The 230686-nt window shown below is 72.9% G+C and carries 203 protein-coding genes and 4 tRNA genes (2 of these 207 only partly in view); 152 read left to right on the top strand and 55 right to left on the bottom strand.

The window, feature by feature from the left end; all coding sequences use genetic code 11:
* From ABD948_RS11365 to ABD948_RS11335, 7 genes are all read left to right on the top strand, one after another.
* On the top strand, positions 1-947 hold the 3' portion of the coding sequence (locus tag ABD948_RS11365; protein WP_345265797.1) for a thiamine ABC transporter substrate-binding protein. Its footprint begins 181 nt before the window's first position; the window shows 947 of its 1128 coding nt (coding positions 182-1128); its start codon lies off the left edge, out of view; the stop codon is at positions 945-947.
* 19 nt (positions 948-966) lie between these two features.
* Positions 967-2610 carry an ABC transporter permease gene (locus tag ABD948_RS11360; RefSeq protein WP_345265795.1) on the top strand — a complete coding sequence of 548 codons (1644 nt, stop codon included), beginning with the start codon at positions 967-969 and terminating at the stop codon, positions 2608-2610.
* A complete protein-coding gene (locus tag ABD948_RS11355) occupies positions 2610-3596 on the top strand; it encodes an ABC transporter ATP-binding protein (RefSeq protein ID WP_345265793.1) in 987 nt (328 codons plus the stop codon). Before ABD948_RS11360 ends, ABD948_RS11355 begins: the two co-directional genes overlap by 1 nt.
* Before the next feature lie 96 nt (positions 3597-3692).
* Positions 3693-4736, top strand: a complete 1044-nt coding sequence (locus ABD948_RS11350; protein WP_345265791.1) for a phosphatase PAP2 family protein — start codon at positions 3693-3695, stop codon at positions 4734-4736.
* Positions 4737-5023: 287 nt separating this feature from the next.
* Positions 5024-6403: a C40 family peptidase gene (locus ABD948_RS11345; RefSeq protein ID WP_345265790.1), complete on the top strand. Its 1380-nt coding sequence runs from the start codon at positions 5024-5026 to the stop codon at positions 6401-6403.
* Between the two features lie 87 nt (positions 6404-6490).
* Positions 6491-8542 carry an acyl-CoA dehydrogenase family protein gene (locus ABD948_RS11340; protein WP_345265789.1) on the top strand — a complete coding sequence of 684 codons (2052 nt, stop codon included), beginning with the start codon at positions 6491-6493 and terminating at the stop codon, positions 8540-8542.
* 14 nt (positions 8543-8556) lie between these two features.
* Positions 8557-9219 carry a class I SAM-dependent methyltransferase gene (locus tag ABD948_RS11335; RefSeq protein ID WP_345265786.1) on the top strand — a complete coding sequence of 221 codons (663 nt, stop codon included), beginning with the start codon at positions 8557-8559 and terminating at the stop codon, positions 9217-9219.
* Positions 9220-9400: 181 nt separating this feature from the next.
* Here the strand turns inward: ABD948_RS11335 and ABD948_RS11330 are convergent, their stop codons facing one another.
* The gene (locus ABD948_RS11330) at positions 9401-9895 is read right to left on the bottom strand and encodes an inorganic diphosphatase (protein ID WP_345266795.1); all 495 of its coding nucleotides are present in this window, start codon (positions 9893-9895) and stop codon (positions 9401-9403) included.
* A 188-nt stretch (positions 9896-10083) separates the two neighbouring features.
* Between ABD948_RS11330 and dacB the strand changes: the two genes are divergently transcribed.
* From dacB to folE, 7 genes are all read left to right on the top strand, one after another.
* Positions 10084-11532: a D-alanyl-D-alanine carboxypeptidase/D-alanyl-D-alanine endopeptidase gene (dacB, locus tag ABD948_RS11325; RefSeq protein ID WP_345265784.1), complete on the top strand. Its 1449-nt coding sequence runs from the start codon at positions 10084-10086 to the stop codon at positions 11530-11532.
* A gap of 52 nt (positions 11533-11584) precedes the next feature.
* Entirely contained in the window at positions 11585-12664 is a 1080-nt protein-coding gene (locus tag ABD948_RS11320; protein WP_345265782.1) for a zinc-dependent metalloprotease, read from the top strand.
* A gap of 16 nt (positions 12665-12680) precedes the next feature.
* Positions 12681-13685, top strand: a complete 1005-nt coding sequence (tilS, locus tag ABD948_RS11315; protein WP_345265780.1) for a tRNA lysidine(34) synthetase TilS — start codon at positions 12681-12683, stop codon at positions 13683-13685.
* 5 nt (positions 13686-13690) lie between these two features.
* Complete coding sequence (gene hpt, locus ABD948_RS11310) at positions 13691-14245, top strand: hypoxanthine phosphoribosyltransferase (protein WP_345265778.1); 555 nt, start codon at positions 13691-13693, stop codon at positions 14243-14245.
* Between the two features lie 6 nt (positions 14246-14251).
* The gene (locus ABD948_RS11305; RefSeq protein WP_345265776.1) at positions 14252-15049 is read left to right on the top strand and encodes a class I SAM-dependent methyltransferase; all 798 of its coding nucleotides are present in this window, start codon (positions 14252-14254) and stop codon (positions 15047-15049) included.
* A 167-nt stretch (positions 15050-15216) separates the two neighbouring features.
* A complete protein-coding gene (ftsH, locus tag ABD948_RS11300; RefSeq protein WP_345265774.1) occupies positions 15217-17343 on the top strand; it encodes an ATP-dependent zinc metalloprotease FtsH in 2127 nt (708 codons plus the stop codon).
* Positions 17344-17401: 58 nt separating this feature from the next.
* Positions 17402-18016 (top strand): GTP cyclohydrolase I FolE, encoded by a 615-nt coding sequence (gene folE, locus ABD948_RS11295; protein ID WP_345265772.1) that lies wholly within the window; start codon positions 17402-17404, stop codon positions 18014-18016.
* A 5-nt stretch (positions 18017-18021) separates the two neighbouring features.
* Here folE and ABD948_RS11290 read toward each other — a convergent pair whose 3' ends face one another.
* Both ABD948_RS11290 and ABD948_RS11285 read right to left on the bottom strand, forming a co-directional pair.
* Positions 18022-18894: a hypothetical protein gene (locus tag ABD948_RS11290; RefSeq protein ID WP_345265770.1), complete on the bottom strand. Its 873-nt coding sequence runs from the start codon at positions 18892-18894 to the stop codon at positions 18022-18024.
* Positions 18895-19041: 147 nt separating this feature from the next.
* A complete protein-coding gene (locus ABD948_RS11285; protein WP_345265768.1) occupies positions 19042-19926 on the bottom strand; it encodes a sulfotransferase in 885 nt (294 codons plus the stop codon).
* A gap of 106 nt (positions 19927-20032) precedes the next feature.
* Between ABD948_RS11285 and ABD948_RS11280 the strand changes: the two genes are divergently transcribed.
* A complete protein-coding gene (locus ABD948_RS11280; RefSeq protein ID WP_345265766.1) occupies positions 20033-20902 on the top strand; it encodes a class I SAM-dependent methyltransferase in 870 nt (289 codons plus the stop codon).
* A 10-nt stretch (positions 20903-20912) separates the two neighbouring features.
* Positions 20913-21653, top strand: coding sequence for a class I SAM-dependent methyltransferase (locus ABD948_RS11275; RefSeq protein ID WP_345265764.1), 741 nt, complete (start codon positions 20913-20915; stop codon positions 21651-21653).
* Between the two features lie 28 nt (positions 21654-21681).
* On the opposite strand, the gene ABD948_RS11270 is transcribed toward ABD948_RS11275, so the two are convergent.
* Positions 21682-22071: a hypothetical protein gene (locus tag ABD948_RS11270; RefSeq protein WP_345265762.1), complete on the bottom strand. Its 390-nt coding sequence runs from the start codon at positions 22069-22071 to the stop codon at positions 21682-21684.
* 9 nt (positions 22072-22080) lie between these two features.
* A complete protein-coding gene (locus ABD948_RS11265; RefSeq protein WP_345265760.1) occupies positions 22081-23631 on the bottom strand; it encodes a glycosyltransferase family 61 protein in 1551 nt (516 codons plus the stop codon).
* Between the two features lie 82 nt (positions 23632-23713).
* On the opposite strand from ABD948_RS11265, the gene folP reads away from it, so the two are divergent.
* The 6 genes from folP (at position 23714) to ABD948_RS11235 (ending at position 28009) form a co-directional block, all read left to right on the top strand.
* Entirely contained in the window at positions 23714-24547 is an 834-nt protein-coding gene (gene folP, locus ABD948_RS11260; RefSeq protein ID WP_486348261.1) for a dihydropteroate synthase, read from the top strand.
* The gene (gene folB / locus ABD948_RS11255; protein ID WP_345265758.1) at positions 24544-24918 is read left to right on the top strand and encodes a dihydroneopterin aldolase; all 375 of its coding nucleotides are present in this window, start codon (positions 24544-24546) and stop codon (positions 24916-24918) included. The genes folP and folB overlap by 4 nt, the downstream gene beginning before the upstream one ends.
* Positions 24911-25480, top strand: coding sequence for a 2-amino-4-hydroxy-6-hydroxymethyldihydropteridine diphosphokinase (gene folK, locus ABD948_RS11250; protein ID WP_345265756.1), 570 nt, complete (start codon positions 24911-24913; stop codon positions 25478-25480). Before folB ends, folK begins: the two co-directional genes overlap by 8 nt.
* Positions 25477-25986 (top strand): DUF3180 domain-containing protein, encoded by a 510-nt coding sequence (locus ABD948_RS11245; RefSeq protein WP_345265754.1) that lies wholly within the window; start codon positions 25477-25479, stop codon positions 25984-25986. Before folK ends, ABD948_RS11245 begins: the two co-directional genes overlap by 4 nt.
* Before the next feature lie 226 nt (positions 25987-26212).
* Positions 26213-26854, top strand: coding sequence for a hypothetical protein (locus ABD948_RS11240; protein WP_345265752.1), 642 nt, complete (start codon positions 26213-26215; stop codon positions 26852-26854).
* Positions 26855-26917: 63 nt separating this feature from the next.
* Positions 26918-28009, top strand: coding sequence for a GNAT family N-acetyltransferase (locus ABD948_RS11235; RefSeq protein WP_345265750.1), 1092 nt, complete (start codon positions 26918-26920; stop codon positions 28007-28009).
* Between the two features lie 109 nt (positions 28010-28118).
* On the opposite strand, the gene ABD948_RS11230 is transcribed toward ABD948_RS11235, so the two are convergent.
* Positions 28119-29135 (bottom strand): ABC transporter ATP-binding protein, encoded by a 1017-nt coding sequence (locus ABD948_RS11230; protein ID WP_425576568.1) that lies wholly within the window; start codon positions 29133-29135, stop codon positions 28119-28121.
* A gap of 3 nt (positions 29136-29138) precedes the next feature.
* On the opposite strand from ABD948_RS11230, the gene ABD948_RS11225 reads away from it, so the two are divergent.
* The 3 genes from ABD948_RS11225 to ABD948_RS11215 all read left to right on the top strand — a co-directional run bounded on the left by ABD948_RS11225 (position 29139) and on the right by ABD948_RS11215 (position 31742).
* Positions 29139-29864: an ABC transporter permease gene (locus tag ABD948_RS11225; protein WP_345265748.1), complete on the top strand. Its 726-nt coding sequence runs from the start codon at positions 29139-29141 to the stop codon at positions 29862-29864.
* The gene (locus tag ABD948_RS11220) at positions 29861-30643 is read left to right on the top strand and encodes an ABC transporter permease (RefSeq protein WP_345265746.1); all 783 of its coding nucleotides are present in this window, start codon (positions 29861-29863) and stop codon (positions 30641-30643) included. Before ABD948_RS11225 ends, ABD948_RS11220 begins: the two co-directional genes overlap by 4 nt.
* Before the next feature lie 106 nt (positions 30644-30749).
* Positions 30750-31742, top strand: a complete 993-nt coding sequence (locus ABD948_RS11215) for a glycine betaine ABC transporter substrate-binding protein (protein ID WP_345265744.1) — start codon at positions 30750-30752, stop codon at positions 31740-31742.
* Positions 31743-31881: 139 nt separating this feature from the next.
* On the opposite strand, the gene ABD948_RS11210 is transcribed toward ABD948_RS11215, so the two are convergent.
* Positions 31882-33009, bottom strand: coding sequence for a glycosyltransferase family 2 protein (locus tag ABD948_RS11210; RefSeq protein ID WP_345265742.1), 1128 nt, complete (start codon positions 33007-33009; stop codon positions 31882-31884).
* 34 nt (positions 33010-33043) lie between these two features.
* Here ABD948_RS11210 and ABD948_RS11205 point away from each other — a divergent pair, with 34 nt between their 5' ends.
* The 11 genes from ABD948_RS11205 to ABD948_RS11155 all read left to right on the top strand — a co-directional run bounded on the left by ABD948_RS11205 (position 33044) and on the right by ABD948_RS11155 (position 46158).
* Positions 33044-34186: a sulfotransferase family protein gene (locus ABD948_RS11205; RefSeq protein WP_345265740.1), complete on the top strand. Its 1143-nt coding sequence runs from the start codon at positions 33044-33046 to the stop codon at positions 34184-34186.
* Positions 34183-35094, top strand: coding sequence for a hypothetical protein (locus tag ABD948_RS11200; protein ID WP_345265738.1), 912 nt, complete (start codon positions 34183-34185; stop codon positions 35092-35094). Before ABD948_RS11205 ends, ABD948_RS11200 begins: the two co-directional genes overlap by 4 nt.
* Positions 35095-35512: 418 nt before the next feature.
* A complete protein-coding gene (locus ABD948_RS11195) occupies positions 35513-36481 on the top strand; it encodes a Rossmann-like and DUF2520 domain-containing protein (protein WP_345265736.1) in 969 nt (322 codons plus the stop codon).
* Positions 36478-37419 (top strand): pantoate--beta-alanine ligase, encoded by a 942-nt coding sequence (gene panC / locus ABD948_RS11190; RefSeq protein ID WP_345265734.1) that lies wholly within the window; start codon positions 36478-36480, stop codon positions 37417-37419. Before ABD948_RS11195 ends, panC begins: the two co-directional genes overlap by 4 nt.
* Complete coding sequence (gene panD, locus ABD948_RS11185) at positions 37419-37835, top strand: aspartate 1-decarboxylase (RefSeq protein WP_345265732.1); 417 nt, start codon at positions 37419-37421, stop codon at positions 37833-37835. The genes panC and panD overlap by 1 nt, the downstream gene beginning before the upstream one ends.
* Positions 37836-37892: 57 nt before the next feature.
* Complete coding sequence (locus tag ABD948_RS11180; RefSeq protein WP_345265730.1) at positions 37893-39602, top strand: L-aspartate oxidase; 1710 nt, start codon at positions 37893-37895, stop codon at positions 39600-39602.
* On the top strand, positions 39599-40501 hold the full coding sequence (gene nadC / locus ABD948_RS11175) for a carboxylating nicotinate-nucleotide diphosphorylase (protein ID WP_345265728.1): 903 nt from the start codon (positions 39599-39601) through the stop codon (positions 40499-40501). The genes ABD948_RS11180 and nadC overlap by 4 nt, the downstream gene beginning before the upstream one ends.
* A 2-nt stretch (positions 40502-40503) precedes the next feature.
* The gene (locus ABD948_RS11170; RefSeq protein WP_425576567.1) at positions 40504-41301 is read left to right on the top strand and encodes a type III pantothenate kinase; all 798 of its coding nucleotides are present in this window, start codon (positions 40504-40506) and stop codon (positions 41299-41301) included.
* Between the two features lie 239 nt (positions 41302-41540).
* A complete protein-coding gene (locus ABD948_RS11165) occupies positions 41541-41882 on the top strand; it encodes a histone-like nucleoid-structuring protein Lsr2 (RefSeq protein ID WP_345265726.1) in 342 nt (113 codons plus the stop codon).
* Between the two features lie 217 nt (positions 41883-42099).
* Positions 42100-44709 (top strand): ATP-dependent Clp protease ATP-binding subunit, encoded by a 2610-nt coding sequence (locus ABD948_RS11160; protein ID WP_345265724.1) that lies wholly within the window; start codon positions 42100-42102, stop codon positions 44707-44709.
* A gap of 279 nt (positions 44710-44988) precedes the next feature.
* Positions 44989-46158, top strand: coding sequence for a glycosyltransferase family 2 protein (locus ABD948_RS11155; protein WP_345265722.1), 1170 nt, complete (start codon positions 44989-44991; stop codon positions 46156-46158).
* Here ABD948_RS11155 and ABD948_RS11150 read toward each other — a convergent pair.
* The gene (locus ABD948_RS11150; protein ID WP_345265720.1) at positions 46143-47042 is read right to left on the bottom strand and encodes an HhH-GPD family protein; all 900 of its coding nucleotides are present in this window, start codon (positions 47040-47042) and stop codon (positions 46143-46145) included. The genes ABD948_RS11155 and ABD948_RS11150 overlap by 16 nt on opposite strands.
* A 79-nt stretch (positions 47043-47121) precedes the next feature.
* Between ABD948_RS11150 and ABD948_RS11145 the strand changes: the two genes are divergently transcribed.
* Positions 47122-48006 (top strand): hypothetical protein, encoded by an 885-nt coding sequence (locus ABD948_RS11145; protein ID WP_345265718.1) that lies wholly within the window; start codon positions 47122-47124, stop codon positions 48004-48006.
* A gap of 293 nt (positions 48007-48299) precedes the next feature.
* Here ABD948_RS11145 and disA read toward each other — a convergent pair whose 3' ends face one another.
* A complete protein-coding gene (gene disA / locus ABD948_RS11140) occupies positions 48300-49385 on the bottom strand; it encodes a DNA integrity scanning diadenylate cyclase DisA (protein WP_345265716.1) in 1086 nt (361 codons plus the stop codon).
* Positions 49386-49502: 117 nt separating this feature from the next.
* Positions 49503-50966, bottom strand: a complete 1464-nt coding sequence (gene radA / locus ABD948_RS11135) for a DNA repair protein RadA (RefSeq protein WP_345265715.1) — start codon at positions 50964-50966, stop codon at positions 49503-49505.
* Between the two features lie 119 nt (positions 50967-51085).
* On the opposite strand from radA, the gene ABD948_RS11130 reads away from it, so the two are divergent.
* On the top strand, positions 51086-52105 hold the full coding sequence (locus ABD948_RS11130; protein WP_345265713.1) for a LacI family DNA-binding transcriptional regulator: 1020 nt from the start codon (positions 51086-51088) through the stop codon (positions 52103-52105).
* A gap of 11 nt (positions 52106-52116) precedes the next feature.
* On the opposite strand, the gene ABD948_RS11125 is transcribed toward ABD948_RS11130, so the two are convergent.
* The 4 genes from ABD948_RS11125 to ABD948_RS11110 all read right to left on the bottom strand — a co-directional run bounded on the left by ABD948_RS11125 (position 52117) and on the right by ABD948_RS11110 (position 54730).
* Positions 52117-52857 carry a class I SAM-dependent methyltransferase gene (locus ABD948_RS11125; protein ID WP_345265711.1) on the bottom strand — a complete coding sequence of 247 codons (741 nt, stop codon included), beginning with the start codon at positions 52855-52857 and terminating at the stop codon, positions 52117-52119.
* 10 nt (positions 52858-52867) lie between these two features.
* Positions 52868-53506 carry a VOC family protein gene (locus ABD948_RS11120; protein ID WP_345265709.1) on the bottom strand — a complete coding sequence of 213 codons (639 nt, stop codon included), beginning with the start codon at positions 53504-53506 and terminating at the stop codon, positions 52868-52870.
* 101 nt (positions 53507-53607) lie between these two features.
* Positions 53608-53835 carry a hypothetical protein gene (locus tag ABD948_RS11115; protein ID WP_345265707.1) on the bottom strand — a complete coding sequence of 76 codons (228 nt, stop codon included), beginning with the start codon at positions 53833-53835 and terminating at the stop codon, positions 53608-53610.
* Positions 53836-53917: 82 nt separating this feature from the next.
* Positions 53918-54730: a DUF3109 family protein gene (locus ABD948_RS11110; RefSeq protein ID WP_345265705.1), complete on the bottom strand. Its 813-nt coding sequence runs from the start codon at positions 54728-54730 to the stop codon at positions 53918-53920.
* Between the two features lie 71 nt (positions 54731-54801).
* Here ABD948_RS11110 and ABD948_RS11105 point away from each other — a divergent pair, with 71 nt between their 5' ends.
* The 10 genes from ABD948_RS11105 (at position 54802) to ABD948_RS11060 (ending at position 63198) form a co-directional block, all read left to right on the top strand.
* A complete protein-coding gene (locus ABD948_RS11105; RefSeq protein WP_345265703.1) occupies positions 54802-55752 on the top strand; it encodes a Ppx/GppA family phosphatase in 951 nt (316 codons plus the stop codon).
* Between the two features lie 13 nt (positions 55753-55765).
* Complete coding sequence (locus ABD948_RS11100) at positions 55766-56611, top strand: sugar phosphate isomerase/epimerase family protein (RefSeq protein WP_345265701.1); 846 nt, start codon at positions 55766-55768, stop codon at positions 56609-56611.
* A gap of 10 nt (positions 56612-56621) precedes the next feature.
* Positions 56622-57557 carry a proline dehydrogenase family protein gene (locus tag ABD948_RS11095; protein ID WP_425576565.1) on the top strand — a complete coding sequence of 312 codons (936 nt, stop codon included), beginning with the start codon at positions 56622-56624 and terminating at the stop codon, positions 57555-57557.
* 6 nt (positions 57558-57563) lie between these two features.
* Positions 57564-58370, top strand: a complete 807-nt coding sequence (gene proC / locus ABD948_RS11090) for a pyrroline-5-carboxylate reductase (RefSeq protein WP_345265699.1) — start codon at positions 57564-57566, stop codon at positions 58368-58370.
* Between the two features lie 10 nt (positions 58371-58380).
* Positions 58381-58968, top strand: coding sequence for a hypothetical protein (locus ABD948_RS11085; RefSeq protein ID WP_345265697.1), 588 nt, complete (start codon positions 58381-58383; stop codon positions 58966-58968).
* A 5-nt stretch (positions 58969-58973) separates the two neighbouring features.
* Positions 58974-60173, top strand: coding sequence for an acetoin utilization protein AcuC (locus ABD948_RS11080; protein WP_345265695.1), 1200 nt, complete (start codon positions 58974-58976; stop codon positions 60171-60173).
* 172 nt (positions 60174-60345) lie between these two features.
* Positions 60346-60558 carry a helix-turn-helix domain-containing protein gene (locus tag ABD948_RS11075; RefSeq protein WP_345265693.1) on the top strand — a complete coding sequence of 71 codons (213 nt, stop codon included), beginning with the start codon at positions 60346-60348 and terminating at the stop codon, positions 60556-60558.
* Positions 60559-60706: 148 nt separating this feature from the next.
* On the top strand, positions 60707-60808 hold the full coding sequence (locus ABD948_RS11070; protein ID WP_008356322.1) for a 30S ribosomal protein bS22: 102 nt from the start codon (positions 60707-60709) through the stop codon (positions 60806-60808).
* A gap of 49 nt (positions 60809-60857) precedes the next feature.
* Entirely contained in the window at positions 60858-61988 is a 1131-nt protein-coding gene (locus tag ABD948_RS11065) for an NAD-dependent epimerase/dehydratase family protein (protein WP_345265691.1), read from the top strand.
* Positions 61981-63198: a lysophospholipid acyltransferase family protein gene (locus ABD948_RS11060; protein WP_345265689.1), complete on the top strand. Its 1218-nt coding sequence runs from the start codon at positions 61981-61983 to the stop codon at positions 63196-63198. Before ABD948_RS11065 ends, ABD948_RS11060 begins: the two co-directional genes overlap by 8 nt.
* Before the next feature lie 82 nt (positions 63199-63280).
* Here ABD948_RS11060 and ABD948_RS11055 read toward each other — a convergent pair whose 3' ends face one another.
* From ABD948_RS11055 to ABD948_RS11045, 3 genes are all read right to left on the bottom strand, one after another.
* Complete coding sequence (locus ABD948_RS11055) at positions 63281-64450, bottom strand: DUF5667 domain-containing protein (RefSeq protein ID WP_345265687.1); 1170 nt, start codon at positions 64448-64450, stop codon at positions 63281-63283.
* Positions 64451-64583: 133 nt separating this feature from the next.
* Positions 64584-65390 carry a sigma-70 family RNA polymerase sigma factor gene (locus tag ABD948_RS11050; RefSeq protein ID WP_345265685.1) on the bottom strand — a complete coding sequence of 269 codons (807 nt, stop codon included), beginning with the start codon at positions 65388-65390 and terminating at the stop codon, positions 64584-64586.
* Between the two features lie 129 nt (positions 65391-65519).
* Complete coding sequence (locus ABD948_RS11045) at positions 65520-66407, bottom strand: HAD family hydrolase (RefSeq protein ID WP_345265683.1); 888 nt, start codon at positions 66405-66407, stop codon at positions 65520-65522.
* A gap of 93 nt (positions 66408-66500) precedes the next feature.
* On the opposite strand from ABD948_RS11045, the gene ABD948_RS11040 reads away from it, so the two are divergent.
* From ABD948_RS11040 to hemB, 7 genes are all read left to right on the top strand, one after another.
* Positions 66501-68129 carry a class I adenylate-forming enzyme family protein gene (locus ABD948_RS11040; RefSeq protein WP_345265681.1) on the top strand — a complete coding sequence of 543 codons (1629 nt, stop codon included), beginning with the start codon at positions 66501-66503 and terminating at the stop codon, positions 68127-68129.
* Positions 68126-68401, top strand: coding sequence for a glutaredoxin family protein (locus ABD948_RS11035; protein ID WP_345265679.1), 276 nt, complete (start codon positions 68126-68128; stop codon positions 68399-68401). Before ABD948_RS11040 ends, ABD948_RS11035 begins: the two co-directional genes overlap by 4 nt.
* Before the next feature lie 184 nt (positions 68402-68585).
* On the top strand, positions 68586-69278 hold the full coding sequence (locus ABD948_RS11030) for a redox-sensing transcriptional repressor Rex (protein WP_345265677.1): 693 nt from the start codon (positions 68586-68588) through the stop codon (positions 69276-69278).
* Entirely contained in the window at positions 69275-70585 is a 1311-nt protein-coding gene (locus ABD948_RS11025; protein ID WP_345265675.1) for a glutamyl-tRNA reductase, read from the top strand. The genes ABD948_RS11030 and ABD948_RS11025 overlap by 4 nt, the downstream gene beginning before the upstream one ends.
* 77 nt (positions 70586-70662) lie before the next feature.
* On the top strand, positions 70663-71550 hold the full coding sequence (hemC, locus tag ABD948_RS11020; protein WP_425576592.1) for a hydroxymethylbilane synthase: 888 nt from the start codon (positions 70663-70665) through the stop codon (positions 71548-71550).
* A 134-nt stretch (positions 71551-71684) separates the two neighbouring features.
* Complete coding sequence (locus ABD948_RS11015; protein ID WP_345265673.1) at positions 71685-73382, top strand: bifunctional uroporphyrinogen-III C-methyltransferase/uroporphyrinogen-III synthase; 1698 nt, start codon at positions 71685-71687, stop codon at positions 73380-73382.
* Positions 73383-73421: 39 nt separating this feature from the next.
* A complete protein-coding gene (gene hemB / locus ABD948_RS11010; RefSeq protein ID WP_345265671.1) occupies positions 73422-74384 on the top strand; it encodes a porphobilinogen synthase in 963 nt (320 codons plus the stop codon).
* 1122 nt (positions 74385-75506) lie between these two features.
* Here the strand turns inward: hemB and ABD948_RS11005 are convergent.
* The gene (locus ABD948_RS11005) at positions 75507-76745 is read right to left on the bottom strand and encodes a lytic transglycosylase domain-containing protein (RefSeq protein ID WP_345265669.1); all 1239 of its coding nucleotides are present in this window, start codon (positions 76743-76745) and stop codon (positions 75507-75509) included.
* A 261-nt stretch (positions 76746-77006) separates the two neighbouring features.
* On the opposite strand from ABD948_RS11005, the gene hemL reads away from it, so the two are divergent.
* From hemL to ccsB, 6 genes are read left to right on the top strand one after another with little or no spacing between them, the layout of a single operon-like run.
* Complete coding sequence (gene hemL / locus ABD948_RS11000; protein WP_345265667.1) at positions 77007-78338, top strand: glutamate-1-semialdehyde 2,1-aminomutase; 1332 nt, start codon at positions 77007-77009, stop codon at positions 78336-78338.
* Positions 78335-79063: a histidine phosphatase family protein gene (locus tag ABD948_RS10995; RefSeq protein WP_345265665.1), complete on the top strand. Its 729-nt coding sequence runs from the start codon at positions 78335-78337 to the stop codon at positions 79061-79063. The genes hemL and ABD948_RS10995 overlap by 4 nt, the downstream gene beginning before the upstream one ends.
* 44 nt (positions 79064-79107) lie before the next feature.
* Entirely contained in the window at positions 79108-79641 is a 534-nt protein-coding gene (locus ABD948_RS10990; RefSeq protein ID WP_345265663.1) for a TlpA family protein disulfide reductase, read from the top strand.
* Positions 79634-80395, top strand: coding sequence for a cytochrome c biogenesis CcdA family protein (locus ABD948_RS10985; protein WP_345265661.1), 762 nt, complete (start codon positions 79634-79636; stop codon positions 80393-80395). The genes ABD948_RS10990 and ABD948_RS10985 overlap by 8 nt, the downstream gene beginning before the upstream one ends.
* Before the next feature lie 15 nt (positions 80396-80410).
* The gene (gene resB / locus ABD948_RS10980) at positions 80411-82081 is read left to right on the top strand and encodes a cytochrome c biogenesis protein ResB (protein ID WP_345265659.1); all 1671 of its coding nucleotides are present in this window, start codon (positions 80411-80413) and stop codon (positions 82079-82081) included.
* The gene (gene ccsB, locus ABD948_RS10975; RefSeq protein WP_345265657.1) at positions 82078-83142 is read left to right on the top strand and encodes a c-type cytochrome biogenesis protein CcsB; all 1065 of its coding nucleotides are present in this window, start codon (positions 82078-82080) and stop codon (positions 83140-83142) included. The genes resB and ccsB overlap by 4 nt, the downstream gene beginning before the upstream one ends.
* 9 nt (positions 83143-83151) lie before the next feature.
* Here ccsB and ABD948_RS10970 read toward each other — a convergent pair whose 3' ends face one another.
* Positions 83152-84093 carry a helix-turn-helix transcriptional regulator gene (locus ABD948_RS10970; protein WP_345265655.1) on the bottom strand — a complete coding sequence of 314 codons (942 nt, stop codon included), beginning with the start codon at positions 84091-84093 and terminating at the stop codon, positions 83152-83154.
* Positions 84094-84309: 216 nt separating this feature from the next.
* Between ABD948_RS10970 and ABD948_RS10965 the strand changes: the two genes are divergently transcribed.
* From ABD948_RS10965 to ABD948_RS10955, 3 genes are read left to right on the top strand one after another with little or no spacing between them, the layout of a single operon-like run.
* Complete coding sequence (locus ABD948_RS10965; protein WP_345265653.1) at positions 84310-84843, top strand: 2,4'-dihydroxyacetophenone dioxygenase family protein; 534 nt, start codon at positions 84310-84312, stop codon at positions 84841-84843.
* An 11-nt stretch (positions 84844-84854) separates the two neighbouring features.
* Positions 84855-86174, top strand: a complete 1320-nt coding sequence (locus tag ABD948_RS10960; RefSeq protein ID WP_345265651.1) for an MFS transporter — start codon at positions 84855-84857, stop codon at positions 86172-86174.
* A complete protein-coding gene (locus ABD948_RS10955) occupies positions 86171-87301 on the top strand; it encodes an alcohol dehydrogenase catalytic domain-containing protein (RefSeq protein ID WP_345265649.1) in 1131 nt (376 codons plus the stop codon). The genes ABD948_RS10960 and ABD948_RS10955 overlap by 4 nt, the downstream gene beginning before the upstream one ends.
* A 300-nt stretch (positions 87302-87601) precedes the next feature.
* Here the strand turns inward: ABD948_RS10955 and ABD948_RS10950 are convergent, their stop codons facing one another.
* Together ABD948_RS10950 and ABD948_RS10945 are read right to left on the bottom strand one after the other, a co-directional pair.
* Complete coding sequence (locus tag ABD948_RS10950; protein WP_345265647.1) at positions 87602-88693, bottom strand: UvrD-helicase domain-containing protein; 1092 nt, start codon at positions 88691-88693, stop codon at positions 87602-87604.
* Positions 88686-90311, bottom strand: a complete 1626-nt coding sequence (locus ABD948_RS10945) for an ATP-dependent nuclease (RefSeq protein WP_345265645.1) — start codon at positions 90309-90311, stop codon at positions 88686-88688. Before ABD948_RS10945 ends, ABD948_RS10950 begins: the two co-directional genes overlap by 8 nt.
* Positions 90312-90981: 670 nt before the next feature.
* Here ABD948_RS10945 and ABD948_RS10940 point away from each other — a divergent pair.
* The 3 genes from ABD948_RS10940 (at position 90982) to ABD948_RS10930 (ending at position 95766) form a co-directional block, all read left to right on the top strand.
* Positions 90982-93426, top strand: coding sequence for a CHAT domain-containing protein (locus ABD948_RS10940; RefSeq protein ID WP_345265642.1), 2445 nt, complete (start codon positions 90982-90984; stop codon positions 93424-93426).
* A gap of 295 nt (positions 93427-93721) precedes the next feature.
* Positions 93722-94579, top strand: a complete 858-nt coding sequence (locus tag ABD948_RS10935) for a hypothetical protein (protein ID WP_345265640.1) — start codon at positions 93722-93724, stop codon at positions 94577-94579.
* Positions 94576-95766 (top strand): ImmA/IrrE family metallo-endopeptidase, encoded by a 1191-nt coding sequence (locus tag ABD948_RS10930; RefSeq protein WP_345265638.1) that lies wholly within the window; start codon positions 94576-94578, stop codon positions 95764-95766. Before ABD948_RS10935 ends, ABD948_RS10930 begins: the two co-directional genes overlap by 4 nt.
* A 322-nt stretch (positions 95767-96088) precedes the next feature.
* Here the strand turns inward: ABD948_RS10930 and ABD948_RS10925 are convergent, their stop codons facing one another.
* Positions 96089-96310: a hypothetical protein gene (locus tag ABD948_RS10925; RefSeq protein ID WP_345265636.1), complete on the bottom strand. Its 222-nt coding sequence runs from the start codon at positions 96308-96310 to the stop codon at positions 96089-96091.
* Between the two features lie 66 nt (positions 96311-96376).
* Between ABD948_RS10925 and ABD948_RS10920 the strand changes: the two genes are divergently transcribed.
* Positions 96377-96637, top strand: a complete 261-nt coding sequence (locus ABD948_RS10920; RefSeq protein ID WP_345265634.1) for a DUF4229 domain-containing protein — start codon at positions 96377-96379, stop codon at positions 96635-96637.
* A 31-nt stretch (positions 96638-96668) separates the two neighbouring features.
* Here the strand turns inward: ABD948_RS10920 and ABD948_RS10915 are convergent, their stop codons facing one another.
* Complete coding sequence (locus tag ABD948_RS10915; protein ID WP_345265632.1) at positions 96669-96806, bottom strand: hypothetical protein; 138 nt, start codon at positions 96804-96806, stop codon at positions 96669-96671.
* A gap of 36 nt (positions 96807-96842) precedes the next feature.
* Positions 96843-97718, bottom strand: coding sequence for a 1,4-dihydroxy-2-naphthoate polyprenyltransferase (locus ABD948_RS10910; RefSeq protein WP_345265630.1), 876 nt, complete (start codon positions 97716-97718; stop codon positions 96843-96845).
* Positions 97719-97763: 45 nt separating this feature from the next.
* Between ABD948_RS10910 and ABD948_RS10905 the strand changes: the two genes are divergently transcribed.
* The 5 genes from ABD948_RS10905 (at position 97764) to nhaA (ending at position 105547) form a co-directional block, all read left to right on the top strand.
* On the top strand, positions 97764-98765 hold the full coding sequence (locus ABD948_RS10905) for an AMP-binding protein (RefSeq protein ID WP_345265628.1): 1002 nt from the start codon (positions 97764-97766) through the stop codon (positions 98763-98765).
* 11 nt (positions 98766-98776) lie between these two features.
* The gene (locus tag ABD948_RS10900) at positions 98777-99718 is read left to right on the top strand and encodes an o-succinylbenzoate synthase (protein WP_345266783.1); all 942 of its coding nucleotides are present in this window, start codon (positions 98777-98779) and stop codon (positions 99716-99718) included.
* On the top strand, positions 99715-101307 hold the full coding sequence (gene menD / locus ABD948_RS10895; RefSeq protein WP_345265626.1) for a 2-succinyl-5-enolpyruvyl-6-hydroxy-3-cyclohexene-1-carboxylic-acid synthase: 1593 nt from the start codon (positions 99715-99717) through the stop codon (positions 101305-101307). The genes ABD948_RS10900 and menD overlap by 4 nt, the downstream gene beginning before the upstream one ends.
* A 299-nt stretch (positions 101308-101606) precedes the next feature.
* Positions 101607-103475: a Na+/H+ antiporter gene (locus tag ABD948_RS10890; protein WP_345265624.1), complete on the top strand. Its 1869-nt coding sequence runs from the start codon at positions 101607-101609 to the stop codon at positions 103473-103475.
* Between the two features lie 200 nt (positions 103476-103675).
* Positions 103676-105547 (top strand): Na+/H+ antiporter NhaA, encoded by a 1872-nt coding sequence (gene nhaA, locus ABD948_RS10885; protein ID WP_345265622.1) that lies wholly within the window; start codon positions 103676-103678, stop codon positions 105545-105547.
* A 248-nt stretch (positions 105548-105795) separates the two neighbouring features.
* On the opposite strand, the gene ABD948_RS10880 is transcribed toward nhaA, so the two are convergent.
* Positions 105796-106683 carry an NAD(P)H-binding protein gene (locus tag ABD948_RS10880; RefSeq protein WP_345265620.1) on the bottom strand — a complete coding sequence of 296 codons (888 nt, stop codon included), beginning with the start codon at positions 106681-106683 and terminating at the stop codon, positions 105796-105798.
* Positions 106680-107882 carry a cytochrome P450 gene (locus ABD948_RS10875; RefSeq protein WP_345265618.1) on the bottom strand — a complete coding sequence of 401 codons (1203 nt, stop codon included), beginning with the start codon at positions 107880-107882 and terminating at the stop codon, positions 106680-106682. The genes ABD948_RS10880 and ABD948_RS10875 overlap by 4 nt, the downstream gene beginning before the upstream one ends.
* A gap of 21 nt (positions 107883-107903) precedes the next feature.
* Here ABD948_RS10875 and ABD948_RS10870 point away from each other — a divergent pair, with 21 nt between their 5' ends.
* Positions 107904-108548 carry an MBL fold metallo-hydrolase gene (locus ABD948_RS10870; protein ID WP_345265616.1) on the top strand — a complete coding sequence of 215 codons (645 nt, stop codon included), beginning with the start codon at positions 107904-107906 and terminating at the stop codon, positions 108546-108548.
* 42 nt (positions 108549-108590) lie between these two features.
* On the opposite strand, the gene ABD948_RS10865 is transcribed toward ABD948_RS10870, so the two are convergent.
* Positions 108591-109835: an isochorismate synthase gene (locus tag ABD948_RS10865; RefSeq protein WP_345265614.1), complete on the bottom strand. Its 1245-nt coding sequence runs from the start codon at positions 109833-109835 to the stop codon at positions 108591-108593.
* A gap of 390 nt (positions 109836-110225) precedes the next feature.
* Positions 110226-111116, bottom strand: coding sequence for a L,D-transpeptidase family protein (locus ABD948_RS10860; RefSeq protein ID WP_345265613.1), 891 nt, complete (start codon positions 111114-111116; stop codon positions 110226-110228).
* 92 nt (positions 111117-111208) lie between these two features.
* On the opposite strand from ABD948_RS10860, the gene ABD948_RS10855 reads away from it, so the two are divergent.
* From ABD948_RS10855 to ABD948_RS10780, 16 genes are all read left to right on the top strand, one after another.
* Positions 111209-111901 (top strand): demethylmenaquinone methyltransferase, encoded by a 693-nt coding sequence (locus ABD948_RS10855; RefSeq protein ID WP_345265611.1) that lies wholly within the window; start codon positions 111209-111211, stop codon positions 111899-111901.
* Between the two features lie 251 nt (positions 111902-112152).
* Entirely contained in the window at positions 112153-112512 is a 360-nt protein-coding gene (locus ABD948_RS10850) for an NADH-quinone oxidoreductase subunit A (RefSeq protein ID WP_345265609.1), read from the top strand.
* A gap of 91 nt (positions 112513-112603) precedes the next feature.
* Positions 112604-113158 carry a NuoB/complex I 20 kDa subunit family protein gene (locus tag ABD948_RS10845; protein ID WP_345265607.1) on the top strand — a complete coding sequence of 185 codons (555 nt, stop codon included), beginning with the start codon at positions 112604-112606 and terminating at the stop codon, positions 113156-113158.
* The gene (locus tag ABD948_RS10840) at positions 113155-113880 is read left to right on the top strand and encodes an NADH-quinone oxidoreductase subunit C (protein WP_345265605.1); all 726 of its coding nucleotides are present in this window, start codon (positions 113155-113157) and stop codon (positions 113878-113880) included. The genes ABD948_RS10845 and ABD948_RS10840 overlap by 4 nt, the downstream gene beginning before the upstream one ends.
* Entirely contained in the window at positions 113880-115220 is a 1341-nt protein-coding gene (locus ABD948_RS10835) for an NADH-quinone oxidoreductase subunit D (RefSeq protein WP_345265603.1), read from the top strand. The genes ABD948_RS10840 and ABD948_RS10835 overlap by 1 nt, the downstream gene beginning before the upstream one ends.
* 95 nt (positions 115221-115315) lie before the next feature.
* Complete coding sequence (nuoE, locus tag ABD948_RS10830; RefSeq protein ID WP_345266781.1) at positions 115316-116086, top strand: NADH-quinone oxidoreductase subunit NuoE; 771 nt, start codon at positions 115316-115318, stop codon at positions 116084-116086.
* Positions 116083-117399: an NADH-quinone oxidoreductase subunit NuoF gene (gene nuoF, locus ABD948_RS10825; RefSeq protein ID WP_345265601.1), complete on the top strand. Its 1317-nt coding sequence runs from the start codon at positions 116083-116085 to the stop codon at positions 117397-117399. The genes nuoE and nuoF overlap by 4 nt, the downstream gene beginning before the upstream one ends.
* On the top strand, positions 117396-119873 hold the full coding sequence (locus ABD948_RS10820; protein WP_345265598.1) for an NADH-quinone oxidoreductase subunit G: 2478 nt from the start codon (positions 117396-117398) through the stop codon (positions 119871-119873). The genes nuoF and ABD948_RS10820 overlap by 4 nt, the downstream gene beginning before the upstream one ends.
* Positions 119873-121189: an NADH-quinone oxidoreductase subunit NuoH gene (gene nuoH / locus ABD948_RS10815; RefSeq protein WP_345265597.1), complete on the top strand. Its 1317-nt coding sequence runs from the start codon at positions 119873-119875 to the stop codon at positions 121187-121189. Before ABD948_RS10820 ends, nuoH begins: the two co-directional genes overlap by 1 nt.
* Positions 121182-121766 carry an NADH-quinone oxidoreductase subunit NuoI gene (gene nuoI, locus ABD948_RS10810; protein WP_345265594.1) on the top strand — a complete coding sequence of 195 codons (585 nt, stop codon included), beginning with the start codon at positions 121182-121184 and terminating at the stop codon, positions 121764-121766. Before nuoH ends, nuoI begins: the two co-directional genes overlap by 8 nt.
* Entirely contained in the window at positions 121766-122623 is an 858-nt protein-coding gene (locus ABD948_RS10805; protein WP_345265592.1) for an NADH-quinone oxidoreductase subunit J, read from the top strand. Before nuoI ends, ABD948_RS10805 begins: the two co-directional genes overlap by 1 nt.
* Entirely contained in the window at positions 122620-122916 is a 297-nt protein-coding gene (gene nuoK / locus ABD948_RS10800; RefSeq protein WP_345265590.1) for an NADH-quinone oxidoreductase subunit NuoK, read from the top strand. Before ABD948_RS10805 ends, nuoK begins: the two co-directional genes overlap by 4 nt.
* Before the next feature lie 55 nt (positions 122917-122971).
* Positions 122972-124876 carry an NADH-quinone oxidoreductase subunit L gene (gene nuoL / locus ABD948_RS10795; RefSeq protein WP_425576590.1) on the top strand — a complete coding sequence of 635 codons (1905 nt, stop codon included), beginning with the start codon at positions 122972-122974 and terminating at the stop codon, positions 124874-124876.
* Positions 124873-126420, top strand: coding sequence for an NADH-quinone oxidoreductase subunit M (locus tag ABD948_RS10790; RefSeq protein ID WP_345265587.1), 1548 nt, complete (start codon positions 124873-124875; stop codon positions 126418-126420). The genes nuoL and ABD948_RS10790 overlap by 4 nt, the downstream gene beginning before the upstream one ends.
* Positions 126421-126423: 3 nt before the next feature.
* Complete coding sequence (gene nuoN / locus ABD948_RS10785) at positions 126424-128028, top strand: NADH-quinone oxidoreductase subunit NuoN (protein WP_345265585.1); 1605 nt, start codon at positions 126424-126426, stop codon at positions 128026-128028.
* 86 nt (positions 128029-128114) lie between these two features.
* The gene (locus tag ABD948_RS10780) at positions 128115-129044 is read left to right on the top strand and encodes a polyprenyl synthetase family protein (protein ID WP_345266777.1); all 930 of its coding nucleotides are present in this window, start codon (positions 128115-128117) and stop codon (positions 129042-129044) included.
* A gap of 23 nt (positions 129045-129067) precedes the next feature.
* On the opposite strand, the gene rarD is transcribed toward ABD948_RS10780, so the two are convergent.
* A complete protein-coding gene (rarD, locus tag ABD948_RS10775) occupies positions 129068-129979 on the bottom strand; it encodes an EamA family transporter RarD (RefSeq protein WP_345265583.1) in 912 nt (303 codons plus the stop codon).
* 158 nt (positions 129980-130137) lie between these two features.
* On the opposite strand from rarD, the gene ABD948_RS10770 reads away from it, so the two are divergent.
* Positions 130138-130557: a hypothetical protein gene (locus ABD948_RS10770; protein WP_345265582.1), complete on the top strand. Its 420-nt coding sequence runs from the start codon at positions 130138-130140 to the stop codon at positions 130555-130557.
* A gap of 381 nt (positions 130558-130938) precedes the next feature.
* On the opposite strand, the gene ABD948_RS10765 is transcribed toward ABD948_RS10770, so the two are convergent.
* On the bottom strand, positions 130939-132024 hold the full coding sequence (locus tag ABD948_RS10765; RefSeq protein WP_425576589.1) for a 2-oxoacid:ferredoxin oxidoreductase subunit beta: 1086 nt from the start codon (positions 132022-132024) through the stop codon (positions 130939-130941).
* 55 nt (positions 132025-132079) lie between these two features.
* Positions 132080-134020 (bottom strand): 2-oxoacid:acceptor oxidoreductase subunit alpha, encoded by a 1941-nt coding sequence (locus ABD948_RS10760; protein ID WP_345265580.1) that lies wholly within the window; start codon positions 134018-134020, stop codon positions 132080-132082.
* Between the two features lie 316 nt (positions 134021-134336).
* Between ABD948_RS10760 and ABD948_RS10755 the strand changes: the two genes are divergently transcribed.
* The 4 genes from ABD948_RS10755 to ABD948_RS10740 are packed head-to-tail and all read left to right on the top strand — an operon-like array spanning position 134337 to position 138117.
* Positions 134337-135377 (top strand): sulfate ABC transporter substrate-binding protein, encoded by a 1041-nt coding sequence (locus tag ABD948_RS10755; RefSeq protein WP_345265578.1) that lies wholly within the window; start codon positions 134337-134339, stop codon positions 135375-135377.
* A gap of 2 nt (positions 135378-135379) precedes the next feature.
* Entirely contained in the window at positions 135380-136270 is an 891-nt protein-coding gene (gene cysT / locus ABD948_RS10750) for a sulfate ABC transporter permease subunit CysT (RefSeq protein WP_345265576.1), read from the top strand.
* Entirely contained in the window at positions 136263-137075 is an 813-nt protein-coding gene (locus tag ABD948_RS10745; protein ID WP_345265574.1) for a sulfate ABC transporter permease, read from the top strand. The genes cysT and ABD948_RS10745 overlap by 8 nt, the downstream gene beginning before the upstream one ends.
* 43 nt (positions 137076-137118) lie before the next feature.
* Positions 137119-138117, top strand: coding sequence for a sulfate/molybdate ABC transporter ATP-binding protein (locus ABD948_RS10740; protein ID WP_345265572.1), 999 nt, complete (start codon positions 137119-137121; stop codon positions 138115-138117).
* Positions 138118-138219: 102 nt separating this feature from the next.
* On the opposite strand, the gene ABD948_RS10735 is transcribed toward ABD948_RS10740, so the two are convergent.
* Positions 138220-138726: an SRPBCC family protein gene (locus tag ABD948_RS10735; RefSeq protein ID WP_345265570.1), complete on the bottom strand. Its 507-nt coding sequence runs from the start codon at positions 138724-138726 to the stop codon at positions 138220-138222.
* A 36-nt stretch (positions 138727-138762) separates the two neighbouring features.
* Here ABD948_RS10735 and ABD948_RS10730 point away from each other — a divergent pair, with 36 nt between their 5' ends.
* A complete protein-coding gene (locus ABD948_RS10730) occupies positions 138763-139914 on the top strand; it encodes a geranylgeranyl reductase family protein (protein ID WP_345265568.1) in 1152 nt (383 codons plus the stop codon).
* Positions 139915-140051: 137 nt separating this feature from the next.
* Here ABD948_RS10730 and ABD948_RS10725 read toward each other — a convergent pair whose 3' ends face one another.
* Positions 140052-140543, bottom strand: coding sequence for a YajQ family cyclic di-GMP-binding protein (locus ABD948_RS10725; protein ID WP_345265566.1), 492 nt, complete (start codon positions 140541-140543; stop codon positions 140052-140054).
* A gap of 109 nt (positions 140544-140652) precedes the next feature.
* Here ABD948_RS10725 and ABD948_RS10720 point away from each other — a divergent pair.
* Together ABD948_RS10720 and ABD948_RS10715 are read left to right on the top strand one after the other, a co-directional pair.
* Positions 140653-140734 (top strand) — tRNA-Tyr (locus tag ABD948_RS10720).
* A 146-nt stretch (positions 140735-140880) separates the two neighbouring features.
* A complete protein-coding gene (locus ABD948_RS10715; protein ID WP_345265564.1) occupies positions 140881-141633 on the top strand; it encodes a hypothetical protein in 753 nt (250 codons plus the stop codon).
* 116 nt (positions 141634-141749) lie between these two features.
* On the opposite strand, the gene ABD948_RS10710 is transcribed toward ABD948_RS10715, so the two are convergent.
* Together ABD948_RS10710 and ABD948_RS10705 are read right to left on the bottom strand one after the other, a co-directional pair.
* Entirely contained in the window at positions 141750-142733 is a 984-nt protein-coding gene (locus ABD948_RS10710; RefSeq protein WP_345265562.1) for a metallophosphoesterase, read from the bottom strand.
* Positions 142730-143197, bottom strand: a complete 468-nt coding sequence (locus ABD948_RS10705) for a nitroreductase family deazaflavin-dependent oxidoreductase (RefSeq protein WP_345265560.1) — start codon at positions 143195-143197, stop codon at positions 142730-142732. The genes ABD948_RS10710 and ABD948_RS10705 overlap by 4 nt, the downstream gene beginning before the upstream one ends.
* A gap of 78 nt (positions 143198-143275) precedes the next feature.
* Here ABD948_RS10705 and mptB point away from each other — a divergent pair, with 78 nt between their 5' ends.
* Complete coding sequence (gene mptB / locus ABD948_RS10700) at positions 143276-144814, top strand: polyprenol phosphomannose-dependent alpha 1,6 mannosyltransferase MptB (protein WP_345265558.1); 1539 nt, start codon at positions 143276-143278, stop codon at positions 144812-144814.
* Here mptB and ABD948_RS10695 read toward each other — a convergent pair.
* The 3 genes from ABD948_RS10695 to ABD948_RS10685 form a co-directional block, all read right to left on the bottom strand.
* A complete protein-coding gene (locus ABD948_RS10695; protein ID WP_345265556.1) occupies positions 144737-145879 on the bottom strand; it encodes a glycosyltransferase in 1143 nt (380 codons plus the stop codon). The genes mptB and ABD948_RS10695 overlap by 78 nt on opposite strands.
* A gap of 61 nt (positions 145880-145940) precedes the next feature.
* Entirely contained in the window at positions 145941-147137 is a 1197-nt protein-coding gene (locus tag ABD948_RS10690; protein WP_345265554.1) for a fumarylacetoacetate hydrolase family protein, read from the bottom strand.
* Positions 147134-147868, bottom strand: a complete 735-nt coding sequence (locus tag ABD948_RS10685; RefSeq protein ID WP_345265552.1) for a hypothetical protein — start codon at positions 147866-147868, stop codon at positions 147134-147136. The genes ABD948_RS10690 and ABD948_RS10685 overlap by 4 nt, the downstream gene beginning before the upstream one ends.
* Positions 147869-147931: 63 nt before the next feature.
* Here ABD948_RS10685 and ABD948_RS10680 point away from each other — a divergent pair, with 63 nt between their 5' ends.
* The 11 genes from ABD948_RS10680 to ABD948_RS10630 all read left to right on the top strand — a co-directional run bounded on the left by ABD948_RS10680 (position 147932) and on the right by ABD948_RS10630 (position 157086).
* Positions 147932-149113 (top strand): homogentisate 1,2-dioxygenase, encoded by a 1182-nt coding sequence (locus tag ABD948_RS10680; protein WP_345265550.1) that lies wholly within the window; start codon positions 147932-147934, stop codon positions 149111-149113.
* A 75-nt stretch (positions 149114-149188) separates the two neighbouring features.
* Positions 149189-151594, top strand: coding sequence for an FdhF/YdeP family oxidoreductase (locus tag ABD948_RS10675; protein WP_345265548.1), 2406 nt, complete (start codon positions 149189-149191; stop codon positions 151592-151594).
* Positions 151595-151656: 62 nt separating this feature from the next.
* The gene (locus ABD948_RS10670; protein ID WP_345265546.1) at positions 151657-152652 is read left to right on the top strand and encodes a pirin family protein; all 996 of its coding nucleotides are present in this window, start codon (positions 151657-151659) and stop codon (positions 152650-152652) included.
* Positions 152649-153224: a DNA-3-methyladenine glycosylase I gene (locus tag ABD948_RS10665; RefSeq protein WP_345265544.1), complete on the top strand. Its 576-nt coding sequence runs from the start codon at positions 152649-152651 to the stop codon at positions 153222-153224. The genes ABD948_RS10670 and ABD948_RS10665 overlap by 4 nt, the downstream gene beginning before the upstream one ends.
* Before the next feature lie 67 nt (positions 153225-153291).
* The gene (locus ABD948_RS10660; protein ID WP_345265542.1) at positions 153292-154707 is read left to right on the top strand and encodes an amidase; all 1416 of its coding nucleotides are present in this window, start codon (positions 153292-153294) and stop codon (positions 154705-154707) included.
* An 84-nt stretch (positions 154708-154791) separates the two neighbouring features.
* A tRNA-Thr gene (locus tag ABD948_RS10655) sits at positions 154792-154864 on the top strand.
* Between the two features lie 21 nt (positions 154865-154885).
* Positions 154886-154959, top strand: a tRNA-Met gene (locus tag ABD948_RS10650).
* 61 nt (positions 154960-155020) lie between these two features.
* Positions 155021-155191 (top strand): 50S ribosomal protein L33, encoded by a 171-nt coding sequence (gene rpmG, locus ABD948_RS10645; RefSeq protein WP_170259177.1) that lies wholly within the window; start codon positions 155021-155023, stop codon positions 155189-155191.
* Between the two features lie 80 nt (positions 155192-155271).
* Complete coding sequence (locus tag ABD948_RS10640) at positions 155272-155676, top strand: FAS1-like dehydratase domain-containing protein (protein ID WP_345265536.1); 405 nt, start codon at positions 155272-155274, stop codon at positions 155674-155676.
* Positions 155673-156068, top strand: a complete 396-nt coding sequence (locus tag ABD948_RS10635; protein WP_345265534.1) for a MaoC/PaaZ C-terminal domain-containing protein — start codon at positions 155673-155675, stop codon at positions 156066-156068. Before ABD948_RS10640 ends, ABD948_RS10635 begins: the two co-directional genes overlap by 4 nt.
* Positions 156061-157086 (top strand): UDP-N-acetylmuramate dehydrogenase, encoded by a 1026-nt coding sequence (locus ABD948_RS10630; RefSeq protein ID WP_345265532.1) that lies wholly within the window; start codon positions 156061-156063, stop codon positions 157084-157086. Before ABD948_RS10635 ends, ABD948_RS10630 begins: the two co-directional genes overlap by 8 nt.
* An 11-nt stretch (positions 157087-157097) precedes the next feature.
* On the opposite strand, the gene ABD948_RS10625 is transcribed toward ABD948_RS10630, so the two are convergent.
* Genes ABD948_RS10625 through ABD948_RS10615 form a run of 3 tightly spaced genes read right to left on the bottom strand, consistent with a single transcriptional unit; the run spans position 157098 to position 160043 of the window.
* Complete coding sequence (locus tag ABD948_RS10625) at positions 157098-157661, bottom strand: DUF4190 domain-containing protein (RefSeq protein ID WP_345265530.1); 564 nt, start codon at positions 157659-157661, stop codon at positions 157098-157100.
* 28 nt (positions 157662-157689) lie between these two features.
* On the bottom strand, positions 157690-158754 hold the full coding sequence (locus ABD948_RS10620) for an adenosine deaminase (RefSeq protein WP_345266774.1): 1065 nt from the start codon (positions 158752-158754) through the stop codon (positions 157690-157692).
* Complete coding sequence (locus tag ABD948_RS10615) at positions 158751-160043, bottom strand: aspartate aminotransferase type Ic (RefSeq protein ID WP_345265528.1); 1293 nt, start codon at positions 160041-160043, stop codon at positions 158751-158753. Before ABD948_RS10615 ends, ABD948_RS10620 begins: the two co-directional genes overlap by 4 nt.
* Before the next feature lie 193 nt (positions 160044-160236).
* Between ABD948_RS10615 and ABD948_RS10610 the strand changes: the two genes are divergently transcribed.
* From ABD948_RS10610 to ABD948_RS10510, 21 genes are all read left to right on the top strand, one after another.
* A tRNA-Trp gene (locus tag ABD948_RS10610) sits at positions 160237-160309 on the top strand.
* A gap of 99 nt (positions 160310-160408) precedes the next feature.
* The gene (gene secE, locus ABD948_RS10605; protein WP_345265526.1) at positions 160409-160654 is read left to right on the top strand and encodes a preprotein translocase subunit SecE; all 246 of its coding nucleotides are present in this window, start codon (positions 160409-160411) and stop codon (positions 160652-160654) included.
* Positions 160655-160736: 82 nt separating this feature from the next.
* The gene (gene nusG / locus ABD948_RS10600; protein WP_345265524.1) at positions 160737-161804 is read left to right on the top strand and encodes a transcription termination/antitermination protein NusG; all 1068 of its coding nucleotides are present in this window, start codon (positions 160737-160739) and stop codon (positions 161802-161804) included.
* Between the two features lie 184 nt (positions 161805-161988).
* Complete coding sequence (gene rplK, locus ABD948_RS10595) at positions 161989-162417, top strand: 50S ribosomal protein L11 (RefSeq protein ID WP_345265522.1); 429 nt, start codon at positions 161989-161991, stop codon at positions 162415-162417.
* A gap of 83 nt (positions 162418-162500) precedes the next feature.
* Complete coding sequence (gene rplA, locus ABD948_RS10590) at positions 162501-163217, top strand: 50S ribosomal protein L1 (protein WP_345265520.1); 717 nt, start codon at positions 162501-162503, stop codon at positions 163215-163217.
* A 173-nt stretch (positions 163218-163390) separates the two neighbouring features.
* A complete protein-coding gene (locus ABD948_RS10585; RefSeq protein ID WP_345265518.1) occupies positions 163391-165196 on the top strand; it encodes an RCC1 domain-containing protein in 1806 nt (601 codons plus the stop codon).
* Between the two features lie 331 nt (positions 165197-165527).
* Positions 165528-166181 carry a 50S ribosomal protein L10 gene (rplJ, locus tag ABD948_RS10580; protein ID WP_345265516.1) on the top strand — a complete coding sequence of 218 codons (654 nt, stop codon included), beginning with the start codon at positions 165528-165530 and terminating at the stop codon, positions 166179-166181.
* A gap of 81 nt (positions 166182-166262) precedes the next feature.
* On the top strand, positions 166263-166652 hold the full coding sequence (gene rplL, locus ABD948_RS10575) for a 50S ribosomal protein L7/L12 (protein WP_345265514.1): 390 nt from the start codon (positions 166263-166265) through the stop codon (positions 166650-166652).
* Between the two features lie 368 nt (positions 166653-167020).
* Positions 167021-167968: an ABC transporter ATP-binding protein gene (locus ABD948_RS10570; protein WP_345265512.1), complete on the top strand. Its 948-nt coding sequence runs from the start codon at positions 167021-167023 to the stop codon at positions 167966-167968.
* A 124-nt stretch (positions 167969-168092) separates the two neighbouring features.
* Positions 168093-168854 carry an MlaE family ABC transporter permease gene (locus ABD948_RS10565; RefSeq protein WP_425576560.1) on the top strand — a complete coding sequence of 254 codons (762 nt, stop codon included), beginning with the start codon at positions 168093-168095 and terminating at the stop codon, positions 168852-168854.
* A 4-nt stretch (positions 168855-168858) separates the two neighbouring features.
* Complete coding sequence (locus tag ABD948_RS10560; protein WP_345265508.1) at positions 168859-169686, top strand: MlaE family ABC transporter permease; 828 nt, start codon at positions 168859-168861, stop codon at positions 169684-169686.
* Positions 169683-170966 (top strand): MCE family protein, encoded by a 1284-nt coding sequence (locus ABD948_RS10555; RefSeq protein WP_345265506.1) that lies wholly within the window; start codon positions 169683-169685, stop codon positions 170964-170966. The genes ABD948_RS10560 and ABD948_RS10555 overlap by 4 nt, the downstream gene beginning before the upstream one ends.
* The gene (locus ABD948_RS10550; RefSeq protein WP_345265504.1) at positions 170966-172003 is read left to right on the top strand and encodes an MCE family protein; all 1038 of its coding nucleotides are present in this window, start codon (positions 170966-170968) and stop codon (positions 172001-172003) included. The genes ABD948_RS10555 and ABD948_RS10550 overlap by 1 nt, the downstream gene beginning before the upstream one ends.
* Positions 172000-172977 (top strand): MCE family protein, encoded by a 978-nt coding sequence (locus ABD948_RS10545; protein WP_345265502.1) that lies wholly within the window; start codon positions 172000-172002, stop codon positions 172975-172977. Before ABD948_RS10550 ends, ABD948_RS10545 begins: the two co-directional genes overlap by 4 nt.
* On the top strand, positions 172977-174179 hold the full coding sequence (locus ABD948_RS10540) for an MCE family protein (protein ID WP_345265500.1): 1203 nt from the start codon (positions 172977-172979) through the stop codon (positions 174177-174179). Before ABD948_RS10545 ends, ABD948_RS10540 begins: the two co-directional genes overlap by 1 nt.
* Complete coding sequence (locus ABD948_RS10535; RefSeq protein ID WP_345265498.1) at positions 174176-175729, top strand: MCE family protein; 1554 nt, start codon at positions 174176-174178, stop codon at positions 175727-175729. Before ABD948_RS10540 ends, ABD948_RS10535 begins: the two co-directional genes overlap by 4 nt.
* Positions 175726-177099, top strand: a complete 1374-nt coding sequence (locus tag ABD948_RS10530) for an MCE family protein (RefSeq protein WP_345265496.1) — start codon at positions 175726-175728, stop codon at positions 177097-177099. Before ABD948_RS10535 ends, ABD948_RS10530 begins: the two co-directional genes overlap by 4 nt.
* Positions 177096-177908: a hypothetical protein gene (locus tag ABD948_RS10525; protein ID WP_345265494.1), complete on the top strand. Its 813-nt coding sequence runs from the start codon at positions 177096-177098 to the stop codon at positions 177906-177908. The genes ABD948_RS10530 and ABD948_RS10525 overlap by 4 nt, the downstream gene beginning before the upstream one ends.
* Positions 177905-178762, top strand: a complete 858-nt coding sequence (locus ABD948_RS10520) for a J domain-containing protein (RefSeq protein WP_345265492.1) — start codon at positions 177905-177907, stop codon at positions 178760-178762. Before ABD948_RS10525 ends, ABD948_RS10520 begins: the two co-directional genes overlap by 4 nt.
* A 270-nt stretch (positions 178763-179032) precedes the next feature.
* Positions 179033-182536, top strand: a complete 3504-nt coding sequence (gene rpoB / locus ABD948_RS10515; RefSeq protein ID WP_345265490.1) for a DNA-directed RNA polymerase subunit beta — start codon at positions 179033-179035, stop codon at positions 182534-182536.
* 87 nt (positions 182537-182623) lie between these two features.
* Positions 182624-186505: a DNA-directed RNA polymerase subunit beta' gene (locus tag ABD948_RS10510; protein WP_345265488.1), complete on the top strand. Its 3882-nt coding sequence runs from the start codon at positions 182624-182626 to the stop codon at positions 186503-186505.
* Positions 186506-186545: 40 nt separating this feature from the next.
* Here the strand turns inward: ABD948_RS10510 and ABD948_RS10505 are convergent, their stop codons facing one another.
* Positions 186546-188675: an ATP-binding protein gene (locus ABD948_RS10505; protein WP_345265486.1), complete on the bottom strand. Its 2130-nt coding sequence runs from the start codon at positions 188673-188675 to the stop codon at positions 186546-186548.
* Between the two features lie 113 nt (positions 188676-188788).
* On the opposite strand from ABD948_RS10505, the gene ABD948_RS10500 reads away from it, so the two are divergent.
* From ABD948_RS10500 to ABD948_RS10490, 3 genes are read left to right on the top strand one after another with little or no spacing between them, the layout of a single operon-like run.
* Positions 188789-190051: a geranylgeranyl reductase family protein gene (locus ABD948_RS10500; RefSeq protein ID WP_345265484.1), complete on the top strand. Its 1263-nt coding sequence runs from the start codon at positions 188789-188791 to the stop codon at positions 190049-190051.
* A 17-nt stretch (positions 190052-190068) separates the two neighbouring features.
* Positions 190069-190848: a lysophospholipid acyltransferase family protein gene (locus ABD948_RS10495; RefSeq protein ID WP_345265482.1), complete on the top strand. Its 780-nt coding sequence runs from the start codon at positions 190069-190071 to the stop codon at positions 190846-190848.
* Complete coding sequence (locus ABD948_RS10490) at positions 190845-191717, top strand: NUDIX hydrolase (RefSeq protein ID WP_345265480.1); 873 nt, start codon at positions 190845-190847, stop codon at positions 191715-191717. Before ABD948_RS10495 ends, ABD948_RS10490 begins: the two co-directional genes overlap by 4 nt.
* 123 nt (positions 191718-191840) lie before the next feature.
* Here the strand turns inward: ABD948_RS10490 and ABD948_RS10485 are convergent, their stop codons facing one another.
* The 4 genes from ABD948_RS10485 to ABD948_RS10470 all read right to left on the bottom strand — a co-directional run bounded on the left by ABD948_RS10485 (position 191841) and on the right by ABD948_RS10470 (position 197912).
* A complete protein-coding gene (locus ABD948_RS10485) occupies positions 191841-193010 on the bottom strand; it encodes a hypothetical protein (protein ID WP_345265478.1) in 1170 nt (389 codons plus the stop codon).
* Between the two features lie 107 nt (positions 193011-193117).
* Positions 193118-193573, bottom strand: a complete 456-nt coding sequence (locus ABD948_RS10480; RefSeq protein ID WP_345265476.1) for a hypothetical protein — start codon at positions 193571-193573, stop codon at positions 193118-193120.
* Between the two features lie 443 nt (positions 193574-194016).
* Positions 194017-195678 carry a hypothetical protein gene (locus ABD948_RS10475; protein WP_345265474.1) on the bottom strand — a complete coding sequence of 554 codons (1662 nt, stop codon included), beginning with the start codon at positions 195676-195678 and terminating at the stop codon, positions 194017-194019.
* On the bottom strand, positions 195675-197912 hold the full coding sequence (locus ABD948_RS10470; RefSeq protein ID WP_345265472.1) for a GspE/PulE/PilB domain-containing protein: 2238 nt from the start codon (positions 197910-197912) through the stop codon (positions 195675-195677). Before ABD948_RS10470 ends, ABD948_RS10475 begins: the two co-directional genes overlap by 4 nt.
* A 519-nt stretch (positions 197913-198431) precedes the next feature.
* On the opposite strand from ABD948_RS10470, the gene ABD948_RS10465 reads away from it, so the two are divergent.
* The 5 genes from ABD948_RS10465 (at position 198432) to ABD948_RS10445 (ending at position 206090) form a co-directional block, all read left to right on the top strand.
* Complete coding sequence (locus ABD948_RS10465; RefSeq protein ID WP_345265470.1) at positions 198432-199790, top strand: hydroxyacid-oxoacid transhydrogenase; 1359 nt, start codon at positions 198432-198434, stop codon at positions 199788-199790.
* A gap of 70 nt (positions 199791-199860) precedes the next feature.
* The gene (locus tag ABD948_RS10460) at positions 199861-202710 is read left to right on the top strand and encodes an FAD-binding and (Fe-S)-binding domain-containing protein (RefSeq protein WP_345265468.1); all 2850 of its coding nucleotides are present in this window, start codon (positions 199861-199863) and stop codon (positions 202708-202710) included.
* 79 nt (positions 202711-202789) lie between these two features.
* Positions 202790-204013, top strand: a complete 1224-nt coding sequence (locus ABD948_RS10455) for a class I SAM-dependent methyltransferase (protein WP_345265466.1) — start codon at positions 202790-202792, stop codon at positions 204011-204013.
* Positions 204010-205074, top strand: a complete 1065-nt coding sequence (locus ABD948_RS10450) for a hypothetical protein (protein WP_345265464.1) — start codon at positions 204010-204012, stop codon at positions 205072-205074. The genes ABD948_RS10455 and ABD948_RS10450 overlap by 4 nt, the downstream gene beginning before the upstream one ends.
* Before the next feature lie 5 nt (positions 205075-205079).
* A complete protein-coding gene (locus ABD948_RS10445; protein ID WP_345265462.1) occupies positions 205080-206090 on the top strand; it encodes a DNA topoisomerase IB in 1011 nt (336 codons plus the stop codon).
* Between the two features lie 104 nt (positions 206091-206194).
* On the opposite strand, the gene serC is transcribed toward ABD948_RS10445, so the two are convergent.
* Positions 206195-207319, bottom strand: coding sequence for a phosphoserine transaminase (gene serC, locus ABD948_RS10440; protein WP_345265460.1), 1125 nt, complete (start codon positions 207317-207319; stop codon positions 206195-206197).
* A gap of 153 nt (positions 207320-207472) precedes the next feature.
* Between serC and ABD948_RS10435 the strand changes: the two genes are divergently transcribed.
* Both ABD948_RS10435 and ABD948_RS10430 read left to right on the top strand, forming a co-directional pair.
* Positions 207473-207982: a GNAT family N-acetyltransferase gene (locus ABD948_RS10435; RefSeq protein WP_345265458.1), complete on the top strand. Its 510-nt coding sequence runs from the start codon at positions 207473-207475 to the stop codon at positions 207980-207982.
* A gap of 95 nt (positions 207983-208077) precedes the next feature.
* Positions 208078-208890, top strand: coding sequence for a VldE C-terminal domain-containing protein (locus tag ABD948_RS10430; RefSeq protein ID WP_345265456.1), 813 nt, complete (start codon positions 208078-208080; stop codon positions 208888-208890).
* A 21-nt stretch (positions 208891-208911) separates the two neighbouring features.
* Here ABD948_RS10430 and ABD948_RS10425 read toward each other — a convergent pair whose 3' ends face one another.
* Entirely contained in the window at positions 208912-210015 is a 1104-nt protein-coding gene (locus ABD948_RS10425) for a citrate synthase 2 (RefSeq protein ID WP_345265454.1), read from the bottom strand.
* Positions 210016-210130: 115 nt separating this feature from the next.
* On the opposite strand from ABD948_RS10425, the gene pdxH reads away from it, so the two are divergent.
* The 7 genes from pdxH (at position 210131) to ABD948_RS10390 (ending at position 219680) form a co-directional block, all read left to right on the top strand.
* Positions 210131-210793, top strand: a complete 663-nt coding sequence (pdxH, locus tag ABD948_RS10420) for a pyridoxamine 5'-phosphate oxidase (protein ID WP_345265452.1) — start codon at positions 210131-210133, stop codon at positions 210791-210793.
* A 4-nt stretch (positions 210794-210797) separates the two neighbouring features.
* Positions 210798-212627, top strand: coding sequence for a CapA family protein (locus ABD948_RS10415; RefSeq protein ID WP_345265450.1), 1830 nt, complete (start codon positions 210798-210800; stop codon positions 212625-212627).
* A gap of 263 nt (positions 212628-212890) precedes the next feature.
* Positions 212891-213478 carry a TetR/AcrR family transcriptional regulator gene (locus ABD948_RS10410; RefSeq protein ID WP_345265448.1) on the top strand — a complete coding sequence of 196 codons (588 nt, stop codon included), beginning with the start codon at positions 212891-212893 and terminating at the stop codon, positions 213476-213478.
* A complete protein-coding gene (locus ABD948_RS10405) occupies positions 213478-215211 on the top strand; it encodes an ABC transporter ATP-binding protein (RefSeq protein WP_345265446.1) in 1734 nt (577 codons plus the stop codon). Before ABD948_RS10410 ends, ABD948_RS10405 begins: the two co-directional genes overlap by 1 nt.
* Entirely contained in the window at positions 215208-217184 is a 1977-nt protein-coding gene (locus ABD948_RS10400; protein ID WP_345265444.1) for an ABC transporter ATP-binding protein, read from the top strand. The genes ABD948_RS10405 and ABD948_RS10400 overlap by 4 nt, the downstream gene beginning before the upstream one ends.
* 328 nt (positions 217185-217512) lie before the next feature.
* Positions 217513-219225: an MDR family MFS transporter gene (locus ABD948_RS10395; RefSeq protein WP_345265442.1), complete on the top strand. Its 1713-nt coding sequence runs from the start codon at positions 217513-217515 to the stop codon at positions 219223-219225.
* Positions 219222-219680, top strand: coding sequence for a MarR family winged helix-turn-helix transcriptional regulator (locus tag ABD948_RS10390; RefSeq protein ID WP_345265440.1), 459 nt, complete (start codon positions 219222-219224; stop codon positions 219678-219680). Before ABD948_RS10395 ends, ABD948_RS10390 begins: the two co-directional genes overlap by 4 nt.
* Before the next feature lie 43 nt (positions 219681-219723).
* Here the strand turns inward: ABD948_RS10390 and ABD948_RS10385 are convergent, their stop codons facing one another.
* The 3 genes from ABD948_RS10385 to ABD948_RS10375 are packed head-to-tail and all read right to left on the bottom strand — an operon-like array spanning position 219724 to position 223500.
* On the bottom strand, positions 219724-221367 hold the full coding sequence (locus ABD948_RS10385) for a glycoside hydrolase family 13 protein (protein ID WP_345265438.1): 1644 nt from the start codon (positions 221365-221367) through the stop codon (positions 219724-219726).
* 49 nt (positions 221368-221416) lie between these two features.
* Complete coding sequence (locus ABD948_RS10380; protein ID WP_345265436.1) at positions 221417-222157, bottom strand: hypothetical protein; 741 nt, start codon at positions 222155-222157, stop codon at positions 221417-221419.
* The gene (locus ABD948_RS10375) at positions 222154-223500 is read right to left on the bottom strand and encodes a cryptochrome/photolyase family protein (protein WP_345265434.1); all 1347 of its coding nucleotides are present in this window, start codon (positions 223498-223500) and stop codon (positions 222154-222156) included. Before ABD948_RS10375 ends, ABD948_RS10380 begins: the two co-directional genes overlap by 4 nt.
* A 57-nt stretch (positions 223501-223557) precedes the next feature.
* Here ABD948_RS10375 and ABD948_RS10370 point away from each other — a divergent pair, with 57 nt between their 5' ends.
* Positions 223558-224244: an iron-dependent transcriptional repressor DtxR gene (locus ABD948_RS10370; RefSeq protein ID WP_345265432.1), complete on the top strand. Its 687-nt coding sequence runs from the start codon at positions 223558-223560 to the stop codon at positions 224242-224244.
* Between the two features lie 19 nt (positions 224245-224263).
* Positions 224264-224656: a DUF3592 domain-containing protein gene (locus ABD948_RS10365; protein ID WP_345265430.1), complete on the top strand. Its 393-nt coding sequence runs from the start codon at positions 224264-224266 to the stop codon at positions 224654-224656.
* On the opposite strand, the gene ABD948_RS10360 is transcribed toward ABD948_RS10365, so the two are convergent.
* The 4 genes from ABD948_RS10360 to ABD948_RS10345 are packed head-to-tail and all read right to left on the bottom strand — an operon-like array spanning position 224638 to position 228458.
* Positions 224638-225531 (bottom strand): NAD-dependent protein deacetylase, encoded by an 894-nt coding sequence (locus ABD948_RS10360; protein WP_345265428.1) that lies wholly within the window; start codon positions 225529-225531, stop codon positions 224638-224640. The genes ABD948_RS10365 and ABD948_RS10360 overlap by 19 nt on opposite strands.
* A 16-nt stretch (positions 225532-225547) precedes the next feature.
* Positions 225548-225817 (bottom strand): DUF2277 domain-containing protein, encoded by a 270-nt coding sequence (locus ABD948_RS10355; RefSeq protein ID WP_345265426.1) that lies wholly within the window; start codon positions 225815-225817, stop codon positions 225548-225550.
* Positions 225818-225847: 30 nt separating this feature from the next.
* Positions 225848-227923, bottom strand: a complete 2076-nt coding sequence (locus ABD948_RS10350; RefSeq protein ID WP_345265424.1) for a beta-propeller domain-containing protein — start codon at positions 227921-227923, stop codon at positions 225848-225850.
* Complete coding sequence (locus tag ABD948_RS10345; protein WP_345265422.1) at positions 227916-228458, bottom strand: SigE family RNA polymerase sigma factor; 543 nt, start codon at positions 228456-228458, stop codon at positions 227916-227918. The genes ABD948_RS10350 and ABD948_RS10345 overlap by 8 nt, the downstream gene beginning before the upstream one ends.
* 117 nt (positions 228459-228575) lie before the next feature.
* Here ABD948_RS10345 and ABD948_RS10340 point away from each other — a divergent pair, with 117 nt between their 5' ends.
* Both ABD948_RS10340 and ABD948_RS10335 read left to right on the top strand, forming a co-directional pair.
* On the top strand, positions 228576-229787 hold the full coding sequence (locus ABD948_RS10340; protein WP_345265420.1) for a saccharopine dehydrogenase family protein: 1212 nt from the start codon (positions 228576-228578) through the stop codon (positions 229785-229787).
* 27 nt (positions 229788-229814) lie between these two features.
* Positions 229815-230686, top strand: the 5' portion of a protein-coding gene (locus ABD948_RS10335; RefSeq protein WP_345265418.1) for a hypothetical protein. It continues 304 nt past the right edge of the window; only the first 872 of its 1176 coding nucleotides appear in the window; the start codon lies at positions 229815-229817; its stop codon lies off the right edge, out of view.

The following is a 230686-nucleotide window of genomic DNA, read 5'->3' as shown; positions in this document are numbered from 1 at the left end:
TGACCCACGACAGCTTCGCGCTGCCCGACCAGGTGGTGGCCGACTTCGAGGCCGAGACCGGCATCGAGCTCACGATCCGCCCCGGCGGTGACGCCGGCGCGCTCACCAACCGCCTGGTGCTCAGCAAGGACAACCCGCAGGGCGACGCCGTGTTCGGCATCGACAACACCTTCGCCAGCCGGGCGCTCGAGGAGGGCGTGCTGGCCGACACCGACGACGACGCCGTCGCCTGGCCGGACGGCGTCGAGCAGTACGCGCTGCCGGGCGACGACGAGCAGCGACTCGCGCCGGTCGACAACGGCAACGTGTGCGTCAACGTGGACACGAGCTGGTTCGCCGAGAACGGCATCGAGGAGCCCGAGAGCCTCGACGACCTCACCGACCCCGCCTACGAGGGCCTCTTCGTCACTCCCGGCGCCGCCACCAGCTCACCCGGCCTGGCGTTCCTGCTCTCCACGGTCGCCGAGTACGGCGAGGACTGGCCCACCTACTGGGAGGACCTCGTGGCCAACGGCGCGCAGATCACCAGCGGGTGGACCGACGCCTACCAGGGCTCCTTCACCCAGGGCGGGGGCAAGGGCCAGCGGCCGATCGTGCTCAGCTACGACTCCTCGCCGGCGTTCACCGTCGCCGAGGGGTCCGACGAGAGCAGCACGCGCGCGCTGCTGGACACCTGCTTCCAGCAGGTCGAGTACGCCGGCGTGCTCGAGGGCGCCGAGAACCCCGACGGCGCCGCGGCCGTCGTCGCGTGGCTGCAGAGCCCCGAGGTGCAGGCCGCGCTGCCGGAGAGCATGTACGTCTTCCCGGTGGTCGACGGCGTGGAGCTGCCCGCGGACTGGGCGCGCTTCGCCGAGCGGCCCACCGACCCCTACGAGGTCGACCCGGCCGAGGTGGCCGCCAACCGGGACGACTGGCTGCGCGAGTGGACCGACGTCACGACCCGGTGACGCCCGTGACCGGAGCGGCATGAGGCGGGCGCTCGCCCTGCTCGGCCTGGCGGCGCTGCCGCTGGCCGTGCTCGGCGTGTTCTTCGCGCTGCCGGTGGCGGGCATGGTGGGGCGCGGGTTCTGGCCCGACGGCGCCTTCGACCCCGGCGCGGTCGCGGAGGTGCTGGCCCGCCCGCGCGTGCACCGGGTGCTGTGGTTCACCGTCTGGACGGCGAGCGTGGCGACGGCGGCGGCGCTGCTGCTCGGGCTGCCCGCGGCCTACGCGCTGCACCGGCTGGCACTGCCCCTGCGCGGGCTGGTGCGCGGTCTGCTGCTGGTGCCCTTCGTGCTGCCCACGGTGGTGGTGGGTGTGGCGTTCCGCCAGCTGCTCGGCGAGGGCGGCCCGCTGGCCGGTCTGGGGTGGGAGGGCACGCCGGTCGCCATCGTGCTCGGGCTGGTCTTCTTCAACGTGGCGGTGGTGGTGCGCACCGTGGGCGCGGCGTGGGAGTCGCTCGACCCGCGGCCGGGCGAGGCGGCCGCGGCGCTGGGTGCCTCGCCGGCGCAGGTCTTCCGCACCGTCACCCTGCCGGCGCTGCGACCCGCACTGGCGGGTGCGGCCAGCGTGGTCTTCCTGTTCTGCGCCACCGGCTTCGGCGTCGTGCTGACCCTGGGCGGCACGCGGTACTCCTCGGTGGAGACCGAGATCTACCTGCTGACCACCAACCTGCTCGACCTGCCCGCCGCGGCGGCGCTCTCGCTGCTGCAGCTGGTGGTCGTCGTCGGACTGCTGCTGGTGGCCGCGCGCACGAGGCGCGGCAGCGAGGCCGTGGTGCGACGCCGCGCCGGTCGCGCGGCCCGGCCGGTGCGTCCGCGCTGGCGCGACGCCCCGCAGGTGCTGCTCACCGTGCTGCTGCTGGCGGCCCTCGCTGCGCCCATCGGCGCGCTGGTGGTGGGCTCGCTGCGGGTCGACGGGGCCTGGAGCCTGGCCTACTACCGCGCGCTGGGCTCGCCGTCGCAGGACGGTCTGCTGGCCGTGCCGGTGGCGACGGCGATGCTCAACTCGCTCCGCACGGCCGTCGACGCCACCTGGATGGCGCTGCTGCTCGGCGGGCTGGTCGCGCTCACCGTGACGCGGCGCTCGCGCGGTCGCGGTGAGCGGCGGGTGCGGGCCACGCTCGACGGGCTGTTCATGCTGCCGCTGGGTGTCTCCGCCGTCACCGTCGGGTTCGGGCTGCTGATCACCCTCGACAGCGGCGTGCTGGACCTGCGCGACTCGCCGCTGCTGGTGCCGATCGCCCAGGCCCTGGTGGCGCTGCCGCTGGTGGTGCGCACGCTGGTGCCGGTGCTCGCCGGCATCGACGACCGCCAGCGCCAGGCAGCGGCCTCCCTGGGTGCGGGTCCGCTGAGAGCAGTGCTCACCGTCGATCTGCCGGTGGTGTGGCGGCCGCTGCTGGCGGCCGCGGGGTTCGCCTTCGCCGTCTCCCTCGGCGAGTTCGGCGCCACCGCCTTCCTCGCCCGCGACGACGCCCCCACCATGCCCGTGGCCATCTTCCGGCTGATCGGCCACCCCGGCCTGCTCAACTACGGCATGGCGCTGGCCGCCTCGGTGCTGCTCGCCGCGGCCACGGCCGTCGTCGTGCTGGCCGTCGAGCGGCTGCGCGTGCCCGCGATGGGTGCGTTCTGATGCTCGAGGTGCGCGACCTCGCCGTCGCCTACGACGGCGTGCCCGCCGTGGAGGGCGCCAGCGTGACGGTGCCCGACGGCGGCGTGCTGGCGGTGCTCGGCCCCTCGGGCTGCGGCAAGTCCACGCTGCTGCGCGCCGTCGCCGGCCTGGAGGCTCCGAGCGCCGGCAGCATCCGGTGGGACGGCCGCGACCTGGCGCGGGTGCCGACGCACCGCCGCGGGTTCGCGCTGATGTTCCAGGACGGGCAGCTCTTCGAGCACCTCACCGTGGCCCGCAACGTGGCCTACGCGCTACGGCTACGGCGGGTGCCGGCCGCCCGCCGCGAGGCGCGGGTGGCCGAGCTGCTGGCGCTCGTGGGGTTGGAGGGCTTCGCAGGGCGGATGCCGGGCACCCTCTCCGGCGGCGAGCGGCAGCGGGTCTCGCTGGCGCGCTCGCTGGCCGCCGAACCGCGGCTGCTGCTGCTCGACGAGCCTCTCTCGGCGCTCGACGCCGGTCTGCGCGAGCGGCTCGCCGGCGACCTCGCCGCCATCCTGCGTGCCGCGGGCACCACGACGCTGCTGGTGACCCACGACCACGAGGAGGCCTTCGCGGTGGCCGACTCGCTGGTGGTCATGCGCGCGGGCCGCGTGGTGCAGCAGGGCCCCATCGCCGACGTCTGGGCGCACCCCGCCGACGCCGACACCGCCCTGTTCCTGGGCTACGCGCGGGTGCTGGAGGGCGAGGCCGCCTACCGGGTGCTCGCCGCCGGCGACCTGCCTCCGGCGCCGGCGGTCGCCCTGCGCCGCTCGGCGCTGCGGGTGACCGACGGACCCGGGCTCGAGGCCGTCGTCCGCACCGCCCGCGCCACACCCGAGCTGGGGCGGCTCGTCGTCGAGCTGGCGGGGGTGGGGGAGACGGACGCCGTGTGCCCGCCGGGTCGGCTGCCGGCACCGGGGGAGCGGGTACGGCTGACCCTGGACGCCTCGCGGCTGGCGCTGCTCGGCTGACGCGGGAGCGCTGGGGGGTGGCGCCGCGCGCCACCGGGACGAGGCTCACGCGTCGCTGAATGGGCATCGACTGGTCACGCTTATTACACTGAGGAGGTGTATCGCCGCGCCTACGTCCTCCTGGTGGCCCTGGCCGTCCTGATGGGCGGGCTGGCCGTGGCGGCGGCGATCGCCCTGGACCGGACGCTGGCCGACCCCGAGGGCAGCTTCCTCGGACCCTCCTACCTGCGGCTCCCGCTGCTGCTGCTGGGCGCTCTGCTGCTCGACCTGCTCCCGCGGGTGGTGTGGCTCTCGCGCGGGAGGCCCGGCTCGGTGCCCACGATCGTGCGCGAGCGGCTGCGCACCCACTGGACCCGTGAGCGGCTGACCCTGGTCTCCCTCGGCGTCATCTGCTTCTACATCGTCTACGTCAGCTACCGGAACCTGAAGTCGTTCCTGCCCGACCTGATCGAGACCAAGTACGACCGCGAGCTGCACCTGGTGGACCGGGTGCTGATGTTCGGCAACGACCCCTCCGACATCCTGCACTTCCTGCTGGGCACCACCTTCACCGCGCACATCCTCAGCTACATCTACCTGTGGTTCATCCCGATGGTGCCGCTGGGCGTCACGGCCTGGCTGGTGTGGTCGCGCAACCTCTCCTACGGCTACTGGTTCGTCACCTCCCAGTGCATCGCCTGGACCCTCGGCACCGCCTCGTACTACATGCTCCCCACCCTCGGGCCCGGGTTCGAGTACCCCGCGAAGTACGCCGACCTCTCGCACACGCCGACCACCGACCTGATGGAGGCCCTGGCCAGCGACCGCAACGAGGTGGTCGCCTTCGACGTGCCGGGGGCCATGCAGACCGTGGCCGGGTTCGCGAGCCTGCACACCGCCATCACGCTGCTGCTGGCGCTCACGGTGCACTTCACGATCCGCTCGCGCGCCGCCCGCTGGGCGGTGTGGGTCAACTTCGGGCTCACCATCGTGGCCACGCTGTACTTCGGCTGGCACTACATCGCCGACGACATCGCCGGCATCCTGATCGCCCTGGCCTCCTTCTACCTCGGCGGCATCGCCACGGGTCAGAAGTTCGACAAGCACGGCCTCGCCTCGCACCCGACGACGACCACCTCCAAGGTCCCCGTCGACCGCTGAGCTCGCCGCCCCCGGAGGTCTGGTTTGGGCCGGTGGGGTCGGTGGGATCGCTGCGGGCATGACCCTGGCCCGTGCGACGGCCACAGGGGCGGTGAGCGCTGGCGGCGAAAACTACATGGTTGTAGTTTGCAAGCCGACACGCCGATGGATCTGAGATTTCTGCCTCGCACTGTTTCCAGCGGGGCGAAAGCGCACTAGCGTGCAGCGTGTTGCTCGTGTGACTGACGGGGTTGATGTGGTAGCCGCGGTCCGGGTGACGACCCCCGCCCCCGCTTGCAGGAGATCCCGTGCGCTTGCCGCTCCGCCCCGTCCCGCACGCCCGCCCCCACCTGCGGCCCCACCTGCGACCCCGGCTGGCCACCGCGGCCCTGGCCTCGCTCGCGCTGGTGGCCGGGCTCTCGACCAGCGGTGCCCACCTCGCGCTCGCCGACGAGACCGTGCCCTCGCGCGAGCAGGTGCGCGCCGCCGACGAGGCGGCCGAGGGGGCCGCGCTCGACGCCGCCGCCGTCGAGCAGGCGCTCGCCGCGGCCACCGGCCGCGCCGAGGCGGCGGCCGTCGCCGCCCAGCAGGCGGCGGAGGCCTACAACGGCGCTCGCTGGCGGCTGCAGGAGGCCCGGCGCGCGGCCCGCTCCGCGGAGGCGCTGGAGCAGGAGGCGCTCGCCCGGGAACAGGCGGCCACCGACGCCTACGGCGACCAGGTGGTCGACTCCTACGAGTCCGTGCCCGAGCTCTCGGGCCTGACCGCGCTGCTGGGCAGCGAGGACGTCGGCACCGTGCTGGAGCGCAGCGACGTGCTGCGCAACGCCGGCGAGGCGATGGACTCGCGCCACGACACCTACCTCGCGGCCAGCGAGGCTGCCGGGACGGCCAGCGAGCAGGCCGACGCGGCACGTGACGACGCCGACGCCGCCGCCGCGGACGCCCGCGGGGCCCGCGACGACGCCCAGGCCGCCCAGGCCGCCGCCGCCAGCGAGGCACAGTCCGTCGCAGCCGAGAAGCAGCGGCTGCTCTCTGAGCTGGCCCGCCTGCAGGGCGTCTCGGTGCGCCTGGCCGAGCAGCGCCAGGCAGGACTCGAGCTGCGGGCGCAGGAGGCGGCCGCCGCCGAGGCCCGCGCCGAGCAGGAGGCAGCCGAGCAGGAGGCAGCCGAGGAGGCAGCGGCACAGCAGCCGGCACCTCCCGCGGAGCCGCCGGCCCCCGCGCCGTCCGACCCGGCACCCGAGCCCGACCCGGAGCCCGACCCGGAGCCGGAGCCCGACCCCGCGCCGGCGCCGGAGCCCGCACCCGACCCCGCGCCCGCCCCGAGCGGCGGCGCGTCGTCGGCGATCGAGTTCGCCCGCGCCCAGATCGGCGAGCCCTACCGCTGGGCGGCGGCAGGCCCGGACGCCTGGGACTGCTCGGGTCTGACGATGGGGGCCTGGGAGCGCGGCGGCACCAGCCTGCCGCACTACTCCGTGGCGCAGTACGAGCAGTCGACGCCGATCTCGGCCGGCGACCTGCGACCCGGCGACCTGGTGTTCTGGGGCTCCTCGAGCAGCGCCTCGTCGATCTACCACGTGGCCATCTACTCCGGCGACGGCATGATCATCCACGCCCCGCGCACCGGCCGCGACGTCGAGGAGGTCTCGATGTACTACTGGATCGCGCCCACGCACTACGCCCGCCCCTGATCCGGCCGGGGTCACGGGCCCGACCACGTGCTCTGGACCACCCGTGAAGCCCTCCCGGGCGTGGCTACTGGTGGGTACCGTGGAGGCATGGCCACCGACACCGCAGGGCCCGTCACCACTCCGTCCCCGGCCGGCACCGCGCCGTCCACGAGCTCCGGCGGCTCCGCCGGCTCGGGCTACACGCCGCCGTCCGTCGACGTCGAGGCGCTGACCGGCTACCTCGACGGCCGCTACCGCGAGGTGCGCCAGCTGGTGCGCAGCAACCTGGCGGAGTACCAGTCGGTGCTGCACGACCGCGAGACGATGGACGCCACCGCGTTCCGGGAGCGGGTCAAGGAGATCGTCCTCGACCTGGCCGCCACCGGCCAGACCGGCATGGGCTTCCCCGAGGAGTACGGCGGCGGTGGCGACATCGGCGCCTCGGTCGCGGCCTTCGAGACCCTCGCGCTCGGCGACCTCTCGGTGCTGGTCAAGGTCGGCGTCCAGTTCGGGCTCTTCGGCGGGGCGATCCTGCAGCTGGGCACCAAGCCCCATCACGACACCTACCTCGACGACCTGGTGACCGGCCGCCTGATGGGCTGCTTCGCGATGACCGAGAGCGGGCACGGCAGCAACGTGCAGGCGCTGGGCACCGTGGCCACCTACGACCTGGCCAGCCAGGAGTTCGTGATCGAGACCCGCGGCGAGCAGGCCAACAAGGACTACATCGGCAACGCTGCCGCCCACGGCGAGGTGGCCGTGGTCTTCGCGCAGCTCGAGGTCGGTGGCGAGTCGCACGGCGTCCACGCCTTCGTGGTGCCGATCCGGCGCGACGGCGAGGTGCTGCCCGGCGTGCGGATCGAGGACGACGGACCCAAGATGGGGCTGCCCGGCGTCGACAACGGACGCATCTGGTTCGACGGCGTCCGCGTGCCGCGGCAGGCGTTGCTCAACCGTTTCGCCGACGTCTCCGCGTCCGGGGTGTACGAGAGCCCGATCGACAACCCCGGCCGGCGCTTCTTCACCACTCTCGGCACGTTGGTGCAGGGGCGCGTGTGCGTGGGCGGGGCCGGCATCAACGCGAGCAAGGTGGCGATCACGATCGCCACCAAGTACGCGCTGCAGCGCCGTCAGTTCGAGGCCACCAGCGAGACCGAGGAGGAGTTGCTCCTCGACTATGGCCTGCACCAGCGCCGCCTGTTCCCGCTGCTCGCCGACACCTACGCGCTGCACTTCCTGCAGGAGCGCGTGGCCGCCGAGCTGCACGAGGTGTTCACCACCCACGACGAGTCCGAGGCGGGCGAGAAGCGCCGTCGCGAGCTGGAGAGCCTGGCCGCCGGCAGCAAGGCCGTGGGCACCTGGCACGCCACCCGCACCATCCAGGAGTGCCGCGAGGCGTGCGGCGGCGCCGGGTACCTCGCCGTCAACCGCTTCGCCGCGCTCAAGGCCGACACCGACGTCTTCACCACCTTCGAGGGCGACAATCACGTGCTCATGCAGCTCGTGGCGAAGGGCCTGCTGACCGACTACGCCAGCGGCTTCGAGGACCTCGACCAGTTCGGGATGGTCAGGTTCGTGGCCAACCTCGGCGTCGAGACCGTGCTGGAGAAGACCGGCGTGCACAAGTGGATCGAGCGGATCCGCGACGTGCTGCCCGGTGGTGACGACGGCTGGGACCCCGAGGCCGGCCTGCTCGACCCCGAGTACCAGCTGGCGATGCTGCGCTTCCGCGAGGACCACGTGATCGGTGGCGTCGCCCGCCGCCTCAAGCGCGGCATGGACGCCGGCATGAACCCCGGCGCCGTCTTCTCCCGGGTGCAGGACCACGTGATCGCCGCGGCCCGCGCCCACGTGGAGCGTGTGGTGCTGGAGACCTTCGTGGAGCGCTACCGCGCCCTGCCCGAGGGGGATCTGAAGCAGGCGATGGGGCTGCTCTGCGACCTGCACGCCCTCACCCGCATCGAGGCCGACCGGGCCTGGTTCATGGAGCACGGCCGGCTCTCCGCGATGCGCTCGAAGGCCATCAGCCGCGAGATCAACTCGCTGTGCCGCAAGATCCGCCCGATCGCCGAGGACCTCGTCGACGGGCTGGGGGTGCCCGAGGAGATGCTGCAGGTGGCCGGTCTCGAGGGCACGCGGCTGCTGCCGACGGCCGGCTAGGCCGGGCGCCCTCGATGAGGATCCCCGGGTTCGGCGGCTGGAGCGAGAACCCGCTCTGGGCGCCGATCTACGACTGGACGGTCGAGCACCCGAGGCTGGGCGGGCTCGCGTGGGCCGCCGGACTGCAGAGCGACTTGCGGCGCCTCTACGCGGCCGCCGCCGAGATCGGCGAGCAGCCCGACGGCGCCTGCGTGCTCGACGTCCCCTGTGGGGGCGGCGTGGCGCTGCGGGGTCTGCGACCCGGGCAGGACGTGCGCTACGTGGCCGCCGACATCGCGCCCGCCATGCTCGACCGCACGCGCGCCGCGGCCCGCCGGCGCGGGCTCGACCACCTCGTGCAGACGCGGGTCGCCGACGTCGGCGACCTGCCCTTCGGTGACGACGAGTTCGACCTCGTCGTCACCTTCACCGGCCTGCACTGCTTCCCCGAGCCGGCGCGCGCCGTCGTCGAGATGGTGCGGGTGCTGCGCCCCGGCGGAGTGCTCACCGGCAGCGCGCTGCTCAACGACTCCGGGCTGCAGCACGAGCCGATGCGCCGGGTGGGTCGCCTGGCCGGCCTGCTCGGCCCCGGCTGCACCGGCCCCGAAGTCGTGCACTGGCTGCAGGCGCAGGGGTGCCACGACGTGACCCTCGAGCGCTCGGGCGCCGTCGGCTACCTGCGCGCCGTCAAGGGCTGAGGAGCCCGGCTGCCCGGATGCTCGGGGCGGCCATGCCCCCGGGGGTACGCCGTGATCCCACGTGGACGTGGGAACACGGAACAGGGGGGCCAGAATTCTGGCCCGCAGGTTCCGCGATCACACGTGGACGTGGGATCGCCTCCTACCCCCCCGGGGTACCCGAAACGGTCGACGACGCGGCTCAGTAGTGGCCGTCGTTGTCCTCGAACCGCTTGAAGCTGGCGTGCACCTCGGCCTCGGCCTCGTGGCGGCCGACCCAATCGGCGCCCTCGACGGACTTGCCGGGCTCGAGGTCCTTGTAGACCTCGAAGAAGTGCTGGATCTCGAGGCGGTCGAACTTGGGCAGGTGGCTGATGTCGCGCATGTGCTCCATGCGCGGGTCGGTGGCCGGCACGCAGAGCACCTTGTCGTCGCCGCCGGCCTCGTCGGTCATCCGGAACATGCCGATCGCCCGGCACTTGATCAGGCAGCCGGGGAAGGTGCGCGACTGCAGGATCACCAGCGCGTCGAGCGGGTCGCCGTCCTGGCCGAGGGTGTTCTCGATGTAGCCGTAGTCGGCCGGGTACGCGGTGGAGGTGAAGAGCACCCGGTCCAGGCGGATGCGGCCGGACTCGTGGTCGACCTCGTACTTGTTGCGCTCCCCCTTGGGGATCTCCACCAGGACGTCGAACTCCAGCACGTGTTCCTCCAGCGTCGTCGGGCCGGACTCACGGACCGGCTGCCTGCACACCCGGTCGCCCGGGCGGGTGTCATCCTCGCGCACAATGGCCGCCAACGTGCACTTGCGAAGGGGGATGGATGGCCGGGCGTGACGCACGCCACCCTCCCACGGGTGGCCGGCCCCGTCGTCGGGGGCGCTGGGCGGTGCTCGTCCTCGCGCTCGTGCTGGTGGCCGCCGGTCTGGTCTCCTGGCGCCTGGGCTGGCTCGAGGAGCACGCGGCACCGGCGCTCGAGGCGGCCGTCGACCAGGTGGGCGAGTGGGTCGGCCTGGGTGACGACGACGCCCCGCCGCCGTCCGACGACCCCGGCTCGGTCGCCGCACCGCCCGAGCTGGCGCTGCCCCCGCTGACCCGCCCCGCCGTCGCGGCGCCCGCCGTCGAGCCGGCCGCCCTGGCGTCGAGCCGGGTGCGCGCCGCCGTGCAGCCCTGGCTGGCCGAGCGCAGCCTGGGCCGCCACGTGATCGGCGCCGTCGGCAGCCTCGAGGAGGGCCCCGCGGTGTTCGAGCAGCGCGAGGGTGCACCGACCGCCGTGCCCGCCTCGACCACCAAGGTCGTCACCACCACCGCGGCCCTGCTGGCCCTCGGGCCCGACCACACCTTCACCACCCGCGTGGTGGCCGGCGGCGGCGACCGGGTGGTGCTCGTGGGCGGCGGCGACCCGCTGCTGGCGCGCCAGCGCTCCGACGAGACGACGCCCTACCCGGCCCGCGCCGACCTGGAGACCCTGGCCCAGCGCACCGCCCGCGCCCTGCGTCGCGACGGCGTGCGCCGGGTGAGCCTCGGCTACGACGACAGCCTCTTCACCGGCCCTGCGGTCAACCCCACCTGGGAGGCCGACTACGTGCCGGACGGCGTCGTCTCGCCGATCACGGCGCTGTGGGCCGACCAGGGCCGCGACCCCGACGGCTTCGGCCGGGTGGCCGACCCCGCGCTCGACGCCGCGCAGACCTTCGCCCGCGCCCTGCAGGCGGTCGGCGTCCGCGTGGTGGGCGCCCCCGAGCGCGGAGTCGCCGGCACCGGCGGCGCCACGCTGGCCAGCGTGAGCAGTGCGCCGCTCGGTGAGATCGTGGAACGGGTGATGGACGTCAGCGACAACGAGGCCGCCGAGGTGCTGCTGCGCCACGTCGGCCTGGCCGAGGCCGGCGAGGGCTCCTCGGCTGCCGGCCAGCGCGCCGTCCGCGCGCTGCTGCAGCGCGAGGGCGTGCAGCTGCAGGGGGTGCTGCACGACGGCAGCGGACTCTCCCGGGCCAACCGGCTCGCTCCGTTCTCGCTGGTCCAGGTGCTGCGCCTCGCCGCCGCGCCCGAGCACCCCGAGCTGCGCCACGTGGCCACCGGCATGCCCGTGGCCGGCTTCACCGGCTCGCTCGACGACCGCTTCGACGGCCCGCTGCCCGACGCCCGCGGGCGCGTGCGCGCCAAGACCGGCACGCTCACGAACGTCTTCGCGCTCGCGGGCTACGCCGTGGGCCCCGACGGCGTCCCGATGGCCTTCGCGCTGATGGCCGACCGGATCGACCCCCAGGTCGAGGGGCTGGCCCAGCCCGCGCTCGACAACGCCGCCGCCGCTCTCGGCGCCTGCCGCTGCGGCGCCTGAGCGCCGACGCGGCGTCGGGGTCACCTCGCCGGGCGTCGTCTACCGTCGACCCATGAGCTCTGAGCTGGCCCGCGACACCGACCGCGACCCCGACCGCGACCCGGCCGGCGAGATGATCGACTGGGAGCTCGCGGTGCGCCTGGGCTCCAAGCTGGCGGGCGAGGGCCCCGAGGTCACCCGCGCCGAGGCCGACGCCGTCGTCGCGGAGCTGCGGATGGGTGCCGACCGCTCCACCGGGCTGGTGCGCGACTTCACCGGCCTCGAGGCCGGGCAGGGCACCGCGCCCGTGCTCGTCGTCGACCGGGCCGGGTGGGTCCAGGCCAACGCCGACGGGTTCCGGCACGCCATCGGCCCGCTGGTCGAGAAGCTGGCCGCCACCAAGCCGCCCACCGGGCTGGCCAAGGCTGTCGGCTCGCGCATCACCGGCGCGGAGGTCGGGGGGCTGCTGGGCTTCCTCGGCGGCAAGGTGCTGGGTCAGTTCGACCCTTTCCACGCCCCCGACGGCCGGCTGCTGCTGGTGGCGCCCAACATCGTGCACGTGGAGCGCGAGCTCGACGTCGACCCGCACGACTTCCGACTCTGGGTGTGCCTGCACGAGGAGACCCACCGGGTGCAGTTCACCGCCGTGCCCTGGATGCGCGAGCACATGTTCGCCCAGGTGCAGGCGATCGCCGACACCGTCGAGCCCACCTCGATGCTCGAGGACGGCCTGGGCCGGCTCGTCGAGGCCGTCAAGGGCGGCGCCCGCGGTGGCGGCCTGGTGGAGATGCTCAGCACCCCCGAGCAGCGCGAGATCATGGACGGCGTCACCGGCATGATGTCGCTGCTCGAGGGCCACGCCGACGTGGTGATGGACGGCGTCGGGCCCTCGGTGATCCCCTCGGTGGAGCACATCCGGGGCCGGTTCAACCAGCGCCGCCAGGGCGTCGGCACCCTCGACCGGCTGCTGCGCCGCCTGCTCGGCCTCGACGCCAAGATGGCGCAGTACCGCGACGGCGCCGCCTTCGTGCGGGGCGTCGTCGACAAGGTCGGCATGGCGGAGTTCAACGCCGTCTGGGAGTCGCCCGCGCACCTGCCCAGCAAGGCCGAGATCGCCGACCCCGACGCCTGGGTCGCCCGCGTGCTCGCCTGAGTCGGACGTCGAGCACGTGCCCCACGACCCGGTCTTCCGCCTCCGGCAGGCCGTCCGCGCGACCCTCGACGCCGAGCAGTCGCCTCCGGCCACCCTGCTCGTCGCCTGCTCGGGCGGCGCCGACTCCCTGGCGTTGCTGCTGGGCGTGATCGCCGAGCGAGACGGTGGCCGCGGCGAGGCCCCGGAGCTGCGCGTCGTCGGCGTGACGGTCGACCACGACCTGCAGGAGGGCTCCGCGGCGCAGGCGCAACGTGTGGTGGCCCAGATGGCGACCCTCGGCGTCGACGAGACCGTGGCCACGCGCGTGCGGGTCGAGGGCGCCGGGCAGGGCGTGGAGGCCGCGGCCCGCGAGGCGCGCTACGCCGTGCTGGAGCAGGTGGCCGAGCACGTGGGCGCCGACCTCGTGCTGCTCGGCCACACCCTCGACGACCAGGCCGAGACCGTGCTGCTCGGCCTGGCCCGCGGCTCGGGCGGCCGCAGCCTGGGCGGGATGCGCCGCGGCTTCGGGCGCTTCCGCCGGCCCCTGCTCCAGCTGCGCCGCGCCGACACGGAGGCCGCCTGCGCGCAGGCGGGCGTCGAGCCGTGGCAGGACCCCCACAACGCCGACCCGCGCTTCCTGCGCCCGCGCGTGCGCCACACCGTGCTCCCCACGCTCGAGCGCGAGCTGGGCCCCGGCGTCGCCGAGACGCTGGCGCGCACCGGCTGGCAGCTGCAGGACGACGCCGAGGCGCTCGAGGCGCTGGCCCGCGAGGCGGCCGAGCGGGTCGCCCACCCCGGGGGAGGGCTCGACGTCGTCGCGCTGGCCGCGCTGCACCGGGCGGTGCGCACCCGCGTGCTGCACGCCGCGGCGCTCGCCGCAGGCTGCCCGCCGTCGGAGCTGGGCGCCGTCCACGTGGCCGCGCTCGAGGCGCAGGTGCACAACACCACCCTCCTGCCGCGCGAGGTGCAGCTGCCCGGGCACGTGCGAGCGGTGCGGGCGGGGGACCACCTGCGGTTCGAGCGCGCGCCTGTGGCACGCTGACGCGCATGGACGCCGCCCACGTCGAGAGCGACCTCGTCAACGTGCTGTACACCGAGGCACAGATCCAGGAGCGGATCGGCGAGCTGGCCGCCGAGATCGAGCGCGACTACGAGGGCAAGGACCTGCTGATCGTCGGCGTGCTGCGCGGCGCCGTCATGGTGATGGCCGACATGGCCCGCGCCCTGTCGCGCCACGTGGAGATGGACTGGATGGCGGTCTCCTCCTACGGGTCGGGCACCAAGTCCTCCGGCGTCGTGCGGATCCTCAAGGACCTCGACTCCGACATCTCCGGGCGCCACGTGCTCGTCGTCGACGAGATCATCGACTCGGGCCTGACGCTCACCTGGCTGACCGCCAACCTCACCTCCCGCAGCCCCGCGAGCGTCGAGATCTGCACCCTGCTGCGCAAGCCCGAGGCCCAGAAGATGCCGGTGGACGTGAAGTACGTGGGCTGGGACATCCCCAACGAGTTCGTCGTCGGCTACGGCCTGGACTACCGCGAGAACTACCGCAACCTGCGCGACATCGGCACGCTCGCCCCGCACGTCTACGGCGGCTGAGCAGGCGTGGGTCGGCTCCCCGGTCGGGCCGCGCGCACCGAGCTCCGGCGCAGGGCCTCGGCGGTCCTCGCGGCGGCCCGCGGTGACGCCCCCACCCCGCGGCCGGCTGCCGTGCGGCGGGCGCCGACTGCTCCCGGACGACGCCGCTCGAACCCCCTGCGGGTCTGGTTCAAGCAGCACGAGGGACGCGTCGTCAACAAGTGGGTGCACTACCTGGACGTCTACCACCGCCACTTCGCCCCCTTCCGCGGTCGTCCCGTGACGTTGCTGGAGTTCGGGGTGAACCGCGGCGGGTCCCTGCAGATGTGGCGCGACTACCTGGGTCCGCAGGCGCGGATCATCGGGGTCGACGTCGACCCCGAGTGCGCCGCCTTCGCGGCCGAGGGCATCGAGGTGGTGATCGGCGACCAGGAGGACCGGCAGTTCCTGCGCGACCTCGTCGCGCGGATCGGACCGCTCGACATCGTCGTCGACGACGGCGGCCACACGATGCGGCAGCAGATCGCCACCTTCGAGGAGGTCTGGCCCGCCGTCGTGGACGGCGGCGTGCTGGTGGTCGAGGACCTGCACACCAGCTACTGGAACGGCTACGGCGGCGGTCTGCGGCGCGAGGGCACGTTCGTGGAGTACGTCAAGGGGCTCGTCGACCAGCTGCACGCCTGGCACTCGCGCCAGCCCGAGCCGGAGGTCGACGACTACACGCGCACGATCCGCGGCATGCACGTCTACGACAGCATCGTGGTGCTCGACAAGGGGACCGTCGATCGTCCGCGTGCGCGCCGCAGCGGCCACCGCGGGCGCTGATCGGGGAACACCCGGCGTCGCCCGTCCGTTGCCACCACGTGCCTGCGAGAATGGGCCGTGGGGGAGGGCGCGTGTAGCGTCGATCCCCAACCGAGCAGCATCCGAGCAGCACTCGTGTCAAGGCCGCCCCGCGGCCCGTGGCACACCCGCCGAGTCGAGAGAAGTCCGTGAAGCGCGTTTTCAAGGGTCCCTGGGTCTGGATCGCCGTCGCCGTCATCGGCGTGCTCCTGGCCCTGCAGTTCCTCGCCCCGGGTGGCGGGTACGACGAGGTGCCCACCTCCCAGATGGAGTCCTACATCGAGAAGGGGGAGGTCAAGGAGATCACCTTCATCGACGGTGACCAGGAGATCCAGGCCACCCTCGACGACGGCACCCGCTCGGCCGGCGACCAGGTCCGCTCGGCCTACATCATCGGCCAGGCCCCGCGGATCCTCGACCTCGTCGACGAGCAGGTCGCCGAGGGCACCATCGAGGAGTCCAACTCCGAGAACCCCCAGCCCTCCATCCTCGGCTCGCTGCTGGTCACGCTGCTCCCGATCCTGCTGATCGTCTTCCTCTTCCTGTTCCTGATGAACAACATGCAGGGCGGCGGCCGCGGCGTCATGCAGTTCGCCAAGTCCAAGGCCAAGCTGATCTCCAAGGACATGCCCAAGTCGACGTTCACCGACGTCGCGGGCTGCGAGGAGGCCATCGAGGAGCTCGGCGAGATCAAGGAGTTCCTCCAGGAGCCCGCCAAGTTCCAGGCCGTGGGTGCCAAGATCCCCAAGGGCGTGCTGCTCTACGGGCCTCCGGGCACCGGCAAGACGCTGCTGGCGCGCGCCGTCGCGGGCGAGGCCGGCGTCCCCTTCTACTCCATCTCCGGCTCCGACTTCGTCGAGATGTTCGTCGGCGTCGGTGCCTCCCGCGTGCGCGACCTGTTCGAGCAGGCTAAGGAGAACGCCCCGGCGATCGTCTTCATCGACGAGATCGACGCCGTCGGTCGTCACCGTGGCGCCGGTATGGGCGGTGGCCACGACGAGCGCGAGCAGACGCTGAACCAGCTGCTGGTCGAGATGGACGGCTTCGACGTGCGCGGCGGCGTCATCCTCATCGCCGCCACCAACCGCCCCGACGTGCTCGACCCCGCGCTGCTGCGCCCGGGCCGCTTCGACCGGCAGATCCAGGTCGACGCCCCCGACCTCTCGGGTCGCCACCAGATCCTGCAGGTGCACTCGCGCGGCAAGCCGATGGCGCCCGACATCGACCTGCTCTCGGTGGCCCGCCGCACGCCCGGCTTCACCGGCGCGGACCTGGCCAACGTGCTCAACGAGGCCGCGCTGCTCACCGCGCGCAGCAACGAGAAGCTGATCACCAACCCCTCGCTCGACGAGGCCATCGACCGCGTGATCGCCGGCCCGCAGCGCCGCACCCGCCTGATGAGCGAGAAGGAGAAGCTCATCACGGCCTACCACGAGGGCGGCCACGCGCTGGTGGCGGCGGCGATGCCCACCACCGACCCCGTGCACAAGGTGACGATCCTGCCGCGCGGCCGGGCGCTGGGCTACACGATGGTGCTGCCCGACGAGGACAAGTACTCCCAGACCCGCTCGGAGATGCTCGACAAGCTGGCCTACATGCTCGGCGGCATGGCCGCGGAGGCGCTGATCTTCCACGACGTCACCAGCGGCGCCGGCAACGACATCGACAAGGCCACCAGCCTGGCCCGCGCGATGGTCACCCAGTACGGCATGACTGAGCGCCTGGGCGCCGTCAAGCTCGGCAGCGACAACTCCGAGCCGTTCCTGGGCCGCGACATGGGCCACAGCCGCGACTACTCCGAGCAGACCGCCGCCGCGGTCGACGAGGAGGTCAAGAACCTGCTGGCCAACGCCCACCAGGAGGCCTACGACGCCCTGGAGCGCAACCGCGACGTGCTCGACGCACTCGTGCTCGAGCTGCTCGACAAGGAGACGCTCGACAAGGCCCAGATCGCGGCCGTCTTCGAGGCGCTGCGCCGCACCGACGACCGCCCCGCCTGGACGGGCTCGCCCACCCGTGCCCCCTCGCAGATCCCCCCGGTGGAGATCCCGCAGGAGATCCGCGACCGTGCGCAGGCGGCCGCCGCTGCCGCGGCCAGCAACGGCCGCGGCCACACCCCGGGTGCCCCCGGAGGCTCCGAGGAGGGCGGCGCCGTCGTCACCCCGCCGGGCCCCGGCGGCGACGTGCACGGCGACCCCGGCACCCAGCCCGGTGGGTGGACCCCGCCGCAGCCCCCGGCTCCCGGTTCCGGCGGCCCCGGCGGCCCCTCCTACTGATCCCTCCAGCAGGCCCCGGCGCCCTTCCCCTGCGCGCCACGAGCGAGATGAGCACGACATGACCGACCCCATCCGCGACCCTGCGCGCGCCCCCGAGGACGTCCCGCCCTTCGACCACGAGCGCGCCGAGGCGGCGGTCCGCGAGCTGCTCATCGCCATCGGTGAGGACCCCGAGCGCGAGGGCCTGCTCGAGACGCCCGCCCGCGTGGCCCGCGCCTACGCCGAGCTCACCGCCGGCATGCGGATGACCGCCGAGGAGGTGCTCACCACCACCTTCGACCTCGGCCACGACGAGATGGTGCTGGTGCGCGACATCGAGCTGTGGTCGATGTGCGAGCACCACCTGGTGCCCTTCACCGGCGTCGCGCACGTGGGCTACATCCCGGCCTCCACCGGCAAGATCACCGGTCTCTCGAAGCTGGCGCGGCTCGTGGACCTCTACGCCAAGCGGCCCCAGGTGCAGGAGCGGCTCACCACCCAGATCGCCGACTCGCTGATGGAGATCCTCGAGGCGCGCGGCGTGATCGTCGTCATCGAGGCCGAGCACCTGTGCATGACCATGCGCGGGGTGAAGAAGGCGGGCGCCCGCACGATCACCTCGGCCGTGCGCGGGATGCTGCACAAGCCCGCCACCCGCGCCGAGGCGATGGCGCTGATCCACGGGCGGCGCTGAGCCGGTCAGCGCGGAGGGTCTCGGTCACCTGGTGACGGAGAACCTCCGGCGGGGCAACGCCGCGAGCACGCGTGCGCACGCCCGGTCCACCCCCGAGCAGCCAGGACCCGCCCCACGGTGCCTGCGAGCCGGCAGGGCTGCAGCACCTGCGCCCACCCGACCCGCAGGGTGATGTCGCCGCCGACCAGGGCCGCCAGGTCCCGGTCGAGGTCGGCCCACCGCTGGCCCGGTGCGCCGTGGGCGAGCCGTCCGTCGAGCTCGACGACGACCTGCCGGGCCCGGTAGTCGACGTCGCGGTAGGCGGCGGACCCACACGGCCGGACCCGCCGCTGCCGGTCCGCGCCGGGGAGACCGTGGGCACGTTCCACCTGGGCGAGGTAGCGCCTCTCGAGTGCTGACCACGCTCCGACGGAGACGTCGTCGAGCACCGCCGTCAGCAGCCCTCGCCGGGCCACCCGAGACTGCGACTCCAGGTGGCGGCGCAGTCGCTCGGGGGTGGTGAGGCGGCTCTGGCACACGTCGGCCAGGGCGGCGACGGCTGCGTCGACGGTGCGAGCGGCGACGGCTACGGTCAGGGCAGCGTGCTCCACCGTCACCGTGCGGGGGCGGCGGCTGGGGTGCACGACCTGCTCGTAGGCGATGCGGCGCACGGCTCGCACGCCCAGCACCGGGTCCACCCGCCGCTGGGCGGGGAGCAGCACGTGCAGCTGCCGCCAGGTCAGCGGCCCGGTGTGGTGCACGTAGACGCCGGTGTGCACCTGCGCCCATTCGCGACGCCGCAGCCGACGTCGGACGTCGTGGTCGACCCCGCCGGACGCCAGCACCTGACGGCGGCACACGACGCCGTCCTGGTCGGCGAGCAGCTGGGCGAGGTCCACGGCGGCAGCCTGCCTGCTCGTGAGCCGTCGCGGGGAGGCCCGCTTCGCGCCTGTGGATGACGGCGGGCGGGGTGGTCGACGTCGGAGGTTCTCAGCCATCAGGTGACTGAGAACCTCCGATGACCAGGCCTGACCGACCATGCATGTTCAGTCCAGAAGGCGGGCGCTGGGCCACAGCGCTGACAGGTCCTCGATCCCGAATCGCTCCTGCACCGCGAGATAGGTCGCGCGGTAGTGCGCGACGATCTCGGCCACGACGTCGTCGGGCAGGGACTCGTGCTTGGGGGAGGGGTTGGCGCGGTCAGCGGTGTCAGTGGGTCGGTAGGTCACCCCCGCGGCGTCGCACAGACGGCGCAGCGCCTTCTCGGTGAAGAGTCGCTCCGAGAACTCGTAGTGCACGTCGGCAGCGAACACCTCGTCGAGCCGTTCGATCGTGTGCTCGTAGCGGGTGCGCGCCTCGACGGTCGGGCGGCGGTACCGCTCGCGCACCAGCTCGATCTCGGAGCGCGGGTTGCGGCGCTTGCCGCGCTGCTGGTTCATCCGCACCTGCGACCAGATGCGCTCCACAGGGTCGCGCATCACGAACAGGGCCACCGCGCGCACGCCGCGCACCGCGAACTCGTGACGGATCTGCCGGTAGCGACGCAGCGGCAGGAGTGCGTAGTTGGGGGTGACGTCGAGGGTCATCCGGATGCCGGGTCGTCGGGAGAGATCGGCGAAGTAGTCGTAGTAGACGCGCTGGTCGGCCATCATCGCGAGCCGCAGGAGGTTGTTGGGGTGGGTCGGGGTCGCGGACTCGACCGCATCGAGCTCGGCGCGCGCCCGCTCGAAGATCAGGGACCGGGTCACGGTGTGTTCAGGGGTGTCGAGGCAGTCGAAGATCGTGTACTCGGCGTCGAAGCCCGGCTCACACTCCGGCGCCTGCGCCAGGTACCGCTGCACCCACGTGGTGCCGGCCTTCTGGGCGCCGACACCGAGGAGGTGGATCGGTCTGCTGTCGGCATCGGGGCCGCTGGCGGCAGGCACGGACACGCGCTCAGCGTAGTGGTGGTGCCGGGCCGGTCGGCTCCACCCCGGGCGCCCGCGCCCGGGAGGGCCGGCCACGCTCTCTGGACGCGGTGCCGAACCTTTTCGCCCGGTGGTGCGTCGGACAGGTGACCGCCGCGCCCAGCTGCGCGCGGACGACGACGAGGAAGGCCGAGCGCCCGTGCACCTGGACGAGATCCGCAATCTCCACGAGAGGCTGCTCGGTCGCAACTACGGGTCCCTGACGGTCGAGGAGGTGGCGTGGCTACAGGAGCTGGTGGTCGAGCACCAGCCCCGACGGGTGCTGGAGCTGGGGACCGCCTCCGGTCTCACCACCGGCTTCCTGGCCCGCTTCGTGGCCGAGCAGGGCGGGAGCCGGGTCGTCACGGTCGACCACGACGACACGTTCTTCGGGGACCCGAGCAAGCCCAACGGGTTCCTGGTGGACCAGGTTTACCCGGGCGGCCCCGTGGTGGTGGAGCGACGCACCTTCACGACGTCGCCGAGCGTCGCCATGCGCAGCGTCGAGGAGACCTACGAGATGGCGTTCATCGACGCCAACCACCAGCACCCGTGGCCGACGATCGACGCGCTGTGCGTCATCCCCGCCCTGGTGGGCCCGCGCGTCCTGCTGATGGACGACCTGCGGCTGTACTTCCGGCAGGCCAAGGGCCGGGGCATCGGACCCAAGCACCTCTTCGACCAGTTCCCGGAGGCACGACGCGAGCAGGCCCCGGTCAGCGGCGGGAACGTGTTCCGGTTGCGCGTGGACGGCCTGCCCGCAGCAGAGCTGGAGCGCATCGCCGCCGACTGCCTGGCCATCCCGTGGACCCTCACCAACGTCATCGCGCCCGAGCGCCTCGACGCCGTCCGGTCGGCGCTGTCGCGGCACTACAGCGCCGGGCTCGTGGCCCACTTCGACGAGTGCACGGCCCGCTACAACGCGCCGACGGGTCGCGCCTACGCGACCCGTCGTCCCTAGAGTGCGGCGCATGCGACGCCACGACCTTCTCGCCGGGCTGCACCAGCGGCTGCGCCCCCGGACCTACCTCGAGCTCGGGGTCAGCACCGGGAGCAGCATGTCCCTCTCGCGGGCCCGGTCGATCGGCGTCGACCCGGCCTTCACGGTCAAGCGAGAGGTGCGCTGCGACCTGCAGCTGGTGCGCAGCACCAGCGACGAGTTCTTCGCACGCCCCGATCCGCTCGCGCACTTCGAGGGCGTGCCGGTGGACCTGGCCTTCGTCGACGGGATGCACCTGGCGGAGTACGCGCTGCGCGACGTGGTCAACGTGGCGCGGCACGCCCACCCCGCGACCGTGGTCGTCCTCGACGACATGCTGCCGCGCAACCACGACGAGGCCTCGCGCGACCGCCGCCGCGGGCACGGCGCGTGGGCCGGTGACGTGTTCAAGGTCCTCGACGTGCTGCGGTCGACGGCACCGGACCTCACGGTGATCGAGGTCGACACGGCGCCGACGGGCGTGGCCGTCGTGCTGGGGCTCGCCGCGGCCCACGAGGCGCTGCTGGCGGCCTACGACGACGTGCTGCCCGCGCTGCTCGGGCCGGACCCGCAGCAGGTCCCGGCGCGCGTGCTCGAGCGCTCCGACGCCCGCGACCCGGCCGGGCTGCTGGAGAGTGGGCTGTGGGGCGAGCTGGCGGCGCTCCGCGAGGCGGGCCCTGGCCTGGAGCCCGGCGCGGTGCGCGATGCCTTGCGGCGCCACCTGGGCGGCTGACTGCCGCCCGCGAGGGTGGGCGCAGCCCTCAGTTGCCGAGCGCCGACTCGGCGAAGGAGGGCAGCAGGGCGACCGGCCGGCCGGGCACGAGCACGAGCCGTGTGCGCAGCCCCTGGGGAGCGCGCCGGGGGCCGAGTCGCAACTGGAGCCGCCAGGTGCCCGCGAGTCCCCCGTCGTCGGGGAGGACGGTCACGACCCGCCGACCCTGCGGCAAGGTCTCGACCCGCGCGGGGAACCCGTGGGCCGTCTCGTCGTCGGGCGCCGCGGCGCGCAGCCGTAGGCGCGCCTGCGCGCGCTCGAAGCTGGCCTCCGGCAGCACCAGCACCACCTCGACACCCTCACGGGTGCGTCGTGCGTGGCTGAGCAGCGGGTCGACGCGGAGGGGATCCGGGCGGCTCGGGTCGGGGCGGTCGGTCACGACGGGCATTCAAGCACCGCCGAGCAGGCGGGCGAGGGTGGCGCGGTGGCGGTCCACGCCGAAGGTCCACGGCGACTGGAAGGCCTCGTAGCTCCACGCGCCCTCGGGGTGGGGCACATCGGGCTCGCTCCACAGGTAGTGCACAGGGACCCCGTGCACCGCGGCCATGAGGTGCTCGTTGCGGGCGTCGTAGGCGGTGTGCGCGAGCACGACGACCTGCTCGACGTCGCGGGCGAAGGCGAGGTTGAACATGCCGGTGCCGCCGAACCCGGCCACCACGCGCGCCTGGGCGAAGAGCGCGGCCTGCTCGGGGACCGACATGGCGCCCGGCTGGACGACGGTGAACCCGAGGCCGCGGAAGAGCTGCTCGACCTCGGCGAGGTCGTGGCAGGCGCGGTGACCGGTGGCGGCCCGGGTGACGAAGATCCGCGGGGCCGGCTCCACGGTCGTGGTCGGCAGCCCCGTACGCAGGTCGGACCACAGATCGCGGATCGCCGGGTGGGCGGAGTAGGGCTCCTTGTTGTGCCACAGGGGCGTGACCCCCACCAGGCTGTCGACGCTGACCGAGTGGTCCATCCACGCGACGTCCTCCTGCGCGATGCCGAGGGCGGCCAGCAGCGGCAGGTCGGGCCGACGCCGCCCGTGGTCGTGCTTCTCGGTGCGGCGCAGCAGCAGCTTGAGGTCGGGGTCGGCCTGCTTCGCGGCCCGCCACCCCCACAGGCGGGAGACCGCCTCGGTCATCAGGTGTCCGTAGTGGCCCGGGTTCTTGTAGTCGAGGTAGTAGTAGCTGCCCGGCAGGTGCTCGTGCACGGGCTCCGGCCGACGCGTGCGCGCGACGTGGGCGTCGACGTCGACCAGCCGCTTGTTGACGGGGACGTCCTGCAGGTGCCAGCGGTAGGTGTCGGGCAGCAGGGTGTGACTGGCCGGGTGCAGGACCACCGAGCCCTCGACCAGGTGCAACCGACCCTCGTAGCGCCGCAGGTGCGCGGCCGGGGCGGCAAGGTCGCCGTGCAGGTCGACGGAGCCGTCGTCGCCGTGGCTGGTGCTCGCCGGGTGGGGCGTGAGGACGGCTGGTCCGAACGAGGCCAGCTCCGTGACCGCGACGTCGGGGGCGCGGGCGGCCAGCACGCGATCCACGTCGGCGTCGCGGGTCTTGACCAGGTGGTGCCCCCGCTTGGTGACGGTGACCCTGCGGTCGCCGGCGCGGATGTCGGCGATGGCGCGCGCCGGTTCGGCCCAGCGGCGGCCGAGACCGCGCCCATCTCCCTGCGCCGCGAGCTCCCGCAGCCGCTCGAGCACGGCGCCGTCGTTTCCTGGCCCGCACAGCACCATCCACGTGCCGCCGTCGGCCAGGTGCAGGAAGAGGTCGCGCCACCTGGCGAGCTGACGGTCGGGGTCGCGCCAGCGCGCGTCGACGACCAGGCGGAGCTCGGGGACCCGCGCGAGCCGCTCGTGCAGGTCCCCGGCGCCCCCGTCGGTGAGGACGAGGTCGACCTCCTCGCCGAACCGGCGGCTCGCCACCGGGGCCGAGGGCGCCAGGACGACGCGCGTCGCGCTCATGCGCGGATGCTACGACGATCCGACGGTGCCGCCCGCGACACTCGCCCGGATCGACGTCGGCATCTCCCGATACCGTCGTCCCATGCTGGTCATGGGCGTCGTCAACGTCACGCCCGACTCGTTCTCCGACGGCGGCGAGCACGCCGACGCCGCCAGCGCCGTCGAGCACGGGCGCCGGCTGCTGGCCCAGGGCGCGGACCTGCTCGACATCGGCGGGGAGTCCACGCGCCCGGGGGCGACGCGGCCGCTGGTGGCGCAGGAGCTCGACCGGGTGGTGCCCGTGATCGAGGCGCTGGCCGCGGAGGGGGCGCGGGTCTCGGTCGACACCATGCGCGCCGAGGTCGCGCGGGCCGCGGTGGCGGCGGGCGCGAGCGTCGTCAACGACGTCTCCGGCGGCCTGGCCGACCCCGAGGTGCTCGAGGTGGTGGCGGCGCACCCGCACGTGACCTACGTGGCGATGCACTGGCGCGCGCACAGCGAGCGGATGCGCGACTTCGCCGTCTACGACGAGCCGGGCGGCGTCGTCGAGGCGGTGCGGGCCGAGCTGGCCGAGCGCGTGGCCGCGGCGCAGGCCGCCGGCATCGACGACGAGCGCCTGGTGCTCGACCCGGGCCTGGGTTTCGCCAAGAACGGCGATCACAACTGGCAGCTGCTGCGCGGGCTCGGCCGGGTGGCGGACCTGGGTTTCCCGCTGTTGGTCGGCGCCAGCCGCAAGAGCTTCCTCGGCGCGCTCCTGGCGGAGGGCCCGGACGGCGCCCCGCGCCCCCCGCGCGAGCGCGAGGTGGGTGGGCACGCCGTCACTGCCTGGCTGGCTGCCCGCCACCCCGGGCTGTGGGGGGTCCGGGTGCACGACGTGCGGGGCACCCGTGATGTGCTTGCCGTGATCAACCGGCTGCAGGAGGAGGACCCCGCGTGACCGACGAGCTGAGCGTGCTCGGCCTCGAGTGCTACGGGTACCACGGCGTCTTCGAGCACGAGAAGCGCGAGGGCCAGACCTTCGTCGTCGACCTCACGCTGGGCGTCGACACCTCGTCCGCGGCGGCCTCCGACGACTTGCACGACACGGTCGACTACGGAAGTCTCGCGATGTCGGTGAAGGCTGCCGTCGAGCACGACCCGGTCGACCTGATCGAGACCCTGGCGCAACGGATCGCGGACGTCTGCCTCTTGGACTCCCGTGTTGAATGGGCCCGGGTCACGGTTCACAAGCCGGATGCACCCATCGACGCGACGTTCCGGGACGTCGCGCTGACGATCACCCGAGACGCGAGGGCCGACCGTGACTGAGACCCCCAACCCGCACATCGTCGACGCCGACACGCTGACCGGCGAGATGCGTCCGATCCGCCGGGTGGTGATCGCCCTGGGCTCCAACCTGGGGGAGCGGATGGCGAGCCTGCAGGGCGCCGTCGACGCGCTCGCCGACACCCCCGACGTCTGGGTCACCGGCGTCTCCCCGGTCTACGAGACCGAGCCGGTCGACGCCCCGGAGGGCTCCGGGGCCTACCTGAACGCCGTCGTGCTGGCCGACACCACGTTGGCCGCCAACCGCCTGCTCGACCGGGCGCTGGCCATCGAGGACGCCTACGGCCGCGAGCGCACCGACGAGGTCAACAGCCCGCGCACGCTCGACGTCGACCTGATCGTGGTCGGCGACCGACGCAGCGACACCGACTCGCTGCGCCTGCCGCATCCGCGCGCCCACGAGCGCGCCTTCGTGCTCAAGCCCTGGTACGACCTCGAGCCCGACGCCGTCTTCCCCGAGCACGGCCCGATCGCCGACCTGCTCGGCAAGACCGGCCTCGAGGGCCTCACCCACCGCGAGGACCTCGCGCTCGAGATCGGGTGAGCGCAGAGCGCTCCTCCGAGCCGGAGCCCACCGGCAACCTGCGGCCCACGCCGCCGGGCAGCATCGCCGCCTGGGCCCTCGTCGGCCTGGTGGGCGGGTGGCTGCTGCACCGCGGCAGCGACCGGTTCGGCATGACGCCGCCGATCGTCTCGTGGCTCCAGCCGCTGGCGCTGTTCCTGGTGGCGCTCGTGCTGGGCGGTGCCGCGTGGGCCACCTGGCGCGCGGTGCACGTGCGCCGCGAGCGACTGCCCTCGCACCAGGCCCTCAACCGGCTGGCCCTGGCCCGCGCCTGCCTCTACGTCGGGGCCCTGGCCGCCGGTGGCTACCTGGGCTACGCGGTGAGCTGGCTGGGCGTCGACGCCCAGCTGGCCGAGCAGCGGCTGGTCCGATCGTTCGTGGCGGCCGGCTGCGGTGTCCTCGTCGTCGTCGCGGGCCACCTGCTCGAGCGGGCCTGCCGGGTCCCGAAGCGGCCCGGTGACGACACCCCTGGCGCTGCCCCCGCCTGACGCGCGGCGCGGCTCGCTGTGACGGGTGGGGTTGGTGGGCTTGGTGGGGCGAGCGACGGCATGTTACTGACCCGCGCGAGTAGTAGGACCCCTCGCCATGACCGGTCCTACTACTCGCAACGGTCAGTAACATGCGCCGCGCCGCCACCAGTTCGCTGTGACGGGTGGGACGCGTGGGACGGCGTGGCTCCCGGCCGACGACGGCGGGCGCGCCTAGCATCCGGGCATGACTTCCCCGTCGGGTCCCTCGCGCCGCCGCCCCCGTTCCTCGCGGGTGGTGGCCTCGGTGGGGCTGCTGCTCCTCGCCGCCGCGTTGGTCACCGGCGCGGCTCTCAGCGGTCTGTGGGTGCTGCTGCTGATCGCCGCCGTGCTCGCCGTCGCGCTCGGCGCCGTCGCCTGCCGCCTGGTCTACTCCGACCTCACCGACGTGCACCGCGCCACCGCCCGCGAGCGCGCCACGCTGGCCCGCGACTACCAGGACCTCGCCGCGTGCCGCGCGGTGGAGCACCGGGAGTTCGTCACCGCCATCAGCGCCCGCCTCGACGACGCCGAGGCCGTGCTCACCGAGCAGCACGCCCGGATCCTCGAGCAGGACGCCACCGTGGGGCAGCAGAAGGCCCGCATCGGCGAGCTGCGCACCTCGCTCAGCTCCGCCCGCAGCGACCTGGACCGGGCTCGCGCCCGCCTGGCCTCCACCACCGCCCGCGCCGAGCAGGCCGAGCGCGAGCGCGCCGAGGTGCAGCGTCGCCTGGCCGACGCCGACGAGCGCGCCGCCGAGGCGATCGTGCGCGTCGTCGAGCTGGAGCAGGAGCTCGACATCACGCTCGCCCAGTGGCAGGCGGGCGAGACCCACCGCAAGCACGCCTGAGTCGCCCGTCAGCACCAGCACCGCCGGGGGGCGCCCCGGCGGCGTCCGGCACAATGACCCCTCGTGATCCCCGAGGAGTCCCGTTTCGAGAGTGACCCCGAGGAGCTCGTCGAGCTCCCGCCGACGCTTCCCGACGGCTGGGAGATCGCGACGCCCGACGCCGGTGACCGCTTCACCGTCGCGCGGCTGACCCACCTGCTGCGGGCGCACGAGTCCGCCGGCCGCGGCTGGGCCGGCGCCGGCGTCGACGACGTGCTGCTCGAGGTCTCCGAGGCCTCCCTGCGCACCCGCGAGAACGTGGTCGTGCGCGACCCCGAGGGCGAGATCCAGGCCTGGGGCAGCGTGCACGACCGCGCCGGCGGCCGGATGCTGTTCGTGCACGTGGTGGCCCGCGACCTCGACGAGCGCCTGGGCCGCGCGTGCTCCGACGTCCTGGTCGAGTGGGCCGTCGGCCAGGCCCGCGCCGTCGGCGCCGCCCGCGGGCTGGAGACCCAGCAGATCGACACCGGGGCCTTCGCCGACGACGAGCGCCAGCACCGCTGGTTGGCCGCGCAGGGCTTCACGATGGTGCGCACCTGGTGGCAGATGAGCCGCCCGGTGGCCCCCGAGGAGTCCGAGCTGGTGCCCGACCCCGCCGAGTGGGACGGGCGCGACGTCACCTTCCGGCTCGTGCGCCGCACCGGCGACGGGATGCCCGAGGAGCAGGACCTGCGCGAGGTGCACGAGGTGCTCGAGAGCGCCTTCACCGACCACTTCAACTCCCACGAGGAGACCTTCGAGGAGTTCCTGCACCGGCTGCGCCTCGAGCCCGGCCACCGCTGGCACCACTGGTGGCTCGCCGAGCTGACCGACGGCCCGGAGCCCCAGCCCGTCGGCGCGCTGATCGGCGAGGTCTCGCCCAGCAGCAACGGCCCCGACAGCTCCTACGTGAGCTACATCGGCGTGCTCGAGTCCGCGCGCGGCCGCGGCGTCGCCAAGGGCCTGCTGCACACGATCATCGCCGACGCCGCCGCGCGCGGTCGCGACAGCGTCGGCCTCGAGGTCGACGCCGACTCGCCCACCGGTGCCTCCGAGCTCTACCTCGGCCTGGGCTGGGAGACGCGGTACGTCACCCAGTCCTGGCACCGCGACGTGCCGGTCGTCGAGGCCGACTGACCGATCTGCGGTGACCACGCACGCGAGAGGGTGGTCGGTCGGGCACGGGATCCCGGTACGCGCCGTCCCTCGTCCCTCGGGACGCCGCTACTCGAGCAGCGGCTGAGGCTCAGGCGTCGCGCAGCGAGGCCCGCAGCGCGCGGTGCACCCCGGCCGGCGTCAGGACGCCGACGAACTCGGCGCCGCGGCGCACGCCCACCATCGCCTTGTCCTCGCGCAGCATCGCGGCGAGCGCCTCCTCCAGCGAGGCGTCGACCGAGACCGTCGCGCCCAGCTCGCCGGCGGTGACGCCGTCCATGGGCTCGAGGTGGGCGGGGTCGATGGCGGTGACGGTGAGTCGCCGCAGGCCACGGGTGGCGCCCACGAAGTCCTCCACGAAGTCGTCGGCGGGGCGGGCGAGCAGCTCGGCCGGGGTCCCGAACTGCGCGAGGCGCCCGCCCGCGGCGAAGACGGCGACGCGGTCGCCCATCCGGACGGCCTCGTCGATGTCGTGGGTCACCATCACCACGGTCTTGCCGAGGTCGCGCTGCAGTCGCAGGAACTCGTCCTGCAGCTTGACCCGCACCACCGGGTCGACGGCGCCGAACGGCTCGTCCATCAGCAGCACCGGCGGGTTGGCGGCGAGCGCCCGGGCGACGCCGACGCGCTGGCGCTGGCCGCCCGAGAGCTGGTGGGGGTAGCGGTCGCCGTAGGTGGCGGGGTCGAGGCCGACGACGTCGAGCAGCTCCTCGGCGCGCTGGCGAGCAGTGCTCTTGGACTCGCCGTGCAGCAGCGGCACGGTCATCACGTTGGCGGTGATGCGCTGGTGCGGGAACAACCCGATCTGCTGGATCACGTAGCCGATGTCGCGGCGCAGCTTGACCGGGTCGGCGTCGGTGACGTCCTGGCCGTCGATCTCGATGCGGCCCGTCGTCGGCTCGATCAGCCGGTTGATCATCTTCAGCGTCGTCGACTTGCCGCAGCCCGAGGGCCCGACGAGCACCACCATCTCGCCGCGCGCGACGTCGAGGTCGAGCTCGTGCACGGCGACCGTGCCGTCGGGGTAGGTCTTGCCGACGCCGGTCAGCCGGATCATCGTGCTCGCCGGGGCTGCCGCGGATCCGCTCGGTGAGCCGGTACCGTCCATGCGGTGACCCTACTGCCGGCCGCTGCGCCCGTGGCGCAGGCCGCCGACGACGGGCCGAGCTGCTACAGCCGGTTCGTCAACGAGTGGTTCTGCCTCGACTACGTGCGCGACCGCCAGGACGAGATCGTCGACGCCACCGTGGAGCACCTGCTCATCACGGTCAGCGCGGTGCTGCTCGGCCTGCTCATCGCCTTCCCGCTGGCGCTGCTCGCGCGGCGCGTGACCCGCCTGGAGTCCGGCGTCGTCGGCTTCTCCACCGGCCTGTACACGATCCCCTCGCTCGCGCTGTTCCCGATCCTGGTGCCGTTCACCGGGCTCTCGGCGCTCACCGTCGTGATCGGCCTGGCGCTCTACTGCCTGACCATCCTGGTGCGCGCGCTGCTCGACGGACTGCGCGCGGTGCCGGACGACGTGCGCGAGTCGGCCACGGGGATGGGCTACGGGCCGACGCGGCTGCTGCTGCGCGTGGAGCTGCCGCTGGCCCTGCCCGTCGTCATGGGCGGCCTGCGCGTGGCCACCGTCTCCACGGTGGCGCTCACCACCGTCGGCACGCTCGTCTCCTACGGCGGGCTCGGTGACCTGATCAACCACGGCCGCCAGTACGACTTCCGCGCCGAGCTGCTCACTGCCGCCGTGCTCTGCGTGGTGCTCGCTGTGCTGCTCGACGTCGTCATCGTGCTCACCCAGCGCGTGCTGACGCCGTGGACCCGGCAGGGGGCGGGCGCATGAGGCTCTTCGCCGACACCTGGCGCTACCTCACCGACGCCGCCAGCTGGACCGGCTCCGGCGGCATCCTGGCCCGGCTGGTCGAGCAGCTGCTGCTCACCGTCACCGCGCTCGGCCTGGCGATGGCGATCGCGCTGCCGCTGGCGCTGTGGCTGGGCCACCTGGGTCGCGGCGGCTTCCTCGCCATCAACATCTCCAACGTGGGCCGCGCCGTCCCGACCTTCGCGCTGCTGGCGCTGCTGGTGACCCTGGACTGGCCGGGCTCCCAGACCTTCGGCCCCTACGGTCGCGCCGGCCTGGCCACCCTGATCGCGCTGGCGCTCTTCGCGCTGCCGCCGCTGGTCACCCAGTCCTACGTGGCGATGCGCGAGGTGCCCCCGGACGCCCGCGAGGCCGCCGACGGCATGGGCATGTCGGGCTCGCAGAAGTTCTGGCGCGTCGAGCTGCCCCTGGCGCTGCCGCTGGTGATGTCGGGCATCCGGCTGGCGCTCGTGCAGGTGTGGGCCACCGCCACCATCGCCGCGCTCGTGGCCGGCCCGGGGCTCGGTCGCATCATCACCGAGGGCTTCGCCAACGACCGCTACAGCCAGGGCATCGGCGCCGCGATCGTCGTCGCCCTCGTGGCGCTGGTGCTGGAGCTGGCTGCCGCGGCGGTGCAGCGGGCGGTGGACCCGATGCGGGGCGCCGGACAGGGTCGACCGGGCACCGCGGGTGGGGCCGGCGAGGAGACCGAGTCGCAGGATCCCGCGACGACGTCGGCGGCGGCATCTAGGCTTCCCTGATCCGCCCTCCGTCGCACCGACGGCGGGTGCGACGCCCCTGGAGAAGACGGGGTCGTCACCGGACACGCGTGGCCGCCGGTCACGGGACACAGAAGGAACGAACCCCATGAAGCAGACCCGCACGCTGCGCCGCGCCATCGCGGCCACCTTCGCGGCCACCCTGGTCACCTCCCTCGGCGCCTGCGCCGGCGACGACCTGGCCGAGGAGGACGAGACCACCACCTCCGACGAGTCCTCCGACGCCGCCTCCGAGGACGCCTCCGCGCCCGCCGGCGGCGGCGACGTCACCCTCGCCAGCCAGAGCTTCGACGAGGCGGCCCTGGTCACCGCCATGTACGCCGGCGTGCTCGAGGACGCCGGCTACACCGTGGAGACCCAGCTCGTCGACACCCGCGATATCTACATGGCCGAGTTCCCCGGCAACGTCGACATCGTCCCCGAGTACGTCTCCGGCATCGGCGACTTCCTCAACGTGCAGGCCAACGGCGAGGGCGCCGAGCCCATCACCGACTCCGACACCGACGCCTCGCTCGAGGCCATCGCCCCGCTCGCCGAGGCCGAGGGCATCACCCTCCTCGAGCCTTCCCCGGCCACCTCGCAGAACGCCTACTTCGTGAGCCAGGACTTCGCGGACTCCGAGGGCCTCAGCGCGCTCTCCGACCTCGAGGGCCAGTCCGTGGTGCTCGCGGCCGCCCCCGACTGCGAGGGCCGCGAGGACTGCGAGGCCGGGCTGAGCGACGTCTACGGCATCGACATCACCGAGCTGCTGCCCCTGGGCTACGCCTCGCCCGAGACCTACGGCGCCGTCATCGACGGCGAGGCCCAGCTGGGCCAGACCGGCACCCTCGACGGCACGCTCGAGGAGCAGGGCCTGGTGCTGCTCGAGGACGACCGCGGCATCCAGCCCGCCCAGAACCTCGTGCCCGCCGTCTCCTCGGACTTCCTGGCCGAGAACGAGGCCGTGGAGCCGCTGCTCGACGACCTGATGGCGGCGCTCGACAACGAGGTGCTCGCCGAGCTGCTGGTGCGCGTCACCGTCGACCGCGAGACCGTCGAGGACGTCGCCAACGACTTCCTCACCGAGGAGGGCCTGGTCTGACCAGCCCCGTCTCGATCACGCCTGATCGAGCCTGATCCGGTGCGACGGCGCCCGGGACCCGTGGGTCCCGGGCGCCGTTCGTCGTCAGTGGCCGGTCAGTGGCCGGTCAGTGGCCGGTCAGTGCCGGGTCAGTGCCGGGTCAGTGCTCGGTGTCGCGGACGGCGAGCGCGGCGTGCGGCACGCTGCCGGGCGCGAGCACCTCGGGCGGCACCGCCAGCACCACCCGGCCCTCGCGGTCGGTGACCCGCGGGGCCGGGCCACCGAGGTCGGCCACCCAGCTCATCACCGCGGCGGCGTCGTCGCGGCGGTCCTGCTCGACCAGCCAGCCGGTGAGTCGGTGCACCGGCGGCAGCCCGCTGTGGGTCAGCGAGCGCTCGGCCCACATCTCGGCGACGCCGGCCTGCAGGAGCCTCCACCAGTCGTCGTCGCAGCCGGGGATGGCGGTGAAGTAGCGGTGCAGGTCGCCGGCCAGCACCCGGTCGTGGAAGACCTTCGAGACCCGGTCCGACCCGTGCTCGCGCACGCTCGCCAGCGCCATCCGCTTCGTGGTCCAGCGGTCCTCGAGGTCGGCCAGCGAGGCGCGCTGCTGGGTGATCGAGGAGCCGTCGGCGCGGATGCGCCACACGTAGACGACGTCGGGCAGCACCCCGAAGCGGCGGGCGGCCAGGTAGGCGCGGGTGGTGGTGGGCTGGTCCTCGTAGCGCACGCCCTCGGGCCAGGCGAGGCCCACACCGTCGTAGAAGTCGCGGCGGAACAGCTTGTTCCAGGCGAAGACGTCGCCCAGCAGCTCTGGCTCCTGCTCGATCAGGAGAGCGGCCCGCTGTCGGTGCAACCGGCGCATCCACGGCGGCGTCACCCGCTCCTCGCCCTCCCACCGGGTGATCGAGCCGGTGACGAAGTCGCAGCCCGCGCGCCGCGCCTGGCGCAGCATCACCTCGTAGGCGGCCGGCGGCACCAGGTCGTCGGAGTCGGCGAAGGCCAGGTACTCCCCGCGGGCGTGGCGCACGCCCTCGTTGCGGGCCGCGCCCAGGCCGCGGTTCTCGGTGTGCACCACCCGCACCCGGGGGTCGCGGCGCGCGAACTCCTCGGCGATCTCGCCCGAGGCGTCGGGGGAGCCGTCGTCGACCACGACCACGTCGAGGTTCGCGTGCGTGGAGGCCAGCACGGTATCCAGGCAGCTCGCCAGGTAGCGCTCAACCCGGTAGACGGGCACCACGACGCTCACCAGCGGCGCGCGGCGCGACCTGCCCGGCAGCCACGACGTCATGCCCGCACCGTAGTGGCCGTTAGGCTCACCGACCGTGAGCAGCCCCAGCCCCGCGAGCAGCACCGGTACCGACCCCGCCGACGTCGCCCCGGAGGAGTACCCCCGCAAGGTCCTCTTCGTGGCCGGTGCCGGCCGCAGCGGCACCAGCACCATGGCCGGGCTGATGTCGATCCTCGGCCTGCACGTGCCGCAGCCCGAGGTCGAGGCCGACGCCACCAACCCCAAGGGGTTCGGGGAGCCGCGCTGGGTGGTCGACCACCACGACCGGCTGCTCAAGGAGGCGCTGGTGCAGGTGAGCGACTCGCGCCCCGACGCCTGGTTCGAGACCGGCCGGGTGGCCACCCGCGAGCCCGAGCGGATCGCCACCGCGGAGTGGCTCGACGGGCACTTCGACGTCAACCGCGAGCTCGTCGTCAAGGACCCGCGGCTGAGCTGGTTCCTCTCGCTGTGGCGGGTGGCGGCCATCCGCTGCGGCGCCACGCCCGTCTTCGCCACCATGCTGCGCCCGCCCGCGGAGGTCGTGGGCAGCAAGCAGACCTACTACGCCAACAAGCTCGGCTCGGCGCACCTGGCCGCCTCGTGGCTCAACATGCTGCTGCACACCGAGCGCGCCACCCGCGAGTCCGTGGCCGACGGCGGCCGCGTGTTCGTGCGCTACGGCGACCTGCTCGACGACTGGACCCGCGTGACGATGTCGGTGGGGGAGCGGCTGCAGCTGCAGCACGTCATGCACGCGCGCAGCGAGCAGATCCGCGACGGCCACCGCTTCGTCGACCCCTCGCTGCGCCGGATGAGCCAGAGCCTGGAGGACCTCGCCCTGCCGCGGCGTCTGCACGACCTCACCGCGCAGACGTGGGAGGAGCTCAACAAGCTCGCCGACGAGGGCGGCGACACCCCGCAGGTGCACGCCACCCTCGACCAGCTGCGCGAGGAGTACGTGGACCTCTACGCCGAGTCCGAGGCGATCTCGCGCTCCTCGGTGGTGGCCGCCGAGCAGACCACGCGCCGTCAGCTCAAGGGCGGCGGGGGTGGCGGCGGTCGTCCCGGACCCGCGCCGGCGGCGCCGTCGTCGGACGCCGGCCGCGTGGCCGACAGGATCCCGCACTCCGTGCGCGCCCTGGTGCCGCCGAAGGCCCGCCAGGCCCTGCGCCGCGCCGCGGGCCGCGAGCGCCCGTGACGGCGCACGCCGGCCGCGAGGGCATCGCCAACCTCGAGGGCCACACCGAGTTCGACATCACCTGGCCCTGGGTGCGCGGACCGCTGCGCCCCGGCACCACCGCGGTGCTGCGGGTCAAGGACGAGGCGCCCTCGCTGCCGTTCGTGCTGCCGCCGCTGCTGCGCGCCTGCGACCACGTGCTGCTGGTCGACAACGGCTCGACCGACGGCACCGCCGAGGTCGCGGCGCAGGTCGCGGAGCAGCACGCCCGCAGCGAGAAGCTGCAGGTGCGCGACTACCCGTTCGCCGTGGCGCGCGCGGGTGCGGAGCACCGCGCCGTCCACGAGCTCTCGGTGCACTCGCTCTCCTACTTCTACAACTGGTGCTTCGCGCAGGTGGGCACGCGCTACTCGTGGAAGTGGGACGGCGACATGGTGCTGACCACCGAGGGGGAGGCCTCCATCGCCGACCTCGGCTGGCAGGTCGGCGACGTGCCGTCGATCATCCGCGTGCCGCGCCACGGCCTCTACCTCGACGGTGACGCGCACGGCTACCTCGACCTCGGCCTGCGCAACGCCGAGGAGTGGGGCTTCCCGATCGGCCCGGACTTCGTCTACACCAAGGCCTTCGAGTGGGAGATCCGCACGACACCGGAGCGCTGCCGCTCCATCGGCCTGCCGCACGGCCTCTGCGTGGAGCTGAAGTACCTCGACGGCGACGAGTTCGCCCACTGGACCGATCCCGCCTCGTTCGCCACGTCGTGGCGCAACAAGCGCAAGCGGCGTGAGTGGGAGGTCTTCAACGCGCTGAAGGAGGGCCGGGTGCTGCCCGGCGTCCACGAGATCCACGCCCCGCCCGGCGTCCACATCGTCGACCACGTCACCCACGACTGGCTGCCCCGCGCCCCCCGCCCCCTCCAGGTGGGCTGACCTCCACGCCGACCCGGCGTGAATGCGCGTCAACAAGGCGCTGACCTGGCGTGAATGCGCGTCAACAAGGCGCTGACCTGGCGTGAATGCGCATGGCTGGGTCGTCGAGCCGTGCGTTGTCGGGCCGGGTCGGCGGTCGAGCCGTGCGTTGTCGGGCCGGGTCGGCGGTCGAGCTGTGCGTTCTCGCGACGGGTCGGTGCGTTGTTGACACATGTTCACGCCGGGTCGGCGAGTGGTGCGGGTCACGGAGCGGATCGGTATCCGCGGTGGAAGAAGCCGGTCTAGGCTCCTTGTTGCACCTGACACCAGGCTCCGCGAAGGCGAGGCCGACGAGCACACCGTCCGGTACCCACACCGGCCCGGCCCCGAGAACCGCGGGGGCGGGTGGTCGGAGGGACTGGAACGAAAGGTTCGCACCATGTCTCAGTCGCAGTCCCCGAGCCTGCCCGCAGGCACCCCCGCCACTCCCGGCACGCGCTTCCGCATCGGTGTCGTCGGCGCCGGTCGGGTGGGCGCCGTGCTGGCCGCCCGGCTCGAGCAGGCCGGCCACGAGGTCGCCGCCGTCGCGGGGGAGTCCGACGCCTCGCGCAGCCGGATCGCCGAGCTGCTGCCCGGCCGGACGCCGAGCAAGCCCACCGCGGTCGCCCGCGCGTGCGACCTGCTGCTGCTCACCGTGCCCGACGACATGCTGGGCAACGTCGTCAGCATGCTGGCCGCCAGCGGCGCGCTGCACGAGGGTCAGCTGGTCGTCCACACCAGCGGCCGCCACGGCCTGGCCGTGCTGTCGCCCGCCGCCGAGGCCGGCGCGCGCACGCTGGCCCTGCACCCCGCGATGACCTTCACCGGCACCGCCGTCGACCTCGAGCGCCTGGGCGGCTGCGTCTTCGGCCTGACGGCGCCCGACGCCGAGCGCGCCGTCGCCGAGCGGCTCGTGGCCGACCTGGGTGGCAGGCCGATGTGGGTGCCGGAGCAGATGCGCACGCTCTACCACGCGGGTCTGGCGCACGGCGCCAACCACCTGGTCACGCTGGTCAGCGAGGCCATGCAGCTGCTGACGGCGGCCGGCGCCACCGACCCCGCCGGCACGCTGCGCCCGCTGCTCACCGCCGCGCTCGACAACGCACTGGCCCACGGCGACGCCGCCCTCACCGGCCCGATCGTGCGCGGCGACGCCGGCACCGTGCAGGCGCACCTGGCCGACATCGCCGCCCAGGCGCCCACCACGCTGCCCTCCTACGTGGCCATGGCCCGTGCCACGCTGGGACGCGCCGTCACCGACGGTCGGGTGCTGCCGATCCGCGCCCTCAAGATCAACCAGCTGCTCGACGAGGCGCTGGCCGAGGCCGCGAGCACGCCGCCGGCCTGGAGCAGCCGGAGCACCCGGTGACGACGGCGCCCGCCGACTCCCGCACCGACACCCGGACCCGACCCGCCGTCGCCCGCACCCGGGCCGAGCTCGCCGAGCTGCTGGCGCCCGCCCGTCGGGACGGGCTCCGTGTCGGCTTCGTGCCCACGATGGGCGCGCTGCACGTGGGCCACGCCAGCCTGATGGCGCGCGCCCGCGCCGAGGTGGGCGCGCAGGCGCCGGTGGTGGTCTCGGTGTTCGTCAACCCGACCCAGTTCGCCGCCGGCGAGGACCTCGACGCCTACCCACGCACGCTGGACGCGGACCTGGAGGTCTGCGCGCGCGAGGGCGTCGACGTCGTCTACGCCCCCACCGTGCACGACGTCTATCCCGACGGCCCCGAGGGCACCGTGGTGCGGCCCGACCCCGGCCCGCTCGGCTCCGTGCTGGAAGGCGGCTCGCGGCCCACCCACTTCGGCGGCGTGCTGCTGGTGGTGGCCAAGCTCTTCGGCCTGGTGCGGCCCGACGTCGCCGTCTTCGGCCAGAAGGACTACCAGCAGCTGGTGCTGGTGCGCCGGATGGCCGCCGACCTGTGCCTGGGCGTCGAGGTCGTCGGCGCCGAGACCGTCCGCGAGCCCGACGGACTGGCGCTCTCGAGCCGCAACACCTACCTGGACGCCGAGCAGCGCCAGCAGGCGCTCGCGCTCTCCCGGGCCCTGCGCGCCGGGGTCGACGCCGCCGGCGGGGGCGCCGCCGCCGCGCTCGCGGCCGCCCGGGCCGTGCTCGACGACGCCCCGGGCGTCGAGCTCGACTACCTGGCCCTCACCACCCCCGACCTCGCCCCGCTCGACGCCGACCCGCCGCCCGGCACCGAGGCCCGGATCCTCGTGGCCGCCCGCGTGGGCACCACCCGCCTGATCGACAACCTGCCGCTCCACCTCGGAGCCGGCCCCGCCCAGACCGACGAAGGAGACCGCTGATGCTCCGCACGATGATGACCTCCAAGATCCACCGCGCCACCGTCACCCAGGCCGACCTGCACTACGTGGGCTCGGTGACCGTGGACGCCGACCTGCTCGACGCCGCCGACCTGCTGCCCGGCGAGCTGGTGCACATCGTCGACATCACCAACGGCGCCCGCCTGGAGACCTACACGATCGCCGGCGAGCGGGGCAGCGGCGTGATCGGCATCAACGGCGCAGCCGCCCGCCTGGTGCACCCCGGTGACCTGGTGATCCTGATCGCCTACGGGCAGATGACCACCGAGGAGGCTCGCGAGCACCAACCGCACGTGGTGTTCGTCGACGCGCAGAACAAGATCCTGGCCACCGGCTTCGACCCGGCCGAGACCTTCGGCGGACCGGACCTGGTGCGCGGTGACCTCACCGCGCGCTGAGAGACGCCCCGACGCCGGCACCGGCCACCCCGCCGACGTCGGGTCTAGGCTCACCGGATGCCCGACGTGAGCCTGCCCGGCCGTCTGACCGCTCCCGAGCCCGGCTGGACCACCGACGCCGACGTCGTCGTCATCGGTTCCGGCATCGCGGGCCTGACGGCGGCCCTGCGGCTGCGCGGGCACGTGGAGAAGGTCCTGGTCGTCACCAAGGACCGGCTCTCGGCGGGCTCCACCCAGTGGGCGCAGGGCGGCATCGCGGCGGCGCTCGGCCCCGGCGACACCCCCGCCGAGCACGAGCTCGACACCCTGGTGGCCGGTGCGGGCGTGTGCGACGCCGAGGCGGTGCGGGCTCTGGTGACCGAGGGGCCCGAGGCCGTGCGCGAGCTGATCGCGCTCGGCACCCGCTTCGACCACGACCCCGACGGCGAGCTCTCGCTGACCCGCGAGGGGGGCCACCACCGCGACCGCATCGCGCACGCCGGCGGCGACGCCACGGGCGCCGAGATCCAACGCGCCCTCGTGGCCGCCGTCGGCGCCGCCCCCGAGATCGAGGTCATCAAGCGCGCCCTGGCGCTCGACCTGCTGCTCGACGACGACGGCGCCGTGGCCGGCGTGACGCTGCACGTGATGGGCGAGGGGCAGCGCGACGGCGTGGGCGCGGTGCGCTGCCGCGCGGTCGTGCTCGCCTCGGGCGGGCTGGGCCAGGTGTTCAGCCAGACCACCAACCCACCGGTCAGCACCGGCGACGGCATGGCGCTCGCCCTGCGCGCCGGGGCGACGCTGCGCGACCTGGAGTTCGTGCAGTTCCACCCCACGGTCATGTACCTGGGCGCGGACTCCACCGGTCAGCAGCCGCTGATCAGCGAGGCGGTCCGCGGCGAGGGCGCCTTCCTGGTCGACTTCGAGGGCGAGCGGTTCATGCAGGGCGTGCACGAGCTGGCCGACCTGGCGCCGCGCGACGTGGTCGCCAAGGCGATCATGCGCCGGATGCTCGACACCGGCCGCCCGCACATGTGGCTCGACGCCCGCCACCTGGGCGCGGCGTTCTGGGAGCGCCGCTTCCCGACGATCCTGGCCACCGCGCGCTCGCACGGCGTCGACCCCGTCACCGCGCTGCTGCCGGTGGCGCCCGCCTGCCACTACGCCTCGGGCGGCGTGCGCACTGACCTGTGGGGCCGCTCGAGCGTGCCCGGCCTCTACGCCACCGGCGAGGCGGCCTGCTCGGGCGTGCACGGCGCCAACCGGCTGGCCTCCAACAGCCTGCTCGAGGGGCTGGTGTTCTCGCGCCGCATCGCCACCGTGCTCCCCGGCGAGCTGCGCCCGTGGGCCACCGCCCGCACCGGTGAGGAGGACCCCCGCGCCACCGGGCTGCTCAGCGGCACCGCCCGGGAGGAGCTGCAGGACACCATGACGGCGCGGGTCGGCGTGCTGCGCAACGCCGCCGGGCTCGCCGAGGCCGGGGAGCGGCTGGGCAAGCTGGCCGAGCTCGCCGTCACCGGCACCGCCCTGGTGGACCTCGCCTCGTGGGAGGCCACCAACCTGCTCACCGTCAGCACGGCGATGACGCGCGCCGCCGCGCTGCGCGAGGAGACCCGCGGCTCGCACTGGCGCGACGACCACCCCGAGCGCGACGACGCCGCCTGGGCCGGCCACCTCGACACCCGACTCGTCGACGGCGGGCTCGCCACCGAGTTCCTGCCCGCGCCGGCCACCGACGTGCCCACCGACGTGCCCACCGACGTGCCCGCCGTGGAGGAGTCCCGATGACGCTGGCCCGCACCCCGCTCGTCGACCTGCCGCCCGCGCTGGTCGCGGAGCTGACCGAGGCCGGCCTCGACCCGGCCGCCGTCCACGCCCACGTGGCGCAGGCCTTCGCCGAGGACCTGCCCACCGGCGTCGACGTCACCAGTGCCGCGGTGCCGCCGCAGGGCTCGGGCACCGGCGACTTCGTCTCGCGCGAGACCGGCGTCGTGGCTGGGCTGGCCGTGGCCGAGCTGGCGTTCCGCTACGCGCTCGGCGAGGCGCTCGAGGTGGCCCACCGGACGCCGGACGGCACCCGGGTGCGGCCCGGCGACGTCGTCCTGACCGTCACCGGGCCGTGGGCCGCGCTGCTGACCGCCGAGCGCACCGCGCTCAACTTCGCCAGCCACCTCTCCGGCGTCGCGACCGCCACCGCGCGCTGGGTCGACGCCCTCGAGGGCACCGGCGCGCGGGTGCTCGACACCCGCAAGACCCTGCCGGGCTGGCGCGCGCTGCAGAAGTACGCGGTGCGCTGCGGCGGCGGGCTCAACCACCGGTTCAGCCTCAGCGACCGCGCGATGGTCAAGGACAACCACGTGGTCGCCGCCGGCGGTGTCGTGCCCGCCTTCGAGGCGGTGCGCGCGGCCTACCCCGACCTGCGCGTCGAGGTGGAGGTGACTGACCTCGACCAGCTGCGCGCGGTGCTCGACGCCGGCTGCACCGAGGTGCTGCTCGACAACATGCCGCCCGAGACGATGCGCGAGGCGGTCGCCATCACCGCGGGGCGCGCCTCCCTGGAGGCCTCCGGCGGGCTCACCCTCGAGCGGGCCCGCGCGGTGGGCGAGACCGGTGTCGACTTCGTCTCGGTGGGCGCGCTCACGCACTCGGTCAAGGTCTTCGACCTCGGCCTCGACGTGCGGGAGTGACCGTGCCCGACGCGCCCGGACTCCTGCTGCTGGCCGCCGACATCGGCAACGCCCACACGGTGCTGGGGCTGGTGCGTGATGGCGAGGTGCTGGCCGACTGGCGCATCTCGACCGACGAGCGCCGCACCTCCGACGAGTGGGCGGTGCTGATCCGCGGCCTGCTCGCGGGCGTGCGCGAGCTCGGCACGCCCGAGGGCGTCGTCGTGTGCGCCACGGTGCCGGGGGTGCTGCACGAGTGGCGTGACATGGTGCCGCGCCACTTCCCCGAGCTGCCCACCGTGGTGGTCGAGGCCGGGGTGCGCACCGGCGTGCCGGTGCTGATGGACAACCCGCGCGAGGTCGGCAGCGACCGGATCGTGAACGCGCTCGCCGCGGCGACCCGGTACGGCGGGCCCGCGATCGTCGTCGACTTCGGCGGCACCGCGACGACGTTCGACGTCGTCGACAGCCAGGGTCGCTACGTGGGCGGGGCGATCGCGCCGGGCATCGAGATCAGCCTCGAGGCGCTCGGTCGCCGCGGCGCGCAGCTGCGCAAGGTCGAGCTGGTGCGCCCGCGCAGCGTGATCGCCAAGAACACCGTCGAGGCCCTGCAGTCCGGGCTCGTCTTCGGCGTCGCCGCGCAGGTGGAGGGCATGGTGGCGCGGATGCGCGCCGAGCTGGGGGAGCCGGGCGAGGGGCTGAGCGTCGTCGCGACCGGCTACCTCGCCGACCTGGTGGCCGGGGAGTGCGGCTGCTTCACCGACCAGGACCCCTGGTTGACGCTGCGCGGCCTCGAGATGGTCTTCCTCCGTAATAGCTGATCGCGCCGCGCGTGTATTTCGGGCGCATTTCGACGCTTTTCCTGCGGCCATGCCCGGGAAGCGATCCGAGCGTCGGGCGATGACCCCGGGTCGAATGCAGCCAGGAAAGTCTCGAATTTCGCCCCGTCCGCATTCCGACGAATCGCCGCAAAGGCCGCCGATATTGGCGCGATAAACACCTGGGTGTCATAGTCAGGGTGCATTGTTCCCGTGTTACTCCCACAGGCAGGAATTCCCCCATGGCACAGAAGGTGAACATCGTCCTCGTCGACGACCTCGACGAGAGCGAGGCCACCGAGACCGTCAGCTTCGCGCTGGACGGCACCTCCTACGAGATCGACCTCAACGACGAGCACGCCGCCGAGCTGCGCGACGCGATGGCGCTCTACGTGGGCAACGCCCGCAAGGTCGCCTCCGGCGGACGCCGCCCGCGCAAGGCCGGCGGCTCCGCGAGCTCGGCCGCCGACAACGGCCCCTCGGCCAAGGAGATCCGCGAGTGGGCCCGCAGCAACGGTCACGACGTGCCCGAGCGGGGTCGCATCCCCGCCGAGGTGCGCGAGGCCTTCGACGCCGCTCACTGAGACGCCCAGCGGACGTCGGGCGGACCCCGATCCGGAGGCCGGCCCCCTGCTGCTCCCCCCGGGCGGCAGGGGGCCGGCGTTCGCTCTCAGCGGACTCCCGGGATCGGCTGAGGGGGAACGCGTAGGCTGGCCGAGGGGTTGGACCAGGCGTCTTGCCCCGCACCCCCGTCCCCGGCAGCGGCACGCGGGGCTCCCCAAGCAGTAGGAGTGATGAGCAGTGTTCGAGCGGTTCACAGACCGAGCCCGTCGGGTGGTCGTGCTGGCCCAGGAGGAGGCCCGCATGCTCTCCCACAACTACATCGGCACCGAGCACATCCTGCTCGGGCTCATCCACGAGGGTGAGGGCGTCGCGGCCAAGGCGCTGGAGAGCCTCGACATCTCCCTGGAGGCCGTGCGCGCCCAGGTCGAGGAGATCATCGGCCAGGGTCAGCAGGCGCCGTCGGGCCACATCCCCTTCACGCCCCGCGCCAAGAAGGTGCTCGAGCTCTCGTTGCGCGAGGCGCTGCAGCTCGGCCACTCCTACATCGGCACCGAGCACATCCTGCTCGGCCTGATCCGCGAGGGCGAGGGCGTCGCCGCCCAGGTGCTGCAGAAGCTGGGCGCCGACCTCAACCGGGTCCGCCAGCAGGTCATCCAGCTGCTCTCGGGCTTCCAGGGCAAGGAGTCGACCGCCTCGGCGGCGGCCAGCGCCGGCGGTGGCGAGACGCCGTCGTCCTCGCTGGTGCTCGACCAGTTCGGTCGCAACCTCACCCAGGACGCTCGCGAGAGCAAGCTCGACCCCGTGATCGGACGCGAGAACGAGATCGAGCGCGTGATGCAGATCCTCTCGCGGCGCACGAAGAACAACCCGGTGCTGATCGGCGAGCCCGGCGTCGGCAAGACCACGATCGTCGAGGGCCTGGCCCAGGACATCGTCAAGGGCAACGTGCCCGAGACGCTCAAGGACAAGCAGATCTACACCCTCGACCTCGGCGCGCTGGTGGCCGGCAGCCGCTACCGCGGTGACTTCGAGGAGCGCCTGAAGAAAGTGCTCAAGGAGATCCGCACCCGCGGCGACATCGTGCTGTTCATCGACGAGATCCACACCCTCGTGGGTGCGGGTGCCGCCGAGGGCGCCATCGACGCCGCCAGCATCCTCAAGCCGATGCTGGCCCGCGGCGAGCTGCAGACCATCGGTGCCACCACCCTCGACGAGTACCGCAAGTACCTGGAGAAGGACGCCGCGCTGGAGCGCCGCTTCCAGCCGATCCAGGTCGCCGAGCCCTCGATCGCGCACACGATCGAGATGCTCAAGGGGCTGCGCGACCGGTACGAGGCGCACCACCGCGTCACCATCACCGACGAGGCGCTGGTCTCGGCGGCGACGCTGGCCGACCGCTACATCTCCGACCGATTCCTGCCCGACAAGGCCATCGACCTCATCGACGAGGCCGGCTCGCGGCTGCGCATCCGCCGAATGACCCAGCCCGCCGACCTGCGCGAGTACGACGACAAGATCGGCGAGGTGCGGGCCCGCAAGGAGGCCGCGATCGACGGGCAGGACTTCGAGGCCGCGGCCCGCCTGCGCGACGAGGAGAAGCAGCTGATCCTCAAGAAGGCAGAGCGCGAGAAGCAGTGGCGCGCCGGCGACATGGACGACGTCGCCGAGGTCGACGAGGAGCTGATCGCCGAGGTGCTGGCGGTCGCGACCGGCATCCCGATCGTCAAGCTCTCCGAGGAGGAGTCCACGCGGCTGCTCAACATGGAGGACGAGCTGCACAAGCGCGTCATCGGCCAGGACGAGGCCGTCAAGGCCATCTCCCGCGCCATCCGACGCACCCGCGCCGGCATGAAGGACCCCAAGCGCCCCGGTGGTTCGTTCATCTTCGCCGGCCCCTCGGGTGTGGGTAAGACCTGGCTCTCCAAGACGCTCGCCGAGTTCCTCTTCGGGGACGAGGACGCGCTGATCCAGCTCGACATGTCGGAGTTCGGCGAGAAGCACACCGTCTCGCGGCTCTTCGGCTCGCCCCCGGGCTACGTGGGCTACGAGGAGGGCGGTCAGCTCACCGAGAAGGTGCGGCGCAAGCCGTTCTCGGTGGTGCTTTTCGACGAGGTCGAGAAGGCGCACCCGGACATCTTCAACAGCCTGCTGCAGATCCTCGAGGAGGGTCGCCTCACCGACAGCCAGGGCCGGGTGGTCGACTTCAAGAACACCGTCATCATCATGACCACCAACCTCGGCACGCGTGACATCGCCAAGGGCCTGAACCTGGGCTTCCAGCAGACCGGCGACGCCAGCTCCTACGACCGGATGAAGAGCAAGGTCTCCGAGGAGCTCAAGCAGCACTTCCGGCCCGAGTTCCTCAACCGTGTCGACGAGATCATCGTCTTCCCGCCGCTGACCCAGGAGCAGATCGTCTCCATGGTCGACAACATGATCGCGGCCGTCGAGCTGCGGCTGCGCGACCGCGACATGGCGCTCGAGCTGACCCAGCCGGCCAAGAACCTGTTGGCCGAGCGGGGCTTCGACCCCGTGCTCGGTGCGCGGCCCCTGCGCCGCACGGTGCAGCGCGAGATCGAGGACGTGATGGCCGAGAAGATGCTCTTCGGCGAGATCGGTCCCGGTCAGCTGGTGCTGGTCGACGTCGAGGGTGAGGGCCCCACGGCCACGTTCACCTTCAAGGGCCAGAAGGTCGGCGCCCTGCCCGACCTGCCGCCCTTCGAGACCGCCGACCTCGGCGGCGGCGACGCCTCCGAGGAGACCGACGGCCCGCGGGACGTTCCCAAGACCGGCGGCACCGACGCCGGTGGCGCCGAGGCCGGTGGCACCGGCACCGTCGCCGGCTGAGGCTCGCCCCACCGCTCCACCTCCCGACCCCCGTCGCCCTCGTGGTGGCGGGGGTCGGGTGCGTCTGGGGAGGTGCGGGGTGGCCTGGGGGGCGATCCCACGTCCACGTGGGATCGCGGAACAGGGGGGCCGGAATCCTGGCCCGCCGGTTCCGCGAAAGGCCCTCCGGTCGGTCACTCCTGAGGCCGGTGGGGCGCGTGGGATCCACGCGCGACCGGCGGGTGATGCCCGCCTCGCCCGCCCCGCCGGCGCGCCGACCCATCCCCTAGGGTCCTGCGCATGCTGTTCACGGCGAGCACGGTCAAGGACTCACCGGCGGGGCTGACGGAGTTCGTGACCCGCAACCTGGCCGGCGGCGTCGACCACTGCCTGCTCTTCGTCGACGACGCCGACCCGGCGGTCCTCGAGACCTTCGCCAGCCACCCGCACGTGACGGCGGTGCCCACGGGGCCGGCGTGGTGGCACGGCAAGCGCCCCAAGCAGCTCAACGTGCGCCAGCGCATCAACGCCAACGTGGCGCGCGCCCTGGCGGCGCCCCTGGCCGGCGCCGACTGGATCTTCCACATCGACGGCGACGAGGCCCTCGTGCTCGACCGGGGCGTCGTCGACGCGCTGCCCCCCGAGATCGAGGTCGTGCGCGCCGCGCCGCTGGAGGCCGTGAGCCGGGTGAAGTGGCCCGGTCGCAAGGTCACCCACTTCAAGCGGATGCTCGAGCACGAGGAGCTCACCCTGCTGCAGGTGCTGGGTCTGATCGAGGAGCCGCTCAACGGGCACTACTTCCACGGTCACTGCGAGGGCAAGTGCGGGATGCGGCCCACGCTGCGGCGCTGGCACGCGCTGCACGACGTGCACGACCACGAGCAGGAGCTCGTGCCCGCCGGCGACGACGGCAAGGGCGACTGGGCGCGGCTGCTGCACTACGAGTCGTGGTCGGGGGAGGAGTTCGTGCGCAAGTGGATGAACATCCTCGCCTCGGGCTCGAAGGTGAGCTTCCGCCCGGTGCGCGAGCCCACCGCCGTCGCGCTGCGCGCCCTGCTGGCGCGCGACCTGCCCGAGAAGAAGCTGCGCGCCTACCTGATGCGCATCTTCGAGCGCACCACCGCCGACGACTTCGAGACCCTGCTGGAACTCGGCCTCCTCGAGCAGGTCGACCCGCTCGCGGGCACCCACCGTCCCGAGCCGCTCGGAGCGGAGCGCTCACGCCAGCTGACGGCGCTGCTCGCCGGTGTCGCTCCCGAGAACAAGTGGCACTTCCACACCGGGCGCAGCGCCGTCGAGATGCTGGAGTCGCTGCAGGCGACGGCGTCGCGCGTCGAGCAGGCGGGGGAGGCGGCCCTGGTCGCGCGGGCACGCGAGGTCTGGACGCTGCCGCAGGCCGTGCTCGACGACGTCACGGCCCGCCAGCAGCCGGCCGGTCAGGCCGGTCAGGCGGGTCAGGGCAGCGCGTAGCCGCTCGGTCCGGCCACCACGAGCAGCCCGTCGTCCACGAGCGCCGCCAGGCACCGCTCGCGCTGCACCGGCTCGGGCCACACCTGCTCGAAGGCGCTCACGTGCACCGGGCCGTGCGCGTCGCGCGCGACCGCCATCAGGCGGCCCCGGCACTGCCGGTCGGTGCCCGCCCACGCCTGCCCGCGGCGTGGCGGCCCGGTGTAGGCGGGGCGCCCCGCGGCCTGCCAGGCGCACAGGTCGGCCACGGGGCAGCGCTCGCAGTCGGGCCGGGCGGCGGTGCACACCAGGGCGCCCAGCTCCATGACGGCCACCGCCCAGGTCGCGGCGGTCGGCTCGTCGTCCGGCAGCAGCGCCGTGGCCAGGTCGCGCTCGGCCCGGGTGACCGACGGCGGCGGCAGCTCGGTGCCGCCCACGGCACGGGCGAACACCCGGCGCACGTTGGTGTCCAGCACCACGTGACGGCGTCCGAACGCGAAGCTGGCGATGGCCGCCGCGGTGTAGTCGCCGACCCCGGGCAGGGCGATCAGGTCGTCGTAGTCGGCCGGCACCTGGCCCTCGTGACGCTCGACGACGGCAGCCGCTGCCGCGTGCAGCCGCAGGGCGCGCCGGGGGTAGCCCAGCCGTCCCCACGCGCGCACCGCCTCGCCGCTGGGTTCGGCGGCCAGGTGGCCCGGCGTCGGCCAGCGTTCGAGCCACGCGGCGTGCACGGGCAGCACGCGGGCCACCGGCGTCTGCTGCAGCATGAACTCCGAGACCATGACCGACCAGGGGCTCGCGCTCGGGTCGCGCCACGGCAGCTCGCGCGCGTGGTCGGCGTACCAGTCGAGCACCCGCGCGTGCAGCACGTCGGGCGGCGGCGTGGGCGAGGTCGACGGGGGCTCCACGGCCCCGATTCTGCGGGAGGTGGGACCTCCCCGGTGTGGCACCCCCACCCGGGCCGCGCGAATCGTTAGCGTGCGAGGCATGCCCGCGACGCCCCCCACGACCCGCGGACCGCTGCCGCCGGGCGTGTACTGGCGCCGCCGGCTGTTCGTGCTCGGCCTGGCGTGCTCGCTGGTGGTGCTGATCGGGGGGCTGCTGCGCGGCGGCAGCGACGGCGCCTCGGAGGACCGCGGCGTCGAGGCCGTGCAGTCCGCGGCCGAGCCCAGCGACCTCCCCAGCGAGGGCCCCACCGACGACCTGGCCGACCCGGACCAGTCCGCAGGCCTCGGCGCCACCTCCGTGCCGACGCCCACGCCGACCCCGCTGGCCCAGCCCGAGGGCGCCTGCGAGCCCGTCGACGTCGCCGTCACCCCCGTGGTGGAGGAGGCCGTGGCCGGCCGCGACGTGACCGTCGTCCTGGAGCTTCGCAGCATCGAGAGCGCGGCCTGCACCTACGAGATCTCACCGGCCCACGTGGCGGTGACCATCACCTCCGGCGCCGACCCGATCTGGTCCAGCCGCGACTGCCCGCGCGTGCTGCCCACCCAGTCCGCGGTGCTGCGCCCCGAGGAGCCGGTCCGCGTCGGTGTGGTCTGGAACGCCCGCCGCTCCAACCTCGGCTGCCCGGGCCGCTCGTCCTACGCTCTCGACGGCTTCTACCACGTGCAGGCCGCCGCGCTGGGCGGTGAGCCCCAGGACGTGCAGTTCGAGCTGGAGCTGCCCCGCCCCGACGTCGTCACCCCCACCCCGACGCCCACCCAGAAGCCCCAGCCCTCGGGCAAGCCGAGTGGCAAGCCCACCGGCGGTGCGAGCGGCGAGCCGAGCAACGAGCCCTCCGACCGGCCCTCGGGCAAGCCCGCCGGCAAGCCGAGCGGCAAGCCCTCGGGCAGGCCCACCGGCGCCGTCGAGCCCGGCGACCCCGCCTGACCCGACCCGGCGCGACCACGCACGGGTGGGACGCCGACCCGGCCTGAGTGCGCACGGGTGGGACGCCGACCCGGCGCGAGTGCGCACGGGTGGGACGCCGACCCGGCCTGAGTGCGCACGGGTGGGACGCCGACCCGGCGTGACTGCGCACGGCTGGGACGCCGACCCGGCGCGACTGCGCACGGGTGAGACGCCGACCCGGCCCGAGTGCGCACGGGTGGGACGCCGACCCGGCCTGAGTGCGCACGGGTCGAGCACCGAGCCGGCGCACTGCGAGCCGGGTCGGCGAGGCGTCAGACGTAGCGCTCGAGGATCGTCGACTCGGCCAGGCGGGTGAGGCCCTCGCGGACGCTGCGGGCACGCAGCTCGCCGACGCCGTCGACGGCCTGCAGGTCGTCGACGCCCGCCGAGAGCAGCTTCTGCATGGTGCCGAAGTGCTCCACGAGGCGCTCGACGACGGGCGCGGGCAGGCGCTGGACCTTCGCGAGCAGGCGGAAGCCGCGGGGGGTGACGGCGCCGTCGAGGTGCTCGCCGGTGCCGATGCCGAGCGCGCGGGCGGCCGCGGCGGGGTCGACGAGCTCGGTGGGGGACAGGGCCTCGAGGCGGGCGAGCAGCTGCTCGGGCGACTTGTTGCGCCGCCCGGCGGGCACGTAGTCGCGGATCACGAGCTCGCGCTCGGCGTCGACGCCGGTGATCAGCTCCTCGAGCTGCAGGGAGAGCAGCCGCCCGTCGCTGCCGAGCTGGAGGACGTAGTCCTCGATCTCGCTGGCGATCCGGGTGACCATCTCCAGTCGCTGGGCGACGACGGCGACGTCGCGCACGGTGACCAGGTCCTCGATCTCGAGGGCCGAGAGGGTGGCCGAGACCTCGTCGAGGCGCTGCTTGTAGCGCTCGAGCGTGGCCAGCGCCTGGTTGGCGCGGGAGAGGATCTGCGCGGAGTCCTCGAGCACGTGGCGGGTGTCGCCCACGTAGGCCGCGATGATCTGCATGGACTGCGAGACCGAGATGACCGGGAAGCCGGTCTGCTTGGCGACGCGGTCGGCGGTGCGGTGCCGGGTGCCGGTCTCCTCGGAGGGGATGGTGTGGTCGGGCATCAGGTGCACCGCGGCGCGCAGGATCCGGCTGAGGCTGGAGTCGACGATGATCGCGCCGTCCATCTTGGCCAGCTCGCGCAGCCCGGTGGCGGTGAACGGCACGTCGAGGGTGAAGCCGCCGGTGGAGATGGACTCCACGGTCTTGTCGTGGCCGAAGACGATCAGGGCGCCGGTGCGACCCCGCAGGATGCGCTCGAGCCCGTCACGCACGTGGGTGCCGGGCGCGATCAGGGCGAGGGTCTCGCGCAGGCGCAGGGCCTCGTCGGTGCGCTCGGCGGCGGCCACCTGTGTCTCCCTCTGCCGGCGACGCCGGCGGTCCTGGTCTGAGTTGGATGCTGGCGCACCGGATCGAATCGGCGCGCCACGCGCAGTCTAGGTGACGGCGCCGCCACCGCGCGGCTCTCAGCGCTCCTCGGAACGCGGGACGTCGACGACCTCGAGCGCGTGCTTGGTGCGGGCCACCAGGTGCAGCACCCGCAACGCACCCACGACGTCGGGCACCTCGACCACGCGCATGCCCTCGACGGTGCGGTCCGCACGGGCGGGCCGCGCACCCTGCGCCGAGCCCGGTGGTGCGGGGACGACGGCCATCTGGAAGCCGAGCCGGGCTGCCTCGGCCAACCGCTGGGGCAGGTCGCGCACCCGGCGCAGCTCGCCGGCCAGGCCGATCTCGCCCATCGCGACGACGCCGGCCGGCGGCGGGCTGACGAAGGTCGCCGAGGCCAGGGCGATGGCGACCGGGAGGTCGCTGGCGGGGTCGGAGAGGCGGGCGCCGCCCACGGTGGAGGCGAAGACGTCGTGGGAGGCCAGCCGGATGCCGACGTGCTGCTGCAGCACCGCCAGCACCATCGCGATGCGCGAGGAGTCCAGGCCCGAGGTGGTGCGGCGGGGCCGCTCGAGCGCGGAGGGGGTGACCAGCGCCTGCACCTCGGCGAGCAGCGGCCGCCGGCCCTCCATGGTGACGGCGACGCAGGTGCCGGCGACGCGGCCGTGGTGGTGCTCGACGAACAGGCCGGTGGGGTCGGCCACGGCGGTGATGCCCTCGGCGGAGAGGTCGAAGCAGCCCACCTCGTCGACCGGGCCGAAGCGGTTCTTGACCGCGCGCACCATCCGGAACCGGGAGTTGCGGTCGCCCTCGAAGTGGAGCACGACGTCGACGAGGTGCTCGAGCACCCGGGGGCCGGCGATCGAGCCGTCCTTGGTGACGTGGCCGACCAGCACGGTGGTGATGTTGCGGGTCTTGGCCACCCGCACCAGTGCGGCGGCGACCTCCTTGACCTGCGTGACGCCGCCCGGGACGCCGTCGACGCCGGCGGCCGCGATGGTCTGCACCGAGTCGACCACCAGCAGGGAGGGGCGCACCTCCTCGATGTGGGTGAGCACCGCGCCGAGGTCGGTCTCGGCGGCGAGGAAGAGCTCCTCGTGCACACCGTTGGTGCGGTCGGCGCGCAGCCGGACCTGGCTGGCGGACTCCTCGCCGGTGACGTAGAGCGTGCGGGCCCGCGCGCCGCCGGTGCCGGCGGTGCGGGCCGCGACCTCGAGCAGCAGGGTGCTCTTGCCGACGCCGGGGTCGCCGGCCAGCAGGATGGCGGCGCCGGGCACCAGACCGCCCCCGAGCACCCGGTCGAGCTCGGCGACGCCACAGCTGCGGAAGGCCGAGGCCTCGACCGAGACCTGGCCGATCGGCACGGCCGGCGTGGTGACGGGCGCCGCGCTGGTGCGGCCCTGGGGGGCGGCGGTCTCGGCGATGGACCCCCACGCCTGGCACTCCCCACAGCGGCCGACCCACTTGCCGGTCTGCCAGCCGCACTCCGAGCAGCGGTAGGCGGGCCGCGGGGCGCGGGCGGTCTTGCTGGTGGTGGCCATGGGTCGCAACCTAGACGGCGCCACCGACAGCCCTCCCGACCAGGGCGTGCACCGGATGCGTGTCGGTTATCCTGCGCCTCTTGGAACGATCCAGGGCGAGTGCGGAGGAGGCGAGGAGCGTGGCGAAGCTGCCGACGGGGGCGCCGACGCTCGCCGACGTCGCCGAGCGCGCCGGGGTCTCGCGTCAGACCGTCTCCAACGCCGTGAACAACCCCGACCTGCTGCGCCCCGACACGCTCGCGCGCGTGCAGGACGCCATCGAGGACCTCGGCTACGTGCCCAACCGGGCCGCGCGCAACCTGCGCACCCGGGCCTCGCACCTGGTGGGCCTGCGGATGAACCCCGCCCAGGAGTTCACCGCCAACGCCGCGATGGACCGCTTCACCCACTCCCTGGTCGAGACCTCGCGCGAGGCCGGCTACCACGTGCTGCTGTTCTCGGGGGAGCCGCAGGACCCGGTCGCGGGCTACGACGACCTGCTGCGCTCCACCGCGGTCGATGCGTTCGTCGTCACCGACACCTACCTGGGCAACCCGCAGGCCGCCTGGTTGCGGGAGCGGCGGGCCACGTTCGTGGCGTTCGGACGACCCTGGGACGACCCGGGCGCCACCCACCCCTGGGTCGACGTCGACGGCGCCGCGGGCACCGAGATCGCCACCCGGCACCTGATCGAGCGCGGGCACGACCGGATCGCCTGGATCGGGTGGCGCAAGGACTCCTGGATCGGCGAGGACCGCCGCGCCGGCTGGAGCCGCACGCTCAAGGCGCACGGCCTCTCCACCACCGGCATGGCCTCGCGGGTCGAGGACACCGTGCACAGCGGCCGCGAGGCCAGCGCCGTGCTGCTCGACGAGGCCCGCCCCTCCGCCTTCGTGTGCGCCTCCGACACGCTGGCCATGGGAGTGCTGCACACCCTGGCCGAGCGCGGGCTGCACCCGGGGCGCGACATCGCGGTGGTGGGCTTCGACGACTCCCAGGTGGCCCAGGTGGTGCAGCCGGGGCTCACCTCGGTGCGCCAGCCGCTCGAGCTGGTCGCCGTCGAGGTGGTCAAGGCGCTCGAGGGTCTGCTCGGCGCCCCGCCGGTCACGAACGAGGGCGTGATGCTCACCCCGACCCTGGCGGTCCGCGGCTCCAGCTGAGGGTCGCGAGCTCAGCCGAAGGTCCGGCTCCACACGTTGACGGCGTAGTCGACCTCGAGACCGGTGTGGTGGCGCAGGGCCTCCTCGGCGGCCGCGGGTGGGAGCTCGATGCGCACGACCGCCTCCAGGTCCGCGCGGGAGGTGAACCGCCAGCCCATGTCGACGGCGGTGCGGGTCCAGCCGCGCGAGGCCCAGAACCGCTCGACCTCCGACGGCGGGGGCAGGTGCGGGAAGCCGCGGCGGAACCAGGCGCCGAAGGTGGAGCGCGCGGGGTCGTTGTCGACGACGAGCGCGGTGCCACCGCGCCGCAGCACCCGGGCGAGCTCGGGCAGCCCGGGCTCGCATCCGGGGCCGAAGAAGTAGGCCCAGCGGGCGTGGACGACGTCGACGCTGCCGTCGGCCAGGGGCACCTCCTGCGCGGTGCCGGGCAGCACCCGCACGTGGTCGAGCCCGCGGGTGCGACGGCGGGCCAGCGCCACCAGGTCGGGGTGCGGCTCGACGCCGACGACCTCGCGCGCCGTCGCCGCGAACAGCGGCAGGTGGTAGCCGGTGCCGCAGCCGAGGTCGAGCACGCGGGCGTCGTCCCACGCAGCCGCACCGGGGACGACGTCGCGCAATGCCTGCCACAGCCGACCGTCGGGGTCGGCGGCGCGGTTCTCGCGCTCGTAGACCTCGGGCGTGCGCCAGATGTTGGGGCTGGCGACGGCCCCGCGCACGGGGGTCACGCCGGCACCACGGGACACCCCGGACACCCCGGGAGGGTCAGAGCCGCACGAGGCCCGCGGGGGTCTGCACCTGGATGGCGAGCACGCCGGGGGTGCCGTGCGGGGCGACCCACTCGACCTTGACGTCCTCGAGCGGCGCCTCCACGGGCGCGCCCAGCCACTCGCTGACCCGCTGCGGGTCGCCGGCGATCTCGAGGCAGGCCAGGGTGAAGGAGTCGTCGGCGCCGGCGGAGGGGTGCAGCTCCAGCGGGCTCTCCCACTCCACGAAGAAGGGCAGCTGCGGGTCGGAGATCAGGCCGTTGACGCCGATCTGCTTCCAGCGCAGCTCGGTGCCGTCGGGGCGGTGCCGGTTGCCCGCGACGGCGGCGCGCCCCAGGCGGGCCTCCACCGGCGCGATGTCGCCCACGGCGACGACCCAGCCGAGCCAGCCGCCACCGGCGAGCGAGCGCGCCTTGACGGCCTGGCCGAAGGGCGCCTTGTCGGAGGCGGGGTGGTCGAGCGCCTCCACGACCTCGAGGTAGGTGGTGCCGCCGAGCGGCAGGATCATGTTGCGGGTGCCGAAGCGCGGGTGCACGCCGCCGTCGAGGAACGAGGCGCCCAGGAGACCCCCGATGCGCTCCGCGGTGCTGGCGAGGCCGTCGGGGCCGGCGGCGAAGGAGAGGTGGTCCAGGCGCATGTCGACATTCTCAGCATGCGCTCAGCGGACGCCGACGGCGGGGTCGTTTCTCTCGACGTCGAGACAGTCGGGGCCGCCGCGCAGCCCCGTCCAGCACGGGCTCAGCGCCGGTGGCGCCCGTCCTGACGACGCCCGAGGTCCCACAGCAGGCTGGCCAGCAGCAGACACGCGAGCCAGGCGACCAGGACGGCGACGTCGCCGCGGTGGAAGCCCTGGGTGGAGGAGACCGTCCACACGGTGTCGCCGGCCCAGCTCTCGTCACCGAGCAGCAGGTAGAGAGTGGTGGCGCTGGCCCCCACGGCGAGCACCACCGCGATCGCGCGGAGCACCGCTGCAGGCTAGGTCACCTCGGTCGCGCGCCACGCGACTTTTCCTGAGTCGGGACCGTAACGAAATAACGGCGGCGCAGGGTCAGCGCGGGTCGGCGGGGTGCAGCGCGAGCGCGGAGCGGGAGCGCAGGTGCGCCTCGCAGTGGCGGACCAGCTCGTCGTAGGCCGCGCGGCCCATCAGCGCCACCAGCTCGGGCTCGTGGGTCACGTAGACCGGCTCGGGGGCCACGTGCGCCTCGGTGTTGCCCGAGCAGTACCAGTCCAGGTCGTGCCCGCCGGGGCCCCAGCCGCGCCGGTCGTACTCGCCGATCGTCACCTCGGTGTAGCCGGTGCCGTCGGCGCGCTCGACGGTGCGGAAGGTGCGCCGCATCGGCAGCTGCCAGCACACGTCGGGCTTGGTCTCCAACGGGTTGCGGCCCTGCCGCAGCGCCAGCCCGTGCAGCGCGCAGCCGGCGCCGCCGGGGTGGTCGGCGCGGTTGTGGAACACGCACCCGCTCTGGCCGTCGACCTCGATGGCCAGCGTCTTGCGCTCGCCGTCGGCGTCGGTGTCGACCCAGTCCCGCTTGCGCACCCGCGGGTCGCGCCGGTCGGCCCAGGCCTTGCGGGTGACGCCCTCGATCTCGCCGTTGGCGGGGTGGAACTGCCACTGCTCGGGCGTCAGCTCGGCCACGAAGCCGGCGACGCGCTGCTCGTCGTCCTTGTCGGCGAAGTGCGCCCCGAGGGTGCAGCAGCCGGTGTCGGGGGAGTCGGCGTCGATGCCGCAGCAGCCCTGGCCGAAGATGCACATGTAGGACGACGTCAGCCAGGTGAGGTCGCAGCGCATCACCTCGGTGTCGTCGGCGGGGTTCGCGAACTCGACGAACGCGCGGGGGAACACCAGGTCGACCTCGGGCACGCGTCCACCCTACGGTCCACGGACGGCCGGTCGCGCACGAGCGGGCAGGCGGCGCGGAGTACGTTGGGTGCATGCGGCTGGGCGTGCTCGACATCGGCTCCAACACCGGGCACCTGCTCGTCGTCGACGCGCACGACGGTGCCGCGCCGCTGCCCGCCTTCTCGCACAAGCAGCCGCTGCGGCTGGCCGAGCACCTCGACGCCGGGGGTCGCGTGAGCGCCAGCGGCGTCGAGGCGCTGACGGCGTTCGTGGCCGAGGCCCTGGTGGTGGCCGAGGACAAGGGGTGCGAGGAGATGCTCGGCTTCGCCACCTCGGCGGTGCGCGACGCCGGCAACTCCGAGGAGGTGCTGGCCCACGTGCGCGAGCACACCGGCGCCGAGATCGCGGTGCTCTCCGGCGAGGACGAGGCGCGGCTGACCTTCCTGGCCGTGCGCCGCTGGTTCGGCTGGTCGGCGGGCCGCCTGGCGGTCTTCGACATCGGTGGCGGCTCGCTCGAGATCGCCGGCGGCGGCGACGAGCGCCCCGACGTCGCCTGGTCGCTGCCGCTGGGTGCCGCCCGGCTGGCGCGGGCGCACTTCGCCGAGGGCAGTGCCGAGGGACCCGACGACGAGCTGCTGCGCCAGGTGCGCAAGCAGATCCGCACCGAGATCGCCCGCGACGCCGGCAACCTGCTGCGCGCCGGCGCGCCGCACCGCGCCGCCGCCACCTCGAAGACCTTCCGCTCGCTGGCCCGCATCTGCGGTGCCGCCCCCTCCGGCGACGGCCCGCTGGTGCCGCGCGCGCTCTCGCTGGCCGAGCTGCGCGGGTGGATCCCGAAGCTGGCGGCGATGAGCGCCGAGGAGCTGGCCGAGCTGCCGGGCGTCAGCCCCAGTCGCACCCACCAGATCCTGCCCGGTGCCCTGGTGGCCGAGGGCTGCATGGACATCTTCGGCATCGAGGAGCTCGAGATCTGCCCGTGGGCGCTGCGCGAGGGCGTCATCCTCGAGCGCATCGACCGGCTCGGCATGTTCGACGGGGTCTGAGGGGCACGACGCCATGACGACCCCAGCGCGGCCGCGGATCGGCCTGTCCACCTCCTCGGTGTTCCCCGAGAGCACCGCTCACGCCTTCTCGTGGGCGGCGGCGCTGGGCTACGACGCCGTCGAGGTGATGGTGGGCATCGACGCGCTCTCCCAGCAGACCAGCGCCGTGCAGCAGCTCTCCGAGCACCACGGCGTGCCGATCAGCGCGGTCCACGCGCCGTGCCTGCTGTTCACGCAACGGGTCTGGGGCACCGAGCCGTGGGGCAAGCTGGAGCGCTCGGCCCAGATGGCGCAGGAGGTCGGCGCCGAGGTCGTCGTCGTGCACCCGCCGTTCCGCTGGCAGCGCGACTACGCCCGCGACTTCGTCAACGGGATCGCTGCTCTCGAGAACTCCACCGGCATCGCCTTCGCGGTCGAGAACATGTATCCCTGGAAGGCCTCCGCCAAGCGCGGCCTGCCGATGTACCTGCCGGGCTGGGACCCCTCGGAGGAGCCCTACGCCAACACCACCGTCGACCTCTCGCACGCCGCCATCGCCGGCGACGACGTCGTCGAGATGGCCAAGCGGCTGGGCCCGCGGCTGCGCCACGTGCACCTCACCGACGGCAGCGGGTCGGCCAAGGACGAGCACCTGGTGCCGGGTCGGGGCGCCATGGACGCCGCCGGGTTCCTGCGGCACCTGGCGCAGGTGGGCTTCGCCGGCGAGGTGGTGCTCGAGATCAACACCCGCCGCTGCTCCACGGTCGAGGAGCGCGCCGAGGACCTGCGCGAGTCGCTGGCCTTCGCCCGCACCCACCTGGGGCTCGACGACGCCCCCGCCGACCAGCCAGCCGCCGGCGCCGACGGGACCACGACGTAGCCTCGGGCCCATGGGACTGCTGCGCCAACCGCTGCTGCTGCTGGCTCGCAGCGGCGCCGTCAAGAGGCTCGTGACCACGCTGCCCGTGAGCGCGGGGGTCGTGGCCGGCTACGTGCCCGGCGAGGACGACGACGCCGCGGTCGGCGCGACGGCGGGCCTGGTCGACGACGGCCTCAAGGTCACCCTCGACTTCCTCGGCGAGGACACCCTCGACGCCGCCCAGGCCACCGCGACGGTCGAGGCGTACACCGGCCTGCTGCACGCGCTGGCGGCGCGCGGGCTGGCCCGGCACGCCGAGGTCTCGGTGAAGCTGACGGCGATCGGCCTGGCGCTGCCCGACCACGGCCCGGCCGTCGCGCTCGAGAACGCGCGCGTCATCTGCCGCGCCGCCCGCAACGCCGGCACCACGGTGACCCTCGACATGGAGGACCACACCACCACCGACAAGACGCTCGCGATCCTGCGCGACCTGCGCAAGGACTTCCCCGAGACCGGCGCGGTGCTGCAGGCCTACCTGCGCCGCACCGAGGCCGACTGCCGCGCGCTGGCCTACGAGGGCTCCCGGGTGCGCCTGTGCAAGGGCGCCTACCACGAGCCCGAGAGCGTCGCGTTCACCGAGCGGATCGAGGTGGACAAGTCCTTCGTGCGGTGCCTGAAGGTGCTGCTGGCCGGCCAGGGCTACCCGATGGTGGCCACGCACGACCCGCGGATGGTCGAGATCGCCGCCTCGCTGGCCAGCCGGTACGGCCGTCCGCCGGGCTCCTACGAGTTCCAGATGCTCTACGGCATCCGGCCCGAGGAGCAGAAGCGCCTGGCCGCGGCCGGCGAGACCGTGCGGGTCTACGTGCCCTACGGCCAGGAGTGGTACGGCTACCTGATGCGGCGCCTCGCCGAACGCCCCCAGAACCTGACATTCTTCCTGCGGTCGCTCGTCTCCAAGAAGTAGGTGCACATGTCCGAGTCCCGTACCGCCGTGATCGGCGCCGGCGTCATGGGCGAGGCCCTGCTCTCGGGGCTCGTGCGCGCCGGTCGCCGCGTCGACCGGCTGCTGGTCGGCGAGAAGCGGCCCGATCGCGCCCGCGAGCTCGAGGAGCGCTACGGCGTCGCCGTCGTCGGCAACCTCGAGGCGGCGAGCGCGAGCACGGTGGCGCTCGTGGTCAAGCCGCAGGACATGGAGGACGTGCTCGCCGAGATCGCGCCCTCCCTGCACGAGGGGCAGCTGCTGGTCTCGCTGGCCGCCGGCATCACCACCGGGTTCATCGAGGCGCGGGTGCCGGCCGGCGTCGCCGTCGTCCGGGTCATGCCCAACACCCCGGCGCTGGTCGACGAGGGCATGTCGGCCATCTCGCCCGGCTCGCACTGCAGCGAGCAGCACCTGGCCGAGGTCGAGGCGCTGATGGCGTCGGTGGGCCGGGTCGTGCGCATCCCCGAGCGCCAGCAGGACGCCGTCACCGCCATCTCCGGCTCCGGGCCCGCCTACATCTTCTTCGTGGTGGAGTCGATGATCGAGGCCGGCGTGCACCTGGGGCTGCCGCGCACCACCGCCACCGACCTGGTGATCCAGACGCTGGTGGGCTCGGGCCGGATGCTGCAGGAGACCGGCACCCACCCGACCGTGCTGCGCGAGCAGGTCACCTCGCCCGGCGGGACGACGGCGAGCGCCCTGCGCGAGCTGGAGATCCACAAGGTGCGGGCGGCGTTCCTGGCCGCCATGGAGGCCGCGCGCGACCGCTCGCGCGAGCTGGCCTCCGGCTCCTGAGGGCGCGAGCATGCCGGAGGCGGGTCTGCCGTGGCGCTGGGGCGCCACCGACGAGGAGCACGCCCGCGCCTACCCGGCCGACGCGCTGCTGACGGCGCCCGTGGCCCGGATGACGCGCGCGGTCACCGCGGCGGCCCCGCCCGACCTCGCGTGGCGGTGGCTGTGCCAGCTGGCGCTCGCCCCCTACTCCTACGATTGGATCGACAACCGCGGCCGCCGCAGCCCGCGCGCCCTGGTGCCGGGCACCGAGCGGCTCGAGGTGGGCCAGGTGATGGCGACCGTCTTCCGGCTCACCGAGGTCGACGAGGGGCGGGCCTGGACGGCGCGCACCTCGCCGAGCGCCGAGCGCGTGGCCGGGCCGTGGGGCGTCACCTACGCCGTCGAGCCGCTGCCGGCCATCGGCCCCGGCGGGCCGGAGCGGTGCCGCCTGGTGGCGCGGATCGCGGTGCCGAGCCGCACCCGGCTGCAGCGCGCGCGGGCGCTCGCCGTCGCGTGGGGCGACCTGGTGATGATGCGCAAGCAGCTGCTGACGCTGCGCGACCTGGCCGAGCGCGACGCGCGCGACGCCCGGCCCGGTGCGGCGGGGCGGGTAGGTTGAGCGACATGCCGTCCGCCCCGTGCGGTCCGGGCACCCTGGTGTTCGACCCCACCCTCACCGCCTACGACTTCGGCCCCGGCCACCCGATGTCGCCGCTGCGGGTCGACCTGACCATCCGGCTGGCCACCGAGCTCGGCCTCGTCGGCGAGCGCGACGGCGGCCTGCGCGTCGTCGAGGCGCCGATGGCCAGCGAGGAGCTGGTGGCCACGGTGCACGACGCCGCGCTGATCGAGGCGGTGACCCGGATGGGTCACCGGCCCGGCGAGGGCGAGGAGGCCTTCGGGCTGGGCACCGAGGACAACCCCGTCTTCCTGGGCATGCACGAGGCCGCGCGGCACGTCGTCGGCGCCACCCAGGAGGCGATGCGCCTGGTGTGGAGCGGGGAGTCGCAGCACGCCGTCAACGTCTCCGGCGGGCTGCACCACGCGATGGCCGACCGCTCGAGCGGCTTCTGCATCTACAACGACGTGGCGGTCGGCATCCAGTGGCTGCTCGACCAGGGCGCCACCAAGGTGGCCTACGTCGACGTCGACGTGCACCACGGCGACGGCGTGGAGAAGATCTTCTACGACGACCCGCGGGTGCTCACGATCTCGCTGCACGAGACCGGGCAGTTCCTCTTCCCCGGCACCGGCTTCCCCGAGGACACCGGCGGCCCCGCGGCCGAGGGGAGCGCCGTCAACGTGGCGCTGCCGCCGGGCACGGCCGACGCCGGGTGGCTGCGCGCCTTCCACGCCGTCGTGCCCGACCTGGTGCGCGCCTTCGAGCCGCAGGTGCTGGTGACCCAGCACGGCTGCGACTCCCACGCCGACGACCCGCTGGCCCACCTGATGCTCAGCGTCGACGGCCAGCGCGCGGCCTACCTCGCGCTGCACGAGCTGGCCCACGAGGCGGCCGGCGGCCGCTGGGTGGCGCTCGGTGGCGGCGGCTACTCGCTGGTCTCGGTGGTGCCGCGCGCGTGGAGCCACCTGATGGCGGCGGTGGCCGGCCGGCCCCTGGACCCCGCGACGACGACGCCCGAGCGGTGGCGCGCCCACGTGCGCGAGCTGCTCGACCACGAGGCGCCGACGTCGATGACCGACGGTCGCGACGCCGCCTACCGGCCCTTCGAGGAGGGCTACGACCCCGACGTCTGGCTCGACCGGGCGGTGCAGGCCACGCGGCACGCGAGCTTCCCGCTGCTGGGTCTCGACCCGATTCTCTGACGGCTCCAGCAGCGACCAGGCCAGACCAGTCAAGCCGACACGCCGAGTCTCATAAGTTTCTTAGGTCGATCTCTTCCCCACGAGTCACACGAGGCTCTATCCTCACCAGACGCGCTCGTGTGTGGCACCGGCGTCTGACCGGTCGCGTGTGCAGAAAGAGATGGTGTGACCCATGCCCTCCCCCGATTCCGAGCGCCCTGACCTCTCCGAGGCCACGTTCCTCACCATCGCCGAGGTGGCCGCGATGATGCGCGTCTCCAAGATGACCGTGTACCGGCTGGTGCACAACGGCGACCTGCCGGCCCTGCGCGTGGGCCGCTCCTTCCGCGTGCGCGAGAAGGACGTCGACGTCTACCTCCAGCGCAGCTACTTCGACGCCGGCTGAGCCGGCCCGGGCGCGCGGACCCGAGGAGCGTGGCGAGCGTCACGGCCTCGGATTCGTGGGCGACTGGGGCGACGGATAGGCTGTCGTGGTGCCCGGAGCCTCCGTGGCACCCATTCGACCTGTCTATGAAGTTCGGCGAGGTAACCCCGTGGGTTCTGTCATCAAGAAGCGGCGCAAGCGCATGGCCAAGAAGAAGCACCGCAAGCTGCTGAAGAAGACGCGCGTGCAGCGTCGCAAGCTCGGCAAGTAAGTCACGGCTCTCGGGTCGAGGCACGAGCAGACGCGCCGATGAGCAGCCGATGAGCCGCACCGGGACCGGCAAGGTCGTCCTGGTCACCGGGGTCTCGCGCGACCTCGGTCGGCGTTTCGCGCGCCAGCTCGCTGCCGAGCCCGGCATCCGCCGGGTGATCGGCGTCGACGTCGTGCCGCCGCGCGGCGGCGACCTCGGGGACGCCTCCTTCGTGCGGGCCGACATCCGCAACCCGGTGATCGCCAAGATCATCGCCAAGGAGGACGTCGAGGTCGTCGTCCACATGAGCGTCATCGCCACCCCCGGCAGTGCCGGCGGGCGGGGCACGATGAAGGAGCTCAACGTCATCGGGACGATGCAGCTGCTCGCGGCGTGCCAGAAGGCACCCAGCGTGCAGCACCTGGTGGTCAAGTCGACCACCACGGTCTACGGCGCCTCCAGCCGCGACCCGGCGATGTTCACCGAGGACATGGAGCCTCGGCGCGCGCCGCGCAGCGGCTACGCCAAGGACGTCGCCGAGATCGAGGGCTACGTCCGCGGCTTCGCGCGGCGTCGCCCCGACGTGACGGTCACGATGCTGCGCTGCGCCAACGTGATCGGCCCGCACGTGGTCAGCCCGCTCACCTCCTACTTCCGGCTGCCGGTGCTGCCGGTCGTCGCCGGCTTCGACGCGCGTCTGCAGCTGCTGCACGAGACCGACCTGTTCTCCGTGCTCGACCACGCCGTCGCCCACCCGCGCCAGGGCACCTTCAACGTGGCCGGTGACGGCCTGCTGATGCTGAGCCAGGCGGTGCGCCGCATGCGCCGGCCCACGGTGCCGCTGCCCGGCTTCGCCGTCGGCAACCTCGGCTCGCTGCTGCGCTCGGCCCGCGTCGCCGACTTCTCGCCCGAGCAGCTGGCCTTCCTCACCTACGGCCGCGGCGTCGACACCACGCGGATGCGGACCGAGCTGGGCTTCGAGCCGGCGTTCACCACCGAGCAGGCCTTCGCCGACTTCGCCTCGCGTCTCACGCCCACCGGCGGCCGGCTCGAGCGCGCCGTGGGCGCGCTCGCCGAGCAGCTCCCCAGCGCCCGTGGCGGTCAGGTCGACACCCCCGCCGACGGTGCGCACGACCCCGACGCCGGCGCACGGCCCCCCGGGCTCGTCGCCGTCCCCGACCAGGAGGCCGGCCGTGGCTGACGCCGAGATCATCCCCATCGGCACCCGGGGCCGCCCCGGCCGTGGCGCCGGCAACAAGCCGTCCTCGGCCGCGCGCAACCTCGCCCCGAAGGGCAACCGCCCGGCACCCTCCCACGAGGCAGCCACGCAGTCGGTCGACGACGAGCAGGCCCCCGCGGCCGCCACCGAGCCAGCCACCGAGGCAGCCCCCGATCAGGTCGTCGAGCCTGCCGTGCCCGCCGCCGAGGCCACCCAGTCCGCCACCCAGTCCGCGTCGACCGACGCTGCCGCCGCCGAGCGCGAGCCCGCCAGCACCCGCGAGCGCCACCCGCTGGCCGGCATCCCGGTCTCCGACTGGCTCGCCTCGTTCCAGTCGGCGTCCAAGGAGCTCTTCGGCGACCAGTGGGAGCCGCGCCTGGCGGCCTTCCTGGCCTTCCTGCGGCGCCGGCTCACCGGCGAGTACGTGATCGACGAGTACGGCTTCGACGCCGAGCTCACCCAGCGCTTCCTGATGGCGGCCCTGCGCCCGATCGCGCAGAAGTGGTTCCGCATCGAGGTGCGCGGGCTGGAGAACATCCCCGCCGACGGCGGCGCGCTCGTGGTCTCCAACCACTCCGGCACGATCCCGGTCGACGGCCTGATGACGATGGTCTCGGTGCACGACCACACCGGCCGGTTCCTGCGCCCGCTCGGCGCCGACCTGGTGTTCTCGATGCCGGTGGTCAGCAGCCTGGCCCGCAAGGGCGGCGCCACCCTGGCCTGCAACGAGGACGCCGAGCGGATGCTGCGCGGTGGCGAGCTGGTCGGCGTGTGGCCCGAGGGTTTCAAGGGCATCGGCAAGTCCTACTCCGAGCGCTACAAGCTGCAACGCTTCGGCCGCGGCGGCTTCGTGGCCGCCGCCCTGCGCACCGGCGTGCCGATCGTGCCGCTCGCCGTCGTCGGTGCCGAGGAGATCTACCCCCTCGTCGGCAACATCCCCTCCCTGGCGCGGCTGCTCGGCCTGCCCTACATCCCGATCACGCCGTTCTTCCCGCTGCTCGGCCCGCTCGGGCTGGTGCCGCTGCCGTCGAAGTGGATGCTCGAGTTCGGCGAGCCGATCCGCACCGACGAGTACGAGGAGGGCGCGGCCGACGACCCGATGCTCGTCTTCGACGTCACCGACCAGGTGCGCGAGACGATCCAGCAGACGCTCTACACGCTGCTGATGCAGCGCCAGTCCGTCTTCCGCTGACAACCGCCCCGGGCGTCGCGCGCGATCGGGGGAGGGTGCCGGTGCGACGCCGGTTGCGGAGGAGCAGGTAGGGCGGGCGGTGCTACTGGCCGGGGCCGAGCAGCCCGCCGAGCAGGTTGCCGACGCCGTCGGTGGTCTCCTCGAGCACCCTGCCGATGCCGCCGGTGGGCGAGGAGTCGCCCCGCCCGCCGCGCAGGCCGTCGGTGAGGTCCTTGATCGGGTTGCGCACCTCGGGCTCGGACGGCGCCTTGGGCGGGTCGACCTCGACCGGCACCTGCGCGGTCTGGGTGGGTGCGGGGACGGGAGGAGCGGCCTCGGGCTGCTGCGGACGGCGGGGCCGGTCCCGCTCGGGGGCGGGCTCGGGACGGGGAGCGGCGGACGGCACGGGGTCGATGGCCTCGCCGAGCTGGCCGAGGACGTCGTCGATGGGTGCCGCGGCGACGGCGGGCACCTCGGTGAGGCCCGGACCGCAGCCGGGGCACAGCACGGCCGCGCGCTCGTCGATGCCGGTCAGCACGCTGGCCGCGGTGAGCAGGGCGCCGCGGGCGGACTCGGGGACGACGTCCTCGAGACCGCGCAGGCGCTCCATGCTGCTGGCGGTGAAGTCGCGCAGCCGGGCCACGGAGGCCTCGTCGCCGTCGCTCTCGTAGCTGTCGATGGCCAGGTCGGAGGCGGTGGTGGCCTGCTCGGCGAAGAGCGCGAGGGTCTCGGCGACCACCTCGGTGTCCTCGGCCCGGCCCGCACCGGCCAGCTCCTCCACCTCGGCCAGGCGCACGTCGGCGTGGTCGAGCAGGTTGCTGGCGCGCGAGGAGTCGTCGACGCGGATCGTGGTGGAGGTCTCCTCCAGCACCCGCTTGAGCGGGTAGAGCGTGTCGCCGGGCAGGGCGCCCTGGGAGGCCACCGCCATGGAGGTGGCAGCACTGGCGACGGCGAACCCGCCCACCAGCACGGCCAGGCGCCGCTCGCGGCGGGCCGGCCGCGCGGGGCCGGTGGGCGCGGTCTTGGGCGCGAGGGAGAGGCGGGCGGCCGTGGGCGTGAGCACGGTGGCGGCCTCGGTCATCAGTCGCGAGCGCAGGTCGGCGGAGAAGTCGGGCCGCGGTGCCGCGGGCTCGACGGCGCGCAGCTGGGCGACCAGCTCGAGCAGCTCGGCGTCGACCCCGGGTGCGGAGGAGGCGAGGTCGCCCGCACGGGCGCGCTCCACCGACCGGTGGAACTCCTCGGCGCTGCGGCGCCTCCCGAAACCGGCTGTCATCGTTCCCGTCCTGCGCTGGTGTGGCTGGTGCGGCCGCTGCTGCGGCCCGTCAGTGGGTGCAACGACGCCCGCGGCGGCGAGGTTACGCAGCTCGGCGTTGTGGTCGTAGTGGTCCTGGCAGGACGCAGTCCGGTCATTCGCGGATCCCCTCGGGCATCAGCTTGGCCAGGTTGCGCACCCCGCGCAGCTGCAGCTGCTTGACGGCGCCGTCGCTGCGCCCCAGGACGGCGGCGGTCTCGGCGATGCTCATGCCCTGCAGGAAGCGCATCACGAGGCAGTCGCGCTGCTCGGTGGGCAGCTCGGCGAGCGCCTCGATGAGCATCTCGTGGGTGAGCGTGGCCATCACCGTGGACTCGGTGCCCTCCGTGGCGTCGTCGTGCTGCGCCATGTCCTCGGTGGTCATCTCCAGGCGCGTGCGGCCGGCCTTGAAGTGGTCGGTGGCCAGGTTGCGGGCGATGGTCATCAGCCAGGCGCCGAAGTCCTTGCCCTGCCAGCGGAAGTTGGTCATGCTCCGCAGCGCGCGGAAGAAGGTCTCCGAGGTGAGGTCCTCGGCCAGCGTCTGCGAGCGGGTGCGGTAGTAGAGGAAGCGGTAGACCGAGCCGTGGTAGTGGTCGTAGAGCTGCCCGAAGGCCTCCGCGTCGCCGCCGCGGGCCAGCTCGACCAGCGCGATCAGCCGGGTGCGGTCGGCCTCGTCCTCCTCGGAGGAGGCGGCCAGGGCGGCGTCGCCGTAGCCCGTTGGGCCGGAGGCACCGGTGGCGTCGGCGCGTGCGACGCCGTCGACCGCCGACTCGCTGAGCAGCCGCTCGTCGCGGCGGGCAGCGGTGCGGTGGACCTGCGTCGTGGCGCCGGCCGGGAGCGGGGTGGGCGGCGTCAGGGCAGCGAGCACCAGTGCGCGCAGGGCCTCCAGCCCGTGCGCGCTGCTCCTCCGCTGTGACGGCATGCCGACGTATCCCTCCCCGATCAGTGCCCCCCAGCACGCTCGATGGTACGGCCCGGACGTGCCCCGGGTCACGTGTTCACCCAAATCGATCGCGCACGGGAAGAACCCACCCGCGAGCCGGGGGCGGCGTCAGACGGTGGTGCGACGACCGCGGACGGCGACGGCGGCCGCGGCGGCGCCGCTGAGCCCGCCGGCCATCGCGGCCATCACCAGCCCGGCGCGGGCGGCCTTGCGCCCGGTGCGGTAGTCGCGCACCTGCCAGCCCGCCGAGCGGGCGTGCGCGCGCAGCTTGGCGTCGGGGTTGATGGCGCAGGGGTGCCCCACCAGGCTCAGCATCGGCAGGTCGTTGACGGAGTCGGAGTAGGCGCTGCACCGGCCCAGGTCGAGCCCCTCGCGCACCGCGAGCGCCTTGATCGCCTCCGCCTTGGCCGGGCCGTGCAGCATGTCGCCCACGAGCCGGCCGGTGTAGACGCCGTCCACGTGCTCGGCCACGGTGCCCATGGCGCCGGTCAGCCCCAAGCGGCGCGCGATGATCTGGGCGATCTCGACGGGCGCGGCGGTCACCAGCCAGACCCGCTGCCCCTGGTCGAGGTGCAGCTGGGCCAGCGCGCGGGTGCCGGGCCAGATCCGGTGCGCCATCGCCTCGTCGAAGATCTCCGCACTGAGCGCCTGCAGCTCGGTGACGGTGTGCCCGGCGATGAAGGAGAGCGCCGAGGCGCGGGTCTCGGCGATGTGGGCGGGGTCCTCGACGCCGACGACACGGAAGTAGGCCTGCATCCAGACCGCTCCGAGGATGTCGCGCGTGGTGAAGAAGTCGCGCCGGTGCAGGCCCTTGGCCAGGTGGAAGATGCTGGCGCCCTGCATGACGGTGTTGTCGACGTCGAAGAAGGCGGCGGCGCCGGGGTCGGCGGGGGCCTCGAGCGCGGTCTCGACCTCGGCCGCGGCGGCCGCGGCCTCGCCTGCGAGCGTCGAGCGCTGCCGCAGGTCCAGCGGCGTGCGTCGCTCCGGCGGTGCCATGCCGTCACCCTAGTGCGGCACACCAGTCGGTGAGAGGTGCCCGCCCCGTCGCTTCCGGGAGGGGGCCGGCCGTCGCGTCGTAGGATGCCGCGCATGCCTGCGCAGGAGCACGCCGTCCGAGACGTCGCCGCGCTCGTGGGCGCCGCGGCGCAGGAGCAGCCCGGCAAGCTGGCCGTGGTCGAGGCCGCGGGTCGCAGCCTCACCTGGGGCACGCTCGACGAGGAGGTCGGCCGGGTGGCCACCGGGCTCGGTGCCGCCGGCATCGTGGCCGGCCACCGGGTGATGATCGTGCTGGGCAACCGGCTGGAGTTCGTCACCACCTACCTGGGCGTGCTGCGCGCGCAGGCCGTGGCGGTGCCCGTGAACCCCGGCTCCGCCCCCGGCGAGCTGGCTCGGATGCTGGCCGACTCCGGCTCGCGGATGGTCGTGACCGACGAGCACTCCGTGGCCGCCGTCCGCGAGGCCGTCGACCTGATCGCGGCCGCGCTGGCCGGCGACTCCCCGGGGCCGGACGCCGACGTCGTCGACCCCGAGCTGCTGGCCCGCGCCGGGCAGGCCCGCGTCGTCGCGGTGGGCACCACGCTGCGCCCCGGCGAGCGCTCCTACGACCAGCTGCGCGCCGACCGCGCGCGCCCGGTGCCGCCGCTGCCGGACCCCGAGAAGCTCGCGGTGCTGCTCTACACCAGCGGCACCTCCGGCCGGCCGCGTGCCGCGATGCTCAGCCACCGCGCGCTGCTGGCCAACGTGGAGCAGGTGGCGGCGGTGCGACCGCCGATGATGCACGGCGACGACGTCGTGCTCGGCGTGCTGCCCCTCTTCCACGTCTACGGCCTCAACGCCGTGCTCGGCGGGGTGCTGCGCCACCGCGCCAAGCTGGTGCTGGCCGAGCGGTTCGACCCCCAGGGCACGCTCGACCTGATCGACGACGAGGCCTGCAGCGTGGTGCCGGTGGCCCCACCGGTGTTCGCCGCCTGGCGCTCGGTCGAGGGCCTGGGGGAGCGGCTCGGCCCGGTGCGGCTGGTGCTCTCCGGCTCCGCCCCGCTCACCGCCGAGGCCCTCGAGACCTTCCAGGAGCGCACCGGGGTGCCGGTGCACCAGGGCTACGGCCTCACCGAGGCGTCCCCCGTCGTCACCAGCACGCTCTGCTCGGCCGCGCCCGCCCCGGGGTCGGTCGGCGCGGCGCTGGAGGGCATCGAGCTCGAGCTTCGCGACGACGCCGGCCGGCCGGTCGAGGGCGAGGACCCGGGCCAGATCTGGATGCGCGGCGCCAACCTGTTCAGCGGCTACTGGCCCGACGCCGCCGACGGGCCGGGTGACGACGGCTGGTGGGCCACGGGCGACGTCGGCATCCTCGACGACGCCGGCGACCTGGTGCTGGTCGACCGGGTCAAGGAGCTGGTGATCGTCTCGGGCTTCAACGTCTACCCGGTCGAGGTCGAGGACGTCGTGGGCGAGGTGCCCGGCGTCACCGAGGTGGCCGTGGTCGGTGCGCCCGACGAGGAGACCGGCGAGGCCGTCGTCGCCTACGTGGTGGCGCCGGGTCGCGACGCCGCCGAGGTCGAGCAGGCGGTGCGCGAGCACTGCGCCGGCCGCCTGGCGCGCTTCAAGCAGCCCACCCGGGTCGAGGTCGTCGAGACCCTGCCGCTGACGGTCACCGGCAAGGTGCAGAAGGGCCGGTTGCGCGGGCTGGAGCGGCGTCGAGCGCTGGGGCTGCTGGAGTGAGCGGGTCGCCGGGCGGTGCGGACGGTGCCGTGGGGGAGCCCCGGGTCACCTTCTACACGCGTGCGGGCTGCCACCTGTGCGAGGAGGCGCAGGCGGTCGTGGCGCGGGTGTGCGCCGAGCTGGGGGAGCGGTTCGTCGAGGTCGACGTCGACACCGATCCGGAGCTGCGCGAGCGCTACGGCGAGGAGGTCCCGGTGACCCTCGTGGACGGGCGCCAGCACGACTACTGGCGCGTCGACGAGCAGCGGTTCCGCGCGGCCCTGCAGGGCTGACGCCGCCGACGACCCGCCCGGGCAGCGGGCCGCCACCGGCTCGGAGCGGCCGCCGAGGGGGTCCCTGACGGTGTGACTTCTCACATGTGGTAGCCGGGCATCCCGTCGGTTTGTTCCCGCGTTCACAAACTCCTACAGTGAACGGCGCCGGGCTCCCACCGTGGGCCGGCTGGAGAGAAGATCCGTGACCCCACGCAGCTCGAGCGAGAGTGCCCGGGACATCCCCGAGGCCACCGTCGCCCGCCTGCCCGTCTACCTCCGGGCTCTGACGGCGCTGGCCGACGACGGCACGCGCACGTGCTCCAGCGAGCACCTGGCCGCGGTGGCCGGGGTCAACAGCGCCAAGCTCCGCAAGGACCTCTCCTACCTCGGCAGCTACGGCACCCGCGGGGTCGGCTACGACGTCGACTACCTGCGCTACCAGATCGCCCGCGAGATCGGCGTCACCCAGGACTGGCCGGTCGTCATCGTCGGCATCGGCAACCTGGGCCACGCGCTGGCCAACTACTCCGGCTTCCGCAGCCGCGGGTTCCGCGTCGTCGCCCTGCTCGACGCCGACCCGCGCCGCACCGACGAGGTCGTGGCGGGGGTGCCCGTGCGGGCCTTCGACGACCTCGAGCAGATCGTGCGCGAGCAGGCGGTGGCCATCGGCGTCGTCGCGACGCCGGCGGTGGCCGCCCAGGACGTGGCCGACCGGATGGTCGCCTGCGGCATCACCAGCATCCTCAACTTCGCACCGACCGTGCTCGCGGTGCCCGAGGGCGTCGACGTGCGCAAGGTCGACCTCTCCATCGAGCTGCAGATCCTGGCCTACCACGAGCAGCGCAAGTCGCAGGCCGAGCCCGCACTCCCCACCGACGTCAGGGGCACAGCATGAGCGTTCTCGTCGTAGGCATCTCCCACAACTCCGCCCCCGTGTCGCTGCTGGAGCGCGTCGCGCTCGACGCCGCCGGCGTCGGCAAGCTGGTCACCGGCGCCGCCGCGTGCGACCACGTCACCGAGGCCACCGTGATCGCCACCTGCAACCGGCTGGAGATCTACACCGAGGTCGACCGCTTCCACGGCAGCGTCGAGGACCTCTCCGGCCTGCTGGTCGAGCAGGCGGGTCTGGCCACCGAGGAGCTGCTGCCCCACCTGTACGTGCACTACGACGAGAGCGCCGTCAGCCACCTGTTCCAGGTGGCAGCCGGGCTCGACTCCATGGCGGTCGGCGAGGGCCAGATCCTGGGGCAGACCCGCGAGGCGCTGCGCCTGGGCCAGGAGTCCGGAACCGTGGGCCCCGCCTTGAACGTGCTGTTCCAGCAGGCGTTGCGCGTGGGCAAGCGCTCGCGCGCCGAGACCGGCATCGACCGGGTCGCCCCCTCGTTGGTGAGCGCTGCTCTCGAGCGCTCCGACGAGGCCGTCGGCGCCGTGGCCGGCAAGCGCGTGGTCGTCGTCGGCGCGGGTGCCATGGCCGGCCTGGCCACCGCCAGCGTCACGCGCCTGGGCGCCACCGACGTCGTCGTCCTCAACCGCAGCCCCGAGCGGGCAGCCCGCCTGGCCGCCGAGTACGGCACCCGGGTGGGCTCCATGGCCATGCTCGAGGCCGAGATCGGCGAGGCCGACCTGGTGATCACCTGCGCCGGTGCCAGCGGCTCGCTGGTCACCCGCGAGATGGTCGAGCGCGCCCGCACCACCAGCGGTGACCGGCCGCTCGCCCTCATCGACGTCGCCCTGCCCCGCGACATCGAGCCCGAGGTGGCCGAGCTGCCCGGCGTCACGCTGGTCGGGCTCGCCGAGCTGGCCGAGGTGCTGGCCGACTCCGAGGTGGGCCAGGAGGTCACCGAGGTGCGGCGCATCGTCGCCCAGGAGGTGACGGCGTTCCTGGCCGCCCGCCGCCAGGCCAAGGTGACGCCGACCGTGGTGGCCCTGCGCTCGATGGCCACCTCCGTCGTCGACGCCGAGATGGCGCGCCTCGACACCCGCCTGCCGCAGCTGGACTCCTCGGCCCGCGCCGAGGTGCTGCACACCGTGCGGCGCGTGGCCGACAAGCTCCTCCACGAGCCCACCGTGCGCGTCAAGGAGCTGGCCGACGACGAGGGCGCCGTCTCCTACGCCGCCGCGCTGGCCGAGCTGTTCGCGCTCGACCCCGAGGCCGTCGACGCCGTCACCCGCGTCGACCGGATGACCGAGGACCTCCCGTGAGCGCCGTGAGCGCCCCGCTGCGCCTGGGCACCCGGGCCTCCGCGCTGGCCACCACCCAGTCCGAGCACGTGGCCGCGATGGTGCGCGAGAAGCTCGGCCGCGAGGTCGAGCTGGTCACCATCAGCACCGAGGGCGACCGCTCGCAGGCCTCCGGCACCCCCATCTCCGAGGCGGCCGCCGCGGGCACCACGGGGGTCTTCGTCAGCGCGCTGCGCCACGCGATCCTCGACGGCCGCGTCGACCTCGCCGTCCACTCCCTCAAGGACCTGCCCACCGCGCCCGAGCCCGGCATCGCGCTCGCCGCCGTGCCGGTGCGCGAGGACTCCCGCGACGTCGTCGTGGCCCGCGACGGCCTGACCCTGGGCGAGCTGCCCGTGGGCAGCCGGGTGGCCACCGGGTCGCCGCGGCGCCAGGCGCAGCTGCACGCCCTCGGCCTCGGTTTGGAGGTCGTGCCGGTCCGTGGCAACGTCGACACCCGCATCGCCACGGTCCGTGCCGGCACGCACGACGCCGTCGTGCTCGCCCGGGCGGGCCTGGCCCGGCTCGGACGCACGGAGGAGGCCACCGAGGTGCTCGACCCCCTGCAGATGCTGCCCGCCCCCGGGCAGGGCGCGCTCGCCGTCGAGTGCTCCAGCGCCGCCACCGAGCTGGTCACCCAGCTCGCCGCGCTCGACGACGCCGCCACCCGCGCCTGCGTCGAGGCCGAGCGCGCCGTGCTCGCCACGCTCGAGGGCGGCTGCTCGGCCCCGATCGGCGCCCTCGCCGAGGTCGTCGAGGGCGAGGACGGCGAGGAGCTGTGGCTGCGCGCCGTGGTGCTCTCCACCGACGGCAGCCTCTCGATCCGCCAGTCCGCCGCCGGCCCCACCACCGACGCCGCCGGCCTGGGCGACCGCCTGGCCCGCCTGATGCTCGAGGACGGCGCCGCCGACCTCGAGTCGGCCGCGACCGCGGGAGGCCCGCGATGAGGGACCGCGGCGGCAACGACGACACGACCGCACGCTCCGACCCGGGCAGCACCGGCCGGGTCGAGAGCCGGCAGAGAACCACCAGCACGACCGATCCCAGCACGAGCACGACGAGCAGCAGAGGTGCCGAACCCATGACGACGCCAGCCACGTCCACCAAGCCCACCGCGGCCGAGCGCGCCGCCGAGAGGGTAGCCAGGGCCTGGGTCTCCTTCGTGGGCAGCGGCCCGGGTGACCCCGAGCTGCTCACCGTGCGCGCCGTCGCCCTGCTCGAGCAGGCCGACGTCGTCATCACCGAGGTGCCCGAGCACGCGGCGCTCGTGCGCACCCTGCTCGGCATGCCCGAGCCCCTCGAGGCGCCCGTCGAGGGCGAGGCGGCCGACGAGGCCACCGAGGAGCGCCCCGAGATCGTCGACGGCGGCTTCGGCACCGACGGCCAGCCGCTCACCCACGCCGCCCGCGCCAAGGTCGTCGTCAAGCACGCCAAGCGCGGCCTGCGCGTGGTGCGCCTGATGGCCGGCGACCCCTTCCTCTACGCCTCCGGGCCCGAGGAGGCGCAGGCCGTGGCCAAGGCCGGCATCGGCTTCGAGGTCGTGCCCGGCGTCAGCTCGGTGGCCTCGGTGCCCGCCTACGCCGGCGTGCCGCTCACCACCAAGGACCAGCGCGAGCTCTCCGTGATCACCTGCGGCGAGCGGGTCGACTGGAGCCGCTACGCCGACGACCGCACCCTGGTGCTGCTCTCGGCCGTGGGCCAGATCGGCGAGATCAGCGCCGCGCTGATCGAGGCCGGTCGCGACCCCCGCACCCCGGTGGCGATGACCCGCGTGGGCACCACCACCGAGCAGGCCACGGTCACCTCCACGCTCGAGCACGTGGCCGCCGACGCCCGCGCCGCCCGCATGTCGCCGCCGGCCGTCGTCGTCATCGGCAAGGTCGTCGACCTGCGCGAGACGCTCTCGTGGTTCGAGACCAAGCCGCTGTTCGGCTGGCGCGTGCTGGTGCCCCGCACCAAGGACCAGGCCGCCTCGCTCTCCACGCGCCTGCGCGGCTTCGGCGCGGTGCCCGAGGAGGTGCCCACCATCTCGGTGGAGCCGCCCCGCAACCCGCTGCAGATGGACAAGGCCGTGCGCGGCCTGGTGGAGGGCCGCTACGAGTGGATCGCCTTCACCTCGGTCAACGCGGTGCGCGCCGTGCGCGAGAAGTTCGAGGAGTACGGCCTCGACGCGCGTGCGTTCTCGGGCCTGAAGATCGCCGCCGTGGGCGACAAGACCGCCGCCGCCATCTCCGCCTGGGGCCTGCGCGCCGACCTGGTGCCCTCGGGCGAGCAGTCGGCCGCCGGGCTGCTGGAGGACTGGCCCGAGTACGACGAGGTGCTCGACCCCATCAACCGGGTCTTCCTGCCCCGCGCCGACATCGCCACCGAGAACCTGGTGGCCGGCCTGATCGACCTGGGCTGGGAGTGCGACGACGTGACGGCCTACCGCACCGTGCGGGCCGCGCCGCCGCCGGCGCCGGTGCGCGACGCGATCAAGACCGGTCGCTTCGACGCCGTGGTGTTCACCTCCTCCAGCACCGTGCGCAACCTCGTGGGCATCGCCGGCAAGCCGCACCCCTCCACCGTCATCGCGGTGATCGGTCCGGCCACCGCGAAGACCGCCGAGGAGCACGGCCTGCGGGTCGACGTGCTCTCGCCCAAGCCCGACGTCGACGTGCTCGTGGACGCGCTGGCCGACTTCGGCGCCTCGCGTCGCGCCTCGATGCTGGAGGCGGGCGAGCCGGTCACCAAGCCGTCGGAGCGCAAGCCCGCCGGCCGTCGTCGCGCCAACGGCTGAGCTCGTGCTGGGTGGCGTGCTGTGACTGAGGGGCCGGTGGTGCGTCCGCGACGCCTGCGGAGCACCGCCGCCCTGCGGCGCACAATGGCCGAGACCTCGCTCGAGGCGCGGCAGCTGGTGCTGCCCGTGTTCGTGCGCGAGGGCGCCAGCGAGCCGGTGCCGATCAGCTCGATGCCGGGCGTCGTCCAGCACACGCGCGAGTCGCTGCGGGCCGCGGCCGCCGAGGCCGCCTCGCTCGGGCTCGGCGGGATCATGCTGTTCGGCGTGCCCGAGCACAAGGACGCGGTGGGCTCCGGCGCCGTCGCGCCGGGCGGCATCCTCAACCTCGCGCTCGCCGACGTGCGCGCCGAGGTGGGCGACGAGCTCACCGTGATGGCCGACCTGTGCCTCGACGAGTTCACCGACCACGGCCACTGCGGCGTGCTCGACGCCGAGGGCCGGGTCGACAACGACGCCACGCTCGCCGTCTACGCCGAGATGGCGCTGGCGCAGGCGCAGGCCGGCGCCCACGTGCTCGGCCCCAGCGGCATGATGGACGGCCAGGTCGGCGTGATCCGCGCCGCACTCGACGCCGCGGGCCGCACCGACGTCGCGATCCTGGCCTACTCCGCCAAGTACGCCTCCGCCTTCTACGGCCCCTTCCGCGAGGCCGTCGACTCCTCCCTGCAGGGCGACCGCCGCACCTACCAGCAGGACCCCGCCAACGCCCGCGAGGGCGTGCGCGAGGCGCTGCTCGACGTCGAGCAGGGCGCCGACCTGGTGATGGTCAAGCCCGCCCTGGCCTACCTCGACGTGCTGCGCCAGGTGCGTGACGCCGTCGACGTCCCCGTGGCCGCCTACAACATCTCCGGCGAGTACGCGATGGTCGAGGCCGCCGCCGCCCACGGCTGGATCGACCGCGAGGCGGCGATCCTCGAGACCCTCCTCTCGATCCGCCGCGCCGGCGCCGACGTCGTCCTCACCTACTGGGCCGCCGAGGCCGCGAGGCTCCTCGCCCGCTGATCGGTCCGTCGCTGGTTGAGCCGTGAGGAGCGCCAGCGACGAGCGTGTCGAAACCCGCGCACCCGACTGCCCTCTGGTGACCACGGGGGTCGTGGGAGGGCGCTTGTCTCGCCGGGTTTCGACACGGGCTCGCTGGCGCTCGCCCGGCTCAACCAGCGGTGGCGCGCGTTGCTGGTTGAGCCGTGAGGAGCGCTAGCGACGAGCGTGTCGAAACCCGCGCACCCGAGTGCCCTCCGGTGACCACGGGGGTCGTGGGAGGGCGCCTGTCTCGCCGGGTTTCGACACGGGCTCGCTGGCGCTCGCCCGGCTCAACCAGCGGTGGAGGCTGGCTGGCGCTCGCCCGGCTCAACCAGCGGTGGCGCGCTTTGCTGGTTGAGCCGTGAGGAGCGCTAGCGACGAGCGTGTCGAAACCCGCGCACCCGACTGCCCTCTGGTGACCACGGGGGTCGTGGGAGGGCGCTTGTCTCGCCGGGTTTCGACACGGGCTCGCTGGCGCTCGCCCGGCTCAACCAGCGGTGGAGGCTGGCTGGCGCTCGCCCGGCTCAACCAGCGGTGGCGCGCTTTGCTGGTTGAGCCGTGAGGAGCGCTAGCGACGAGCGTGTCGAAACCCGCGCACCCGAGTGCCCTCTGGTGACCACGGGGGTCGTGGGAGGGCGCTTGTCTCGCCGGGTTTCGACACGGGCTCGCTGGCGCTCGCCCGGCTCAACCAGCGGTGGAGGCTGGCTGGCGCTCGCCTGGCTCAATCAGCGGTGGCGCGCTTTGCTGGTTGAGCCGTGAGGAGCGCTAGCGACGAGCGTGTCGAAACCCGCGCACCCGAGTGCCCTCTGGTGACCACGGGGGTCGTGGGAGGGCGCTTGTCGAGCTGGGTTTCGACACGGGCTCGCTGGCGCTCGCCCGGCTCAACCAGCGGTGGAGGCTGGCTGGCGCTCGCCTGGCTCAATCAGCGGTGGCGCGCGTTGCTGGTTGAGCCGTGAGGAGCGCTAGCGACGAGCGTGTCGAAAACCCGCGCACCCGTTGCCCTCCGGTGACCACGGGGGTCGTGGAGGGCGCTTGTCGAGCTGGGTTTCGACACGGGCTCGCTGGCGCTCGCCCGGCTCAAGCAGCGGAAGGGACGTCAGCCCGTCACGGGTTCATGTAGTCGTTCACGCACTGCTGGAAGGCCTGCGGGTTGAGCAGCTGGTTGAGGCCGTCGAGGGTGCACTGCAGCGTCGCCTGGGTGAGGGTGAGCACGTTGTCGACGGGCGGGATGTTGGTGTCGGGGAGGTCGGGCACCTTGATCGGGGGCACGGGGCCGTTGTTGCCGCCACCGCCGCCACCGCCGTTGTTCCCGCCGCCCTCGTCGCCGCCGCTGTCGCCGCCCCCGTCGGGCTGCTGGGGCACGGGGTCCTCGGTGGGCTCGGCCTGGGGGGCCTCGCCGCCGGGCTGGGCCACGGGCTCCTGGCCGCCGCCTCCACCGCCGCCACCGCCGCGGGGGCCGGTGCCGGTGCCGCCACCGCCGGAGCCGCTGGGCAGCGGGGTGATCACGCTGCCGGCGGCGCTGGTGTTGGTGGGCACGGACATGAAGTCGCCGTCGAGGTAGGCGTTCATCACCGAGAGCACGAGGTCCACGTAGCTCTGCGAGCGGTTGTAGCGGTACACCGCGGAGCGCTGGCCGGCGGTGGTGGAGAGGTCGTCGTCGCCCGAGCAGAGGTAGACGGCGGTGCCGAGGGCGGCGTCGTCGATGTCCTGGGGGTTGCGCTCGCCGTCGCCGTCGGCGTCGACGCCGATGGCCGACCAGGTGCCGGGGATGAACTGCATGGGGCCGACCGCGCGGTCGTAGACCTGGTCGTCGTCGTACTGGCCGGCGTCGGTGTCGCGGATGACGGCGGTGTTGTTGCTGCCGTCGAGCGGGATGCCGTAGATGCCGGGGCGGGCGACGCCGTCCTCGTCGAGCACGTTGCCGCCGAAGCGGCCGTGGTTGGACTCCACGCGGCCGATGGCGGCCGCGAGCTGCCAGGTGAGGTTGCAGGAGGTGTCGGCGGCGTTGATGACGGTCTCGGCGCGCTGGTAGGCGGCGAGCGCGGCGGCGGGGATCTCGTTGGTGGAGGCGGTGTCGACGATCTGCTGGGCGTTGCCGGGCGCGCCGGGGGCGACGTCGTCGCCGGAGGAGACCGAGGCGGGCGCCTCGATGGCCTGCTCGGGCACGGTGGCGCCCTCGGGCAGCTGCTCCTGGCTGGGCGTGGGCGCGTCGGCGCTGACGACGGCGGTGACCCCGACGCCGGCGACGCTGACGGTCCAGGCCGTCGAGAGCACGGCCAGGGGGACCAGGGCGGCGGCCTTCTGCAGGCGTCCGCTGCGCGGGGCCCTCGGCGTCGTCGTCATCGGGTTCTCCTCGCCGCTCCGGGGAGCGGTGGTGTCACGGGTGGTGTGGACGGTTCGTCGAATCGCTCCGCGGCCGTCCGGTACCCCGGGGACACGCCCAGCGCCTGGGGGATGTCGACGACGGACCAACGCGAACGATGACGACGAGGTTACGCGACGGGTGTGGTGCGGGCACCCGAACTGTGAAGTGAACCACACGGGTGGCTGCGGCGTGGCGCACCGCGAGTCGGCCGGTAGCCCCTCGGCGGGCACAATGGAGGGGTGAGCGACTCCGCCGTCAGCACCTCGCGCGCCCTGTTCGAGAGGGCCTCGGTGGTAACCCCCGGCGGCGTCAACTCGCCGGTCCGCGCGTTCAACGCCGTGGGCGGCACGCCGCGGTTCATCCGCTCGGCGCAGGGGGCCTGGCTGACCGACGCCGACGGCCACGACTACGTCGACCTGATCTGCTCCTGGGGCCCGATGCTGCTGGGCCACGCGCACCCCGAGGTGACCGCCGCGGTGCAGGCCGCCGTCGGCCGTGGCACCTCCTACGGCACCCCCACCGAACCCGAGGTGCTGCTGGCCGAGGAGATCGTGGGCCGCACCCCGGTCGAGCAGGTCCGCTTCGTCTCCTCCGGCACCGAGGCCACGATGTCGGCTATCCGGCTGGCGCGCGGGTTCACCGGGCGCGACGTCGTGGTCAAGTTCGCCGGCTGCTACCACGGTCACGTCGACTCGCTGCTGGCCTCGGCCGGCTCGGGCCTGGCCACCTTCGCGGTGCCGGGCACCCCCGGCGTGCCGGCCTCCTCGACGGCGCTGACGCTGGTGCTGCCCTACAACGACCGCGCCGCCGTCGAGCAGGTCTTCGCCGAGCACGGCGACCGCATCGCCTGCCTGATCACCGAGGCCGCCGCCGGCAACATGGGCGTCGTCCCGCCCGACCCCGGCTTCAACGGCTTCCTGGCCGAGACCTGCCGCACCCACGGCGCGCTGTTCGTCACCGACGAGGTGATGACGGGCTTCCGCGCCAGCAGCCGCGGCTACTGGGGCATCGACGGCGCCCAGGAGGGCTGGGTGCCCGACCTGATGACCTTCGGCAAGGTGATGGGCGGCGGCTTCCCGGCCGCGGCCTTCGGCGGCCGCGCCGAGGTGATGGGCCACCTCTCGCCGCAGGGGCCCGTCTACCAGGCCGGCACCCTCTCGGGTAACCCGATCGCCACCACCGCGGGGCTCACCACGCTGCGACTGGCCACCGACGAGGTCTACGACCACATCGGCGGCGTCGCCGAGACGCTCAAGACCGCCGCTGCCGAGGCACTCACCCGTGCGGGGGTGCCGCACGTGGTGCAGTCGGCCGGAACCATGTTCTCGGTGTTCTTCACCGACCCCGCCCACGGCCCCGTGCGCAACTTCGAGGACGCCTCGCGCACCGACTCCACCGCCTACGCCGCCTACTTCCACGCCATGCTCGACGCCGGCGTCTACCTGCCGCCCTCGGCCTACGAGGCGTGGTTCGTCTCGGCCGCGCACGACGACCGCGCGGTGCAGACCGTGCTCGACGCGCTGCCGGCCGCCTCCCAGGCCGCCGCTGCGGCGCAGGGGGGTGCCCGATGAGCTCGACCGGCGCGGAGCGCAGCCAGACCGTCGTCCACCTGATGCGCCACGGCGAGGTGCACAACCCCGACGGCGTCCTCTACGGCCGCCTGCCCGGCTTCCACCTCTCGGCGCTGGGCCGGCAGATGGCCGAGAAGACCGCCGGCACGCTGGCCGGGCGCGACGTCGTCCACCTGCGGGTCTCGCCGCTGGAGCGTGCGCAGCAGACCGCCGCGCCGCTGGCGCAGGCGCGCGCGCTCGAGGTCGTCACTGACCGCCGCGTCATCGAGAGCAGCAACGTCTTCGAGGGCGAGGAGTTCGGCGCGGGTCGCTCGGCGCTGAAGAACCCCAAGCACTGGCGTCACCTGTGGAACCCCTTCAAGCCCTCGTGGGGCGAGCCGTACAAGGAGGTCGTGGGCCGGATGATGGCCGCGGTGCACGACGCGCGCGAGGCAGCCGCCGGCCACGAGGCCGTGATCGTGAGCCACCAGCTGCCCATCTGGATCACCCGGCTGCACGTGGAGGGCCGCTCCTTCCTGCACGACCCCCGCAAGCGGCAGTGCACGCTGACCTCGCTCACCTCGCTGTTCTTCGAGGGCGACCGGATCCGCCGGGTGGCCTACAGCGAGCCCGCGGGCGACCTGATCCCCGTGGCCGACCGCACGGCCACCTTCTCCTCCGGTGGTGCGTCCGGGGCGCCCGGCACCACCGGCGAACCGGGCTCGACGGGGGAGCAGCACTCCTGACCAGCCCCCTGCCCCGACGGCTCGCCGCGCTCGCGACGGGCCTGGTGGTCGCGCTCGCCCTGAGCGGCTGCAGCGACCTCGAGGGCTCCGACGACGCCGGCTACGTGACCGGCCAGGGCGTCGTCACCGTGCAGGAGCCGGGGGAGCGCGACGCCGCGGTCGACCGCAGTTTCGAGACCATCGACGGCGAGACCCTCGACCTGGCCGACTACCGCGGCAAGCCCGTCGTCCTGGTGGTGTGGGGCTCGTGGTGCGTGCCGTGCCGCGCCGAGCAGCCCGAGGTCAACGAGGCCGCGGAGCAGCTGGGCGACAGCGCGGCGTTCGTCGGCATCAACCTGCGCGAGCCCTCGGTGGCCAACGCCCAGGCCTACGTGCGCGACAAGCAGGTGCCCTACCCCTCGATCGACGCCAACGACGGACGCGCGCTGCTGGCCTTCCAGGGCACCCTGACGCCATACACGATCCCCGCGTTCGTGGTGCTCGACGGCGAGGGCCGCGTGGCCGCCTCGATCATCGGCTCGCTGCCCTCCACCCTCACCCTCGTCGACCTTGTCGAGGAGGTGGCCGACGGTGGCTGAGTGGTTCCAGGAGCAGGTCTTCTCCGGCTCCCTGGCGCTGGCGGTGCCGGTGGCGCTGATCGCGGGGCTCGTCTCGTTCTTCTCCCCGTGCGTCATCCCGCTGCTGCCCGGCTACCTCTCCTACGCCACCGGCCTCTCGGGCGCCGACCTGGCCGAGGGCCAGGCCGCCTCGCACCGCGGCCGGATGCTGCTGGGCTCGCTGCTGTTCGTGCTCGGCTTCTCGGTGGTCTTCGTGGCGCTGGGCGCGCTCTCGGGGGCGTTCGGGGCGTGGCTGATCGAGTGGCGCCGCACCATCACGGTGGTGCTGGGGCTGCTCACGATCGTGCTGGGCCTCGCCTTCGCCGGCGTCCTGCCGTTCTTCAACCGCGAGTGGCGCGTGCACAAGGTGCCCGCCGTCGGGCTGGGCGCGGCGCCGCTGCTGGGGTTCCTGTTCGGGCTCGGGTGGACGCCGTGCATCGGCCCCACGCTCGCCGCCATCAGCACGCTCTCGATCACCGAGGCCAACGTGGGGCGCAGCGCGGTGCTCTCGGCGTTCTACGCCTTCGGGCTGGGGCTGCCGTTCGTGCTGGCCGGACTCTTCTACCACCGCGCGCTGGGCGCGCTGGCGTTCGTGCGGCGCCACCAGCAGCTGGTGATGCGCCTGGGCGGCGGCATGCTCGTGCTGGTGGGTCTGCTGCTCGTGACCGGCTACTGGGACCAGGCCGTGGGCTGGGTGCAGTACCGCTTCGTCGGCAGCTTCGAGACGAGCCTGTGAGATGACGAGCCCGCGATGACGACGACCGACACCGACCGCCCCGCCGGCGCCCCGGCTCCCGAGCCGCGCCCCGAGCGCCGCTCCGGCGAGCTCAACGCTCGCGAGCTGCTGCGCTTCGCCTGGCGGCAGCTGACCTCCATGCGCACCGCGCTGGTGCTGCTGCTCCTGCTGGCGCTGGCCGCGATCCCGGGGTCGATCATCCCGCAGGAGCGCGTCGACTCGCTGGGTGCCTCGCAGTGGAAGGAGCAGCACCCGCGACTGACCCCGATCTACGAGCGGCTCGACCTGTTCGCCGTCTACGACTCGGTGTGGTTCTCGGCGATCTACCTGCTGCTGGTGATCTCGCTGGTGGGCTGCATCCTGCCGCGCACGCTGCACTACCTGCGCGGCATCCGCGCCCAGCCGCCGGCGGCGCCGCGCAACCTGACCCGGCTGCCCGACCACGCCGCCTACCGCACCGAGCAGTCGCCCGACGAGGTGCTCGCTGAGGCCCGCAAGCTGCTGCGCAAGCGCGGCTACCGGGTGCGGGCGGCCAGCGCCGACGGCGGGGACGACTTCGTCGGCGGCGAGCGCGGCTACCTGCGCGAGGTGGGCAACCTGGTCTTCCACCTCTCGGTGCTGATCGTGATGGTGGGCTTCGGCCTGGGTGGCCTGTTCGGCTACAAGGGCGCGGTGATCATCCCGGTGGGTGGCGGCTTCGCCAACAACCCCAGCCAGTACGACGACTTCGTGCCCGGCAAGGCCTTCACGCTCGAGGACCTCGACGACTTCTCCTTCCAGGTCGACGACTTCGACGTCACCTGGCTCACCTCGGGCAACCGCGCCGGGCAGGCGCGCGGCTTCCGCGCCGGCCTGACCTACAACGAGGGCATCGACGGCGAGGAGCAGACCTACGACCTGCGCGTGAACCACCCGCTCAAGGTCGACGAGACCGAGCTGTTCCTGGTGGGCCACGGCTACGCGCCCGTCGTCACGATCCGCGACGGCGAGGGCGAGGTGGCCGCCACCGGCCCCGCGATCTTCCTGCCCGAGGGCCCGGACTTCTTCTCCTTCGGCGTCGTCAAGGCGCCCGACGCGCAGCCCGCGGGCGTGGGGCTGGAGGGCTTCTTCTACCCGACGTTCATCCTCGACGAGAACGGCGATCCGCAGAACCTGATGGGGCAGGACAACAACCCGCTCCTCTCGCTGCTCGTCTACGCCGGCGACCTGGGCATGGACGCGGGCGGCGGCCAGTCGATCTACGTGCTCGACAAGTCCAACGCGCAGCAGGTGCTCAAGCCCGACGGCCAGCCGCTGCGCCTGGACCTCTCGCTCGGCGAGAGCGTGGCGCTGCCCGACGGGCTGGGCACGGTGACCTTCGAGAGCCTGCAGCCCTGGGTGCGCATCCAGATCAGCAAGACGCCGGGGCAGTTCATCGCCCTGGGCGGCGTGGTGCTGGCGCTGATCGGGCTGCTCGGCTCGCTCTTCATCCGCCCGCGCCGGGTGTGGGTGCGGGCACGCTCCGCGGCCCCCGGGGAGGCCGCCGGGGAGGGCCCTGCGGGGTCTGGTGGCACCATGGTGGAGGTGGCTGCGCTGGACCGTTCCAGCGCCGGCGACGTCGCCGAGGTGCTGCGCAAGCTGCTCACCGACCTGGGCGCTCCGCCCGCCACCGTGAAAGCCGTGAGATCTGCCGAGGAGGACCGGTGACCGACGCCGACTGGGGCCTGTTGAGCGACCGAGCCATGGTGGCTGCCGGGGTCGTGTACTTCCTGGCGCTGATCACCTACCTGATCGAGTGGGCCTCGCTGCGCAAGGTCGACGTCGATGAGGCCGTCGTCGCCGACACCTCTGCTGGTGCCGCTTCTGCGGACGCCTCGGAGGCGCGCGGCGGCGTCGCGGTGGCGACCGGCGGCGGCACGCCGTCCGGCTCGTCCGGCGCTGACGTCGAGGGCCCCGGCGCCCGCGTGGAGTTCCTGGGCCGCCTCGGCCTGATCTTCACCATCTTCGCCGCGCTGGTGCACTTCGTGGGCGTCACCGCCCGCGGCCTGGCCGCGGACCCCAACCGGGTGCCGTGGGGCAACATGTACGAGTTCACGATCAGCGGCACGCTCGTGCTCACGCTGATGTACCTCGTGCTGCTTCGCCGCTACAAGCTGGATTGGGTGGGCCCGCTTGTCGTCGGGTTCGTGCTGCCGGTGCTGATGGCAGCGATGCTGATCCTGCACGACGAGGTGGCCCCGCTGCCCGAGGCGCTGGACTCCTACTGGCTGGTGATCCACGTGGTCTCGGCCATCATCGCCACGGGCGCCTTCAGCCTGGCCGGCCTGCTCTCGATCATGTACCTGGTCAAGGCGCGCACCGGCGAGCGCACCACGGGCGCGATGGCGCGCGTCCCCTCGCTCGCCACCCTCGACCGGGTCTCCTACCGCATCCACGCCTTCGCGTTCCCGGTGTGGACCTTCGCGGTGCTCATCACCGGCCCCATCTGGGCCAAGGAGGCCTGGAGCTCCTACTGGAACTGGGACCCCAAGGAGGTGTGGGCGTTCATCACCTGGGTCGTCTACGCCGCCTACCTGCACGCCCGCGCGACCGCCGGGTGGAAGGGACGCAACGCCGCGCTGCTGGCGATCGTGGGTCTGCTGACACTGTGGTTCAACTTCATCGGGATCAACTACTTCTCGACCTCCAGCCAGCACTCGTACGCGGGTGGGGTCGAGGTGGTGCAGGTGGAGCCGGTGGCACCGCTGGTGACGCCCGCCGCGACCTGAACCCGACCCTCAGGGGGCGTCGCGGACCTGGCTCGGGGTGACGCCGAAGCTGCGGCGGAACGCCCGGGTGAAGTGCGCCTGCGACGAGAACCCCCAGCGGGCGGCGACGTCGGCGACCCGAAGCTGCAGCAGCGCCGGGTCCTGGAGGTCGCGACGGGCCGCGTCGAGGCGCTCGGCGGCGATGAGCTCGCCGAGGGTGCGTCCGTCGAGCCGACCGAGCAAGCGGTTGAGGTGACGGGAGGAGACCCCGACGGCCCGTGCGACGGCCTCCGGTGTGAGGGCGGGGTCGCCGAGCCCGGCCCTGATCTCGCGCGCTGCCGCGTCGACGAGCGCCGCCGCTGAGGCGTCCTCGGGCGCGACCGCCGCGACAGCGGCGTCCACGAGTGCCTGGACGTCGACTGCCGGTGCCGAGGTCGAGGTGTTGCCGGAAGCCGGGCTGATCCCGGCCTGCATCAGACCGAGCAGCACCTGGCTCCTCCTGCCCCCGATCGAGATGGCGGCACCCCGCCGCAGCGACTCGGTCGCCACGCCCAGGCGGGGCAGGACGGCGTGCGGCAGGTCGAGCAGCACCTGGTGCATCTCGGTCTCGAAGCCGAACAGGTAGGGCCGCGAGGCGTCGTAGACGACCGTGTCGCCGGCCTGGAGTCGCAGGCAGCCCTCGGCGTGGATGAAGAAGGCCGAGCCGCTCACCAGGTGCGTGAGGAAGACCGAGGGCTTGGGGGTGCGATCCACGTGCTCCCGGCCGCGCTCGATGACGTGCGGGTTGCCCGCGATGTCGGCCAGGCAGACCTCGCCGAGGTCCACGTTCACCTCGCGGGCGTCGAGGCCGTCGTCGTGCACCGTCATGCAGCGCAGCGACACCAGACGGTGCTCGTTGTACTCCTCCCAGAAGGCCGTCCGGTCCGTCGTGGGGACGTCCCGGGTCGACGCAGAGCTGGTCAGTCCCGTCACCGGGGTTCCCCTCCCCTCCGGGCTCCCTCGGGTGACCGGCGTCACCCCGAGGGTCAGTGTCTTCGCGGGGTCGTGGAGGTGTCAATCAGCGGATCTGCGAGGTCCGAAAGTGGTCGGGGTCGTGTCCGTCGGTGGAAAGACGAGCGGTCGTGTGACGCCGTTCACTCGTTGCTGCACGGCGCACGTCGCGCCACCCACACCACCGGGAGATCCCCAATGCCTGAAGAGCCCACCAGCGAGTTCTGGTCGCACCTCAAGCCGATCGTCAACGCCCTCAAGCCCGACGCGCAGCCCGAGGTGTTCCACCAGTTCGCGCCCGTCGACGACGAGCGCTACTACGCACCGCTGTCGGAGACCGTGTTCTCCCGCCCGCTGTGGATCTCGCCGCGCGACAACCGCTGGGCGGACATCCTGTGGGCGAAGGCCCCCGGCCTGGTCAACCGCCACTACCACCCGCACGAGGTGTTCGCGTACACCATCTCCGGGAAGTGGGGCTACCTCGAGCAGCCCTGGACCGCGACGGCGGGCTCCTTCGTCTACGAGACCCCCGGTGAGGGCCACACACTCGTCTCCTACGAGCACGAGGACGACATGCGGGCGTTCTTCGTCGTCACCGGCCCGCTCGTCTGGCTCGACGAGGACGGCAACGGTCAGGGCTACTTCGACGTCCACGACTACCTCGAGCTGTGCCGCAACCACTACGAGGAGTCGGGTATCGGCGCCGCGTACGTCGACACCCTGATCCGCTAGGTGGGGCGACCATGACCATCGACTCCCCAGACCTGGGTGGACCCCGGGCGTACGTCGCCACGTCGTCGTCGGACGACGGGTACCGGCCTCCGCCGCGCGGGGGTGCCTACGAGAACATCGTCCTCGCGGTCCTCTTCGCGACCTTCGGCTTCGTCTTCTTCGACCGGCTCGCCCTCAACTTCCTGAGTCCGTTCTTCAAGGACGAGCTGGGCTTGAGCAACTCCGACATCGGCCTGCTCGGCGGCATCCCGGCCCTCGCCTGGGCCCTGTCGGGGCTGACCATGGGCTACCTGTCGGACCGGGTGGACCGGCGCAAGCCGTTCCTCGTGGCCGCGATCGTGCTGTTCACCGCGTTCTCGGCGCTGTCCGGCCTCGTAGGCGGCCTTGGGAGCCTGCTGCTGCTGCGTGCCGTCATGGGCGGCGCGGAGGGTGCGGTGCTGCCGCTCGCGCAGCCGATGATGATCTACTCCTCGAGCCCGAAGCGCCGAGGCCTGAACATGGGCCTCGTCCAGGGTTCCTCCGCCGGTCTGCTCGGGGGAGTCCTCGGACCGATCGTCACGGTGGCCCTCGCCGAGGCCTACGGATGGCGGGTCGCCTTCCTGGCGACGGTGGTGCCGGGGCTGTTGCTGGCCGGGCTGGTCCTGCTGCTGGTCAAGGACCTGCGCCTGCAGCACCCCGCCACGATCGCGCAGGACCGGGCCGACCAGGTGCCCGTCGAGAGCCCGGAGCGCGCTGCCATGACGCTGCGCGACGCCGTCCGGACCCGCAACGTGGCGCTGTGCCTGGCCATCTCGGTCTTCTACCTCACCTGGTTCACGACCACGCAGACCTTCGCGCCCCTCTACCTGAGCGAGGTCAAGGGCTTCACCGGTGGGCAGCTGTCCTCCGCCCTGGCCGGGATCGGCGTCGCGTGGGTGGTCTGGGGTGCGCTGGTGCCGGGCATCTCGGACCGCATCGGTCGTCGGCCGGCGATGATCGGCTTCAGCGTCCTGGCCGTCGTCGCCCCGCTCGCCGTGGTCTCCATCGACTCGCCCGGGTTGCTGTTCCTCACGCTGGCGGTCACCTACACGGGCCTCGGGTGCTTCACCCTGATGATGGCCACGATCCCCGCCGAGACGGTCCCGCGGCACCTGGTGGCGACCTGCCTCGGCCTCATCATGGGCGTCGGAGAGATCATGGGCGGGTTCATCGCGCCGTGGCTGGCAGGAGTGCTGTCGGACTCGTTCGGGCTGCAGGTGAGCATGTTCATCTCCTCGGGCGCGGCCGTCGTGGTGGTGGTGCTCTCCTTCGGGCTGCGTGAGACCGCCCCCAGCCGCGTGGGGGTCGCGTGAGGGCCGCGACGACGCGGGCGGTGCGCTGGCACGGCCCGGGCGACGTGCGGCTCGACGAGGTGGAGGCGCCGCCGCCGGGTCTCGGCGAGGTGCGGGTGCGTCCGGCCTTCGTCGGGGTCTGCGGGAGCGACCTGCACGAGGTGCTGGACGGGCCTCACGCCATCCCTGTGGGTCGGCCCCACGGCCTCTCGGGAGCGGAGGCGCCGCTCGTCCTGGGTCACGAGTTCTCGGCGGTTGTCGAGTCGACCGGCCCGGGGGTGACCGGCCTCGCGGCCGGCGACCGGGTGGCGGTGGAGCCCAACTACCGGTGCGGGATCTGTCGCGCGTGCCGCAGCGGTCGCTACCACGTGTGCGACCAGTTCGGGTTCGCCGGACTGATGGGCGACGGCGGGATGGCGGACCTGGCCACCCTGCCCGCCTACATGCTGCACCTGCTCCCGGACGAGGTCGACCTGGCCGAGGCTGCGCTGCTCGAGCCTGCGGCCGTGGCGCTGCACGCCGTGCGCCGGTCCGGCATCGGGCCGGGGGAGAGCGCGGTGGTGGTCGGGCTCGGACCCGTCGGACTGCTCGTGTGCGCCCTGCTGCGCCTGCGAGGCGTCACCGAGGTGATCGGCGTGGAGCCGGCCGCTCAGCGTCGCCACCTGGCGAGCAGGCTGGGCGCGGCCCGCGTGATCGACCCTGGAGGGGTGTCGCCCGCGGACACCACGGAGAACATCCGTGCGCTTTCCGCGGGTGGTGCGGACGTGGCCTTCGAGGTCGTGGGCCACCAGGCGACGTTCGACACCGCGCTGGGTTCTGTCAGGGCCGGAGGCACTCTCCTGCTCCTCGGGCTCGCCGACGAGCTGCGCATCGACGGGTTCGCGACCGTCAACGCCGAGGTCACCATCCGTGCGAGCGTGGGCTACAACGCCTGCCACCGCGAGCTCATCGACCTCGTCGCCTCGGGCGCCCTGAACCTCTCGGCGTTCACCGGCGACCAGGTGGAGCTGGCCCAGGCTCCGCAGATGCTGCGGGACCTGGCCCAGGGGCGCCGTCAGGGGCTCAAGACGCTCGTGCGCTGCGCCGGTGCCCAGGACGATGACCGAGCGGCGCTCGTGGCGCAGCCCGTGCCCAGCGCGGTCTCCTAGCGTCTGCTCACCCTGCCCACCGGTGCGCCCATCGGGTGCGTCGGTGGGCTGTCGGCGCTCCTGGCGGCTGGGCTGGCCTGCTGGTCGTCGAGCAAGTGCTGCCGGTACTTCACCTTCGATGGGGCGCAGGCAAACTGACCTCAGACTTCTGGCGCAGGCCGCTCAACTTTTCGGTGGGGGTGCCCGAGGTGCAGATGACGCGCTCAGCGTTGGCGGTCACGCATCGTCGTTCGCGGCGGAAAGACTCACTTCTCAACAACCCCCTGCCCCAGCGGACCACCTTGAACCCGGCCCCCTCCATCAGGCAGGATCGGTCGGCGCTTTCCATGGCGTGAACTCGTCCGCCACAAGGCTCGGATCGAGAATTACGGCGACGCTGTGTTTTGCTCGCGTTACTCCGATGTAGAAGGCGCACGCCGTCTTACCAACCAACGGTGTGCCGTCCTTCAAGAACTGGCGAAACTTCTCGGTTGGCAGCAGAAGAACGTGATCTACTGTGCGCCCCTTTGCCACGCCAAACGTTGTGAACGTAATGCCGAACTCGTCTCCAAGGCCCGCCCGATAGTGGATCGACAGAGGCGCGTGTGCCTCGACGTACGCCGCGACATTCTGGGGGCTGACACGATAGAGCCCGTGATGGAAGTGGGTTTCAGTACTTGCCGAGATGGTCGCGGCGTACTTGAGCGACGGGTCAAACAGGCGATCTGACAGGTCAGCTATCACCTGGCTCGAACGATGGGTCGTCGCCTTCTGGGTGATCTTCAGTTGGCCCTGCGCCTCACGCTCCCGGTACCAAGTCAGAACCTTCTCGAAGCGGTAGGGGCTGTTCTTGTTGTCGCGCGGGTTGGTAGAAAGCAGCGCTTGCCGCATGTCTCCGACGAGGTGCACGTCGAGCTTGGAAGCGAACAGAACCTTGAGGATCTCGAGCGCCCAGCCGCCGATATCCTGCGCCTCGTCGATGTAGATATCGGTGTAAATGTGCTCCAGCCGATCCAGCACCGACCCATCGCTCGCCTCGTGAACCTTGTGAGCCAGGCTGGCGAGATTGCACTGATAGGCCCGTTCCTCCGGATCCAGGAAACGTGCCGCGTCCACATCTCTCGCAGCGCGATGCGGTTCGCCCTCGTAGTTGAAGCCGCGGAGGCTGTGACCCGGAAAGAGCAGCGGAAGGTACGGGCTGACGAAGTGGCGCAGTAGGAAGGCGTACCAGCCGAGGACCTCGACCTGCGGGCTAAGGGGAAGGACATCAGCGATGCGGCTCTCGAGCTCAGCTTGGCTGGCCTGGGTGTAGGCGATCACGAGGATGCGACGCTGATCGTCTGCGTCGCGACATGCTTCCACAATGCCTTGGGTCTTGCGTGCGCCGGCGACGGCGATCGTCAGCTCATTCATTGAGGATGTGAACCGCCTGGACGATGTAGTCCGGAAAGTGGATCGTCTCGTCTGACGCCAAAATTCGGAGGGCGGCCTCCGTCTTGTGGTTCGGCATCCACGTCGTCGGGTCGTCTTGAGTACGAAGCTTTAGGACTTCCCGCATGCGATCAACACCGTTGGCGTCGATGAGTTGCGGCTCCAGAGTGTGTCCATGGCTCTTGTCGCCGACATACATGTGTCGGGTTTCCGATAGGTGCTTCGCGAGTTCCGGGTCCCCGACGATGTCCGCTACGTCAGAGCCGTCGTTGTCCTGGAGCGCCACGACCTCTCGGTCGAGCAGCGCGCAAAGCTCAAGCGCGCGCTTGAAGGTGATGCCGCTCATCGAGACGACGTCGATCCCCGCGTCGTCAGTGTCTGCGCCAGTCTCGTCTTTGAAGCACCGCTTGAAGACCATCTCGTCGGATGGACCCTCGACGAGAACCAGCCGACGGCCGAGCACGAGACGCAGCGTGTCGTAGCCCGACAGGTGCTGAAAGTACTTGACGGTGTCTGGTGTGAGGTCGGTCAACTGAACTGCACCGCTCGAACCGAGCAAGAGCAGGCTGTCTAATCCGAGCCGGTTCAGCACGTACGAGCTGTGCGTCGAGACGAATACCTGCTGCTCGCTCCCTGCGAGGGCATCGATACGCACCAGCAACCTTTTGAGGGAAGTGTGCGACTGATGTGTTTCGGGTTCTTCGATCAGGACGTAACGCGCCCGCTCGGAGCTGCGGTGCATCGCCAGCGCGACCTTGACTGCCGCCTGCTGTCCTTGTCCGCTCATGCCAAAGGGGATATCGGAGACCTGGGGCACGACGTCGGATTCCCACGCCGCTCGAGACGACTGATCCATGGCCAGACTCAGCGCGTCGTCGTGCAGATCGACGCCGTCATCGCCCATCTTCTTGCTGACGTCAGCAAGAACACCGAGCGTCAGCGAGTGACGACTCTTTCGATGCTCTATGGCTACCTTCACGCGTTCCTTATCGTCAAGGAACGCGTCGAGGATCTGGCGGGTGTGGTAGTCGATGCCGGTGGACGATCGCAGGGTTTTGGAGTCGATGAAGGCAGACCCCAGGGCCTTGGGTCGTCGTGACAGTGAATGCCCATCAAAGTTCGTCCACAAGCACTCGTAGTACTCGGTCGGCAGGATGCCCGCCGGACCATCCTTCATGTACTCGGCGAACTCGGACTTGAAGTCGTCAGAGGGTTGGATACGGAGGCGAACACCTGGGCAGTCTGTCTTTGTGCCGGCTTCGCTGCGGGAGTTGATGACTCCCCGAAGCCGATGCATGTCCGGGTCGTCTGTATCGGCGGTGAAGTACAGCTCGATCTGGATGGCTGGCGGACCCACCTGGTGCTTCGTCCCGAACTTCTCAAAGAATTCCGCGACAGCGGGTTGGTGGAACCAGAAGGGGTTCTTCTCATCCCCCGCCCACCTACCATTAATCCTGCCGGTCAGAGCCAGGTTGATCGCCTCGAGCACGGTTGACTTCCCCGTCTCGTTATCGCCGACCAAGATATTCATCCCAGAGTTTGGCTCTATCTCCAGACGGCGAAACTTGCGGTAGTTCTCAATGATGATCCGCTCGATCATGATGTCGACTCCTTCGCGCCCGAGGTGCTGACAGCCTAGGTTGCGTGGCATGTAGCGTATCCAGCCTCGCAAGGAAAGTCGCGAATCTGGACGCGGGCGTCCTAGTCCTAGTCCTAGTCCTAGTCCTAGTCCTGCCGACAAGCATCTGCAAGCACCGGTCATCGGTTTCATGCGTCCGGCAGGCGGCGGAATCGGCTGGCCGCGTCGACCGGCACGGAACGCAGCGGAACGACGCATCACCGGCTCATGCCCTCGAGGTAACCGTGTGCAGGTCTACTTTGCCCAACGTCATTCCCCTTAGCCCAAGTACGCTGGGTACTCCCACACTTCGCCTCCAATTTGCGCAGTCGCGAACCTCTCGAGTTCTCTTCGGGTGCCGCAGCGATTGATATACATGGCCGTCCAACTGCGTCCGTGCGCGGGCGTGCCCGAGATCCGAGGGCAGAGCGACGCACGTAGTCGCAGTGATGGGCTGGGCCTTGGGGGGAGTCCCCTGTGGTGGTGGTAGAGGTAGCACGCTCCGTGCAGGCACTGCGCGTGGTCAGATCCGCCACGAGCGAAAGTTTAGGCAGTTTCAGCACAGCTGGTCCTGAACGAGCGCACCCGCCCGCGCACCACACGTCAGGAGGTAATACAACGAGAGCACCGCCCGACCGTGCACCCTGTGAGCGTGGCAAAAAAGATGACTGCCGGGCTCTGCGACGAATGCACCCGACGCAGAGACAACTGGTTCACCGCCGTTTCGAACGCGATCGTCGGTCGGATTGTCGATGACCCACTCCTTCAAGCGCTACTGCGGATGACCACCGGCGTCGGGCACCGCCACGGCCTACGCGACGAAGAGCTCGCGATCAATGGCCAATCGGTCGATGAGGTCCGCAAGGAGGTCACGCGCTGGCGAACCGGCCGCGTCGAACCGCGCACTGCCTGGCTCAGCGACATTACCTGGATAAGCCTCCGCCAGTACGGCCAGACCTCACAACGCGTCAACGCAGCCGTACTCGATGAGATCGCCCACGGTCCGGCCGCCCGCATGCCGCACCTGCACCGGGACCCGCTCACGCCGCCCCCCGCATGCGCGCACGACGACGACTTGTACGAGTCCACCCCGGCCGGCGTCCTCAGCTTCGGAGACAACCATCTCGCGATCGTGCGCCAGCACGTTGACGCCGATATCACTGCTGCGTTGACGGCGTTCACGCCACTAGAACTCTTACACAGCGAAGATGATGTCCCCGGTGACCTCGCGGCCGACGAGGTCCTTAGCAAGTGCGGCGCACGGATCGACGTCCCGCTCGCCGGCCGCGGCGGATGGTCCGGGTCTTGCCCCGACGGCATCACCGAGTTTCAACGCGAATGGATTCTGAACCGAGGTGCCCGCAACATGCACCAGACCTCTGGTGCCGTCCCCGGATGGTTCATCACGGCCGAATCGCTTGACGATGTCAACGCCCTTAAGCGTCTGAAGTACGCGGGCGCGTTCAGCTTCGAGGAACAACCCGATCGGTTCGACCTGAACCTGCACCCACCTGGCCCCGATGGCAGACCATCGAATCTCAGGATCGGGTTCGGACACGGAATCGAAGCGACCAGTCTGCTCCGCCTCGCCATCATCGCCACGATGAGGTCAATTCTTGTGGACGTGCTCTTTCTCGACCACCGATTTCACCTACAGCACGTCGCTTCGTTCAGCATCAAGGTTCCCGAAGGAGTCGCCGAAGCCGCGGCAGCCTTCGCCAAACGGCACGCCCGACCGGATGGCGTCATCGACTTTTTCGCCGAGGCGCTCGAGGCAGACGAGGAGGCCGCGCTCCGCGCCGGCGCTGCGGAGATGCGACGACATGACGTCGCCCGCTTCGTCCGTGCCGCATCGGAAGGGCGAGTCCCCCGCAGGGTTCGTGGGGTTATCCGGCGCTACCTTGAGGCGTTAGAGCGCTACGCCGCGCTCGAGGGCAAGTACCTCGGCCTCGACTGGTCGAGCAGTGCCGAACTGGAAGAGACGAGGCTTGCGCTTCGTGAGGCGGTCGCCGGCACTGGTCTGCACCTGCCAGTGATCGACCAAGTCACGCTCGCCGTTCTGGGAGATCGACGGGCGTTCGTTCATCTCGAGTGCGATACCGACGCGGTGCTGTACCCCGTCGTGAGCTGGCTCGACGAGAACCAGACACCTCAATTCAAAGGATTCCCGTGCGGCATCTGGGGCTCGCCCGCCTCGAAGCCCCCGTCCGCCGACGCGGCCGAGAACGCTGAGAGCGAACGCGACGAGGTCGCATCTCTTGCTGCAGCGCTCCGTCCACTGAAACACCTACTCGACCTCGGGATTACCCGTCTTGTTGTCTGCCCATCGGAGCGGTTCACGCGCACGCCCGTTCACGTAGCACTCCTCACATTGGGATTCGACGAAGTCTCCTATGCGCCATCCCTAGCGTTGCTCCAACCCACGAATCCGACGACCGCGCCTGGGCCGCGACCGCCGCACATCAACGGCTGGGCAGGCACTGGCAAAGACCACCTGCCTGGAGTTGCCGCCGAGATCGCGATCGTCGCTGACCTGTACAGCTCCGCCGCCGACAACGCCTTGCCGGCCTCGGGGCGATATCCGCTCATTCACCTCGCTGGGCACGCCACGACTGGTTCGAGCGAAGCCAGCACCGGCATCCAACTCCAGGGTGGGACGCTGACGGGTGCCGACGTGCTAGCCGGCCTGAACATCGCCGGCACCAAACTCGTCGTTCTCGCAGCGTGCGGCACCGGGCACAGCAGATACGAGCCGACGCAACTTCTCGAGCAGACTCCGCTCGACTCCTGCTTCATCACCGTCGGCGCCACCGTTTGCATCGCCACCACTCGGCCGGTCAGCGACCGCATCGCTGTCATCTTTAGCACTGCACTCCATCACGCGCTCGTCCAGGGCACCGCGTTGTGGGACGCCTACACCCACGCCTGCATCGCAGCGCGGAACCCTGATCGCCGACGTCTGCCGAGCACCGCGACGCAGGTACTGGATCGCACTTCACTCGGATGGGACACAGCCCCACTTACCCCGATCGAGGTCAACGACTGGATGACGTTCAAGATGAGCGGAGCCCATTGGCACGTGGCTACACCGCTCTGATCGGCGACACTGCTTCGCAAAAGTTCGCACGGCGCGGGCTCGCTTCCAGAGTGGTGGACCGACCCGACACATGCGCCACGCCAGGTCTGTGCTGCCGGATCGCAGCGGAGAGTCCCAAGTCGCAATAGGTGTTATCTAGCGGTGTCTGCTAGTCGACGGCAACTATCTCGCCCACGGCCGAGTCCAAGTAGAGACGCGAACCCAAGTTCAAACTTGATCTGGCCACCTCACGACACGCCGTCAGGTTCATTCTGATGCAACTGATACTGAATCTACGTGTACTGTCGCCGTTGTGATGAGCGAGCAGGAGGCGGTTGTTAAGGCGCTGCGACGAGGACGGATCCTCGACGCCATACGATGGGCCTATCAGTCCGCCGCCGCCGGCGTCGCAGATGATTTCCGCCCCGGCAAGGGGTACGACGAGGGCTGGTGCGGGTTCAGTCGTCACACCCTCCTACGCGACCGCCTCAACCGAGTCTTCTCGCTCGGCCCCTATATCACCCCGGTCGGCACCGACCCGAGAGAGAACCTGGACATCCTCTTTGAGGCCATTCCGGAGAGCGAGCGCGCCACGTTCCCCCTCATCGCGCCCGGCCTGGTTGAGGAAGCCGACCTGAACGGCAGCCCTGGTTGGAAGTACAAGAGGATGCGTTTGCTGATCGCCTCGATCCCGCACGACGACATTGACGACATCACCTGGCAGCGGCGCTCAGCCACGAAGCAGCTCGTCGCGTCACAGCCAGACCCCGACCGCGACGGTGACGGCACCAACACGCTCCTACACCGCCTAGCCGCCGCGGGAGACACGGGAGCGAAGGCACTGCTCGACGCGATCGAGGCTGCCAAACCCCTTGATATCCCCACGTACCTGATCGGGCATGGCCACGACCTCATCGGCGGGGGACGGAGACGCCTGGTCCTTGGTCGCCCGCAGCTCCAGGCGCGCGAGCCGTGGGCGTGGACCGAGAACCTACTCACCACACACCCGCCCACTGCCGGTGGCCTCACCCCACCAGCCACCACCCCCGACCCGACCCAGGCGCCGGACGCGCCAGTCCGTCTTCGCCGACCTGCAGACACAAAGGATCCCCGAGCCGCCGATGGCACACCCTCGGGAGGGGCCGTTACGTCAGGTGGGGCCAACCGGCTGTGAGCGGGCAGTACTCCGCCAGAGACGCAGCTGCACTGTTCGATGGCGCCCGACTCACTCTGGCTCGACAACTCGCAGGCCTCCGAAAGAGCGATCTCGCTGGCGTTGTTGAAGTCAGCGCGACCGCCGTCGCAGCATGGGAGTCTGGCAAGTCCAACCCCAGCCCAGGCAACGTCGCGAACCTGTCGCTCGGACTCGGAATTGACCCCGGCTTCTTCGTCGCGCGCCCGGCCGGCCAAACATCCGGAACAACCACGCCGCACTTCCGGTCCCTGCGCTCGACCAGCCAGATCATGCGCGACCAAGCGCACTCCTACGGCCAAATTGCTGTTGAGGTCGCCGCAGCACTCGAAGTGCACGTCGAATTACCTGAGGTGGACATCCCGCGCCACCCAGTCGGGCTCGACGACCCCCTCGAAGCGGCCGACGAAGCCGCCCGCGCACTGCGCCATGCGTGGAAAATGGACACCGGCCCCGCACCGCACCTTGTGCGGCTGGCTGAGAACCACGGCATTCTTGTCGTTTTCAGCCCGCCGTCCTCGGCGAGCCTGGACGCGTTCTCGTTTGACTCGACTGTCCGTCCAGTCGTAATCCTGAACCCGATCAAACGCGACTTTTACCGTCAGCGATTCGACGTTGCCCACGAGCTCGGCCACCTCGTCATGCACGCCGACTCCGATCCCGGATCGAAGGTCGTCGAGGACCAGGCGCACCGATTCGCTGCCGAGTTCCTCCTCCCGAACGACGAGATCACGCCCCTCCTGCCGACCGCACTGAACAAGTCCACTTGGGCGCGTCTTGGGCAGCTCAAGGAGGAGTGGAAAGTCTCGATGGCGTCCCTGCTGTACCGCGCCAAGGTTCTCGAGACGCTACCTGCGACCTCATACCGAAACGCGATGATAACGATGACTCAGCGCGGTTGGCGGCGAGCTGAACCCGGCCTCGTCACCAGCATCGAGCAGCCATCGCTATTTCCCGCCACACTCGACGTCCTTGCCGACGCCGGCGTGGCCGTCGAGGAGATCCGCAACCAGTGTCGAGTCCCGACATCGCTGTTCGAGACAATCACCGCTCGCACACCAAGCCCAGCGACGAATCCGCCCAGTCGCAGCCGTAGAGCGAGCTCTCAGGGCAATGTTGGGGACGGGCTTCCCGCAGCAGCGGCCCGCAATGTGGTTTCGCTGCTCTGACACGCAGCGACGCTCGAATGACGCGCTCCGAGGTTGAATGTGCTCTTGTTGCTTCCGAGTGGACCGATCGTCAGTGGCGCTGGCCGTGGGGGTGACATGTCTGCATCGGGCGCTGTACGCGGACGTTCCCGGTGAGAAGCCGAGGAGCGCTGCGGCCTCGATGATGCTGATGAGGGCAGGCCGCCATCCCGTCAGATCAGATGCGTCATTGTGGACGGAATGAGGCAGATGGCCCAAGCAGTCGGAACACGCTCGACAACCGGCGGGGCGAGTGCGGGCCACTCGCTCACCAGCGCGCGGCAGTGTTGAGGTCCGCCCTACGTCAGGCGGACTCGCCGTCCTCAGGATTCAACCGCCGCCGGTCCAGGTCCCGCAGGAAGTCCTCGTCGTCGTCAGGCGCGACGATCTTGGGCTTCGGCTTGGGCTGAGGACGCCGCTTGACGGGGCGCTGGGAGCGGGGGGCGACACCGCGTTCCTGCATCAGGCGCACCACGAGGTAGATCGCCACCGCGAACACGATCACCACCAGCAGGAACCTCAGCACACCTCCAGAGTAGACGGGAGGTGGTGACCCTGCGGGGCATCCCAGGGGGCCGGTAACCTGAGGTATGTGAAGGAGTTCTGGATCTACACGGCACTGCGCGGCGCGCTGTTCCTGGCCACCGCCGCCATCGTGTTCGCCGTCTGGACGCGCTTCGGTGAGGTGCCGCTGGGCGGCGTCATCATCGTCAGCTTCCTGATCAGCGGCGTCGGCTCCTACTTCCTGCTCGCCAACACCCGCGAGCGCTTGGCGCGCAAGGTCGAGAAGGGGCCGGCCCAGCGGGTGCAGGCCAAGTTCGAGGAGCTGCGCACCAAGGAAGACGCGGACTGACCCGCACGGCGGCGGGGCAGCCCGCCGGAGGTCAGCGGCGCTTGCGCTCGATCTGACGGCGCACGCGGCTCTCGGACTGGCCGAGCACCTTCGCCATCAGCGGAACGCGCATCTTCCACGCCACCGCGCCGACGGCCAGGATCACGAGGATGAAGAAGAGGGTTCCCATGCCCTCGAATCTACCCAGCGGCCGCGAACGCGGGCCTCAGCCGAGCGCGATGAGCGGCACCGCGACCAGCACCGACCACACCAGCTCGGCCAGGCCGGTGCGCTGCAGCACCGGGATCAGCGCCGGGCCCACGGCCCCGCCCAGCACCGTGCGCACCGCCGGGCCCGCCACCGCCAGGAAGCCCAGGCCCAGGAGCGCCCACCACGTCGTCGCCACCGCGACGGCGACGACGGCCGCGGCCGCCGCGCCCACCAGCAGCGCGTAGAGGCCGCGGGTGCGGTCGGGGCCCAGCCGCACGGCGAGGGTGTGCTTGCCCGCGACCTTGTCGGTCGGGATGTCGCGCAGGTTGTTGGCTACCAGGATCGCGCAGGCCAGCGCACCGATGCCGACGGCCGCGTAGAGCGCCGCCCAGGAGAACTGCTCGACCTGCACGTAGTAGGTGCCCAGCACGGCCACGAGCCCGAAGAAGACGAACACCATCACCTCACCCAGGCCCAGGTAGCCGTAGGGCTTCTCGCCGCCGGTGTAGAACCACGCGGCCACCACGCTCACCAGGCCCACCAGCACCAGCCACCAGGCGGTGGTCGCCGCCAGCACCAGCCCCGCGACGCCGGCCACGCCGAACGCCGCGAAGGCCGCGGCCTTGACCGCCTTCGGCGTCGCGGCCCCCGAGCCCACCAGCCGCATGGGGCCCACGCGGTCGGCGTCGGTGCCGCGGATGCCGTCGGAGTAGTCGTTGGCGTAGTTGACCGCCACCTGCAGCGCCAGGCTGACGACGAGCGCCAGCAGCGCCTTCGACCACACCGCCCCGCTCTCGTACTCGGCCACGGCCGTGCCGGCCAGCACGGGGGCCAGGGCGGCGGGAAGGGTGCGGGGCCGGGCGCCGGCCAGCCACTGCGCAGGAGTTGCCACGACCGCTGATTCAAGCACCACCCGCGGAGGGCTAGCCTCGCGAGGGTGACCACGTCCGGGGACCCGAGCGCCGACCTGCGCGCCTGGCTCGCCGCGGAGCAGGAGCCGGCGCCCCTAGTGGTGGAGACCTCGGGCTCCACGGGTCGCCCCAAGCGGGTCGTGCTGAGCCGCCGCGCCGTGCTCGCCTCGGCGCGCGCCACCGAGCAGCGCCTGGGCGGCGCGGGCCGCTGGGTGCTGCGCCTGCCGCGCACCTACGTGGCCGGGCTGCAGGTCGTCGTCCGCTCGCTGCTGGCCGGTCACGAGCCCGTCGGCGAGGCCGAGCCGTGGCCCGACGACGAGGGCTGGTTCACCAGCCTGGTGCCCACCCAGCTGCACCGGATGCTCGCCGACCCCGCTGAGGTCGCGGCTCTGCGCCGCGCGCACACCGTGCTGCTCGGCGGCGGCCCCGTCGACCCCGACCTGCGCCGCCGCGCCGCCGGGGCCGGCGTCACCGTCGTGGCCACCTACGGCGCCGCCGAGACCGCCGGCGGCTGCGTCTACGACGGCCTGCCGCTCGAGGGCGTCCGCGTGCGCATCGACGACGGCCGCGTGCTGCTGGGCGGCCCCACGCTCTTCGAGGGCTACGAGAGCGACCCGCAGCTGACCGCCGAGACGCTCGTGGACGGCTGGTTCCGCACCAGCGACGCCGGCCGGCTCGACGACGAGGGCCGGCTGCAGGTGCTGGGCCGGCTCGACGACGTCGTGGTGAGCGGCGGCGTCAACGTGCCCGGCCCCGCGGTGGCCGCCCGCCTGCGGGCGCACCCCGCCGTCGAGGAGGTCGAGGTGGTGGGCGTCCCCGACGAGGAGTGGGGCAACCGGCTCGTCGCCTTCGTGGTGGGCGAGGTGGCCGAGGGCGAGCTGCGCGACTGGGTGGCCGCCGAGCACCCGCGCGCCTGGGCCCCGCGCCAGGTGGTGCGCGTAGGCGCCGTCCCACTGCTCACCAACGGCAAGCCCGACCGGCTGGCGCTGACCCGCCTCGCCGGCGCCGCCGCCCGGGAGCGCGAGTGAGCGCCGGGCCGCTGCGGGTGCTCAGCATCCCCATGCGCACTCGCTTCCGCGGCCTCGAGCACCGCGAGGTCGCCCTGCTCGAGGGGCCCGCCGGATGGGGCGAGTGGAGCCCCTTCCTGGAGTACGACGCCGAGGTGGCCGCCCCCTGGCTGGCCTGCGCCCGCGAGGCCGCCGCCGGCGACTGGCCCGACCCCGTGCGCACCCACGTGCCGGTCAACGTGACCGTGCCGGCCTGCGACCCCGAGCGTGCGCACGCCATCGTGCGCGCCGGCGGCTGCACCACGGCCAAGGTCAAGGTGGCCGAGCCCGGCCAGGTGCTCGCCGACGACGAGGCGCGGCTCGAGGCCGTGCGCGACGCCCTCGGCCCAGCCGGCCTGGTGCGGGTGGACGCCAACGGCGGCTGGTCGGTGGACGACGCCGTGCGCGCCGTCGCTGTGCTGGACCAGGCGGCCGGCGGGCTGGAGTACGTGGAGCAGCCCTGCGCGAGCGTCGAGGAGCTCGCCGCGGTGCGACGACGGATCGCGGTGCCCGTGGCCGCCGACGAGTCCATCCGTCGCGCCGAGGACCCCTACCGCGTGCGCGACCTCGAGGCCGCCGATATCGCCGTGCTGAAGGTGCAGCCCCTCGGCGGCGTGCGCGCCTGCCTGCGCATCGCCGAGCAGATCGGCCTGCCGGTGGTGGTCTCCTCCGCGCTCGAGACCTCGGTGGGCATCGCCGCCGGCGTCGCGCTGGCCGCGGCCCTGCCCGAGCTGCCCCACGCCTGCGGCCTGGCCACCGTGCAGCTGCTCACCGACGACGTCGCGGTCTCGCCGCTGCTGCCGGTCGACGGCGTGCTGCCGGTGGGCGCGCCCGTCGTCGACCTGGCCGCGCTGTCGCGGCTCGCCGCGGCTCCCGAGCGGGTGGCGCACTGGGAGGCACGGCTGGCCCAGGTGCGGGAGGTGGAGGCCAGGTGAGCGCCACCGAGCTGGCCCGCCGCGTGCTCGACGCGCTGGTGGCCGCGGGGGTGCGCGAGGTCGTCGTCGCGCCCGGCTCGCGCAACGCGCCGCTCTCCTTCGCCGCCTTCGACGCCGCCGAGGCCGGCGCCGTCCGGCTGCACACCCGCATCGACGAGCGCTCGGCCGGCTTCCTGGCGCTCGGCCTCACCCGGCAGGGCGCACGCGCCGCGGTGGTGTGCACCTCGGGCACCGCCGTCGCCAACCTGCACCCGGCCGTGCTGGAGGCGGCGCACACGGGCGCGGGCCTGGTCGTCGTCACGGCCGACCGGCCGGCTCGGCTGCGGGGCACCGACGCCAACCAGACGACCGACCAGGTGGGCGTCTTCGGCCGGCTCGTCGTCACGCTCGACCTGCCCGACGACGACCTCGCGCTCGCGCCGCACGGACCCACCCACCTCAACGTGCAGCTCGACGACCCGCTGCTCCCGCCCGACGGCGACCGCTACGTGCCGCCCGCCGCCCCGCCCCGCGCCGAGCGGGGGAGCGGTCTGCGGCTCGACGAGCCGCTGCCCACGCTGCCGCCCGGTGCGCGCACCGTCGTCGTCGCGGGTGACGACGCCGGCCCGCCCGCCCGCCAGGTGGCCCAGCGCTCGGGGTGGCCGCTGCTGGCCGAGCCGAGCAGCGGCGCCCGCACCGGCGAGAACGCGCTGCGCTGCTACCGGCTGCTGCTGGAGGGCCCGCTGGCCGCGAAGGTGGAGCGGGTGGTGGTGGCCGGTCGCCCGACGCTCTCCCGACCCGTGCAGCGGCTCCTGGCCCGCGCCGACGTCGAGGTCTACGAGCTGCCGTGGCTGCCCGGGCGAGGTGGGGTGTGGCAGGAGCGGCCGTACGCCGTCGTCGGGCCGGGTGGCGGCTTGGAGTCTCCCGACGACCCCGCGTGGTTCGAGGCCTGGCGCTCGGCCGACCGTGTCGTGGGCCGCGAGCTGGACCGGCTGCTCGCCGGCGAGCCCGGCCTGACCCCGCTGGAGGTGGCCGGTGCCGTGCACCGCGCGCTGCCCGCCGAGGGTCTGCTCGTCGTCGGCGCCTCCAACCCGGTGCGCGACCTCGACCTGATGGCGCGCCCCACCACCGTGGGCGAGCGGCGCAAGGTGGTGGCCAACCGCGGCCTGGCCGGCATCGACGGCACCGTCTCGACCGCGATCGGCGCCGCCCTGGCCCGCCCCTGGTCGGCGCGCACCCTGGCGCTGCTGGGCGACGTCACGTTCCTGCACGACGCCAACGGGCTGGTGCTCGGCCCCGGGCAGCCGCGCCCCGACCTGACGATCGTGGTGGTCAACGACGACGGCGGCTCGATCTTCGCCACCCTCGAGCAGGGCGCCCCCGCCCACGCCGACCGCTTCGAGGCGCTCTTCGGCACCCCGCACGGCGTCGACCTCGCCAGCCTCTGCGCCGCCACCCGCACCCCCCACCTGCGCGTGACCAGCCTGCCCGAGCTGGAGCAGGCCCTCGCCTCGCCCAACGGCGGCATCGAGGTGGTCGAGGCCGTGGTCTCCCGCGCCGACCGGCGTGGGCTGGACGAGCGGATCCGTGCGCTGGGGTCATCCCGGTGATCGAGTAGCGCCGTCCCGGCTCTCCGTTGGTTGAGCCGTGAGCAGCGCTGGCGGCGGCCCGACTTTCCGGTGGTTGAGCCGTGAGGAGCGCTAGCGACGAGCGTGTCGAAACCCCTGTCGGCCGAGCGCCCTCCGGTGACTGTCGGGGGTGAGGGAGGGCGTTCGTCGCGCCGGGTTTCGACACGGGCTCGCTGGCGCTCGCCCGGCTCAACCAGCGATTGTGGGGCTGGCGCTCGCCCGGCTCAACCAGCGCGTGGACCGCGCCAGGCAGCGCCGGGGCGCAGGCGCACAATGCGAGCGTGGAGATCGCGCTGCTGCTGGTCGTGCTGGCGGTCAGCGTCCTGGTGGTCACCGGGCTGGCCGAGCGGCTCGACATCCCGGCGCCCCTGGTGCTCGTCGTCGCCGGGGCGGCGGCCTCGTTCGTGCCCGGCGTGCCTGAGATCCACCTCGAGCCCGAGGTGGTGCTCATCGGGCTGCTGCCGCCACTGCTCTACGCCACCGCGATCCGCACCTCGCTGGTGGACTTCAACGCCAACCGCCGCGTCATCCTGCTGCTCTCGGTGGGGCTCGTGGTGTTCACGACGCTCGGCGTCGGCGTCGTCGTGCACGCCCTGCTGCCGGGTGTGGGCTGGCCGGCCGCGCTGGCGATCGGCGCCGTCGTCGCTCCGCCCGACGCCGTCGCCGCCACCGCGGTGGCCCGCCGGATCGGCCTGCCGCGCCGCGTTGTCACGATCCTGGAGGGCGAGTCGCTGCTCAACGACGCCACCGCGCTGGTGGCGCTGCGCACCGCCATCGCCGCGGGCGGGGTGGGGGTGACCGCGGTCGAGGTGGGGCTCGACTTCGCGGTCGCGGCAGGCGGCGGGCTCGCCGTCGGCGTGCTCACGTTCGTGATCGTGGCGCGGGTGCGCCGTCGCGTCACCGACCCGCTGATGGACACCGCCCTCTCGTTCGTCGTCCCCTTCGCCGCCTACCTGGCGGCCGAGGAGCTGCACGCCTCGGGCGTCATCTCGGTGGTGGTGGCGGGGTTGCTGCTGGGCCACAAGGCGCCGGTGCTGCAGGACGCCGCCTCGCGGATCGCCGAGCGGATGAACTGGCGCGCCATCGCCTTCGTGCTCGAGAACGCGGTGTTCCTGCTGATCGGCCTGCAGACCCGCTGGCTGCTCGAGGACGTCGGCGGCAGCGGGATCTCAGTCGGGAGGGTGGTGCTCGTCTGTACGGCCACGCTGGTGGCGGTCGTGGTGCTGCGGCTGGTGTGGGTGTTCACCTCGCGGGCGCTGCTCATGCGACCCGACCCGGCGAGCGGGCAGCGGGTCGTGCCGCCCGCCAACACCTTCCTGCTCGGCTGGGCCGGCATGCGCGGCGTCGTCACGCTGGCGGCGGCGTTCGTGATCCCCGAGGACACCGAGCACCGCGAGGTGCTCCTGCTGATCGCCTTCACCGTGGTGCTCGGCACGCTCCTGCTGCAGGGACTCTCGCTGCCGTGGATCGCGCGCACGCTGCAGGTGCCCGGCCCCGACCCCATGGAGGACGCGCTCGCCCGCGCCACCCTGCTGCAGCAGGCAGCCAAGGCCGGCGTCGAGCGGCTCGAGGAGCTGGAGTACGAGGACCCGCACGGCGTCGTCCCGCTCGTGCGGCAGCGCGTCGAGCAACGCACCTTCGCGGCATGGGAGCGGTTGGGCACCACGGTCGACGAGGAGCCGCCCAGCGAGCTGTACACCCGCATCCGCCAGGAGATGATCGACGCCGAGCGCCGTCGGGTGCTGGAGATCCGCTCCACCGGGCAGGTGCCCTCGGAGGTCGTGGCCGAGGTGCTGGCGCAGCTCGACGTCGAGGAGTCCATGCTCGACGTCGCCACCGACCAGCGCGAGGAGGTGCAACGGTTCGCCGCCCGCACCGGCCCGCGCAAGCAGTGCCACGACCTGGTCGAGCGCCCCGCCGAGGAGCCGAACGGCGAGGACTGGGCGGGGGAGTGCCCGCGCTGCCTCGAGGACGGCACCCGCTGGGTGGCGCTGCGCCGCTGCCTCACCTGCGGGCACCTGGGGTGCTGCGACTCCTCGCCCGGCCGCCACGCCACCGAGCACTTCCACGCCACGGCCCACCCGGTGATTCAGTCCGCCGAGCCCGGTGAGGACTGGCGGTGGTGCTACGTGCACCACGTCTCGGCCTGACTTCCGGGGCTGGCGGCGGCTCCGGGGGTGATCCCACGTCCACGTGGGATCACGGAACAGGAGGGCCGGAATACTGGCCCCCCGGTTCCGCGATCACCCCTCCGGGTCAGCACTCGAGTGACTCGTGGGGCGGAAGTTGCAGCAGGAGGTGGCGTCGGACGGCCCCTCGTCGGCAGCGGACGCGACACTAGGCTGGGGCGGTGAGCCAGCAGACCGTGGAGGCCGGGCCGGCGCGGGACCGCACGATGCTGCGGCTGCGCGACTTCATGCGCACCGAGTCCGCGAGCGCGGGGCTGCTCGTGGCCGCGAGCATGGTCGCGCTGCTGTGGGCCAACTCGCCGTGGTCGGAGGCGTACGTCGACCTGTGGCACACCACCGCCGAGATCACCGTCGGCAGCACGCAGATCTCGATGGACCTGCACCACTGGGTCAACGACGCGCTGATGGTGCTGTTCTTCTTCGTCATCGGGCTCGAGGTGCGCCGCGAGTTCGCGATCGGCGAGCTCACCGAGCGACGCCGGATCGTGGTGCCGCTGGTGGCCGGCATCGGCGGGATGCTGGTGCCCGCCGGCCTCTACCTCGCGCTCAACCCCTCGGGCGAGGCCGCCGCCGGGTGGGGCGCCGTGATCGGCACCGACACCGCCTTCCTGCTGGGCGTGCTGGCACTCGTGGGGCCGCGGGTCTCCTCGCAGCTACGCATCTTCCTGCTCACCCTCACCGTGATCGACGACGTGGTGGCGGTGAGCGTCATCGGCATCGTCTACACCGACGAGGTGCGGGTGGTGCCGCTGGTGGTCGCCGTCGCGGCGCTGGCCGGCATCGCGCTGCTCGACAAACTCGGTCAGTGGCGGGCCTCGCCCTACGTCGGGCTGGTGCTGCTGGCGTGGCTGGCCACGCTCAACGCCGGCCTGCACGCCTCGATCGCCGGCATGGTGGCCGGGCTGCTGGTGCCCGCTGCCGAGCCGGCCCGCTCCCAGGTGGAGCAGGCCGCGCGACGGGTGCGCGACTTCCGGCAGTCCCCGCTGCCCGGCGTCCAGCGCGACGCGCGCGCCGAGCTGACCCGCGCCGTCAGCATCAACGAGCGGCTGCAGGAGTCGTTGCACGGGTGGGCCGGCTACGTCGTCGTCCCGGTCTTCGCGCTCGCCAACGCCGGCGTCGACCTGCGCGGCGGGCTGCTGGGCGAGGCGCTGCGCTCGCCGGTCACGTGGGGCATCGTCGTCGGACTGGTGGCCGGCAAGCTGCTCGGCATCTGGCTGGGCTCGCTCGCCGCCGTCCGCCTGGGCTGGGGTGCGCTGCCGCAGGGCGTCGGGCTCGGGCACGTGGCCGCCGGCGGTGCGCTCTCCGGCATCGGCTTCACCGTCTCGCTGCTGATCATCGGCCTCGCCTTCGACGACGGGCCCGTGCGCGACCAGGCCACCGTGGGCGTGCTGCTGTCGGTGGCGGTGGCCAGCCTCGTCGGGTGGCTGGTGTTCCGCTTCGCCGCCAAGTACCTCGGCCAGACCGACGCCGCGCTGCCCACCACCCTCAGCCTCCCGGTGGACCCCGACGTCGACCACGTGCGCGGCCCGCGCGACGCCCCCATGACGCTGGTGGAGTACCTCGACTACGAGTGCCCCTTCTGCGCCAAGGCCACCGGTGCGGCCCTCGAGGTCAAGCAGCAGCTGGGCGACCGGCTGCGCTACGTGGTGCGCCACCTGCCCCTCGACGTGCACCCGCACGCCTGGCCGGCCGCGCTCGCCGTCGAGGCGGCCGGACGGCAGGGCAAGTTCTGGGAGATGCACGACCTGCTCTTCCGCAACCAGGACGAGCTGGAGGTCGAGGACCTCGCCGGCTACGCCGCCGAGCTGGGGCTCGACGTCGAGGACTTCCTGCGCGACCTGGACGACGACGACGTGGTGGCGCGGGTGCGCCGCGACCTCGAGAGCGCTGACGAGAGCGGTGCTCGCGGGACGCCCACGTTCTTCATCGGCGACGAGCGGCACACCGGTGCGTTCGACGCCCGGTCGCTGGTGGCGGCGCTGGAGGCTTCGGCTGTCTCCGACGCCGACCGTGGCTACCGGCGCATCCACTGACCGATCCGGTGATCGAGTAGCGCCGTCCCGAGGGACGAGGGACGACGCGTACCGAGATCCCTGCGGCCACGTGACGACCGCGACCCGCGCGGCTCGTCGGAGGTGGTCGTCTACCGGGGTCTCGGTACGCCCGGCGTCTCGCAGGCTCGCCGCCGGGCTACTCGACCAGCGGCGGGGTGGCGGTGCGGGAGGGCGGTCGGCTTGCGGGGGTCTCGGTACGCCCGGTGGCTCGCACGCTCGCCACCGGGCTACTCGACCAACGAAGGACCCAGCACGTCCTCGAGGGTGCGGGCGGGGTGGCCGAGGAGGCGGGGGACGTCGTCGGTGACCTCGGCGACCGAGCCGTCGGCGATCGCGGTGTAGGTGCTCACCCAGGCGTCGAGCTCGAACTGCTGCGCGTCGGGCCAGCCGGCACGCCGGGAGGCGTAGGCCTCCTCGACCGTCTCCTGCTCGTAGCGCAACGGTCGGCCCAGGTGGGCGCCGGCGCGGGAGGCCACCTCGTCGAGGGTCAGCGCCTCGGGGCCGGAGAGCCGGTAGACGGCGCCGGCGTGCTGCTCGGCGGCCGCGCCGCCCTCGACCAGGTCGCGGAGGATCCGCGCGGCCACCTCGGCGACGTCGGCGCGGGCCACGGCCGCCACCCGGCCGTCGCCGGCCGGGCCGCGCAGCACGCCCTCGTCGTCGGCGAAGAGCGGGAGGACGTCGAGGTAGAAGTTGTCGCGCAGGCAGGTGTGGCGCATGCCGTGGGTGCGCTCGGCGTCGGCGAGGGCCTGCTCGGCGGCGTGGTGGTCGCGGCCCAGTGTGAACGTGGCGTCCGGGCCCGCACCCTCGAACGAGGTGTAGACCACGTGGCGCACGCCGGCGCGGGCGGCGGCGTCGATTACGGTCGCGTGCTCCTCGCGCCGCGTCGGCGACTCGGCGGCCGAGACCAGGAACAGCACGTCGACCCCCTCGAGCGCGGCCAGGCACGCCTCGGCGTCGCCGTAGGTGCAGGTGCGCACCTCGGAGCCGTCGATGGAAGGCGCGCGGCCGGGGTCGCGCACCAGCAGGCGCGGGGCCAGGTCGGCCAGGTGGCCGGCGACGACGCCGCCGAGGGCGCCGGTGACTCCGGTGAGGGCGAGTGTCGTCGAGCTGGTCATGAAGGAACCTCCGGGGTGAAACGGATGGGGAACGAGCGGGCGCCGGTGTTGCCGGAGACCGGCATCCAGTCGCCGGGCCCGTCCGGCTCGGCGTCGGGCATGCGGGCGGCGAGCAGCGGGAGCGCCACCGCCATGTCGGTGCGCGCCACGAAGTGCCCGAGGCAGTGGTGCGTGCCGGCGCCGAAGCCGTGGTGGGGCGGGCGCTGCGCGGTGATGTCGAAGGCGGGCTCGGGCACCGCGCGGGGGTCGGTGCCGGCGCTGTGGCTGAGCACCTGCACCACGCCGCCCGCAGGCACGTGCAGCCCGAACAGGTCGACGGCCTCGGTGGCCTCGCGGGTGACCCAGGTGACCGTGGGGTTCACGCGCATCACCTCCTCGACGGCGGCGCCACCGAGCTCGGGCCGCTCGGCGAGCAGCCGCCACTGGCCGGGGTGCGCCAGCAGGGTCTGCACGGCGAGCGTGAGCTGGTTGCGCGTCGTCTCCATGCCGGCGAAGGCGAGGAAGACCAGCGCGACGCTGAGCTCGCGGTCGGTGAGGCGGTCGCCGTCGTCGCTGGCCTGCACGAGCGTGGTGACGAGGTCCTCGCGCGGGTGACGACGCCGGTCGGCCACCACGTCGTCGACGTAGCCGGTCAGGCCGGTGAGCGCCTCCTCGATGCGCGGCACGTGGGCGGCGACGTCGATCGAGAACGCAGCACCGAGGTCGTCGGCCCAGCGCGCCACCTGGCGCCAGTCGCCGTCGTCACCGGCGGGCAGGCCGAGGAGCGCGCAGATGATGCGCGCCGCGTACGGCTCGGCGAACTCGTGGACGAGCTCGACGCGGCCGCGCGGGGCGAAGGCGTCGACCAGCTCGTGGGCGAGCGCCTGGAACTGCGGGCGCATCGCGGCGATGGTGCGGTTGCGGAACGCCGGCACCAGCAGCCGGCGGATGCGGTCGTGGTCCTCGCCCTCCAGCGAGAGCAGCGTCTCGCGCCACCACTGCGGGAAGGGCCCCTCGGGCACGCCGTTCTGCTCGGGCCAGCGGGCGTTGCCCTGCCGGAAGCGCCGGTCGCGCAGCACCGCGGCCGACTCGGCGTGCCGCAGCACCGCCCACCCCCAGGGTGTCTCGGCGTACCAGCCGGCCTCGCGGGCGGCGTGCACCTGCGCGGAGGTCACGTCGAAGGCCGGGTCGTCCAGCGCGAGGCGGGCGGGGGTGCTCACCCGCCTGATTATGGTGGCGGCATGCGCCTCACCAAGTTCGGCCACGCGTGCGTCCGCATCGAGCACGAGGGATCGACCCTGGTGCTGGATCCCGGGGTGTTCACCGACGCGGCTGCCGTCGACGGCGCCGACGCGGTGCTGGTGACCCACGAGCACGCCGACCACTACGAGGTCGAGCGGCTGCTGCGGGCCGACGCGCCGGTGTTCACGATCTCCGCCGTGGCGGAGCAGGTGCGGGCCGACTCACCCGAGCTGGCCGAGCGGCTGACCGTCGTCACGCCGGGCGAGCAGCTGACCGTGGCCGGGGTGCCCGTGGAGGTCGTGGGCGAGCGGCACGCCGTCATCCACCCCGAGTTCCCGCGCTTCGACAACTCCGGCTTCGTGCTCACCCTCGGCGACCAGCGTGTCTACCACCCCGGCGACGCCCTCACCCCGCCGCCGGCGCCGGTCGACCTGCTGCTCGCGCCCGTCTCGGCGCCGTGGCTCAAGGTCAGCGAGGCCCTCGACTTCGTGCGCGAGGTCGGCGCCCCGCGCTCCCTCGGCATCCACGACCGCGTCTACTCCGACGCCGCCCTCGGCATGCTCGACGGGCACATGGCGAAGTTCCTCGAGGCCACCGGCCAGGAGTTCACCCGGATCCCCGACGGCACCGACCTGCCTGCCTGACGTCGTCGGCGCTGGGAGCGCGCAGGAGCGCCGACTCGGCCCTCAGGTGAGCGCGTCGCGCACGGGGACGAGCTTGGCCTGGGACTCGGCCAGCTCGGCCTCGGGGTCGGAGTCGGCGACGATGCCGCACCCGGCGAACAGGCGCACCGTGCTGCCCTCGACGAGGCCGGAGCGCAGCGCGAGGCCCCACTCGCCGTCGCCGTCGGCGTCCATCCAGCCCACGGGCGCGGCGTAGCGGCCGCGGTCCAGGCCCTCGATCTCGGCGATCAGCGCCTGCGCGTCGGGGGTGGGGGTGCCGCCGACGGCGGCCGAGGGGTGCAGGGCGGCGGCCAGCTGAAGCGAGGAGACCGTGGCGGCGTCGTGCACCACGCCGGCGACGTCGGTGGCCAGGTGCATCACGTTGGGCAGGTGCAGCACGAACGGCGTCTCGGGCACGTTCATCGAGGAGCAGTGCGGCTCGAGCGCGTCGGCCACCGAGCGGACGGCGTACTCGTGCTCCTCGAGGTCCTTCGAGGAGCGCGCCAGCGCGGCGGCCAGCGCGAGGTCGCGGGTGTCGTCGCCGGTGCGGCGGATCGTGCCGGCCAGCACCCGCGAGGTGACCAGACCGCGCTCGCGGCGCACCAGCATCTCGGGCGTCGCGCCGAACAGGCCGTCCACGTGGAAGGTCCAGCACATGGGGTAGGCCGACGCCAGGCGGCGCAGCGGCCAGCGGACGTCGACCGGCTCGGCGGCGGTGGCCACCAGGTCACGGGCCAGCACCACCTTCTCCAGGTCGCCGCGACCGATCCGCGCGACGGCGTCGGCCACCACCGTCATCCAGTCCTCGCCGTTGCGCGAGCCGTCGGCGAAGACGACGTCGCGCGGGGCGTCGGGCGCCGCGGCCGGGGCGAGCACGGGCGGGTCGACGGGGAAGGGACCCTCGGTGATCGTGGTGACCCAGGCGCGTTCGCCGCGCCGACCGACGATCACCCGTGGGACGACGAGCAGCGACTCGCCCGGGTCGGCGTCGAAGCCGAAGCTGCCGAAGCACACCAGGCCACTGCCCGGCTCGCCCACGGCGTCCTCGACGACGGCGCGCGCGGCCAGCTCGGCCCACCACTTGTCGGCGTCGGAGAACCGGGTGACGCCGCGCGTGCGCAGGGTGGCCGAGACCCCCCAGCCGACCAGGCCCTCGCCGCGCCGCACCCACGCCAGGGGGTGCTCGGCGGGCAGCAGGTCCACGAGCGCGGCGGCGTCCTCGGGGTCGAGGGGGACCGTCCGCACCGCCAGGGGGAGGTCCGTCGTCACCCTTCGAGAGTACCGACCCCGCGGCCTGCTGCCGTGTGGTCATGGCCACGCCGGGTGGGGGTTGTCGGTGCTGAGTGGGTGGGTGGTGGCGGGAAGGCGGTCGGCTCGCCGGGTTTCGACACGCTCGTCGCTGGCGCTCCTCACGGCTCAACCAGCGGGGTGGGTGGTGGCGGGAGGGCGGTCGGCTCGCCGGGTTTCGACACGCTCGTCGCTGGCGCTCCTCACGGCTCAACCAGCGGGGTGGGGGTGGCGGGGGAGGCGGTCGGCTCGCCGGGTTTCGACACGCTCGTCGCTGGCGCTCCTCACGGCTCAACCAGCGGCGGGGTGGCCTCGTCGCTGGCGCTCCTCGCGGCTCAACCAGCTGGGAGGCGCTCGATCACCGGGGGTCGGTCAGCTCCAGTAGACGATCACCCGGTCACCGACCTCGACCTGGTCGTAGAGGGCGGCGACGGCGTCGTAGTCGCGGACGTTGACGCAGCCGTGGGAGGCGCCGGCGTAGCCGACGGCGGCGAAGTCGGGGGAGTAGTGCACGGCCTGGCCGCCGTCGAAGAACATCGCGAACGGCATGGAGGTGTCGTAGAGCGAGGAGACGTGGTCGCGGCTCTTGCGGTAGACGCTGAACTCCCCCTCGCGGGTGGGGGTGGCCTCGCCGCCGAAGCGCACGTCGACGGTGGTGAGCACCTCGCCGTCGACGACCCAGCGCAGCGTGTCGCTGGTCTTGTCCACGCACAGCACCCGGCCGGTCTCGCAGCGCGGGTCGAGCGGGCCGGGGGTGTTGCCGCCGCCGGTGGCGGGCAGGCCGCTGAGCTCGGCCTCGGAGGGCTCGGTGGTCATGGCGAGCAGGCGGTCCTGGGTGCGCTGGTCGACCTCGCCGGTCACCGGGATGCCGCGCTTGGCCTGGAACCCGCGCACGGCCTCCTCGGTCACCTCGCCGTAGTAGCCGGTGACGCCGGCGTCGAACCAGTCGATCTGCGCCAGGCGCGCCTGCAGCTCGCGCACCTCGTCGCTCTCCTCGCCTGGCCCGAGCAGCCGGGGGCCGGGCCGCAGCACCGGGGCCTCGGGCTCGACGACGGGCGTCACCTCGGGCTCGCGCGTGCGGCGCGGCGCCGTCGGCGCGGCAGGCTCCTCGGTGGGCGCGGCCGCGGGAGCGGGCCGCGTCGCGGGCTCGGCGGCGTCGGCTTGGGTGCGCACCAGGTGCCCGGCGCCGAAGGCGAGCGCGCAGAGCAGGAGGGCGAGGACGCCGGTGAGGAGGGGGCGGCGGAGCAGGGGCAGCGCGGACATGGTGACTTCCTGGTGGATGGTCGGTGCGGTGGTCCCCAGGAGACGCCGCTGCCACCGCGAAGGTTGCAGGGCCCGGCCGCTAGCCTTCAGGAGTGGCCCGCGCAGACCTCGACAAGCAGCCCGCCGACGTCCAGCGGATGTTCGACACGGTGGCGCGTCGTTACGACCTCACCAACGACGTGCTCTCGCTCGGCCAGGACCGGCGCTGGCGCCACCAGGTGATCGAGGCGGTCGACCCGCAGTACGGCGAGCGGGTGCTCGACCTCGCCGCCGGCACCGGCACCTCCAGCCAGCCCTTCGCCGACCGTGGCGCCGTCGTCGTGCCGTGCGACTTCTCGCTCGGGATGCTGCGCGTGGGCAAGGCCAACCTGCCGGCGCTGCCGTTCACCGCCGGCGACGGCACCCGGCTCCCGTTCGCCGACGACACCTTCGACGCCGTCACGATCAGCTTCGGGCTGCGCAACATCGTCGACCCGCTCGCCGGCCTGCGCGAGATGCTGCGGGTGACCCGGCCGGGCGGCCGCCTGGTGGTCTGCGAGTTCAGCCACCCCACGCTCGCGCCGTTCCGCACCGTGTACCTGGAGTACCTGATGAAGGCGCTCCCAGCGATCGCCCGCACCGTCTCCTCGGCGCCCGACGCCTACGTGTACCTGGCCGAGTCGATCCGCGCCTGGCCCGACCAGCAGGGCCTGGCCGACCTGGTGGCCACCGCCGGCTGGACGGCGCCGCGCTGGCGCAACCTCTCGGGCGGCATCGTCGCCCTGCACCACGCCGTCGCGCCGTGACCGGTCGACGACCGGCCGCCGGTCGGCACCTGAACCCAGCCTGAGCCCCGCCTGAGCCCAGCCTGAGTCACGACTGAATTAAGCAACGCTCCCGTGCGGTAAATCCGCAGGTGAGACGGCCTGTGGGGCTCTCCGGGTCGGCGCCGACCCGCATGTGACGCAGCGCTCGTCGGGTGGCACACTGAGGGCCTGCGCCATTCGTGATTCTGTTCACAAGACCACAAGCCGCGGCGCGACAGGAGGGGTCAGGCATGGAGCTCTACACACCGGTCCTCTACCTGGCCGGGCTCGCCCTGCTGTTCGTGCTGGGGTCGTTGGCCACCAGCCTCCTGGTGGGCACCCGGCGCTACAACCGGGCCAAGCTCGACTCCTACGAGTGCGGCATCGAGCCCACCCCGCAGCCCTACGGCGGTGGCCGGTTCCCGGTGAAGTACTACACGGTCGCCATGACGTTCATCATCTTCGACGTCGAGATCATGTTCCTGGTGCCGTGGGCCGTCTACTTCGACGAGATGGCCTGGTTCGGCCTGATCGCCGTCGTGCTCTTCCTCTTCAACATCACCATCGCCTACGCCTACGAGTGGCGGCGTGGCGGCCTGGACTGGGACTGACCCGCAGGCCTCGCACCGCCACCCCCGCTGACACCACAGCATCCACAGCAACCACCCGTGATCGCACCGAGCGCACCGAGGGACTGACACCGTGGGAATCGAAGACAAGCTGCCGAGCGGCGTGCTGCTCAGCACCGTGGAGGGCCTGGCCGGCTACATGCGCAAGGCCAGCTTCTGGCCCGCCACGTTCGGCCTGGCCTGCTGCGCCATCGAGATGATGACCAGCGGCGGCCCCAAGTACGACCTGGCCCGCTTCGGCATGGAGGTGTTCCGCGCGAGCCCCCGCCAGGCCGACCTGATGATCGTCGCGGGCCGGGTGAGCCAGAAGATGGCCCCGGTGCTCCGTCAGATCTACGACCAGATGGTCGAGCCCAAGTACGTGCTCGCCATGGGCGTGTGCGCCAGCAGCGGCGGCATGTTCAACAACTACGCGATCGTCCAGGGCGTCGACCACGTGGTGCCGGTCGACATGTACCTGCCCGGCTGCCCGCCGCGGCCCGAGATGCTGATCGACGCGATCCTCAAGCTCCACGACCAGGTGCAGGCGCAGAAGATGGGCGCCCACCGCCAGCTCGAGATCGCCACCAACGAGACCGCTGCTCTCGCGGCGCCCTCGACCCAGCAGATGCGGGGCCTGCTGCGGTGAGCGAGAAGACCGGCAAGGACCTCGGCACCCAGACCCCCGAGAACAGCCCGGAGGGCGGCCCGCAGACCCCGGCCACCACTGAGCAGGAGGTGCGCCAGGTCGGCGCGCGCCAGGGCATGTTCGGCGCCAAGGGCAGCGGTGACACCAGCGGCTACGGCGGTCTGGTGCAGCCCATCGTCTACCCCGGCGCCACGCCACGCCCCTACGGCGGCTGGTTCGACCAGGTGGCCGACGGGATCGAGCAGGTCGCCAGCCCCGAGCGGGTCGTCGTCGACCGCGGCGAGATCACCTTCCACGTGCGGCGCGAGGACCTCGTGGCCCTCATGCAGCACCTGCGCGACGACGCCTCCCTGCGCTTCGAGCTGGCCAGCGGCGTCTCGGGCGTGCACTACCCCGACGACACCGGCGCCGAGCTGCACGCGGTCTACCACCTGCTCTCGATGACCTACAACCGGCGCATCCGCGTCGAGGTGTCGCTTCCCGACGCCGACCCCCACGTGCCCTCGCTGGTGAGCATCTACCCGACGCTCGACTGGCACGAGCGCGAGACCTACGACATGTTCGGGATCCTCTTCGACGGTCACCCCGCACTGACGCGCATCCTCATGCCCGACGACTGGCCGGGCCACCCCCAGCGCAAGGACTACCCGCTGGGCGGCATCCCCGTGGAGTACAAGGGCGGCACCATCCCGCCGCCCGACCAGCGACGGAGCTACAACTGATGAGCACCACCGATGACATCTACGCCGGCACCAGCGAGACCACCGAGGGTCGCGTCTTCACGGTGACCGGTCAGGACTGGGACCAGATCGCCGAGGGGCTCGACGACGGCGTCGAGGAGCGCGTCGTCGTCAACATGGGTCCCCAGCACCCCTCCACGCACGGCGTGCTGCGGCTGATCCTCGAGCTCGAGGGCGAGACGGTCACCGAGGCCCGCTGCGGCATCGGCTACCTGCACACCGGCATCGAGAAGAACATGGAGTTCCGCTCCTGGGTGCAGGGCACCACCTTCTGCACCCGGATGGACTACCTCTCCCCGTTCTTCAACGAGGCCACCTACAGCCTGGGCGTCGAGCGCCTGCTCGGCATCGAGGACGACATCCCCGAGAAGGCCGACGTCATGCGGGTGCTCCTGATGGAGCTCAACCGCATCTCCTCGCACCTGGTGGCCATCGCCACCGGCGGCATGGAGATCGGTGCTCTCACCGTGATGACGATCGGGTTCCGCGAGCGCGAGCTGGTGCTCGACCTGTTCGAGCTGATCACCGGCCTGCGCATGAACCACGCGTTCATCCGCCCCGGCGGCGTCGCGCAGGACCTGCCGCCCGGCGCCCTCGACGAGATCCGCGGCTTCATCGCGCTGATGAAGAAGCGGCTGCCCGAGTACGCGGCGCTGTGCAACGCCAACCCCATCTTCAAGGCGCGCCTGGAGGACGTGGGCCACCTCGAGCTCGAGGGCTGCCTGGCGCTCGGGCTCACCGGCCCGCCGCTGCGCGCCACCGGCTACCCCTGGGACCTGCGCAAGTCCGAGCCCTACTGCGGCTACGAGACCTACGACTTCGACGTCCAGACCTGGGACACCTGCGACTCCTACGGCCGCTTCCGCGTGCGGCTGGCCGAGATGTGGGAGAGCCTGAAGATCGTCGAGCAGACCGCCGACCGGCTCGCCGGCCTCGAGGGTGCGCCCGTGATGGTGGCCGACAAGAAGATCGCCTGGCCCTCGCAGCTGGCCATCGGCTCCGACGGCATGGGCAACAGCCTCGACCACATCCGCCACATCATGGGCGAGTCCATGGAGGCGCTGATCCACCACTTCAAGCTGGTCACCGAGGGCTTCCGGGTTCCCGCGGGCCAGGCCTACGTGCCGGTCGAGGGCCCGCGCGGCGAGCTCGGCGCGCACCTGGTCTCCGACGGCGGCACGCGGCCCTTCCGCGCGCACTTCCGCGACCCCTCGTTCACCAACCTGCAGGCCACCAGCGTGATGAGCGAGGGCGGCATGGTCTCCGACGTCATCGTCGCCATCGCCTCGATCGACCCCGTGATGGGAGGTGTCGACCGGTGACGTCGACCCCGACGAGCCCCGCCGGCCCGACCGGCCCCGCCGACGCGCACCTCGGCACCGGAGCCCTCGACGGCCCCGTGTACGACGAGAAGACGATGGCCGAGCTGCGCGAGATCGCCGCGCGCTACCCGGAGGCCCGCTCGGGCCTGCTGCCGATGCTGCACCTGGTGCAGTCGGTCGAGGGCCGCGTGACGGCCCGCGGCATCGAGGTGTGCGCCGAGATCCTCGGGCTCTCCGCGGCCGAGGTCTCCGGCGTCGCGACCTTCTACACGATGTACAAGCGCAAGCCGGTGGGCGACTACCTGGTCGGTGTCTGCACCAACACGCTGTGCGCCGTCATGGGTGGCGACGAGATCTTCGACCGGCTCAAGAGCCACCTCGACGTCGGCAACGACGAGACCACCGAGGACGGCAAGATCACCCTCGAGCACATCGAGTGCAACGCGGCCTGCGACTACGCGCCGGTGGTGATGGTCAACTGGGAGTTCGTCGACAACCAGACGCCGGCCAGCGCCGTCGAGCTGGTCGACGACCTGCGCGCCGGCACCGAGCGCAGCTCCACCCGTGGCCCGCGGCTGTGCACCTGGCGCGAGGCCGAGCGCGTGCTGGCGGGCTTCCCCGACGGCCGCGTCGACGAGGGGCCCTCCGCCGGGGCCCCCAGCCTGGTGGGCCTGGGCATCGCCCGCGAGCGCGGCTGGACCGCGCCCACCTCCCAGTCCAGCGGGGCCGCCGACTCCGTCCCCGAGAGCAGCAGCGCGCCGGTCGCCGGCGCGAAGGCCTCCGACGACACCCAGGCCGAGCAGGCCGCCGTCGAGGCGGAGAGCCCCACCACCCAGACCGCAGCCGAGAAGGAGGAGGCCGAGTGAGCACCATCGACACCCTGACGCCGGTCCTCACCGACACCTGGGACGCCGAGCGCTCCTGGCAGTTGGAGACCTACGAGGCGCACGGCGGCTACCGCGCCGCGCGCACCGCCCTGGGCATGGACCAGGACGCGATCATCGCCGCCGTCAAGGACTCCGGTCTGCGCGGCCGCGGCGGTGCGGGCTTCCCCACCGGCATGAAGTGGGGCTTCATCCCGCAGGACAACCCCAAGCCCAAGTACCTCGTGGTCAACGCCGACGAGTCCGAGCCGGGCACCTGCAAGGACACCCCGCTCATGATGGCCTCGCCGCACCTGCTGCTCGAGGGCGTCATCATCAGCTCCTACGCCATCCGCGCCAACCGCGCCTTCATCTACGTGCGCGGCGAGATCCTGCACGTGATCCGCCGCATGCAGGCCGCCGTGGCCGAGGCCTACGAGAAGGGCTACCTCGGCAAGGACATCTTCGGCTCGGGCTACGAGCTCGAGGTCGTGGTGCACGCCGGTGCCGGCGCCTACATCTGCGGCGAGGAGACCGCCCTGCTCGAGGGCCTGGAGGGCCGCCGCGGCCAACCGCGGCTGCGCCCGCCGTTCCCCGCCGTCGCCGGTCTCTACGCCAGCCCCACGGTCATCAACAACGTGGAGTCCATCGCCTCGGTGCCGAGCATCATCGAGCACGGCGCCGACTGGTTCGCCTCCATGGGCACCGAGAAGTCCAAGGGCTACGGCATCTTCAGCCTCTCGGGCCACGTCACCCGCCCCGGCCAGTACGAGGCGCCGCTGGGCATCACCCTGCGCGAGCTCATCGACCTCGCCGGCGGGATCCGCGAGGGCCACCAGCTGAAGTTCTGGACCCCGGGCGGCTCCAGCACCCCGCTGCTCACCGACGAGCACCTCGACGTGCCGCTGGACTTCGAGGGCGTCGCGGGCGTCGGCTCGATGCTCGGCACCCGGGCGCTGCAGCTCTTCGACGAGACCACCTGCGTGGTGCGCGCGGTGCTGCGCTGGACCGAGTTCTACAAGCACGAGTCGTGCGGCAAGTGCACCCCGTGCCGCGAGGGCACCTGGTGGCTCGTGCAGACGCTGGCGGCGCTCGAGCGCGGCGAGGGCAGCGAGGCCGACCTCGACCTGCTGCTCGACCAGTGCGACAACATCCTGGGTCGCTCGTTCTGCGCCCTGGGCGACGGCGCCACCAGCCCGATCTCCAGCTCCATCCAGTACTTCCGCGAGGAGTACCTGGCCCACCTCACCCACGGCGGCTGCCCCTTCGACCCCGCCGCCTCCACCGTCTTCGCCCGGGAAGGCGCGCTGGCATGACCACCACGCCCGAGAAGCGCGCCGACGCCGCCGTGCAGCCCGAGGTCGAGACCGTCTCGGTCACCATCGACGGCATCCAGGTCAGCGTCCCCAAGGACACCCTGGTGATCCGCGCCGCCGAGCAGGTCGGCGTCCAGATCCCGCGCTTCTGCGACCACCCGCTGCTCGCGCCCGTGGGCGCCTGCCGCCAGTGCCTGGTGGAGGTGCCCGACGCCGGCAACGGCCGCGGATTCCCCAAGCCGCAGGCCTCCTGCACGCTGCCGGTGGCCGAGGGCATGGTCGTCAGCACCCAGCTCACCAGCGAGTCGGCCGACAAGGCCCAGCAGGGCGTCATGGAGTTCCTGCTGATCAACCACCCGCTCGACTGCCCCGTGTGCGACAAGGGTGGCGAGTGCCCCCTGCAGAACCAGGCGATGAGCAACGGCCGCGGCGAGTCCCGGTTCGTCGGCTCCGGCGCAGGCGGCGTCAAGCGCACCTTCCCCAAGCCGATCAACCTCAGCCCGCAGGTGCTGCTCGACCGCGAGCGCTGCATCGTGTGCCAGCGCTGCACCCGCTTCGCCGCCGAGATCCCCGGCGACCCCTTCATCGAGCTCGTCGAGCGCGGCGCGCAGCAGCAGATCGGCATCGCCGAGAACGCGCCGTTCCTCTCCTACTTCTCGGGCAACGTGATCCAGATCTGCCCGGTGGGCGCGCTCACCTCGGAGAGCTACCGCTTCCGCTCGCGGCCCTTCGACCTCGTCTCCAGCCCCTCGGTCGCCGAGCACGACGCGTGCGGCTCGGCCATCCGCGTCGACCACCGCCGCGGCAAGGTCATGCGCCGCTTGGCCGGCAACGACCCCGAGGTCAACGAGGAGTGGATCACCGACAAGGACCGCTTCGGGTTCACCTACGCCACCCAGGCCGACCGCCTCACCTACCCCCAGGTGCGTGACGACGACGGCTCGCTGCGCCCGGCCTCGTGGCCCGAGGCGTTCGCCGTGGCCGCCCGCGGCCTCGAGGCCGCCCGCGCGGCCGGCGGTGTCGGCGTGCTCACCGGCGGTCGCCTCACCGGCGAGGACGCCTTCGCGTACAGCAAGTTCGCCCGCGTGGCGCTCGGCACCCACGACGTCGACTTCCGCGCCCGCCCGCACTCCGCAGAGGAGGCCGCCTTCCTGGCCGCCCACGTGGTGGGCACCGGGCCGGGCTACGGCGGGGTCACCTACGGCGACCTGGAGACCGCGGCCACCGTGGTGCTCGTGGGTCTGGAGCCCGAGGAGGAGGCCGGCGCGATCTTCCTGCGCCTGCGCAAGGCCGTGGGTGCCGGCGGCACCCGCGTCGTCGCGCTCGCCCCCTTCACCACCCGCGGCCTGGCCAAGCTCGACGCCACCGTGGTGCCCACCGCCCCCGGCGGCGAGCCCGCCGCGATCGCCGCGCTGCGCGACCACGCCGAGCACGGCGTCGACGCCACCTCCGTGGTGCTGGTCGGCGAGCGCCTGGCCACCGTGCCGGGCGCGCTGAGCGCGGTGGCCGACCTGGTCGGCACGTCCGGCGCCCGGATGGCCTGGGTGCCGCGTCGCGCCGGCGACCGCGGCGCCGTCGAGACCGGCTGCCTGCCCAACCTGCTGCCCGGCGGGCGCCCCGTGGCCTCCGCCGACGCCCGCGTCGACGTGGCCACCGCCTGGGGCCTCGACACCCTGCCCGAGACCCCCGGCCGCGACGCCGACGCGATCGTCGCGGCCCTGGCCGCCGGCGAGCTCGGTGGGCTGCTCGTGGGTGGCGTCGACCCCGCCGACACCACCGACCCCGCCGCCACCCGCGCCGCGATCGAGGCGGCCGGCTTCGTCGTCGCGCTGGAGCTGCGCGAGACCGAGGTGACCCGGGCCGCCGACGTGGTGCTGCCGATCGCCCCGGTCACCGACAAGGCCGGCATGTTCGTCACCTGGGAGGGGCGCACCCGCCCCTTCGACCAGGCGATGGCCAACCCCTCCTCGCTGCCCGACCTGCGCGTGCTGGCCGGGATCGCCGAGGAGATGGGCCGCCCGCTGGGCTTCCGCACGGTGCCCGAGGTGCGTCGTCAGATGGAGGAGCTCGGCCCCTGGGACGGCGCCCGCGCCACCCTGGAGTCCGTCGAGCCCGCCACCTCCGCCGAGCCCGCCGCAGGGGAGGGCTTCGCGCTCGCCACCTGGAAGCAGATGCTCGACGACGCCAGCATGCTCGACGGCGACAAGCACCTGGCGGCCACCGCCCGGCCCGCCGTCGCGCTGGTGCCGCAGCAGGTGCTCGACGCCGTCGGTCCCACCGTCACCGTCACCGGTGACCGCGGCTCGGTGACGCTGCCGGCCGCGACCGTCCCCGACCTGGCGCAGGGCACCGTGTGGCTGCCGCTGCGCTCCACCGGCGGCGGCCTGCTGGCCGACGTCGCCTCCCCGGGCAGCCGGGTCCGGATCACCGGCGCGTCCGGTGAGACCGTGCAGAACAACGAGGGTGGTGCGTGATGGAGGAGAGCCTCGGCGCGTTCGGGCAGGACCCGGTCTGGCTGATCCTGGTCAAGACCGTCCTGATCTTCCTGGTCCTGGTGCTGCTCACCCTGTTCAACATCTGGTGGGAGCGGCGGGTCGTGGCCCGCATGCAGCACCGCATCGGCCCCAACGTCAACGGCCCCCTCGGGCTGCTGCAGAGCCTGGCCGACGGCGCGAAGCTGATGTTCAAGGAGGACATCATCCCCAAGGCGGCCGACAAGGTCGTCTTCGTCGCGGCGCCGGTGATCGCCGCCGTGCCCGCCTTCGTGACCTTCTCGGTGATCCCGTTCGGCCCCGACGTGCAGGTGCCCTTCACCGACATCACCACCCCGCTGCAGCTCACCGACATGCCGGTGGCCGTGCTGTTCGTGATGGCCGTGGCCTCGATCGGCATCTACGGCATCGTGCTCGGCGGCTGGGCCAGCGGCTCCACCTACTCGCTGCTCGGCGGCCTGCGCTCCAGCGCCCAGATGATCAGCTACGAGGTGGCCATGGGCCTCGCGCTCGTGGCCGTGTTCCTGTACGCCGGCTCCATGTCGACCAGCGAGATCGTCGACGCCCAGCAGGACTGGTGGTTCGGCCTGATCCTGGCGCCCTCGTTCATCATCTACACGATCGCGATGGTGGGCGAGGTCAACCGCGCCCCCTTCGACCTCCCCGAGGCCGAGGGCGAGCTGGTGGGCGGCTTCCACACCGAGTACAGCTCGATCAAGTTCGCCATGTTCTTCCTGGCCGAGTACATCAACATGGCCACCGTCTCCGCGCTGGCCACCACGCTGTTCCTCGGCGGCTGGCGCGCGCCCTTCTGGATCGACCGGCTCTACAGCGGCTTCAACGAGGGCTACTGGCCGGTGCTGTGGTTCTTCGGCAAGGTCCTGTTCTTCATCTTCATGTTCATCTGGCTGCGCGGCTCGCTGCCGCGACTGCGCTACGACCAGTTCATGAACTTCGGCTGGAAGGTGCTCATCCCGATCGCCCTCGGCTGGACCGTGGCGGTGGCGTTCATCCGGATGCTCAGCATCGACGACGGCGTCGACCGCCAGTGGCTGCTGATCGGCATCGGCGTCCTCGCGCTGGGCTTCCTGGCCGCGTTCCTCTTCGGCTCCGACGCCCCCGAGGAGCCCGAGCCCGACTACGAGCCCACCCCCGGCGGCTTCCCCGTGCCGGCCATGCCGGCCGGCGGCCCGGTGCGCGGCGCTGCGGCCCCGCTCACCTTCGAGCAGCCCGTCCCCACGACCACCTCCGGCGCCCGGGCGGGCGCCGCCGGCAAGGAGGCCACGGCCGATGGCTGAGTCCGACAACCCGACCTTCAAGGAGCAGTTCCTCGACCCCGTCGCCGGGTTCGGGGTCACGTTCCGCACCATGTTCAAGAAGGTCGTCACCGAGCAGTACCCCTTCGAGAAGATGCCGACGGCGCCCCGCTTCCACGGGCGCCACCAGCTCAACCGCTGGCCCGACGGACTCGAGAAGTGCATCGGCTGCGAGCTGTGCGCCTGGGCCTGCCCGGCCGACGCCATCTACGTGGAGGGCGCCTCCAACTCCGACGCCGCCGACGGCGAGCGGTTCAGCCCCGGCGAGCGGTACGGCCGCGTCTACCAGATCAACTACCTGCGCTGCATCCTGTGCGGGCTGTGCATCGAGGCCTGCCCCACCCGGGCGCTCACGATGACCAACGAGTACGAGCTGGCCGACAACAACCGCGCCGACCTGATCTACGAGAAGTCCGACCTGCTGGCGCCGCTGCTGCCCGGCATGGAGCAGCCGCCGCACCCGATGATGCTCGGCGACGACGAGGGCGCCTACTACCGCGGCGAGTTCGCGGCCCCGGCCCCCGGCTCCGCGGCGAGCCAGCAGGGGAGTGAGGGCTGATGGCGTTCTGGGTCCTCGCCCCCGTCATCACCCTGGCGGCCCTGGGCATCCTGTTCGTGCGCAAGGCCGTGCACGCCGCGCTGCTGCTGGCCGTGGTGATGATCAGCCTGGCCTGCCTCTACGCCGCCCTCGAGGCGCCGTTCCTCTTCGCGGTGCAGATCATCGTCTACACGGGCGCGATCCTGATGCTGTTCCTCTTCGTCGTCATGCTCGTGGGTGTCGACGCCTCCGACTCCGTGGTCGAGACGATCCGCGGCCACCGCGTCGCCTCGGCGGTCGGCGGACTGCTGCTCGGCGTCGTGCTCGTCGTCGGACTGGCGCAGATGGCGCTGGGCCCGCGGGTCGGTCTCGAGGAGGCCAACGCCGCGGGCAACGTGCAGGGCATCGCGCAGGTGCTCTTCTCCCGCTACGTGATCGCCTTCGAGATCACCGCCGCGCTGCTCATCACCGCGGCGCTCGGCGCCATGGTGCTGGCCCACCGCGAGCGGCTCACGCCCAAGGCAACCCAGGCCGACATGGCCCGCCAGCGCGTGCGCGACCACGCCGAGCGCGGGCTCGCGCTGGGCCCCGCGCCCGCTCCCGGCGTCTACGCGCGGCACAACGCCGTCGACACCCCGGCGCTGCTGCCCGACGGCAGTCCGGCCGAGGCCTCGGTGTCGCGCTCGCTCACCGCACGTGGCAGCATCCGCTCGGCGCCGGCCATGGCCGACGACATCGACGCGGTGCGGCGCCAGCTCGGGCAGGACCTCTCCGGGCTGCCCAACACCGGCGGCACGCAGGACGCGCCGGTCAGCACCACCGAGGACGCCCAGGGCTCCTCGGCCACCGATCGACGCCCCGGAGGTGACGCCTCGTGACCGAGCACTACATCGCGCTCTCGGCCATCCTGTTCACCATCGGGACCGTGGGCGTGCTCACCCGGCGCAACGCCATCGTGGTGTTCATGTGCGTGGAGCTGATGCTCAACGCCTGCAACCTCGCGCTGGTGACCTTCGCGCGGCAGCACGGCAACCTCGACGGGCAGGTGGCCGCGTTCTTCGTGATGGTCGTCGCCGCGGCCGAGGTCGTCGTCGGGCTGGCCATCATCATGACCATCTTCCGGACCCGTCGCTCGGCCTCGGTCGACGACGCGAGCCTGCTGAAGTTCTAGGAGCCGGAGAGTGCAGCTCACATCCCTCGTGACGACAGCCGCCGAGGGCGGCTCGATCCCTGTCGTCGACCCCGCCGCCGCCGACGGCGTCTTCTCCCTGCTGTGGCTGGTGATCGCGCTGCCGCTGGCCGGCGCGGCCGTGCTGCTGCTCGGCGGACGCCGCACCGACCGCTGGGGCCACCTGCTCGGCACCGCCACGGCGGCCGGCTCGTTCGTGATCAGCCTGGTGCTCTTCCTCAGCCTCGTGGGCCGTGAGGAGTCCGAGCGCCAGATCGGCCAGACGCTGTGGCGCTGGCTCGAGGTCGGCGGGTTCAGCGTCGACATGGGTCTGCTCTACGACCCGCTCTCGGCGATGTTCCTGCTGCTGATCACCGGTGTGGGCTCCCTGATCCACGTCTACTCCATCGGCTACATGGAGCACGACCCCCGTCGTCGCCGGTTCTTCGCCTACCTCAACCTGTTCGTGGCCGCGATGCTCACGCTCGTGCTGGCCGAGAACTACCTGGTGCTCTTCCTCGGCTGGGAGGGCGTCGGCCTGGCCTCCTACCTGCTGATCGGGTTCTGGCAGCACAAGCCCTCCGCGGCCGCGGCCTCCAAGAAGGCCTTCGTCATCAACCGCGTCGGCGACATCGGCATCTCGCTGGGCATCGCGCTCGCCTTCGTGACCTTCGGCTCGGCCAGCTTCGCCGTGATCAGCGCCAACGCCTCGGGCGCCAGCGAGGCCGCCATGACGGCGATGGGCGTGCTGCTGCTGCTCGGCGCCTGCGGCAAGTCGGCCCAGGTGCCGCTGCAGGCCTGGCTCCTGGACGCCATGGAGGGCCCGACCCCGGTGTCGGCGCTCATCCACGCCGCCACCATGGTCACCGCCGGCGTCTACCTGGTGGTGCGCTCCAACTTCGTCTTCGAGCTCGCGCCGGCCGCGCAGACCGCCGTCGTCGTCGTCGCCACCGTCACGCTGCTCTGGGGCGCGGTCATCGGCTGCGCCAAGGACGACATCAAGAAGGCGCTCGCCGGCTCCACCATGAGCCAGATCGGCTACATGATGCTGGCCGCCGGCCTCGGCACCTACGGCTACGCCTACGCGATCTTCCACCTGATCACCCACGGCTTCTTCAAGGCCAACATGTTCCTGGGCGCCGGGTCGGTCATGCACGGCATGGACGACGACGTCGACATGCGCCACTACGGCGCGCTGCGCGCCGCCATGCCGATCACTTTCCTCACCTTCGCCATGGGCTACCTGGCGATCATCGGCTTCCCCGGGTTCTCGGGCTTCTGGTCCAAGGACAAGATCATCGAGACCGCCCTGTTCGAGAGCCCGGTCTTCGGTGTCTGCGCCCTCATCGGCGCCGGCGTCACCGGCTTCTACATGACCCGCCTGATGCTGATGACGTTCTTCGGCGAGAAGCGCTGGGCCAAGGACGTGCACCCCCACGAGTCGCCCAAGGTGATGACGTTCCCGCTGATCGTCCTCGCGGCGCTCTCGCTGCTGGGCGGCATCCTGATCCTCGGCGACTGGCTCAAGAAGTTCCTCGAGCCCGTCGTGGGCGTCGCGCCCGAGCACGAGGCCCCGGTGCCGATCATCGTCGTCACCATCGCCACGGTGGCCGTCGTCGCCGTCGGCGTGGCCGCCGCCTTCCTCCTGGTGGGCCGCCGCGAGATCCCGCGCGAGGCACCGCAGGACGTCTCCTTCGCCACCCGTGCCGCGCGCGCCGACCTCTACGGCGACGCCATCAACGAGGGTCTGGTGGTCGAGCCCGGGCGCCAGCTGGTCCGCGGCCTGCTCGTGGCCGACCGCAAGGGCGCCGACGCGCTCTTCACCGGCTCGGCGCTGGGCGTCGCGGGCTCCGGCTCGCTGTTGCGCCGGCTGCAGAACGGCTTCGTCCGCTCCTACGCCCTGTCCGTCCTCGTCGGCGTGCTGCTCGTGGTGGTCGCGCTCCTGGCGGTGAATCTCGGATGAACGAGGTCCCTGTGCTCACCCTGCTGATCGCCCTGCCGCTGCTGGGCGCCCTGGCGGTCGCCTTCCTGCCCCCCGCGCTGAGCAAGCAGGTCGCGCTCGGCGTCTCCGTCGCGACGCTGGCACTCGTCGTCGCCCTGGCCGTCGGGTTCGAGGTCACCGGCGGTATGCAGTACACCGAGCAGGTCTCCTGGATCGACGCGTTCGGCGTGCACTACGCGCTGGGCCTGGACGGCCTCGGCCTGCTGATGGTGCTGCTCACCGCGCTGCTGGTGCCGCTCGTGGTGGCCGCCGGCTGGAACGACGGCGACCGCAACCCCCGGGCCTTCTTCGCCTGGACCCTCGCGCTGGAGTCGCTCTCGCTGGCCGTCTTCGCCGCCACCGACGTGTTCCTCTTCTACGTGGTCTTCGAAGCCACGCTGATCCCCGCCTACTTCCTGATCGGCGGCTTCGGCCGGGCCGGACGCAGCGCCGCGGCGCTGAAGTTCCTGCTCTTCCAGCTGGGCGGCGGCCTGGTGCTGCTCGCCTCGGTGATCGGCCTCTACGTCGTCTCCGCGCAGAACGGCGAGCCCAGCTACCTGCTCACCGACCTCGCGCAGCTCGAGATGAGCACCTCCGCCGAGCGCTGGCTCTTCGCGGGCTTCTTCATCGCCTTCGCGATCAAGGCGCCGCTGTGGCCGGTGCACACCTGGCTGGCCGACACCACCGAGAAGGCCACGCCCGGCACCTCGGTGCTGCTGGTCTGCGTGCTCGACAAGATCGGCACCTTCGGCATGCTGCGCTTCTGCCTCGGCATCTTCCCCGAGGCCTCGCAGTGGGCCACGCCCGTCGTCATCACGCTCGCCCTGATCTCCATCGTCTACGGCGCGCTCGTGGCCATCGGCCAGGACGACGTGATGCGGCTGATCGGCCTCACCTCGCTGAGCCACTTCGGCTTCATCGTGCTCGGCATCTGGGTCTTCAGCAGCCAGGGCCAGTCCGGCGCGATCCTCTACATGGTCAACCACGGGCTCGGGACGGCGGCGCTGTTCCTCACCGCCGGCTACCTGGTCAAGCGCAGCGGCACGCCGCTGATCAGCCTGATGGGTGGTCGCGAGAAGGTGACGCCGGTCCTGGCCGGCCTGTTCCTGATCGCCGGCCTGGCCACGCTGGGCCTGCCCGGACTCTCCACGTTCGTCTCGGAGTTCCTGGTCATCCTGGCCGCCTTCGACTACCACCCGGCCGTCGGTGCGGTGGCCGTCACCGGCATCGTGCTCGCCGCCATCTACGTGCTGTGGATGTACCAGCGCACCATGACCGGACCGACGCCGCCCGAGCTCGAGGCCGCCGTGGCCGCCGACCCCGAGGGGCAGCGCGACCTCTCGGTGCGCGAGCTGGCCGCCGTCGGTCCGCTGCTCGCGGCGCTGGTGTTCTTCGGCTTCTACCCCCAGCCGCTGCTCGACACGAGCAACGGCTACGTGAACGGGCTCATGGCGCAGGTCGGCGTCTCCGACGACCCGCCGACCGTGGCGCCCGACCACTCGACCAGCGAAGGGGAGGGTGACTGAGCCGTGGAGTTCGTCGAGCCCGTCATCCAGTACTCGAAGATCTGGCCCCTGTTGGCCCTCTTCGCCACCGGCCTGGTCGGTGTCCTCGTGGAGGCGTTCGCGCCCCGCGACCGCCGCCACACGTTGCAGGTGGCCGTCGCCGGCGTCGGCACGCTCGCCGCGCTGGTCGGCACCGTCCTGATCGCCGCCGACCTGACGCCGGCTCCCACCGGCGGGGCCCGCGGCCTGATCGGCGCCGAGGGCGCGATCGTCGTCGACGGTCCCACCATGTTCCTGTGGGGCCTGATCCTGGTCTTCACCCTCGCCGGCGTCGCGCTGTTCTCCGAGCGCCGCATCGAGGCCGGTGTCTCCGCCTTCGCCGGTCAGGCGGCCGCGCTGCCCGGCACCGACGCCGAGCGCCAGGCCTCCACCCGCGGGCTGGACCACACCGAGGTCTACCCGCTGCTGATGTTCGCCGTCACCGGCATGATGCTGTTCCCGGCCTCCGGCGACCTGCTCACCATGTTCGTGGCGCTCGAGGTGCTCTCGCTGCCGCTGTACCTGCTCTGCGGACTGGCGCGGCGTCGTCGTCTGCTCAGCCAGGAGGCCGCGCTCAAGTACTTCCTGCTCGGCGCGTTCTCCTCCGGCTTCTTCCTCTACGGCCTGGCCCTCGTCTACGGCTACGCCGGCTCGATGAACCTCACGACCATCGGCGAGGCCGTCACCAACGACCTCGGCAACGACACGCTGCTGCTCATCGGCATGGGCATGCTCGCCGTCGGCCTGCTGTTCAAGGTCGGCGCCGTGCCGTTCCACGCCTGGACGCCGGACGTCTACCAGGGTGCGCCCACCGCGGTGACCGCCTTCATGTCCGCCGGCACCAAGATCGCGGCCTTCGGCGCGCTGGCGCGGCTGTTCTACGTGGGCTTCGGCCCCGACCGCACCAGCTGGCAGCCGATGATGTGGGCAGTCGCGATCCTCACCATGCTGCTCGGCTCGGTGCTGGCCTGCGTGCAGACCGACGTCAAGCGGATCCTGGCCTACTCGGCCATCGCGCACACCGGCTTCCTGCTCACCGGCGTGCTCGGCCTGCAGGCCATCGGCGACCTCGCCGAGGGGCAGGTCACCTCGCTGCAGGCGGTGCTGTTCTACCTCGCCAGCTACGGCGCCGCCACCGTTGGTGCCTTCGGCCTGGTGACCCTGGTGCGCGACGAGAGCGGCGAGGCCTCCGGCCTGGACCGCTGGCGCGGCCTGGGCCAGCGCTCGCCGTGGGTGGCCGGCGCGTTCGTGCTCTTCCTGCTCTCGATGGCGGGCATCCCGCTCACCGCCGGGTTCGTCGGCAAGTGGGCGGTCTTCACCGTCGCGCTCGCGGCCGGTGCCTGGCCGGTGGTCCTCGTGGCGATCGCTGCCAGCGTGATCTCGGTGTTCTTCTACGTGCGGATCGTGCTGGTCATGTTCTTCACCGAGCCCGCCGACGGCGAGGACGTCGTCACCGGTGCGGCCACCGTCAAGGCCTCGCCCGCCACCACCGTGACGGTCGCCGCCTGCGCGGTCGCGACGCTGGTGCTCGGCGTCGTCCCGGGCCCGGTGCTGGACCTCGCGGGCCGTGCGGGAGACTTCATCAGGTGAACACCGCTCCCTCGCCGGCCGGCACCCCGGCCGACCTGGCGCTGCCCGTCACCGACCCCGCGCTGGCGGCCCGCCTGCGCGAGCGGATGGAGGTGGTCGAGGAGGCACTGACGGCCCACGCCGTCAGCCGCGCCCCCTACGTCACCGAGGCGGCGCGCCACCTGCTGGCCGCCGGGGGCAAGCGCTTCCGGCCGCTGCTGGTGCTGCTGGCCGCCGAGGTGGGGGAGCACCCCGAGAACGACGACGTCGTCACCGCCGCCTGCGTGGTGGAGCTGACCCACATGGGCTCGCTCTACCACGACGACGTCATGGACGAGGCCGAGCTGCGCCGCGGCTCGGACTCCGCCAACGCGCGCTACGACAACCTGGTCGCGATCCTCACCGGCGACTTCCTCTTCGCCCGCTCCTCCGAGCTCACCGCGCGGCTGGGTCCCGAGGCGGTGCGCATCCAGGCCGAGACGTTCGCGCGGCTGGTGGAGGGCCAGATCCTCGAGACCGTGCGCCCCGAGCCCGAGCGCGCCCTCGAGCACCACCTCGAGGTCGTCGCCGGCAAGACCGGGTCCCTGATCGCCACCTCCGCCCGCTACGGCGGCATGTTCGGCGGGGCCTCGCCCGAGGTCGTGCAGGCACTGACGGCCTACGGCGAGATCGTCGGCTCGGCCTTCCAGCTCTCCGACGACATCCTCGACATCGCCTCGGACTCGGTGGAGTCCGGCAAGACCCCCGGCACCGACCTGCGCGAGGGCGTCCCCACCCTGCCGATGCTGCTGGCCCAGGCCTCCGCCGACCCCGCCGACGCGCGGCTGGTCGAGCTGCTCGGCCAGCCGCTCACCGACGACGCCCTGCACGCCGAGGCCCTCGCCCTGCTGCGCGCCCACCCGGCGCTCGAGCAGGCCCGGGCCTACGTGGTGGATCGTGCAGCGGAGGCCAAGGCCCTGCTGGCCGCCCTGCCGGAGGGCTCCGTGCGGTCCGCGCTGGAGTCGTTCGCCGACATCGTCGCGGTGCGCAGCGCCTGAGCCGGCGCCGCTGCCGCCCTGGCTCAGACCGCGGGGGAGGCGCTCGCGGCCAGCACCAGCTGGCGGCGTCGGTGCCGCAGCGCCTCGAGCGTGAACAGGCTGAGCGCCAGCCACACCAGTGCGAAGCCTGCCCAGCGGCCCGGCGGCATCTCCTCGCCGAAGACCAGCACGCCGAGCGCGAACTGCAGCACCGGCGCCAGGTACTGCAACAACCCCAGCGTGACCATCGGGATGCGGGTCGCCGCGGCACCGAAGCACAGCAGCGGCACGGCCGTCACCACGCCGCTGGTGGCCACGAGCAGCAGGTGGCCCGCGCCGTCCGAGCCCACCTGCGCGCGACCGGTGGAGCCGAGCCACGCCAGGTAGGCCAGCGCCACTGGCGCCACGATCGCCGTCTCCACCGCCAGGCTCTCGACGGCGCCCGCACCCGCCGCCTTCTTGGCCAGGCCGTACACGGCGAAGGAGAGCGCGAGGGTCAGCGCGATGACCGGCGGGCGCCCGTAGTCCCAGGTGAGCACCGCGACGGCGGCGCCACCCAGCCCGAGCGCCACCCACTGCAGCGGTCGGAGCCGCTCGGAGAGCACCAGCACACCCATCAGCACCGTCACCAGCGGGTTGATGAAGTAGCCCAGCGAGGTCTCGACCACGTGGCCGCTGTTGACGCCGTAGATGAAGGTGGCCCAGTTGACGCTGATGGTCACCGCCGCCACCACGAGCAGCACCCGGGTGCGGGGGCTGCGCAGCAACGCGGCCAGTGCGGCCCGCCGTCGCAGCAGCAGCACCAGGAGCGCCGTCGTCAGCACCGACCACACCACCCGGTGCGCCAGCAGCTCGACGGCGCCCGCCGGCTCGAGCAGCGGCCAGTACAGGGGGAACGCCCCCCAGAGCAGGTAGGCCGCGACGCCCAGGGCCAGGCCCCGACGCTGCTCGCTCACCTCGTCGTCACGTGCGGGAGCCTACGCGCCCGCGGCCGGGGGGATCGTGTCGGATCGTCAGGGATCCGTGGGGTACCTGTGGTTTGCCGCTCACCTCGCTGGGGCACAGTGGCCACGTACGTTCCGTCCCGAGAACCCCGGAAAGGGGACCCCCTCCCATGCGCATGCACCGCATCCTGATCGCCGCGCTGGCTTTCGCCCTGATCGGCCTCGTGCCCTTCACCTCGGCCACCGCCAACGCCGCCGACGTGACCGCCGCGAAGAGCTCGACCTCCGCCGCCGCCCCCGCGGCCGCCGCGAAGCCCCGCCGCACCGTGGCCTTCAAGTTCAAGTCGACGAGCCGCACCACCTACAAGTTCACCGGCAAGGTGCAGGCCGCCAAGAACAAGAAGATCACCATCCAGCGCTCGAACAGCAAGAAGGGCAAGTACCGCAACTTCCTGACCCTGCGCACCAACAACAAGGGCAACTTCTCGACCCGCAACCTCAAGGCGACCGGCTGGTTCGTCGTCAAGGTCCCCAGCGACAAGCGCTTCGCGACCTCCTACAGCCAGCTGATCCGCGTCTTCTACACCTGAGCCGAGACGGGACCGCGGACAGGCGGACCCTCCCCGGTGGCGTGAGACGCTGCTGAAAACCTCGAAGGCCCCCACCGCGCTGCGGTGGGGGCCTTCGTGCGTCCGGTGTGAGAGCGAGGCCGTGACGGCCGGTGATCGAGTAGCGCCGTCCCGAGGGGCGGCGCGTGCTCGATCCGAGATCCGGTGAGCCGACTGCTGGCCCTTTGCCGCGGTGCCTCGTCCGCTGCGCTCGGCGCGGCTTCGCTCCTCAGCCGCGGCCTCCGCTGCGCTGGGCTGCTTCCTGGCTCACTGCGTCTCGGTACGCCCGCCGCGGGTTCGCAGGCTCACCCGCGCCGTGCTACTCGACGACCATCGACGGCGACTTCGCAGGCTCAGTCGCCGTCAGACCACGGTCCAGGTGTCGTTGCCGGCGATGAGGCTGGCGAGGCGGTCGGTGGGGTCGTCGTCGACGGCCTGGGTGGCGCTGTGGACCTGGGCGCGGGTCTGGTCGTCGTAGGTGGGGCGCTCGACCTGGCGGAAGATGCCGATGGGGGTCTGGTCGAGGTAGCCCATCTCGGTGAGGCGGGAGATGGCGAACGCGGTGGTGGGGTCGGCCTGGTGGGCGTCGTGGACCAGCAGCTGGTCCTCGGTGACCTGGCCGGGCTCGGTGCCGACCTCGACGACCTTGACACCGCCGGTGGCGGTGTCGCGCACCAGGCCCTTGGCCTGGCTCGAGCCGAAGGTGATGGGCTGGCCGTGCTCGAGGGGGATGAGGGCGTCGCCCTTGGTGTCGTTGCCCTTGATGGCGTCGAAGGCGCCGTCGTTGAAGATCGGGCAGTTCTGGTAGATCTCGACCAGGCTGGTGCCGCGGTGGGCGGCGGCCGCGGAGAGCACGTGGGTGAGGTGCTTGCGGTCGGAGTCGATGGTGCGGGCCACGAAGGAGGCCTCGGCGCCGAGCGCCAGGCTGACGGGGTTGAAGGGGTGGTCGACCGAGCCCATGGGGGTGGACTTAGTGATCTTGCCGGCCTCGGAGGTGGGGGAGTACTGGCCCTTGGTGAGGCCGTAGATCCGGTTGTTGAACAGCAGGATCGTCATGTTGATGTTGCGGCGCAGGGCGTGGATGAGGTGGTTGCCGCCGATGGAGAGGGCGTCGCCGTCGCCGGTGACGACCCACACGGAGAGGTCCTCGCGCGCGGTGGCGATCCCGGTGGCGATCGAGGGGGCGCGGCCGTGGATGGAGTGCATCCCGTAGGTGTCGAGGTAGTACGGGAAGCGGCTGGAGCAGCCGATGCCGGAGACGAACACGATGTTCTCGCGGCGCAGGCCGAGCTGGGGCAGGAAGGACTGCACGGCCTTGAGCACGGCGTAGTCGCCGCAGCCGGGGCACCAGCGGACCTCCTGGTCGGAGGAGAACTCCTTGGCGGTCTGGGCGTCGCCCTCGTGCGCGGGGACGCCCTCGGTGCCGGCGCGCAGGCCGGGGAACGGCAGCTCGCTGCTGCCGGCGGGGCTGGAGAGGGTGGTCACTGGTGAGGCTCCTGACCGGTCACGAGGACGGGGTGGGGGTGAGGTCGAGCTCGCCCGGGGCAAGGCCCTCGGCCTCGGCGACGAGGCCGCCGATGGCCTCGGCGAGCTCGGCGGCCTTGAGGGGCAGGCCGCGGACGACGTTGTAGCCGCGGGCGTCGACGAGGTACTTCGCGCGCAGCAGGTTGGAGAGCTGGCCCAGGTTCATCTCGGGGACCAGGACCTTGTCGTAGCGGGCGAGGATCTCGCCGAGGTCCTTCGGGAAGGGGTTGAGGTGGCGCAGGTGCACCTGTGCGACGTCGTGGCCGGCCTTGCGCACGCGTCGGCAGCCGGCACCGATGGGGCCGTAGGTGGAGCCCCACCCGATCACCAGCACCTTGGCCTTGCCGCTCGGGTCGTCGACCTGTAGCGGCGGCAGGGACTCGGCGATCCGGTCGACCTTGGCCTGGCGGGTGCGGACCATGAGGTCGTGGTTGGCGGGGTCGTAGGAGATGTTGCCGTGGCCCTCGCCCTTCTCCAGGCCGCCGATGCGGTGCTCGAGGCCGGGGGTGCCGGGCACGGCCCAGGGGCGGGCGAGGGTCTCCTCGTCGCGCAGGTAGGGCCAGAAGTCCCCGCTCGTCGTCCCGTCCTTGGCGGTGACCTCGTGGTTGGTCTCGGTCGCGAAGGCGGGGTCGATGGTGGGCAGGTCGTCCTGCTCGGGGATCCGCCAGGGCTCGGAGCCGTTGGCCAGGTAGCCGTCGGAGAGCAGCATCACCGGGGTGCGGTAGGTGACGGCGATGCGTGCGGCCTCCAGGGCGGCGTCGAAGCAGTCGCCAGGTGACTGGGGCGCCACGATCGGCAGGGGGGCCTCGCCGTTGCGGCCGAACATGGCCTGCATGAGGTCGGCCTGCTCGGTCTTGGTGGGCAGACCGGTGGAGGGGCCGCCGCGCTGGACGTCGATGACCAGCAGGGGCAGCTCGGTCATGATCGCCAGGCCGATGGCCTCGGACTTGAGCGCGATGCCCGGGCCGGAGGTGGTGGTGACGCCGAGGTGGCCAGCGAAGGAGGCGCCGATGGCGGCGCCGACGCCGGCGATCTCGTCCTCGGCCTGGAAGGTGGTGACGCCGAAGGCCTTGTGCTTGCTCAGCTCGTGGAGGATGTCGGAGGCCGGGGTGATGGGGTAGGACCCCAGGAACACCGGCAGCCCGGAGCGGACGCCGGCGGCGACCAGGCCGTAGGAGAGCGCCAGGTTGCCGGTGATGTTGCGGTAGGTGCCGGCGGGCATGCCGGTGGCGGGCTTGATCTCGTACTGGACCGCGAAGGTCTCGGTGGTCTCGCCGTAGTTCCAGCCGGCCTTGAAGGCGGTGATGTTGGCGTCGCGGATGTCGGGGACCTTGGCGAAGCGCTTGCCCAGGAACGCGATGGTGCCCTCGGTGGGGCGCCCGTACATCCACGACAGCAGACCGAGGGCGAACATGTTCTTGGCCCGCGAGGCGTCCTTGCGGGTCAGGCCGAACTCCTTGACGGCCTCCACGGTGATGCCGGTCAGGTCGACCGGCTGCACCTGGAAGCCGCCCAGGACGTCGTCGACCTCGCCCAGCTTGTCGAGCGGGTTGGAGGTGTAGCCGGCCTTGTCGAGGTTGCGCTTGGTGAAGTCGGCGGTGTCGACGATGATCGTCGCCCCCACCGGCAGGTCGGGCAGGTTCGCCTTCAGCGCGGCGGGGTTCATCGCGACCAGCACGTCGGGGGCGTCGCCCGCGGTGAGGATGTCGTGGTCGGCGAAGTGCACCTGGAAGGACGACACGCCGGGCAGGGTGCCCTGGGGCGCGCGGATCTCGGCGGGGAAGTTGGGCAGGGTCACCAGGTCGTTGCCGAACACGGCCGACTCCTGGGTGAACCGGTCGCCGGTGAGCTGCATGCCGTCACCGGAGTCACCGGCGAACCGGATGATCACCCGGTCCAGCTGCTTGACCTGCTTGGACACTCAACACTTCCTCGCGCTCTGGTGCGTTCCGAGGCCGCGATGCTACTCCGGCGCGCGGACAACGAGAACGTGTTCCAGTTCTCGCGCCACGCCGACGGCGGACCTCCGGCCGACCTCCCACGATAGGTCGGTACGGCCGCGCGCCCCACCCCGTCTCCCGTGCTGGGCGCCTCCACGGGGGTGACGTCCACCACCCTGCCCGCCTGCGGCGCCACGCCCAGGCCGCGGACAGTTGACAACAACGCACATAAACATGAGTAATCTACTCGCGTTACGTCGTGCAGGGCTCGGGCTGCCCCCACAGGAAAGAGGCACCATGAACACATCGATCAAGGTCGCGGCTGCAGGAGTTGCCGGGGTGCTGGCCTTGACCGGTTGCTCCACCAACGCAGGTGGCAGCGAGGCCGGCGAGACGATCAGCGTCAACGCGTTCTCCGTGATGGAGGCGGCCAACGAGCCCGTCTTCGAGGACTTCCAGGCCACCCCCGAGGGCGAGGGCGTGGAGTTCGCTCCCTCCTACGGCGCCTCCGGCGACCAGAGCCGCGCCGTCGTGGCCGGCACCGACGCCGACGTCGTGCACTACTCGCTCGAGACCGACGTGACCCGGCTGGTCGACGAGGGCCTCGTGGCCGAGGACTGGAAGGACACCCCGACCGAGGGCATCGCGACCTCCTCGGTCGTGGTCTTCGTGGTCCGCGAGGGCAACCCCGACGGCATCGAGACCTGGGACGACCTGGTCGAGGACGGCGTCGAGATCATCACCCCGAACCCGGGCTCCTCGGGGTCGGCGCGCTGGAACATCCTGGCCGCCTGGGCGCACATCACCGGCAACGGCGGCTCGGAGGAGGAGGCCCGGCAGTTCGTCACCGACCTGCTCGGCAACACCATCGCGCTGCCCGGCTCCGGTCGTGAGGCCACCACGGCCTTCGACGACGGCGCGGGCGACGTGCTGCTCTCCTACGAGAACGAGGCCATCCTCGCCAAGCAGAACGGCGCGGCCGTCGACTACGTGGTCCCGCCCGACACCCTGCTCATCGAGAACCCGGCCGCCGTCACCGTCGACGCCGACCAGACCGCGCAGGACTTCCTGGACTTCATGACCGGGCCCGACGCCCAGGCCGACTACGCGCAGTCGGGCTTCCGCCCGGTGGTCGACGGCGTCGAGATCGACGAGGTGGAAGGCGCCAACGACCCGGCCGACCCGTTCCCGGCCCCCGAGCAGCTGTTCACCATCGACGACGACTTCGGCGGCTGGGCCACCGCGGCCGACGAGTTCTTCGGTGACGGCGAGGACGGCAACCCGCTCGGCATCATCACCGAGATCCAGCAGGAGACCGGGAAGGTCGGCGAGGAGTAGTCATGGCACCGGCCCGTGCGGGGGCCCTCCTGGACGACGTCGCCGCGTCGCCCGCCGGTAGCACCGGCGGGCGACGGGGCCGGCGTCCGCGCCGGAGCACGCCCCGTTCCACCCTGACCCGCGGTTCCGGGCTCGCGCTCGGCATCGCCACCGTCTGGTTCAGCCTGCTCGTCCTCATCCCGCTGGCCGCGATCGTCGCGACCGCCGGCGAGAACGGTCTGGGCCGCTATATCGACGTGCTGCGCAACCCCCAGACCTGGGCCGCCGTGCAGCTGACCGTCGGCCAGGCGCTGCTGGTGACGCTCGTCAACGTCGTCGTCGGCACCGTCATCGCCTGGGTGCTGGTGCGCGACCACTTCCCGGGCAAGGCGATCCTCGACGTCGTCATCGACATCCCCTTCGCGCTGCCCACGATCGTCGCGGGCCTGGTGCTGCTGGCGCTCTACGGACCCGACAGCCCGCTCGGCGTCAACTGGGCGTTCAGCGAGATGGCGGTGACCCTGGCGCTGGCGTTCGTGACGCTGCCCTTCGTGGTGCGCACGGTGCAACCGGTCCTCGAGGAGCTCGAGTCCGACGTCGAGGAAGCGGCCGCCTCCCTGGGCGCCCGGCCGCTGACCACCTTCCGCCGGGTGATCCTGCCGAGCCTGGTGCCGGCGATCACGGCGGGAGCAGCGCTCTCGTTCGCCCGCGCGATCTCGGAGTACGGCTCGCTGGTGCTGCTCAGCGGCAACCTGCCCTTCCGCACCGAGGTCGTCTCGGTGCGCGTGCTCACCTTCATCGAGAACGGCAACAACGCCTCCGCGGCCGCGCTGGCCTCGGTGATGCTGTTCGTCGCCCTCGTGGTGATCGTGCTGCTCGACATCGTGCAGAGGCGGGTGTCGCGTCGTGCTTGAGACCTCGACCCCCGTCAAGTGGGGCCTGCGCGCCGTGGCCATCGGCTACGTGTTCTTCCTGGTCGCCTGGCCGGTGGCCATGGTGGTGCGCGCGACCTTCGCCGGCGGCCTGGGCAACCTGACCGACGCGCTCGGTGACGAGCGCATCGTCGGGGCGCTGCAGCTGACCGTGATGGTGGCCTTCTGGGCCGTCGTCATCAACCTCGTCTTCGGCGTCACGATGTCGCTGCTGCTGGTGCGCTACGAGTTCCCGGGCAAGCGGGTGCTCTCGGCGCTCGTCGACCTGCCGATGTCGGTCTCGCCCGTGGTGGTGGGCCTCGCGCTGCTGCTGGTCTACAACGGCCGCGACGGGTGGTTCGGCCCGACGGCGGAGGCCGCGGGTCTGCAGGTCATCTTCGACTCGCCCGGCATGATCATGGCGACCTGCTTCGTGGCGCTGCCGCTGGTGATCCGCGAGGTGGTGCCGGTGCTCCGCGAGGTCGGCGACGACCAGGAGCAGGCCGCGCGCAGCCTCGGCGCCAGCGGTCCGCAGACGTTCTGGCGGATCACGCTGCCCAGCATCAAGTGGGCGGTCGTCTACGGCGTGGTGCTGAGCCTGGCCCGCTCGCTCGGCGAGTTCGGCGCCGTCAAGATCGTCTCGGGCAACATCACCGGCCAGACGCAGACGGCCACCTTGCTGGTGGAGGCGAAGTACCAGAACTTCCAGCAGGAGTCGGCCTACGCGATCTCGTTCCTGCTGATCGCCGTCAGCGTGGCGTGCCTGGTCGTCGTCGCCTTCCTCCGGCCGCGCTCCGACGAGCGCTGACCCCAGCCCCTCTCGCTTTCCGCTCCGACGAAGGAGAACACCCATGAGCATCGACGTCACCGGCGTCACCAAGCGTTTCGGCGACTTCGTCGCCCTCGACGACGTCACCGTCACCCTGCCCACCGGCCAGCTCACCGCGCTGCTGGGCCCCTCGGGCGGCGGCAAGTCCACCCTGCTGCGTGTGATCGCCGGCCTGGAGTCCGCCGACTCCGGCACGATCTCCATCGAGGGCCGCGAGGCCACCCACCTGCCGCCGCAGAAGCGCAACGTGGGCTTCGTGTTCCAGCACTACGCGGTCTTCAAGCACATGACCGTGGCCAAGAACGTGGCCTTCGGGCTCGAGATCCGCAAGCGCCCCAAGCCCGACGTGCAGCGTCGGGTCGAGGAGCTGCTCGAGCTGGTGCACCTCTCGCAGTTCAGCCACCGGCTGCCCTCGCAGCTCTCCGGCGGGCAGCGCCAGCGGATGGCGCTGGCGCGGGCGCTCGCCGTCGAGCCGACGGTGCTGCTGCTCGACGAGCCCTTCGGCGCCCTGGACGCCAAGGTGCGCAAGGAGCTGCGCGACTGGCTGCGCCGCCTGCACGACGAGGTGCACGTGACCACGGTCTTCGTGACCCACGACCAGGAGGAGGCCCTGGAGGTCGCCGACGAGATCGTCGTGATCAACGAGGGCCGCGTGGAGCAGGTCGGCACGCCCGACCAGCTCTACGACGAGCCCGCCAACGACTTCGTGATGGGCTTCCTCGGTGAGGTGACCACCCTCGGCGACGTGCAGCTGCGGCCCCACGACATCGAGGTCGAGGTGCAGCCGGGTCGGTCCGGCGCCGTGGCCGGCACGGTGACCCGGCTGCTGCGCGTGGGCTTCGAGGTGCGCCTGACGGTGCAGCCCGAGGCGGGCCCGCCGGTCACGGTGGTGCTCACCCGCACCCACGCCCGCTCCCTGGAGCTGGCCGAGGGCACCCGCGTGTGGATGACGCCGGCCGACGGCGCCGTCACCGTCTCGGCCGGCGCGCCGGCCGCGGCGCAGACCGCGGTCGCGGTGTGAGCCGGGGCGGCCCCGGGCTGGCCCCCACCCCCTGATCGTCCGGCTCGCGGCGGCCGCACCCCTCCGCGTGCCGGACCCCGCCCGCCCCGCGGTGACCGCACCTCATCGCGGGGCGGGCTCCTTCCTCCAGGGCTGCTGCTCGTCCGTCTCGCAGCGGGTCCTCAGCGCCTGCGCGTGCCGGGCGAAGCCGTCCGCCACCCGGGCCGGGCCGGCCAGGCGCACCAGCGGGCCGGAGAACTCCTCGACCGTCTCGTAGGTCGTGGGCCCGCCCGGCTCCTGGGTCAGCCGCTGGTGCCGGACGCCGCGCACCAGCCCGAGCCGCGCGGGCCAGCCCTCGTAGGTGTAGCTGAGGAGTGCGCGCTGCTCGCCCGTCGGGCCGGCCGCCGGTGTCTCGACGGCGCTGATCCGCTCGGGCGAGCGCGTGGTGCGCCCCGATCGCCAGCGCACCGTGAGCAGGATCGGCTCATCCACCCGAGGCGGGTGGGCGGTGCGTGCCTCGACGACGAACGGGTTCCACTCGCCGTAGCGGTCGGTCTCGGTCATGACCTGCCAGACGCGCTCGATCGGGGCCGCGATCGTGACCGAGGCGGAGGGGCGCGCGGAGGGCATGCGCCGGAGCGTAGGGCCTCCTGGGAGGCTGTGCCCGTGAGCGGCGCCGTGGACGAGTACGACGTCGCCGTCGTGGGTGGCGGCCCCGCCGGCGCCTCCGCGGCCCGCGCCGCCGCCGAGACCGGCGCTCGCACGGTGCTGCTCGAGAAGGCGGAGCTGCCGCGGTACAAGACCTGCGGCGGCGGGCTGATCGGGCCGACGCTCGCGCACCTGCCCGGCGACCCACCCGCCCGCGTCGACGTGCACCGCGTCTCGTTCACCCTGCGCGGCGGGGTGCCACTCCAGCGCGTCGAGCACGCGCCGGTCCTGCGCACCGCGGCCCGCACCGAGCTGGACGCGTGGCTGGCCAGCGCGGCCGCCTCCGCGGGCGCCGAGGTGCGCACGCGGTGCGGGGTCACCGGAGTCACCGGGTGGCAGCGGGCCGGCGACGTCGTCGAGCTGGCCACCGAGCAGGGCCCGGTGCGCGCCCGCACCGTCGTCGCGGCCGACGGGACCTCCAGCCGGCTCGCCCGCGAGGTCGGCGTCCGACTCTCGCGGGTGGACCTGGGGCTCGAGGTCGAGCTCGACGTCGGGGCGCTCGGTGCGCGCTGGGCCGACCGGGTGCACCTGGACTGGGGTCCGCTGCCCGGCTCCTACGGCTGGGTCTTCCCCAAGGGCGACTCGCTCACCGTCGGCGTCATCGCCGCCCGCGGCAACCCGGCGCAGACGCGCGCGTACCTGGCCGACCTGCTGCGCCGGCAGGGGCTCACCGGGCTGCGGGTGCTGCACGACTCCGGCCACCTGACCCGCTGCCGCACCCCCGACTCGCCCCTCGGTGCGGGCCGGGTGCTGCTCGCCGGCGACGCCGCGGGGCTGCTGGAGCCGTGGACCCGCGAGGGCATCAGCTTCGCCGTCCGCTCCGGCCTGCTCGCCGGTGCCGTCGCCGCGCGGGGCGGTGCGCAGGACGACGGCGCGCTGCAGGCGCGCTACCGGTCGGCGGTGGGGGAGGAGCTCGCGGTCGAGATGGCGGCCGGCGAGCAGTGCCTGCGGGCCTTCGAGCGCCGCCCCGCCGTCTTCCACCACCTGCTCGGGGGGACCGGCGTCGGCTGGCGCGCCTTCACCCGGATCGCCCGCGGCGACACCACCCTCGCCCGCGCCTGGCAGCACCGCAGCGTGCGCGCCGCCGTCGGGGTGCTGGGTGGTCGGTGAGGGTCGGCGCGGCCGCCCGTGGATTTCCCCGGTTGACCGGTTACTCCCCAGCTTGTCGGCCGAAATTTCGGCCGACAAGCTGCACAGCCCCCGGCCGACCGGGTAAATCCCACCCGGCCGACCGGCGGCCGCCCGCGTCAGCGGTAGTTGGTGAACTGCACCGCGAAGTCGTAGTCCTGCGACTTGACCAGCTGCTGCACGGCCTGCAGGTCGTCGCGCTTCTTGGAGGAGACGCGCAGCTCGTCGCCCTGGATCTGGGCCTTGACGCCCTTGGGGCCCTCGTCGCGGATCAGCTTGCTGACCTTCTTGGCGTCCTCGGAGGAGATGCCCTCCTTCAGCGCGATGCCGATCTTGGACTGCTGGCCCGAGGGGCGCGGCTCGGAGGCGTCGAGGATCTTGAGGCTCTGGTTGCGCTTGACCAGCTTCTCCTTGAACACGTCGAGCACCGCGGAGGCGCGGTCGTCGGCGGAGGCGGTGATCTCGATGGCCTGCTCGCCCTGCCACTCGATCGTGGCGCCGGTGCCCTTGAAGTCGAAGCGGGTGGCGACCTCGCGCGCGGTCTGGCTCAGCGCGTTGTCGACCTCCTGGCGGTCGATCTTGCTGACGATGTCGAACGACGAGTCGGCCATGGTGACGGTGTCTCCTGTGCGTTTTCGTGGGGCGGGCGGGGCTGCGCTATTGTTTCGCGTCGTCGCCCGGCAGGCCAACACGGCCAGCAGGAGCGGCGATCACCTCCCTGGCAGGTTGCCCGAGTGGCCAAAGGGAGCTGACTGTAAATCAGCCGGCACAGCCTACGCTGGTTCGAATCCAGCACCTGCCACAGGCACGAGGCCCCGCACCGCACGGTGCGGGGCCTTCGTCGTCCCGGCAGGTGGACGACTGCGCGGTAGACCAATCCGCCGGCGGATGTGGCCCGAAGCACACGCAGGGACGACGCCGTCGTCCGTGACCGAGAGGCAACCCGCCATGAAGCTGCTCCCTTCCCGCCTGCGCGACCGTCGTCCGAGCGCCGCGCTCCTCGTCTCCGTGTCCGCGCTCCTCGTCGCCCTCGGCGGCACCTCCTACGCGGCCGTGAAGATCCAGACGAGCGACATCGCCAACGGCGCCGTCACCAGCGCCAAGATCAAGAACGAGACCATCGGCTCCAACGACGTGCGCGACGGCTCGCTGCGGCCCCGCGACTTCAGCGGCAACCTGCCCGCCGGCCCCCAGGGCCCCCAGGGCCCCCAGGGCCCCCAGGGCCCTGCCGGCGTCAGCCGCTGGGCGCTCGTGGACTCCTCCGGCGCGATCATCTCCCAGTCCGGCGGCTTCTCCGTGACCACCGCGTACCCGACCCTGGCCAACACCTCTCCCGAGGGCACGCCCAGCAACGCCCTGCGCGCCAACGGCAACGTGTACATCAACGCCGGCGAGGACCTCTCCAACAACGGCATCATCGCCACCATCGCGCTGCAGAACACCGTGGACCTCAACGGCGACGCCATCACCAACGGACGCGCCATGGGCGCCGACGCCAACCCGGAGTTCTCCGGCGAGATCGCCGTCAGCCAGTGCGGCACGCCGATCACCGCCTGCGCCCCGGCCGGCACCGGCAACACCAACCACCTGGTGGTGAGCCCCCGCAACAGCGACGGCTCGCCGACCGCCGACGGCCAGCGCAAGCGCTTCTACGTCATCGTCACCGGCGACTCGACCGACCCCGTCACCGCCACTCCCTGAGTCGCGCCTGACCCCTGCACTCGCCTCCTCGCGGAGGTCGAGATCGACGACGCCCCGGCTGGTGCTGCCGGGGCGTCGTCCTGCGTCCGGGGCCGGTCCGCCGGCGTGGCTCGGGCTCAGCCGCGCGCGGCGTGGTCCTCGCCCTCGGCGTTGAGCCAGGAGTCCTTGCGGCTGATCAGCTCCCGCCGCTCCTCGGGGGTCAGCGCGGCGAGCTGGGCGTGCACGTCGCCGGGGTGGCCGGTCACCTCGGGGGCGGCGGCCAGCGGCACCACGGTGTGCACCGCCCGGTCCTCGTAGAGGTGCACCATCGTGAACGCCTGGTGGCCGTCGACGCCCGAGACAAGCCGGTCCAGCGGCGCGGGGTCGGAGGTGTAGCAGCTGGCCGAGGCCACCGAGACGGGCACGCCGGCGAAGGTCGACCACGAGGTCCAGTGGTAGTGCCCGCCGAGCACGAGCCGGACGTCGGTGCCCGCCACCACGGCCGCCAGCGCCTCCTGGTCGAGCAGCTCGATGATCGCCCCGGCCGGCATCAGCGGGAGCGGGATCGGGGGGTGGTGCAGGGCCAGCACGGTGCCGTGCGCGGCGGGCTCGGCCAGCACGTCGGCCAGCCAGGCCAGCTGGTCGGAGGTGAGCTCGCCGTGGTGGTAGCCGGGCACGCTGGTGTCGAGCGCGACGACACGCAACCCCGCGACGTCGTGCACGCGGTCCTGGGGCTCGGCGGCCGCGGGGCCGGTGACGTCGAACAGGCCGGCGGCGTACGGCTCGCGCTCGTCGTGGTTGCCCATCGTCCACACCACGGCGGCGCCCAGGCGCTGCGCCACCGGCTCCACCAGCGCGCGCAACCGGGCGTAGGCCTCGGGCTCGGCCTTGTCGGCCAGGTCGCCGGTGAACACCAGCGCCTGCGGTGCCGGCCGCAGATGCTCGAGCCGCTCGAGCGCGCGCACCAGCCCCGCCTCGGGGTCGACGACGCCGTACTGGCGCACGCCACCGGCCAGCAGGTGCGGGTCGGAGAGGTGCGCGATCGTGTGCGTGGGGTCGGGGTGCTGGCCGAAGGCGACGACGTACGACGCCGACGCGGGCTGCGAGGTCGACTCGCTCACGCGCGCTGGAGGTAGAAGACCGGGATGGTGCGCGAGGTGCGCTCCTCGTACTTGGCGAAGTTGGGCCAGGTGCGCAGCATGACCTGCCACATGCGGGCGCGCTCCTCACCCTCCACCTCGCGCCAGGTCACGTCGGTCTCGACCTTGCCATCGCGGATGTGGGCGCGCTCGCAGGCCCGCAGGTTGGCCACCCACAGCGGCTCCTTGGGGCCGCCGAAGTAGGAGCCGGCCACCAGCCAGCCGCCGTCGTGCGGCACGCACAGCAGCGGGTTGCTGCGGGGGATGCCCGACTTGCGGCCCGGCACGGTGAGCATCAGGTTGGGCAGGCCGGCGACGTCGAGGATCGTCACCCGGCCCCCGGTGACGGCCTGCAGGCGCTTGTCGGTCCAGACGATCTGGGGAAGCAGCTTCGGCATCCAGCTGATCGCGCCGATCTTGACCGCCAGCGGCGTGAGGAGACCCATGCCTGGAATCTAGGCCATGTTCCACCCCGGTTCACCGGGCGTACTCGCCGGGCTACGCCGCGCTCCTACCGTGCGCCCATGGTCAATCGCGTCCTGCTGCGCGGGTTCCTGGCCGGGGTGCTCGTGCTGCTGGGCGGCCTGGTCGTCTCCGCGCTGCCGCGCTCCTCGCACCCGATGCGCTCCAGCGTGCTCGTCGCCCTGCGCGACGCCGAGGCCGGGAGGATGCTCGGCCTGGCGGTGGTGCTGCTCGGACTGGGCCTGCTGGCCGGCCAGTGGCTGGCGCTGTGCCGCCACGTGGCGCAGGTGCCCGCCGAGGACCGCGACGACGCGCTCGCGCTGGTGCGGCACGCCGCCGTCGTCTGGAGCGCGCCGCTGCTGCTGGCGCCACCGCTGTTCTCGCGCGACGGCTGGAGCTACGCCGCCCAGGGGATGCTCGCCCACCTCGGGCTCTCGCCCTACGACCACGGCCCCGGCGTGCTCAGTGGGCCGATCCTGCAGGCGGTCGACCCGCGCTGGCGCGAGACGCCGGCGCCCTACGGTCCCGTCTCGCTGTTCTTCGGCGACGTCGTCGCCGGCACCACCGGCAACCCCTGGATGTTGGTGGTCGCCCATCGGAGCCTGGCCCTGGTCGGCCTGGCGCTGCTCGCGTGGGCGCTGCCGCGCCTGGCCCGCCACACCGGCGCCAACCCCGCGCTGGCGAGCGCGCTGGTGCTGCTCTCGCCGCTGATGCTGGCCCACGGCGTCGGCGGTCTGCACAACGACCTGCTGATGGTCGGGCTGATGGCGGTGGCTCTCGTCGTCGGGCTGGAGCGCTCGTGGATGGCGGGGTGCCTGCTCGGCGGCCTGGCTGCCGCCGTCAAGCTGCCCGGGGGGCTGGTGTGCCTGGCGATCGTGCTGGCCTCGCTGCCGGCGGCCGCCGGTCTGGCCGAGCGGGTGCGCCGCCTCGGCGCCGGTGCCGTGCTCGCCGTCGCCGCGCTGCTGGGCACCGGCCTGGTGACGGGCCTGGGATCGGGGTGGGTGCACGGGCTCACGGTGCCGGGCACCGTGGTCACCCCGCTCTCGCCGGTGCCCATGCTGGGCGGCGCCCTGGACTGGACGGCCGGACGGCTGCTCGACCTCGCGCCCGCCACGTTCCTCGACCTCGCCCGGCTGCTGGGGATGGTCGCCACCGTGGTGGTGCTGGGGGCCGTGGCCCTGCGCTGGCGCAGCGGCGACGCGGCCGAGGCGGTCCGCGAGCTCGCCCTGGTCACGGGCGTCACCGTCGTGCTCGGGCCGGTCGTCCATCTGTGGTACCTGCTGTGGGTGGTGCCGTTCGTGGCGCTGCTGCGGCTGCCCCGGCTCGGGGCGGCGGCGCTGATGGCGGTCTCCGTGCTGGCCGGACTGGTGGCGCCCCTGGACTCATCGCTGCACGGCGCCTACCTCGCCATCGTGCTGGGCGCGATGCTGGTGGCCGCGCTGACGCCGGTGCTGCTGCTGACGCGGCGCGCCCGCAGGAGGCTCGAGCGGATCGCAGCCGCCCGGTGGCTGCCGGTCGAGCCGTCAGGCGATGTCGCGACCCGCGGTCAGCGCGGGTCGCAGCTCGTCGTGCACGGCGAGCATCCGCTCGACCGAGGCTGACCACGGGAACTGCTCGGCCCGTCGCCGCGCGCCGGCACGCAGTCGTGCCCGCGGCCGGGTGGCGAGCCGCTCGACGGCGTCGGCCAGCGCGGCCGGCTCCGGGGCCGCCCACGCGCCGGAGGCGCCGTCGACCAGCTCGCGCGCACCGCCCCGGTCGGCGGTGACCACCGGCGTGCCGCTGGCCAGCGCCTCCAGCACCGCGAGCCCGAAGGTCTCGCCCGGGCACACCGAGAGGGCGACGTCGGCCGCGGCCAGGGCCCGCGAGAGCTCACGGCGGCCCGCCACGAAGCCGTGGAAGCGCACGGGCGCGGAGCCGGCCAGCTGCTCGAGCTCGTCGCGGTGCGGCCCGGCGCCGTAGACGTCCAGCTGCACCGGTCGCCCACGGCGGTGCAGCTCGACGGCGGTGGTCACCGCGAGGTGAGGCGACTTCTCGCGCGAGAGGCGGCCCGCGTGCACGAGCCGCAGGGGCGCGCCGTCGTCGGTGGTGGGGCGCGCGAGCCGGGCGGGGCCGGGGCGGAAGGTCTCCAGGTCGACGCCGAGCGGCACCCGGCGCACCGGGCAGCCGACGGCGGCGGCCAGCGTGCCGAACTCGGCCTCGGCGTAGCGCGAGGTCACCACGATCGCGTCGAAGGAGCGCACCAGGATCCGGTTGAGCAGGCCGATCGAGGCGCGCGCGCCGAGCGCGTGACCCGTGCGCAGGGCGAGCATGTCGTCGAGCCGCTCGTGGCTGATCAGCACCCGCGCGACGCCGCGCCGTCGAGCCCACGAGGTGACCGGCAGCAGGGTCAGCTTGTCGCTGAGCTCGACGCTGGTGGGGGCGAAGCGCTCGAGCACCTCGGTGACCCGCCACGGCTCCACGATCAGCCGGTAGCCGGCGCCCACGCGGGGGGCGCGCAGCTGGACGACGTCGCCGTGCTCGGTGCTGGTGACCCGGTCGGTGGGACCGGGCACCACCAGCAGACGCTCCACGCCGGCGGCGGCGTAGCCGTGCCCCAGGGCGTCGACGGCGTGCTTCATGCCCCCCGAGGCGGGTCCGACGAAGTTGGCCAGCTGGGCGATGCGCACGAGAGCGGAGGCTCGCCGATCCCGGTGAACGGCACGTGAGCCCGACCTGGCCGCGGGGTGGTCAGCGCACGGCGGGGCTGATGGTGCCACGCACCTCGCCCAGGCTGATCCGCCCGCCGCCGGTGCCGGGCGCGGAGTAGCGCAGCACCACGGTGTCGCCGTCCTCGAGGAAGGTGCGGCCGCCCGGCCAGTGCTCGGTGCCGAACGGCTCGGCGCCGCCCCAGGAGAGCTCGAGCAGGCTGCCGCGCTGCTCGCGCCCGGGGCCGCTGATGGTGCCGGAGGCGAAGAGGTCCCCGGTGCGCAGCGAGGCGCCGTTCAGGGTCAGGTGCGCCAGCATCTGCGCCGGGCTCCAGTAGGTGGAGGCGTAGGGCGGCCGGGCCACCACGTGGCCGCCGAGCTCGACCTCGACGGCGATGTCGAGACCGCGGGCGACCTGCGGGTCGTCGGGCGCGAGGTAGGGCAGCGGGGTGGGGTGCTGGCCGGGCAGTGGCACCCAGGCGGCCTCGAGCGCAGCGAGCGGCGTCACCCAGTGCGCGACCGAGGTGGCGAACGACTTGCCCAGGAAGGGTCCGAGCGGCTGGTACTCCCACCCCTGGACGTCGCGCGCCGACCAGTCGTTGAGGCCGACGACGCCGAACACGTGGTCGGCCAGGGCTGTGGCCGGCACCGGCTCGCCCTGGCGCGAGCCGACGCCGACGACGAAGCCCAGCTCGGCCTCGAGGTCGAGGCGGCGGCTGGGTCCGAACGCCGGCCCCTCGCGGCCGCGCCGCTGCCCGTGCGGCCGCACCACCGGCGTCCCGCTGGGCACCACGGTGCCGGCGCGGCCGTGGTAGCCCACGGGCAGGTGGCGCCAGTTGGGCAGCAGCGGCTCGTCGTCGGGCCGCATGATGCGGCCCACGTTGGTGGCGTGGTGCTCGGAGCAGTAGAAGTCCACGTAGTCGGCCACCTCGAAGGGCAGGTGCAGCGCCACCTCCTCGAGGGGGTGAGAGCGCGCGGCGCCGCTGCCCACCAGCGTCGTCACCTGCTCGCGGGTCTCGGCCCACACCTGCGGACCGAGCGCCATCAGGGGGTTGAGGGTGGGCGCCTCGAGCTCGGGCCGGCCGGTCCCGCCCAGGTCCACGACCGTGTCGGCGAACCGCACGCCCACCCGCCGGGGTCCGCCGGCCACCGAGAAGACCCCGTAGGGCAGGTGGTCGAGGCCGAACCCCTCGAGCCCGCTCGGCTGCTCGGGCTGCTCGGGCTGGTCGGGCGCGCTCACGCGTCTCCCGCCTGCACGCGCTGCAGGTGCGCGGCGTCGTCGTCGGCGCGGCGGGTGCGCCACGCGCGGCACCAGCGTCGGGCGGCCGCGAGGTCCTCGGCGTCGCCCCAGAGCCGGGCAGTGGTGCGCAGCGCGGCGACGGCGTCGGTGATCGTGCCGCCGCGCAGGGTGAAGGGCAGCTCGCGGTCCAGGGCGGCGTCGACCCACGCCTCGAGACCGGCGGGGTCCTCGCAGGGCAGGGTGAGCGCCAGCTCGGCGGCCGCGGCCTCGTCGGCAGCCGCGAGCCAGGCGGGGGTGGGTGCGGGCGCCGCCGTGACGTCGAGGAACAGCGCCACGCGCTCGGGCAGCTGGTGCTCGGCACCCGGGTCGCGGACGGCGTGGGCCGCCGCGGCCACGCGGGCCGCGGCCGAGGCGGGGTCGCCGGGGTCGCGGACGGTGACGCCGAGGGCGACCACGTGCTCGAGCAGCGGCTGGCGCGCCAGCGATCGCGTGGTGACGGCGAGCTGCCCCGCACCACGGTCGAGCTCGACCCGCAGCGGCGCGCGGTAGCCGAGCAGCGCCGGCAGGTCGTTCTCGGCCGCGACCCGGGCGCCCACGAAGGGGGAGGGGTGGGGCTCGCAGGTCGCGCGGTCGGGGACGAGCCCGTCGTGCTCGAGGAAGCCCGCCCAGGCTGGATCCACGGGGTCGACCACGGGGTCGACACTGTCGGCCGGGTGCGGCGCGTCGCTCATGCGGGTACGGTAGCAAGCGCATAGCGGACATTGGCGTCCGCTATCCGGACGAAAGGCGTGGGCATGGCGTTCTACCGGCAGGTCGGGGAGGTGCCGCGGACCCGGCACACCCAGGCGCGCGACGCCCAGGGCCGGCTGTACCGCGAGGAGCTGATGGGGGAGGAGGGGTTCTCCTCGGACTCCTCGCTGCTCTACCACCGCGGGGTGCCCTCGGCGATCGTCGCCAGCGAGGTCTGGGAGCTGCCCGACCAGTCCCGCACCCCCAACCACCCGCTGCGCCCCCGCCACCTGCGCCTGCACGAGCTGACGACGGGCACCTGCGCGGTGCGCGACCGGCGGGTGGTGCTGGCCAACGCCGACTGCCGGATCGGCTACGTTGTCACCGGCACCGAGACCTCACCGCTCTACCGCAACGCCATCGGCGACGAGTGCGTGTTCGTGGAGGCCGGCTCCGGTGTCGTCGAGACCGTCTTCGGCGTGGTGCCCTACCGCGCCGGCGACTACGTGGTGGTGCCGCGGGCCACCACGCACCGGTGGGTCCCGGCGGAGCCGTCACGGCTGTACGCGATCGAGGTCAACAGCCACCTCGCGCCGCCGAAGCGGTACCTCTCCCGCTACGGCCAGCTGCTCGAGCACGCCCCCTACTGCGAGCGCGACCTGACCGGTCCGGGCGAGCCGCTGCTGGAGGAGGGCTCCGACGTGGAGGTGCTGGTCAAGCACCGCACCTCCGCCGGCGTCGTCGGCACCCGGCTGGTCTACGACACCCACCCCTTCGACGTCGTCGGGTGGGACGGGTGCCTCTACCCCTACACGCTCAACATCGAGGACTACCAGCCGATCACCGGCAAGGTGCACCAGCCGCCGCCGGTGCACCAGGTCTTCGAGGCCCACAACCTGGTGGTCTGCAACTTCCTGCCCCGCAAGGTCGACTACCACGAGCTGGCGATCCCGGTGCCCTACTACCACTCCAACGTCGACAGCGACGAGGTGATGTTCTACGTCGCCGGCGACTACGAGGCCCGCAAGGGCTCCGGCATCGGGTTGGGCTCGATCTCGCTGCACCCGGGTGGCCACGCGCACGGTCCGCAGCCGGCCGCGATCGAGGCGTCGCTGGGCGTCGAGGCGTTCGCCGAGACCGCCGTCATGGTCGACACCTTCGCGCCGCTCGAGCTCGGGGAGGGCGGGCGCGCCGTCGAGGACGACGCCTACGCCTGGAGCTGGGCCGGTCGGCGTCTGGACGGCTGAGCCACGGGGTACCTGGACCTGGCCCGGCCACGAGCTGCCGGGTGCTCGATTGGAGCCGCGACGCAGGATGGAGCCATGGTGCGACCACTGAGGAAAGCCCCCCGCCACGACATCGACGAGGGCGACCTCCAGGTCACCCGCGAGAAGCACGCCGCCGCCGGCGCGACCGCCGTCGCGGTGGCGATGACGCGCTCGATCGAGCAGATGGGTGTGCTGCGCACCGCGCAGACCCTGCTCAAGCTCAACCAGGCCGACGGCTTCGACTGCCAGGGCTGCGCGTGGCCCGACCCCGAGCCGGGTCACCGGCACGCCGCGGAGTTCTGCGAGAACGGCGCCAAGGCGGTCACCGAGGAGGCCACGCTGCGCCGCGTCGAGCCGGACTTCTTCGCCGCGCACCCGCTGACCGAGCTGGCGCAGAAGAGCGACTACTGGCTGGGCCAGCAGGGCCGGATCACCCAGCCGGCGGTGCTGCGCGAGGGCGCCACGCACTACGAGGCGATCAGCTGGGAGGAGGCGTTCGCGCTGCTGGGCAAGCACCTCGCCGGCCTCGACAGCCCCGACGAGGCGGTCTTCTACACCTCCGGCAAGGTCTCCAACGAGGCCGCCTTCGCCTTCCAGCTCTTCGCCCGCGCCTACGGCACCAACAACCTGCCGGACTGCTCGAACATGTGCCACGAGTCCACCTCGGTGGCGCTCGCCGAGACCATCGGCATCGGCAAGGGCTCGGTCTCGCTGCACGACGTCGAGACCGCCGAGCTGCTGCTCGTCATCGGCCAGAACCCCGGCACCAACCACCCGCGCATGCTCAGCGCGCTGGAGAAGGCCAAGAAGCGCGGCGCCAAGATCATCGCCGTCAACCCGCTGCGCGAGGCCGGGCTGGTGCGCTTCAAGAACCCGCAGAAGGTGCGCGGCGTCATCGAGGGCACTGCTCTCGCCGACCTGCACCTGCCCGTGCGCGTCAACGGCGACCTGGCTCTGCTGCAGGGCATCGGTGCCCTGCTGCTCGAGTGGGACGCCGTCGACCGCGACTTCGTGGAGCGCCACACCGCCGGCTTCGAGGAGTGGGCCGAGCACGCCCGCACCCTCGACTGGAGCGAGGTCGAGCGCGCGAGCGGCCTGACCCGCGCGCAGATCGAGGAGGCCGCGAGCATGCTGCGCGACTCCCAGGCCACCGTCTTCTGCTGGGCGATGGGGATCACCCAGCACCGCAACTCCGTGGCCACCATCAAGGAGCTCGTCAACGTCGCCCTGCTGCAGGGCAACATCGGCAAGCCCGGTGCCGGCCTGTGCCCCGTGCGCGGCCACTCCAACGTGCAGGGCGACCGCACGATGGGCATCTGGGAGCGCTCGCCCGACCACTTCCTGGACTCCCTGCGCGACGAGTTCGGCTTCGAGCCGCCGCGCGAGCACGGCTTCGACACCGTCGAGTCGGTGCGCGCGCTCGGCGACGGCCGGGCCCGGGTGTTCTTCGGCTTCGGCGGCAACTTCGTCTCGGCCGTCTCCGACACCGAGGTCACCGAGGAGGCCATGCGCCGCGCGGACCTGACCGTGCACGTCTCCACCAAGCTCAACCGCTCGCACGTCGTCACCGGTCGCGAGGCGCTGATCCTGCCCGCGCTGGGTCGCTCCGAGAAGGACCTCACCGGCGGGCGCGAGCAGCGCGTCACCGTCGAGGACTCCATGTCGGCCGTCCACGCCTCCAAGGGCCCGCTCAAGCCAGCCTCGCCCTACCTGCGCAGCGAGGTCGACATCGTCTGCTCGATGGCGCAGGCCGTCGCCACCGCCCGGGCAGCCCGCGGCTCCGGCCCCGGCGAGGCGCTCGCCACCCTGCCGTGGGACGAGTTCCGCGCCGACTACTCCGCCATCCGCCACCGCATCTCGCGCGTGGTGCCCGGCTGCGAGGCCTACGACGAGAAGGTCAACCAGCCCGGCGGCTTCGTGCTCCCGCACCCGCCGCGCGACTCGCGCACCTTCCCCACCGAGGTCGACGCCGCCATCTTCTCCGCGGTGCCGCTGCAGGTGCTGGAGGTGCCCGAGGGGCACCTGCTGCTGCAGACCCTGCGCAGCCACGACCAGTTCAACACCACCATCTACGGGCTCGACGACCGCTACCGCGGCGTCAAGGGCGGGCGACGCGTCGTCTTCGTCAACCCCGACGACGTGGAGCACCTCGGACTGCAGGAGGGCCAGCTGGTCGACCTCTACAGCGAGTGGGACGGCGTGCAGCGCCAGGCGTGCGGCTTCCGGGTGGTCACCTACGACCAGCCCCGCGGCTGCGCGGCGGCCTACTACCCCGAGACCAACCCGCTGATCCCGCTCGACTCGGTGGCAGAGGACTCGAACACGCCGACCTCGAAGTCGGTGGTCATCCGCGTCGAGCCCGCCGACGGCGACGACACCGACCCCCACCCCGGCGACGCCGCCTCCGACGGCCGCGGGGTGGGCGAGAAGGAGAAGGTCGAGCCCGACCAGCTCTCCTGAGCCCGCCCGACCCGCGTTCTCCGCACGGGAGGTCGCGCCCGCCGCCACGTAACCTGGCGGGCGTGACCAACCCCGAGCGCGACCCCGACGTCGTCACCTGCGAGAGCCGCACGGACACCGGGGGCGCGGCCGACGGCGTCGAGATCATGACGCCGCGCGAGGTGCCCCTCGGGGGCCTGCGCGCGATGACCGTGCGCCGCACCCTGCCCCAGCGCCAGCGCTCGCTGATCGGCGCGTGGTGCTTCGTGGACCACTACGGCCCCGACGCCGTCGCCGAGACCGGCGGCATGAGCGTGGCGCCGCACCCGCACACCGGCCTGCAGACGGTCAGCTGGCTGTTCACCGGCGAGATCGAGCACCGTGACTCCGCCGGCCACCACGCGATGGTGCGCCCCGGCGAGGTCAACCTGATGACGGCCGGGCGCGGCATCAGCCACTCGGAAGTCTCCACCCCCGCGACCACCACGCTGCACGGCGCCCAGCTGTGGGTGGCGCTGCCCGACGGCTCGCGCGCCGTCGACCCGGCCTTCGAGCACCACGCCCCGCCGCCGGTGAGCGGACCCGGCTGGGAGGCGCGGGTCTTCCTCGGCACGCTGCTCGGCCACACCTCGCCCGTGGCCACGCACACCCCGCTGCTCGGCGCCGAGGTGCTGCTCGAGGCAGGCACCGAGCTGGCGCTCGACGTGGACCCCGCCTTCGAGCACGGCGTGCTCGTCGACACCGGCGAGGTGCAGGTCGACGGCACCGACGGCGTCGCCGCCGCTGCGCACGACCTGGCCTACGCGGCACCGGGGCGCTCGGTGCTCACGCTCGCCGCGGGTGCCGAGCCGGCGCGCGTGCTGGTGCTGGGCGGGCCGCCGTTCGGCGAGTCGATCGTCATGTGGTGGAACTTCGTCGGCCGCAGCCACGAGGAGGTCGTGCGGTTCCGCGAGCAGTGGCAGGAGCAGGTCGACGGCGAGACGCTGCGCGAGGGCTGGTTCGGCCGACCGGTCGACGAGCCGCTGCCCCCCATCCCCGCGCCCGCGCTGCCGAACGCGAGGCTCAAGGAGCGACGGTGACCGGCGCCGTCGTCGGCGAGGACGGGGTGGCCCGCTGCCCCTGGGCCGCCGCCCCCGGCGTCATGCGCGCCTACCACGACGACGAGTGGGGGCGGCGCGTGCACGGCGAGAGCGCCTACCTCGAGCGGCTGACGCTCGAGGCGTTCCAGTCCGGGCTCTCGTGGGCCACGATCCTGCACAAGCGCCCGGCCTTCCGGGAGGTCTTCGCCGGGTTCGACGCCGAGGTGGTGGCCGGGTTCGACGACGCCGACCGCGCGCGGCTGATGGGCGACGCGCGGATCGTGCGCAACCGCGCCAAGATCGAGGCCGCCGTCACCAACGCCCGGGCGACCCTGGCCCTGCGCGAGCACGGCGGGCTCGAGCAGCTCGTGGTGGGCTTCGCCCCCGAGCGCTCCCCGGCCCCCGCGACCACCGACGAGGTGCCCACCACCTCGCCCGAGTCCCTCGCGCTCTCGAAGGAGCTCAAGCGCCGCGGCTTCGCCTTCGTCGGCCCCACCACCATGCACGCCCTGCTCGAGGCGATCGGCCTGCTCGACCCGCACCTGCGCGGCTGCCACCGCCGCGCCGCCTGACCGCCGACCCGTCGCGTGCACGCGACTCGGCCACGCACGGCGGGGGAGTCCAGTACGTTCTGCGGTCATGACATCGGCCGATGCCCCCACCCGCGTCCACGCCTTCTCCGACGACGCCCTCGGCACGCTCGACGCCGTCGGCCTGGTGGAGGCGCTGCACGCCGGGCGCGTCTCGGTGCCGGAGGTCGTCGAGGCGGCGATCGCGCGCACCGAGGCCGTCGACCCGTCGCTCGGGGCGCTGGCCCACCGCTCCTTCGACCGGGCCCGGGTCGAGGCGCGCGACCCGAGGGGCGGCTACTTCGCCGGCGTGCCGACCGTCGTCAAGGACAACGTCGACGTCGCCGGGATGCCCACCTGCCAGGGCGCGGACGCCTGGGTCGGTCGCCCCGCGCGCGCCGACGGCGACTGGGCCCGCATGTACCTGGCCACCGGGCTGGTGCCGCTGGGCAAGAGCCAGCTCTCCGAGTACGGGTTCAGCGCCTCGGCCGAGCACCCCCGGCTGGGGCCGGTGCGCAACCCGTGGCACACCGCGCACACCGCCGGCGCCAGCTCCTCGGGCTCGGCCGCGCTGGTCGCAGCCGGCGCCGTGCCGATCGCGCACGCCAACGACGGCGGTGGGTCGATCCGGATCCCCGCCTCGGTCAACGGACTGGTCGGGCTCAAGCCCACCCGCGACCGCCTCGCCCAGGACGCGATGAACCGCCAGATGCCGGTGCGCATCGTCAGCGACGGCGTCGTCACCCGCTCCGTGCGCGACACGGCCGCGTTCCTGCGCGAGGCCGAGAAGGTCTACCGCGCGCTGCACCTGCCGCCCGTCGGGGACATCACCCGGCCCGGGCACCAGCGGCTGCGCGTGGCGCTCAACACCTCCGGCCTGGACCGGGGCGCCGACCCCGAGGTCACCGCCCAGACGCTGGCGACGGCGCGGCTGCTCGAGGAGCTCGGGCACCACGTGGAGGAGGTGCCGGCGCCCGTGGACGAGGAGTTCGTGACCGACTTCCTCCTCTACTGGTCACTGCTGGCGCTGGCCCTGCTCAGTGGCGGGCGGCGCCAGCACGGCCGCACCTTCGACCGGTCGGCCCACGACAACCTGACGCTCGGCCTGGCCCGCCACGCCAAGCGCCACCTGCACCGCCTGCCCGGCGCGATCCTGCGGATGCGCCGCGCCCCCGCCCGCTCGGCAGAGTTCTTCCGCGACTACGACGTCTCGCTGACGCCGGTGCTGGCGCACGCCACCCCGCGCCTGGGTCACCTGGACCCGACCCAGGACTACGAGACCGTCATCGACCGGCTGATGGACTGGGTGGCCTTCACCCCGCTGCAGAACGTGACGGGCGACCCCGCGATCTCGCTGCCGCTGGCGCAGGCGGGCGGGCTGCCGCTGGGCATGATGCTGAGCGCCGGGGCCGGTCGCGAGGCGCTGCTGCTGGAGCTGGCCCTGGAGCTCGAGGAGGCCCGCCCGTTCGCCTCCCTGGCGGGGTGACGAGCGGGCCGCTGAGCGGGTTCCGCAGGCGGGCGGAGCCCGATTTCGGTTCCCCGACGCGGCTGTGTACAGTTCTGCGTCGTTGCCCCTTTAGCTCAGTCGGCAGAGCGTCTCCATGGTAAGGAGAAGGTCTACGGTTCGATTCCGTAAAGGGGCTCTGGGTGCGGTTCGCACCTCCGGCGGGGTAGCTCAGGTGGTTAGAGCACACGGCTCATAATCGTGGTGTCGCGGGTTCGAGTCCCGCCCCCGCTACCGGCACGACCGCCTCACCGAAATCTCCTGCAGCATCCGCAGCCGAGCACGAAGGATTACCGTGGCCAGCAAGAGCTCCGACGTTCGCCCCAAGATCACGCTCGCCTGCGTGGACTGCAAGGAGCGCAACTACATCACCAAGAAGAACCGCCGCAACGACCCCGACCGGCTCGAGCTGGCCAAGTTCTGCCCGCGTTGCCGCACCCACAAGGCGCACCGCGAGACCCGCTGACGCACCTCGACCCGAGCCCCCGCCCGCGCGCTGCGCGACGGGGGCTCTCGTCATGTCGGGACACGCCCTAGGCTCTCCCCATGCCTGTCGACCCCTCGCTGGTGGGCCGCTCGTTCCCACCCACCGCCCCGCACGAGGTCACTCCCGCCGGTCTCGCGCAGTTCGCCGCCGCCACCGGCGGCTCCTGGCAGGAGGGCGGTCCGGCGCCGGCCACCTACCCGATCGTGCTGGCCTTCGAGGCGATGAACGCCTTCCTGCAGGCCGAGCAGGTCGACCTGTTCCGGATCGTGCACGGTGAGCAGCGCTTCGCCTACGAGCGCCCGGTGGTGGTCGGCGACGTGCTGAGCGCCACCCTCACCGTCGCGACCCTGCGCCAGATCGGCGGCAACGACATCATCGGCACCACCAGCGAGGTGCACGACGCCGAGGGCGCGCTGGTGTGCACCGCCGGCGCCACGCTCGTGCACCGGGGGGCCGAGGCATGAGCGACGCCGAGCTCGAGCAGCGCACCTTCACCGTGGCCCGCGCCGACCTGGTGCGCTACGCCGCCGCGAGCGGCGACCAGAACCCGATCCACCAGGACGAGTCGGTGGCCACCTCGGTGGGGCTGCCGGGGGTGATCGCGCACGGGATGTACACGATGGCGCTGGCCGCGCGCGCCGTCGCGGACTGGTTCCCGGGCAGCGAGGTCGTCAGCCTGGGCTGCAAGTTCACCAACCCCGTGGTCGTGCCCGCCGAGGGCGGCGTCGAGATCGAGGTCGGCGGCGAGGTGAAGGGCACCGCGGAGGGCCTCACCACCGTCGCGCTGACCGTGACCTGCGAGGGCCAGAAGGTGCTCGGCATGCCCAAGGCCGTCCTGCGCGGCGCCGGTGCCTGAGCTGCTGGCCGGCCACACCACCCTGCGCCTGGGCGGCCCGGCGCAGGAGTGGGTCACCGCCGGGACCGAGGCCGAGCTGGTCGCGGCCGTGCGCGACGCCCCCGGCGAGGTGCTGGTGCTCGGTGGCGGCAGCAACCTGGTGGTGGCCGACGACGGCGTGCCCGGCCGGGTCGTGCAGGTGGCGACCCGAGGGGTGACGACCGACGCGCAGGACGACGCCGGGGACCCGAGCTGCGGCGGCGTGCTGGTGCGGGTCGCGGCCGGAGAGCCGTGGGACGACCTCGTGGCGCTCGCCGTCGAGCGCGGCTGGGTGGGCATCGAGGCGCTGGCCGGCATCCCCGGGCTCGTGGGGGCCACGCCGATCCAGAACGTGGGCGCCTACGGCCAGGAGGTGGCCCAGACGATCGCCGCGGTGCGCACGTGGGACCGGCACGAGGACCGCCAGCGCACCTTCGCGGCCGCCGACTGCGGCTTCGCCTACCGCCACTCGCGCTTCAAGGCCGAGCCGGGCCGCTTCGTCGTCCTCGAGGTGACCTTCCAGCTGCGCCAGGGCACCCTGGGCGCACCCGTGACCTACGCCGAGCTGGCCCGGACCCTGGGGGTCGAGGTGGGGGAGCGGGCCCCGCTGGCGCACGTGCGTGCGGCGGTGCTGGGTCTGCGCCGGGCCAAGGGCATGGTGCTCGACGCCACGGACCACGACACCTGGTCGGCCGGCTCGTTCTTCACCAACCCCGTGGTGCCGCACGAGCAGGTGCCCGACGGCGCACCCGCGTGGCCGGCCGGGGAGGGTCTCGCCAAGACCAGCGCGGCCTGGTTGATCGAGCACGCCGGCTTCGGCAAGGGCTACGGCGACGCCGCGGTCTCGCTCTCCACCAAGCACACGCTGGCCCTGACCCACCGCGGCGGCGCCAGCACCGAGCAGCTGCTGGCGCTGGCGCGCGAGGTGCGCGACGGCGTCGAGGCGCGCTTCGGCATCCGGCTGGTCAACGAACCGGTGCTGGTGGGCTGCCGGCTCTGAGACCGGCCGGCTCAGTCGCCGTACAGCGAGCCGGCCGAGAACACGAACAGCAGCAGGACCAGCATGACCAGCCCGAGCGCGGTCCCGATCGCGCCGGTGAGGATGCCGGTCGTGGCCTGGCTGCGGTTGGCGTAGCGGCCCGGCTCGGCGTCGATGGCGCGCAGCGCGCGGGCGCCGAGCGCGATCCCGAACGGCCCCGTGAGCGCGGCCGGCAGCGTGACGCAGCACAGCAGGGGTGAGACGGCCACCGCCACCAGGCTGATGATGCCCAGCGTCATCGAGGTGGCGGCGCCGCCGTGCTGCTGCTGGTAGCCCAGCAGGCCCGGGTGCGGCTGGTAGTACGCCCCGGGTGTGTACGCCCCCGGCGGCGGCGGTGGCTGCTGGTGGTGCCGGGGCGGGGGGAACGACGACGGGGGCAGCGCCGCGGACGGCCAGGGCCGGGGCCACGCAGCGTCGGCGTCGGGCCCGGCGGCGGGCTCCGCACGGGGCTCGGCGGGCGGCTCGTAGCTGGGCCAGTGCTGGTCGCCCTCCGGCTGGACCGGCTGGGTCTCGTCGGGGTCGCGCGGCTCGCTCACGACGCCATGCTGCCCCGACCGGGCAGGCTCACACCCCGTCGAGCGGCGGGTCGAGCGGCGGGTCGAGGTCCAGCCAGGCGTCGATGTCGGCCAGCACGGCCGCCCGCACGTCGGACGGTGCCCGCGAGGCGCGCACCGACATGCGTGCCAGCTCGGCCAGCTGCACGTCGTCGAGGTCGTGGGCGGCGCGCATGGTGGCGTATTGGGCGGTCAGCCGGGAGCCGAACAGCAGCGGGTCGTCGGCACCCAGCGCCACCGTGGCGCCTGCCTCGAGCAGCGTGGGCAGCGGCACAGAGCTGAGGTCGGAGTAGACGCCGAGCGCCACGTTGGAGACCGGGCAGACCTCCAGCGCCACGCCGCGCTCCACCAGCTGCTCCAGCAGCACCAAGTCCTCCGCCGAGCGCACGCCGTGGCCCAGCCGGTCGGCGTGCAGGGTGTCGAGGCAGGTGCGCACGTGGTCGGGGCCGCGCAGCTCGCCGCCGTGCGGCACCAGCGCCAACCCGGCCCGCTCGGCGATCGCGAAGGCCGGTGCGAAGTCCTCGGTCTCGCCGCGGCGCTCGTCGTTGGAGAGTCCGAAGCCCACCACGCCGCGACCGGTGTACTGCGCGGCCAGCCGGGCCAGGGTGCGCGCGTCGAGCGGGTGCCGGGTGCGGTTGGCGGCGATCACCAGCGCGATGCCGAGACCGGTCGACTCCGCAGCCTCGCGGACGGCGTCGAGCACCAGGTCGGTGAAGGCGGTGACGCCGCCGAAGCGCGCCGCGTAGCCGCTGGGGTCCACCTGGATCTCCAGCCAGCGGCCGCCGTCGGCGACGTCGTCCTGCGCCGCCTCGAGCACCAGCCGGCGCACGTCGGCCTCGGTGCGCAGCACCGACCGGGCGACGTCGTAGAGCCGCTGGAAGCGGAACCAGCCCTTCTCGTCGGCGGCGGAGAGGCGGGGTGGCCACTCCTCCACCAGCGAGTCCGGCAGCGCGATGCCGTCACGCTCGGCCAGCTCCAGCAGCGTGCTGTGCCGCATCGAGCCGGTGAAGTGCAGGTGCAGGTGGGCCTTGGGCAGCCGGCTCAGCTGCCGAGGGGCCTCCCGCTCGCCGCTCAGGCCCCGCTCGCCAGCGTCTCGGCGGCCGCGAGCAGCGCGCAGGTGGCGACGACCTCGGTGGCGCGGGTGACCTCCGCGGGCTCGGGGAAGGTCGGCGCCAGCCGGATGTTGCGGTCCTCGGGGTCCTGGCCGTAGGGGAACGCGGAGCCGGCGGGCGTCAGCGCGACCCCGGCCTGCTTGGCCAGCTCGATCACCCGGGCGGCGGTGCCGGGCAGCACGTCGAGGCTGATGAAGTAGCCGCCGGCGGGCTCGGTCCAGGAGGCCACCCCCAGGCCGGCGAGACGCTCGTCGAGCACCCGCAGCACCTCGGCGAACTTCGGCGCGATGATCTCGCGGTGGCGCGCCATGTGCTCGCGGACCCCGGCGGGGGAGCCGAAGAACTGGGCGTGGCGCAGCTGGTTGAGCTTGTCGGGGCCGATCGACCCCTTGCCCAGGTGCCCCAGGTACCAGCGCACGACCTCCTCGGAGCCGGCCAGGAACGCGACGCCGGCACCGGCGAGGGTGATCTTGGAGGTGGAGGCGAACATGACCGGCCGGTGCGGGTTGCCGGCCTCGGCCGCCAGGGTGAGGATGTCGGCGCTGGCGGCCTCCTCCTCGGTGAGGTGGTGGAAGGCGTAGGCGTTGTCCCACAGGATGGTGAAGTCCGGTGCGGCCGCCGGCATCGAGGCGAGTCGACGCGCCACGTCGTCGCCCACGATGGAGCCCGTCGGGTTGGCGTAGGTGGGCACGACCCACATGCCCTTGATGCTGGGATCCTCGGCCACCAGTGCGGCGCACGCCTCGGCGTCGGGGCCGAACTCGTCGCTGGGCACCGGCACCATCTCGATGCCGAGCCACTCCAGCAGGGTGAAGTGCCGGTCGTAGCCGGGCACGGGGCACAGGAAGCGCACCCGCTCCTCCTGGCTCCAGGGCCGCTCGGAGGTGACGCCGCCCTTGAGCCAGAGGTCCACGAGCACCTCGCGCATCATCACCAGGCTCGAGCTGCCGCCGGCCACCACTTGGCCGGGCTCGACCCAGAGCAGCTCGGCGAACATCTCGCGCAGCTCCGCGATGCCCTCCAGCCCGCCGTAGTTGCGCACGTCGACGCCGTCGCGGGAGCGGAACCCGTCGGGCAGCGAGAGCAGCCGCTCGGCCAGGTCGAGCTGGGCCGCGGCCGGCTTGCCGCGGGTCAGGTCGAGCGTGAGTCCGGCGGCCACCAGCGCCTGGTGGGCGGCCTGCTGCTCGGCCAGGAACGCGGTCAGCTCCTCGGGGGAGCGTGCGGTCAGAGGGACGGCGGTCGAGGTGCTCACGGGGCCCATCGTTCCACGCGGCCGCACGGTCCGCGTCGCCCGGCGTCCCCCCACGTCGGCCCGCGCCGGCCCGCCCCCGGCGCCTCCGGGTTCGACTCGCCCCCGCGCGGCGCGTAGACTCCCACGCGGTGTCTCTCCCAGATGCTTCGCCATGCCCTCACAAGGGCCAGGCGACGCGGGCCCGGGACGCCGGAGGGCACTAGCTCAACTGGCAGAGCATCGGTCTCCAAAACCGAAGGTTGGGGGTTCAAGTCCCTCGTGCCCTGCACGACGAGGTACCGCGGCACCGGGTACCGACCAGATCCAGCACCAGATCCACCACGAGATCCAGCACCGGATCCCACATCGAGGAGAGGTTGACGGCTGTGGCCGACAGCAAGGCGGTCCGTGGCCCCCGCGACGAGACCGAGGGCCCCAAGCGCACCGGCGCCGTGACGTTCTACCGCCAGGTCGTCGCCGAGCTGCGCAAGGTCGTCTGGCCCACGCAGGAGCAGCTGATCACCTACTTCATCGTGGTGATGGTCTTCGTGCTGGTGATGATGGCCCTGATCTCGCTGCTCGACCTCGGCTTCGGCCGCCTGGCCTTCGAGATCTTCACCGACGGCGGCTGAGCCCGCCCCGCCCCGCCCGCGATCGGGCGGCGGCACGCCGCGCACCAGGCGCGGCACCCCCAGACCAAGCATTGTCGAAGCGATGGAGCACCACGTGTCGGAGCAGTACGACGAGAACCTCCCCGAGCCCGGGCCGGAGGACCTCGACGCGCTCGAGGTCGAGACCGACCCCGAGCTCGCGGCGGACCTGGACGCCGACCTCGACGGCGGTGACCCGGTCGACGCCCTCGAGGCGGACGACGCCGACGACGCCCCGCTCGACCCCGTGCCCGCCGACGACGTCGTCGACGAGGAGCTGGTGGAGGCCACCGAGGAGACTGCCGAGGGCGCGATGCTCGACGCCGTCGAGGCCGACGACGACCCGGTCGACGCCCTGGAGACCGAGGAGTCGGTCGACGAGGCCGTCGCCGCCGTCGAGGAGGTCGTCGACGAGGACGCCGAGGAGCGCCTGGACGCCGAGCTCGAGGCCACCGAGCAGCTCGAGGAGGGAGTCGCTGCGGCCGAGGAGGCCGCCGACGAGGACCCGCTCGAGGCGTTCCGTCGCGAGTTGTGGGCCAAGCCGGGCGACTGGTTCGTGGTGCACACCTACTCCGGCATGGAGAACCGGGTGAAGTCCAACCTGGAGAACCGGATCATCTCCTTGAACATGGAGGACTACATCCACGAGATCCAGGTCCCCATCGAGGACGTCGTGGAGATCAAGAACGGCCAGCGGCGCACCCGCAAGAAGCCCTCGCTGCCCGGGTACGTGCTGGTCCGCATGGACCTCACCGACGAGTCGTGGTCGGCCGTGCGCCACACCCCCTCGGTCACCGGCTTCGTCGGCCACCTGCACCAGCCGGTGCCGCTGAGCATGGACGAGGTCGAGAAGATGCTCGCGCCCTCCATGGTCGCCCCTGCCGCCGAGACCGAGTCCGGCGCCGCGCCGTCCGCGGGCGGCGCGACGAGCACCACGAGCCAGGGCAGCACCATCGAGGTCGCCGACTTCGAGGTCTCCGACTCCGTGATGGTCGTCGACGGCCCGTTCGCCACCCTCCACGCCACGATCACCGAGATCAACGCCGAGGCCCAGCGGGTCAAGGCCCTGGTCGAGATCTTCGGTCGCGAGACCCCCGTGGAGCTCAGCTTCAGCCAGATCCAGCGGGTCTGAGCCCGCGGGGTGGTGCGGGCCGGGATTTCCCCTGGACCGCCCGCACCGCCCAGAATGACCCGGTCGCCCGCGCCGCGGACCACCGGCGCACGGCCAGCTCGACCCATGACGGGCAGAGCGAGAACAGGTGGCAGAGGGCCGCATCGGCCCTCGTCATGACCACGCGAGAGAAAGAGAACAGCGAATGCCTCCCAAGAAGAAGGTCGCTGCCCTGGTCAAGGTGCAGCTGCAGGCCGGTGCGGCCACCCCGGCGCCTCCGGTCGGTACGGCGCTCGGCCCGCACGGCGTCAACATCATGGACTTCTGCAAGGCCTACAACGCCCAGACCGAGTCCATGCGCGGCAACGTCATCCCCGTCGAGATCACCATCTACGAGGACCGTTCCTTCACCTTCATCACCAAGACGCCGCCCGCGGCCGAGCTGATCAAGAAGGCCGCCGGCCTCAAGAAGGGCTCCGGCGTTCCGCACAAGGAGAAGGTCGGCACCCTCACCAAGGACCAGATCCGCGAGATCGCCGAGACCAAGCTCCCCGACCTCAACGCCAACGACGTCGAGGCCGCCATGAAGATCGTCGAGGGCACCGCCCGCTCCATGGGCGTCACCACCCCCTGACCGATCCGACTGACTGACCCACCCCCAGTGGCAGGGCCGCGCTGGCCCACGTAGACCACGCCTGGAAGAAGAGAGAACCAGACATGCAGCGCAGCAAGACCTACCGCGCCGCCGCCGAGGCGTTCGACAAGAACGAGCTGTACGCCCCGCTGGCCGCGATCAAGATCGCCAAGACCGGCAGCAAGAAGAAGTTCGACGAGACCGTCGACGTCGTCATGCGCCTCGGCGTGGACCCCCGCAAGGCCGACCAGATGGTGCGCGGCACCGTCAACCTGCCGCACGGCACCGGCAAGACCGCCCGCGTGCTGGTCTTCGCCAACGGTGACAAGGCCGAGGCCGCCCGCGAGGCCGGCGCCGACGTCGTCGGTGGCGACGAGCTGATCGAGAAGGTCAGCGGCGGTTGGCTGGACTTCGACGCCGTCGTCGCGACGCCCGACATGATGGGCAAGGTCGGTCGCCTGGGCCGCGTGCTCGGCCCCCGCGGCCTGATGCCGAACCCCAAGACCGGCACCGTCACCCCGGACCCGGCCAAGGCCGTGACCGACATCAAGGGCGGCAAGATCGAGTTCCGCGTCGACCGGCACGCCAACCTGCACTTCATCATCGGCAAGGCCTCCTTCGCCGAGGCGCAGCTGGCGGAGAACTACGCGGCCGCCCTCGAGGAGGTGCTGCGCCTCAAGCCGGCCAGCTCCAAGGGCCGCTACGTCAAGAAGGTCACCGTCTCCACGACCATGGGCCCCGGCGTCCAGGTCGACCCCAACCGCACCAAGAACGTGGCGGCCGAGGACGACGAGAGCTGAGCCTGCGCAGCTGACGCACCACCACCACGAGCCCCGGACGACACCGTCGTCCGGGGCTCGTGCCGTCTGCGGAGCCGCGGCCCGGTCGCCCACGAGCGGGTTCGACCAATCGGCTGCGCGTCGGTCCGGCGCGATGGTCAGATGACGGCGTCCGGACTAGTCAGGGGGCCGTCATGGGGTGGACGTCGATCAGCAGCGCGGGTCCGCGCGCGCGCAGGGCAGCGGGAGCCGTGGCCGTGGCCGCCTGCGTGCTGACCCTGGTGGCGGCGCCGTCCGCCGTCGCCGACCCGTCCGTGGCGGGTGGGACCACGACCGCCGCGGCCGCGGCAGCCAAGCCCGCGAAGCCGCAGCTGCGCGCCGCCCAGACCCGGGTCGAGGCGGGCTCGCAGGTGCGGATGGTGGCCACGGTGCGGCCGGCCACCAGCCGTCCGGTGCGCCTGGAACGCCGCGCCGGGGCCCGGTGGCGCACGGTCGGCCAGCGCAGCACCACCCGCAAGGGCCGTGCAGTGCTGCGCACGACCGTCCCGAAGGCGGCCGGTACCTACTCCTACCGGGCGGTGACGCCCCGGGTACGGCGCGCGGGCCGCGTGCTGCCCTTCGCCACCTCACGCGTCGTCCGCCTGCAGGCGCTGCCACGCACGGCTCGCGGCCCGCGGTGGCGGTCGGTCACCCAGGGTCGCGCGACCACCTGCGGCGTCCGCACCGACGGCTCGGGCTGGTGCTGGGGCGAGAACGGCCGCGGACAGGTCGGCGACGGCACCCGGACCGACCGCAGCCGGCCCTTCCGGCTCGACGGCGAGTGGCGCACGCTGGCCGTCGCACGCGACACGGTGTGCGGTCTGCGCACCGACGGCTCCATCTGGTGCTGGGGCGCCAACAACCGCGGCCAGGCCGGCGACGGCACCTACCAGGACCGCGACACCCCGAACCGGGTGGCGTTCACCTGGACGGCGCTGACCCAGTCCCTCGACGGCACGATCACCTGCGGGATCCAGACCGACCGCACCGCCTGGTGCTGGGGAGCGAACGACCGCGGCCAGGTGGCCGAGGGCAGTCGGTTGGACCGTCGCATCCCGCACGAGCTCTTCGAGCGCGGCGGTGCGCGGTGGCGCTCGGTGAGCCCGGGCCTCACCGGCTGCGGCATCCGGGCCGACGGCTCCGGCTGGTGCTGGGGAGCCAACGACCAGGGGCAGACCGGCACCGGCGGCACCGAGGACGTGCTGCTGCCGCGGCCGGTCACCGCGGGCCCCACCGAGTGGCGCGAGCTCGCGAGCGTCGACGGCTCCACCTGCGGTCTGGGCGCCGACGACTCCGCGTGGTGCTGGGGTCGCAACGAGCACGGCCAGGCCGCCGACGGGACCACGACCGCCCGCCTGGCACCTCGACGGCTGGAAGGCTCCTGGCGCAGCCTCGACGGCGCCGGGGCCTCGCGCTGCGGCGTGCGCACCGACGGGTCGGGCTGGTGCTGGGGCGACAACCGCCGCGGTCAGGTGGGCGACGGTCGCACGGCCGACCGCACCACCCTCCATCGGCTGTCCGGCACCTGGCGCTCGCTGCAGGTCGGCCGCTCGGCGGCCAACGTGTGCGGGGTGCGCACCGACGCGTCCGGCTGGTGCTGGGGCGCCAACGCCTCGGGTCAGCTGGGCGACGGCACCCGCGCGCTGCGCCGCACCCCGGTGCGCCTGCCCGGACGCTGGATCGAGCTGCGCCTGGAGGACACCACCGCCTGCGGTCGCCAGAGCGGCGCGGTCGGCTGGTGCTGGGGCGAGGGCTCCCAGGGCCAGGTGGGCGACGGGGCGGGCCGTGACCGGCTGCGGCCGGTGCGACTGCCCTACCGCTGGCGCTCGCTGGTCTCGCTCAGCGGCTCCACCTGCGGGCTGACCTCCACCGGCCAGGCGGCCTGCTGGGGCGCCAACGGGTCGGGTCAGTCCGGCGCCGGCACCACCACCGACCGCACCACCCCCGCCGTCCTGCGCTGACCCCTGGCCGCGGAGCGGTCGGTCCCTCGGCGTCGTGAGGAGCACGGCTGCGCCCGTCAGGAGCGCCGCGGCGAGGTCGGGTCGCCGTCGAGTTGGCGTCGGGGGTCGGGGCCACGTAGCGTGTGCCCCTGAAACCAGAGACCGCCGGTTGGCGTGCCACACCCGTGACACGTCCGAAGGGTCCGCCAGTGGCGGACGGCCTGCGCAGGTGAAGAGCGAGAGTCCGGCGCGAGCCAGGCTCGCACACCACGCCCTGAGCCTGTGCTCAGGGCGTTCGTCGTCTGCGGCGCCGGGTGGTGGTCTCACCGAGAAGTCATCCGGAAGGAGACCCATGGCGCGGGCTGAAAGGCAGGCTGCCGTCGCGGAGATCGTTGAGTCCTTCAACGCCTCTGCCGGTGCCGTCCTCACCGAGTACCGCGGTCTCACCGTCAAGGAGCTGCAGGACCTGCGCCGCTCCCTGGGTGAGAACGCCAACTACGCCGTGGTCAAGAACACGCTGGCCAAGCTCGCCGCACGGGAGGTGGGCATCGACGGATTCGACGACCTGCTCACCGGTCCCACGGCGATCGCCTTCATCTCGGGCGACGTCGTCGAGGCGGCGAAGGGCCTGCGTGACTTTGCCAAGGCCAACCCCACCCTGGTCATCAAGGGTGGCATCTACGACGGCCAGAACCTCGACGCCTCCGAGATCGCCAAGCTGGCCGATCTCGAGTCGCGCGAGGTGCTGCTCGGCAAGCTGGCGGGCGCGATGCTCGCCTCGCTCAGCCAGGCCGTCTACCTCCTCAACGCGCCGCTGGCCCAGGCCGCCCGTCTCGCGGGTGCGCTGCAGGCCAAGGCCGAGGAGGACCCCTCGATCCTCGCAGGTGGGGCCGGCGAGCCGGCCGCCGCCGAGGAGGCTCCGGCCGAGGAGCCGGCCGCCGAGGAGGCTCCCGCCGAGGAGTCCACCGAGGCTGCCGCCGACGAGGCCGCAACCACCGAGGCCTGAGCGCAGGCCACGACCACCACCACCTGTAACCCGGCCTGCCGCCGACCGGCGACGGGCCACCGACTGGAAGGAACCGCCACCATGGCGAAGCTCAGCACCGACGAGCTGCTCGACGCGTTCAAGGAGATGACGCTGATCGAGCTGTCCGAGTTCGTGAAGCAGTTCGAGGAGACCTTCGGCGTCACCGCCGCCGCGCCGGTCGCCGTCGCGGCCGCCCCGGGCGCCCCCGCTGCCGGCGGTGGCGAGGAGGCCGCGGCCCAGGACGAGTTCGACGTCGTCCTCGAGGCCGCCGGTGACAAGAAGATCAACGTCATCAAGGAGGTGCGCGCCCTGACCTCCCTCGGCCTGAAGGAGGCCAAGGACCTCGTCGAGTCGGCCCCCAAGGCCATCCTCGAGAAGGTCGACAAGGACGCCGCCGAGAAGGCCAAGGCCGCCCTCGAGGGCGCCGGCGCCACCGTCACCCTCAAGTGACCCCCCGGTGAGCGGCGCCACGGCGCCGCTCACCACCTCGCGCACCCGTGCGCGAGCGCACGACGTCAGGGCGGCCATCCCCATCGGGGGTGGCCGCCCTTCGTCGTGCCCGCACCACCGCCGCCCTGGTCCTCGCCCGGTCCACATCGGGTCCTCATCGGGTCCTCGTCGGGTCTTCGCAGGTCAGGAGGGGTGCTTACCGCAGGTAACGGACACCTCACGTAAGTGGGCAACCAGGTGACGGGCGCCTCACCCTGGCGTAACCTCACCGCGGAAGGTCCGTTGTTACTCGTCAGTGGGGTGACCTGTGCCAGGCTCGCCCCGCGATCACTCGGGCCGAGCCGCCGGGTCAGGGAGGAAGCAGACGCATGGGTGTCGAGATCAAGGTCGAGGACCTCACCAAGTCCTTCGGCAAGCAGCTCATCTGGGGTGACGTCACGCTGACGATCCCCGCGGGTGAGATCAGCGTGATGCTCGGCCCCTCGGGGACGGGCAAGTCGGTGCTGCTCAAGACCCTGATCGGCCTGCTCAAGCCCGACCGGGGCTCGGTGGTGATCGAGGGCACCGACATCGCCTCGTGCTCGGAGAAGGATCTCTACGAGATCCGCAAGCTCTTCGGCGTGCTGTTCCAGGACGGCGCCATGTTCGGCTCGATGAACCTCTACGACAACGTCGCCTTCCCGCTGCGCGAGCACACCAAGAAGTCCGAGTCCGAGGTCCGCGACATCGTCATGGAGAAGATGGACCTGGTCGGTCTGCTGGGCGCGGAGGACAAGCTGCCCGGTGAGATCTCGGGCGGCATGCGCAAGCGCGCCGGCCTGGCGCGCGCGCTGGTGCTCGACCCCGAGATCGTCCTGTTCGACGAGCCGGACTCGGGTCTGGACCCGGTGCGCACGGCGTTCCTGAACCAGCTGATCATCGACCTGAACGCGCAGATCGACGCGACGTTCCTGATCGTGACCCACGACATCAACACCGCCCGCACGGTGCCCGACAACATCGGGCTGCTCTACCACAAGCACCTGGCGATGTTCGGTCCGCGCGAGATGCTGCTGACTTCCGAGGAGCCGGTGGTGCGGCAGTTCCTCAACGCCCAGCGGGTGGGTCCGATCGGGATGAGCGAGGAGAAGGACGCCGACGAGCTGGCGGCCGAGTCCGACCAGGAGCTGCCGCCGCTGCCGCCGATCCCCATGCAGCTGGAGCCCTCGAACGGCATCCCGCGGCGCTCGCAGCGCGAGCCGGGCGCCTGGTGCCGCGAGCACGGCGTCACCCCGCCCTCGGGGTCCTTCGAGGAGAACATGACGATGACCAACTGAGCCCCGCGCTCAGCCGGCAACCGGCGCCCTCCGGCGCCCTCCACGACCTCCTCACCTCTCGGGCCCTCCCCCCACCTGACCAGACGGGAACTGACCACCGGTGGCATCAACCACGACGGCGAGAGTGCTCGCCCCGATCGGGGCTGCGGGCAACCTCTTCGCCTTCGCCCTCGACGTGGGGCGCAGCCTGTTCCGGCGCCCCTTCCAGCTGCGTGAGTTCCTGCAGCAGGCCTGGTTCATCGCCTCGGTCACGATCATCCCGACCGCGCTGGTCGCGATCCCGTTCGGTGCCGTCATCGCGCTGCAGGTGGGCGGGCTGATCAAGCAGTTCGGCGCCCAGTCCTTCACGGGCTCGGCCTCGGTGCTGGCGGTGATCCAGCAAGCGGCACCCATCGGCACGGCCCTGCTCATCGCCGGAGCGGGCGGCTCTGCCATCGCGGCCGACCTCGGCGCGCGCAAGATCCGCGAGGAGCTCGACGCCATGATGGTGCTGGGCATCGACCCGATCCAGCGCCTGGTGGTGCCCCGCGTGCTCGCCTGCATGATGGTGGCGTTCTTCCTCAACGGCATGGTCAGCGTCATCGGCGTCTCGGGCGGCTACGTCTTCAACGTGCTGCTGCAGGACGGCACCCCGGGTGCCTACGTCGCGAGCTTCACCGCCCTCGCGCAGCTGCCCGACCTGTGGATCGGCCTGATCAAGGCGCTCATCTTCGGTCTCATCGCCGCCATCGTGGCCAGCTACAAGGGCATGAACGCCGGCGGCGGGCCCAAGGGCGTGGGCGACGCGGTGAACGAGTCGGTCGTCATCACGTTCCTGCTGCTGTTCGTCGTCAACTTCGTCCTGAGCGCGATCTACCTCCAGATCGTCCCGCCGAAGACGGGTTGAGGACATGGCCACCTTCAAGAGCGTCGCGGCCAAGCCGCTGACCTCCCTCGACAACCTCGGCGGGCAGCTCTCCTTCTACCTCAAGGCGCTGCGTGCCACGCCGCGCTCGGCACTGCGCTACCCCAAGGAGGTCATGCGGATCCTCGCCGAGGTGACCCTCGGCTCGGGTGCGCTGGCCGTCATCGGCGGCACGGTCGGCGTCATCATCGGCATGACCTTCTTCACCGGTGCCCAGGTGGGCCTCTCCGGCTACGCCGCGCTCGACCAGCTGGGCACGGCCCGGCTGGCGGGCTTCGTCTCCGCCTACTTCAACACCCGTGAGATCGCGCCCCTGGTGGCCGGCATCGCGCTGGCGGCCACCGTCGGCTGCGGCTTCACCGCCCAGCTCGGCGCCATGCGCATCTCCGAGGAGGTCGACGCCCTGGAGGTGATGGCCGTGCCCTCGATGCCGTTCCTGGTCACCACCCGGATCCTGGGCGGCCTGATCGCCATCGTGCCGCTCTACGTGGTGGGCCTGCTCTCCTCCTACTTCGCGAGCCGGCTCGTCGTCACGCAGTTCTACGGGCAGTCGGCCGGAACCTACGACGCGTTGTTCAACCAGTTCCTGCCACCGGTCGACGTGCTCTGGTCCTTCGGCAAGGTGCTGGTCTTCGCCATCCTGGTGATCCTCATCCACTGCTACCACGGCTACACCGCCTCCGGCGGTCCCGCCGGGGTGGGCGTGGCCGTGGGCCGGGCCGTGCGCACCAGCATCGTGGCCATCAACGTGGTCGACCTGCTGCTCTCGATGGCGATCTGGGGCACGACCACGACAGTGAGGTTGGCCGGATGATGGGGCGCCTGCTGGGCAACTTCAAGCTGCTCGGGATCCTGTTCCTGGGTCTCGTGGTGCTCTCCGCGTGGCTGACCTACGCGATCTTCACCAAGAAGTTCGTCACCTACGAGGAGGTCACCCTCGAGACCTCCAACGTCGGGCTCGCGCTCCCGGCGCGCGCCGACGTCAAGATCCGCGGCGTCATCGTGGGCGAGGTGCTGGAGGCCACGGCCGCGGAGACCCGCGACAGCGGCGCCCAGCTGCTGCTCGGTCTCTACCCCGACTCCGTCGACACGATCCCCGCCAACGTGACCGCATCGATCGTGCCGAAGACTCTCTTCGGCGAGAAGTACGTCTCGCTGATCGTCCCCGACCAGCCCGACAGCCAGCACATCGAGGCCGGCGACACGATCACCAAGACCGTCGTGGCCACCGAGGTCGAGGAGGTCCTCAACGACCTCTACCCGCTGCTCACCACGGTGCAGCCGGCCGACCTCAACATGACCCTCAACGCGGTCGCGACCGCCCTGGAGGGCCGCGGCGACCAGCTGGGCGAGAACCTCGAGACGGTCGACTCCTACCTCAAGCGCCTCAACCCCCAGATCCCGGCCCTGGTCGAGGACCTGCGGCTGACCGCCGAGGTCTCCGACACCTACTCCGACATCCTCCCGCAGGTCGGCACCATCCTGGAGAACACGATCACCACCACCGGCACCCTCGAGGGACGCGAGCAGCAGCTCAACGCGCTCTTCGACGACGTCGCCTCGCTCTCGGCCACCACGCAGACCTTTCTCGACGAGAACGGTGACGAGCTGGTGCGGCTGAGCGACGTGAGTGCGGAGCAGCTCAGCACACTCGCCCGCTACGCCCCCGAGTTCCCCTGCCTGACCCAGGGGCTGGTCAACGTCGGCAAGCGGTCGGCGGAGTCATTCCGCGGGTTCACCCTGCACATCGTGCTCGAGACCCTCCCGCGCCAACCGCGCCGCTACACCCCGGCCGACCGGCCTGAGCTGGGTGAGGACCGCGGAGCCAACTGCGTGAACCTGCCCAACCCGCCGTGGAGCCAGGAGAACCCCGTCAAGCGCCAGCCCGACTTCCAGGACGGCGTCGACGAGCCCACCGGCAAGGGAACCTCGCGCGTGGCCCCGGACTACAGCGACCTGCGCTTCGCCGGCACGGTGAGCGACAACGACGTCGTGCGCCGGATGCTCGCCGAGAGCGGTGGCGTCGACAGCGACCTGGGCGTCCTGCTCGCCGGCCCGCTGATGGTCGAGCCGGACACGGGCGGTGAGCGCTGATGCCCGCTCTGGACAAGAAGACGACGATCGACCTCGCCAAGCTGCTGGTCTTCATCGTGACCACCACCCTGGCCACCGGACTGCTGGTGATCACGATCGGCAACATCTCCTTCAGCGGCGCCAACGAGTACAAGGCGCAGTTCACCGACGCCACCGGCGTCGTCAAGGGCGACGAGATCCGCATCGCGGGCGTCAAGGTCGGGACCGTCAGCGACGTCGACATCGTCGACCGGACGCGGGCGGTGGTGACCTTCAACGTCGACGAGGGCACGCCGGTCACCGACGTCACCCAGGCCGCGATCCGGTACCGCAACCTCGTGGGGCAGCGCTACATCTCGCTGACGGCCGAGCCCGGGGCGGGTGAGCCGCTCGAGGAGGGCGACACCATCCCGGTGGCGCGCACCTCGCCCGCGCTCGACCTCACGGTGCTCTTCAACGGCTTCAAGCCGCTCTTCCGGGCGCTCTCGCCCGACGACGTCAACCAGCTCTCCTTCGAGATCATCCAGGTCTTCCAGGGCGAGGGCGGCACGCTGGAGAGCCTTCTCGGCAGCACGGCGTCGGTCACCTCCACGCTGGCCGACCGTGACGAGGTGATCACCAGCCTGATCACCAACCTCGACGTCGTCCTGGACAACCTCGCCGACCGCGACCAGCAGCTGACCCAGCTGATCACGAGCTTCCGCACGCTGGTGGGCGGCCTCAAGGACGACCGGCAGGCGATCCTGACCTCGCTGGACGGCATCTCCGACCTCGCGGTCGAGACCGCCGGCCTGGCACAGGGCATCCGCGCCCCCTTCGTGGAGGACATCAAGCAGCTGCGCCGCTTCGCCGGCAACGTCGACCGCAACAAGGCCGAGCTCGACCGGGCGCTGCAGGTGCTCCCGATCAAGCTCGAGAAGGTCGGCCGCACCGCCATCTACGGCTCGTGGTTCAACTTCTACCTCTGTGACTTCACCGGTCGCGTCACCCTTCCCGCCGGTGTCTCGCTGCCGCTCTCCTACAACGTCGGCGCGGAGAGGTGTGACCTGCGGCCATGAAGCCCTTCCGCGAGCGCAACCCCGTGATCATCGGTGCCATCAGCCTGGCCGTGCTGACCGGCCTGCTGCTGGCCGCCTTCCGCGCCCAGGACCTGCCGCTGATCGGCGGTGGCGACACCTACTACGCCAGCTTCACCGAGGCCGGCGGCCTCGAGGTCAACGACGAGGTCCGCATCGCCGGCGTCCGCGTCGGCAAGGTCGACTCCATCGAGCTCGACGACGGCAAGGTCAAGGTCGGCTTCAAGGTCGAGAGCGACTCCGGCTTCGGCGAGCAGACCGCGGCCTCGATCCGCGTCAAGACGCTGCTGGGCCAGATGTTCGTCTCCCTGGAGCCCGAGGGCGAGGGGCAGCTCGAGGAGGGCTCCACGATCCCGGTGGAGCGCACCACCTCGCCCTTCGACGTCGTCGACGCCTTCGAGGGGCTGGCCGAGACCTCCGCCGACATCGACACCGACCAGCTGGCGGAGTCCCTCACGACGCTGGCCGACCTGACCCGCAACACCCCCGAGGAGTTCCAGGCGGCGCTCTCCGGGGTCTCGCGCCTCTCCCGCAACATCGCCGCCAAGGACGAGGAGCTGAACTCCCTGCTCACCAACCTCGAGCGGGTCTCCACGGTGCTCGACGAGCGCGACGACGACATCATCGCGCTGATGGACGACGCCGACGTGCTCTTCCGGGCCCTGGTGGCGCGACGCGACTCCATCCACGACCTGCTGGTCGCCACCTCGACGCTCTCCGAGGAGCTCACGGCCCTGGTGCGCCAGAGCCGCGGCGACCTGGCTCCCGCCCTGCGCAACCTCGAGAGCGTGCTCGCGGTGCTGAACAAGAACGAGGACAACCTGGACAACAGCCTGCGGCTGCTGGAGCCCTTCTACCGGGTCTTCGCCAACACCCTGGGCACGGGCCCCTGGTTCGACACCTACATCGAGAACCTCCCGCCGGTGCCCAACATCCCGAACGGGGGCATCGGCTGATGGGCCGGCTGCAGCGGGCGATCGTGCCCCTGATCCTCGCCGCCCTCGCGGTGGCGGCCGCCGTCGTCGTGTTCGGCGGCGGACCCGACCAGCGCACGCTGACCGCCTACTTCCCGCGCACCATCTCCCTCTACGAGGGCAGCGACGTGCGGGTGCTCGGCGTCGGTGTGGGCACCGTCGAGAGCGTGGTGCCCGAGGGCACCCGCGTGAAGGTGGTCATGCGCTACGACCCCGAGGTCGACCTGCCCGCCGACGCCTCCGCGGTGCTGATCGCCCCATCGGTGGTGGGCGACCGTTACGTGCAGATCACGCCGGCCTTCGAGGAGGGTGACCAGGCGCTCCCCGACGACGTCGTCCTCGAGGAGGACCGCACCGAGGTCCCGATCGAGCTCGACCAGATCTACGCCAGCCTGGACCGCCTGACGGTGGCGCTGGGGCCCGACGGCGCGAACTCCGACGGAGCGCTGACCGACCTGCTCGAGCAGACGGCCCGCAACTTCGGCGGCCAGGGCGCCACGTTCAACCAGACGATCCGTGACTTCAGCACGCTCTCCCAGACGCTCGACAACAACAAGGAGGAGCTGTTCGGCTCCCTCGCCGAGCTGCAGAACTTCGTGAGCACCCTGGCCGAGAACGACCAGATCGTCCGCGACTTCAACACCTCCCTCGGCGCGGTGTCGACGTTGCTCGACGGCGAGCGCCAGGAGCTCACGGCGGCGCTCGACAACCTCGGCACCGCGCTGGAGGAGGTCGGCTCGTTCGTGCAGGAGAACCGGGCCTCGCTGGGACGCAACATCAACGGGCTCAACCGGGTGGCCAAGGTGCTGGTCAAGCGTCGCGGCGAGCTCGACCAGATCCTGCGCATCGCGCCGGTGGCGCTGAACAACCTGGCGCTCACCTACAACCCCGACGCCGGCACGCTCGACACCAACGCGAACCTCGGGGAGCTCGAGGGCCGCATCGCCAGCGATCCCACCGGGCTGCTGTGCGCCCTGGTGAGCGCCAACGACCCCACCGGTCGCCTGTGCGAGCTCGTCAGCGGGCTCGATCCACGCAACCGCCCGGCGCCGCTCGGCGCCGGTGCCCAGGGCGGGCAGGGCACCCGGGGCGAGGGTCTGACCCAGCGCCGCGCCGCGGAGCAGCAGCGGGTGCAGACCGGGTTCGACCTGTCCCTCAACGGCCTGGTGGAGGTTGACCGATGAGCACCTCGCGCGCCCGGCGTCCCGGGCTCCGCCGCCGCCTGGCCGCTGCCCTGGTCGCCGTCTGCGCCGGCGTCTCGCTGAGCGCCTGCGACTTCGAGGTGACCTCGCTGCCGCTGCCCGGCGGTCCCGACGTCGGCGACGACCCGATGCAGGTCACGGTGGAGTTCCGCGACGTGCTCGACCTCGTGCCGCAGTCCGCGGTCAAGATCGACGAGGTCAGCATCGGCAAGGTGACCTCGGTCGAGCTCGACGCCGAGACCCAGACCGCCGTCGTCACCCTGGAGCTGCCGGCCGACACGCAGCTGCCGGCCAACGCGGTCGCCGAGATCCGCCAGACCAGCCTGCTGGGCGAGAAGTTCGTCGAGCTCGACGCGCCCGAGGAGGGCGCCGAGGTGGCGCTGCTCGAGGACGGCGACACCATCGACCTCGACCGCACGGGCCGCAACCCCGAGGTCGAGGAGGTGCTGGGTGCCCTGAGCCTGGTGCTCAACGGCGGGGGCGTCGCCCAGTTGCAGACGATCTCCCAGGAGGTCAACGCTGCGCTCGAGGGCCGGGAGGACGCCGCCAAGTCGGTGCTGAACCAGATCGACGAGCTCACCGGCCAGCTCGACGACAACAAGGGCGACATCGTCAACGCCATCGAGGCCCTGGACCGCCTGGCCCGCTCGGCGCGCGAGCAGCAGGGCACCATCAACGCGGCGCTCGAGGAGCTGCCCAGCGCGCTGAACTCGATCGACCGCCAGCGCGAGGACCTGGTCCGGATGCTCGGGGCGCTCAACGACCTCAGCGACGTCGGCGTGCGCGTGATCCGGCTCTCGAAGGACAGCACGATCGAGGCGCTGACCCAGCTCCAGCCCGTGCTCACCAAGCTCGCCGACTCCGGGGACGCGTTCGTGGACTCGTTCAACGTGGCCCTGACCTTCCCCTTCATCGACGAGGTGGTCGGGCGCGACCCGCAGGTGGCGCGCAACATCGCGTTCGGCGACTACACCAACCTCTCGGTGACCCTCGACCTCGACCTGGGCGACCTGAACCTGCCCGGACTCCCGTGCACCCTCCTGGAGGAGATCCCCGACGACCTTCCGCTCGAGGACATCCTCGACCTGCAGAACCTCTGCGAGGGTGCGAGCAACGCGATCACCCGCTGCGTCAACGACCCGACTCCTGCCAACTGCGCCGCGCTGCCCGCGGGTGTCCTCGACGCGGTCTGCGAGTCGCTGCCGGTCAACCTGCCCGTGCTGTGCGGCGGCCCCGGCGGCCGCGGCAACGGCGGCGGTGGCCTGCTCCCCGACCTCGGTGACGGGCTGGGCGACCTGGGCACGAACCTGGGCAACAACCTGGGCAACGTGCTCGGCGGTCCGCGCCGTGGCAGCAGCAGCGGTGAAGGCGGTGGCAGCGGCGGCCTGGGCGGCCTGCTCAACCGCCCCGCGCCAGGGGCGTCCGCGCCCCGTGCCTCGGCCGGACCGACGATGGGCCAGCTGATGCAGGTCTACGACCCCGGACTGGTCGTCATGCTCGTGCCACCCCTGGCCGTTGGAGGTCGCTCGTGATCACCCGCCGCACCAAGGTCCAGCTGGTGATCTTCGTGATCATCACGCTGGTCGGTGTCTCCTACGTCGGCGCCCGCTACGCCCGGCTGGACCGGTTGGTGCGCGACGACGCCTACACGGTGGTCGCGCACTTCGCCGAGTCCGGCGGCATCTTCACCCGCGCCGAGGTGACCTACCGCGGTGTGACGGTCGGTCAGGTCGAGAAGCTCGTGCTCACCGACGGCGGCGTCGACGTGCACCTGGGCATCCAGAACAGCTGGGACGACATCCCGGCGGACTCGCTGGCGGTGGTGGGCAACAAGTCCGCCATCGGCGAGCAGTTCGTCGAGATCCAGCCTCAGGTGGACCCGGGGGAGACCGACGACTACCTCGTGGACGACTCCGAGATCGATCGCGACGACACCGAGACGCCGCTGCCCACCGAGACCCTGCTCGGTGACCTGGCCACGACGGTGGGCTCGGTGGACCGCGAGGCGCTGCGCACGACCATCACCGAGCTCGGCGACGCCTTCGCCGGTTCCGGCGAGGACCTGCAGCGGATCATCGACACCGGCAACTCCTTCATCCAGGAGGCCGACCGCAACTTCGACGTGACCACGGCGCTGATCCGTGACGGCAAGACCGTCCTGGAGGGGCAGGTCGCCTCGGAGTCGGCGCTGCGGGAGTTCGCCAGCGGCCTGTCACGGTTCAGCACGGCGCTGGCGGGGGCCGACGGCGACCTGCGCCAGGTCATCGACACCGGCTCGTTCACCGCCACCCAGCTGCGCACCTTCATCGAGGACAACCAGGTCCAGCTGGGCGAGCTGATCCGCAACCTCACCACCACCGGCGAGGTCATCGTCAAGCGGCTGCCGGGCATCGAGCAGCTGCTGGTGATCTACCCCTACGTGGTGGAGGGCTCCTTCACCGTGCTCTCCAAGACGCCGGCGACCGGCCTCTACGACGCGCACTTCGGGCTCATCATCACCTCCACGACGCCGTGCAAGCGCGGCTACCTGCCGGTGAGCGAGCGACGCGACCCCAACGACCGGGGCGACATCCCGTTCCCGACGAACCTCGGGTGCGACGAGCCGATCACGCAGAGCAACCCGCGTGGCGCGCAGAACGCCCCGCCGCGTGCGCCGGTGGACTACGACCGCAGCCCGGTCGTGGCCACCTACGACCCGACCACGGGTGAGCTCGAGTGGACCGAGGACGGGGCCGACCGCGTCGCGGCGGCGGCCGGCCGAGGCGACGGTCGGAGCAGCGGTCAGGGCGCGTCGGGCACCACCGGGCCCCCGGCCTCGACCGCCACGGGTAGCGTGGCACCTCCCGAGCTGGGAGAGGAGACGTGGAAGTGGCTGTACCTCCAGCCTCTGCTGGGTCGGTGACCCCGCCCGACGAGACTGCCGACGACGCCACGACCCCTTCCGACCCGACCTCCGGCCAGCAGGACGCCGCCCGCTCCCGCGGGTGGCGCCGCGCGGTGCTGGTCGCTGCCGTGCTGGCGATCGTGCTCTGCCTCATCTCCCTCGGGGTCCTCCTGGCCCTGCGCCTGACCGACGGCGACGAGGGGCCGGGCAGCCTCGCCGAGCAGCAGGCCGAGCGTGACGCGGTGATGGACCGCGCTGGTGAGTTCGTCGTCAAGGTCAACACCTTCGGTCCGAGCATGCTCGACGCGCAGGGTCAGCTGCCCGGCTACACCGCCGACGTGGCCGCCCTGATGACCCCCGACTCGGCCACGTGCTTCGAGCGCACGGCCTTCCTGCCCGCACAGCTGGCCTCCCAGACCGGTTACGGACGCGCCGCCGAGGTCTTCGCGACCGGTGTCATCTCGCAGGGCGAGGGCAGCGCCAGCGCGCTGGTCGCCTTCGGCCAGACCGTCAGCTACCCCGACCCCGAGGCCGAGGAGGGCTCCGAGGAGCGGGTCGACCTGGAGACCACCCCGCAACGCTGGCAGGTCAACCTCCTGCGCGAGGACGACGAGTGGCGCGTCGACGAGTTCGCCCCGGTGCCCGCGGTGCCGACCGACGGCTGCGCCGGCACCGAGCCGGGCGAGCTGCCGACCGGTCTGCCCGAGCCGGCCCCGAGCGGCCAGCCGACCCAGCAGCCCACCCAGCAGCCCACCCAGCAGCCGTCCCAGGGCGGGAGCCAGGGTGGGGGCCAGCAGGGTGGGCCCTCGCAGGGAGCGACGCCGTGACGATCAACCTCTACGACGTCCTCGGCGTCGACGCCGACGCGACCACGGAGCAGGTGCGCGCCGCCTGGAAGGACGCCATCGCCGACCTGGGCCCGGGCGACCGGATGTTCCGGGTCTACAACCAGGCCGCCGAGGTGCTGCTGGACCCGGCGCGTCGCGCCGAGCACGACGCCGAGGTGCTGGGCGCCGACGAGCCGGACGGGGCACCCGTCGCGGAGCCCGTCGTCCCTCCCGAGGCCGCGCCGGAGCCGGATCCGGAGCCGGACCCGGAGCCTGAGCCCGAGCCGGACCCGGAGCCTGACCCCGAGCCGCAGCCGGCGCCCGCGGGAGCCGTGGCAGGTCGCCCTGGTCCGGCCACCTGGGTGCTCGCGGTCGTGGGTGCCCTGGCGGTGGCCGTCGTGGCGGTCACCGTGCTCACCTGGGTACGCCTGGGGGGCGGTGGCGCCGGCGACGGCACCGGCATCGACGACGAGCGCGTGCGCGCCGCGCAGTCCGCGGCCGAGCAGGCGGCGGTCCCGGTGCTCTCCTACGACTTCCGCGACCTGGACGGCAACCTGGTCGAGGCGCAGTCCTACATGACCGACGAGTACGCGGCCGAGCGCAGCGAGCTCGTGAACGACCTGCGTCCTACCATCGAGCAGACCCAGACCGTGGTCGACGCCGAGGTGCTGAGCTCCGCGATCTCCCAGGTCACCGAGAACCGGGTGGACGTGCTGACGATGGTCGACCAGCGCACCACCCAGGCCGGTGGGGAGCCGACGGTCTTCGCGATGTGGAGCACGCTGAGCATGACGCAGGTCGACGGCGAGTGGCGGGTCGCGGGCGTGACCACGACCGGCGTCCCGGCCCCCTAGCGACGGGGCCCGGCCCGGCGCCCCTGCGCCATCACGTCCACCGTCTCCACCGGGGGACCCGCAGGTGCTTGACCTGGGCGGCCCGGCAGCGGATGATCATGCCCACGCTCGCGCGACGACGCCGCGGTCTACCAGCCGCGCCTTGCCGAGCGTGGTGAATTCGGCTACTGTGGCGCATTGCGCCTGCCCTCAGATGCTCATCGCCTGCCCGGTGGCTGATGATGTGGGGTGGCGGCGCCATTCACCAGCGTTCACGTCGAAGGACACCTCTTGGCCGCGCGCAGCTCCACTGCACCCACTTCGTCCAAGTCCCCCCGCATCTCGTTCGCGAAGATCTCCGAGCCACTCGAGGTCCCGCAGCTGCTCTCCCTCCAGACCGACAGCTTCGACTGGCTGATCGGCAACGAGGCGTGGCAGGAGCGTACCCAGGCTCGGATCGACGCGGGGGAGGACGCCTCGACCAAGTCGGGGCTCACCGAGATCTTCGAGGAGATCTCCCCGATCGAGGACTTCTCGGAGACGATGTCGCTCTCCTTCGAGAACCCGGTCTTCTACGACCCCAAGTACTCCGTCGACGAGTGCAAGGAGAAGGACTTCACCTACTCCGCACCGCTCTACGTCTCGGCCGAGTTCACCAACAACGACACCGGTGAGATCAAGGGCCAGACGGTCTTCATGGGCGACTTCCCGCTCATGACCCCCAAGGGCACCTTCGTCATCAACGGCACCGAGCGCGTCGTCGTCAGCCAGCTGGTGCGCAGCCCCGGCGTCTACTTCGAGCGCACCGCCGACAAGACCTCCGACAAGGACATCTACACCTCGCGGCTGATCCCCTCGCGCGGTGCCTGGCTGGAGTTCGAGATCGACAAGCGCGACCTGGTCGGCGTCCGCCTGGACCGCAAGCGCAAGCAGAACGTCACCGTGCTGCTCAAGGCCTTCGCGGCCGTCGCCGAGGAGACCGGCGAGGACTACGACTACGAGGCCGTGATCGCCGAGCTCCGCGAGTTCGAGTCGATCCAGCTCACCGAGGAGAAGGACAACACCCAGGGCCCCGACGACGCCCTCCTCGACATCTACCGCAAGCTGCGCCCCGGCGAGCCGCCGACCCGCGAGGCCGCGCTGACGCTGCTGAAGAACTACTACTTCAACCCCAAGCGCTACGACCTGGCCAAGGTCGGGCGGTACAAGATCAACAAGAAGCTGGGCCAGGACGAGGCCTTCGACCAGCAGACGCTGACGATCGCCGACATCGTCGCCGCGATCCGCTACATCGTCTCGCTGCACGACGGTCGCGCGACCATGCCCGGCCCGCTGGGCGAGGTCGAGCTCGGCCCCGACGACATCGACCACTTCGGCAACCGGCGCATGCGCACGGTGGGCGAGCTGATCCAGAACCAGCTGCGCACCGGCCTGGCCCGCATGGAGCGCGTGGTCCGCGAGCGGATGACGACCCAGGACGTCGAGGCCATCACGCCGCAGTCGCTGATCAACATCCGGCCGGTCGTGGCGGCGCTGAAGGAGTTCTTCGGCACCTCCCAGCTGAGCCAGTTCATGGACCAGACCAACCCGATCGCCGGGCTGACCCACAAGCGTCGCCTCTCGGCGCTGGGCCCCGGCGGTCTCTCGCGCGACCGCGCGGGCATGGAGGTCCGCGACGTCCACCCCTCGCACTACGGCCGCATGTGCCCGATCGAGACCCCGGAGGGCCCGAACATCGGCCTGATCGGGTCGCTGGCCTCCTACGGCCGGATCAACCCGTTCGGCTTCGTCGAGACGCCCTACCGCAAGGTCGTCGACGGCGTCGTCACCGACCAGGTCGACTACCTCACCGCCGACGACGAGGACCGCTACGTCATCGCGCAGGCCAACGCCGGCCTCGACGACTCCGGTCGCTTCTCCGAGGAGCGGGTGCTGGTGCGCCAGCGCGACGGCGAGGTCTCCGAGATCCTCGCCGGCGAGGTCGACTACATGGACGTCTCGCCGCGTCAGATGGTCTCCGTGGCCACCGCGCTGATCCCCTTCCTCGAGCACGACGACGCCAACCGCGCGCTCATGGGCGCCAACATGCAGCGCCAGGCGGTGCCGCTGATCACCAGCGACAGCCCGCTGGTGGGCACGGGCATCGAGTTCCGCGCCGCCGTCGACGCCGGTGACGTGGTCGTGGCCGACAAGGCCGGTGTGGTCAAGGAGGTCTCGGCCGACCTGGTCGAGACGATGAACGACGACGGCACCTACAGCACCTACAAGCTGGCCAAGTTCCGTCGCTCCAACCAGGGCACCTGCATCAACCAGCGGCCGCTGGTGGCCGAGGGCGAGCGCCTCGAGATCGGCAGCCCGATCGCCGACGGTCCGTGCACCGACCAGGCGGAGATGGCGCTGGGCACCAACCTGCTCGTCGCCTTCATGCCCTGGCAGGGTCACAACTACGAGGACGCCATCATCCTCAGCCAGCGCCTGGTGCAGCAGGACGTCCTCACCTCGATCCACATCGAGGAGCACGAGGTCGACGCCCGCGACACCAAGCTGGGCCCCGAGGAGATCACCCGCGACATCCCCAACGTCTCCGAGGAGATGCTGGCCGACCTCGACGAGCGCGGCATCATCCGCATCGGCGCCGAGGTCACCACCGGCGACATCCTGGTCGGCAAGGTGACGCCCAAGGGCGAGACCGAGCTGACCCCCGAGGAGCGGCTGCTGCGCGCGATCTTCGGCGAGAAGGCGCGCGAGGTGCGCGACACCTCGATGAAGGTGCCCCACGGCGAGTCCGGCACCGTCATCGGCGTGCGGGTCTTCGACCGCGAGGACGGCGACGAGCTGCCCCCGGGCGTCAACCAGCTGGTCCGCGTCTACGTGGCGCAGAAGCGCAAGATCTCGGTGGGCGACAAGCTCGCCGGTCGCCACGGCAACAAGGGCGTCATCGCCAAGATCCTGCCGATCGAGGACATGCCGTTCATGGAGGACGGCACCCCCGTCGACGTCGTGCTCAACCCGCTGGGTGTGCCGCGACGCATGAACGTGGGCCAGATCCTCGAGCTGCACCTGGGCTGGCTGGCCAAGCAGGGCTGGGACCTCAACCTCGCCTCCGACACCTCGGACGCGGACTGGAAGCAGCGCCTGATCAAGATCCACGCCGACAAGTCCGAGGCGGGCACCAAGGTCGCCACCCCGGTCTTCGACGGTGCGCGCGAGGACGAGATCACCGGTCTGCTCGGCTCGACCCTGCCCAACCGCGACGGCGTCCGCGTCGTGCGCGAGGACGGCAAGGCCAGCCTGTTCGACGGTCGTTCCGGCGAGCCCTTCCCCGACCCGGTGTCGGTGGGCTACATGTACATCCTCAAGCTGCACCACCTCGTGGACGACAAGATCCACGCCCGCAGCACCGGCCCCTACTCGATGATCACGCAGCAGCCCCTGGGCGGTAAGGCCCAGTTCGGCGGCCAGCGGTTCGGCGAGATGGAGGTCTGGGCGATGGAGGCCTACGGCGCCGCCTACGCCCTGCAGGAGCTGCTGACCATCAAGTCCGACGACGTGCCCGGTCGCGTCAAGGTCTACGAGGCGATCGTCAAGGGCGAGAACATCCCCGACTCCGGCATCCCGGAGTCGTTCAAGGTGCTCGTCAAGGAGATGCAGTCGCTCTGCCTCAACGTGGAGGTGCTGTCCCAGGACGGCACGGCCATCGAGATGCGCGACGCGGAGGAGGACGTCTTCCGCGCCGCCGAGGAGCTCGGCATCGACCTGTCCCGCCGCGAGCCCAGCTCGGTCGAAGAGGTGTGAGCACCGGCCGGCGCCCGCGCGGCGCCGGCCGGACTCCGCCCCCCTTACTCGTATTTCGCAAGTCCTAACGAAGGGTCAGCAGCCATCGTGCTCGACGTCAACTTCTTCGACCAGCTTCAGATCGGTCTGGCTACCGCGGAGGACATCCGCAACTGGAGCCACGGCGAGGTCAAGAAGCCGGAGACCATCAACTACCGCACGCTCAAGCCCGAGCGTGACGGCCTCTTCTGCGAGAAGATCTTCGGTCCCACCCGGGACTGGGAGTGCTACTGCGGCAAGTACAAGCGCGTGCGCTTCAAGGGCATCATCTGCGAGCGCTGCGGCGTCGAGGTGACCCGCTCCAAGGTGCGCCGCGAGCGGATGGGCCACATCGAGCTCGCCGCGCCCGTCACCCACATCTGGTACTTCAAGGGCGTGCCCAGTCGTCTGGGCTACCTGCTGGACCTGGCCCCGAAGGACCTCGAGAAGGTCATCTACTTCGCGGCCTACATGATCACCTCGGTCGACGAGGACGCGCGCCACCGCGACCTCACCTCGCTGGAGGGCAAGATCCAGCTCGAGCGCGAGCGGCTGGAGAAGCGCCGCGACTCGATGATCGAGGAGCGCACCAAGAAGCTGGAGGAGGACCTCGCCGCCCTCGAGGAGGAGGGCGCCAAGGCCGACGCCAAGCGCAAGGTGCGCGACGGCGCCGAGCGCGAGATGAACCAGATCCGCAAGCGGTCCGAGAACGAGATCGGCCGCCTCGACGAGGTGTGGAGCACCTTCAAGTCCCTCAAGGTCCAGGACCTCATGGGCGACGAGATGCTCTACCGCGAGATGAAGAACTGGTTCGGCAAGTACTTCGAGGGCCACATGGGCGCCGCGGCGATCCAGAAGCGCCTGCAGGACTTCGACATCCCCGGCGAGGTCGAGAACCTGCGCGAGATCATCGCCACCGGCAAGGGGCAGAAGAAGGTCCGGGCGCTCAAGCGCCTCAAGGTCGTCGACGCGTTCCGCAAGACCGGCAACAAGCCCGAGGGCATGGTGCTCGACGCCGTCCCGGTCATCCCGCCGGACCTGCGCCCGATGGTGCAGCTCGACGGTGGCCGCTTCGCGACCTCCGACCTCAACGACCTGTACCGCCGCGTCATCAACCGCAACAACCGCCTCAAGCGGCTGCTCGACCTCGGCGCCCCCGAGATCATCGTCAACAACGAGAAGCGGATGCTCCAGGAGGCCGTCGACTCGCTGTTCGACAACGGCCGCCGCGGTCGTCCCGTCACCGGCCCGGGCAACCGGCCGCTGAAGTCGCTCTCCGACATGCTCAAGGGCAAGCAGGGTCGCTTCCGCCAGAACCTGCTGGGCAAGCGCGTCGACTACTCCGGCCGCTCGGTGATCGTCTCGGGTCCGCAGCTGAAGCTGCACCAGTGCGGTCTGCCCAAGCAGATGGCGCTGGAGCTGTTCAAGCCCTTCGTCATGAAGCGCCTGGTCGACCTCTCGCACGCGCAGAACATCAAGTCCGCCAAGCGGATGGTCGAGCGCGCGCGCCCGGTCGTGTGGGACGTGCTCGAGGAGGTCATCACCGAGCACCCCGTGCTGCTCAACCGTGCCCCCACGCTGCACCGCCTGGGCATCCAGGCCTTCGAGCCGCAGCTGATCGAGGGCAAGGCCATCCAGATCCACCCGCTCGTCTGCACGGCGTTCAACGCCGACTTCGACGGCGACCAGATGGCGGTGCACCTGCCGCTGTCGGCCGAGGCCCAGGCCGAGGCGCGGATCCTGATGCTCTCGACCAACAACATCCTCAAGCCCTCCGACGGCCGGCCGGTCACCATGCCCACCCAGGACATGATCATCGGCCTGTTCTTCCTCACCACCGACCGCGACGACGGCCGGGGCGAGGGGCGCTCGTTCTCCTCGGCGGCCGAGGCCATCATGGCCTTCGACGCCGGTGAGATCTCGCTGCAGAGCAAGTGCCGCATCCGCTTCAACGACGTGGTGCCCCCGCTCGAGATGGACCTCGGCGCGGACTGGGAGGAGGGCCAGACCCTCACCCTGGAGACCACGCTGGGTCGCGCGATCTTCAACGAGACCCTGCCGGCCGACTACCCCTACGTGAACTACGAGGTGGGCAAGAAGGCGCTGGGCGCGATCGTCAACGACCTGGCCGAGCGCTACACCAAGGTCGAGGTCGCGGCGTCGCTGGACGCGCTCAAGGACACCGGCTTCCACTGGGCGACCCGCTCGGGCGTGACGGTCTCGATCGACGACGTCACCACCCCCGACGACAAGATCCAGCTGCTCGCGAGCTACGAGGACAAGGCGGCGAAGGTCCAGAAGCAGTTCGAGCGCGGTCTGGTGACCGACGACGAGCGTCGTCAGGACCTCATCGAGATCTGGACCGAGGCCTCGGCCAAGGTCGGTGAGGCGATGGAGAAGAACTTCGACCGCGCCAACCCGATCTTCATGATGGTCGAGTCCGGGGCGTCCGGAAACATGAACCAGATCCGTCAGGTGGCCGCCATGCGCGGCCTGGTGGCCAACCCGAAGGGCGAGATCATCCCGCGCCCGATCAAGGCCAACTTCCGCGAGGGCCTCTCGGTGCTGGAGTACTTCATCTCCACCCACGGTGCCCGCAAGGGTCTGGCCGACACCGCGCTGCGCACCGCCGACTCGGGCTACCTGACCCGTCGCCTGGTCGACGTCTCGCAGGACGTGATCATCCGCGAGGACGACTGCGGCACCGAGCGCGGTCTGCCCAAGCGGATCGGTGAGCGCATGGGCGACGGCACGGTGGTCAAGGCGGAGAACGCCGAGACCGCGGCCTACGCCCGCAGCGCCGCCACCACGGTCACCCACCCCGAGACCGGCGACGTGCTCGCCGGGCCGGGCGAGGACCTGGGCGACATCAAGATCGGCGAGCTCGTGGCGGCCGGCATCGAGGAGGTCAAGGTGCGCTCCGTGCTCACCTGCGACGCCAAGACCGGCACCTGCGCCAAGTGCTACGGCCGCTCCCTGGCCACCGGCAAGCTGGTCGACATCGGTGAGGCGGTCGGCATCATCGCCGCGCAGTCCATCGGTGAGCCCGGCACGCAGCTGACCATGCGCACCTTCCACACCGGTGGTGTGGCCTCGGCCGACGACATCACGCAGGGTCTGCCCCGCGTGGTCGAGCTCTTCGAGGCCCGCTCGCCCAAGGGCATGACGCCGATCTCGGAGGCCGCCGGCCGCGTCGAGATCGACGAGTCCGACAAGACCCGCAAGGTCGTCGTCACCCCCGACGACGGCTCGGAGGTCCAGGAGTACCCGGTCTCGAAGCGGGCCCGCCTCAATGTCGAGGACGGCCAGCACATCGAGGTCGGCCACCACCTGACCTCCGGCACGCCGGACCCGCAGGACGTCCTGCGCGTCCTCGGTGTGCGCCGGGCGCAGGAGCACCTGGTGGACGAGGTCCAGAAGGTGTACCGCAGCCAGGGCGTGGCGATCCACGACAAGCACATCGAGATCATCGTGCGGCAGATGCTGCGCCGGGTCACGGTCATCGAGTCGGGGGAGACCAACCTGCTCCCCTCCGACCTCGTCGACCGGGTGCGCTTCGAGGAGGAGAACCGTCGCGTGGTCTCCGAGGGCGGCACGCCGGCCTCGGGTCGTCCGGTGCTGATGGGCATCACCAAGGCCTCGCTCGCCACCGAGTCGTGGCTCTCGGCGGCCTCCTTCCAGGAGACCACCCGGGTGCTCACCGACGCGGCGATCCACGGTCGCTCCGACAGCCTGCGCGGCCTGAAGGAGAACGTGATCATCGGCAAGCTGATCCCGGCCGGCACCGGCCTGGAGCGGTACCGCAACATCCGGGTGGAGCCCACCGAGGAGGCCCGCGCCGCGGCGTACTCCGTCACCGGCTACGACTCCTACGACTACGAGTTCGGCGGCACCGCCGGAGGACAGGCCGTCGCTCTCGACGACTTCGACTTCGGCAGCTACCAGAACTGAGCAGTCCCCGGTCGGCCCCGGCCGACCGACGACGACCCCGTCACCCCGTGAGGGTGGCGGGGTCGTCCGCGTCCGGGGCGTGCTCGCCGGGCAGCGGCGCCGCGGCCGGAAGCCGGACGGCGATCCGCAGCCCGTGTCCGCCGCCGCCCGCCGAGGCCTCGACGGCGCCGCCGTGGGCCTCGGTGACCGCACGGACGACGGCCAGCCCGAGCCCGGTGCCGTCGACGGTGCGGGCGCGCCCGGTGCTGGCGCGGTAGAAGCGCTCGAAGAGCTGCGGCAGCTCCTCGGGTGGCACCCCGATGCCGTCGTCGCTGACCTCCAGGACGACCGCCCGCGCACCGGTCTCCCCGTGCACGGGGCGGCAGCGCACCTGGACCCGGCCGCCGGCACAGCCGTACTTGACCGCGTTGTCGAGCAGGTTGTCGACCACCTGCCGCAGGCGCACGGCGTCGCCGTCGACCTCCGCGGGCGACGTCTCCAGCTGCACCCGCACGTCGGCGCGAGCGGCGGCGGCGGCGTGCTCGGCGGCGACGTCGGCGACCAGGTCGGCGAGGTCGAGCCGGGTGCGGGTGAGTGCCACGCGACCGTTCTCCACCGTGGCGAGGTCGAAGAAGTCGCCCACCAGGGTCTCCAGCTGCTGGGCACGACGACCGATGGCGGCCGCGTGGCCGGCCGCCCGCGGGCGGTCCTCGAGCTCCTCGCCCAGCGTCTCGGCGTAGCCGCGGATCACCGTGAGCGGGGTGCGCAGCTCGTGGCCGGCGATGGCCAGGAACTGGGTCCGCAGCTCGTCGAGGGCGTGGCGCTGGGAGATGTCGGTGGTGATGCCCTCGACCACCAGCCCGTCCAGCTCGGCCCGGGCGCTGGCCCGCGACCACGCCCAGCGCACCACGCCGTCACCCCCCACCAGCCGGAACTCGGCCTCCGCGGTGCCCCGCTCCACCAGCTCGCGGTAGAAGCCGCGCACCACCTCGTGGTCCTCCGCGGGCACCCAGCGGAGCAGGTCGACGACGGCGTCCTGCTCGCCCGCCTGCGGGGCGGCGCCGCCGAACACCTCCACCGCCGGGGCGCTGGCGAACCGCAGCCGCAGCCGCCGGTCGGGCAGCACCTCGGCCGACCAGATGTAGTCGTCCAGGCGGGTCAGCAGCCCGTCGAAGCGGGCGGAGGCCTCGCGCAGCCGTTCGGTGAGGCGCTGCTCGCGCAGCGTGCTGGTGGCCAGCAGCAGCCCGATCACCGTCGTCAGCAGCACGAACAGCTGGACGGCCGAGGTGCGTGCCCAGGGGTCGTCGATGAGGCTGAAGGGGCCACTGCCGCGGGCGGTGGCGATCGCCGCCACGAGCGAGACGACGAAGCTGTGCAGCGCCACCACCACCGGGGTGAAGCGTCGTCCGGCCCACACGGTCGCGGCCACCACGACGAAGCTCAGCGGCGCCTGCTGGGCCAGGCCGAAGACCAGCAGGCAGAGCACGGTCGTGGCGGCGACGAGCGCGGCCAGCTCCGTGCGGGCGCGGCGGCGCGGTCCCGGGGTCAGCAGGGCGACCAGGGCGGTGCCGGCGTGCCTTCGGTCGCGGGCCGCCGCCAGCAGCAGCGCCGCGGCCAGGGTCACCACGACGGCGACGACGTTGCGCACCACCCAGGTGAGCCAGACCCACGGGTCCCAGAGACCCGTCGCGGCCACCGAGGCCAGCACGGCCACCGGCGCGGAGACCGCGGCTGCGGTCGTCGTCACGCGGGCGAGCGCGACGAGCCCCCGGGTCGTGGTGAGGTCGAGCCCGCGCGGGCCGAAGCTCGAGTCGCCACCGGCCCGCCGGGCCAGCCACCAGGCGGTGACCACCAGCACGGCGTGGGAGGCCAGCACCAGCAGCAGCACGACGCCGCTCAGCCCGCCCTGCGAGACGACCCCCAGCACGGTCGTGACCACCAGCAGGCCCAGCGCCAGGGGCAGCCGTGCCGCGTCGGTGAGCAGCAGCCAGGCCACCGCCACACCCGCAGCCGGCCAGAACACCCCGATGCCGGCGACCTCGGGGTGGGTGAGCGTGTTGCCCAGCGCCAGCACCCCCAGGTACAGCCCGGCCGCGCCTGCGTGCCCCAGGAGGTCCGCCGGCGACACCGGCAGGCGCGCACCCCTCGCACCCGCCCGGGGGCGGGGGCCGGTGGGTGCGGGGAGGGTCACGAGGACCTCGCTCGGGTGGGGGAGCGGGCGGTCGGCACGAGGGCGAGCCGGGTGGCAGGAGGATACGCCGGACCGCGGGCTCGCGCAGTTGGTCGCTCTGGGAGAATGGATGTGTGACCACCCCGCCCGCCGAGACCGACATCCTGGTCGTCGGCGCCGGACCCGCCGGGTCGGCCGCGGCCGCCTGGGCCGCACGCTCCGGCGCCGAGGTCCTGCTGGCCGACGCCGCCGTCTTCCCCCGCGACAAGACCTGCGGCGACGGCCTGACCCCGCGCGCCGTCCACGAGCTGCAGGCCCTCGGGCTCGGCGACTGGCTGGCCGCGCGCACCGTCAACCGCGGCCTGCGCGCCCACGGCTTCGGGCAGGTGCTGCACCTGCCCTGGCCGGGCGGTCGGCTGCCGGACTGGGGGAGCGCGGTCCCGCGCACCGAGCTCGACGACCACCTGCGCACGACCGCCGTCAAGGCCGGGGCACGGGCCGTCGACGGCGCCCGCGCCGTGGACGCCCGCGTGGAGGGCGGCCGCGTGGTCGCCGTCCGGTTCCGCACCGAGGGTGGCGGCACCAGCGAGGTGCGGTGCCAGCGCCTGGTGGTGGCCGACGGCGTGCGCTCTCCGCTGGGCAAGGTGCTGGGTCGCAGCTGGCACCGCGAGACCGTCTACGGCGTGGCCGGACGCAGCTACGTGACCTCCACCCGCGCCGACGACCCCTGGATCAGCTCGCACCTGGAGCTGCGCGGCGAGGACGACGAGATCCTCTCCGGCTACGGCTGGATCTTCCCGCTGGGCACCTCCGGCGGTGCCAGCGAGGTCAACCTGGGCGTGGGCACGCTGGCCACCGCGGCCCGCCCCGCGCAGGTGGCGCTGCGGCCGTTGATGCAGCACTACGCCGAGCAGCGCCGCGAGGAGTTCGGGCTCTCCGGCGACCTGCGCGCCCCCACCTCGGCGCTGCTGCCCATGGGGGGAGCGGTCTCCGGCGTCGCCGGTCCCAACTGGGCGCTCATCGGTGACGCCGCGGGGTGCGTCAACCCGCTCAACGGCGAGGGCATCGACTACGGCCTCGAGACCGGACGGTTGATCGCCGGCCTGATGACCGACCGACCGGCGCGGGCCGACCTGCACCACGTGTGGCCCGCCGTGCTGCGCCGCGAGTACGGCGAGGCCTTCTCGATCGCGCGCCGCCTGGCCGGGCTGGTGACCGTGCCTGGGTTGCTGCCTGCGCTCGGACCCGTCGGGATGCGCTCGAACCTGCTGATGACCCTCGCCCTGCGCTGGATGGGCAACCTGGTCACCGACGCCGACCGCGACGCCGCCGCCCGGGTGTGGCGCTGGGCGGGTCGGCGCTCGCTGACCCTGGACCACCGACCCCCCTTCGACTGAGGCGCCGGAGCCGTCTGGTGGAGGGCTGGTACCGCGCCGCCGTCGCCGCGGGACACGTGGCGCTCCGCGGACTGGGGGTCACGGTGCGTGCCGAGGGTGCGCACCACCTGCCGCGCACCGGTCCGGTGGTGCTGGCCAGCAACCACGTCTCCTTCCCGGACTTCGTGTTCGTGCAGAAGGCGCTGCTGCCCGCCGGGCGGCGCACCCGCTTCCTCATCCGCGGTGACATGTGGGACGCCCCCGCGGTGGGCCGCGCACTCGACGGCATGCGGCACGTGCCGGTGGACCGGACGGCTCCCGCGGGCGCCTACCTGCGCGCCCGCGCGCTGCTGCGCCAGGGCGAGGTGGTGTGCGCGTTCCCCGAGGCCGGCATCTCGGCCGCCTACGTGGTGCGCGCGCTGATGCCGGGTGCGGTGGCGCTCGCGCGCGAGACCGGCGCGCCGCTGGTGCCGGTGACGCTGTGGGGCTCCCAGCGGCTCTGGCCCCAGAAGCGCGCGGCCGACGAACCCCTCCCGCGCCCTGACCTGACCCGCGGCCGACTCGTCGACGTCCGCGTGCACCCGCCGCTGCACGTGGCGCCGGACGCACCGCTCACCGAGGCCGTGCGTGGCCTCGGGCAGGTGCTGCACGAGGGCGTCGAGACCCTGCAGCGCCTGCCCGAGCACCGACCGCGCCCGGGCGAGTACGCGCCCTGGTACCCCCGGCACCTCGGCGGCGACGCGCTGGACCGCACGGCCTCGTTCGTGCTGGACGCGATGCCCCGCTCCGCCGTCCTGCCCACCTGGGGGCCGACGTGAGGCCGACGAGACACCGCCGGCTCGCCGCCTACGCCCTGGTGGTGCGCGAGCGCGAGGTGCTGCTCACCCGGCTGGCGCCGCACCTGGGTCGCGGCGAGCTGTGGACACTGCCCGGCGGCGAGGTGGAGCACGGGGAGCACCCGCGCGACGCCGTCCGGCGCGAGGTGGCCGAGGAGACCGGGCTCGAGGTGAGCGTCGAGGAGCGGCCCGCCGTCGACTCCCTGCACCGCCCGCGGGAGCGCCGCGACGGCGAGACCCTCGACCTGCACGCGGTGCGCCTGGTCTACCGGGGCTGGGTGGCGCACGGCGCGTCGGCACCACGCGTCGTCGAGGTCGGGGGCTCCACGGCCGAGGCGGCCTGGCACCCGGTCTCCGCGGTGCTCGACCGCAGCCTGCCCGTGCTGCCGTTCGTGCGCGAGGCGGTGGCCGCGGCCGCGCCCGTGCGGCACCAGCGGATCGCCGCCTACGGGCTGGTCGTGGCCCGCGAGCGGGTGCTGCTCACGCGGGTCTCGGGCAGCGGCTTCCACACCGGCCGCTGGTCGCTGCCCGGTGGCGGCGTCGAGCACGGGGAGCACCCCCGCGACGCCGTCGTGCGCGAGGTGGCCGAGGAGACCGGGCTGGCCGCACAGGTCGGGCGGCTGGTCGTCGTCGACGACGTGCACGTGCAGGGCACCGCCCCCTCGGGCCGCGAGGAGGACTTCCACTCCGTCGGCATCGTCTACGACGCGACCGTGCCCGACGACGCCGAGCCGCACGTCGTCGAGGGCGAGGGCACCACCGACGCCGTCGCCTGGGTGCCGCTGGTCGACGTCGCCTCCGGCGCCGTGCCCGTCGTCGAGCTGGTCACCGCCGCCCTCGAGGCCCGCTGACCCGTCCCTCGGTGGGCCGGGTGGGGTGTCGACCCGTCCCTTCTCGGGCCGGGTCGGCGGCTTGTCGACGCGCGTTCACGACGGGTCGGTGCGCTGTTGACGCGCGTTCACGACGGGTCGGCGTCAGGGGGCGGGGGGAGGCAGGGGCTCCAGGCCCGGGGCGGGGGCGGGGGAGAGCTCGACCGGGCCGGAGGGGTCGGTGGTCGACGGCGTCAGCAGGTCGGGGGCGCTGCGCCCGCGCAGCCAGGCGGCCTGGGAGGTGGCCGCGGCGCGCGGCGCGGGCGTCAACCCGCGCTCGCGCGCGAGCGCTGGCGCACGGGGGAGCAGCCAGGCCAGCAGCGCCGCCACCTCGGGACGCGCCCAGGCGCGGGTGGTGAGGGTCAGCCGGACGGGTGCGGCGAGCGGGTAGCGGCCCTCGGCCAGGGTGCGCTCCTGGGGCGCGACGCAGCCGGTGCCGGTCTGGTCCCGGACGTCGATCGCGGCCACGCGCTCGCGCTGCGCGAGGTAGTCGCGCCACGGCAGCACCACCAGCCGGTCGGCGCGTGTGCGCTGGGCGAGCGCCGCCTGCCAGGCGGCGCGGTGGGCGGCCACGGCGCGGTCACGGGCGTCGCGCGCGAGCGCCCAGCGCTCCCACGCGGCGTCGACGGCCTCACGCGCCGCAGGGCCCGGCGTGGAGCCGGCCGCCCGCTGGCGACGCTCCGCCTCGAGCCGACGCTCGGTGACCAGGGTCTCGGCGGCGCGGCGCTCGTCGCCACGTGGGCGCAGCGATGCGGCGGCCGTCCTCTCGGCGGGCGAGCCCAGGAGCCAGCCCAGGCGCAGCGCCACGCTGCCCGCACCCGGTCCGGCAGCCTCGAGGGCGACGTCGTCGAGCCCGAGGTCGGCCCACGAGCCGGCGGTCGTGGGCGGCCCCTGGAGGTCATCGACCAGCGCGGCCGGTGCGCAGGCCGCCTCCCGGCCGCTGCCGCGACCGACGGCCAGCACCGTGGGCTCCTGGGCGACGACGAGCTCGACGACGCCCAGCCCCTGCTCCTGGCAGGTGCGCCACTGCGCGAGTGAGATCCGCCCGAGCGACTCCACCAGGTCGACCGCGCCCGCGCAGAGCTGCTCGAAGGCCGTCCTGTCGGCGGTGGTGCGCAGCCGGACGTCGGTGTCGGCAGGCTGCTGCTCGGTGGCGGCGCGCGCCAGTGCACCGGGTCGTGCGGCGACCGTGACGACGCCCGGTGCGGGCTCGGGCAACGCCTCCGCGGCCGCACCGGGGACGGCGGGGGCGGCCCACCCGGAGTCGCTCAGCACCGCCTGACCTGCCGGGGCCGGCGCGCTGCCGCCACCTGCGGCCGAGCAGCCCGCACTCGCCAGGACGACCGCGGTACCCAGCCAGGCAGCGGCTCTCTCGCGGCGCGTCACGGGTCGACGTCGGGGTCGAACGGGGCCTGGTCGGTGAGGTCGAGCCCCAGCGGGTCGCCGAAGAGCTCGGCGAAGTGCGCGAAGTTCTCGGTGACCTCCTCGAGGGCCTCGGCCGAGGCGTCCGGTGTCGGCGCGGCCTCGGGGGGTGCCTGCTCGGGGGGCAGGAACGTCGAGCGGCGCGTGGCGTCGCCGGGGTCGCTGCTGCGCAGCCGGGCGGCCGCGAGGATCGCGTGCGCCTCGCGCCGGGCGTGCAGCCGGATCAGCTCGGCGTCGAGCTCGGCCTGGGCGGTGAGCAGCTCGCAGCGGCGCGCGGCCTCGGCCTCGAGGGCCTCCAGGTGACGGCGGTTCGCCTCGCCTGCCTCGCGCATGCGGGCGATCACCGACGCGGCGACCTCGGCCACCGATCGGCTCAGCTGGCGCAGCTCCTCCTCCGGGGCGCCCAGGCCCCCCACCGGTGACGGGGACGGGGGGCGGGGCCGCGGGGCCCGCGTGGGGTCGAGGGGTGGCGACGCCGCCACCGGCGGGGCCCCGGACGGTGCCGGGGGCAGGGGCTGCGCGCTGTCGGCCCCCTGGTCGCTGACGGCGTGCAGCCGCCGCGTCGAGGTGGCCGGTGGGACCGCCCGCTTCGAGCCTGTGGGTGCCGTGGGTGCCGTGGGTGCTGTGGGTGCTGTGGGTGCCGCGGATGCCTCGGGTCGCGCCGGCGTCGGTCCGGTAGCGGGGCGAGGAGACGCGGACCGGCCGCCGAGGCCGAGGTCGACGCGGCCCAGCCGGGTCTCACCGGCCTCCAGCACCTCCTGCAGGGAGGGCGGCGGGGCGATCGGCGTCGCGCCGGAGGACTGGTCGGACGGCGGGTCGGACCGCGCGTCGGACGGCGGGTCGGGGTGTCGGCTGTCGGTCACGGGGCCCACCCCCCGTCGGCGGCACCGGCGACAGGCTCGACCAGCACGTAGCGCTCACTGCGGTGCACCACGCGCAGGGAGGGGTCGAGCCCGGCGGCGGCGAGGGGGTGCAGCGCGGCGAGCCGGTCGCTGGCCGGGTCGGCGGTGAGCAGCAGGTACCGGACGCCGGCGGCGGCGGGGTCGAGGGCGGCGGCTCGCCAGCCAGCCGTGCCGGGATGGTCGCGGAACCAGTCCGGGCGTGCGGTGCCCACGAGCACCGGGTACCCGACCTCGGGGTCGACGAGCACACCGCGACGACCGGGGTCGAGGTCGCGCAGGAAGCGCGAGGTCCGGGCCTCCGGGCCGTAGCCGATGCGGTTGCCGGACGGCGTGAGCGCCCCCTCCTGGGAGCGCCCGGTCTCGACGGCGCGCACGAAGGCAGCCTCCAGCACCTGGTGCTCCGAGGTGCGCATCAGGTGCCACGTGGTGGGCCAGGTGACCAGCAGCACCGCGACGGCACCCGTGGCTGCGACCCGCCGGAGGCGGCGCCCCTTGGGAGCGTGCCCGCCGCGGCCGGTCGCGTCGCGGCCGAGCAGCAGCCCGGCGCCGGCGGTCGCGACCAGGAGGGGGAGGACCGCCTCGCGGACCTGCACCTGGGCGCCGCCGGAGACGACCGCGGTCAGGGCGGGCAGGCAGCAGGTGGTGACGAGCAGGGCGGCCAGGACGGCGGCGTCGGGGGCGTGGTGGCGCACGCTGCGGACCACGAGGCCGACCAGGACCAGGATCACCAGGGGTGCGGCCAGGGCGAGGGCCTCGACCGTCTGGCCCCAAGCCTCCGCGGCACCGAGGTCACCCTCGCCGGCCGGTCCTCGCAGCGCACCGGGCGCCGCGAGCCAGGCCACGGGTCGCCCGGCGAGCAGGGTCCCCACGGCTGCCCAGAGGGCGAGGAGTGCGACGGTCGGGCTGAGCAGCGCCGCCAGGGTGCCCTCGGCCCCGGCGACGACGCGCGGGTGCCGCGAGCGCCGCTGGGCAAGGAAGATGCCGGCGCCCAGCACCAGCGGGACGATGACCAGGCGCGGGTCGGCGAGGGAGGCGAGGGCGAGCGCGCCACCGGCGAGCAGCAGGGCCCGCAGGTCGCCGCGACGACGGTAGGAGTCGAGGCAGGCCATGGCGGCCAGCACCAGTGCCGGGGCCAGCAGCAGGGCGTCGCCGCTGGTCGCGTAGAGCAGCACCAGCGGGTTGAGCGCGATGCCGAGCAGCAGCAGCGCGTGCGTGAGACGGCCCGGGGAGGCGTGGCCCAGCGCGCGGTGCAGGGCGAGGACCACGCCGGTGGCGGCGAGCGCGGAGCCGACGGGCACCGCGGCCAGCGAGGTCACGGCACCGGGCACCACGGTGAGCGGCATGGTCAGCACGGTGGCCAGCGGGGTGGGGTCGGCGGCCAGCACCTGCTCGGCGCGCAACGGCTCGCCGACCACGTGCAAGGCGTCGGCGAAGCGGCGCAGGCTGGTGAAGCCGACCACGTGGACCTCGCGCACCACCCACTGGCCCAGACCGAGGTAGAGGCCCAGCAGGGCCACGGTGAGCAGTGCCTCGACCCGGCCCCACCCGCGCCCGGGCGTGGCGGCCCGGCGCACGGGGGGGCGCACCGGGTCGGTGCCCAGGACCTGCGTGGCGCTCACGGACACACCTCGCGGGGCCGCCCGACACCGGAGGCGCCGGGACGGGGCAGCAGGGGGGCCACGGAGAGGAGGAGCCACGAGGCAGGGGTCAGCAGCGCCGAGCGGACCAGGTCGTGACGGCGCAGGCGCAACGTGCCGGCCAGCACCAGGTAGGCGGAGCCGAGCGCGGCGCCCAGGACCGCGACCAGGCAGGCGAGCCCCAGCAGCTGGACCGCCGGCGGCCCGGGCTCCAGGTCGCCCACCCGCAGCGCGACCCACGCGACGGCACCCAGCACCAGCACCGGGCTGACCAGCCGGCCCAGCCCGCCCACCGTGGTCAGCACCAGGTCGGCGGCGGCCCGCACGCCGAGGTCGCGCACGAGCCGGCGGGGAGCGCGCACGTGGGCCAGCGCGGTGGTGAGCAGACCGCGGTCGCGGGCGGCGGACCCCCGCAGCCACGAGCGCAGGTCGGTGGGTGCCGGCGACCAGGTGGCGGCGGCGACGACGCCCACGCGGTGCCCGGTGCGCCGCAGCCGCACGCCGAACTCGGCGCCCGGCGTCTGGCTGTGCGGGTCCCAGCCGCCGAGCTGCCGGAGCACCGCGCTCCGCACGTGGTGCGAGCTCTCGCCCAGCAGGACCGCGCTGCCGGCGTCGACCGCCGCAGGCACCCACAGGCCCGAGCGGACGGCCAGGGCACCGGCGGCCCACCCGGCCACCAGGGCCGGGCTGCCCTCGACGACGTCGTGCTGGAGGCGGGCCTGCACGCAGGCCAGCCCGGGGTCGGCGGCGAACCGGGCGGCGACGGCGCGCAGCTGCCTGGGGTCGAGACGGTCGGCCTCGTCGAGGACGGTGACGAGCTCGCCGCGGGTCAGGGCCAGCGCCAGGTTGCGGGCCTTCGCCGGGGTGGCGGGGTGGCTGTCGGGCACCACGACGACGCGCACGTGCGCCGGCAACAGGGTCTGGGCCACGGCCTCGCGCACGGTGGCGTCGGACTCCTCGCACAGCAGCAGCACCTCGAGCCGGCTGCGGGGGTAGTCCACCGCCTCGAGGCCGGCCAGCAGACCGGGCAGCGCGACGGCCCGGCGGAGGGTGACCAGCACGGAGTAACGGGGCAGCCGCCCGGGCGGCACGGCCGGGTCGTCGTCGACCTCGAGCGGGGCCGCGGCGTCGGCACAGTCACTCCCGGGCCGCTCCGGGGTGTTGGCGGGCCGCAGGGCACGGCCGGTGAGCACGGCGCGGTGCACGCCGACCAGGCAGGCGCCGAGCAGCAGCGCGACGGCGAGCAGGGTGAGCGCCGGGCCCGGCCGGCGCACCAGCGCGCCGGCAGCCGCCAGCGCGAGCAGCGCCAGCAGTGCCCGGTGCGACCACGAGGTGGTCGCGTGCCCGGGCAGCCGACCGGGATGGCCGGTCGCAGCGGCCGGCCGGTCGGTGACGGCGGAGCGCGCGACGTCGGTGAGCTCGAGCTGGTGCACGCCGAGGATGAGCCGCTCGACCTCCGGGGCTGCGGCCAGCACCAGCGCGACCGGGCGGCCGAGCACCGTGCGCAGCTCCTCGAGCGTCGCGGGGTCCAGGGGGCGTGCCGCGGCGAGCACCAGCTGCGTGCCGCGCTCTGCGACGGGCACGACCCGGGCTCGCAGGGCCAGCTCGAGCGGCAGCAGACCCCCGAGCTCGGGGGTGGGTGCGGTGTGCGCCAGGGAGACCCGCTGGAGGTCGTGCAGCTCGGAGAGCACCGCCACCAGGGCGTCCTCCTCGATGGCGCCGCGCGCCACCAGCACCTCCCCGAGCGCCACCCCGGCGTCGTGGGGGTGGTCGGCGGTGTCGGCGGTGTCGGCGGTGTCGGCGTCGCGCAGGTAGGTCAGGTGCTCCACGTAGCCCGCCTGCAGCGCTGAGTTCGCGACGAGCCCGTTGCGCAGCAGCACCTGCCCCAACCGCTCACGCTGGTGCTGCTGCTGCGGGGTCTCGGCGGCGGCGGGGAGCGGGGGGTAGGCGGCGTCGAGCGCGTCCTGCACCGCGGCACGGGTGTGGGCGACCAGCTCGACGGGTCGGCCGAGCCGGTCGGCGAGCACGTGGGCCGCCACGAGGTCCTCGGCGTCGACGGCGGCCACGAGCAGCCGGCCGTCCTGCTCGGCGTAGGGCACCAGCGAGAACGAGCGGCACAGCCCCTCGGGAGCCAGGTGCCGCAGCGCAGGGTCGACCGCACAGCGCGTCAGGGGCGCCGCGGTGGGCGAGGAGGGTGGCGTGGGTGGGGTGCGCATCAACCGCCCACCCCGGACCCGAGGGCCCGGAGCGGCGGGAGGTGGCGTGATGACGCCGTCCGACCGCCGCGGGGCCCGGAGCAGGCGCCGGCACGGGTCGGAGTCATCGCAGACGTCGGTGGGGAAGCGAGCGCGCGAGAGCGCGCGCCGAAGGCAGGCGAACCACGGCCCGGTCGCCCGCGGGCGCACTGGACCTCCATGCGTGCCGCCAGACGCAGCACTCGGAGCACCGACATTTGAACATCCCCCCTGATGTCTCCGATGTCCCTGACGCGTGGTCACAGACACCTGAGCTGTCGCGAGCCACTATAAACATGGTCCGGCCTGGTCACGAACCTCGGCAGGCATGGCCCGAACGGGCCAGGGGGGCCCCGGCCGCCGTCAGGGCGCGGAGGATGCGCCCGGTGGTCCGCTGACCTGCGCAGACACACCCTGGGGGGCATCTGCGTGCGCCGTCGGGGCGCCAGAAATCTTTGCCGCGCCCTGCTCTCGCGCCCTGGCCCTGCCTAGAGTGAGCGTGTGATCCAGCACACGGACGGCTCCGTCCCACCCGCCACCGCCGCCACTCCCGCCACGCCCGTCCCGGCAGCCCCGTCGGGCGGCCCGGGCGGCGAGACCGTCTTCACCTACGCCTCGCCGGCGCTGAAGTTCGGGCCCGGCGCCTCGGCCGAGGTCGGCTACGAGCTGGCGGCCCGGGGGGCCAGGCGCGCCATCCTGGTGACCGACCCCGGCGTCGCCGCCACCGGTCACCCGGCCCGCATCGCCGAGCAGGCGCGCGCGGCCGGCGTCGAGGTGGTCGTCTTCGACCAGGCGCACGTGGAGCCCACCGACGCCTCGCTCGAGCTGGCGGTGTCCTTCGCCCGCGACGCCGCCCCCTTCGACGCCGTCGTGGCCGTCGGCGGCGGCTCCAGCATCGACACCGCCAAGGCGGTCAACCTGCTGCTCACCAACCCCGGCGAGCTGATGGACTACATCAACGCACCGGTCGGCAAGGCGACGGCGCCGGTCAACCCGCTGCTCCCGCTGGTGGCGGTGCCCACCACCACCGGCACGGGCAGCGAGAGCACCACCATCTGCGTGCTCGACGTGCTGGCGCTGAAGGTCAAGACCGGCATCAGCCACGCCGCCCTGCGCCCCACGCTCGCCGTCGTCGACCCCGACCTGACCGCGACCCAGCCGCCCATGGTCACCGCGGCGGCCGGCATGGACATCCTCTGCCACGCCCTCGAGAGCTACACCGCGCGCTGGTACTCCTCGATGGACGCCAAGCAGCCCCAGCAGCGGGTGCCCTACTGCGGCGCCAACCCCATCGCCGACCTCTGGTCCGAGCGTGCGCTCGGCCTGCTCTCGGCGGCCTTCCGCACCGCGGTGCGTGAGGGCTCCGACGAGGCGGCGCGCGAGCAGATGGCGCTGGCGGCCACCTTCGCCGGCCTGGGCTTCGGCAACGCCGGGGTGCACGTGCCGCACGCCAACGCCTACCCGATCGCCGGCCGCGTGCGCGACTACCGCCCCGAGGGCTACCCCGAGGGCGAGGCGATCGTGCCCCACGGCATGGCGGTCTCGCTGACGGCGCCCGAGGCGTTCCGGTTCACCTTCGACGCCGACCCCGCCCGCCACCTGCGTGCCGCGGCCCTGCTCGACCCCGAGCGGGCCGCCTCGCTCGAGGAGGGTCCCGACCTGCTGCCGGCCGTCGTCACCGCCCTGATGAAGGACATCGGCATCCCCGGGGGGCTCGAGGCCGTGGGCTACCGCGACGACGACGTCGACGACCTCGTGGGCGGCGCGATGCAGCAGCAGCGGCTGCTCGCCACCGCGCCCAAGCCCGTGGGTGAGGCCGACCTGGCCCGGGTCTTCCGCGGGTCGATGCGGCACTGGTAGCCGGACCGACGACCCGTCCGCGGGCCCGCCCGGCGCGGGCCCGTGCCCGGTGGGGTGGGAGAATCGGGGCGTGTCCCTGACGTCGCCCGACCTCGTCGCCGAGCTGCGCCGTCGCGGCGTCAGCGACGTCGACGACAGCCCGCTCGCGCGGGCCCTCTACTCCACCGATGCCTCCCTGTACCGGGTGGTGCCGCAGGTGGTGGTCCGGCCACGGCACACCGACGAGCTGCACGCCGTGCTCGAGGTCTCCGGGAGCACCGGGGTCCCGGTCACGATGCGCGGCGCCGGCACCTCGATCGCCGGCAACGCCGTCGGGCCGGGCATCGTCGTCGACACCCGTCGGCACCTGCACCGCGTGCTCGCCATCGACCCCGAGGCGCGCACCGCCGTGGTGGAGCCGGGCGTGGTGCACGCCGACCTGCAGCGCGCCGCGGCCCCCCACGGTCTGCGCTTCGGCCCCGACCCCTCCACGCACCCGCGCTGCACGATCGGCGGGATGATCGGCAACAACGCCTGCGGCTCGCGGGCGCTGGGGTACGGGCGCACCGCCGACAACGTGCAGGCGCTCGACGTCGCCTTCGGGCCGGGGGCGCCGGGCTCGCGCCAGGAGGTCGAGCAGCAGCTCGCGGCGCTCGTCGACGACCACCTGGCGCACGTGCGCACCTCCTTCGGCCGCTTCACCCGGCAGGTGAGCGGCTACTCCCTGGAGCACCTGCTGCCCGAGCAGGGCCGTCACCTGGGTCGCTTCCTGACGGGCAGCGAGGGCACCCTCGGCGTCGTCCTGGGAGCCACGGTGCGGCTGGTGACCGACGAGCCCGACCGCCGCCTGGTGGTGCTGGGCTATCCCGGCATGGCCGAGGCCGCCGACGCCGTCCCGGCGCTGCTGGCCGCCACCGACCGGCGGATGGTGGCGTGCGAGGGCCTGGGCAGCCGCATCGTCGACCTGGCGCGCACCAAGGGTGTCGTGCCCGAGCTGCCCCCCGGGGACGGCTGGCTCTTCGTGGAGGTGGCCGGCGCCGAGGCCGCCGGTCTCGCGCAGACCGTGATCGCCGCCTCCGGCGCCCTGGGCCACCGCGTGGTGCTGCCCGGCGCCGAGGCCGAGGCGCTGTGGCGCATCCGCGAGGACGGCGCGGGCCTCGCCGCCCGCAGCCTGGCGCACCCGGCCTACTCCGGCTGGGAGGACGCCGCGGTGCCCCCCGAGAAGCTGGGCTCCTGGCTGCGCGACTTCGACGCCCTGCTGCGCGCGCACGGGCTCGACGGCGTGCCCTACGGCCACTTCGGCGACGGCTGCGTGCACGTGCGCATCGACTTCCCCTTCCAGCGCGGGGGCGCCGCCGACCCCGGCGGACCGGCGGCGTTCCGTGCCTTCCTGGAGGAGGCGGCGCGCACCCTGGCCGGGCACGGTGGCTCGCTCTCCGGCGAGCACGGCGACGGCCGTGCCCGCTCCGAGCTGCTGCCGCTGATGTACGACGAGACCTCGCTGGCGCTCTTCGCCGCCGCCAAGCAGATCTGCGACCCGCGCAACCTGCTCAACCCGGGCAACATCGTGGAGCCGGCGCCGCTCGACGCCGACCTGCGCGCCGCCCGCCCCCGGCCGGGGGTGCGCACCGCGCTGCGGCTGGTGCACGACGGTGGCTCGCTCGGGGACGCCGTCCACCGCTGCACCGGCGTCGGCAAGTGCGTGGCGCCGCGCACCACCGGCGTCATGTGCCCCTCCTACCTGGCCACGAACGACGAGAAGGACTCCACCCGCGGGCGGGCGCGGGTGCTGCAGGAGGCCGTCGACGGCGAGCTGCTGCACGGGTTCGGCGACCCCGCGGTGGCCGAGGCGCTCGACCTCTGCCTGGCCTGCAAGGGCTGTGCGTCCGACTGCCCCACCGGCGTCGACATGGCCACGTACAAGGCGGAGGCGCTCTACCAGCGCTACGACGGCGAGGGTGCGCGCGAGCGCCGTCCGCGCAGCCACTACCTGCTGGGCCGGCTGCCCACCTGGGCGCGGCTCGCGGCCCCGGCCGCACCGCTGGCCAACCGCGCGATGCGGCTGGGCCCGGTGGCCCGCCTGGCCAAGGCCACCGCCGGCATCGACCAGCGCCGCTCCATCCCCGTGTTCGCCCGGCGCACGCTGCGCCGCGCCGTGGGGGCCCGCGCGGCCACCCGTGCGAGCGGGGGAGCAGCAGGCGCCGAGCAGCCCGACGTGTGGGTGTGGGCCGACTCGTTCACCGACCACTTCATGCCCGACTCGGGCCACGCCGCCATCGCGGTGCTCGAGGCCGCCGGGCTGCGGGTGCGCGTCATCGGCGAGGACGCCTGCTGCGGGCTCACCTGGATCACCACGGGCCAGCTCGACCAGGCCCGCGCGATCATGGAGCGCACCGTCGCCACGCTCGCCCCGTACGTGGCCTCCGGCGTGCCGGTGGTGGGCATCGAGCCCTCGTGCCTGGCCACGCTGCGCAGCGACGCCGTCGAGCTCTCGGCGGCCCCGGAGGCCGCCGTCGTCGCCGAGGGCGTGCTCTCCTTCGCCGAGCTGCTCGACCGCCTCGAGGTGCCGCTGCCCGACCTCACCGGCGTGCAGGTGGTCGCGCAGCCGCACTGCCACCACCACGCGATCATCGGCTGGCGCACCGACCGTGCCCTCCTCGAGCGTGCGGGCGCCGAGGTGGTGCAGGTGGCCGGTTGCTGCGGCCTGGCCGGCAACTTCGGTGTCGAGCAGGGGCACTACGAGGTCTCGGTCGCCGTCGCCGAGACCCACCTGCTGCCCGCCGTCCGCTCGCACCCCGACGCCGTCGTGCTGGCCGACGGGATGTCGTGCAAGGTGCAGCTCGACGACCTCGCCGGGGTGCGCGCGCTGCACCTGGCCGAGCTGCTCGCCTCGCGCCTGCCGGCCGGCGCGGGCACCAGCGCCGCGGGAGCGCGCTCGTGAACCCGCGCCACCGGCGACTGATCATCCCGCTCGCGCTGGCCGCGCTGCTGCTCATCGTGGTGCTGGCCGCCGTGCTGCCGTGAGCGACGACGAGGCCGGTCTGCGCCGGTTGCGCCAGGCCGTCCTCGACGACGAGCACCTGGTGAGAGCGGTGCTCTCGGGCGTGCGTCGCGGTCAGGAGGTCCCGTGGCGACGGGTCGAGGTGCGCCCAGTAGCGCTCAAGGCCGGTCGGCACCTCCAGGTCGTCGCCTACGACGCCACCCAGGCGCACACGTCCAACCACGCCGCCGGCGCCGAGGCGGCCGCCGAGGTGGACAGGTTGCTCGCGCTGCCCTTCGGCAACGCCCACGTCGAGACCACCACGCACACGCACCAGCTGCGGTGGACCAAGAAGGGTCGCCCGCTGGTGCACAGCAGCGCCCGCTCCGCGCCCGTGGAGGCCGACCACGAGCACGACCGGCGCAAGCAGCGGCTGCTGCCCGACGACGACCCGCTGTGGCAGGAGCTCGGGCTCGCCGACGCACAGGGCCGGATCAAGCCGACCCGCCAGGCCAAGTGGCGCCAGGTCGAGGAGTTCTGCCGCGTCCTGGACGCCGGGGTGCGTGAGGCGCGCGCGTCCGGCCACCTGCGCAGGCCCACGCCCGAGCAGCCCCTGGTGCTGGTGGACCTCGGTTGCGGCAACGGCTACCTCACCTTCGCCGCGCACCGGGTGCTGACCCGCACGCACGGGCTGCCGGTGTGCGTCGTCGGCGTCGACACCAAGCAGCAGTCGGCCGACCACAACCGAGCGCTCGCCGCCCGACTCGGTCTGGGGGAGGCGGAGTCGCACTTCGTGGTGGGCACGATCCTCGACGGCGTGCTGCCACCGGAGCTCCCCGATCCGGACGTGGTGCTGGCGTTGCACGCCTGTGACACGGCCACCGACGAGGCGCTGGCCCGGGCCGTCGGGTGGGGAGCCGGACTCGTGCTCGCGGCGCCCTGCTGCCACCACGACGTCGCCGCCCAGCTGCGTCGTCAGCCCGCGCCCGGCCCCTGGGCGATGGTGACCCGGCACGGCATCCTGCGCGAGCGGCTCGCCGACACCCTCACCGACGCCCTGCGCGCCGCGCTGCTGCGCCTGCGCGGCTACCGCGTGGAGGTCATGGAGTTCGTGCCCAGCGAGCACACCCCGCGCAACTCCATGCTCCGCGCGGTGCGCACGGGTCGACACTCGCCCGAGCACGTCGAGGAGTACCAGCAGATGGTGGCCGCGTGGTCGGTGCGGCCGCGGCTGGCCGAGCTGCTGGGGGAGGGCCTGGAGTGACGGCGTCGCTGCCGTGGCGCGTGCTGGCCGCGCTCGGCGCCGCGCTGGTGGTGTCGTCACCGGCCGCCGTCGGTGCCGTCGGTGCCGTCGGTGCAGTCGCCGACGAGCAGGAGCACCGCGTCCTCTTCCGCTGGCAGGACCCGGACATCGTGGAGTCCAGCGGCCTGGCGGTGGTGGACGGCCTGTTCGTCACCGTCAACGACTCCGGTGACTCCGGGCGCACCTTCGTGGTCGACCCCGACACCGGCCGCACCGTGGGTGGCTCCTCGTGGGCCGAGACCCCGATCGACGTCGAGGCCGTGGCCCCGATGCCGGACGGTCGGGTGCTCGTGGGCGACATCGGCGGCAACAACGAGCCGCGCACCTCCGTGCGGGTGCTGCCCACGCCGGTGCAGCGGGACTTCCTGTCCGTGGACCCCGACTGGACCGACCTGCGCTACCCCCGCGGCGCCGGCCCCTTCGACGCCGAGGTGCTGATGGTGCACCCGGTCTCGGGGCGCGTCGTGGTGGTCACCAAGTCCTTCCTCGGCGGCACGGTCTACCAGGCGCCCCCCGAGCTCCCCGCGCGCGGGGAGGCGCCGCTGCGCCAGGTCGGGACGCTGCCGGGCTTCCTCACCGACGGCGCCTTCTTCCCCGACGGCCAGCACGTGGTGGTGCGCACCTACGTGGGAGCCGCGGTCTACACCTGGCCGGGGCTCCGGGAGGTGGGGCAGCTGCGGCTGCCCTCCCAGGAGCAGGGCGAGGCGATCGCCGTCGCGCCCGACGGCCGGGTGTTCGTGAGCACCGAGGGTGCCGGCAGCGCCGTGCACCGGGTCGCGGTGCCGCCGGAGCTGGCAGCCGTCGTCACGCCTCCTGCCGCGCCGTCGCCGTCGCCGTCGCCCTCCGCGACCGGTGCGACGCCCCGGGACGTCCCGCCCGAGGCCGAGGCAGAGCCCGAGGCCGAGCCCGAGCAGTCGCCGGTCGAGGAGGTGACGCGTCGTCCGGAGTGGACCTGGTGGGCGGGCGGCGTTGTGGGTATCGGCATCCTCGTGCTGCTCATCCGCTCCCTCCGCCCTCGCTGACCGCCGTGGTCCGCCTTCGCCGCACCTCGCCCGACCAGCCCGGCTGGACGCGCAAGCGCGCCGGGAAGGGGTTCACCTACCTCGACCAGCGCGGGCTCAAGCTGGCCGCCGAGGACACGCAGCGCGTGAAGTCCCTGGTGATCCCGCCGGCCTGGCGCGACGTGTGGATCACCCCCCACGACAACGGCCACCTGCAGGCGGTCGGCACCGACGACGCCGGTCGTCGTCAGTACCTCTACCACCCGGAGTGGCGCGCGCGCCGCGACGCCGAGAAGTTCGACCGAATGCTGCTCTTCGGCAAGGGGCTGGTCAAGGCGCGCGAGCTGGTGGTGACCGACCTCGGGCGTGAGGGGATGCCGCTGGAGCGGGCGTGTGCGGCCGCGGTGCGCCTGCTCGACCTCGGCTACTTCCGGATCGGCAACGACGTCTACGCCGACACCCACGGCAGCTTCGGGCTCACCACCCTGGAGCGTCGGCACGTGCGCCGGCTCAAGGACCGCCTGGTCTTCTCGTTCGTGGGCAAGTCCGGCGTCGAGCACGAGATCGAGATCGGCGACGAGACCGTCATGGAGGCCGTCGAGATCATGCGACGGCGCCGCAGCGCCGACGACCCGCGCCTGCTGGCCTACCGCAACGGGCGCTCCTGGCGCTCGGTGCTGCCGGACCTGGTCAACGACTACGTGCGCGAGACGACCGGGCTGGAGGCCACGGCCAAGGACTTCCGCACCTGGCACGCCACCGTGCTCGCGGCGGCTTCCCTGGCCGAGACCACCGAGCACGGCGAGAGCAAGGCGTCGCGCAAGCGCGCGGTCTCGAGGGCCATGAAGGAGGTCTCCTCCTTCCTCGGCAACACCCCCACCCTGGCCCGCTCCTCCTACGTCGACCCGCGCGTCATCGAGGCCTACGAGCGCGGACTGACCATCCAGGGCACCACCCGCCGCACCTACGACAACCGTGACGAGCGCCAGGCCGCCCTCGAGCGCGCCACGCTGAAGCTGATCAAGAAGGTCGCCTGACCCGTTGGTCGAGGTGTGACGAGCGTCAGCGAGGAGCCTCGAGACCCGGTGAGCCGACCTGTCCTCCGACACCACCCGGAGTCACCGGAGGGTGCTCGGCAGCCTCAGCCGCGTTGCTCGACGACGTACTCGATGCAGCGGGTGAGGGCCTCGACGTCGGAGGCGTCGATGGCGGGGTACATCGCGATGCGCAGCTGGTTGCGGCCGAGCTTGCGGTAGGGCTCGGTGTCGACGATGCCGTTCTCGCGCAGGGTGGCGGCGAGGGCGGCGGCGTCGATGCTCTCGTCGAAGTCGATGGTGCCGATGACGAGCGAGCGGTGCGCGGGGTCGGGCACGTAGCAGGAGGCGTACTCGGTGCGTTCGGCCCAGCCGTACAGCGCCTGGGAGGAGGCGGTGGTGCGCTCCACCATCCCGGGCAGCCCGCCGAGGGCGTTCATCCAGTCCAGCTGCTCGGCCATCAGGAACAGCGTGGCGACGGCCGGGGTGTTGTAGGTCTGGTTCTTCGCCGAGTTGTCGATCGCGGTGGGCAGGTCGAAGAACGCCGGCACGTGGCGGTCGGAGGCGCCGATGCGGCCCGCGCGCTCGAGCGCCGCGGGCGACATCAGGGCCAGCCACAGGCCGCCGTCGGAGGCGAAGCTCTTCTGCGGCGCGAAGTAGTAGACGTCGCACTCGCTCACGTCCACGGGCAGTCCGCCGGCTCCCGAGGTGGCATCGACGAGCACGAGCGCGTCCTCGGCGCGGGTGCCGGCCGGCCGGACGACGGGCGCCATCACGGCGGTGGAGGTCTCGTTGTGGGCCCAGGCGTAGACGTCGACGCCCTCCTCGGCGCGCGCCTGCGGGAGGCTGCCCGGGTCGGCGGTGATGACGGTCGGGTCCTCGAGCCACGGAGCCTGCCGTGCGGCCGTGGCGAACTTGGCCGAGAACTCGCCGAAGGAGAGGTGCTGGCTGCGTCGCTGCACGAGGCCGTAGGTGGCGATGTCCCAGAAGGCGGTGGCCCCGCCGTTGCCGAGCACGACCTCGTAGCCCTCGGGCAGCGAGAACAGCTCGGCGAGACCCTCGCGCACGCGGCCCACGAGGTTGCGCACGGGTGCCTGCCGGTGCGAGGTCCCCATCAGGGTGGCACCCGTGGCGGCCAGCGTCTCCAGGTGACCGGTCTCGATCTTGGAGGGACCCGCGCCGAACCGCCCGTCGGCGGGGAGCAGGTCGGCGGGGATGCGCAGGTCGGTCACGGGGCGCCCTTCGGCAGCAGGTCGGGAGTGGACGTGGGTGCGGGTCGACGGCGAGGAGCAGTCCGGTGGACTGCCGACCGCGAGTCAGGGCTCGCGGTGCCGCGCTCTAGTCTCTCAGGGCAGGTGTGGACGAGCAGGGCGGAGGGTCGCGAGGTGGACACCGGTGGGTGGCGCATCCAGGCCGTCCCCTACGCGCACCCCGACGCCGTCCGCATGGTCGCCGAGGTGCAGGCCGAGTACGTCGTGCGCTACGGCGGACCGGACCGCAGCCCGGTGGACCCGTTGACCTTCCTGCCGCCCCACGGCATCTTCGTGGTCGGCTACCAGGACGGCGAGCCGGTGGCCACGGGCGCCTGGCGGCGCAGCGACGTGCCGGCGCTCGGTGCGCGTGCGACGGCCGAGGTGAAGCGGATGTACGTGGCGCCGGCCGCGCGAGGTCGGGGGCGGGCCCGCGCGGTGCTGGCCGAGCTCGAGCGCACCGCGGCCGCGCACGGCGTCGAGGCGATGGTGCTCGAGACCGGGGTGGCGCAGCCCGAGGCCATCGCGCTCTACGAGTCCTCGGGATACGTACCCGTGCCGCCGTACGGGTTCTACCGCGACTCGCCCCTCTCCCGGTGCTTCGGCAAGCGGCTGGCTGGCCCGTCCGGGCCAGGTGGGGACTAGCCCGCGCTGACCGATCGGTCAGACCTCGCGTGTCGATCGGCCAGTCGCCACCGATCCCCCTGCTGCGGGTGCTAGGCGCTTCCTAGCCTCGGCGCATGGCCCCCGACCATGCCCCCCGCACCAGCCCGTCCACGGTCCCCACTCCCGTCGTCGGCGCTCCCCGTCATCGCACGACGTCGACCCGAGCGGTCGGAGCACGGGCCCGGCTCACCGCCCTGGCGGGTGCGGTGCTCCTGTGCCTGGCCGTGCTGCCCGGCTCCTCGCCGGCACAGTCGGCGCAGCCGATCGAGGACTACGCGGGCTACGAGCCGCAGACGAAGTGCTCCCCGACCGCCAAGCCCGGGACCACCTACCTGGCCACCTGGATCGTCAAGCGCCACGGCGGCACCGCCGGCGGCATCTCCCGGCCCTGCAGGTCGGGGGGCGCCTCCGAGCACAAGGAGGGGCGCGCGTTCGACTGGATGCTGGACGCCGACGACCCGGCCGACCGGGAGCGGGCGGAGCGGCTGCTCACCAGGCTGTTCGCCACCGACAAGCAGGGCAACCCGCACGCGCTGGCGCGGCGGATGGGGATCATGTACCTGATCTGGGACGACACCATGTACGCCGCCTACGACGGCTTCGCCGCCAAGCCCTACAAGCACTCCGGGTGCCGCACCGTCACGCGCTGCTCGCAGACGCTGCGCCACCGCGACCACGTGCACATCTCGCTCACCCGCGCCGGGGGCAACGGCACCACGAGCTGGTACGTGCGCCGCGCCGCGGCCGAGCAGCGACGCAGCGCCCGCGCGGCCGAGCGCCGGGCGGCCGCCCGGGAGGCGCGCCGCGAGGCCCGGGTGCGGGCGAGCCGCACCCGGATCCAGGACGCCGAGCAGATGGCCGAGCACACCTGGGGCTTCGCAGGCTGAGCCGCGAAGCCCCGTGGGGGCTCACTCCGCCCAGGCGGCGTCCCAGCCCTCGACGGTGTCGGCGCCGCGTGCGCTCGGGCCGGTGTAGACGGCCGAGGGACGGATCAGCCGTCCGGTGCGCTTCTGCTCCAGGATGTGCGCCGACCAGCCACCGGTGCGCGCGCAGGTGAACATCGAGGTGAACATCGGCGAGGGCACCTCGGCGAAGTCGAGCACGATGGCGGCCCAGAACTCCACGTTGGTCTCGAGCACGCGGTCGGGGCGGCGCTCGCGCAGCTCGGCGAGCGCGGCCTTCTCGAGCGCCTCGGCCACCTCGTAGCGCGGGGCGTTGAGCTCGCGGGCGGTGCGGCGCAGCACCCGGGCACGTGGGTCCTCGGCACGGTAGACGCGGTGACCGAATCCCATCAGGCGCTCGCCGCGGTCGAGCAGACCCTTGACGTAGGCGGTGGCGTCGCCGGACTCCTCGACGTCGCTGATCATGCCGAGCACGCGTGACGGCGCGCCGCCGTGCAGCGGGCCGCTCATGGCCCCGATGGCGCCCGAGAACGCGGCGGCCACGTCGGCCCCGGTGGAGGTGATGACGCGGGCGGTGAAGGTGGAGGCGTTCATGCCGTGCTCGGCGGCCGAGCTCCAGTAGGCGTCGATCGCGTGCGCGTGCTGGGGATCGGCCTCGCCCTTCCAGCGGATCAGGAACTTCTCGGCCAGGGTCGTGCCGGCGTCGACCTCGCTCTGGGGGACGACGGGCTTGTTCAGGCCGCGGGCGGACTGGGCGGCGTAGCTGAGCACCATGACGGCCAGGCGCCCGATGTCCTCACGGGCCTGCTCGTCGCTGATGTCGTAGGTCTGGCCGAACCCGAAGGCCGGGGCCAGCATGGCCACCGCAGCCTGCACGTCGACGCGCACGTCGCCGGTGTGCACCGGCAGGTTGTAGGGCTCGGCAGGGGCGAGGCCGGGGGTGTAGGCGCCGTCGATCAGCAGCCCCCAGACGTTCTCGAAGGGCACGCGCCCCACGAGGTCCTCGATGTCGACGCCGCGGTAGCGCAGTGCCGACCCCTCCTTGTCGGGCTCGGCGATCTCGGTCTCGAAGGCGACGACGCCCTCCAGTCCGTGGTGCACCTGCGTCATCCGCCTGCTCCTCGTCTCTCAGCCCCGTCTCAGGTTCGGGGTGCCTTGGCATTCTGCACCCCGGTGACGCCGTCGGCGTCGGCGCGGTCTCCCAGTGCCCGGGTACGGTTGTGGTATGCCAGGGGTCTCGGGGGACGACGAGCGGCTGCGCGCCATGCGCCGCGAGTACTCCGACGCCGGACTGCTGGAGGCCGACCTCCCCGCCGATCCGCTCGAGCTGTTCCAGCGCTGGTTCGACGAGGCGCAGAGCGCCGGGGTCCACGAGCCCAACGCGGTGGTGGTCGCCACGGCCACGCCGCACGGGGTGCCGTCCTCGAGGCTGGTGCTGCTGAAGGGCCTCTCGCCGTCGGGCTTCGTCTTCTTCACGAACACGGCCTCGCGCAAGGGCGGGGAGCTGGCCGCCAACCCGCACTGTGCGCTGCTGTTCCCCTGGCACGCGCTCGAGCGGCAGGTGCGCGTCGAGGGTCGCGCCGAGATGCTGGCGCCCGCCGAGGTCGAGTCGTACTTCGCCAGCCGTCCGCACGGCGCGCGCGTGGGGGCGCACGCCTCGCGCCAGTCCCGGCCGGTGAACGGCCGAGACGCCCTGGAAGCTGACTACGAAGCGTTGCTCCAGCGTTACCCCGAGGGGGAGGACGTGCCGGTGCCCGAGGAGTGGGGCGGCTATCGCGTCCGACCCGAGGTGCTGGAGTTCTGGCAGGGTCGTCCGAGCCGGCTGCACGACCGGTTGGTCTACACGCGCGACGGCGAGTCCTGGTCGACCCGCCGTCTGGCGCCCTGACGACGTGCGACGTCGTCACGCCTCTGGTGCGCTCCTCGCGGGCGCACTCGTGGTCGCGCTGCTGGTGCTCACGAGCGGCGCGGACCGGTCGGACCGCGGCGGGGCCGACGACCGGTCGCAGGGCCGCGGGTCGGAGTCGAACGGCTCCCTGGCCAACCCCGTGCCCGGCGAGGACCCACCTCCCGGAGAGGTGACGCTGTCGTTCGCCGGCGACGTGCACTTCGAGGGCGCGTTCGTCGACTACCCCGAGCGCGGTGGCTCGACCCTGGGTGAGATGTCGCAGGGCCTGCGCTGGGCCGACGTCGCGCTGGTCAACCTGGAGTCGGCGCTCATCGACCCGCGCAACGTGCCCGAGCCGGCCAGCAAGGAGCTCGAGGACCCGTCGCTGCGCTACTGGTTCGGCACCTCGCCGGCGGCGTTGCGCACGCTGGCCCGCTCGGGTGTCGACGTGGCCTCCATCTCCAACAACCACGGCGCCGACTACGGCGCGCGCGGCCTGCGGCAGACGCTCGCGGCCCGTCGCACCAGCCCGATCGCCCTGGTGGGTGTGGGCGCCTCGCCCCGTGAGGCCTACACGCCGTACCGCACCACCGTGCGCAACACCGACGTGGCCGTCTTCTCCGCCGACGCCTCGCCGCGCGAGAGCGTGGACCCCACCTGGGAGGTGACGGCGGGCCGCGGGCCCGGTCTCGCCGCCGCTCGCCCGGGTGAGGCCGGCCCACTGCTGCGCGCGGTGCGCACGTCGGCGCAGCGCGACGACGTGACGGTCGTGTACGTGCACTGGGGCGAGGAGGGCAGCAGCTGCCCCACCGGGTGGCAGCAGCAGCTGGCCAGCAGCCTCGCCGAGGCGGGCGCCGACGTCGTCGTGGGCTCGCACGCCCACCGCCTGCAGGGCGCCGGCATGATCGGCGACACCTATGTGGCCTACGGCCTGGGAGACTTCTTCTGGTACCACGGACGGCGTCCCGAGAGCGGTGTTCTCACCCTGCGCTGGCGCGACGGCCAGGTGGTCGACGACGAGCTGCAGCCCGCCGCCCGGACGCCTGAGGGTGGCGCCCCCCTGCGGGTGACGGGTGCGGAACGGCAACAGGCTCGGCGCGACTGGCGTCAGCTGCGTGGCTGCACCGGTTTGGCGCCGGCACCCGGCGAGCGGGCTGCGCGGGCGCCGAGCGAGCCGGAGGAGCCCGAGGCCACGGAGGCGCCGACCACCCCGGCGCCGACCGAGCAGCCCGACACGCCCGCCGCCGCGCCGCCCTTCCAGGCGCGCGTCAAGCCGATCAGTCCGCAGCTGCAGCGTCGGATGACCGGTGTCAGCCACCGACCGGCGGTCTGCCCCGTCGGCTTCGACGACCTGCGTCTGGTGGTGGTGCCGCACGTCGACTTCGAGGGCGAGGTGCGCACCGGCCGCGTGGTGGTCAACGCCGACGTCGTCGACGACGTGGTCGGCATCATGCGCGAGCTCTACCGGGCGCGCTGGCCGATCGAGCGGATGGTGCTCGTCGACGTCTACGGCGGCGACGACAACCGCTCCATGGCGGCCAACAACAGCTCGGGCTACAACTGTCGACCGGTGGCGGGCAGCACCAGCTGGTCGCAGCACGCCTACGGACGGGCGCTCGACCTCAACCCGGTGCAGAACCCCTACGTGCTGGGCGGGGAGGTGCTGCCGCCCGCCGGAGACCGCTTCGCGCGGATGGACCGCAGCGGTCCGCGTCCGCCGGCACCCGGGGTGATCGTGCCGGGCGACGTCGTCACCCGCGCCTTCGAGCGCCGCGGGTGGCGCTGGGGTGCCTACTTCGGCGAGCCGGACTACCAGCACTTCGACCGCGGCTGATCCGACCATCCGGCACACGGCTGGGTCGTCGACCCGGCTCGTGTGCGCACGGCTCGGCGGTCGACCCGGCTCGTGTGCGCACGGCTCGGCGGTCGACCCGGTTCGTGTGCGCACGGCGCGGCGGTCGACCCGGCTCGTGTGCGCACGGCTCGGCGGTCGACCCGTCCCGTCGAGGGACGGGTCGGTGTGTTGTTGACGCGCATTCAGGACGGGTCGGCGGGAAAGCGCTTGGGAGTGAGTGCTCACTCATCTAGGCTGGCGGCATGACGACGACCCGGCGCGAGCGCGCCGCCGCGATGGCTCCCGAGGAGCGGCGGGCGGCGATCGTGGCCGCGGCCCGGCCCCTGCTGGTCGAGCGCGGGCAGGCCACCACCACCCGGCAGATCGCGGAGGCGGCCGGCGTCGCCGAGGGCACCGTGTTCCGGGCCTTCGCCACGAAGGAGGACCTGGTGGCTGCCGTGCTCGAGGCCGAGATGGACCCCGACGCGTTCTTCGCGGGGGTCGACGCCATCGATGCACACCTTCCTCTGCGCGAGCGGCTGATCGCCGTCACGGAGCTGTTGCAGCAGCGCTTCGTCGGGATCTTCGCGCTGATGACGGCGCTGGCCGTGCCGCGCCCGCCCGAGCCCCCGAGCCCCGAGCTGCGGCGCCGGCTCGCGGAGCGCGGTCCGCTGCGGCTGGTGGCGCCGGACGCCGACCGCTTCCGGGTCAGCCCCGAGGAGGTGGTGCGCTACCTGCGCCTGCTCACCTTCTCGGGCAGCCACCCGCACGTCTCCGACCAGCGCCCGCTGACGCCGTCCGAGATCGTCGACGTGGTGCTGCACGGCGTGCTGCGCGAGGGGGAGCGCTGATGCTGCTCCGACTCCTGCGCACGCACCTGGCGCCCTACCGGCGCTGGCTGGCGATCGTGGTGGTGCTGCAGCTCAGCGCCACCGTGGCGATGCTCTACCTGCCCAGCCTGAACGCCGACATCATCGACGACGGCGTCGCGGTGGGCGACACCGACACGATCTGGCGCCTGGGCGGGGTGATGCTCGCGGTCTCGGTGGTGCAGATCGTCTGCTCGGTGCTGGCCACCTGGTTCGCCGCCCGCGCCGCGATGGCCTTCGGGCGCGACCTGCGCGGAGCGGTGTTCGGCCAGGTGATGGCCTTCTCAGGACGCGAGGTCGGCACCCTGGGGGCGCCCTCGCTGATCACCCGCACCACCAACGACGTCCAGCAGGTGCAGATGCTCGCGATGATGGGCAGCACCATGGCCGTCACGGTCCCGATCATGATGGTCGGCGGCATCGTGATGGCGATGCGTGAGGACCTCGGGCTCTCGTGGCTGCTGGCGATCGTGGTGCCCGCGCTCTTCCTGTGCGTCGGGGTCGTCGTGTCGCAGATGGTGCCCAGCTTCCGCCTGGTGCAGGAGCGCATCGACGAGGTCAACCGGGTGCTGCGCGAGCAGGTCACCGGGTTGCGTGTCGTGCGCGCGTTCGTGCGCGAGCCGCTCGAGCGCGAGCGGTTCGCGGTGGCCAACGACAGCCTCACCGAGGTCTCGGTGCGGGCCGGGCGCTGGCTGGCCACGATGTTCCCGCTGGTGATGCTGGTCGTGAACGTCTCCAGCGTCGCCGTCATCTGGTTCGGCGGGCTGCGCGTCGACTCCGGCGAGACCCAGGTGGGGGCGCTGACGGCGTTCCTCAGCTACCTGATGCAGATCCTGATGTCGGTCATGATGGGCACCTTCATGCTCATGCAGGTGCCGCGCTCGGCGGTGTGCGCCGACCGGATCGCCGAGGTGCTCGACACCCCCTCGAGCGTGGTGCCGCCGGCACGACCGGTCACCGCGGTGTCGCTGCGCGGCCACCTGGACCTCGAGGGCGTGGGCTTCACGTTCCCCGGTGCCGCGCAGCCCGTGCTGCGCGACGTCTCGCTGCAGGTGCGTCCGGGCGAGACGGTCGCGATCATCGGCGCCACCGGTGCCGGCAAGTCCACGCTGGTGAACCTGGTGCCGCGGCTCATCGACGCCACCGCCGGCTCCGTGCGCGTCGACGGCGTCGACGTGCGGGAGCTCGACCCCGACCTGCTCTGGTCGCGCGTCGGCTTCGTGCCCCAGCGCGCCTTCCTCTTCACCGGCACCGTGGCCCAGAACCTGCGCCACGGCAGGCCGGAGGCCACCGACGACGAGCTGTGGCAGGCGCTCGAGGTGGCGCAGGCGCGCGACTTCGTGGAGGCCGTGCCCGAGGGCCTCGAGGCGCCGATCACCCAGGGCGGCAGCAACGTCTCGGGCGGCCAGCGCCAGCGGCTCGCCATCGCGCGGGCGGTGCTGCGCCGCCCGGAGATCTACGTCTTCGACGACGCCTTCTCCGCGCTCGACCAGGCCACCGACGCCCGGCTGCGCGCCGCCCTGGCGCCGCAGACGCGTGACGCGGCGGTGCTGGTGGTGGCGCAGCGGGTGAGCAGCATCCGCGACGCCGACCGCATCGTCGTGCTCGACGACGGCGCCGTGGTGGGCACGGGCACGCACGAGGAGCTGCTCGCCGCCAACCCCACCTACCAGGAGATCGTCGCCAGCCAGCACGGCGTCGAGGAGGCGGCATGACGACGACCCGGCCGACGAGCGAGCCGACCCGCGCCGGCCGCGAGGGCGGCGAGCTGCAGGAGACCGAGCGGATGGTCTCGACCGGTGGTCCTGGCCGCGGCCCCATGGGCGGGGGCATGGTGGGCCAGAAGGCGATGACCTTCGGGCCCTCGGTGCGCCGTCTGCTGGGCCGGTTGCGCCCGCAGCGCGGCCGGGCGGTCGCCGTCGTGGTGCTGGCCGTGGCGAGCGTGGGGCTGACCGCGCTCGGGCCGCGCCTGCTGGGCGAGGCCACCGACATCATCTTCGACGGCTTCCTGGCGGAGCGGCCGATCGACTTCGACGCCGTCCGCGACGTGCTGCTGCTCGTGCTCGGTGTCTACGTGGTGGCCTCGCTGCTCTCGTGGCTGCAGGGCTACGTGCTCAACGACGTGGTGCAGGGGACCGTGCGTCGGCTGCGCTCCGACGTCGAGGACAAGGTGCACCGGCTGCCGCTGGAGTACGTGGACCGGCAGCCGCGCGGCGAGCTGCTCTCGCGCGTCACCAACGACATCGACAACGTCTCCCAGACACTGCAGCAGACGATGAGCCAGCTGCTCACCTCCCTGCTCACGGTGGTGGCGGTGCTCTCGATGATGCTGTGGATCAGCCCGGTGCTGGCGCTGATCGCGCTCGTCTCGGTGCCGATCTCGATGTGGGTCACCAGCCGGATCATGCGGCACTCGCAGACCCAGTTCGTGGCGCAATGGCGCCGCACCGGTCAGCTCAACGCGCACATCGAGGAGTCGATCTCGGGCCACGCGCTGGTCACCGTGTTCGGTCGCCGTCGCGAGGTCGAGGAGGCCTTCGCCGAGCAGAACGACGCCCTCTACGACGCCTCGTGGCGCGCCCAGCTGGTGAGCGGGCTGATCATGCCGGTGATGATGTTCGTCGGGAACCTCAACTACGTCGTCATCGCCGTCGTCGGCGGTCTGCGGGTGGCCTCCGGCACGCTCTCGCTGGGCGAGGTGCAGGCGTTCATCCAGTACACGCGCCAGTTCACGCAGCCGCTGACGACGATCGCCTCGATGATCAACCTGCTGCAGTCCGGCGTCGCCTCGGCCGAGCGGGTCTTCGAGCTGCTCGACGCCCCCGAGCAGACCCCGGACGCCGTGGGTGCGGCGGCGGCGAGCCTGCCGCCGGGCGGTCGCGGCGAGGTGCGCTTCGAGCACGTGTCGTTCTCCTACGACCCCGCGGAGCCGCTGATCGAGGACCTCTCGCTGGTCGCGGCACCCGGCCAGACGATCGCGATCGTGGGCCCCACGGGTGCCGGCAAGACCACGCTGGTCAACCTGGTGATGCGCTTCTACGAGCTCGACGCCGGTCGGATCACCCTCGACGGCGTCGACATCGCCGCCCTGCCCCGCGACGAGCTGCGCGGCCGCACGGGCATGGTGCTGCAGGACGCGTGGCTCTTCGGCGGCACGCTGCGCGACAACATCGCCTACGGCCGGCCCGGCGCGACCGAGGAGGAGGTGCTGGCCGCGGCACGGGCCACCTACGTGGACCGCTTCGTGCAGTCGCTGCCCGAGGGCTACGACACCGTCGTCGACGAGGACGGCGGCAACCTCTCCGCGGGGGAGCGGCAGCTGCTCACGATCGCGCGGGCCTTCCTGGCCGACCCGGCGCTGCTGATCCTGGACGAGGCGACCTCCTCGGTCGACACCCGCACCGAGGTGCTGGTGCAGCGGGCGATGGCGGCGCTGCGCAGCGACCGCACCTCGTTCGTGATCGCCCACCGCCTCTCCACGATCCGCGACGCCGACCTGATCGTCGTCATGGAGGACGGGCGGATCGTCGAGCAGGGCACGCACGCCGCGCTGCTGGCGGCCGAGGGCGCCTACGCGCGCCTGCACCGCTCGGGCGCCGGGGGCGCGCCGGTGGACGGCGTCGGGACCGCCGAGGCCGCCGTGACCGGCCACGAGAATCCCGTTGTGCCGGCGGGCCGGCCGACCTAGGCTTTCCGTACACGGGAAAGGAGGTGGTCCGAAGAATGAGTTCTTCTTGGACGCGTGAGGTGGCTGCCCGCTAGCAGCCCAGCATCAGTCGGGTGCAACCGCCCGACCGGCTGCTGGTGAATCCACCGCAGTCACCCGACCCGCAGGCGATCCGGCTCCACGTCCGCCGGAGCGGCCCGCAGGTCCCGGTCCACCGGGACGGCGAGCCAGTGCCTGCGGGTCGTCTGCGTTCCCGGGCCCGGCGCGATCTCAGGTGTCGTGGGCCACACTCGTTGGCCACGGCAACCATCCGCGGAATAAAGTTGCCTGCGTCAACCTTTCGCCCAGCATGGATCGAGCCGACACCACCGTGACCCTGACCAGCCCCACCGAGCCTCCCGGCAGCTCCGCCACGGCGCCCGCGCCGCAGATGTCGCACCGCGAGGTGCTGGAGGCCCTCAGCGGCCTGCTGCTCGCCATGTTCGTGGCGATGCTCTCCAGCACCGTGGTCACCAACGCGCTGCCACGCATCGTGACCGACCTCGAGGGCAGCCAGACCGGCTACACCTGGGTGGTGGTGGCCACGCTGCTGGCGATGACCGCGACCACGCCCATCTGGGGCAAGCTCGCCGACCTGTTCAGCAAGAAGCTGCTGGTGCAGACCGCGCTGGTCATCTACTCGATCGGCTCCCTGATCGCGGGCTTCGCCACCAGCATGGAGATGCTGATCGGCGCCCGCGTCGTGCAGGGGCTCGGCGTCGGCGGTCTGACGGCACTGGTGCAGGTGGTCATCGCGAGCATGGTGAGCCCGCGCGAGCGTGGTCGCTACTCGGGCTACATCGGCGCCGTGTTCGCGCTCGCCACCGTCAGCGGTCCGCTCATCGGCGGCCTGATCGTCGACAGCCCCCTCGGCTGGCGCGGCACCTTCTTCGTCGGTCTGCCCGTGGCGGCGCTGGCGTTCGCGGTGCTGCAGGTCAAGCTGCACCTGCCCGTGGTCAAGCGCCCCGTCAAGATCGACTACCTCGGCGCCACGCTGATCGTCGCCGGCGTCAGCATCCTGCTCGTGTGGGTCAGCCTGGCCGGCCAGCAGTTCGCCTGGGCCTCGGCCACCACCGCCGTCCTCGTGGCCGCGGGCGTCGTCGTCATCGGTGCCGCCTTGTACGTGGAGGGCCGGGTGGCCAGCGAGCCCGTCGTCCCGCTGCGACTCTTCCGCGACCGCACCACGAGCCTGGCCACCCTGGCCTCCGTGCTGATCGGTCTGGCGATGTTCGGCTCGACCGTGTACCTCAGCCAGTACTTCCAGCTCGCCCGCGGCATGAGCCCCACCCACGCCGGCCTGATGTCGATCGCCATGGTGGGCGGCCTGCTGGTCTCGAGCATCAGCACCGGCCGGATCATCAGCGCCACCGGCTACTGGAAGCGCTACCTCGTGGGCGGCATGGTGCTGGTGATCACCGGCCTCGCGCTGCTCTCCACCATCGACGAGCAGACCTCCCTGGTCCTCGTCGGACTGTTCATGGCGGTGCTGGGCCTGGGCCTGGGCGCCACCATGCAGAACCTGGTGCTGGCGGTGCAGAACAACACCGCGCAGGCCGACATGGGTGCCGCCAGCTCGGTGGTCGCCTTCTTCCGCTCGATGGGCGGCTCGATCGGCGTCTCGGTCCTGGGCGCGATCCTCAGCTCGCGCGTGGCGAGCACGGTGGCCGAGGCCACCGCGGCCGCCGGCGGCTCCGGCGCGGTCGAGCACGAGAGCCACGCCATCCCCGACCTCAGCACGCTCCCGGCCCCTGCCCGGGCGATCTTCGAGAGCGCCTTCGGCGAGGCCACCGGCCACATCTTCCTGGTGGCTGTGCCCTTCGCGGTGCTCGCGCTGCTGGCCGTGCTCGGCATCCGCGAGGTGCCGCTGCGCACCACGCTCGACGTCGACTCGCCGGCGCGCGACGCCGACGGCGTGCCCACGGCCGCGGCGACCGAGCCGAGCGTCGAGGTCGCGGCCGACTCCCACGAGGCGGCTCCGGCAGGTGCGCACCGCGGCGAGAGCGGCGGGCGGCACGCCCGATGAGCGGGGACCGCGAGGAGACCCTGATGGCGCTTGAGCAGGAGTTCGCGATCCTGCTGCGCCGGGTGCGCCGCGTCATCGGCGAGCGCGCCCGCGCCACCCACGAGTCGCTGCAGCCGGCCACCTACCTGATGCTGCGACACGTGGCCGCCCACGGCCCGCTGCGTGCCTCGTCGATGGCGGAGGTCTTCGACGTCGACAAGGGCGCCATCAGCCGCCAGGTGTCGCACCTGGCCTCGCTCGGCCTGGTCGAGGGAAGCCCCGACCCGGTCGACGGCCGCGCCACCCTGCTCAGCGTGACCGACGAGGCCCGCACCCGGATGGCCGACCTCGACGCCCACCGCCGCAAGCGCCTCGACGAGCGCCTCGGTCAGTGGTCCGACGACGAGCTCGCCGACCTGGTGGCCGTGCTCGGCCGCTACAACGCCACCGTGGGGCCCCCGGCCGAGGAGGGTTGAGCCGCCGCGTCGCCAGGTGGTGGCGGTGCCTCCCGCGAGCGCCTCAGACCTCGCGCAGCCACACCGCCGCGTCGCCCGGGAGCAGGCCGTCGGTCACCGGCGCAGTGCCGACGACCGCCTCGGGCACCGCGTCCGCGCCGACGCCGAGCACCTCGGCCAGCGCGGCGGGCTCGGCACCGCAGTTGAGCACCGCGGTCAGCCCACCGCGGCGCACCACCAGCACGTCGCCGACCGCAGTGGCGGTGGCGGTGGTGGGCAGGTCGTGCACCAGCTCGCGCCGGGCCGCCAGCGCGGCGCGGTAGAACGTGAGGGTCGAGGCGGGGTCGTCGTCCTGCGCCTCGACGGTCAGCCCGGCCCAGTCGGCGGGCTGGGGGATCCAGGGCTGCTCGGTGCCAGGACCGAAGCCGAACGGCGGCTCCTGGCCCGACCACGGGATCGGCACGCGGCAGCCGTCGCGACCGACCTTTCCGGTGCGGAACCAGGAGGGGTCCTGGCGGTGCTCCGGGGCGACGTCGACCTCCTCGAGGCCCAGCTCCTCGCCCTGGTAGAGGTAGGCCGAGCCGGGCAGGGCCAGCGAGACCAGGGTGGCCGCGCGCGCCCGCGCGAGGCCCTGGGCGCCGCCGCCGTAGCGGGTCACGTGCCGGTTGACGTCGTGGTTGCTGAGCACCCAGGTGGGAGCGCCGCCGACGGCCTCGACGGCGGTCAGCGTCGTCGTCACGACCTCGGCGAACGAGGCGGCCTCCCACGGGGAAAGCAGCCACGCGAAGTTGAAGGCCTGGTTGAGCTCGTCGGGGCGCACGTAGGCGGCGACGGCGTCCGGGGTGCGCGCCCAGGCCTCGGCCACGGCCATCCGGTGACCGGGGTACTCGGCGAGCACGGCGTTCCAGCGGCGGTAGACCTCGTGGACACCGGGCTGGTCCCACATCGGCTCGTCGGCCAGGTCGGGCGGGTCGATCATCGAGCCGTCCTCGTCCAGGCCGCCGGCCTCGGCGAGGTCGCGCCGCTCCTGCTCGGCCGGCGTGACGACCTGGTCGCGCAGCCCCTCGGCCTTGATCAGGCCGTGGGCGACGTCGACGCGGAAGCCGTCGACACCGCGGTCGAGCCAGAAGCGGAGCACCTCCTCGAACATGTCGCCGACCTCGGGGTTGGTCCAGTCGAGGTCGGGCTGCGTGGAGTCGAAGAGGTGCAGGTACCACTGGTCGCTGCCCTCGACGCGGGTCCAGGCGTGGCCGCCGAAGACCGACATCCAGTTGTTCGGCGGGCTCTCACCGCCGTCGCGACCGGTGCGGAACAGGTAGCGGGCGCGCTCGGGGCTGCCGGGCTCGGCGGCCAGTGCCTGCTGGAACCAGACGTGCTCGTTGCTGGTGTGGTTGGGCACCAGGTCGACGATCACCTTGAGGTCCAGCTCGCGGGCGCGCGCGACCAGCGCGTCGGCGTCGGCCAGCGTGCCGAAGCGGGGGTCGACGTCGCGGTAGTCGGCGACGTCGTAGCCGTGGTCGTGCTGCGGCGAGGTGTAGAACGGCGTGAGCCAGACCGCGTCGACGCCGAGGTCGCGCAGGTGCGGCAGGCGCGAGGTGATGCCGGGCAGGTCGCCCACGCCGTCACCGTCGGCGTCGGCGAAGCTGCGCACGTAGACCTGGTAGACGACGGCGTCGCGCCACCACTCGCGTCGGGTCGGCGCGGTCATTGGATCGTTCAAATCGGCCATGGCGACAAGCGTAGGTCGCGAGCGGGTGTCACGTGAAGTCCGCGGCGTCGACCGAGATCCACACATGCTCGGCCGCGGCCACCAGCGCTCCGGAGGGGCTGTAGAGGCTGGCGCCGGTGAAGGTCTTGCGGCCCTCGCGCCCGCGCAGCTCACCCACCACCACGTGCTCCTCGCCGACGACGGCGGGGTGGTGCACCCGCGCGGTCATGGTGCCCAGCACCATCAGGCGCTCGCCGATGTCGGCGGCCCACGCGCCCGGGCAGTCGACGGCGGCCCAGGTGACGGCGGTGCCGACATCCTGGGCGTTCGCCCCGGGTGCCAGCGAGGGGTCCGGGGTCCAGGTGGCGGCCGAGCGGTCGCCCGTCAGCGGACCGGTGAACAGGCGCAGCCCGTCGCCCGGCTCGCGGCCGGTGCCGCACACCACGCAGGTCGGGAAGGGGTGGCGGGCCAGGCCGGGGTAGCGGGCCTCGGCCTCCCGGGCCTCCTCGACGTCGACCGGCGCCACCGGCGTCGGCTCCTCGCCGGGTCGTGCCGTCGCGACGACGGCGCCGTCGTGGCGGGCGGTGAGCTCCTCGCCGTCACGTGCCAGGTCGAACGGGGTGTCGAGGGGCGGTGGCATCCGCAGTGCCACGCGGACGGCGGTTTCGCGCCCCAGCTCGGCGAGCAGGGCGGCGGCGACGGCGCCCGCCGTCCAGCCGCCGTTGCCCGAACGGGGCGGGCCGCAGAACCGGGCAGGCACGGTGAGCGTCATCGGCGGTGGGGTGCTCACCGGATCTCCTCCCAGCGGTCCAGCGCCTCGCGACGCTCGGCCTTGTGGTCGACGACGGGCTCGGGGTAGCCCACGAGGTCGCGGTCGTCGCTGCTGGGCTCGTGAGGGTCGGCGACGTCGGCGAGCTCGGGCACCCAGCGGCGCACGTACTCACCCTGGGGGTCGAACTTGCGGCCCTGGCTGGTGGGGTTGAAGACCCGGAAGTAGGGCGCGGCGTCGGTGCCGCAGCCGGCGGTCCACTGCCAGCCGTGCTGGTTGGAGGCCAGGTCGCCGTCGCAGAGCCAGTGCATGAAGTGGCGGGCGCCCACCTGCCACTCCAGGTGCAGGTCCTTGACCAGGAAGCTGGCCACGATCATCCGCACGCGGTTGTGCATCCAGCCGGTGGCGCGCAGCTGGCGCATGCCGGCGTCCACGATCGGGAAGCCGGTGCGGCCCTCCTGCCACTCGCGCAGGTGGCTGCCCCTGCTCCGGGGGTCCTCGTACCGCATCCGTGCGAACTCGGGCTTGAGGTACTCGCGGGCGGTGTGGGGCTGGGCGTGCAGCACGTCGGCGTAGAACTCGCGCCAGGCGATCTCCTTGCGGAAGGTGGCGGCGCCCTCGGAGCGCAGCGGCTGCAGGTCGGCGAGCATGGTGCGGGGGTGGATCTCGCCCCACTTCAGGTGCGCCGACATGCGCGAGGTGGCGTCGAGGGCCGGCTTGTCGCGGGCGTCGTCGTAGCCCGCGACGTCCTCCAGGAAGGACTTCCAGCGACGACGGGCCGCGGCCTCGCCGGCCGGCGGCAGCTCGAGCCCGTCCGGCAGCGAGGGGTCGGGGATGTCGGTGGTGTCGGGCAGGGTGTCGATCCAGTCGGGGGAGCGCGGGGCCGGGGCCGGGTCGGCCCAGCCGTGCTCGGCCCAGGCGCGCGAGAAGGGGGTGTAGACCTTGAAGGGAGTGCCGCTGCCGGAGGTCACGGTGCCGGGTGCCACCGCGTACGGCGAGCCGGTGCGCACCAGCTCGATGCCGGCCTCGGCCAGGGCCGCTGCCACGGCTTCGTCGCGCTCGCCGCCGTGGGGGCCGTAGTCGGCCGCCACGTGCACCCGTTCCGCGCCCACGTGCTTGGCCGCGAGCACCACGCGGCGCGCCGGGTCGCCGCGCACCACCTGCAGCGGGATCCGGTCGGCCAGGTCGCGCAGCGAGGCGCCCAGGTACGCCCGGCGCGAGGGGCCGGCCGGGCCCCACAGCGCCGGGTCGAGCACGAACAGGGGCAGCACGGCGCCCTCGCTGCACGCCTCGAGCAGCGCGGGGTTGTCGCGCAGTCGCAGGTCGCGCCGGAACCACATCACGCTCGTCGATCGCTCAGCCACGCCCTCCAGGTTGCCAGCCGGTGCCGCACTCACGCCGGATGGGTAAGAATGGTTCTCGTGAGCGACCTCATCGACACCACCGAGATGTACCTGCGCACGATCTACGAGCTCGTGGAGGAGGGGATCGTCCCCCTGCGGGCGCGCATCGCCGAGCGGCTGCACCAGAGCGGCCCCACGGTCTCGCAGACGGTGGCGCGCATGGAGCGCGACGGCCTGGTCACCGTCGAGGGCGACCGGCACCTCGAGCTCACCGAGGAGGGTCGCCGCCTGGCCACCCGGGTGATGCGCAAGCACCGGCTCGCCGAGCGGCTGCTCACCGACGTGATCGGCCTGGACTGGGAGCTGGTCCACGAGGAGGCGTGCCGCTGGGAGCACGTGATCTCCGAGAACGTGGAGCGCCGGCTCCTGGAGCTGCTCGACAGCCCCACCGAGTCGCCGTACGGCAACCCGATCCCCGGCCTGGACGAGCTGGGACAGAGCGCCGTGGGCGAGCAGTTCATGGACGGCGTCGAGTCGCTCTCCAAGGCCGCGAGCGCCGACGAGGGCCGGGTGCTGGTGCGTCGCATCTCCGAGGAGATGCAGAAGGACGAGCACCTGATGAGCGCCATGCGCCGCGTGGGGGCGATGCCGGACAAGACGATCACGATCGTGGCCACCGAGGAGGGCGTGCTCGTGGGCTCGGGCGGCGAGACCGCCGAGATCGTCCCGGAGGCCGCCGACCACATCTTCGTCACCCGCATGTGAGTGATGTGAGACTGGCGGCGTGCCGCCCGCTCTGCTGCTGATCCCACTGATCCCCGCCCTGATCGGGGGGATCTTCCTGACCGTCGCGGCGGGGATGCGTCGTCACGTGCAGGGGTGGGTGAGCACGCAGGGGCTCGTCGTCGAGCACACCGGACTGATGATGCCGGTGTTCGTCTTCCGCGACCACCGGGGCGCCGAGCACCGGGTGCGCATGGTGCGCGGCTCCGACAGCTTCCCGCCGTCGGTCGGCACGGTGGTGCCGGTGCGCTACGACCCGCAGGCGCCGGGTCGGGCGCGCATCGACACCGCCGGCTACTCCGGAGTCGTCTACGTGTGGGTCGGTTGGGTGCTGGTGAGCATCGCGGTCGCCGCCGAGGTGGTGCTGGCCGCCGCCTACGTCGCGACCCGCTGAGCGGCGTCCTGCGCGAGCACGGGCAGCACCGTCGAGCACCCTGCGTCGAGCGTCAGCGTCGCGAGCTCGTCGCCGCGGGTCGCTCCCCGGTTGACGATCACCACCGGCGTGCCGGCCTTCGCCGCGCGACGCACGAACCGCAGCCCGCTCATCACCGTCAGGCTCGAGCCGGCGACCACCAGGGCACCGCCGTCGGGACCCAGGACGTCGACGGCGGCGTAGCAGCGCGCGACCCGCTCGGCGGGCACGTTCTCACCGAAGAACACGACGTCGGGCTTGAGCACGCCGCCGCACACCTCGCAGCCCGGCACGTCGAAGTCGCGGGTGTCCTCGAGGTCGACGTCGCCGTCGGGCCGCGCCTCGGCGCCGGCGTGGCGGCTGAGCCAGTCGGGGTTGGCTGCTGCCAGCCGCTCCTGCAGGCGCGTGCGGGGGGAGGTGACCCGGCAGTCCAGGCACACCACCTCGGCAATGCGGCCGTGCAGCGCGACCACCCGGCGTGAGCCCGCCGCCTCGTGCAGCCCGTCGACGTTCTGGGTGATCAGCAGCCGCGGGTCCAGGGCCGCCACCGCGCGGTGCCCGGCGTTCGGCTCGGCGCCGCGCATCCGCGCCCAGCCCACGTGGCTGCGTGCCCAGTAGCGCTGCTGGGCCGCCTCGCCGCCCACGAACTCCTGGAAGGTCATCGGCTGGCGGCTCGGCGACCCCGGTCCGCGGTAGTCGGGGATCCCGGAGTCGGTGGAGAGCCCGGCGCCGGTGAGCACCACGAGCTCGCGGTCGTGCAGCAGGTCGCGGACGTCGTCGAGGGTGCCCGCGTGCGGTCGCGGGCCGCTGCCCGCGGTCGCGGTGCCGGGCGGGGTCGTGCGCGGACGGATCGTCATCGGCGCCGGCCCGCTGTCAGCGGCCGTAGCGCACCGCCGCCCGGGCGCGCGCCTTCTCGGCCTCGACCTCGCGGTCCTTGGGCGGGGCGGTGGTGACCAGGTCGTCGAGCAGGTGCCGGGTCACGTGGGCGATCTCGGCGACGGCGCGGTCGAAGGCCGCCTGGTTGGCCTGCGAGGGCTTCGCGGACCCGCTCACCTTGCGCACGTACTGCAGCGCGGCCGCCGTCACCTCGTCCTCGGTGGCCGGTGGCGCGAAGTTGTGGAGCTGGCGGATGTTGCGGCACATGGCCCCAGGTTACGTCGGAGCCCGGGCGGGTCACACGGCGAAGAACGAGCCCCCCGACGGCGTGGAGAGCACCACCCGGCCGTCGGGCAGGGGCACCAGGCGGACGGCGTCGACGTCGGTGCCGTACTCGGCCACCACCATCTGGTTGGTCATCGAGCCGTCCTCGACGCGCAGCGCCGAGACCCAGCCGGTGCGACCGCGCGAGCCGCGGGCGACCACCGTGAGCGCCACCCGCTGCTCGGGCAGCCAGGTGAACTGGCGGGGGTCGGCGCCGGCGAGCGCCTGCGTGCCCGGCGCGTAGCCGACGACGTCGAGCCGCCGCGGGCTGGTCAGGTCGCGCACCTTGAAGAGCGCGGCCTGGGCGCCCCACGCGCCGCGGGGGCCGACCGGGCCCTGGCCGATGCCGATCAGCCGGCGGCTGCCCAGCGGGTGCAGGTACTCCGAGAACCCGGGGATCTTCAGCTCGCCGAGCAGCGTCGGGGCCTCGGCGTCGGTGAGGTCGACGGTGTAGAGCGGGTCGATCTGCCGGAAGGTGACGACGATCGCCAGCCCCTCGAACCAGCGCACAGACTCGATCTGCTCGTTCACCCCCAGGCGGTCGAGGCGCCCGACCTCGACCAGCTCGTCGCCCTCGCGGCGCAGGGTCAGCACCGAGTTGAAGTTCCCCGTGCGCGAGCTCGCGCCCACGGCGAGGCGCAGCACGCCGTCCTGCTCGTCCAGTGCCCACCGGTCGGCCACCAGGCCGTCGACCTCGCCTGACCCCACGTAGTCGGCGCCGGTGCCCGCGAGCGCGAAGTCGAACAGCTGGGTGCGGCCGGCGGCCTCGGGCGGCGACGTGGGGGCCGCGCAGTCGCCCCAGCACTCGCCCCACCAGCCCCACTCGGGGGTCGCCGCGGCGAGGTACAGGTGCTCGGCCGAGGCGTAGGCGATGGTGGTGGCCGCGGCCAGCGAGGTGACGTCGACCTCGGCCAGCGAGGCCAGCGAGTCGGCCGCGGCGGCGTCGAAGCCGAGCACGCTCACGGTGTCGAGGCCCAGCTCGGAGCGAGGGATCGCGACCTCGCCGCAGTCGGCCAGCCGTCGCGGCTCTCCGCCGTCCAGGCTGGCGGTCGGCAGCCAGTCGTCGATCGTCGTCCCACGCACGAGCGCCTCGTTCTGCTCGGCGGCCTCGGTGAAGCTGCGCGAGCTGCCACGGGAGTCCGGGGCCGAGAACGGCAGGTCCGGCAGACCCGCCGCGGTCACCAGCCGCACCGCGTCGCCGTGCAGCCGGGCGGTCACCAGGCCGGAGTCGACGTCGAGCACGTGCTGGACGGCGGGAGCGGCGGGGTCGGCGCCGTCGATGGTGAGCACCAGCGTGCGCTCCTGGACACCCTCCTCCACCCGGCCGAGCGCGACGACCGTGTCACCGGCCAGCAGGATCTCGACGCCGGTCAGGTCCTCGACGCCGGGTGCCTCGCCGAGGTCGAGCTCGGCCAGCTGCTCCACCTGCTCGCCGCTCACGTCGGAGGCGGTGAGCACGTCGCCGTCCACGCGCCACAGCGTGGTGCCGTCGGTCTTGACGACGTCGGGCTCGTCGACGCCGGCCTCCTGCACGTTGGTGCCGGTCTCGCTGCTGGTGGCGCTCTGGGTGACGGGAGCGGCGCCGTACGCGCGGCTCAGGCTCATGGCGTCGGCGGACTCCTCCACCGGCACTGCGGTGCGCAGGTCGTCGAACCCGCCGCCCTGCTCCCAGCCGTAGGGCCCGACCATCTCGGCGCCGCGGTCGCGGTAGTGCTGCAGCAGCGCCTCGCAGGAGCCGGCCGCCACCAGGCGCCCGGAGAAGACCGCGGGCTCGGCGCCCGAGCCCGAGCCCGAGCCCGAGCCGGACCCGGCCGCGGGCGGCTCGTCACCCGGGCTGGTGGGGCCCTGCGCCACCTGCACCCCCACGAGGAACGCCCCGCCCAGCGCGGCGAGCGCGCCCACGGAGCCCAGGGGGCGCAGCCAGCGGGGAGCCGGGCGGCGCGCCGGGACCCGGGAGGCGGGCGCGACGGCGCGGCCGGCGCGCAGGATGCGGTCCACGGGTGCGGGGCCGACGGGCAGGTCGTCCCAGAGGTCCTCGAGGTCAGTCACGGTGGTCTCCTTCGTCCTCGCCGGACGGGCTCCCGGGGGAGCGGGTCAGCGACCCGGTGAGGTGGCGGTCGGTCGAGAGCTGGGCCAGCGCCCGGGAGAGGCGGCTCTTCACGGTGCCGGCGGGCACGCCCAGGGCGAGCGCGGTCTGCGCCTCGGTGAGCTGCGCGAAGTAGCGCAGCACGACGACGTCGCGGTGCGCCCGGGTGAGGCCGGCGAGGGCGCGGTGCACGGCGTCGGCGGTGTCGACGGCGGCCGTGCCGTCGGGCACCGCCGCCTCGGGCAGCCGGTCGGTGCTGCGCTCGCGGCGCCACGGACGGCGGTGGCTGTCGCGCAGGGCGTTGACGAGCATGCGGTAGACGTAGGCGTCACGGTTGTCGGCGGCACGCACCCGCGGCCAGGCCGCGTAGGCCTTGACCAGGGTGGTCTGCGCGAGGTCCTCGGCGTCGGCCAGCGTGCAGCCCAGGAACACCGCGGAGCGCACGAGCGTGCCCCAGGCACCGTCGGCGTAGGCCGCGAACTCCGCCTCGTGCTCCACACCGCCCCCTCACCGTGCCGTCATCGTGGCGCCGCGGGTGCGACGCCGTCAGCCGTACGACGCAACCGCTCGGCGGCGGGTTCCCTGCGATCTGGCCGGTCTGGGAGCATGGCGCCCATGGCTGCCAGCGACGCGTCGGACCGCCCCTACGACCTGGTGCTCGTCGGTGCCACCGGCTTCACCGGGGGGCTGACGGCCGACTACCTGGCCGAGCACGGCCCGGCCGGCCTGCGCTGGGCGCTGGTGGGTCGCAACCAGGGCAAGCTGGAGAAGGTCCGCGCCCGCCTGGCCGAGGCGCACCCGGGCAGGAGCGACCTGGCCGAGCTGCCGCTGCTCGTGGCCGACGCCACCGACCGGGAGGCGCTGCTCGGCGTCGCGCGGCAGGCGCGCGTCGTCGTCACCACAGTCGGGCCCTACCTCCACCACGGCGAGCCGCTCGTGGCGGCCTGTGCCGAGGCCGGCACCGACTACGTCGACCTGACCGGCGAGCCCGAGTTCGTGGACCGGATGTACACCGCGCACCACGCCACCGCCGCGGCCAGCGGGGCCCGGATCGTGCACGCCTGCGGCTTCGACTCCATCCCGCACGACCTCGGCGCCATGTTCACCGTGCAGCAGCTCGGCGCGACCGGGCCGATCACGGTCCGCGGTGTCGTCCGCGGCGGCGGCATGGTCTCCGGCGGCACCTTCCACTCCGCGATGGCCGCGATGTCGCGTCCGCGCCAGATGCGCCAGGCCTCCTCGGAACGGCGCAAGGCCGAGGGTCGCGCCACCGACGGCCGCTCGTCGCGGGCCGTGGCGGGCAAGCCGCACCGCGACAGCCGCCTGGGCTACTGGCTGCTTCCGCTGCCCACCCTCGACCCGTTCGTGGTGGCCCGCAGCGGCCGCGCGCTCTCGTTCTACGGCCCCGAGTTCCGCTACTCCCACTTCGCCGGCGTCAAGACGCTGCCCTACGCCGCCGGTGGCGCGATGGGCGTCGGCGCCCTCACCCTCGCCGCGCAGGTCGGCCCGCTGCGCAAGCTGCTGCTCGACCGGATGCCGCAGGGCCAGGGCCCCGACGCCGCCAAGCGTGAGAAGAGCTGGTTCACCGTCGACTTCGTGGGCGAGGGCCAGGTCAACGGCACCGCCACGACGGTGCACACCCGCGTCTCCGGTGGCGACCCCGGCTACGGCGAGACCGCGAAGATGCTGGCGGAGTCGGCGCTGTGCCTGGCTTTCGACGACAACCCCCACACCGCCGGCCAGGTGACCACCGCCCAGGCGATGGGCGACAACCTGCTCGGCCGGCTGCGGGCCGCGGGCATCGCCTTCGACGTCGTCACGGACTGACGGCAGATCCCGACAGAGCCGCGAGCCGTGGTCGAGCGCCGCCTGCTGCTGCACGCCGGCATGCCCAAGACGGGCACCTCGGCGCTGCAGGCCGCCTTCGCGCGGAACGAGCGGCTCCTCGAGGCGGCGGGCGTGCACCATCCCGAGGGCGGTGCGCACCGTCGTGCGCTGCGCGGCAAGGTGACGGCGGGCAACGCCGGGCCGCTGACCCCCTGGTTGCGTGGCGGCGACGAACCCAGTCGCGACGAGGTCGCCACCTGGCTCGACGACCTGCTGGGTCAGACGCCAGCGGGGGCGGACCGGGTCCTGATCTCGTCGGAAACCTGTTTCTACGCCGTTGTAGAACGGGCGACCGCGCTGCGCGAGCTGCTGGCCGAGCGAGGATGCGGCCTGGAGGCGCTGGTGCTGGTGCGCGACGCCGTGCCGTGGACGGTCTCGACCTACGGCCAGCACGTGCAACGCCTCGGTCACGCCGGATCACTGGCGCAGTGGGTTGAGCAGTTCCGGCACGTGTACGCCGACTGGCGGACCCGCCTCACTACCCTCCGCGAGGTCCTCGGCCCCGAGTCGCTCACCGTGCTGCACTACGACTCCCACCGCGCCGACCTCGTCGGCCACGTCTTCGCCGAGGTGCTTGGGGTGCCGACCGCGACACCGCCGCGCCAGGACGCCCCGGTCAACCGGACCCTCGGAGCGCGGGAGGTCGCCTGGATGCGCGAGGTCAACGCCTCGATCGACGACGTCGACCGCGCCCGCGGGGTGGGCAACGTGCTGCTCAAGGGCGAGCCGCTGGTCGGCGACGTGCCGCTGCGCGCCGGTCGCGCCGAGGCCGCGCGCATCGCCGAGCTCGCAGAGCCCCACGTCGCCTGGGTCAACGACACTTTCTTCCACGGTGGGCC

Source organism: Nocardioides nanhaiensis (assembly GCF_039542785.1).
Classification (GTDB): Bacteria; Actinomycetota; Actinomycetes; order Propionibacteriales; family Nocardioidaceae; genus Nocardioides; species Nocardioides nanhaiensis.
The sequence above is the reverse complement of the archived record's forward strand: the minus strand, read 5'-3'. Positions and strand labels throughout refer to the sequence as shown.

Excerpts from the sequence above, each read along its gene's own strand:
- ABD948_RS10410 (WP_345265448.1), top strand. The coding sequence starts at position 212,891 with ATGACGACGACCCGGCGCGAGCGCGCCGCCGCGATGGCTCCCGAGGAG.
- ABD948_RS11045 (WP_345265683.1), bottom strand. The coding sequence starts at position 66,407 with ATGGCACCGCCGGAGCGACGCACGCCGCTGGACCTGCGGCAGCGCTCG.
- nadC (WP_345265728.1), top strand. The coding sequence starts at position 39,599 with ATGACGCTGGCCCGCACCCCGCTCGTCGACCTGCCGCCCGCGCTGGTC.
- nuoE (WP_345266781.1), top strand. The coding sequence starts at position 115,316 with ATGGCCGAGCTGCGCGAGATCGCCGCGCGCTACCCGGAGGCCCGCTCG.
- ABD948_RS11120 (WP_345265709.1), bottom strand. The coding sequence starts at position 53,506 with ATGCGCCTGGACCACCTCTCCTTCGCCGCCGGCCCCGACGGCCTCGCC.
- ABD948_RS11340 (WP_345265789.1), top strand. The coding sequence starts at position 6,491 with ATGGCCACCGACACCGCAGGGCCCGTCACCACTCCGTCCCCGGCCGGC.
- ABD948_RS10680 (WP_345265550.1), top strand. The coding sequence starts at position 147,932 with ATGGCGTTCTACCGGCAGGTCGGGGAGGTGCCGCGGACCCGGCACACC.
- ABD948_RS10705 (WP_345265560.1), bottom strand. The coding sequence starts at position 143,197 with ATGGGTCTCCTCACGCCGCTGGCGGTCAAGATCGGCGCGATCAGCTGG.
- ABD948_RS11210 (WP_345265742.1), bottom strand. The coding sequence starts at position 33,009 with ATGACGTCGTGGCTGCCGGGCAGGTCGCGCCGCGCGCCGCTGGTGAGC.
- ABD948_RS10660 (WP_345265542.1), top strand. The coding sequence starts at position 153,292 with ATGACATCGGCCGATGCCCCCACCCGCGTCCACGCCTTCTCCGACGAC.
- ABD948_RS11145 (WP_345265718.1), top strand. The coding sequence starts at position 47,122 with ATGCCCGCGACGCCCCCCACGACCCGCGGACCGCTGCCGCCGGGCGTG.
- ABD948_RS11165 (WP_345265726.1), top strand. The coding sequence starts at position 41,541 with ATGGCACAGAAGGTGAACATCGTCCTCGTCGACGACCTCGACGAGAGC.
- ABD948_RS10790 (WP_345265587.1), top strand. The coding sequence starts at position 124,873 with ATGAACGAGGTCCCTGTGCTCACCCTGCTGATCGCCCTGCCGCTGCTG.
- ABD948_RS10405 (WP_345265446.1), top strand. The coding sequence starts at position 213,478 with ATGCTGCTCCGACTCCTGCGCACGCACCTGGCGCCCTACCGGCGCTGG.
- ABD948_RS11240 (WP_345265752.1), top strand. The coding sequence starts at position 26,213 with ATGACTTCCCCGTCGGGTCCCTCGCGCCGCCGCCCCCGTTCCTCGCGG.
- radA (WP_345265715.1), bottom strand. The coding sequence starts at position 50,966 with ATGGCCACCACCAGCAAGACCGCCCGCGCCCCGCGGCCCGCCTACCGC.
- pdxH (WP_345265452.1), top strand. The coding sequence starts at position 210,131 with ATGCCAGGGGTCTCGGGGGACGACGAGCGGCTGCGCGCCATGCGCCGC.
- ABD948_RS10820 (WP_345265598.1), top strand. The coding sequence starts at position 117,396 with ATGACCACCACGCCCGAGAAGCGCGCCGACGCCGCCGTGCAGCCCGAG.
- ABD948_RS10935 (WP_345265640.1), top strand. The coding sequence starts at position 93,722 with ATGAGCGAGCAGGAGGCGGTTGTTAAGGCGCTGCGACGAGGACGGATC.
- ABD948_RS11015 (WP_345265673.1), top strand. The coding sequence starts at position 71,685 with ATGACGACGCCAGCCACGTCCACCAAGCCCACCGCGGCCGAGCGCGCC.
- ABD948_RS11195 (WP_345265736.1), top strand. The coding sequence starts at position 35,513 with ATGTCTCAGTCGCAGTCCCCGAGCCTGCCCGCAGGCACCCCCGCCACT.
- ABD948_RS11230 (WP_425576568.1), bottom strand. The coding sequence starts at position 29,135 with ATGGACGGTACCGGCTCACCGAGCGGATCCGCGGCAGCCCCGGCGAGC.
- ABD948_RS11360 (WP_345265795.1), top strand. The coding sequence starts at position 967 with ATGAGGCGGGCGCTCGCCCTGCTCGGCCTGGCGGCGCTGCCGCTGGCC.
- ABD948_RS11025 (WP_345265675.1), top strand. The coding sequence starts at position 69,275 with ATGAGCGTTCTCGTCGTAGGCATCTCCCACAACTCCGCCCCCGTGTCG.
- ABD948_RS10355 (WP_345265426.1), bottom strand. The coding sequence starts at position 225,817 with ATGTGCCGCAACATCCGCCAGCTCCACAACTTCGCGCCACCGGCCACC.
- ABD948_RS10770 (WP_345265582.1), top strand. The coding sequence starts at position 130,138 with ATGCGCATGCACCGCATCCTGATCGCCGCGCTGGCTTTCGCCCTGATC.
- ABD948_RS10560 (WP_345265508.1), top strand. The coding sequence starts at position 168,859 with ATGGCCACCTTCAAGAGCGTCGCGGCCAAGCCGCTGACCTCCCTCGAC.
- ABD948_RS10340 (WP_345265420.1), top strand. The coding sequence starts at position 228,576 with ATGGCTGCCAGCGACGCGTCGGACCGCCCCTACGACCTGGTGCTCGTC.
- folE (WP_345265772.1), top strand. The coding sequence starts at position 17,402 with ATGACCGACCCCATCCGCGACCCTGCGCGCGCCCCCGAGGACGTCCCG.
- rplL (WP_345265514.1), top strand. The coding sequence starts at position 166,263 with ATGGCGAAGCTCAGCACCGACGAGCTGCTCGACGCGTTCAAGGAGATG.
- ABD948_RS10860 (WP_345265613.1), bottom strand. The coding sequence starts at position 111,116 with ATGTCCGCGCTGCCCCTGCTCCGCCGCCCCCTCCTCACCGGCGTCCTC.
- ABD948_RS10640 (WP_345265536.1), top strand. The coding sequence starts at position 155,272 with ATGCCTGTCGACCCCTCGCTGGTGGGCCGCTCGTTCCCACCCACCGCC.
- mptB (WP_345265558.1), top strand. The coding sequence starts at position 143,276 with ATGGTCAATCGCGTCCTGCTGCGCGGGTTCCTGGCCGGGGTGCTCGTG.
- hemC (WP_425576592.1), top strand. The coding sequence starts at position 70,663 with ATGGTGCGCGAGAAGCTCGGCCGCGAGGTCGAGCTGGTCACCATCAGC.
- ABD948_RS10540 (WP_345265500.1), top strand. The coding sequence starts at position 172,977 with ATGGGCCGGCTGCAGCGGGCGATCGTGCCCCTGATCCTCGCCGCCCTC.
- ABD948_RS10950 (WP_345265647.1), bottom strand. The coding sequence starts at position 88,693 with ATGAATGAGCTGACGATCGCCGTCGCCGGCGCACGCAAGACCCAAGGC.
- ABD948_RS10915 (WP_345265632.1), bottom strand. The coding sequence starts at position 96,806 with ATGGGAACCCTCTTCTTCATCCTCGTGATCCTGGCCGTCGGCGCGGTG.
- ABD948_RS10400 (WP_345265444.1), top strand. The coding sequence starts at position 215,208 with ATGACGACGACCCGGCCGACGAGCGAGCCGACCCGCGCCGGCCGCGAG.
- ABD948_RS10685 (WP_345265552.1), bottom strand. The coding sequence starts at position 147,868 with ATGAGCGACGCGCCGCACCCGGCCGACAGTGTCGACCCCGTGGTCGAC.
- ABD948_RS10390 (WP_345265440.1), top strand. The coding sequence starts at position 219,222 with ATGAGCGGGGACCGCGAGGAGACCCTGATGGCGCTTGAGCAGGAGTTC.
- ABD948_RS10715 (WP_345265564.1), top strand. The coding sequence starts at position 140,881 with ATGAAGCTGCTCCCTTCCCGCCTGCGCGACCGTCGTCCGAGCGCCGCG.
- ABD948_RS11055 (WP_345265687.1), bottom strand. The coding sequence starts at position 64,450 with ATGACAGCCGGTTTCGGGAGGCGCCGCAGCGCCGAGGAGTTCCACCGG.
- panD (WP_345265732.1), top strand. The coding sequence starts at position 37,419 with ATGCTCCGCACGATGATGACCTCCAAGATCCACCGCGCCACCGTCACC.
- ABD948_RS11275 (WP_345265764.1), top strand. The coding sequence starts at position 20,913 with ATGCGACGCCACGACCTTCTCGCCGGGCTGCACCAGCGGCTGCGCCCC.
- ABD948_RS10585 (WP_345265518.1), top strand. The coding sequence starts at position 163,391 with ATGGGGTGGACGTCGATCAGCAGCGCGGGTCCGCGCGCGCGCAGGGCA.
- ABD948_RS11085 (WP_345265697.1), top strand. The coding sequence starts at position 58,381 with ATGCCGGAGGCGGGTCTGCCGTGGCGCTGGGGCGCCACCGACGAGGAG.
- ABD948_RS10430 (WP_345265456.1), top strand. The coding sequence starts at position 208,078 with ATGGCCCCCGACCATGCCCCCCGCACCAGCCCGTCCACGGTCCCCACT.
- rplK (WP_345265522.1), top strand. The coding sequence starts at position 161,989 with ATGCCTCCCAAGAAGAAGGTCGCTGCCCTGGTCAAGGTGCAGCTGCAG.
- ABD948_RS10880 (WP_345265620.1), bottom strand. The coding sequence starts at position 106,683 with ATGACCAGCTCGACGACACTCGCCCTCACCGGAGTCACCGGCGCCCTC.
- ABD948_RS11155 (WP_345265722.1), top strand. The coding sequence starts at position 44,989 with ATGCTGTTCACGGCGAGCACGGTCAAGGACTCACCGGCGGGGCTGACG.
- ABD948_RS11095 (WP_425576565.1), top strand. The coding sequence starts at position 56,622 with ATGGGACTGCTGCGCCAACCGCTGCTGCTGCTGGCTCGCAGCGGCGCC.
- ABD948_RS10570 (WP_345265512.1), top strand. The coding sequence starts at position 167,021 with ATGGGTGTCGAGATCAAGGTCGAGGACCTCACCAAGTCCTTCGGCAAG.
- ABD948_RS11065 (WP_345265691.1), top strand. The coding sequence starts at position 60,858 with ATGAGCCGCACCGGGACCGGCAAGGTCGTCCTGGTCACCGGGGTCTCG.
- ABD948_RS10385 (WP_345265438.1), bottom strand. The coding sequence starts at position 221,367 with ATGACCGCGCCGACCCGACGCGAGTGGTGGCGCGACGCCGTCGTCTAC.
- ABD948_RS11080 (WP_345265695.1), top strand. The coding sequence starts at position 58,974 with ATGCCGTCCGCCCCGTGCGGTCCGGGCACCCTGGTGTTCGACCCCACC.
- ABD948_RS11265 (WP_345265760.1), bottom strand. The coding sequence starts at position 23,631 with ATGAGCGCGACGCGCGTCGTCCTGGCGCCCTCGGCCCCGGTGGCGAGC.
- ABD948_RS10535 (WP_345265498.1), top strand. The coding sequence starts at position 174,176 with ATGAGCACCTCGCGCGCCCGGCGTCCCGGGCTCCGCCGCCGCCTGGCC.
- ABD948_RS11215 (WP_345265744.1), top strand. The coding sequence starts at position 30,750 with ATGAAGCAGACCCGCACGCTGCGCCGCGCCATCGCGGCCACCTTCGCG.
- ABD948_RS10995 (WP_345265665.1), top strand. The coding sequence starts at position 78,335 with ATGAGCTCGACCGGCGCGGAGCGCAGCCAGACCGTCGTCCACCTGATG.
- folP (WP_486348261.1), top strand. The coding sequence starts at position 23,714 with ATGCTGGTCATGGGCGTCGTCAACGTCACGCCCGACTCGTTCTCCGAC.
- ABD948_RS11355 (WP_345265793.1), top strand. The coding sequence starts at position 2,610 with ATGCTCGAGGTGCGCGACCTCGCCGTCGCCTACGACGGCGTGCCCGCC.
- ABD948_RS10835 (WP_345265603.1), top strand. The coding sequence starts at position 113,880 with ATGAGCACCACCGATGACATCTACGCCGGCACCAGCGAGACCACCGAG.
- ABD948_RS11050 (WP_345265685.1), bottom strand. The coding sequence starts at position 65,390 with ATGCCGTCACAGCGGAGGAGCAGCGCGCACGGGCTGGAGGCCCTGCGC.
- ABD948_RS10395 (WP_345265442.1), top strand. The coding sequence starts at position 217,513 with ATGGATCGAGCCGACACCACCGTGACCCTGACCAGCCCCACCGAGCCT.
- ABD948_RS10425 (WP_345265454.1), bottom strand. The coding sequence starts at position 210,015 with ATGACGCAGGTGCACCACGGACTGGAGGGCGTCGTCGCCTTCGAGACC.
- nuoH (WP_345265597.1), top strand. The coding sequence starts at position 119,873 with ATGGAGGAGAGCCTCGGCGCGTTCGGGCAGGACCCGGTCTGGCTGATC.
- ABD948_RS10945 (WP_345265645.1), bottom strand. The coding sequence starts at position 90,311 with ATGATCGAGCGGATCATCATTGAGAACTACCGCAAGTTTCGCCGTCTG.
- nuoI (WP_345265594.1), top strand. The coding sequence starts at position 121,182 with ATGGCTGAGTCCGACAACCCGACCTTCAAGGAGCAGTTCCTCGACCCC.
- nusG (WP_345265524.1), top strand. The coding sequence starts at position 160,737 with ATGGAGCACCACGTGTCGGAGCAGTACGACGAGAACCTCCCCGAGCCC.
- ABD948_RS11100 (WP_345265701.1), top strand. The coding sequence starts at position 55,766 with ATGACGACCCCAGCGCGGCCGCGGATCGGCCTGTCCACCTCCTCGGTG.
- resB (WP_345265659.1), top strand. The coding sequence starts at position 80,411 with ATGACGACGACCGACACCGACCGCCCCGCCGGCGCCCCGGCTCCCGAG.
- ABD948_RS10470 (WP_345265472.1), bottom strand. The coding sequence starts at position 197,912 with ATGCGCACCCCACCCACGCCACCCTCCTCGCCCACCGCGGCGCCCCTG.
- ABD948_RS10870 (WP_345265616.1), top strand. The coding sequence starts at position 107,904 with ATGCGCCTCACCAAGTTCGGCCACGCGTGCGTCCGCATCGAGCACGAG.
- ABD948_RS10635 (WP_345265534.1), top strand. The coding sequence starts at position 155,673 with ATGAGCGACGCCGAGCTCGAGCAGCGCACCTTCACCGTGGCCCGCGCC.
- cysT (WP_345265576.1), top strand. The coding sequence starts at position 135,380 with ATGGCACCGGCCCGTGCGGGGGCCCTCCTGGACGACGTCGCCGCGTCG.
- ABD948_RS11180 (WP_345265730.1), top strand. The coding sequence starts at position 37,893 with ATGCCCGACGTGAGCCTGCCCGGCCGTCTGACCGCTCCCGAGCCCGGC.
- ABD948_RS10725 (WP_345265566.1), bottom strand. The coding sequence starts at position 140,543 with ATGGCCGACTCGTCGTTCGACATCGTCAGCAAGATCGACCGCCAGGAG.
- ABD948_RS10735 (WP_345265570.1), bottom strand. The coding sequence starts at position 138,726 with ATGCCCTCCGCGCGCCCCTCCGCCTCGGTCACGATCGCGGCCCCGATC.
- ABD948_RS11005 (WP_345265669.1), bottom strand. The coding sequence starts at position 76,745 with ATGACGACGACGCCGAGGGCCCCGCGCAGCGGACGCCTGCAGAAGGCC.
- proC (WP_345265699.1), top strand. The coding sequence starts at position 57,564 with ATGTCCGAGTCCCGTACCGCCGTGATCGGCGCCGGCGTCATGGGCGAG.
- ABD948_RS10550 (WP_345265504.1), top strand. The coding sequence starts at position 170,966 with ATGCCCGCTCTGGACAAGAAGACGACGATCGACCTCGCCAAGCTGCTG.
- hpt (WP_345265778.1), top strand. The coding sequence starts at position 13,691 with ATGGACGCCGCCCACGTCGAGAGCGACCTCGTCAACGTGCTGTACACC.
- ABD948_RS10780 (WP_345266777.1), top strand. The coding sequence starts at position 128,115 with ATGGAGGTGGTCGAGGAGGCACTGACGGCCCACGCCGTCAGCCGCGCC.
- rplJ (WP_345265516.1), top strand. The coding sequence starts at position 165,528 with ATGGCGCGGGCTGAAAGGCAGGCTGCCGTCGCGGAGATCGTTGAGTCC.
- ABD948_RS10965 (WP_345265653.1), top strand. The coding sequence starts at position 84,310 with ATGCCTGAAGAGCCCACCAGCGAGTTCTGGTCGCACCTCAAGCCGATC.
- ABD948_RS10360 (WP_345265428.1), bottom strand. The coding sequence starts at position 225,531 with ATGACGATCCGTCCGCGCACGACCCCGCCCGGCACCGCGACCGCGGGC.
- ABD948_RS11105 (WP_345265703.1), top strand. The coding sequence starts at position 54,802 with ATGCGGCTGGGCGTGCTCGACATCGGCTCCAACACCGGGCACCTGCTC.
- ABD948_RS11320 (WP_345265782.1), top strand. The coding sequence starts at position 11,585 with ATGAGCTCTGAGCTGGCCCGCGACACCGACCGCGACCCCGACCGCGAC.
- ABD948_RS11040 (WP_345265681.1), top strand. The coding sequence starts at position 66,501 with ATGCCTGCGCAGGAGCACGCCGTCCGAGACGTCGCCGCGCTCGTGGGC.
- ABD948_RS10850 (WP_345265609.1), top strand. The coding sequence starts at position 112,153 with ATGGAGCTCTACACACCGGTCCTCTACCTGGCCGGGCTCGCCCTGCTG.
- ABD948_RS10555 (WP_345265506.1), top strand. The coding sequence starts at position 169,683 with ATGATGGGGCGCCTGCTGGGCAACTTCAAGCTGCTCGGGATCCTGTTC.
- ABD948_RS10740 (WP_345265572.1), top strand. The coding sequence starts at position 137,119 with ATGAGCATCGACGTCACCGGCGTCACCAAGCGTTTCGGCGACTTCGTC.
- ABD948_RS11075 (WP_345265693.1), top strand. The coding sequence starts at position 60,346 with ATGCCCTCCCCCGATTCCGAGCGCCCTGACCTCTCCGAGGCCACGTTC.
- ABD948_RS10805 (WP_345265592.1), top strand. The coding sequence starts at position 121,766 with ATGGCGTTCTGGGTCCTCGCCCCCGTCATCACCCTGGCGGCCCTGGGC.
- ABD948_RS11220 (WP_345265746.1), top strand. The coding sequence starts at position 29,861 with ATGAGGCTCTTCGCCGACACCTGGCGCTACCTCACCGACGCCGCCAGC.
- ABD948_RS10960 (WP_345265651.1), top strand. The coding sequence starts at position 84,855 with ATGACCATCGACTCCCCAGACCTGGGTGGACCCCGGGCGTACGTCGCC.
- ABD948_RS10755 (WP_345265578.1), top strand. The coding sequence starts at position 134,337 with ATGAACACATCGATCAAGGTCGCGGCTGCAGGAGTTGCCGGGGTGCTG.
- rplA (WP_345265520.1), top strand. The coding sequence starts at position 162,501 with ATGCAGCGCAGCAAGACCTACCGCGCCGCCGCCGAGGCGTTCGACAAG.
- ABD948_RS10545 (WP_345265502.1), top strand. The coding sequence starts at position 172,000 with ATGAAGCCCTTCCGCGAGCGCAACCCCGTGATCATCGGTGCCATCAGC.
- ABD948_RS10675 (WP_345265548.1), top strand. The coding sequence starts at position 149,189 with ATGGTGCGACCACTGAGGAAAGCCCCCCGCCACGACATCGACGAGGGC.
- ABD948_RS11335 (WP_345265786.1), top strand. The coding sequence starts at position 8,557 with ATGAGGATCCCCGGGTTCGGCGGCTGGAGCGAGAACCCGCTCTGGGCG.